The sequence below is a fragment of the Massilia sp. Dwa41.01b genome (assembly GCF_014171775.1).
Classification (GTDB): Bacteria; Pseudomonadota; Gammaproteobacteria; order Burkholderiales; family Burkholderiaceae_D; genus Telluria.
On sequence record NZ_CP050454.1, the window covers coordinates 2,901,854 to 3,131,606 of the forward strand.

The following is a 229,753-nucleotide window of genomic DNA, read 5'->3' on the forward strand; positions in this document are numbered from 1 at the left end:
CGCGCGATATAGCACGGGCGAGTGTCGAAATTTGACCATGAACGCGGCCCTTGCATGTTGGACTTGTGGGCGCGTTTCGATGTGCAACTGTTCCATACCGCGTGGGCACGGAGTGCCCACCCTACAGAGCGCGGCTCGCTGATTGATCCGCTGCGCTCACCGTTTCACAAAATTGGTCAGACCGCTTGCCAAGCTCGGCCTTAAGTGAAGCTCACGAACGTGACGATCGGCGGCAAGGTCGTCAACACGACCCTGTCGGCGTAGATGCGCCTGCGGCGTGTGGGTTTCGCAGGGTGGGCACTCCGTGCCCGCGCGGTATAGAACAGTTTCGAGTCGAAATGCTGCCGCAAGCCGAACTGCAACGGCCGCGTTCACGCCGAAGTTTCGACACTCGTCCGTGCTATACCCCGTGGGCACAGGGCGCCCACCCTACGAAGCAGTCTCAAAAAACTGGTCGGACCGCTTGCCAAGCCCGGCCTTAGGTTGTACGATGACTGATAACTGCAGTACAGACTGAGGCAGGAGACGGCCTCATCCACATCCCAACCTGAAGGTACCGACCATGTTCACTCCACAAGACGTCAAGACCATCCTCTCCTCCGGCCTGCTGTCCTTCCCGATCACCGACTTCGACGCCCAGGGCGACTTCAAGGCGGACACCTATGCCCAGCGCCTTGAATGGCTGGCACCCTACGGCGCCACCGCCCTGTTCGTGGCCGGCGGCACGGGCGAGTTTTTCTCGCTGACGCCCGAGGACTACACGCAAGTGGTGAAGGTGGCAGTGGAAACCTGCCGCGGCAAGGTGCCGATCCTGGCCGGCGCCGGCGGCCCGACCCGGATGGCCATCAAGTACGCACAGGAAGCCGAGCGCCTGGGCGCCCACGGTATCCTCCTGATGCCGCACTACCTGACCGAAGCGAGCCAGGACGGCCTGATCGAGCACGTGGCCGCCGTCTGCGCCTCGGTGAAGTTCGGCGTCGTCGTCTACAACCGCGACCGCTGCAAGCTCAATGCCGATTCGCTCCTGAAACTGGCTGACCGCTGCCCCAACCTGATCGGTTTCAAGGACGGCATCGGCGAGATCGAATCGATGGTCACCATCCGCCGCAAGCTGGGCGACCGCTTCACCTACCTCGGCGGCCTGCCGACCGCGGAAGTCTACGCCGCAGCCTACAAGGCGCTGGGCGTGCCGGTTTACTCGTCGGCCGTGTTCAACTTCATCCCGAAGACCGCGATCGAATTCTACGAAGCCGTCCGTACCGACGACCACGCAACGCAAGCACGCCTGATCGACGACTTCTTCCTGCCTTACCTGGACATCCGTAACAAGAAGGCCGGCTATGCGGTCAGTATCGTCAAGGCCGGGGCCTCGATTGCCGGCTACCCGGCAGGCCCGGTGCGCGCGCCGCTGGTCGACCTGGCACCGCAGGAAGTCGAGCAGCTGGCTGCCCTGATGGCCAAGCTCGGCCCCCAGTAAGCTCGGCCCCCACACATTGATTGACAACGGCGCGCCTCGGCTGGCAAAGCCCGGCGCGCCTTTTTTGTATTCGAAGAGGAGAACATCTTGACCATCACCATCAATGGCGAACAGCTGATCGGCGCCAGCGCCCTGAGCGGCACCGCGCCCTCCTTCCGCGCAGTCAACCCGGCCACCGGCGAACAGTTCGAGCCCGGCTTCGGCACCGGCACCGTGGAAGACGTCGAGCGCGCCTGCACCCTGGCCAACGAAGCCTTCGACACTTACCGCAATACCTCCCTGGCGTCGCGCGCCGCTTTCCTCGAACTGATCGCACAAAACATCGAAGGCATCGGCCCACTGCTGATCGAACGCGCCATGCAGGAATCCGGCCTGCCCCAGGCCCGCCTCGAAGGCGAGCGTGGCCGCACCGTGAACCAGCTGCGCCTGTTCGCGAAAGTCGTGCGCGACGGCCGCTTCCTGACGACCGCCCTCGATTCGGCGCTGCCGCAACGCACCCCCGCCGCGTCCCGACATCCGCTTGCGCAAGATCGGCCTGGGCCCCGTCGCCGTTTTCGGGGCCAGCAACTTCCCGCTGGCCTTCTCGGTGGCCGGCGGCGATACGGCATCCGCGCTCGCTGCCGGCTGCCCGGTCGTGGTGAAAGCCCACGGTGCCCATCCCGGCACCTCGGAACTGGTCGGCAAGGCCGTGCAAGCCGCGGTGAAGGCCGCCGGCCTGCCGGAAGGCGTGTTCTCGATGCTGCATGGCGACGGCCGCACGATTGGCCAGGCCCCGGTGGCCCATCCGGCCATCAAGGCGGTCGGCTTCACCGGTTCGCGCCAGGGCGGCCTGGCACTGGTGCGCACGGCCCAGGCACGTCCCGAGCCGATTCCCGTCTATGCCGAAATGAGCAGCATCAATCCGCTGTTCCTGCTGCCGGGTGCAATGACGGAACGCGCCGTCCAGATCGGCACCGGCTTCATCGATTCGCTGGTGCTCGGTTCCGGCCAGTTCTGCACCAATCCGGGCCTGGTGGTAGCCCTCGAAGGCCCTGAACTCGATACCTTCCGCGACGCCGCCAGCACCGCCCTGGAGGGCAAGGTCGGCAGCACCATGCTCACTCCCGGCATCCACTCGGCCTTCAACAACGGCGTTGAAAAGCTCGGCAGGGAGCCTGGTGTCAGCCTGGTCGCCCGCGGCCAATGCGGCACCACCGTCTGTGCCGGCCAGGCGGCCCTGTTCGAAACCGATGCCGCCAACTTCCTCGCCAACCCGGCGCTGGAAGACGAAATCTTCGGTTCGTCCTCGCTGATCGTGCGCTGCGCCAGCCTGGCGCAGTTCAAGCAGGTGGCCGAACACCTGGACGGCCAGCTGACGGCAACCATCTTCCTGAACGAGAGCGACCGCGATGCCGCGCGCGCCCTGCTGCCCATCCTGGAACGCAAGGCCGGCCGCATCCTGGTCAACGGCTACCCGACCGGCGTCGAAGTCTCGCACGCGATGGTGCACGGAGGTCCCTTCCCGGCCACCTCGGACAGCCGCACCACGTCCGTGGGCGCCAGCGCCATCGACCGCTTCCTGCGTCCGGTCAGCTACCAGGACCTGCCGGGCTGGCTGCTGCCGGAAGCGCTGCAGGACGCGAATCCCTTGAACCTGCACCGCATCAAGGACGGCGAGCTGGTCCAGGGCTGATGTCGAAGGGCGCCCGATGCGTACATCGGGCGTTCGATCATGGCCGCGGCTATTCATGGTGAACACCGCGGCACCGGCGCCCGGCGGCCGGCCCGCGTGCCGACGTCCATTCTGAGGGGGTATGTGGCTCGGGCACGCGCCCCCTATGCCCTGTGCATACCCCTCCGGGTGGAGCGCACTGACGGCTGACGCGCCGCCGCAACAAGCTTGCAGTATTTACGTTTCTTTTACTATTTGTCACGCCGGCGGTATAGAGTTATGCCAGGTACAGTGTGATGCGCCTCCAATCGCTCCCGAGAAGGTGGCGGCATGCCGGCGTATTTTCTGCAATCTGGTTCCCGTCTAGGCCGCCATGGATGCTACCGCTTCGCAATGCCCCGCTACCGGCGCCGCCGGACCGTTTCGGCGCTTCCTGTCGCGCGGGGTCCTGACGGGCCGTCCGGGCCGCGTCACCGCCTCGTTCACTATCCGGCCTCGCGCACTTCGCTGCCATGCGCGGCGCCGCCGTCGCCGCGCTTCCTGCGCCGCCCCGCTTCACGCCGACATGCGGTACAAGCGCGCATCCTGAAAACCTTGTTGACGACCCACGCGCACGCGCATAGCGGCGCGCCGATGAACCGTGCACCAGGACATGCAGCGGGAGGCGGGAATGTGGCAAGAGCGGCAGGCGCCGAACAGCGGGGCAAGCGCACCGGCTGGTGCACAGGTGCAGGGTCAGGGATCGGCAGGAGCGCAGGGGGCGGCGCCCTCGCTCGCGCTGCCCAAGGGTGGCGGCGCGATTCGCGGCATCGGCGAAAAATTCGAGGCCAACTCCGCCACCGGTAGCGGATCGATGACGATCCCCATCACGACCAGTCCGGGACGTTCGGGCTTCGGTCCGCAACTGGCGCTGCACTACGATTCCGGCAACGGCAACGGTCCGACCGGCTTCGGCTGGCAGCTCGGGCTACCCAACATCACGCGCAAGACCAGCAAGGGCGTGCCGCGCTATCTCGACGCAGCCTGGTCCGGGTGCGGGCCCGGGGCCGGGTACGATGCGCAGGCCGATTACGAGCCGGACGTTTTCATCCTCTCCGGCGCCGAAGACCTGGTGCCGGTGCTGGCCGCGGATGGCCGGCGCCATGAAGACCGCGCCAGCGTGCCGGGCTATACGCTGCACCGCTACCGTCCGCGGGTCGACAGCGTCTTTGCCCGCATCGAGCGCTGGACCCGGGACACCGACGGCGATATCCACTGGCGCGTCTGGAGCGCGGACAACCTGCTCACCGTGTACGGGCTCGATCCGGATGCGCGCATCGCCGACCCGGCGGCGCCCGGGCAGGTGTTCAGCTGGCTGATCTGCGAAACCCGCGACGACCGCGGCAACGCCATGCGCTACGTCTACAAGCGCGACGACGGCGCGGGAATCGACCTGTGCGCCCCCCAGAACGCAACCGGGGCCCGGGACAGCCCGCTGCGCGCCACCAACCGCTACCTGAAGCGCATCCTCTACGGTAACCGGCGCCCGCTGCTGGCCGACCGCGGCACCGCCGGCGCCTTTGCCGCGGCCTCCTGCGGCGCTGACGACTGGATGTTCGAAGTAGTGCTGGACTACGGAGAACATGATGAGTCGGCGCCGGCGCCTCAGGAAGCACGGCCCTGGCCGGCACGCCCCGATGCGTTTTCGAGCTACCGCGCCGGTTTCGAGGTGCGCACCACGCGCCTCTGCCGGCGGGTCCTGATGTTCCACCATTTCGCGCAAGAAGAAGGCGTCGGACACGCCTGCCTGGTGCGCTCGACCGATTTCGACTTCGAGGCGCCCGGCGCCGTCACCGACGGTACCACGCCCCATTACTCCTTCCTCCGCGCCGTGCGCCACGCGGCGTACCGGCGCACGCCGGGTGGCTACCGGCGGCGCGCCCTGCCCCCGGTCGAATTCAGCTACGCCAGGGCGCGCATCGGCGAGCGGGTCGAGGAGGTCGCGGCGCCGGAGCGCGACACGCTTCCCGTGGGTGTCGACGGCGCCACCTGGCGCTGGGTCGACCTGCACGGCGAAGGCAGCGCCGGCATCCTGACGGAACAGGGCGACGCCTGGTATTACAAACGCAATCGCAGTGCCCTGGAGGGCAGGCCGCTTTCGGGCCGCCCGAATCCGTGCCCCGCAAGCCGAACGCCAGACTGGCGGCGGGCGCCGCTCTGGTCGACGTCGACGGCAACGGACGCCCCGACGTGGTGCTGCTGGACGATCCGGCGCCGGGCATGTACCGCCACGACGAAGCCGAGGGTTGGCTGCCCTTCCGTCCCTTTCCGCGTGCCGTGCGCGGCGCCCGTGCGGAGGGCATGCGCTTCGTCGACCTTGACGGCGACGGCCGCACCGATCTCCTCGCGGGCGAGGCCGACAGCCTCGTCTGGCATGCCCGGCTTGCCGACGACGGCTTCAGCGCGCCACGCCGGGTGGCGCAGGCGGCCGACGACGAGGAAGGGGGCCACGCCTGCTGCTCTCCGGCACGGCGGCCACGATCTACCTCGCCGACATGTCGGGCGACGGCCTGGCGGACATCGTCCGGGTCGGCAATGGCGACATCAGCTACTGGCCCAACCTGGGCCATGGCCGCTTCGGCGCACGCATCGCCATGGCGGGCGCGCCAAGCTTCGACGAGCCCGGCGCCTTCAGCCCGGCGCGGCTGCGCCTGGCCGATATCGACGGCAGCGGCACCACCGACATCATCTACCTGCACCGGAAAGGTGTGCGCCTCTATTTTAACGATTCGGGCAACGCCTGGAGCTGCCCGCGCCAGCTGCCCGCGTTTCCCGGCCTGGACGATCCGGCCTCGGTGGTTCCGGTCGACCTGCTCGGCAACGGTACCGTCTGCCTGGCCTGGTCCTCGCCCCCCCTGCCCGGCGCGGCCGGCAGGCCGCTGCGCTACGTCGACCTGACCGGCGGCATCAAACCGCACCTCCTGACCGGCTGGCGCAACAACCTGGGCAGCGAGATGCGGCTCGAGTACGCGCCCTCGACCCGTTTCTACCTGCAGGACAGGCACGACGACCGCCCCTGGCTGACGCCGCTGCCCTTCCCGGTGCACGTGCTGGCGCGCGTCGAGACCATCGACCATGTCAGCCGCACCCGCTTCGTGAGCCGCTACGCCTACCACCACGGCCATTACGACAGCGAGGAGCGCGAGTTCCGCGGTTTCGGAATGGTCGAACAATGGGACAGCGAACGCTATGCCACGGCCGATGAGGGTGCGGCTGTCGATGATGCCGGCAGCGGCGCGGCGAACGCCGACCGCGCCTACACCGTGCCGGCCGTGCATACCAGGACCTGGTACCACACCGGCATCCATCTGGCCGGCGGCGCCCTCACCGATCGCTTCGCCGGACTGGGTCCATGCGCCGGCCGGGGCGAATACTTTCGCGAGCCCGGCCTTGGCGATGCCGAGGCGCGCGCACTGCTGCTGCCGGATACGGTGCTGCCGTCCGGCTTGTCGTGGGACGAGGAACGCGAAGCGGGCCGCGCGCTGAAGGGCACGATGCTGCGCCAGGAAGTCTACGGCGAGGCCGCCGAAGCGGCATGCGACGCGCTGCCGGCTCCCGTTCCCTACAGCGTCGCCGAGCGCAATTTCACGGTACGCCTGCTGCAGCCGCGCGGCGCCAACCGGCATGCCGTGTTCCTGACCCACGCGCACGAATCGATCAGTTACCAGTACGAATGCGAGGCCCACGACCCGCGCATCGAGCACGTCCTGACGCTCGAGGTCGACGACCACGGCAACGTGCTGAAGGAAGCCGCAATCGCCTATGGCCGGCGCACCCTCGTGCGCGGCCCGGATGCGGGCGGCAAGCCAGGCCTGCGCCCGAACCCGGCGCTGGCCGCCCTGCACCCGGCCGACCAGGCAGTCCAGACGACCGATCTGCTTGCCTACAGCGAGAATCGTGTCACCAACGCGATCGACGAACCGCATGCCTATCGCCACCCGATGCCCTGCGAGACGCGCAGCTACCAGCTCGGCGGCTTGCGGCCGACAGGGCCGGCCGGACGCTACCGGGCTTGCGACCTGGTGGGAAAGCGGCGCCAGGAAGCGTTCTGCGCCAGTGCCCGCCGCGCGAGCTCGAACCCGACATGCCCGGCGCGGCAAGCTCCATGCCGCCGCCTGACGGCGCCTGGCGCCGCCTTACCGCCCAGGCGCGCACGCTGTATCGGCGCGACGACCTCGCGGGCCTGGCGCCGCTGGGAACGAGCGGCGCGCTCGCCCTGCCCGGCGAACAGTACCGGCTGGCCTTCACGGCCACATTGCTCGATCGGGTCTATGCACGCCCCGGCGCGGACGGTGCAAGCCCTTCCCTCCTGCCCGGCAACGTGGAGGCGCTCGCCGACGAAGGAGGCTACTACGTGCGAAGCGCGCCGCTCAAGGCCGCGGGCCTGTTCCCCCGCGACGACCGCGACACCGACTGGTGGGTAGCCTCGGGCCGAAGCTTTTACAGCCCGGACGCGCACGGCGACGGCGGCGACGGCAGCGCCGCCGAACTCGCGCAGGCGCGCGCCCACTTCTACCTGCCACGGCGCTACCGCAATCCCTTCGGCCATGATGCGCTCGTCGACCACGACGCCTACGACCTCCTGATGATGCGCAGCCGCGATCCGCTGGGGAACGAGACGGTCGTCGAAGCGGTCGACTACCGTGTACTGCAGGCGCGCCGCATCCGCGATCCCAACGGCAACCGCAGCGAAGTTGCGTTCGACATTCTCGGACAGGTGGTCGGCACGGCGGTGATGGGTAAAGCCGCCCCGGCGCCGGTTGAAGGCGACACGCTGGACGGCTTCGTCACCGATCCGCCGCGGGACGCGCTGGACGCCCTGTTCGGCTCTGAACAGCCGCACGCGGCGGCGGCGCTGCTGCTCGCTGGGGCGAGCACGCGCATCGTCCATGACCTGGACCGTTTCCAGCGCACCCGCGCCGCCCATCCGCACGACCCTGCGCAATGGCAGCCGCCCTGCAGCGCGGCGCTCGCGCGCGAAGTGCACGTGGCCGGGCCGGAGCTCAAGGGAGAGCCCCGATCCAGCTCAGCTTCAGCTACTTCGACGGTTTTGGACGCGAGATCCAGAAAAAGCGCGAGGCCGAGTCCGGCGCTGGATTCGGCGCCCGCACGCAGGAGCAGCCGGGGCGGCGCTGGGTCGCCAGCGGCTGGATCGTCTTCAACAACAAGGGCAAGCCGGTGCGCCAGTTCGAGCCCTTTTTCAGCGCCGGTCCACGCTACGAGCCCGGTACCCGCGCCGGCGTCAGTCCGGTGCTATTCTACGACCCGCTCGGGCGCGTGGTCGCCACCCTGCAGCCGAACGACAGCTACGAGAAGATCGTCTACCGCGCCTGGGAACAGGTCTCGTTCGACGCCAACGACAGCTGCCTGCTCGACCCCCGCCGCGACCCGGACATCGCAACCCAGGTCGCACCCTATTTCGCTACCCTGCCCGGCAGCTGGGAAAGCTGGTACGCCCAGCGCAGCGACGGCAGGCAGGGAGAGCGCGAGCGCCTGGCAGCGGCCCGCGCCGCCGCCCACGCCGGCACCCCGACCGCCACCTGCCTCGACCCGCTCGGGAGGACCTTCCTTACCCTTACCCGCAACCGGGTCGTGTGTCCGGGCCACCCGGCCGATGGCCGCACCGAGACCTTCCACACCCGGATCGAACTCGACCTCCTCGGCCGCCAGCTGGCCCCTGCGCGACCCCAGCGGCCAGGCGCTTGCAGTTCCCGGGCGCACCGCCATGCGCTTCGCCTACGACCTGATGGGCAACCGCGTCCGCAGCACCGGCATCGACGCCGGCACCCGCTGGATCCTGCCCGATTGCGGCGGACTGCCGATGCGCGCCTGGGACAGCCGCGGACACGTCGTTACCACGGGCTACGATGCGCTGCGCCGGCCGCTGCTCCAGAGTGTACGCGGCGAAGGCCCTGGCGCCGATCCGCGCACGCGCGGGCGGGAGCTCGTGGTCGACCGCATCGAGTACGGCGAAGGCCTGGCCGACGCCGGGAAGCTGAACCTGCGCACCCGCATCTACCGCCACATGGACACGGCCGGGGTGGCCACGAACGCCGGGCTGGACGCCGAGGGCCGGCCCTGGCAGGCCTACGACTTCAAGGGCAACCTGCTGCGCAGGACGCGGCGCCTGCTGGCCGACTACAAGGCTATCCCGGACTGGCATGCGGCGCCGGCGCTGGAGGATGAATCCTTCGAAAGCAGCACCCGCTACGACGCCCTGAACCGGCCGACCCAATTCGTTGCGCCACACAGCAGCCGGCCGGGAACCCGGCGCGACGTGATCCAGCCCGTGTTCAACGAGGCCAACCTGCTGGCGCGGCTCGAGGTCTGGCTCGAACGCCCTGACGAGCCGGATGCACCAATCGATCCCGCGCGCGACGGGCCTTGCGCCGCCGGCATCGCGCACATCGCCTACAACGCCAAGGGCCAGCGTCTGCGCATCGATTACCGCAACGCCAGCACCACCCGCTACCACTACGACCCGCTCACCTTCCGCCTGGCGCGCATGACGACCCGGCGCGCACCGGGCCGGGCCGCGCGCGGCGCCACGCTCCAGGACCTGCGCTACAGCTACGACCCGGTGGGGAACCTGATCGCGGTGCGCGACGCCACGCGCCGGGCCAGCTGCTTCCGCAATGCGCGCGTGGCACCGGGTACCGACTACGTCTACGACGCGCTGTACCGCCTGGTCAGGGCCGGCGGGCGCGAGCACCTGGGCCAGCAGGACGCGGGGGCAGGACCCGGCCGGCCCGGCGACAGCCTGCGCGTGCTGCTCGACCAGGCCGACGACGGCGCCGCCATGGGCGCCTACACCGAGGATTACCTGTACGATGAAGTCGGCAATTTCCTCGAGCTGCGCCATCGCGGCGGCTCGGCGCGCCACCGCGGCTGGACGCGGCATTACCACTATGAGGAGCCCGGGACCTTCGACGACAGCGCCGGCAGCCGGATCACGGGCAACCGCCTCAGCCGTACCTGGAACGGAGACGGCGGGGACACGGACGCGGCGCGCTACCGCTACGATGCACACGGCAATGCCATCGATCTTCCCCAGCTGGGCGGTGCCCATGCGGGCACCAACCTCGACTGGGACTACCGCGACCGCATGACGCGCGCCGGGCTGGGTGGCGGGGGCGAGGCCTGGTATGTCTACGACGCCGCCGGCGAGCGGGTCCGCAAGGTGTGGGAAAAGGCGCCCGGCTGCACCGAGGAGCGAATCTACCTCGACGGATTCGAACTGCTGCGCCGCCACGCCGGCCCCGTCGCTCCCGACGGCGCCGTGTTCGAACGCGCGACGCTGCACCTGCTGGACGACACCCGCCGCATTGCCCTGATCGAGACCCGCACCCGCGACACGGCACACGCCGACCGCGCGCCGCGCCAGGCGATGCGCTACCAGCTGGGCGACCACCTCGGTTCGGTGAGCCTCGAGCTCGACGAGGATGCCGACATCGTCTCCTGCGAGGAATACGCCCCTTACGGGCAATCCACCTGCCGCGCGGTGCGCAGCGCAACCGAGACCGCCAGCCGCTATCGCTTCACCGGCAAGGAGCATGACGAGGAGACCGGCCTGTCGTATTTCGGTGCCCGCTATTACGCGCCCTGGCTCGGACGATGGACCAGTTGCGACCCCAAATTGTCCGCCGACCCCTACGTGTACTGCCGTTGCAATCCGGCGACGCTGGTCGATCCGGACGGCCGCGAAGCGACCTTCGCGAACCGCCTGTGGGGTGGCGTGCGGGCGCTGGGCGGCGCGGCGCAGGCGCTGGTCGGCGCCGCCGTGTTCGTCCAGATCGAGGTCCCGGTCGCCGCCCAGGTGGTGGTTGGCGGCATCGCGGTGGTGCACGGCGTGTCCGACATGGAGGCGGGCTTCCGCCAGATGATCACCGGCCGCGAGGAGCGCAGCGTGGTCGAGGAAAGCGTTACCGTTGTCGCGCGCGCGGCCGGCGCGGAGCGCGACACGGCCCGCGCCATCGGCACCGGAGTCGACATCGGGCTGGGCTTCGTCAGCCCGGCGCCGGTCAGCGGCGGACCGCGCATGGGCTATGCCCTGCGCGCGTGGCTCTTCCGGCGCGGTGATGACGATGGAAGCGGCGCGCGCCGCCGAGGCGACGCGGCTGGCCGAGCTCGCCCGTCCGTCCCAGCTGGTCACGCCGCTGGCGATGGCGGCCACCAAGCTTGGCCCAGGGGGCGGCGCTTCCAGCAGCGAGAGCGGCAGCGGCAGCGGCAGCAGCAGTAGCAGCAGCGCGGAGGGTTCCGGCGGGCCGGGAGAACCGTCCAGCTCCGGCGGGGCGCCGGCGGAACCGGGCGGCAGCAGCGGCGGGACCAGCAGCAGCGGGGGTGGCGCCAGCTTCAGCGGCGGCGCCACCCGACCGCGCTCGCAGTTGCTGGCCGGTGACCGGCGCGCGGCCCGGGCCGATGCCATCGCCGGCCTGTGGGAACGGCGCATCAGCGGAAACATGACCCAGGCCGACATCTACACGCTGGAACGCCTCGAGTCCGAACACGGCGCCGAGGCGGTCGTGCATTTCGAGGAATCGGGACGGCTGCCGCGCGACTTCGAATTCAGCCACCTGTACAGCGCGTCGGAATACCCGGAATTCGCGCGCCGCGCCGACCTGGGCGTGCTGACCGACCACATGGACCATATCCAGGGACACCATGGCGGCGATACCACGGTGCCGCTGCACGGCGAGCCGCGCAACGCATCCTGGGCCGACGACTGGGGCACGCAAACCATGGGCAACAGCCCGGAAGAACTCGATTATCTCGGCATGACCTGCCACTGACCACGCCGCCCACCGGCGGCACCAGCGTTCGAAACGAGAGGAAAGCGCCATGCCACAAGTAATCGTTGCCCGCCTCACCCCGAGCCAGCCGACGAGCGGCGCGGATTTCAGCAGCTACCTGACCAACCTGTCGATCCGGGCCTTCGACCTGTCCTTCGGCAGTCCGGAGGCCGGCACCCTGGTCGGCGAGGCCAGCGGCGCATGGATACCTGACAGCGGCCCCGGGGCCAGCGGTCCGGCATTCACGCCGGCCACGCAGCGCATCGTCCAGCACTTTACGCCCTACCTGATCGCACCGCCGCCGGCCGCGCCGGTCTACGACATCCGGCTCGAAGCGGTGGCGACGGCGATCATCGCGCTGACGCCGGCGGGCGCCGAATTCGGCAGTGCCGACCTGCGTCTCGAGGTCCGCCAGGGTGCCACCCTGATGGGCGAGCACCGGCTCGAGTTCAATGTGCTGACGCTGCCCGACGGCCCGCTGGTGGCCGACCCGACCGTCTACATGGCGGTCGACCCGCCCGGCCTGCTGGTGGCGCTGGCCGCCCCGGGCACCCCGTCCGCGCTCGACCTCCTGCCGGACGACGGCAGCGCCCCCTGCGCTCATGCCGCTGCGCGACGCCATCGACGCCGTACTGGCGCAGGATCCGGGCGGCGGCGCCAGCCTGGCCAACCGCAGCCCGCTGAGCGTGCAGCAGGCGCGCCACGTGGCGCGCGAGATCATCTGGAACCGGGCCGTGGCGGCGCCACCGGGCCGCCCCGCCGGGCGCCGGCTGGAAGACATGTACACCCGCCCGCCGACCCCGAGGGCTGGAGCGCCACCGAGATCGACCGGGCCGACATGGACCGCAAGCAGTACGAGGCCAACCTGCTCGGATACAACGCCCTGCTGGACGCCGATGCGCAGCGCCTGGCGCAGTACGTGTATGCGGCCTCGGCCGCCGTGTGGGCGGAGCAGCAAAGCGCAGCGCCCGGCCGGGTCGGCCTCGGCTTTCCGGTCGAGACCGGGCCAGCCCCGGTCGCCGGCCCCACCTTGCGCCATGCCGAGACTGTCCTGCAAAGCACGCCGCCCTTCGTGCTGAGTTTTACCGTGCCCGCCTCCTGCTTCTACGCGCTGGCGCTGATGCTGGCGACCAGCGTCGCCCACGAGGACCGTTACCACATGGCGACCGGCGGCGACGAACGCCAGCTGGCGACCGCGATCAGGGCGGCCATCGATGCCGGCACCATCGCCGCCGCCGCGATCACGCCCGAGAACGCGGCGCGGCGCCTCGGCGCGATCGGTCGCGGCCGCGCCACCCACGCGACGCTGTGCGTGCTCGACGCCGAGACCATGGCGCTCGTCACCGCCTGGCTGGCGTACATGCCGGCTTCGATCGACGACTTCTGGCAACAGGCGCCCTTCCCCGCGGCACCCGGCCACTTCGACCTGGTGCTGGCAGCGCTCATCCAGCAAACGGCACTGACGCCGTCGTCCGCGGCCCTGATCGCGGCCATCAAGGCGATCCCCGTCACCGGCACGGCGGCGCTGAAACTGCTCACGGTGCAGGACTGGCGGCATTTCTTCCTGCCCGCAAACGCTGCCCTGCTGCCCGAATTCACCCGCCCCGGGACACCCGAGGAAAGAGTGGACGCCTTTGTCCGCCGCGTACGCAAGTTCTTCGAAGTGCTGTCGGCGCCGCCGGTACCGGCCCCGGGCGCGGTGCCGGGGCCGCCGGCCATCGCGATCGCCGACAACGACCCGATCAACGCCTTCATGGCGCTGGCACCCGGTTTCGGCTTTCCGGTCGGCGACTGGCTGGACCCCGCCATCGAGGCCGCGCTGCTCGGCGTGTTCCCCGACGATCCCGAGGCCCGCGCCTGGCTGCTGGGCGTGCTGCACCCTCGACGACCTGGTCGGCGCGACCGCCGGCATCGGCGCCGCGCCGCTCCAGTTCTCCCTGATGGAGGCCCTGTATGCGCGCGGCTTCACCTCGCGCGACGCGATCCGCGCGCTGAGCGACGAGGAATTCGCCCATGCCCTGACCGGCACCGCCGCCTATCCGCATGCCGCCGCCATCATGGCCGCGGCGGGCGGCTCGGCTGCCCTCCCCGAGGCCCTTGCGGGCGGGCCCTTCATGCCGATCAACCCGGACGGCGCCCTCGTCAACTGCATCCCGCCCTGGCATCTGTCGCCGCTGGGGCCGGTGCGCTATCTGCAGGAACTGCTGGCGACCGGGATCGGCGCCACCTGCGAGGAACCGGCCGCGAGCGGCGAATCGCTGGCGGCGCTGGTCGCCGGCCGGCGCGGCGACATCGGCAGCCTGCTTGCCACGGCGGCCAACGTGCACATCGCCCTGCCGCTGATCGACATCGTCAACGAGAACCTGGAACACCTGGCCGCCGGCGGCGCCGCCGCGACGGGCGGCATCGTGCTCGACACCGACGGCGCCAGCCTCGGCGGCCATGCGCTGGGCCAGCAGGGTGCCGTTCCCGGAGCCGGCGAGCACACCTCCGGAACGCCTGTACGCGGCCCTGCCGGCCCATTCCAGCCCGGCCACGCCGGTGCGGGCGCCGGACGCCTACACGGCGCTGGGCGCGGACTTCTCGGCGCCCGCGCTGCCCTATTCGCAGGCGCTGGACGTATCGCGTTCCTACCTGCGCGCGATGGGGTGCGGCGCTACGCCACCATGCGCGCCTTCCGCGAAAAGATCACCGCCTTTGCCATCGACGCCGGCCAGGAGGCGGCGGACTTCCAGGCGCACCTGTGGCGCTACCCGTTGCGCTTCGAGTTGGCCCTGGAGTACCTGTGCCTGTCCCGTGCGCAGTACACGCGCTGTACGCGGCACCGCTGTCCGCGGCTCGCCTGCGCGAACTCTACGGTTTCCCGGCCGAGATGGCGGGCCGCCTCGACTGGCGCAGCGTGGCGGTCGTGCTGCCCGAATTCCTGCGCCGTACCGGCCTCGCCTACTGCGACTTCCTGGCCCTCTGGCGTTCAGGCCATGTCCTTTTCGAAAACGGGGCGTCCCGCCAGGACGGCAATACCCATCCGGACGAGCATGCGGACGCGCACGGGTTCCCTCATTGCCCGCCGTGCTGCGCCGACGACTATGTCCTGCACTTTCCGGAGGCCTCCTCGGTCGACGACGCGCTCGCGCGGCTGGCGGTGTTCATCCGCCTGTGGCGCAGCCTGCATTGCCTGCCCGGCGCCGGCTATGGTTTCGCCGAACTGAGCGACATCTGCGCGGTGCTGGGCCTGACGGCCGGCGGCAAGCCGAATCCGGGCTTCATCGCCCAGCTGGCCGCCTTCCAGATCCTGCGCGACGACTGGTCGCTCGCGCTCGGCGTGGATGACACCGCGCCGGACGGGGCAAGCGCTGCCGACCGTACGCGCCTGCTCGGCCTCTGGTCGGCCCCGGGCACGCGTCCTTCGGCTGGGCGGTCGACCACCTGCTGGCGCGGATCGAAGACCGTGCCGAACGCGAGCACGCCCGGGGCGGCGCCCGGGCAGCCAGCCGCGCCACCGGCCGCCGGAATTCATGAAGATCCTGCGCGCCAATCTCGACGCGCTGTCGCAACTGGCGGGATTCGACCCGGCCAGCACGCCATGGCACGCGCAGCCGACCAGCACCCTGCGCTTCGCGGAAATCCTGGCCAAGATCTACGCCTCGGCCTTCACGACCGGCGAGCTGCTCTACCTGTTCACGAGCGACCAGCACCTGAACGGCGACGATCCCTTTTTTGCCCAGGACCGCAACGAAGCGCTCGACCAGCCGTTCGACTACCCCGAGGAGGGCCACCCCTTCGACTTGTGGCATTTGCGCGCGCGGCTGCTGGAACCGCTCGCCGAGGAGCAGGCGCAGGCGATCGGCTGGCATGCGATCGAAAGCGCGATGCGCACCGACTACGGCTACGCGCCCGCATCCGGCAACGATCCCCTGCGCGTGCTGGGCCACCATTTCTTCCCGCGCATGATGGAAGAACTGGGCTTTGCCGCCACGCCACGCGCGCGCCAGTACCGTACGCCCCTGAGCGGCACGGTCCCGAACATGTGGAATCAGCCCCGGCAGGCCCGTTCCAGTACGATGCCGCCGCCGAGGAGCTGGTGGCGAGCCTGCCGCTGCCCGACGAGGCGGTGCTGGCCAAGCTGAACGCGATCGAGCAGCTGACGGCGGCGGAACGGCTGGCCGTGCAGCAGCTGTACTTCAGCCCGCGCGCCGAGCTGGCGCGCTTTTCCTTCCTCTTTCCCGACCTGCACGAGGCCGAGCGCGCGCTGATCGAGGAAGCCGACGAGCGCGCCCGCTGGCGCTACTTCCAGCGCAGCTATGCCCGATTCGCGGCGCGGACGCGTGCCGTCGCGGGCCACCTGGCCGGCCACGTCGCCTTTGCCAGCGACGGCCAGCCGGTCGACGATGGCCTGGCCGCCCTGGTCCTGCGCAACCTGCTTGGCGACGAGAACGCGGCGCTCGGCCCCGGGAAGCGGACGACGGCCAGCCCCCCACCACCCATGCCTGGACCGTACCTGGCGGCGGCGCCTGCGCGGCGCTGACGGCGCTGGCGGGCACCGGCCTGCCCGGGCAGTTCAGCAGCGACAGCGGTGCCGCATGGCAGGAGATGCGCGGCCCGCTGAGCGCCTTCGGCCCGGCGCGCGACCGCTGGAACGCGCCCTTGCCGACCGTGATCCCACGTCTCGACCTGGCGCCGGCCCCGGCCACGCCGCGCTTCGCGATCGTGCGCAACGGGCTGGCGATCCGCGAGTCCGACGGGCTGGCCCCGGGCGGCGCGGAAGGCTTCCAGGTACGCTGGAGCGGCGTGCTGATCGTCGAGCATGGCGGCAGCTACACCTTCTTCGCCGGCGCCCCCAGGCCCGACTGCGAGGCGCCCGGGGACGAAGCCTGCGACCACGCCCGCTGGCGCATCAACCTGCGCCGCGGCCAGAAGACCTGGCTACTGCTGAACCGCCGCTGGGACGGCGAAAACGCGCCGGACCGCGCATCGGGCCCGCTGCACCTGCGGCGCGGCGCCTATTTCATCGACATCGACTTCCACGAGGAGACGCCCGAATTCGACGAGCCGCTCGAGCTCGGGCGCGCTGCCACCGGTTTTACCGTCAAGTACAGCGGTCCCGACACCGGCGACCGCATCGCCGCGCTGCCGCAGGAACGCCTGTATCGCGACGTCGTCATGGCGCCCCTCGACAGCCGCGCGGCACTGGCGCCGGCCGCGCGCGCCTACTTTGCCAACCAGTATCCCGGCAGCCTGCGCGACATCCGCCGCACCTACCAGCGCGCCTTCAAGGCGCTGCTGCTGTGCCACCGGCTGCGCCTGTCGGCAACGCTGGGACCGCGCGCGGCCGTCTCCGAAACGGGCTACCTGCTGTCGGCGCCGGCGCTGTTCGCCGGCACCACCTACGTGGCGGGCACTCCCTACAGCTCGCACCGGGCCTGGTTCGACCTCAACCTGCTGCCGGTGGGCGACGCCTACAACGGCGACCCGGAGCGCCAGCCGCCGGCCCCGCTCGACGCGCGCGACACCCTCGGTTTCACGCCGCCAGGCCCTGTTCGACTGGTTCGAGCGCCTGCATGACTACACCGTGATGCGGCGCGCGGTGCTGCGCGGCGCTGGCCGCCAGGCCTGGCTGAGCTTCGTGGAAGCGGCCAACCAGCAGCCGGCCGACGTGGCGCCGCTGCTGATCGACCTCGGCATCGACCTCGATCACGCGCCGCTGCTGCTGGCCTTCCACGAAGGCGTCGCGATCGATTGGCCGCGCCTGGCCGACGAGCGCTGGGCGCTGCGGCTCTGGCACGCGGCGCAATGGGTGCGCCAGCTGCTGCGTCACTTCGTGCCGCGCGACCTGGGGCTGGCGCAACCGGCCGCCTGGGCCGGCGACGACGGAGCGGCACTGGCCGCAGCCAATGCCGGGCTGACGCGCTTCTACCGCGATGGCATGATCGAACGTGGCGAACCGCGCCGCTATCTCGACCTCGAACGCCTCAACAACGAACTGCGTGAGCGGGCGCGGACCGCGCTCCTGGCCTACCTGTGCGGCATGGACCGGGTGGCGCTGCCCTTCGCGCCGGGCACCCATGCACGCGTGCCGCGCGACCTGTCCGCCTTGCTGCTGCTCGATACCGAAGCGGGGATCTGCCAGCGCGCCAGCCGCGTCGAGGAGTTGACTGGGGCGCTGCAAGCCTTCGTGGAACGCGCGCGCCTGCGCGAAGAGCCTACCCTGCCGCCGGTTGCCGCCTTCACCGCCGCCTGGGACGCGCGCTTCGCCAGCTTCCACCTCTGGCAAGCCTGCCGCCGGCGCCAGCTGTATGCCGAGAACCATGTCGAGTGGAGCGAGCATGCGCAGGCCATCCGTTCCGAGGCCTTCCGCTTCCTCGAATCGGAACTGCGGCGCCATACGCTGAGCGCACCCGTGCCCGGCGGCATGCTGCACTGGCCCGGCCCGCACTGGCCGGCGCACGCGCCGCTGGCAACGCTGCAGGCGCGCGAACCGTCGACGCTGGCGCAGCGACCGCACCCGCAAAACCTCGGCCTGATGGGCATGCCCGGGCGCCATGCGCGTCCGGCCTGGCTGGCGCCGCTGGGCGCCGCCGCACAGCCGCCGCGCGACGACGAAAACCCCAACGACCCCAACAATCCGAACGGCCCGGGCAAACCGAAAACACGAACGGCGTGCCGGACAGCACGGGTCCCGGCGCGGCGCTTCCTGCCGCAGGCAACACCGAGCAGCCACCGCTCTGGCTGCAGGCGGCGGTGCGGCTGGGGACGCGCTTCCTGCGCATTGCCGCGGCCGCCGAGCCCCAGGCCAGCGCATCGTTCAGTCCGATCGTACCCGCGCCAGGCGCCTGCTGCGCCGAGTGCGGACGCATCCACCCGCCGGTGATGGACGAATACTATTTCTGGCTGGTCGATTCCGCCTATTACGACCCGGCGGGCCTGAATCCGTCGGACCCGACCCTCTACCAGGACGCGGACTGGGGCGCGGTGCCGCCCGACATGCGCTCGGACTGGCACCGGCGCGACAAGCTGCCGCCGCTGCTGGCCTGGTCGACGCGCCGGATGGTGCGCCTGGCCTGGTGCCGCGTGCACAATGGCGAGTTCCAGGTGCCGCGCTGCTCGGACGAGGGAGCCCATGTGTCGGGCAGCGGCATGGTGGCTGAACTCAGCTTCCTGGGACGCGAGGGCGACTCGCTTCGCTTCGCCATCACCAATGCCGGGCCGACGCCGCCGGGTTACGCGGACCCCTCGCCCTGGGGCTTCCGCTACGACATCGTCCCCGACAGCGTCACCGTCCTGCCGGAGGTATTCCCGACATCCGTGCCCGGCCCCTTCCCCGGCGCTCTGGCGGCCTATCCATTCTTTCTGTATGCGATGCCGGGCGCGCCGCTGGAGCCCTCGCTGTACTCGACGGCGATGGCGGTTGCCGGTGCCCTGCGCACGCATTGCCGCACCGACGCGGCGCTCGGCTGGTACGAGCGCTATTTCGCGCCTCAGGACAAGGACCTGCGCTGGTCCACTTGCCGCGTGCTCAGGCCGTCGCCGAACGACCCTCCCGAGCAGCCGCCGACCCGCGGCCGCGGCCGTGGTCGGGCGGCCCAGGCGGGACGCGGCCCCACCCGCGCCACGGCCGACACGGCCGCCCGTCTCGGGCGCAGGGGCGGAACGGGCGACGCCTGCTGCGACACCGGCGTCGGCTCGGCTGCCGAAGCGCGCCGCCGCAGCGTGCTGCTCGCCTACCTCGAGACCCTGCTCGAATCGGCGCGGGCCGCGCTGTGCGGCGACAGCGCCGAGGCTCATGCACTGGCACGGCTGCGCCTCGACGCGGCGGCGCGCTATCTTGGCCCCCGGCCGGTGACCATCCGCGGCGACGACGCGTCCGCACCGTCGACCGTGGCCGCCTTCGTGGCGCGGCTGGCGCCGCTGAACCCGCGGCTGATGGAACTGTACGACAGCCTCGACGACAACCTGGCCGCGCTGCGCCACTGCCTCGGCAAATCGCGCCTGGCCGCACCCGCACCTGCCGCCGGTTCATGGTGGGGCGAGTCCGGGATGCGGCGCGGCTGGCGCGAGCCGGTGGAAGACTGCGACGACGACGGCTGCTGCTGCCCGCCCGGGCCTTACCGTTTCCTGTTCCTGCTGGGACGGGCGCTGGAAACGGCGAACGAGGTGCGCAGCTTCGGGGCGGCGCTGCTGGCCGCCTATGAGAAAGGCGATGCCGAATTCCTGGCGGCGCTGCGCGCGGGCCATGAACGCCAGTTGCTGAACCTGTCCGAGGAGCTGCGCCGCACCGAGTTCCGCCAGGCCGACTGGCAGGTGCAGGCGCTCATGAAGAGCAAGGAAGCGGCCCAGACCCGGCGCCAGTACTATGCCGATCTCGTCGCGGGAGGCCTGATCGCGCGCGAGCAGAGCTACCAGTTCCTGACGCAGGCCGCCATGGCGACGCGCACGGCCGGCAATGTGGTCGAGGGCGTATCCCAGGCGATGAACCTGATTCCCGACATGACGACCGGCGTCGCAGGCGTGGCCTCGACGCCGGTGTCGGTGTTCCAGATGCCGATCGGTACCAAGCTTGCCCATGCCTTCGCGGCGGCGGCGCGCATCCTCCTGACCGTGGCCGATGTCCAGGGCACGCAGTCGGGACTGGCGCTGACGGAGTCCGGCTGGGACCGGCGCGAAGTCGACTGGCTGTTCCAGATCTCGGTGCTGGACGTCGAAATCGAAGCGCTCGAGCGCCAGATCCTGGCGCGCTCGAGCGCACTCGCGACGGCGCCCTGCGCCAGCTGAACAACCTGGTGCAGCAGAAGCAGCAGGCCGCCGAACTCCAGGACTTCCTGCGCGACAAATTCACCAACCACGCCCTTTACCTGTTCCTGCAGCGCGAAACGGCCGCCCTGCACCAACGCATGTACGACATCGCACGCTGCTGGGCGCTGCAGGCGCAACGCGCGTACCGCCTGGAACGGGAATTCAACACGCGAACCTTCCTGCCGGCCGACACCCGGGACGGCTTGCACGAAGGCCTGCTGGCGGGAGAGCGGCTTGCGACCGCACTGCGCGGTATGGAAAAGGCCTATCACGACGGCAACGGGCGCACGCTGGAACTCTCGACCCGGCTCTCGCTGCGGGTCGATTTCCCGCTGGCCTTCCTGGAGCTCAAGACCACCGGCCGCTGCGAGATCGCCATCCCCGAATGGCGCTTCGACCGCGAATACCCCGGCCATTACATGCGCCGCATCCGCTCGGTCAGTTTGACCATCCCTTGCGTCGCCGGACCGAATACCGGGGTGCACTGCAAGCTTACCCTGCTGGGCAGCGCCACCCGTGTCGAGCCGACGCTGCTCGACATCGAGGATTGCTGCCCGCGCGAGTGCACTTGCGGCTGCTGCGCCGGCCGTCGCTACGAAGCGCAGCCGGACGATCCGCGCATTGTGCGGCGCTGCGGTGCCACCGAGAGCATCGCGACCTCGCATGCACAGAACGATGCCGGCCTGTTCGAACTGAATTTCCGCGACGAGCGCTACCTGCCCTTCGAATACGCCGGCTTGGTCAGTCTCTGGCGCTTCGAACTGCCTGCCGAGACCAATGCCTTCGACACCGATACCGTGACCGAGGTCGATTGCAAGTTCGACTACACCGCTTGGGAGGGCGGCAGCGTCCTGCGGGAGGCCAGCTGGGCCGCCGCCTCGAACATGCTGCCCGGCGGCGGCCTGCGCTATTTCGACTGGGCCCGTGGATTTTTCCGATGCCTGGCACCGGTTCACGGCGGGCTTCCTGGCCGGTCGGCGCGAGCTTTGCGCGCGCCGGCTCGCGCTGCGCATGCACCGCGGCATGTTCCCCTATCTGCCGGGCCAACGGCCGGTGCGCATGCGCCGCCTGGAAATCTGGTTCGAGGCGCGCACCTGCGAGGAAGGCGTACGCAACGTCGAACTCGAGTTTGTGCCCGACCGCGACCTGCCCTGCGGCGACGACGGCGAAACCTGCTGCGAGCGCTACCAGCTGACCTGCGTCGCCAGCGCCGACTGGCCCTGCCTGTTCCACGGGGTACTGGACTATCCATTCCCCTACCTGGAGGAAGACTGCGCTCGGCAGATCGGCGAATTCGTGTTTCCGGAGACGGTCAGCGCGGTGCGCAAGGCTTACCTGGTCTGTTCATACGAAGCGGGGGCGCCGCAGCGGTGCCTGGCCCCAGCGGATGTCTGCCCGGAGGGTTGCAGGACGCCCTGCTGAGCGCGCGCGCGGCCGGTCCGGGACGCCGTCCGCGCGACTTTTTATCGGCGGCAAGCCCCGGGCCGGCCCAGGGCTTATCTTCGCGCAAACCACCTGCTGTTCGATTGAATCGCAGTTGGAAGTCGCGCGCGGCTGGCGTAAAGTCCTGTCACCCCGAACCAGACGAGACTGCCATGTACGCCAATGCCATGAACTGGAACAAACTCGATACGCTGGGGGCGCAGGCCCTGAAAAGCATGGACCGCAGCCGCCAGGCGCGCGGCAAGACGATGGAGCGCGCCGGCTACGGCCCGCGGCAGACGGCATCGGCCGTCGTCCTCGCCGAGCCGGGCCTGGAGCTGCGCCGCTACGGCGGCACTGCCGGGGATGCGCCACCGGTGCTGCTGGTACCCGCCCCCATCAAGCGCGCCTACATCTGGGACCTGGCGCCCGAGATCAGCGTCGTGCAGCGCTGGCTCGAACGGGGCTACCGTGTCTACATGGCGCACTGGACGCCGCTTTCCGAATCCGGGTCCGACTCCGGTCATGACTTCGGCCTGGACGACTATGCCGACCGCCTGCTCGATGCCTCCGTGCGCGCCATCGCGGCCGACGGCGCCGCCGGTGGCCATGGCAAGCCCGTCATCGCCGGCCACTCGCTGGGCGGCATCCTGGCGGCCGTCTACAGCGCCCTGCACCCGGAGAGCGTGCGCGCCACCATCCTGCTCGAAGCCCCGCTGCATATCGAACCGGCCTCGTGCTGCTTCAACCGCCTGGTGAAAGCCACGCCCGACGCGCGCGAGATCGCCGCCCTGTTCGGCCAGGTGCCGGGCGTTTTCCTGAACATGATGAGCGCCGCAGCCGAGCCGCAGGCCTTCCAGTGGGAGCGCATGTTCGACCGCTGGCTGTCGCTTGGCGACCGGCATGCGCTCACCACCCACATGCAGGTGGAACGCTGGACCCATGACGAGTTCGCGATGCCGGGGCGGCTCTTTGCCGACATCGTCGAGTCCTTCTACCGCAAGGACGAGTTCATGGCCGGCAGCCTGGAGATAGCCGGGCGCAGCGTGAGCCCGGCCGCACTGCGCGCGCCGCTGGTGAGCGTGGCCGACCCGCGCAGCAAGCTCATTCCCCGGCGGCAACCCAGCGCTTCCACGAGGCGGCTGCCAGCCCGGCCAAGCTGCTGCTGCACTACGAAGGCGACATCGGCGTGAACCTGCAGCACGTGGGCGTGCTGGTGGGGCGCAATGCCCATGCGCGCATCTGGCCGGCAATCTTCAACTGGCTCGACGCCGAAGCCGCGCTCCCCATCGCCGCTACGGACACGGCAGGCCTGCGTTGAGAAGTGCGCGCGCCGGTGCGGCAGTGCCCCAGTGACCACGAGGGCGGGTGACCGCAGCCCGGTCTCGATGTAAGCTGTCCCTTTCTGAACCTGAAGGGGGATGTCATGCTCGGCAAGAACTCGGTTTGTCTTGGCTTCAAGGACGCGGCCCTGGAAGCGGCGCAGTTTTACGCGGCCACCTTTCCCGACAGCGCCGTCACGGCCGTCCATCGCGCTCCCGCCGACTACCCGGCCGGCAAGGAAGGCGAGGTCCTGATGGTCGAATTCACGGTGATGGGGATCCCCTGCCTGGGCCTGAACGGCGGGCCGGACTTCGTCCACAGCCAGGCTTTCTCTTTCCAGGTCGCCACCGACGACCAGCAGGAGACCGACCGCCTGTGGGATGCGATCGTCCAGAACGGCGGCACCGCGAACGTCTGCGGCTGGTGCCAGGACAAATGGGGCCTGTCGTGGCAGATCACGCCGCGCGCGCTGACGGCCGCCGTCACCGATCCCGATCCGGCGGTGGCCAAGCGCGCTTTCGAGGCGATGATGGGGATGGGGAAAATCGATATTGCCGCGATCGAAGCGGCCCGGCGCGGGTAATGTGACCGGCTGCGCGGCGAGCCGGCTTCGTGCGGGCGCTGCGCCGGCCGGCGCCCTGCTGCAGCGGCCCCCGCCGCCAGGCGCCGCGGTCCGGGCGAGGCGGCTTACACCAGCCCGGTCAGGTAGTAGACCGCGATGACGAAGAACACGGCCAGCGTCTTGATGAGGGTGACGGCGAAGATTTCGCGATAGGACTGGCGGTGCGTCAGGCCCGTCACGGCCAGCAGCGTGATCACGGCGCCGTTGTGCGGCAGCGTGTCCATGCCGCCGCTGGCCATGGCCACCACCCGGTGCAGCACTTCCAGCGGAATCTGGGCCGCCTGCGCGCCCGGATGAACAGGTCGGACATGGCGGCCAGCGCGATGCTCATGCCGCCCGAGGCGGAACCGGTGATGCCGGCCAGCGAACTGACCGATACGGCCGCGTTGATCAGCGGGTCGGGAATGCTCCTCAGGGCGCTGCCGACGACGACGAAACCGGGCAGCGCCGCGATCACGCCGCCGAACCCGTATTCCGAAGCCGTGTTCATCGCCGCCAGCAGGGCGCCGCCGACGGCCGCCTTCGAGCCTTCGGCGAAGCGCGCACTGACGCGTTTGAAGGCGGTCGCCAGCACCAGCAGGATCCCCAGCAGCAGTGCGCCCTGCACCGCCCAGATCGCCACCACGGTCTTGATCGGCGTCGTTACCGGCGCGTGCAGGCCCGGCAGGATTTCGGGCGCCACCGTGAACGAAGTCCCATACCATTCGGGAATCATCCGCGTCAGCAGGAAATTGGCGACGCCGACCAGGATCAGCGGCAGGATCGCCAGCAGCGGGTTCGGCAGCGATTTCGCCTGCACGCGCTCCGGCTCGTTCGCCAGCGCGCTGCCATAGCCTTCGCCGGCAGCCATCGCGGCGCGGCGGCGCCATTCCAGGTAGGCCAGCCCGACCACGATCATGAAGACCGAACCGATCGTGCCCAGCATGGGTGCGGCCCAGGACGTGGTCTTGAAGAAGGTGGTCGGGATGATGTTCTGGATCTGCGGCGTGCCCGGCAGCGAATCCATCGTGAACGAGAAGGCCCCCAGCGCCAGCGCGCCCGGCATCAGGCGCTTCGGAATGTTGCTCTGGCGGTAGAGCTCGGCGGCGAAGGGGTACACCGCGAACACCACCACGAACAGCGACACGCCGCCATAGGTCAGCAGCGCGCAGACGGCAACGATGACGGCATTCGCGCGCGAGCGGCCGATGTAGCGCACCGCGGCGGCCACGATCGATTCCGAAAAGCCGGACAGCTCAATGAGTTTGCCGAACACGGCGCCGAGCATGAAGACGGGGAAGTACAACTTCACGAAGCCGACCATCTTCTCCATGAAGATGCCTGAAAACACCGGCGCGACAGCAGCCGGGTCGGTCAGCAGCACCGCGCCGAGGGCGGCGATCGGTGCGAACAGGATAACGCTGTAGCCGCGGTAGGCGGCGAACATCAAAAACGCCAGGGCGGCGAGGACGATCAGGAATGACAAGCTTGCTCCTTTTTTCTCTTGTTTCTCACGACCGGTCGCGTTCTGCGGACCGGCTTTTCGTCTCCGCCCATGTGCGGCTCACCATGTTTCGAACGGCCGCAAGCGATGGTGGTCCGACCACATGGGCCCGGTCGATTATTCGCGATCGTTGCCGAATTTGAAATACGTAGAACTACGGTAGTAGAACTACGGTAGCGATCCGGACCTCGGCGCGGTGCCGAAGCGCACGCGGCGCGGCGGAACAAGTTGTCAATGTAGAATGACCTTTTTGCCCCCTACGCGCCCATGACCTGCCTGCCGAAGCTGCCCGCATCGTCCCCCGAACTCGTCCTCGGCCTCGAGGACCGGCCCGGCCCCCTGATCGGCATGCTGGCTGCCCTGCAGCACTTGCTGGCGATCATCGTTCCAATCGTCACGCCGGGCCTCCTGATCTGCCAGGCGCTGGGCGTATCGGCCCGCGATACCAACCTGATCGTCTCGATGTCGCTCGTCATCTCCGGCATCGCCACCTTCGTGCAGTGCCGCCGCATCGGGCCCTTCGGCGCGGGGCTGCTGGTCGTGCAAGGCACCAGCTTCAATTTCGTCGGCCCGCTGATCGCCGGCGGCACCCTGATGGTCAAGGCGGGAACCCCGGTCGAGGGCGTGATGGCGGCGATCTTCGGCGTGGTGGTGGCCGGCTCCTTCATCGAGATGGGTGTCTCGCGCGTGCTGCCCTTGCTCACGCGCGTGATCACGCCGCTCGTCACCGGCATCGTGGTGCTGATGATCGGCCTTACCCTGATCAAGGTCGGCCTGGTCAGCATGGGCGGCGGCTTCGCGGCGATGGGCAACGGTACTTTCGCCAACGGCCAGAACCTGCTGCTGTCGAGCGTGGTCCTCGGCTTGATCGTCGTCCTGAACCGCATTCCCGTGGTCTGGATCCGCAGCAGCGCCATCATCATCGCGCTGGCGGCCGGCTATGCGCTTGCCGCCATGCTGGGCAGGCTCGATTTTTCCGGCATGCGCGCCGCGCCCCTGTTCCAGGTACCGAGCCCGCTGCATTTCGGGATCGCATTTTCCTGGACGCTGTTCATCCCGATGATCGTCATCTACCTCGTCACCTCGCTCGAAGCCATCGGCGACGTCACGGCCACCAGCAAGATCTCGCGCGAGCCGGTCGAAGGCCCGCTGTGGATGCGCCGCATCAAGGGCGGCGTGCTGCTCAATGGCGCCAACTCGCTGCTAGCTGGCCTGTTCAACACTTTCCCCAGCTCGATCTTCGCCCAGAACAACGGCGTCATCCAGTTGACCGGCATCGCCAGCCGCCATATCGGCATGTGGATCGCGCTCTTCCTGGTCGTGCTGGGACTGTTCCCGGGCGTGGCGGGCGTGATCCAGGCGGTGCCCGAGCCCGTGCTGGGCGGCGCCGTGATCGTCATGTTCGGGGCGGTGGCCGCCGCGGGCATCAACATCCTCGCCAGCGTGAAGCTCGACCGGCGGGCACTGCTGATCGTGGCCGTGTCGCTGGCACTCGGCCTGGGCGTGTCGCAGGTGCCCGAATTCCTGGCGCACATGCCGGCGGCGCTGCGCACCGTGCTGGAATCCGGCGTGGCGACCGGCGGCATCGCAGCCGTGCTGCTGAACTGGTTCCTGCCTGCCCCGTCGGACGCGAACACCGCCGCCGACGCGCCTTGAACACATCGCGCTGTGCGAATCCGCACACCCGTTTCGCATCGGCAGTATTCTGTTGACAATATTGAAACCGGAAAATACAGTTTCATTGCAGCTGGCCGGATTCCGCCAAGAGAAACGCCGCCGCCATGCCGTCGCGCCGTACCCTGCTTCATCGCCATCCCGGCCTCCCCAGGCCGGCGCCCCCAGGAAAACCAGGAGACAGCATTAATGAAGAAGACCATCCTTGCAATGGCCGTGCTCGCCGCATGCACGTCGGCCGCTTCGGCGCAAACCAGCGTCACCATTTATGGCATCGTCGATGCCGGCCTCACCCATGTCACCAATGACGGCCCCACCGGCGACCGCACCACGGTCGAAGCCGGGCAAATGCTGGTCTCGCGCTGGGGCTTCAAGGGTAGCGACGACATCGGCGGCGGCCTCAAGGCACGCTTTGCGCTGGAGGGCACGCTGCTCAACGATACCGGTGGCGCCGGCGTGCCGACCGGTACGCCCTCGAATACCGCCCTGTTCGACCGCGAAGCCACCGTCGGCCTGGCGGGGAACTTCGGTTCGATCGACATCGGCCGCCAGAACATCCTCGGCATGGGCTCGGTCGCCCTGGCCGATCCGATGAATTCCGCATTCGCCGCAACGAGCCCGAACGTCCTCTTCGGCGGCATGAACTACGCCGCCGTGTATGGCGCTTACGGTGCGAACAATGGCGGCAGCGCCCTACGCCAGAGTAATTCCATCAAATACGTCTCGCCGAGCTTCCACGGCGCCGGCTTCGCGCTGATGCGCGCCTTTGGCGAACAGGCCAACGGCTTCCAGAAGAATTCCTACCAGGGCGCCTCGGTGTTCTACAACGCCGGCGCCTTCGGTGGCGGCGCAGCCTATGCGCGCATGAAGAACATCACGGACAGCGACCTGCTGAAGTCCTTCGGCATCGGCCTGAAGTATTCGCTGCCGGCGGTCGTGCTGAAGTCGACCTACATCCAGAACGAACTGGAAAGCACGGGCCGCAAGATCGCCATCCTCGGCCTAGGCGTGGACGTGCCGGTGGGGCCTGCCCTCACCCTGAACGGCGCCTACTACAACACGCGCCGCAGCGGCGACCTGCGCGACGACTCGCAGCAATACATCTTCATCGCCCGCTATGCGCTGAGCAAACGCAGCACCTTCTACGGCTCGTACGGGCACGCCGCCACCGACAGCGTGGTGCGCGATGGCCAGATCAACCTCGCCCAGGGCTTCGTCGCGGTGGGCAGCGACTCGGCCAACCGCTTCACGGCCGGCATCCTGCACCTGTTCTGAACCTCGGCCCTGCGGAAAGCGAGCCGGCCGGGCGGCAGCCCCGCCGGCTTTTTTCATGCCGGCGCGTGGACGAACGCGGCCTTCGTCTACACTGCCCGTTTCGAACGCACAGAGCACATACCATGAGCACACCCGACGCCGACGCCGTACCCGAGGGCTTCGAACGCATGCAGCGCGGCGGCCCCTTCATCGCCGGCCTCGGGCCGCTGTACTGCCGCCGGAATCCTGAGTCCGGCGAGATCGTGATCGCGATGCGCATCCAGCCGCAGCACACCAACATGCGCGGCATTGCCCATGGCGGCATGCTGGCCACGCTGGCCGATGCGTCGCTGGGCCTGGGATTGACCCTCCACTGCGACGGCCGACACTCCTTCCTGACCGTAAACCTCAGCACCGATTTCATCGACGCCGCGCGTCCGGGCGACTGGGTCGAGGCGCACGTGCACATCGAACGCATCGGCCTGCGCGTCGCGTTTGCCGGTTGCACCCTGCAGGTAAAGGGGAAGCGCATCCTGCGCGCCAGCGGCGTGTTCACGGTGATGAAGCCGCTGACGCCCGAGCAGCTGGCGGCCGGCTACTGAGCCTCAGGACTCCAGGCGCGCGGCGATCTCGATCAGGCGCGGGCGCACTTCCTCGAGCAGGAACTCCTTCGACACGCTCGACGCCGGCCCGCCGCAGTTGATCGACATGAGCTGGCTGCCGCCGATCGGCATGAAGCCCACCGCGATGCCGTTGACGTCCTTTTGCCAATCGCCGAACGAGGTGGTGCAGCCATAGGCCTCGTAGTCGCGCAGGCCCTTCTCGAAGCCCTCGCGCAGGGCTGCGTGCGCCAATTCGTCCAGTTCCAGTGCGCGGCCGAAGATGTCCTTGCGTTCCTGTTCCGGTGCTTTCACCAGGTAGGCGCGGCCGATGGCGGAGGCCGCCAGGGGCATGCGCGAGCCCACCTGCAAGGCGAGCGCCAGCGCCGCCGTGCTGCGGCAGACCTCCACATAGATCATCGACAGCCGGTCGCGCATGGCGATCGAGACGGTCGTGCCGGAAAACTCGGCCAGCTCCTGCATCATCGGCCGCGCCAGCTGGCGGATGTCCAGGCGCGCCAGCATCGCGCTGCCGAGACCCAGCGTGGCGGTGCCGAGCACGTAGCGGCCGCCGCTTTCCTGCACCAGGTAGCCCAGTTTGGTGAGCGTATAGGTGAAGCGCGTGACGGTGGACTTGGGCAGGCCGCAGCGCTCGGCGATCTGCTGGTTCGACAGCGCCTTGTCGGCGCGGCGGAAGCAGGCCAGCACCTCCAGCCCGCGCGCCAGCGCCGTGATGTAGTAGCGGTCTTCGGCGGAGCGTGCGGTATCGATTCCGGCTGCTATCGGGCCCTGCGCTTCCGGTGCGTCTGTATCGCTCGCTGGCATGGTCTGCTCCCCAGTTGAAACGGCATCGAAAAGCGTGCGGCGCGCGGCCGGAAAACCCTTCCCGGAGCGCCTGGCGCATGGCACACTGAACCAGCGCCGATGCCTGCGGGCGCAACCCGCGTCCTCTACGAACAAACCGTTGCTCGTCCGCGCAAAGTATCGTATTCTTTTTTCAATTCTATTCCATTTTACTGCACTCGGTTTCGCCAGGCAAAACTATCGCTGCCCGGCGCGCTATGCAGTCCAGGCCAGGGAGCGACAACGCATGCACCTGTACCAGAGACGCGGGAAAGGCCTCTACGCCACCACGAGCCTGGCGCCGCCCCGCTAGGCATCCCCGCCTCACCCGCACCAGCATCCAAAGCCCTACGACGATACCCACCACGGAGACAGTATTTTGGCGCTTTTCCTGCAGCAGGTCCTCAACGCCCTGACCCTGGGCGGCGTCTACAGCCTGGTCGCGCTCGGGCTCACGCTGGTCTACGGCATCCTGCACGTACCGAACTTCGCCCATGGCGCCTTCTACATGGCCGGCGCCTATGCCGCCTTCTTCATGGTCGACCGCTTCGGCCTGAACTACTGGTGGGGCATGCTGGGCGCGGCCGCCAGCGTGGCCTTCATCTCCGTGCTGTCCGAACGCCTGGTCTTCCACCCGCTCCGCAAAGCCCCCTACCTGCACCAGATGATCGCCTCCATCGGCGTGCTGCTCTTCCTGGAAGCGGGCGCGCAGGCCATCTGGGGCGCCGACTTCCACCGCATGGCGACGCCCTACACCCAGCTCCTCGAATTCGGCGGCCTCACGCTCCCGGCCCAGCGCCTGCTGATCATCGCCGCCGCTTTTCTCCTGGTCGCGCTGCTGCAGCTCTTCCTCAAGAAAACGGTCACCGGCGCCACCATCGTCGCGATGGCGCAGAACCGCGACGGCGCCGCCCTGGTGGGCATCGACGCCAACCGTGTCGCCATGCTCACCTTCGCCATTGCCGGCGCCCTCGCCGGCATGGCGGCGGTGCTGTACGCGCCGATCAACCTGGTCTACACCTCGATGGGCAACCTGGTGATCACCAAGGCCTTCGTCATCATCGTGCTGGGCGGGATGGGCAGCGTGCCCGGGGCGATTGCCGGTGGCCTGATCCTCGGCTTCGCCGAGAGCTTCGGCGCCTTCTACATCTCCACCGACTACAAGGACATCATCGCGTTCGCCCTGCTGGTACTCATCTTGTCGGTGCGGCCGCAAGGCCTGTTCGCGCGGGGAGCGGGCGCATGAAAGCCACCCTCGGCTGGTCCGCCCTGCTGCTGTTCGCCCTCGCCTTCCCTTACCTGGCCGGGAACGACTACCACCTCACGGTGATGTCGACCGCCTATATCTATGCCATCGCCACGATCGGCCTGAACCTGATCACGGGCTACACCGGCCAGTACAACCTGGCGCACGCCGGCTTCATGGCCGTCGGTGCCTACACGGTCGGCATCCTCACCGTCGACCATGGCGTGCCGTTCTGGATCGCCTTCGCGCTGTCGGGCGTGGTGGCCGCCGTTCTCGGCTTTTTCGTCGGCCTGGTGTCGCTGCGCCTGAAGACCCACTTCTTCTCGATCTTCACGCTCTGCGTCGGCCACATCATGTACCTGGTCATCGAAAAATGGGAAAGCCTGACCCACGGCACGGTGGGCATCATGGGCATTCCGGCACCCGAATCGATCGGCCCGCTGGACTTTTCCGAGCCGCGCACCCAGTACTACTTCGTGCTGTTCTTCCTGGTCGCCAGCCTGTGGATCATGCACCGCATCGTGCGCTCGCTGCTGGGGCGCACCTTCATTGCGATTCGCAACGGCGACGAGCTGGCGCAGGCCCTCGGCATCGACCTGATGCGAAACAAGCTGCTCGCCTTCATGCTGTCGGTCTTCTTCTCCGGGATGGCGGGCGGCCTGTATGCCGGCTATGTGCGCTTCCTCGGGCCGGGCGTGGCGGGCGTCGAGCACACCTTCGACATGACGATGTACATGCTGGTCGGCGGCATCGGCACCCTGCTCGGGCCCCTGCTGGGCGCCATCGCGATTCCCTGGCTGACCCAGTACCTGCAGTTCCTGCAGGAGTACCGCTTCGTCGTCTTCGGGCCGCTGCTGGTGCTGCTGGTGATTTTCCTGCCCTATGGCCTGGTCGGCACCTGGCAGAACCGCCGGCGCCGGATGGCGGCGCGCGCCGCGGGCACCGCCAGCAGCCCTGCGGCCACGGCGCCGGCGCGCGAAGGAGCCAGCCATGCTTGAGATCAGCGCGCTCACGCGGCGCTTCGGCGGCCTCACCGCCGTCAACGAGGTCAGCGCGATGTTCGAACGCGGCAGCATCAACGCCATCATCGGGCCGAACGGCGCCGGTAAGACCACCTTCTTCAACCTGGTCAGCGGAGCGGTCGCGCCAAGCTCCGGGCGTATCGTGTTCGACGGTCGCGACGTGACCGGCATGCGCGCCGACCAGGTCGCGCGCCTGGGATTGGCGCGCACCTTCCAGAGCACCACCCTGTTCGATACCGCCAGCGTGCTCGACAACCTGATCGTCGGCCATCGCCTGCGCACCCGCTCGAACCTGCTCGACGTGCTGCTCGGTACGCGCCGCCTGCGCGACGAGGAACGCATCTGCCGCGAAAAGGCGCATGCCGCGCTCGACTTCGTCGGCCTCTCGCACATCGCGTCGCGCCTGGCCGGCGACCTCTCGCAGGAAGAACGCAAGCGCGTCGCCTTTGCGCTGGCGCTCTCCACCGATCCAAGGCTCCTGCTGCTGGACGAACCGGCGGGCGGCGTCAATCCCGAAGAAACCGAGGGCCTGGCAAGGCTGATCCGCAAGATGGCGGCCAGCGGGCTCACCGTCTGCCTGATCGAACACAAGATGGACATGATCATGAACCTGGCCGACCACATCCTCGTCCTCAACAACGGCGAGAAAATCGCCGCCGGCACGCCCGCCGAGGTGCGCGCCAACCCGGTCGTGATCGAAGCCTACCTGGGGAGCGAACATGCTTAGGCTGCAAGACGTTTCGCTGTCCTACGGGAGCTTTCGCGCCCTGAACGGGGTGAGCCTGCATGCCGACGAGGGCGAACTGGTGGTGCTGCTCGGTTCGAACGGCGCGGGAAAAAGCTCGATCTTCCTCACGGTGAGCGGCCTGCAGCGCGCGGCAGGCGGCAGCATCCGCTTCGGCAACCGGGAACTCGTCGGCCGCAAGCCTTCGCAGATCGTCGCCGACGGCCTGGTGCAGTGCCCGGAGGGACGCAAGCTGTTCCCCGGCATGTCGGTGCTGAAGAACCTGACGCTGGGCGCCTACGTGCACCGGCGTGATGCGAAAGGCGTGCAGCGCACACTCGACGAGGTCTTCGAGCTCTTCCCCATCCTGTTCGACAAGAAGGAGCAGGCGGCCGGCAGCTTGAGCGGCGGACAGCAGCAGATGGTGGCGATCGGGCGCGCGCTGATGGGCCGCCCGAAAACGCTGCTGCTGGACGAACCCTCGTTGGGCCTGGCGCCGCTGGTGGTCAAGCAGATGTTCGAGGTGATCGCACGCATCAACCGCGCCGGCACCACCGTGCTGCTGGCCGAGCAGAATGCCTACGCGGCGCTGAACATCGCCAGCCGGGCCTATGTCATCGAGGGCGGCCGTATCGTGCTCGAAGGCGGGCGCGAAGAACTCCTGAACAATGCGCAGGTGCGCAAGGCATACATCGGCGCGTAGGCAGTCGGCGCGCCGGGCAATCCCGTAACACCCACAACAAAGCAAAACCAAGGAGACATCCATGAAACTGCATGCCCGGTTTTCCCGCCGCACCCTCCTGTCCGTCGCCACCCTGGCCGCGTTCGGCCTCGCCGGCGCCGCCCAGGCCCAGGAAACCATCAAGATCGGCTACTCCGGTCCCCTGAGCGGCGGTGCCGCGCTCTACGGCAAGAATGTCCTGTCCGGCATGCAGATGGCCGCGGCCGAGATCAACGCGAAACCGCTCGATATCGGTGGCAGGAAATACAAAGTCGAGATCGTCGCACTGGACGATAAGTACAACCCCAGCGAGACCGGCATCAACGTCCAGCGCCTGGTGCAGCAGCACAAGACGGCGGCCGTGCTGGTGCCGCACTCGGGCGGCGTGTTCGCTGTGCAGGCCTTCAACGAGAAATCGAAAGTGCTGCTGCTGGCCTACACCAGCCTGCCCCAGGTGACGGAACGCGGCAACAAGCTGACGATCCGCATCCCGCCCGACTTCACCACCTACATCGCGCCCTTCACGAAAGCGATGATGACGAAGCATGGCAAGAACGTGGCCATGGTCCAGGCCGACCACGATTACGCCAAAGCCTGGGCCGCCGCCTTCAAGCCGGCCTGGGAAGCGGCCGGCGGCAAGGTGGTGGCGGAGAACCCGATGTCGTACAACAAGGCCACCGATTTCTACAGCGGCGTCAGCCGCGCCATCCAGGCCAAACCGGACGTCATGTTCCTCGGCGGCGCCTCCGAGCCGACAGCACTCGTGGCCAAGCAGGCGCGCGAACTGGGCTTCAAGGGCGGCTTCATCATCCTCGACCAGGCGAAGATGGACGAAATGGCGAAGGTCATGGGCGGCATGAATCAGCTGGAAGGCGCGATCGGCGTGATGCCGATCGCGAACGACGAGCGTCCGGAAGCGGTGGCTTTCACGACGCGCTTCCGCAAGCTCAATCCCGGCAAGGACCCGAGCACCGAGATCAGCCTGAACTACTCCGCCGTGCACGCAACGGTGAACGCGATGAAGCTGGCGGGCACCACCACGGATGCGGCGGCGATCCGCGCGCAGATGGAAAAAGCCTTTACCACCCTGCCGGCGGCGAACAACCCGAACGACATCGACGGGTTGGACGCCAAGGGCGGGACGATCGCCAATACGATCATCGGCGTGGTCGAGGGTGGGAAGATCAAGGGGCAGTTCCTGCGGGCGCTGAACGCGGGTAAGTGATGCCGCAGCGCGTCAGCCTGGCGATGCCAATGACCCCGGGCCGGCGCGGCGTGGGCACGGGGTGCCCACCCTACGGGCTGGATACGTGTAGGGTGGGCGCCCCGAGCCCACACAGTGGCTGTCGAAGCCTGTGCAGCCGCTGTCGATCCTGCGTTCCGACGAGGTTCGGCGAGGCGCCAGCCGACCACTGACCTGTCGTTCTCTCAAAGCACGCCGCGCTGCCTGAGTCCGGCCAGCCGCTCCTCCGACAAACCCAGCAAGTCCTGCAGCACCTCGTGCGTCCCTTCGCCCAGCCCCGGCGGCGCCCGGCGCACGGGCAGGCGTTCGCCATCGAACCGCCAGGGCGACGCGAACACGTCGACGCTGCCTGCTTCCGGGTGCGGCATCTTCTGCACCAGGCCGGCGTCTTGCGAACGGCGCGAAGTCAAGGCTTCGTGCAGGCCCGCTACTTCGCCGCAAGGAATACCGGCCGCAGCCAGGGCGTCAAGCAATTCGCCGCGCCCGCGCCGAGCCAGTTCGCCCAGGATTTCCGGCATCAGCGCTTCGCGGTTCTTCGTGCGCGCCAGATTGGTGCGGAAGCGTTCGTCCGCCGCCAGGTCAGGGCGTCCGATCACATCCTTACAAAAGCGCAGGAACTGGCTGTTGTTACCGACCGCAATCACGAGCGGGCCGTCGGCCGCCTCGTAGACGCCATAGGGCATGATCGACGGATGGCCATTGCCGTAGCGCGGCGGGTCGCTCCCGCGCAGCAGGGCTTCCAGGCCATAGTAGGCGGTGATCATCAGGCCGCAATCGAACAGGGCCACGCCGAGGTGGCGCCCGCGCCCGGACTTTTCGCGCGCGTATAGCGCGGCCAGCGCTCCTTGCGCGGCGTACATGCCGGTCATCATGTCGACGGCGGCGACGCCGAATTTCAGCGGCGGCTGGGTCGGCTCACCGTTCAGGGCCATCAGGCCCGCTTCGCCCTGGATCACCAGGTCGTAGCCGGGGCGCGCCGCCTCCGGGCCGTTGCGGTCGTAGCCGGTGATCGAGCAGTAGACGAGGCCGGGCTGCTCGCGGCTGAGTTCCTCGTAGCCGAGGCCGAGTTTTTCGATTTCGCCGAACTTGAAGTTCTGGATGACGACGTCGCTCTTCTTCACCAGCGCGCGCGCCAGCTCCTGGCCTTCCGGCGTTTTGAGGTCGAGGCAGACCGAGCGCTTGTTGCGGTTGACGCTGTTGAAATACGGCGTCTCCGTGGACCCGATGCGCATGCCCCAGTCACGCGTGTCGTCGCCGCGCTCCGGGTGCTCGACCTTGATGACTTCGGCGCCCAGGTCGCCCAGCACCATCGCGCACCAGGGCCCCGCCAGTACGCGCGACAGGTCGAGGACGCGGACGCCGTCCAGCGGCAGGGAAGATGGACGAGTCACGCTGGGCTCCGTGCGGTGGTGAGGGCCGGGAGGATACACGAGCCGGCGCGGCCCGCGCCAGCGGCAAGACGGCTCACGCTGACTGGGCGCCGGCTGCGCGCCCGAGCGCGATATAGCGCGCCAGGTGATGGTCCTCGTCGCCCAGTTGGTGGTCGATCAGCACCAGGCGCTTGGCGTAATGCGCCAGCGGCAGCTCCTGTGTCATGCCGATGCCGCCATGCAGCTGGATGCATTCCTCGGCCACCAGGGTGCCGATGCGTCCGATGGTAAACTTGGCGGCGGACAGCGCCCGTTCGCGCGCGACCCGTTCGCCGTCCAGGCTGGCCGCGGCATTGATCACGCTGGACCTGGCCTGCTCGATCTCCAGCAGCAGGTCGGCCATGCGGTGCTGCAGCGCCCTGGAAGCTGCCGATCGGGACGCCGAACTGGCGTCGCGTGCGCAGGTAGTCGAGCGTCGCCGCCTTGGCCGCTTCCATCGCCCCCAGGCTTTCCGCGCACAGGGCCAGCACGCCGCGGCCGAGCGCGCGCTCCAGCGCCGGATAGCCGCCGCCCTCCTCGCCCAGCAAGGCGCCGGCGTCCAGGCGCAAATCCGTAAAACCCAGTTCCGCGACGCGGCCGCCGTCCATCGCCGGACAGCCCTGCACAAGCAGGCCGGGCGTATCGCGCGGCACCAGGAACAGCGAAATGCCCGCCTCGGCATCGACTTCGCGCGCCGTGCGCGCCGATACGACGAACAGCCCTGCCGCATCGCCGCCGGCGACCACCGCCTTGGCGCCGTCGAGTATCCAGTCGACACCGTCGCGGCGCGCGCTGGTCTGCACGCGCGCCGGCTCGTAATGGGTGCCTGGCTCGTCATGGGGTCAGGGGCGGCAATGACGGCGCCGGACGCGATCTCCGCCAGCACCGCCTTCTGCGCCGCGTTGCCGGCCGCGGCGATGCACTCGGCTGCCAGCACCGCGCTGCCCAGAAGGGGTTCCACCACCAGGCCGCGTCCGAGCGCTTCGAACACGACCGCGATATCGAAACCGGCGCCGCCAAAGCCGCCGTCCCTTTCCCTCAGCAAGGCGCCGATCGCGCCCAGGTCGGCGAAATGCTGCCACATCGCGTTCGAGTAACCGAGTGGCGAAGCGGCGATGCGCTGGCGCGTTTCGAAGCCGTACTGCCCGGCGATGAAGCGGTCCAGGCTGTCGGCGAGCATGCGCCGCTCTTCGGTATGGCGAAAGTCCATCGCGAGTTCCTTCCGTTTCCTACAGACCGAGGATCATCTTGGAGATGATGTTCTTCTGGATTTCGTTCGAGCCGCCGAAGATCGACAGCTTGCGGTTGTTGAAATACTGGGCGGTGGCCGCGGCGGCGAACTCGGGGCCGAAGCGCGGGCCCGCGTAGTCGACGTCGAGCATCGCCTGGCTGAACGGGCGCGCATACACGCCCATCGCCCTGCGCGTCAGCGACAGGATCTCCTGGCGGATCTCGGTGCCGCGGATCTTCAGCATCGAGCTTTCCGCCCCGGGCACGCCGCCGCCCGCCACCGCCGCGATCACGCGTAAATTCGTCGTCAGCATGTTCGCCAGGTCGATCTCGACCCGTGCCAGGCGCGCAGCAAAACCCGGGTCTTCCAGCAGCGGCCGGCCATTGCGCAGCTGGCTGGCGGCGATGCGCTTCAGGCGCGCCAATCCGGCCACGGAGAAACCGACACCGGCGATATTCGTCCGCTCGTAGGTCAGCAGGTACTTGGCGCAGGTCCAGCCGCGCCCTTCCTCGCCGACGAGGTTCTCGACCGGCACGCGCACGTCGGTGAAGAACACCTCGTTGACCTCGTGCTCGCCGTCGAGCGTGACGATGGGGCGCAGCTCCACGCCCGGCGTGTTCATGTCGATCAGGAGGAAGCTGATGCCCTCCTGCTTCTTCGCCGTGCGCTCGGTACGGACCAGGCAGAAGATCATGTTGGCGTAGTGGCCGAGCGTGGTCCAGGTCTTCTGGCCGTTGACGATGTAGTGCTCGCCGCCGGCATCGACAGCGCGCACGGCGCTCGTCTGCACCGCGGCCAAATCCGAGCCTGCGCCCGGTTCGGAGTAACCCTGGCACCACCAGTCCGAGCCGTCGAGGATGCGCGGCAGCCAGTGGCGCTTCTGCGCCTCGCTGCCGTACTTGATCAGGACGGGGCCCAGCATGTTCACGCCGAAGGGAACGATGCGCGGCGCGTTCGCCAGGGCGCACTCGTTCTCGAAGATGAATTTTTCGATCGGGTTCCAGCCAGGGCCGCCGTATTCGCGCGGCCAGTGGTTGGCCAGCCAGCCGCGTTCGTTGAGGATGGCGTGCCAGCCCGCCATGTCGGCCTTGTCCAGATGCTGGCCATTGGCGACCTTGTTCGACAGGTCCGCCGGCAGCTTCTCGGCCAGAAAGGCTCGCACCTCGTCACGGAAGCGTTCTTCGTCAGGGGTGAAATGCAGGTCCATGGCTATCCCGGAGTCAATGTAGCGCCAATATGGCAGTGCGAACCGCTGTGCGAAACATGGTTTTGCTTCAGGCTTTACGCTGAACGATACCGACTTCCGCCCGCACTGTAAACGTCGAGCGAGCCGATCTGCACACTATGCCGGGCGATGCGCCTGTAAATCGTGCGCCTTGCTGCCAGGTAGTTCCGCTGTGCAAAACAGGGCGGGGAAGTCCCCATGAAAGCAGATTGCGCTCGGCAAGCCTTGAAAGTGCGCCCGCTGGTCCAATATCACCTTAACATGCAGCCACTAGGAGGGTGTTTCCATGAGTCCGCAAGATTCCCAGCTTCTCCAGGATTTCCTGGACCAGCTCATCCAGGCGCGCGGCCTGCCGAAGGATCCGGAGGCCGAGGCCATGATCCAGAAAGCGGTCGCCTACCAGCCCGATGCCGCCTACCTGCTGGTGCAGCGCGCCCTGCTCCAGCAGCAGGCGCTCGACAATGCCAAGGCCGAGATCGCGTCGCTCCAGCAGCAATTGCAGGCGCGCGGCGGCGGCTCGGGCGGCGGCTTCCTCGATCCGCACTCCTGGGGCAACAGCGCGGTCAGCGGGCACAAGCCCGGGCGGCCAGCACTATCCGTCCCAGCATCCATCCAGCTACCCACCGAACTATCCGCCGCAGTACCAGCCTGGCTATGCCCGGGCACCGTCCGGCCGGTTCGGCAGTTTCTTCCGCGGCGGCGGCATGGGCGGCGGCATGGGCGGCGCGCTGGGCAATATCGCATCCACCGCGGCGGGTGTGGCTGCCGGCGCCTTCCTGTTCCGGGCCTGGGCAATTTGCTGGGCAACCATGACGGCAATGGCTTCCTCGGCAGCAACGAGGGCTTCAACTCGCTGGCGAACGGGGTTGAGGACGGCGGCAGCCACGCGTCGCTGGCCGATAACGCGTCGGATTCATCCAGCAGCCTGCTGGGCGGCGATGCGGGCGGCGGCGGGATGGCCGACGACCTTGGACTGGGCGATATCGGCGGCGACTTCGACGGCGGCTCGGACGACAGTTCGTTCGGCTGACGGCAGGTAAGAGGCCAGGCCTTGCCGGCACGGCGGTCTTGCTGCCGCTGTGTTAGCATTCGGCCGCCCGCCAGTCACGCCGCCATCAATCATGTCCCTCCAGATTTCCCGCATCCTGCACGCAGGCTACCTGTTCGCTTGCGAAGGTGGGCGAATCGCCTTCGACCCGATCTTCGAGAACCCGTTCAGCCGCAACTGCCACGCCTTCCCGCCGGTCGCTTTCGACCGCGAGCAGATCCGCGCGCTGCGCCTGGACGCCGTCTTCATTTCGCACTTCCACGACGACCACTGCTCGCTCGACAGCCTCGACCTGCTCGACCGCGCCACGCCGATCTACCTGTACTGCCTGTTCGACGAGCTGTTCGCGATGCTGCGCGAGCTGGGTTTCATGAACGTGCAGGCCCTGCGGCTCGATACGCCGGTCCAGGTCGGCCCGTTCACCGTCACGCCGCGCATCGCCATGGACGAAGAGGTCGACTCGATGTTCCAGGTGCAGGCGGCGGGCCTGAACCTGCTCAATGTCGTCGATTCCTGGATCGACCCGGACACCCTGCCCGCCCTGCGCGCGCTCGGCCCCTGGGACATGGTGCTCTGGCCCTTCCAGACCATGCGCGAGATCGAGGTGCTGTCGCCTTCGCGCGCGTCGCCGGCCCCCGCCATCCTGCCGGCCGAGTGGATCGAACAATTGCACGTGCTGGCCCCGCGCTACGTTGTGCCCAGTTCCTGCCAGTTCCAGCAGGAGAGCTGGTCCTGGTACAACCGCGCCTTCTTCCCGATCAGCTATCGCCAGTTTGGCGCCGAAGTCGAGGCTGCGCTGCCGGGCACCCGCGTCGTGCGCATGAACCCGGGCATCTCGTTCCGGCTCGGTGCCGACGGCCTGCTGCCGGCGCCGCCGCTGGACTGGGTGCTGCCGCTCGGCGACCAGGACGTCGATTACGACTACGACCCGCAGGCGCAGCCACCCTCCACCGCCGGGATCGCGCGCCAGTTCGCGTCGCTGGACCCTGGCCAGGCCACGCGCGTACGCGACTACTGCCAGGGCGGGCTGCTCGCACGCTACCGTTCGCTCGAGCTGCCCGAGGACAGCTATTTCGAACGGCCCCGCACCTGGCGCCTGTCGGTCTACGACCACGGGGGCGCGGGCACGCACTATCACTATCGCGTGCAGGGCGACGACATTGCGCTCCTCGCCGACGCGCCCGGATCGGTGTCCTGGGCTACCGAGATCCCGGCCGCGAAACTGCACGCGGCCTTGGTGCAGGGCGAATCGCTCACCTCGATGTACATGCGCATCAACGACACCGTTTTTGACGCCGAGACCGAGCGCGAGCTCGCATCGAGCGAACTGGTCGACGACCCCTTGATCCGCTGCCTTTTCGACGACGCCTTCGGCGCTTACCAGGCCGCGCAGCTGCGCCGGCTGAAAGAAACCCCATGACCATTACCATCCTGCCCTACCGTGCCACGCTGGATCAAGCCTGCGACTGGCTGGCGCTGCAGACGGACTCGCCCTGGACCCTGGCGCGCCTGCTCGAGCATGGCGTCACGCCTTATGTCTGGCTCGACTACGACCCGGCCCATCCGGACCTGTTCGGCGAGGCCAACGGCGGCTATGCCGCGCCCATTTTCTTTGAAGGCGATACCGCACGCCTGGCGGCCGGCAGCGAGGACGTCCTGATCACGATGACGAAAGATGCCTACAACATCGTCGCGCGCCTGCCCGAACCGGGCTTCCGGCGCCAGTTGCACGAGCTGCGCTTCCTGAAGAAGGACCTGGAAAAGCTGGTCAAGGCGGTCAAGCGCGCCGCGCAGCCGGCGCCTCCTCTGCCCGTGGCTGCCGAGTCCACCGCGGGCATCTACAAGGAGCAGGCCGTGGCCGCCTTCGGCGCGCTGGTAAAACTCGACCTGGCCGCCCAGCTGGCAAGCGGCGGCGGCATTTTTGGCGACGAAGGGGCGCGCATCAAGGCAAGCACGAAGAAGGCGAAGTCGAAGATCGTGTGGAATCCGGTGGTGCTGGCGCTCGGCCTGCACGACGTCTACCGCGTGCCGCTACGCGGTTTGCATCGCGCCTTTGCCGCCCACGACTTCCTGCAACCCTGGCGCGCGGAGTGGGAACGCAGCCTGGCCCTGCTGGGGCATTGATCCCGGGCCAGGCTAGGCGCCCCAGGTAAAGCTGGCGCTGGTGGCGGCAACGATGATGAAGCTGTTCGTGTTACTCGCATACAGGTAGTAAGCAAGCGCCCCGGCCGGCAAATTCGGGGGCAGGTAGGCGCTGATCGCCACCTGCGGGTCGGGCAGCGAGCCCTCGGCCGTGATCCAGAGCGATCCCCGCGCCCTGGCCGCGGCATCGAGCAATGCGGGTTCGACCAGGTAGAAACACAGGCCCGCGAATGTCAGCGTCCCGCGCTGGTAGTTGGACTGGCCGCTGCTTTCAGCCGAACCATACGGAATGTCGAAGGCGAACGATGCCGTTCCGCTTTCCCAGTCGATGGTCGAGGACAGCAGTTCCGCGTCGTGGAAGCTTGCATCCTCGTAGCGCGTGCCGAGCAGGCTGTTGAGCGACGTCATCGCAACGCTCCACTGCGACGCGCGCATGCGGGACGGAAGTTCATCGGATTGCGCTCCCGGCCTCGTAGTCGGCCTTTGCCGCCAGGTAGCGCCGCAATGCCGTTTCCGGGTCGAGCCCGGCCATCAGCAGGTTGACGATTTCGCGCTTGTCGGCCGAGCCGATCTCCCTGCAGGCGTCGCGGTGGGCACTGAAGTAGGCATACCACGACACCTCGGCCGGACGCTCCTTGCGCGGCTTGAAGCGCGCCGGCACCCTGGCGCTGGCCGCACGGGCGAACTCCGCCAGCTGCGCCGGCGCGCCCGACCAGTCGGCGCGTGCCAGTTCGCCCCGCAGCGCCTGCGCCTCGGGCCCGGTTGCCGCATCGGGGCATGCCGGGTGCACCGCCAGGGCGGCCAGGTCGGGCAAGCCCGGGCGCGGCAAAAATCGCTGACAAAACGCAGCTTGGCCGCGATGCCGAGCGGCTCGGCGCGGTCCATCGCCGCGTCTTTCGGGTCGAGGAAGCGCCCCAGTTCCAGCAGCGCCGGATAGCTGATCGGCTCCGCGCCGCGGGTGCGCAGGTGGTGCAGCAATGCGCCGACGAGGCGCGCGCCGATCTCGATGTCGTTGAGCGTAAGGGCAAACGCCGGGATGGGGGTGTCGGTCATGGATGTCGTCAAGTCAGTTCAGAACCAGGCATCGCGCATGTCGAGCGTGGTGGTGTCGAGGCTGGCCAGCAAGTCGAGTTGCTGCGCCACCTTCGGCAGCTCCCAGCGGAAGAAGTAACGGCAGGCCTGCAGTTTGCCATGGTAGAAGTCCTCCTCACGCCCGGCCAGGCGACGCGCCGCCACCAGGGCCTGCTCCAGCCACATCCAGGCGACGACCGTGTGGCCCACCGCTTCCAGGTACAGGCTGGCGTTGGCAAGCGTCTTGTTAAGGTCCCTGGTGCCGTAGAGCGCCGCCGTGACCTCCCTGACGCGGCGCCAGGTTTCATCCAGCTGCTGCGCCCAGTCCTGCAGTTCGGGCACCTGCGCCGCGCGCACGCGCGCGATGCAGGCCGCCACCTCGGCGCCGACGGCCTCGAACAGCGCGCCTTCCCCGATCACCACCTTGCGGCCCAGCAGGTCGAGCCCGTGGATGCCGTGGGTGCCTTCGTGGATGGGATTGAGGCGGTTGTCGCGGTAGAACTGCTCGACATTGTATTCGCGCGTATAGCCGTAGCCGCCGTGCACCTGGATCGCCAGGCTGTTCGCCTCGACGCACCATTGCGAGGGCCAGGACTTGGCGATCGGGGTGAGAAAGTCGAGCAGCATGCCGGCGTGCTGGCGGGCGTCAGGCGTGTCGCCGGTGCGCTGCTCGTCGACCAGGCGCGCACAGTACAGGATCAGTGCCAGCGCACCTTCGGTATAGGCCTTCTGCGCCAGCAGCATGCGTCGTACGTCGGTGTGCTCGATGATCGCCACCTGCGGCCTGGCCGGGTCCTTCTCGGCCGGATGGCGGCCCTGAGGGCGGCTGCGCGCATAGTCGAGCGCGTGGAGGTAGCCGGTGACGCCCAGCACGGTCGCGCCCAGGCCGACGCCGATGCGCGCCTCGTTCATCATGTGGAACATGTTGGCGAGACCCTTGTGTGGCTCGCCCACCAGGTAGCCGACCGCACCGGCGCGCCCGCCCGGCTTGAACCTGCCTTCGCCGAAGTTGAGCAGGCAGTTGGTGGTGCCGCGGTTGCCCATCTTGTGGTTCAGGCCAGCGAGCGCGATGTCGTTGCGCTCGCCGAGGCTGCCGTCCTCGTTCACCAGGTATTTCGGCACGATGAAGAGCGAAATGCCCTTCACGCCGGGAATGAGCTTGCCGTCCGGGCCGGGAATCTTCGCCAGCACCAGGTGCACGATGTTTTCCGCCAACTCGTGTTCGCCCGCGGAGATCCACATCTTGTTGCCGCGTAGCCGGTACTGGCGCTCGCCCTCGGGGCCATCAAGCGGATCCGGCTCGGCGCGCGTCGTGATGTCCGACAGGCTGGAGCCGGCCTGGGGCTCGGACAGGCACATGGTACCGAAGAAGCGTCCGCTCAATTGCGGGCGCACGAAGCGCTCCACCTGGCGCGGGGTCGCCGTTTTCAACAGCGTATTCGCATTGCCCATCGTGAGGAAGGTATAGGCCGAGGTCGCCACGTTGGCCGCCGTGAACCAGGCGGCGATCGCCCGGTCCACCACATAGGGCAGCTGCATGCCATCGAATTCGTAGTCCTGGCCCGCCGCCATGAAGCCGGCCGCGCAGAAGGCATCGAGCGCGGTTTTTACTTCCGGGATGATGGTGACCTTCTCGCCGTCGAAGTGCGGCTCCTGGCTGTCGCTCTTCTTGTTGTGGGTGGCGAACAGGTCGACCGCGATCTGCTCCGCGGTGTCCAGGGCCGCCGTGAAAGTCTCACGGCTGTGGTCGCGGTAGCGCTCGCGCGCGCACAGCGCGTCCACGGCCAGCCATTCGTAGAGCAGGAAGTCGATGTCGCGGCGGTTCAGGATGGTCGATTGCATGGTGTCCCTTGGCTGTGATGCGGTCTGGCGCAAAGGATAACCGATTGCCGGCCGTGTGGCAGCCGGGGGCAGCGGCGCGTCCGGCTCAGGGTGTCATCACCGTCCCTTGGCCGGGAGCCAGCACCCCGATCACGCCGCCCCACGCGCACATCAGCTTGGAATCGCTGTTCAGGGCCGGCATCGGCCCGACCATCACCGTCGGCGCGCCCACCATCCACATCCCCGCTGGCACGGGCATGCAGGGCATGGGCGTCAGTACGCCGAGGGCCGCCGCCGTGGCCGCCGCCACGGCAGGGTTGGCCATGCTGGTGCACACACCGAAGGGCGGCACGTTGACGATGGGCGCGCAGTCGGCAATGTTCGCGGCCGGCACCCCGCCGACCAGCACCCGGTTGGCAGGCAGCACCACCAGCGTGCTGGGCGCGGCCCCGAAGCTGCACTGCAGGCTGGCACCCATGCAGACCGCAAGCCCCATGCTAGGCCGCCTGCGGGAGGCCGCGCGCGTCGAAACGCTCGAGCACCGTCAATGGCACACCTGCGCCAAACTGGCGCCGCTCCGACATCGCACCGTTCGGATGGAAACGGCGCCACAAGCCGTCCGGCAAACCGCGTACATAGGTCGTTTCCTCGAACAGCAGCCCGTTCGGGTAGAAATCCTGCTGCAGGCCGTGCAGCTGGCCCTGGCGGTAGTGGGTGCGGCGCACCAGCACGCCCTCGATCGAGTAGAACTCGGCCGGGCCGTCGAGGCGGCCGTCGAGGAAGTGCAAACGCGCCGAGGGCCGGTGCGGCGCGTACAGGATGATGCACTCGCCCTGCTGCACGCCACCCACGAACGACAGTGCGGCCCCGGCGCCCCGTGCGCGTGCACCTGCAGCACGCCGTCGAGCTTTCCGTCGGCCAGCGCGCCCTGCATCTGCAGGGCGCCGTCCGCTTCGAGTAGTTGGAATGGCTGCCTGTCCATGCGGTTTCCTTCTCAGTTGACTTTCACCAGTCCGCCCTTGAGCGTCAGCATGCCGCCGCCGTCGACGGTCTGGCTGGCGCCGGCCTTGCTGGTCAGCGACAGCCCCGCCTCGTTCGTCAGCGAGGTGCCGGCCTTGTTCAGCAGGCTGGTGCCCGCCTCGGCACTCAGGTCGGTGCCGGCCTTGCTGCCGAGCGACGTGCCGGCCTCGATCGCGATGCTGGTGCCAGCCTTCAGGACGATCTTCCCGCTGACGTCGATGGTGAGGTCGCCCTTGATGGTGAGGGTGTACTTGCCGCCCACCTCGTGGGTGAAATCGGCGCGGCTGTCGTGGGTCTCCGCGCCCTCGACCGTGACGCTGCGGGTGCCCTTCACGGTCGCCGTCTCGTTGCCGGCAGCGACGCTGGTCGTCAGGTTGCCCCTGGTGACGGTGACGCTGCGGTTGCCTTCCTGGACTTCCAGGGTCTGGTCGTTCCTGACCGTGCGCTTGTCGTCGTGGCCCACCTCGCGCACCGCGTCGTTCAGGACGGCGGTCTTCATGTCCTTCTGCGCGTGCAGGTAGAGTTCTTCGGCATCCTTCCTGTCGTTCAGGCGGATCTCGTTGAACCCTTCGCCGCCCTTCGTCGACTGGCTTTTCAGGCTGCTGGTGGCCGCCTCCGCCGGCAAGGCGTAGGGCAGCGGATTGGCGCCGTTGTAGACGCAGCCGGTGACGAGCGGCCGGTCCGGGTCGCCGTCGAGGAAGCTCACCACCACTTCCTGCCCGACGCGCGGGATGAACTGCGCCCCCAACCCTTGCCGGCCCAGGCCTGGGCCACGCGGACCCAGCACGAGCTGTTCTCGTCGTTCTTGCCGGCGCGGTCCCAATGGAACTGCACCTTGATGCGCCCGTGCTCGTCGGTCCAGATCTCTTCGCCGCTCTTGCCCACCACGACCGCGGTCTGGCTGCCGTGGATGCGCGGGCGCGGTGTCGCGCGCTGCGGGCGGTAAGCCACGTCGCGCGGCAGCGCCGAAAAGCTGTTTTCGTAGGCCAGGTGCGAGAACGCATGGCCTACCCGTTCGACCACCCACTCGACATTGGCGTCGGGACGCTCGTGCCCAGCCAGGAGAAACGTATGGCCGGGCACCAGCGCCCGGCTGTCGCTGGTGCCGGACAGGCAGCGGCCGCGTGAATTCAGCTCCTCCATGCGCTGCTTCGCCAGGGCTTCGCCGGCCGCCTTGGTGGCGTAGCCGCCCGGGTATTCCGCCACCACCCGCGCCGGCTGGCCGCCTTCCGCCAGCGCCGCCAGCGAGGTGGCCGGGGTGACGAAGGCATAGTCGCCGGTGCGAAAGGCGGTACTGCCGGCCTGCAGTCCCAGTTCTCCCGCGCGGATGGCCTGCAATTCGCGCGCGCCGATTGCGGGCGGCATGAAGTCGATGGTGGCGCCGCCCGGGCAGACCGGCCAGGCGTCAGTACTGTCGGCCAGCACCAGCGTGTGCACACCGGTCGCATGGATGAAGAAGTAGTGGATGCCCTCTTCTTCCAGCAGGCGCGCGACGAAAGCAAAATCGGTCTCGCCGTACTGCACGCAATACTCGCGCGGCTCGTAGCTGCCGGACAGCCGCAGCTCGTAGTCGGTGTAAGCGGCCGCGGCAAACACCGCCTCGACGATGTCGGGCACGCTTTTCGCCTGGAAGATGCGGTAGTCGGACGACAAGCTCAGCCACCACAGCCAGGGCCGCAGTTCCAGCACATACACGGCGAAGCCTTCCTCGGCCGGGCGCTGGCGGATCGATGCGCACATGCCGTCGAAGGGCCGCTCGACGGTCCCGGCGCGCAGGGTCAGGCTGACATGCTTGCCCAGCGCGTCGGCCAGCACGATGGCGGCGTCGGTGCCGCGGCATTCCAGCGCCAGCCGAACAGGCCACCGAGCAGCTCCTCGCCCTCGAGCCGCTGCGGGAACAGGGTGTCGAGCGGGGCGGCTGCCGACAAGGCCAGACCGGTTGCGCTGCTGTCGGCATGGCCGGGCATCAGATATGGTCCATCGTGCGCGCCGGCTGGCCGTTGAAGGTAACCAGCTGGTAGCTGGCGTAATGGTTGGCCGTGTAGAACACCAGGTCGCGCGCGTAGTCGATCAGGATGCGGCTTTGCGCATTGTTGCCGTTGAATTCGACCAGGGTGGGGATGCGCCCGGCCACGTGGGCCGGCGCGTATTCCTGCGCATAGCTCAGCCAGCACAGCTTGACCTTCTTCTTGTCGCTGCCGGCGTGCACGTACAGGTTGCCGATCTCGCCGCGGGTCGAGAACAGGGTGCGCATGCGCGCCGGCGCCACGGCGGGGATGCGCATCGTCGCCAGGCCATGGGCGCTGCGGATGTCGGCAAAGCCCAGGGAAGCGCTACGGTAAGGGGCGGCAAGGTCGAAGGCCACCGTGCCGGACTTGATGTCGGCGTTGCGCTGGCGGATGTCCCCGATCACTCCCTGCTCGCGCGCCGGCAAGGCGCCCCTGTCGATGCTCAGCAACACGTCGGCATGCATGTCGGTCTCTCCCGGATGATCAGCGGTACCAGCTGCCGCGGTGGAATTCGAAAACCCCGGGCAGCGCCACATGCAGCTCCTTGCCGTCGCGGTCGTACTCGAGGGTGATGGCATTGGACACGGAGTTGTGGATGATCCCGACCAGGCCCTGGCGCGTCCCCGGCGTCACATAGGACAGGTCGAACAGGCAGGCGTTGCCCTGGCGGTTTTCCTTGGCCACGGCCTTGTCGATCTGCCCCAGGATATGGTCCTGCTCGGTGCCGATCACGCCGGCGCCGACGCCGCTCGCCGACTGGCTGCGGAAATCGTGGCTCGGATACAGGGTCTTGATATCGGCGCGTATGCTGGCCGCGGTCTTGCGCAGGTGGGTGCCGCCGCGTACGGTACGGATGTTGTCGCCGATGTCGCCGTTCACGCCCACCTGCACGTCGTAGCTCTCGTCGCTCGCCACCGTACATGCCAGGCCCGCCTCGAGCAGCTTGGCCACGGCGATGCGCTCGCGGTTCTTCGACTCCGTGTTGCGCGGATCGACAATCACCAGCAGGGCTTTCGCCCAGGCGGTATCGTCGACCAGCACATTGCCGATATTGCTGCCGTCAAAGGCCACTACCTGTCTTCCCATGTCCCCCTCCTCCTGTAGGGGCGCGTGTCCCGCGCCCTAGATGCCGTGCCGTTCCAGGATGGCGTCGGCCAGCGACGTCGCCAGTTCGTCCATGATTACCCGGTCGATCTCGCGCGCGCCAAGCGCGCCGCAGCGCTGCAAGACCCAGTCCACCGTGTCCTCGCCGAAGCCGGCGAAATCGGGGTCGCCCGCCGCGGCGCGCTCGGCCACGCGATCGAGCTTCTGGCGCACGATGCCGCGCAGGGCTGCGTCACTCAATGCCAGGTAGGGCACGACCGCCATCCGCGCCAGCAGCGCCGGCTTGAAGATGGCGGAGAGCTGCGGCGCCAGGCGCGCGGCCAGCGTCCGTGCCGCCGGACGGGCCGCGCCGGTGCAAGCCTGCAGCACCAGTTCGGCGCCGGCGTTCGAGGTGGCCAGGATCACGGTGTTGCGGAAGTCGACGGTCAGCCCGGTGCCGTCCTCCATCGCGCCCTTGTCGAACACGTTGTAGAAGGCTTCCAGCACGTCCGGGTGGGCCTTTTCGAATTCGTCGAGCAGCACCACGCTGTAGGGCCGCCGCCGCACGGCTTCGGTCAGCACGCCGCCGCTGCCGTAGCCGACATAGCCCGGCGGCGCGCCCTTGAGCTGGGAGACCGTGTGCGCTTCCTGGTACTCGGCCATGTTGATCGTCACGAGGTTGCGCTCGCCCCCGTACAGGGCGTCGGCCAGCGCGTAGGCGGTCTCGGTCTTGCCAACCCCGGACGGCCCGGCCAGCAGGAACACGCCGACCGGCTTGTCCGGGTCGAGCAGGCCCGCGCGATAGGCCTTGATGCGGTTGGCCACCAGCGCCAGGGCGTCATCCTGGCCGATCACCCGCCGCGCCAGGCGCGCGGCCAGGGTGCGCACCGCGTGGCTCTCGTCGGCCAGCATCTTCCCGACCGGGATGCCGGTCCAGCCGCCGATTACCGCGGCCACCGCCTTCGAATCGACGCACACCGGCACCATCGGATCGTCCTGGCGGATCGCTTCCAGACCCGCTTCCAGGCGCTGCAGCTGCAGCATCAGGCTGCCCGGCCCGTCCTCGTCGTCTTCCGATGCATCGGCCGCGGCGATTCGCTGGCGCAAGCGCAGGATCTCGTGCACGGCCAGGCGTTCCTCTTCCCAGCGCAGCGCCAGCGCGGCAAGGCTGGCGCCCATTTCCTCCCGTTCCGCGGCCAGGGCGGCAATCCGCTCTCCGTGCGCGAGGCCGGTCGCGCTTTCGCGGCGCAGGCGCGCCAGCTCCTCCTCGAGCGCGGCGATGCGCCGGCGCGCACCCTCCACCTGGGGCGGCGTGTCGTGCTGCCCGAGCGCGACGCGTGCGCAGGCGGTGTCGAGCACCGAGATCGCCTTGTCCGGCAGCTGGCGCTCGGGCAGGTAGCGGTGCGACAGCGCCACCGCGTCGCGCACCGCGCCTTCCAGGATGGTCACGCCGTGGTGCTGCTCGAGGCGCGCCGCCACCCCGCGCAGCATCGCCGTCGCCGCCTCCTCGCCCGGCTCCTCCACCTGCACCAGCTGGAAGCGCCGCGCCAGCGCCGGATCCTTTCGATGTACTTCTTGTATTCGAGCCAGGTGGTGGCCGCGATCGTGCGCAGGGCGCCGCGTGCCAGCGCGGGTTTGAGCAGGTTGGCCGCGTCGCCCTGGCCCGCCGTACCGCCCGCGCCGATCAGCGTGTGCGCCTCGTCGATGAAGAGGATGACCGGTGCCGGCGAAGCGCTGACTTCCGCGATCACGCGTTTTAGCCGTTCCTCGAATTCGCCCTTGACGCCGGCGCCGGCCTGCAGCAGCGCCAGGTCCAGCGTGCGCAGGCTGACGCCCTGCAGGCGCGGCGGCACGTCGCCCTCGGCGATGCGGCGCGCCAGGCCTTCCGCCACGGCCGTCTTGCCGACGCCCGGCGCGCCGACCAGGATCGGGTTGTTCTGGCGCCGGCGCAGCAGGATGTCGATGACCTGGCGGATTTCGCCATCGCGGCCGGTGACGGGATCGATGGCACCGGCTTGGGCCGCGGCGGTCAGGTCCTCGGTGTAGTCGGCGAGCGCGCCTGTCTCTTGAGCCCGCGCGCCGGCACGCTCGGCAGGCGCGGGTCCGTTCTCGATCGACGCCGCGCACCAGATGGGCAGGGATGTGCGCAGGGTGTCGCGGCCGATGCGCAGCAGCGACGAGCCGCCAGCCGCCAGCTGGGCGCGCGCGCCCTCGTGTTCCAGCAGCGCCAGCAAGAGCGTGCCGGAGCGTACCTGCGGCTGGCGCAGGTGCAGGCTGGCGATGACCCAGGCTTCCTGCAGCAGGCTGACAAAGGCCGCCCCCAGCGGCGGTTTGCGCACGTTGCCGCGCCGGACCGCCTCGAGCGCCATGCGCAGCTCCGCTTCCAGAACGGCCGCGCCGATCGCGCATTCGGCCAGCACGCAGGACAGGTCGTTGTTCGGCGTGCGCAGCAGTTCCAGCAGCAGGTGCTCGGCTTCGACGTGGAAGTGCTGCTGCGCCATGCAGCTGCCGATCGCCGCTTCCAGCGCGCCGGTGCAATGGGGGTTCAGTGTGGCGACGAGGGCGCCGTAGTCCAGGCTCATGCGGAGTCCTCATGCGTGGCAGCGCCGGGCGCCGCCAGGGTGAAAGCGGCGGTATGCGAGTCCCCTGCCTTGCCGAGCCAGGCGCCCTGCCCCAGGCGGCAGCCTTCGGACAGCACGCAGTCGGCATGCTCGGGCAGGCAGGCCATGCCGATGCGGCAGTCCAGGTCCGGCCCCAGGTAAACCAGGCGCACAGCCGGGCCAGGTCGGCATGGCGCGCGCCGCCCGGCAGCAGGTCGCGGAACAAGGCTGCCGGCAGCGTGCCGAAATCGAGCGCGATCGCGCCGTCCGGCTGCCAGGCGCGCCGCCCCAGCACCGCGCCGCGGCCGAGCCGGTGGTTGCGGCCGGACCGCCCGGGCTGCTGCGCAGCCCGGGCTCCAGGTCGAGCCAGCGCCCCGCCGCTTCGCGCCCGCTCACGCGCATGCCGAAACAGCGTCCCAGCAGGATGCACAGGCCATGCAGCGACCGTCGCGCCTGGGACGCCGCCGGCAGGTGCGCAAACAATGGCGCTCGCGCTTCGTCGTCCGATGCGCCGGCCAGGGCGCGCAGTGCAGGCGCCAGCGGCCCCGCGCCCGGTGCGCTGAACGGCCCCGCGCAACGCATTGCATCGGCCGCGCGCCAGGCATAAGACAGCAAGCGGTGCTGGAAAATGCCGAGGAAATCCGCGCTCGCCCCGTCGCGCGCGAGCAGGCTGGTCCGGACCAGGTCGACGTAGGGCTCGGGCAGCGGCCCGTCGCTGCCGGCCAGGCCGAGGAAGTTGACGAAGAGGCGCGGCGGCCCGCCGGCGCCGGCGTGCATGTCCTCGAGCGGCAGCGGACGGAAGCCGAACTCGAAGGGCGCGCGCAGGCTCACCGCTTCGCGCGATGGATCGCTCCCCTCGCCCAGTGGGACGGGGGCCATCCCCTGTGCGCGCGCCAGTTGTTCGAGCAGGTCGACGGCCTGGACGAAATCGAACTCCCCGGGCGCCGCCTGCAGGCGCGCCGCCAGGAAGGCGCGGATCTGCTGGTCACAGCGGCAGCTGCGCGCTGGCGAGCGCGCCCCAGTGGCCGGCCACACGGCCGTCGTCGTGCTCGATCGTCAGCTCCACAAACGTGTTCACGCCGCCATACAGCGCCAGGAAACGCTGCAGCACGGCGCCGAACAGGCAGATGGAACTGCCGCGCATGCCGTCCGGCGCCAGGCGCAGGGTCAGCGCATAGCCGCGCCGGTAGCCGTGCCAGGGGTCGCCCCCCACATGGCGCGTGACGCGCCGGCAGCGCAGCGCCGCCAGCGCGCCGATCTGGCGGTCGGCCACGACGCTGCCGCCCAGGTTGTTCAGGGCCAGCAATTCCTTCAGGCGCAGCAAGCCCTCCGGTCCGTCGGCCAGCGACAGGTGGTTCAGCGACAGCTGCGACACCAGCTGCCAGCGCGCCGCGCCGTCGGGCCGGGCCAGCGATTGCCGGCTGGGTGCATGCAGCAGGCGGATCGCACCGATGGCGCCCGCGTCCTCGGTGTCCAGCCGGGTGCCGGCCGGCAGCGTCTCGGCCAGGCCGCGGTTGGTGCACAGCAGCCTGGCCACCAGCGTACGCGTTGCCGGCACAGCCGGGTCGCAGGCCGGGTCGACCAGCAGCAGGCGCATGTCGGTCCCGCCCAGCGCGGCCTTGAAGGCCGGGCCGCGGCGCGCATGCCAGTAGACCTGGCGCGCCGTCCTGTTCGTCCCGTGAGCGCCGAAGAAGCGTGGCAGGGTCGCGGCGCGCTCGCCGGGCACGATGGCCGCCACTTCCTCGATGCTGTAGATCTCGGTGGCGCGCTCGCGGTGCACGTCGGCCACCAGCTTGTACTGCGAACGGGTGCCATCCACCCGCACCGGCTCGGAAGTGCGCGGGAACAGGTTCAGCACCGGCGTGCAGCCCAGCATGAGCGCGTCGGGCTCGAGCTCCAGCGTCTCGATGGGCCGGGCGCCCAGCACGAACAGCAGCTCGCACCAGGCCCGCTCCACGGCCCCGGCGGCACGCCGGCGTGGCGCCCGAGCTGCGCGCAATCGAGCTCGAAGAACTGGAACTTGGCCGGGCAGGAAAAATATTCCAGCAGCAGGCGCAGGCCCGGGTGGGTGTCGTCGTGCTCGGGCAGCAGCGCTTCCTCCGCATCCAGGCCGACGAAGCGCGGCAAGCTGTCCAGCACGCCGCCGCGCCCGGCGGCATCGCGCCAGCGCACTTCCAGCGTGTGCGCGTACAGCAGGTCGCACAGGCGCGCGGCCGCATCGTTCGAGCCCTTCACATGAAAGCGCAGGCGTCCGAGGTTCGCCGCCGCCGGGTCGAAGGTCAAGGGAAAGGCCAGGCGCAGCGACAACACGCTGCGCTTGTCCGGATGGCGCGACAGGTCGTCCAGGCGCTCGGTCAGCAGCGCGCTGCGCGCCACCCGCAGCGGCCATAGCGTCAGCGGAAAGCGGCTCTGGAAGCGGATGGTGGTGCCGTCGGCCGTATCGACGAACATGGCGCCGCCGCGCGCCAGGTCGTAGCCGGTGCCGAGGTCGATCTTCGCGGTATCCGGATCGACGTGGACGATGCTGCTCGACGGGAGCGGCCGCGCCGCGTGCGGGAACAGCTGCTCGAGCAGGGTCGCGGCCAGGCTCGAGGTGCTCTCGTCAAACGTGCGGTGCAGGCGCGCGGCCAGGAAGGCGAAACCCTCCAGCAGGCGCTCGACGTGCGGGTCGGCGCTGCCTTCGCTGGACAGTTCCAGGCGCGCCGCCACCTCCGGGTGCTCGCGCGCGAAGGTGGCTCCCGCATTGCGCAGGTAGCGCAGCTCGCGCTCGTAGTCTTCGCGCAGGCGCGCGCCGTCGGCGCCGGCAGCCTTCATGCGTCCTCCAGCGCCTGCACGATAGCGCCGCCCGATCCGAGCGCCACGCTGTAGCGCGCCGGGCCGACCCTGCCATCGAAGCGCACCGCGCCCGACACGCCCACGCGCAGCACGCGCGCATCAGGGTCGGGCACGATCTCCACGCGCGGCACCAGGAGGCGCGGCTCGAAGGCGACGATCGCCCGCAGCACAGCGCGCGCCAGCACCTCGCGGTCTTCGGCATTGGCCGCATACAGCGTGGACGGGTCGGGCAAGCCATAGTCGATGACGCTGAGCTGCCGTCCAGGCACCGGCACGCTGCGTGCGTTCAGGAGCCGTGCCAGTTCGCGTCCGATCGAGGCGCGCAGGCCAGGCGCGTCGAGGGCGCGCCCGTGCCCGTCCGGGCCCAGGCGCTCGAACAGCGGCAGCCGGTGCGCATCGCGTGCAAGGTCCACGAAGCGCCCTTACTTGACGAGCTTGTTGTTCGACAGGTCCCAGGTGGCCGCTGCCGTGCCTTCCTTGCTGCCGTCGGTCTTCTGCGAAGTGAGCTCCCACTTGATGGCGGTGAAGTTCAGCGACAGGGTTTCCACCGGCTTGCCGCCCGAGCCGCCGCTGACGCTGACATTCGAGATGATGGCGTTCGACAGCGTATAGACGATCAGCGGCACCGTCTTGCCGCTGTCGTCGCCCGAGTTGCGCCCCACCGTGATCATGGCTGTGGGGATCGACTTGCCAGCGCAGCAGTATTCGTTCAGCGTCGGCGTCGAGCCATCGAGGAACTTGGTGACGGTGAATTCGCCGATGTGGGGGCGGCCCGAGGTGCGCTCCCTGTTGCTGACGTCGTTGGTCACCTGCATCGCCACGTTGTGGCTGTACGACATCAGTTCGATCTTGTCGGTATAGCCTTCCAGCGCCGAGTCGCCCTTGATGGTGTCGCCCAGGTCGAGAATGATTGCGTCCATGCGTGTCTCCGGAGCGCAAGCGGCCCTGTGCCGCCTGCGTGATTGTGTGAAGAGCGCCCCGCGGGGCGCCGCTGTTTGCCAGGCGCCGATCAGCCGGCCGCCGGGGGCGGCAGGTCGGCTACCAGGCGGATCGAGGTCGTCAACTCTTCCAGCTGGAAGTGCGGCTTGAGGAACATGGTGGCGCGGTAGGCGCCCACCTTGCCCGGCACGCTGACCACGTCGACGCGTGCCTCGCGCAGCGGATACTGGGCCTTGAGCGACTGCGGCGCGTTGTCGTTGACCAGCACATAGTCGGCCACCCAGTTGTTGAGGTAGCGCTCGACCTGCTCGCGCGAAGTGAAGGAGCCGATCTTGTCGCGCATGATCACCTTCACGTAATGGGCGAAGCGCGAGGCGGCCAGCACGTAAGGCAGCATCGAGGAGATCGACGCGTTCGCATTGGCCAGGTCCTTGTTGTACTTCTTCGGACGGGCCGCGGTCTGGCCGCCGAAGAAGACGGCGAGGTCCTCGTTCTTCTTGTGGCACAGGGCCATGAAACCGAGGTCGCTCAGTTCCTTCTCGCGGCGGTCGGTGATGCTGGTCTCCAGCGGGCACTGCAAGGTGCGCAGCTTGCCGCTGTCCTCCACCGGATAGTTAAACACCGGCAGATCCTTGACGGCGCCACCGCCCTCGACCCCGCGGATCGCCGCGCACCAGCCGTACTTGGCGAAGGCATCGGTGATGCGCTGGGTCAGCGCGTAGGCCGGATTGCCCCACAGGTAGCGTTCGTGGCTGGCGCGGCTACCGTACAGCGTGCTTGACGCCGTGCCGTCCTCGTTGCGCACAAAGGCGCGCTCGCTCCCGAACACGTTTTCCTCGTAGGCCAGGCCATCGACCGGGTTGCCGGCGTCGCCATACGGCAGGCGCAGCAGCATGCGCGGCATGACCAGCGTCACGTAGCGGGCGTCGTCGCTGTCGCGGAAGGCATTCCACTTGATGGCATCGGCGCCCTCGAAGGCCTTGGCCAGGTCGCGCGGGTTGCCCAGTTCCGTGAACGAGTCCAGGCCAAACAGTTCCGGTTCCGCCGCCGTGATCAGGGGCGCATGGGCGGCGGCGGCGACGTTCGACAGCTTGGTCAACAGGCCGATTTCCGGCGCCTTGCGCCCGAAGCTGTAGTCGGCCATCAGCACGCTGAACGGGTTGCCGCCGAAGGTGCCGTATTCTTCCTCGTAGACCTTCTTGAACAGGGCCGACTGGTCGAAAGCGACCGCCTTCTCCAGGTCGTTCTTGAGGTCGTCTCTAGCGATGTTCATGACCTTGAGCTTCAGGCGCGCGCTCGTTTCGGTGCCGAACACCAGCAGGTGCAGGCCGCGCCAGGCCGACTCGAGGGCCTGGAACCGTTCGTTGTGGAGGATCTGGTCGAGGCGCTCGCTGATCAGGCCATCGATGTCGCGGATGCGCTTGCTGATCACCTTGACAGAGTCTGCCTCCGGGCTCGTGTCGGCGCGCGCCGCGTCGAGCGCGGTCTTGAGGATGATGGCGGCGGTTTTCTTTTGCGTGTCGTCGTAGGTGGCCTTGATCACCATGTCGATCAGGCTGGGATTGCTCACCTTCAGTTCGGCGTGTTCGAGCGCCGCTTGCTGTTCTGTTTTCAGGTCAGTTTCGGTTGTCATGTTCTGCTCTCGTCGAATGGAATGGCGCGTCCGGATGCGCGCGTGTCAAGCCTGGTCGGGCGGAGTGTCCCCGGCCATGTCCTCTTCCGCCTTGCCGCCGCTCTTGCCACTCTTCTCGGGAGCGCCGCCCGGCGCGGGCCGGACCGACCTGAACTCGGCGTCGAGCTGTTCGCCCAGCTTCACGTTGCCGTCCAGGCGCGCCAGCATGTCGCGCAGGCGCTGGCGCTCCTCGTAGAGCTCCTTCAGGGCTGGCACCATCCTGAGCAGCTCGACCGGGTTGAAATGGTCGAACTGGGTGAAGGTGAAGGTCGCTTCCAGGGCCTTGGCCGCCTTGTGTTCGGCCAGCTGGCTGCTGGCCGGCAGGTTCAGCGTCACCGTCGGGGCGATCTCCTTGAGCATCTCGTCGAAGTTGTCGCCGTCGATTTCGCGGAAGGCCTGCTCGGCGACGACCTTGCCCTTGGTGCCGTCGAGGTCGGCAAGGATGCCGACGACGAGCGGCAGCTCCTTCTTCTCGACGGCATCGCCGATTTCCACGTCATATGTGATCTGCACCCGCGGCGGGCGGTTGCGGTCGAGCCAGTGCTGGCCATTGTCGATACCGGACATCGCTACTCCTTCAGAAACCGCGCCCTCGCTGGACGCGGAAGGTGGATGAAACGACGAGCTTGGCGCGGCCGCATGCGGCTTGCCGGGCGCTCCTGCCCTGTGCTTGGGGAAAAAAGAATACGCCCAAAAAACCACATTGCGGGGGTCTGCAATCGAAAATATATTTCTTAAACCACATCAAATTTTCGTGTATATTTTTGTTCCATTTCTTGAGTGACTCCTGGTTATGCACGGTGGGTCGAAGATCGCAATCGGGGCGCCAGGCGGTGCCGGAAGGAGGGGCGTTGCACATCTCGACTGGCAGTTCGCACGCCCCCTGGGCACGCCGCGCCATCCTGCTGGGACTGGCCCTGCTGGCCGCCGGATGCGCGAGCCGGCCTTCCCCTGCCCGCCCTGTTCGGGCCACGCATTGCCCTGTCCGATTTGCGCCTGGACGTGGCGCGCGACGCCAATGACAACATGCCCCTGCGGATCGAACTGGTCGCCGCCGGTGACGAGCAGCTGCTGGCCAGGCTGCTCGAACTGAGCGCGGCGCAGTGGTTCGACCCGCTGGCCAATTACCGGCGCGACTACCCGGCCACCCTGCGCTCCTGGGACTACGAACTGCCGCCCGGCGCGACCCTGCACCTGCAGCCAGCACCTTGCGCGGGCGCCAAGGCGGCGGGCCTGGTCCTGTTCGCCAGCTACAAGGGCAAGGGCGCCTACCGCCTGCGCCTCGATCCCTACCGCAAGGCGGTCGTCACGTTTGGCGCGATCGACGCCAGCGTGGCCGGCACGCCGCGCTGACGACCATGCCAATCCCATGAATCCACCTACCGAAATGTCCTCCGGCCTGGCCGGCCTGCCCGATGCGGTGCGCTGGTACGAAGGCATGGCGCTGCTGCCGCACCACTTCCAGCAAGCCACGGCGCGCGCCGAGATGCTGGCCGCCGCCCTGCTGCGCGCGCGCGACCCGCTGCACTGGGGCCTGCTGCGCCTGGCCCTGGAGCAGGACGGCACCGAGGTGACCGTCACCGCCCTGGAAGCGGTCATGCCCGACGGCTTGCCGGTGGTGGCCGGACCGGGACAGCGCCTGTCCATCGACCTGGCACGGCACCAGCCCGACGCCGAGGGCATCTGGCGGATCAGCCTTGCCGTGGCGGCGCAGACGCTGGAGCGCCGTCCCGAGCCGCCGCGCTATCTCGAACACGGCAGCGTGCGCGTGGCCGACCAGAACCCTGGCGGGGCGGACGAGGTCATCTCGGTGCTGCGCCCGAATCTGCTGCTGGTGTGCGGCCACGGCCAGGGCTATGCCGATGCCGAGCTGCTGCCGCTGGCGCAGTACCGTCGCGCGAGCGGCGTGCCGGTCGATACCGGCTACATCGGCCCCTGGCTGCGCATCGGAACGGAGCTGGTCCTGCATGGGCGCATCCACGCGCTCGGGCGCAAACTGCGCTCGGCCTATGCCCAGATGGCGGACGACCCGGTCGATGCATCACGCCCTGTCGCGCGCCGCGCCCTGCTGCCCGTGCTGGGTGCGCTGGTGCTGGAACTGGACAGCATGTGCCAGCCCGGTACCAGCCACCCGCAGGTCCTGTACGGCGTACTGGCGCGCCTGCTCGGCGCCCTGGCTGCCGGCACCGGCGCGGCCGTGCTGCCGACCTTGCCGCGCTTCGACTACCGCGACCTGGCGGCGGGGTTCACGCCCTGCTCGACGCGCTCGACAGGCTGCATGCGCAGCTGGCGCCCGACTTCGACTGGGCGCCCTTCCGCAGCCTGGGCAAGCAGGAGTTCGAGATCGCCCCCGCCATGCTGGGCGGCGCCGCGCCGTATGTGGTGGCGCTCCTGAAACCGGTGCGCGCGAGCGACGACGACATGCGGCGCTGGTTCGAGGAAGCCCTGGTCTGCTCGGCGGGACGCAACGACCGGCCGCAGCACCACCGCATCCGTGGCATCGGCAAGGCGCAGCTCCCACCGGGGTGGCGCAAAGCCTGGGCGGGGACGCCAGCCGCACCCTGTTCCAGCTACAGGTGGATGCCGGCAGCGCCGATTATTTCGACGCGGCGCTGCCGCTGCGCATCGACGGGCCCGGCGGCAGTGCCGACGGCTACATCGAGCCGCTCGCGATCGAGCTGTTGCTGCGCCCGCGCTCCAACGCCACCGCGGCGCCGGCCGGAAAGGACACCTAGCATGGAACCGATGCGCGAACCCATGCGCGAACGGGTAGCAGTGCAGACCCGGGCGATGCCAGGCGAGCATCCGCGCGAACGTCCCCGCTGGCTGCAGGACGGCAATCCGCTCGGCGGGCTGTTCCGCGACGCCGTCGACGCGTTTTACGCCTTGCTGGCGGCGCAACCCCGCATCGGACCGGGCGCGGTCAGCCTGGAAGTGGCGCACGAGGCAGCGCGGCGCATGCAGGATGCGCTCGGCGACATCCGCCTGGGCATGGCGCGCCAGTCCTGGTCGCGCCAGTACAGCGGCGAGGAACAACTGGAGGCGCTGCAGTATGCCTTTGCGCTCGTGGTCGACGAGACCCTGCTCAACGAGCCGTGGCCCGGCCGCGCGGCCTGGGGCGAATACCTGCTGGAATGGCGCCTGTTCAAGACGCGCAGCGGCGGCGAACGCCTGCTCGAACGGATCGACGCCGTGCTGCACGGCCAGGATCGCGGGCAGCGCGACATCGCCGAAGTCTACCTGCATTGCCTCAGCCTCGGGTTCGCCGGGCGCCTGCGCGACCGCCCCGATGGCCCGGCCGAGCTGGCGCGCCGCCGCACCGAGCTGTTTGCTTACCTCTACCCGGACGCAGTGCCCCTCGACGCGCCCGGCTTCGTGCTGACGGAGGCGCCCGACGAACACCTGGTGCGCGCAACGCCGCGCACCCGCGGGCTGTCCTCGCGCATGCGCACCTACCTGCTGTCGGCCGCCGTGCTGGCCGTGCCGCTCGTGGCCTCGCTGATCGTGTGGCTGGCATTGCGTCCCATCGCCGGCGACGTGCTGCGGCAGATCGGGGGCGCGCGCATGAACGCCAACGCGGTGATCGTCCTCGTGCTGGTCCTGGTGCTGTTGCTGGTGCTGGGCGTGTTTGCCTGGCTGTGGTGGCGCCGTCGCCGCGCGGCGGGAACCGGGCAGCCGCCAGCGGCCGTTCTGCCTCTGCAGGCCAGTGTGTTCGCGCGCGCGCTGCGGACCCTGCATCCGAAGGGGGCCGACTACCGCTACGAGAAGGCCTGCGTGCTGGTGTGCGGCGGCGCCACCAGCGGCAAGACCGACCTGCTGCGCGCCGCCGGCATGGAGGCAGTCCCGGCGAGCGAGGGCATAGCCAGCGGCTGGTGGCGCAGTCCCGAAGGCGTCGCTTTCGAGCTGCCCTCGAACGCCTGGGAAGCCAACAGCGGCCCCTGGACCGACTTCCTGCGCCTGATCGAGCGCCATCGCAGCGTACGCGCGCTCGATGCCATTGTCTTGGCCGTCCCGTTCGCGCAAGTCGCCAGCGACGCTGTCGATGGCGAGCGCATCTACCGCAAGCTGGTCGAACTCCAGGACCGGCTGGGCCTCGCGCTGCCTGTTTACGTGGTGGTCACCGGTTGCGAGGACGCGCCCGGCTTTGCCGAATGGGCGGCCCTGCTGCCCCCGGGGCCCGTAGCCAGACGCTCGGCTGGTCGAACCCGCATCCGCCAGCCGTGCCATGGCGGCGCGAAGTCGGCGAGGAAGCGGTGGCAACGGTGGTGGCGCGGCTGCGGCGCCTGGCCGGCGCCCTGGCGGCGCGGCGCGACCCGGGCGAGCATGGCGCGCCGATCTTCCTGATGCCGGAACGCATCGCGGCGGGTCTCGCCCAGCTGCCGGCGGCGCTGCACGCGGCCATGCGGCCGAACGCCGTGCTCACGCCCTTCTCCTTGCGCGGCATTTACCTGAGCGGGCGCGCCCTCCCCGCGGCGCCCCGGGCGACGGTGGCGGCCGACCCGTTCGCGCCGCCGCCGGCGCCTGGCGCGCCCGCCGCGCCGCTGTTTTGCCGCGACCTGTTCGCCACGCGCATCTTCGGCGAGTTCGGCCTGGCGCAGCCGGTGGCGCGGCGCGTGGCCGCCGACCGCCGTGCCCGGCGCGTGGTGCTGGTCGCCAGCGCCTTCGTCGCCGCGGTCTGGCTGGTGGCGCTGGTGCCGACCTGGTTCTCGCTCGACCGCCAACTGCAGTCGATGCGCACGCCGCTTCTCGGCATGCACAACGCGATCCTCGACGCCGGGCGCGACGTGCGCATCGACGAGCGCGCAACCATCGAGCTGCTCAGCGACATCGACCGCGTGCCCGACTGGGATACCCGGCGCGCGGCGCTACCGCTGTCATGGTTCGCCTGCTGCGGCGGTCTCGAACCCGAGGTCCAGGGCGCGTTTCGCAGCTATTACGAGAAGGTGCTGTTCGACAGCCTGGACGAGGCCCCCCGACGAACGCGCCGCGCGCTTGACGGCGGACGCGCCGGCGCCAGCGGCGGCCAGCGCCCTGTTTGCCTCGCCCGAGCGCATGGCGGAATTTGTCGCCATGCGCGAATTCGTCGCCGCGACCCTCGAATTCGAATACCAGCACGCCCGCTTCGAGACCCTGGCCGGGGTGCGCGGCGGTACCTGGCAGGACGCCACCGCCCTGTTCTCCTACCTGTTCGGCCTGAAGCTGAACCCGGGCACGAGCCGCAGCGTGACACTGTTCGACCGTGCCGTGCGCGACAGCACCACGGGCACGAACGGGCGCGAACGCCAGCACGATGCCACGCGCTTTCGCAAGCACCTGAAGGTGCTGCACCGGGCCTGGCTCGAGCACCTGTTCGGTGCTAACGAGCTGGCAACGCTGCAGCGCGAGCTGGTGCGCGGCGTGCGCGCGCTGGCCGCCAACCCGAACAGCGAGAGTGGCGAGCTGGCCGGCCTGCAGGCCGACATCGGCAAGCTGCGTACCCTGCTCGCCCGTACCGATGTCGCCTGGATGGCCGACGGCCGCCTGGCCCGGGCGAAGCCTATGCCAACCTGGATGCGCGCATCCGCAAGTCGCGCCTGCTCGGCCCGGACATTGCTGGCCAGCTGGCCGACGAGGTCGTGGCGCGCCAGGCGGCGTTTCGCAGCAGCGTCGACGCCGACAGCAGCGGCGCCACGCCGGTGCTGGCCTATGCCGAAGGCAAGCAGCTGCTGGTGAACGAGGACCTGGCCGGCCTGGAGGAAGCCCTCGGCCGCCTGCTGCAGCACCCGTTCGCCCAGGGGGACGGGCACGCCGGGTGCGGCCCTGCCCGACGGCGCCCTGCCCTGGACCTGGGACGACGCGCGCCTGCAGGCGGCGCGCACCGCCGCGGCCGACCTGCAAGCCTATGAGGGGGCAGAGCTGGCCAAGGCCCCGCCCGCCTACCAGGACGCGCTGCGGCGCCTGGCCCGCTCGCAGGCGGCCGTCCTGGTCGAGCGCGAACTGGCGGCCGCGGTGCTGCCGGCACAGTGCGACGCGCGCTGGCGCTGCGCCAACTTCGACGATGCCCGCAGCCACCTGGTGCCGCTGCTGGCCGACCTGCGCAAGCTGGAACTGGGCATGCTGGCCGAACGCTGGCGTGGCCTGCTCGACCGCCAGGCGGCAAGCCTGGTACGCAGCGTGGCGGCAGCTGCCGACGCCGGCAAACTCTATCTGCCCGACGCGGGCGCGGCCGCCGGCTGGGACGGCAGCCGCGGCGGCGCCCTGGCGGCCTATGGCCTGGAAGGCCCGGCCGAGCTGCCGGACTACCTGGAAAGCCAGCTGAACGTCCTCACCGAGCTGGCCGCCGCCAGCAAGGGCGCGCGCGCCTGGCTGGCCCAGGAGGGGGCCGGCACGCCGGTCGATGCCCGGCCGCTGCTGGCCGAGTGGTCGGGCATCGACGCCGAGCTGGCGCGGCGCAGTGCCAAGCCCGGGCGGCGCGCTGCAGAAGCTCGAAGCCTGGCTGGGCACCGACGTGGCCGAACTCGACAGTGTCAACTGCGCGGTTCGGCTGGCCCGCGGCACGGGCGGCGGTGACTATTTCGGGCCGCCGCCTCGGCCGCGCGGCAGCCACCTTCCGGCCGCGCTGCCTGGCCTTGCAGGCAAGCCTTGCCCGCGCCGGTTACGAAGCCATCGCCGGCCACTTCGAGCAGCAGCTGCTCGGGCGCTTCCCCTTCGCCGCCAACCTCGAGGCGGCGCCGAGCGACCCCGATGCGGTACGTCAGCTGCTGGCCTTGCTGGAGCGGCACCTGCCGGGGACGCGCGGGCCGCTGGCGCGCCAGAAGGACGCGCGTTCGGCGGCCGCTGTCGCCTTCCTCGACCGCCTGGATGCCGCGCGGACCCTGCTGGGCGCCATGCTGGCCGAGGACCCCGCCGGCGGCGTGGCGGCCCTCGACCTGTGGCCGCAGTTTCGCCTGAACCGCGCCCGCGAAAAGGGCGCCGACCAGATCATCGAGTGGGCCGTCGAAGCCGGGGACGCGCTGGCGCCGCCGCTGGCGGGCGGTGCACCCGGGGTGGCCTGGCGCGTCGGCCAGCCGATCACGCTGCGCCTGCGCTGGGCGAAGAACAGCGAGGTGAGCCCAAGCCCGGACCCGGCGCGTCCCGCCATGCGGGTCGATGGCCGCAACGCCAGCTGGCACTACGACGACCCCGGGCCTTGCTGCGCGTGCTGCGCGAGCACGCGGCGCCCCTGTCGGAATTGGGCGAACGCGAAGCGCGCCAGGGCGGCATGCTGCGCTTTGCAGTACCGACGCGCGACGCCGCCGGCACGCCGGCAACCACCGTGGCCTATGCCCGCCTGGCCGTCGCCCGCCACGGCAAGCTTGAGTCCCCGGCAATGCCCGCCTTCCCGGGCACCGCCGCGCCGCCGCTACCGGCCTATCTCAACGACAAAGGAAGCGCACCATGAAGCGCGACGATCCACAGGACGATGCGTTCGACGCCCTGCTGCTACCGATCAGCGACGCCAGCCCGGGCGGGGACGACCTGCTGCACGGACCGGAGTTCGACGCCATCGCCGAAGCCCGCCGCGAGGACGATCCGACCCTGCCGCGCGGCGTCTGGACGGCGGAGCTGAAACGGGCCGACTGGCCGCTGGCGGCGCGCCTGTGCCGCGAGGCGCTGGCCACGCGCAGCAAGGACCTGCAGGTGGCGGCCTGGCTGGGCGAAGCCTGGATCGCACTCGAGGGCCTGGCCGGCGGCGTGCGTGCCACCGGCTGGTCGCATTGTTGTGCGAACGCTTGTGGGAATCGCTGCATCCGCTGCCGCGGGACGGCGATATCGAATTCCGCACCGCCCCCTGGCCTGGCTGGACGAGCACTGGAGCCGCGCACTGCTGGTGCGGGTGCCGCTGCTGCGCGGTAGCGGCGTCGACGCGCACGAGGTAACGCTGGCCGCCTGGCGCGAAGCGCTGGCGATGGACAACAGCGAACGCAAGGCGGGCGACAAGAAGCCTGCCGCGGCTGCCAACGCCGGTGTCCTGACGCGCGGCCAGGTGCTGCTGCAGGTACGCGCGCTGCCATGGGCCGAGCTGGCGTCGACGCTGGCCGAACTGGAAGACTGGGCCGCCAGCGCCAAACGCCTGCACGATGTGCTGGAGCGCCAGCTGGCGAAGGACGCGCCGCCGCTGCACCGCTTGCGCGGCCTGCTGGACGAAGCCCGCCGCGTGGTGCAGGGGTGGATGAGCGAGCGCCCGGAGCGGCCGGCGCCGGTACCGCCGCCGCAAGCGCCAATCGCCGAGGCTGCAAAGGATATGCCGGTGCCGCTCGCCCCCGTGGCCCCGCCGGGCCAGGCCGCAACGATCGCGAGCCGCTCGGAAGCCTATGCGCGCCTGCGCGAGCTTGCCGACTATCTCGCCCAGCTCGAGCCCCACAGCCCGGTGCCGGCGCTGCTGCGGCGTGCGGTGGACTGGGGCGCCATGCCCTTCGACCAGCTGCTCAGGGAGCTGACGCACAATAACAACGAGATGCACAAGGTGCTGCTGCGCGACCCGATCGAATAGCGGTGGACGCGCCCTGCGTCAGCCAAGGCCGTGCAGGCGCAGCCAGGCCAGGCCCCAGTGCGACACCAGCCAGGCCAGCACCGCGCAGTTGAGGACCACCGTGATCCGGAAGGCGCGGCGAAACGATTGCTTGCGCGTCTTGTGCCGGAACATCTGTTGCGCCACCAGCGCCGCCGGCCAGCCCCCTAGCAGGCCGAGGACGTGCAGGGTGTCCTCGGGCGTCCGGCGCCGGCCGCCGCGCGCCGCGCGGCCTTGTCGGCCGCATACGCGAAGAAGGTGAGCAGGTTGACGCAGGCGAGCATACCGGCGATCCAGGCCGGCAGCCTGCTCTTGACGACGCACAGCGCCAGGATCGCCGCACAGAGGAGCGCGGTCAGCATGGCGCGGCCGGGTCTCGGCGGGGACTGTCCCGTACCGGCATCCACGAACATCACGTTCGCCGCGCGCGGCTGCCCCTTGTCGCTGGCCGACAGGTGGTAGGTGACGACGTCGCCCGGGCCGGGCGTCCGCCACCGCCCACGGCGCTGACATGCAGGAAGACCGCGGGGCCACCGCCGTTGGGCGTGATGAAGCCGTAGCCCTGCTCGTCCTTCCAGGTCGTGACGCTCCCCGGTAGCGGGGCGGCCTGCGCTCGCGCATTTACTCTTTCGTGGCAGGCGCGGTGGCGGCGGCGACCTCGGGGACGCCGCCGCTCTTGACTGCCTCGACCGGGAGGTTCTGCCACTGGCAGACCTGCGAGGCCGCCACGCCCTTCAGGAAGGCCCGGCGCACCGAGCCTGCGGCGATCGCCGCCGCCACCTTCTTCGAATAGCGTTCGGCGCCGCTCAGCTTGCGCACCCAGCCGCGGAAGGGAATCAGGTCCTGCGCCGTGCGCTGCACCGCGTTGATGGCCTGTTCGTTGGCCAGCGTCGAGGCGCGCTCCATCAGCGAGGGGCGCGTGTCCGAGACCGGGGCATCGAGGTCGGCGCCGAGCACTTCGTCGAGCTTGCGGATCTCGACCGACAGCACGATGCAGGTGGCATCCCTGGGCATCACGTACGGTGCCTTCTGCGCTTGCTCGAGCACATCCGGGATATCGGCGCGCACGACGTTCAGGTCGTTCAGGGGCGTCACGGCAGCGTCGCCCATGCGTTTCGTGGTGTCCGAGGCGCAGGCGCCCAGGGTCAGCACGAGGGCAAGGCTTGTCAAGCGGAGGGCGAACTGCTTACTGGAGCGGATGTGCATGCTGTTCCTGTCTTCGACATTCAATAGGGATGGTGCGGGGCGTACAGCGCACTGCGGCCAATGGCTGTCATTGCGCTTTGCCGGCGCCGCCGACGGCGCTGGCAACGGCGTTGGCTCCCGCAGGCGGGTTGGTGGCGGCAACGATCGTGCCCGGTTTGCCGCAGGCCAGGCCGGGGCGCTCGCTCATGTATTTTTCGCGCAGCCGCGCGGCCTGCGCCTCCTCCTGGCCCGACAGGGGCGCGTAGGTCCGGCCGTAAGGCCAGCCGTAGCCCCAGCGGTAGCTGGTCGGGAAGTACGGTACGCCGCCGCTGCTGCGCACCCGGCGAGCATGGTCGTGGCCAGGACCTGGCTGCCGGCGGCGGCGCGGACGCAGTTGCTCAGATCGCGGTCGGCCTGCAGCCGCTCCTCGGCGGTGCCGCCACGCCAGTAGGCCAGGTCGTGGGCGACGCAGCAGTTGCACCAGTCGACCTTGCCCACCAGCGCGCCGTCCGGGAACATGCTGCAGCCGTCGCTGGCGAAGTCGGCCAGCGACGGCGCTTTCGTGGTGGCGCATCCGGCCAGGGCCAGCGCCGCGCAAAGCGCCAGCGCGGCTGGGGACGGGAAGGTAATCGGGGAAACGCGAAGCGTCATGCTCGGTCGGCTAATTGCCAAATGACAATGGCGGAAGTCTACCGAGCCTGTTACCACCTGTCTACTCCTTGTGGCTAATCCGCCAATACCGGATTTTCCAGCCCGCGTGCGGAAATCCCGCCGGCTGCGGTACCATGGCAGGTTTCGCCGGCGCCGGACACACCGGGCCGAGCACAGATCGTCATTCATCCAGAGGCATCACACCGTGTTCGCAGTCCTTTCCCTCGACGTGGGGGCCGCCATCAAGACCCTCGTGCTCACGCTCGACCTGGTCGGCACCTTCGTCTTTGCCCTCTCCGGCGCCACCGCCGGCGCGCGCCGCCGCCTCGACATCTTCGGCGTGCTGGTGCTCTCCTTTGTGGCCGCCAATTCGGGCGGCATCGTGCGCGACCTGCTGATCGGCGCGACGCCGCCCGCCGCGATCAGCGACTGGCGTTATCTCGCCGTCTCGATCCTGGCCGGCATCGTCATCTTCTTCTGGTACCCCTTCATCAATCGCCTGCGCAGCCCGGTCCTGTTCTTCGATGCGGTCGGCCTGGCGCTGTTCTGCGTGGCAGGCGCCCAGAAGGCGCTGGTATTCCACCTCGAGCCGATGATGGCGGCCCTGCTGGGCATGCTGACGGGGATAGGCGGGGGCATCGCGCGCGATGTGCTGCTCTCGAACGTGCCGGCCGTGTTCCGCTCGGATATCTACGCCGTGGCGGCGCTGGCCGGTGCGGGCGTCGTCGTGCTGGGCGACGCGCTGGCGCTGCCGACCACCGCTACCGCCTGCGCCGGCGCCGCGCTGTGCTTCGGCCTGCGGATGGCGGCCGTGCGCTTCGACTGGCACCTGCCGCGCGCGCGCACGCTCGACCACGCCGAAGGGCAGCGCGAAGTCGACGAGCGCGGCGACAACCGCTGAACTACACGCGCCGTCCCGCCAGCGCCAGCGGCAGCGCGCGACCAGCGGTTCGAGGACAGCGAAAAGCTCAGCGAGCGCACCTGGTGGAACCAGCCGGCCGGCACATACAGCATCTCGCCCGGCCCGACGACGCACTCGACCAGCGCCGCCTGGCGCGCCAGCGGGAAGCGCGCATAGTCCGGCGCTTCCGGGTCGAAGGGAGAGCCGAACAGCAGCGCATTGGCTTCATACGGGGACAGGTAGGCGTCGTGGTGCGGCGGCGCCAGGAAGATCCGCTTGCTGCCCCAGACCCTGGGCGAACAGGTTGTCGTCGTAGTCGGCATGCAGCGGCGTCACCGTGCCCGCGGGGCCGATCCAGAAGCGCGGCGGGCCGGGCCTGCTGAAATACGCGGGCCAGTGGCAGAAGCGGTTCAGCGCGCGTAGTTCGAGGTTGCCGAGATAAGGCGGCAGAGCGTCAATGCCTGCGGCGACGCGCTCGAGGTAGTCGCGCATCGACATGTCCTGCATTGCGCGGTCGGGGGCGAAGGCCGTGTTGACGTAGTCGCCGACGCGCGCGCACCGGCAGCGACGGGAACTCTTCCAGCAGGGTCCGGGGCGTCAAGGCCGAGAGCGGCCAGCGTCCCACCACGCCGTCGATCAGGAACGGCAGGCCGCGGGCAGCCTCGCGCGCGAAAGCGTCGGGAGACAGACGCCCCAGGCGCGGCACCACAGGCAGCGGCGGCAGGTCGCGCGCCGCTTCCCTGATCGCCACGCGCATCGCTTCGATGGAGCTGACCCCGCGCACGCCTGCATCCCTGCGTTCGCGCGCCGCCTTCTTCTCCAGCGCTTCCTCGATTGAGGCCGGCAGGGTATCGGCCAGGCGCGGCGGCAGGCGCGCGCCGGCGGGAGTCGGGGAATCGGGGTGGTCCATCGTGCGCCTGCTCTTGTTCGTATCGGGGCGACAGGATAGCGCAAAGGCAGGGCGAACTCCAGGCCGCGGGTGCCTGCTATTCCGACGCCTGTGCGTCCTCGATCGCCAGCTCGATGCCTTCGCGGACGTCGCTCAGGAACAGCAGCGCGTCGCCCGAATAGCTCGTCCCCGGCACCGCCAGCTCGACCAGGCAGTCGAGCATCTGGCCGAACCAGGTCAGGTCGATGCCGCGCCCGGGCAGGCCGTGGGCCTCGCGCAGGTAATCGACGGCGCGCGTGACCAGGTTCGGGTCGCGCCCCAGCGAAACGACGAAGTCGACATGGCCGAGCGCGATCTCTTCGAGCTTGTGGGCGAAGGTCTCGACGATATCGTTCGAGGGCTGCATCGCGCCCGGATAGACGCAGGTCGCGAACGCGCGGCAAGCTTCGTTCAGTGCAGCCCGGTGAAACTCGATCACGTGGTTTCCTCCTGTGTTGGCGCAGGCCTTCCCGCGCGAGCCATTTTACGGCGCGCGCGGCGCACGGGGCGCCCTGTTGCGCCGGTTCATGAGCCCGCAGCATGAATGGGCCCACATATTACGGACGCGGTATCATGAATCCCCGCCTATCCGGCACCACTCCTTCACCGAGCACCCAGCATGGCCCGCGACAACATCAACGACATCCTCGTCTTCTTCGCCGTCGCCCGCGAGCGCAGCTTCACGCGCGCGGCGGGCAAACTCGGCATGACGCAGTCTGCGCTCAGCCACATCGTGCGCGGCCTGGAGAACCGGCTTGGCGTGCGCCTGCTGACGCGCACCACGCGCAGCGTCTCGCCCACCGAAGCGGGCGAGCGGCTGCTGCAGAACGTGGCGCCGCGCCTGGCGGAAATCGAGGCCGAGCTGGCCGCCATCAGCGACATGGGCGACAAGCCCACCGGCACGGTGCGCATTACCGCCATCGACCACGTCGTCGACACCATCCTGTGGCCGCGCATCGCGCCGCTGCTGCGCCAGTATCCCGACCTGCACGTCGAGATCAGTTCGGACTACCGCATGGTCGACATCGCCGCCGAGCGCTACGACATCGGCGTACGCCACGGCGACCAGGTCGACAAGGACATGGTCGCCGTGCGCCTCACGGCAGACGTGCGCATGATGATCGTCGGCGCCCCGGCCTATTTCGACTGGCATGCCACGCCGGTCAACCTGGCCGAGCTCCTGAAACACAACTGCATCAACCTGCGCCTGGCCAGCAGCGGCGGCCTGTATGCCTGGGAGCTCGAGCACGAAGGCCAGCTTGTCGAGGCACGCGTGCGCGGCCAGGCAGTGTTCACCAGCGCCTATGCCATCCTCAACGCGGCCCTCGGTGGCTGCGGCCTGGCCTTCCTGCCCGAGAGCCTGGTCGAGCCGCACCTGGAGAGCGGCGCCCTGGTCGCCGTCATGCCCGACTGGTGGCCGCGCTTCCCCGGCCTGCATGCCTATTATCCGAGCCGGCGCAATACCTCGCGCGCCGTCTCGGTCGTCATCGACGCGCTGCGCCTGAAGGCGTGAGCGCGGCCGCGGCCGGGCTGCCGCAACCGTCGGCCCGTGCCGCCAGCCATGCCAGCGCGCTTGACGCCAGCAGCAGGCCGGCACTCAGGCTGAAGGTGGCGCGGTAGCCGCTGGCGTCGAACAGCAGGCCGCCAAGCGTGGCGCCCAGCATGATGGCCAGCTGCACCACCGCCACCATCAGGCCACCGCCCGCCTCGGCTTCGTGCGGCAGGGTTTGCGCCAGCCAGGTCCACCAGCCGACCGGCGCCGAGGTGCCGACCAGGCCCCAGATGGCCAACAGCAGGCATGTGGCCGGCACCGATGCGCCACAGGCGATCAGGCCCAGCGCCAGCGCCGCCATCGCCAGCGGCATGATCACCAGCAGCCGGTACAGGCGGCCCTGCAGCAGGCGGCCGATCAGCGCCGTGCCGACGAAACCCGCCACGCCGACCGCCAGCAGCATCAGCGACAGCGTCGTCACCCCAACGCCCGTCACCGTTTCGAGGAAGGGGCGCAGGTAGGTAAAGAGCGCGAACTGGCCCATGAAGAACAGGCTCACCGCCGCCATGCCATAGGCCACGGGAGTGCGGCGCAGCAGCCGCAGGATACCGCCCGCGCCCATGCCTGTCCGGGCCGGCATCGGCGGCAGGCTGGCCAACTTCCAGATCAACGCGAGCGCCGCCACCGGCACCACGCAGAAGAATGCACCGCGCCAGCCGATGACGGAACCAAGAAAGGCCCCGAGCGGCGCGGCCACCACGGTGGCGAGCGCGTTGCCGCCATTGACGATGGCGAGTGCGCGCGGCACCTCGTGCAGCGGCACCAGGCGCATCGCGGTGGCGGCCGACATCGACCAGAAGCCGCCGATGGCGACCCCGATCAGCGCGCGCCCCAGCATGAAGAGCGCGTAATTCGGCGCAAAGGCCGCGACCGCGCCGGAGACCATCATCAGGAGGGTCAGCGCGAGCAGCAGGGTCTTGCGATCGAGCCTGCCCGCGAGCGAGCCGATAAACAGGCTGGTCACGAGCGCAAAGGCGCCGGAAATGGCGATGCCCTGCCCTGCCTGGCCTTCGGTGACGCCCAGGTCGGCGGCAAGCGGCGTGAGCAGGCTGACCGGCATGAATTCGGAGGCGACCAGGGTAAAGGCGCCGAGCGCCATCGCGAAGACGGCGCCCCAAGCGGCGGAGCGCTCGACGGCCTGGCCAGGGCTGGGAGGTGGAATGGTTTGCATGATGCGAGAGAAAAAAGCTGCCCCAGCGATTGCGCCCAGGGCGCAATCGCATGAAAACAAGGTCCAGGGAGGCGCCGGAGCGCCAAGGGATGCCGCTCAGACGGCGAGCGTGGCGTTGTCGATCACGAAGCGGTACTTGACGTCGCCTTCGAGCATGCGCTCGTAGGCAGCGTTGATTTCGTCAGCCCGGATCATCTCGATGTCGGCGACGATGCCGTGCTCGGCGCAGAAGTCGAGCATTTCCTGGGTCTCGGGAATCCCGCCGATCATCGAGCCGGCCAGCGCGCGCCGCTTCATGATCAGGTTGAACACCTGCGGCGACGGGTGCGGCGTGGCCGGCGCGCCGACCAGTACCATGGTGCCGTCGCGCTTGAGCAGCGACAGGAATGCGTCGAGGTCGTGCGGCGCGGCCACCGTGTTGACGATCAGGTCCAGGCTCTTCGCGTGCTCGGCCATGGCGGCACGGTCGCGCGAGACCACCACCTCGTGCGCGCCCAGCGCCGGGCTTCGGTGCGCTTCGATTCCGAGGTCGTGAATGCCACCACGTGCGCACCGAGGGCGCGCGCCAGCTTCAGGCCCATGTGACCGAGGCCGCCGATGCCGACCACGCCCACGCGCTTGCCGGGACCGGCCTTCCAGTGGCGCAGCGGCGACCAGGTCGTGATGCCGGCGCAGAGCAGCGGCGCGACGGCCGCAAGCTGGTCTTCGGCGTGCCGGATGCGCAGCACGAAATGCTCGTGCACGACCACCTGCTGCGAATAGCCGCCCAGGGTGTGGCCGGGTGCGTCGGCGGTGGGGCCATTGTAGGTACCGACCATGGTGTCGCAGTAGTTTTCGAGGCCGGCCTCGCAGTCGGCGCAGTGGCGGCAGCTGTCGACCATGCAGCCGACGCCGACCAGGTCGTCCACCTGGAAGCCGTGTATATGCTCGCCCACGGCGGAGACGCGCCCGACGATCTCGTGTCCGGGCACGCACGGGTACAGGGTGCCGGCCCACTCGCTGCGCACCGTGTGCAGGTCGGAGTGGCAGACGCCGCAGAAGGCGATGTCGATCTGCACGTCGTGCGCGCCGGGGGCGCGGCGCGTGATGTCGAGGGGTTCGAGCGATTTGTCGGCGGCGTGGGCGCCGTAGGCTTTGACGGTCATGGCATATCCTTTTCAATGGTGCATGGGCGCCGGCCGGATCAGGGCCGGTGCGCGAGACCACGAATGGTAATGCCAAATGCATAGGCCGAGCGCACGGGGATTTGTTTGACCTTATGAATGGAATTCATCAATTGCTGGGTCACCGTGGCAACGCGAAGGCCGGCTCGGCACCGATTGATGAAACGGGTTCATGACCCGCCAACGGAATCAGTGCGAGCAACCACTCGTGTAATACGTGACCATCTCGCCCAAGCGGGTATCGCTTGCGGGCGGTGAAAACGCCAGCAGCGCGGGATCCGGGATGGCCGCGCGCGGCGCGCCCGGCGCGCCGGCTGGTGGCGCTTCCGGATCGTCAGCGTCGTATGTTCGGCGCAGGCCTCACTGGTTTTCAACACGCGGCCGCAATCCCAACGGTGGAGATCGCGGCGGGCCCGCGCGCACGAAAAATGCAGGGCTTTGAGTTCGGCAAGCAGCGTCTGCAAGGGCGCATCGCGCGTCTTGAGGCCGTCCGCATAGGCTTTCCACTTTTCCTCGGAATGGAAGGGCTCGGCCTGGGTGCAGGCGGGAGGCGCCACCTTTTCCCAGGCACAGTCGGCCGATTCGCAATGGAAGACGCAGGCGGCCGACGCTGCCAGCGGCACGGAGGCGGCTAGCGCAAGGACCAGGCGGAGGGATGTGCGGCGTGTTTTCATCGAAGGCGACGCGCGTGACAGGACAGGCTGGCAAGCATACCTCAAGGGCCCACCAGCAGCTCCGGCCCGATCTCGCGCACCGACTTCACGCCGGTCAGCACCATGGCCGTCCTCAACTCATTTTCCAGGATCGCCAGCAGCTGTTCGACGCCGGCCTGGCCGCCGGTCGCCGGCGCATACACAAACGCGCGCCCGGCGCGGCGCCGCCATCGACGTAGTGGAACAGGAAAGGTGGCAGCCTGCGGCGGGCGGCTGCGCGGAAGTCGAGTGCGGAGGCAATGATCATGGGGTCGTCAGGATCGGACGTGGTCGCCTATTGCAAGCGGCGCCGTCGCGCCGGCCAGGTGGTGGCAAATTACCAACAAGCGTGAAAAATAGTTTGCGTAGCGTGCCGCTGCCGAAAAGGCTCTGCGCGGCCGACTTTCGCTTCGCCCGGCCTGGCCTGGCCCCGCGACGCTGGACAATCTCGCGCATTCTCACGCCACCATGCCGAAAAACCCGCGTGCCCGAGCGAATTTGGGCGGCATCCGTGAAATTGTCACGAAACGAGCGCCCTTTCCGCCTGCGCGGCAGGCGACGACAGCCCCGCTGCCCCATGCGCCCGACATTGCGTTTTCGCCAATTCTCCATTACAACTAGGAAACTTGCGTAGAGCGGCTGCCCATGAATAAGAGAAAAGTCGGTAAGGTCCTGATTGCCTGTGTGCTGAGCGTCGGCGCGTTCGTCACCTATCGCAGTTTCAGCTGGGATTATCTCGGGCGGGTCAACAGCCTCGAGCTCGATTTGTCGAAGCCCGACGCGCTGATCCTGACGCCCAGCCTGTCGACGCTGCCGCGCGACCTGCTCACCATCCCGCTCGCGCGCGACGTGCTGCGCGAGGACTTCGTCTTCTACTACGAACAAGGCGAAGACCGGCTCGGCCTGAAGGGCAGCCTGCGCCGCATCGCCTACGAACACGAGCTCAATTGGGGCGACGAACTGATTCGCATGGTGCTCGACCAGCCGGCGGAAGTGGCCCTCTGGCGCGACGCGGACGGCACCCTCAAGCATTACGCCATCGCTGTCACGCGCGGCAACCTGGCGCGCCTGCTGGAAGAAGCCGGCAAGGTGGCGCTGAAGGACACGCAGCTGCGCCGCGCCGGCGAACTGGCGGTCGGCGCCGACAAGGTGCCGGTGTACGCCCTCGACTACGGCAATCAACGCACCCTGCTGTTCGCGGCCAGGGGCGAGCGCATGGTGATCCTCTCGCATCCGGGCATGCTCTACGGCGTGCGCGCGGGGGCCCGCACTCGCCGCTCCCGTGGCCGCAGTCCAGCCGGATGGCGCGGCGGACGCCGGCCGGCAGCCGCCCGAGACCGCGCAACAGGACGCCGTCCCCGACCCGGGCGCGGCGGCCATCGTCGCCGGCCTGCTCGGTGCCGACCCCAGGGCGCACGGCGTGTTCCACGGCCAGTTCCAGGTCGCCGGCGGCATCCCCGCGGGCCACAGCGTGCTGGTCAAAAGCGATTTCCTCTCCTTCGGCTACCAGCCCTTCTTTGGCGCCCTGCAGGCGCTGCGCTTCGATTTCAGCCGCGGAGCCTGGCGTTCGCAGGTACTGATCGACGGCGCCCGCCTGCCCAAGGGCGGCTACGACAGCAGCGCCCTGTGGGCTGCCCTGCCCCACGATGCGAGTGCCTGCTTCAGCGTGCCGGCCGACTGGAAGTCGATGACGCCGGTGCTGGAGCACTTCGGCGAGGCCGAGGCGCTGCGCGGCTTGCCGGCGCAATTCGCGGGACCGGTGGCGGCCTGCTGGTACCCGTCCTCGCGCCTGTACACGCCGGTGTTCATTGCCCAGCGTACGCAGGCCGCTGCCGCTACCGGCCATGATTCCCCGGGCAAGCTGTTCGCGGCCGCCGTCGGCACCGATCCCGCTGGCGGTGCAGATGCCCGGCCAGCCACCCCGGGCGCTGGCAGCGCGAGGTGAACACCCGCGAAGGCAAGCTCGCGCCGACCCTGGCCGCCAGCGGCCGCACGGTCGTGTTCTCGGCCGACCCGGCCCTGGTCGAGCGCGTGCTGGCCGTGACGCGCAAGCAGGCGCCGGCCGTCTCCGACACGCTCCCCGCGCCTGGCCGCACGGTGGGCATCATCAGTCCCGCGCCGCTGGCCCAGCTGGCCATGAAGGAAGCCTTCGAGGCCCTGCCCGCGGCCAACGAGTCGGTACTGCGCGGTGCCGCCGACGCCCACCTGCTGCCGCGCCTGGCCGCACTCGGCAAGTATCCCGCCTACCGCATGGTGGTCAAGGACATCCCGGCCAGGGGCCTCGCCTGGACGCCGCTCGAGTGGCAACCGGTCCGATGACCCGGCGGCGGGCCATATTCCGGGTGGCGGCGCTCGCCGGCATGGCGCTGGGCGCTGGCCCGGTCATGGCCTTGAGCGCGCCGCTGCGCGCGGAGACCCGGCTCACGCCCGCGCAAAGCCGCGCCTTCCGCGGCTGGATGGTGCGCATCGTGCGCGACCAGGTGCAGCGAGGCCCCTCGCCACGCTGGCAGCACCGCGACTGCGCGGGCCTGGTGCGCTTTGCCGTCACCGAGGCCCTTAGCCCGCACGATGCACGCTGGATGCGCGCCAATGGCATGCGCCCCGACGCAGGCCTGCCGCCCGAACTCGACCTGGACGCTGGGCAGGCGCTGCTGCGCAACCGCTGGGTGCAGACCGGCGGCACCGTCGGCCATTTCGTCACGGCGCTGGCCCTGGTACAGCACAACAGCCGCCCCGTCGGACGCGACATCAACGACGCCCAGCCGGGCGACCTGCTTTTCTACGACCACGGCGACGCCCAGCACCTGATGGTGTGGATGGGCGCGAGCGTGGCCTATCACACCGGCACCACGACACCCGTCGACAACGGGCTGCGCGGGGTCGGGATCCGACAACTCATGAACTGGAAGGACACGCGGTGGCAGCCAGCGGTCGACAATCCGAATTTCGCCGGCGTGTACCGGCTCTCGTTTCTTTCGTGAAGCTGGCCCTGAGCGGCGTGCTGGCCCTGGCGCTGCTCGGCAGCGCCGTCAGCGCGGGCGAGCCCGGTAGCGAACCCGGTAGCGGGACCGGTCTTGCGCCAAGCAACTACACACTCTTCAAGGGCGAGCCCTTCTTCCTGCTCTCGGACGCCACCTATGGCAGCAAGGAAGTGGCGAAGGTGCGCCTGGAAGTGCCGGGCCGCGACAGCGCACGCGCCAGGCTGGAAGCCTATTCCGGCGTCGACGTCGTCGTCTACCGCGTGCCGCAGCCGATCGAGTTCCTGAAAAAACAGCGCAACCTGCACCGCATCGAGGTGGCCGGCAATTACCGCGGCGAGGGCCTGGCCAATACCCTGCGCTACCTGTGGGACAGCTGGTGGAAGCAGTCGCGCATGGTCTGGCGCAAGCTGTTCACGGCCGAGGCGCGCCGCGCCGTCACCAGCACGCAGCCGAAATTATCCACGGGCGAGGCAATCTTCCGCCCGACCGTATTTGCCCACCACCCGCAATACAAGCCGCTCGCCGGCTTCGAGATGGTCGACAGCTTTCGCTACCCGCTCTGGCAGGCCAGGCCGATCGAACCGCCCAAGGGCGTAAAGCTCGACGGCTCCAGCAGTGACTTCATTCCCTCGGGCGGCGCCGGCAACTTGATGATCCCCGTCGGCATGCGCAAACCCGGCCTGTACCTGGTCGAGGCAATGATCGGCGAACACCGTGCCACGACGCTCGTGTTCGTGTCCGACACCATGGCCGTCACCAAGGTATCGTCGAACCAGATGCTGGTGTGGGCCGCGCGGCGCGACAACGGCGCCGCCGTACCGGGTACCCATGTCGCCTGGAGCGACGGCACCGGCGTCCTGCAGTCGGGCACCACCGGCAAGGATGGCGTGGTCGCGCTGGAGCGCGGCAGCCCGGAACACACCTATGTGCTGGGCGAGGATGCCAGCGGCGGCGTGTTCGTCTCCGAGAACTTCTATTACGACAGCGAGATCTACAACACCAAGCTGTATGCCGTGACCGACCGCCCGCTGTACCGCCCGGGCGACGAAGTCAACGTCAAGTTCCTGGGACGCGAGTTCAAGTCGGCGTGCGTATCGAGCGCCGCGCAGGCCGGGCCGGTCGCCCTCACCGTGTTCGATCCGAACGGCACGCCCCTCCTCACGCAAACCCTGCAATTCTCGTCCGCCACCGGCACCGAGACGCGCTTCCGCCTGCCCGATAGCGCAAGCGCCGGCGGCTACGAACTGCGTTTCCGCTACGGCGACGATACCTATGGCGCCGCCTTCCGCGTCGCCGAATACGTGAAACCCCACTTCGAGATCGACGTGCGCCCGGCGAAGGCCGAGTTCAAGACGGGCGAAACCGTCTCAGGCAGCATCGCCCTGCGCTACCCCGACGGCAAGCCGGTGAAGAACGCCACCCTGAGCGTCAGCCTGCGCAGCCAGAAGAACACGATGGTCGAGGGCGAGCTGCGCTATAGCGGCATGTTCCCGGTCGAACTCAAGACCCAGGAGATGACCAGCGACGCCCGCGGCAACGTCAGCTTCACGCTGCCGGCGGCCAGCGACCCGTCGCGCTATATCCTGACCGTGCTGGCCACGGACGGCGCGGCCTACCGCGTGAAGACCACGCGCGAACTGCTGATCGAGCGCTCGGCAAGCAGCTACCAGCTCAAGGCACAACGCCAATTTTCCGACCCCGGCCAGCGCGTGCGCTTCGACCTGGTGCCCGATGTCCAGGCCCAGGGCAAGCCCGTGCGCCCGGTGCGCTGGGAGATGGTGCAGTTGGAGACCCAGGCGAAAACGGCCGGCGAGTTCAATCCGGCCGCAACAGGCTGGGACGTGGACTTCGCCCGCGCCGGCTCCTATCAACTCAGCCTGCGCGACGCGCAGGGCAACCTGCTGGCGGCCACCAGCCACTGGGTCAGCGGCGACGGCGTGCAAGCCACGCCGGGCAGCATCGAGATCGTGCTCGACAAGGCGGCCTACGCGCCGGGCGAGACGGCCGAAGCCCTGGTCACCTTCTCCGACAACGCCGACCAGGCCCTGTTCACGCTCGAGCGCGACAAGGTCGAGCAGCATGGCCTGGCCGCCGGCGGCGCCGACTGGTTCCAGTCCCAACGCGTCGCCCCGCGCCAGTGGCGGGTACGCATTCCGGTGCGCGCCGACTATGGTCCCAACATGACGTTCTCGGTGGCCACCACGCGCGGCGGCGAATTCATGTTCGAAAACGCGGGACTGCAGGTGATCGAACCGCGCATCGCACTGCAGTTCAAGACCGACAAGGAGGTCTACCAGCCCGGCGAGACGGTCACCCTCGACGTCCTTTCCCAGGTCGACGGCAAGCCGGTATCGACCCTGGTGGCGCTCGGCGTGGTCGACGAGATGATCTATGTGCTGCAGCCGGAGATCGCGCCGGACATCGGCGACTTCTTCTATCATCCGCGCCGCAACAACGTGCGTACCACCGCCAGCCTCTCCTTCATCAGCTATGACATGGCCCAGGGCCGCGGCGGCGACGCGCCTGCGCGCCACAACTACAACGAGCGCGGCGTGAAGGTGCTGGAGCGGCCACGCCGCGACAATGTCGACACGGCCTTCTGGGCGCCCACGCTGCAGACCGATGCCAACGGCCACGCGCGCATCACTTTCACCATGCCCGACGCGCTGACGCGCTGGCGCATCACCGGGCGGGCGATGGATGCGCAGGGGCGCGTGGGCCAGCGTACCGGCTACCTGCGCTCGGACAAGGCGGTCTACACCAAGTGGACCTCGCCCGACTGGCTGCGCGCCGGCGACGCGCCGCGCGCGGCCGTCGCCGTGTTCAACCGGGGACAGCAAGAGCGAGCGCTGGAAGTGAGCCTGGACACCGGCAGCGCGACCGGACGCATGACGACAAGCCTGGCAGCGAAGCCCGGCATCAACTACGTCGAATTTCCGCTGACCGGCGGCGCACGCGCCCTGCGCCTGGAAGTGCGCGCCAACGGTAAACTCGTCGACGCGCTCGATGCCCCCTGCGGACGCTGCCGCTGGCCTGGAACAGCCAGCACACGCAGCTCGTGCCGATAACAAGCCTGGACACGCCGCTCAAGCTGCCGCCGGACGCGCGCAACCTGCGTGTCTCGTTCGCGCAAGGGGCCGCCAGCCACTTCACCCGCATTGCCGACGACCTGATCGACTACCCTTACGGCTGCGTCGAGCAGACCTCGAGCCGCCTGATTCCGCTGACGATGGCACTGCAGGGCATGCGGGGTGGCGCGCCTGAAGTGCGCGAGCGTTTGCTGGCCACGCTGCAGGCAGAACGCCTGCGCCTGGTGGCCATGGCCGGGCCGGACGCGGTGTTCGGCTGGTGGGGCAACGGCACCCGCGAGGACCCCTTGATGACGGCCTATGCCTACTACGCCGACTGGCTGGCGGCGCGTTCGCTCGGCATCGAGATGCCGGCCGAGCACTGGAACAATGTGCTGGCGGTCTACGGCAAGCACGGCCTGAAGGCACCCCTGTTCGATCGCGCGCTGGTGCTGTGGCTGGCCCATGAGATGGGGCTGCCGACCCAGACCCTGGTGACCGGCCTGGTGGAAGACCACGGCGGCATGCGCCTGCGGGACGGGACGGCCCGAGGCGCATCGCTCGGCTCCCTCGTGCTCGACGCGCCGGCGGATGGCAATCGCGACGCGCTCGGCCTGGCCCTGCTGTCGATGCTGGCAGGGGACGAGGGCACGGCGCTGCCGCCGGCGCTCGAAGCCCAGGTCGACGTGGCCTGGAAGCGGGTCGCCGCCATGCCGGCACCCCTGGCACGCGCGCTGGCGCTGCTGGACGGTCGCCTGCCCGCCCTCCAGGCGGACGTGCTGCTGTCCTCGGTGCGCGCGGAGATGCCGACCATGGACCGCGCGCTGACCCTGGTCTGGGTGCAGAAGAAGCTGGGTGGCGCGCCCGTGCCGAAGGGACCTGTGCTCGTATTGGACGAGGCTTGGCAGCCCGTCAGCGGCGCGTCCACGCTGGCCAGTTGGCGCCCGCGCGCGGCCGGCGCCCTGCCGGAACGCCTGCGCCTGGCCCAGGCCGCGCCGGCCGGCACGGTGGCCGTGATCGAATACGAAAGCCGCGCGCCGCAGGTGCAATCGCTGGCGGTTGGCGTCAAGCGCCGCATCCTGCGCATGGTGCCGGCGAAGAACGGCTACCGCCTGCAGCCGCTCAAGGCCAGCGAGGTGCTGCGCACCGACCAGCTCTACATGGATGAAGTGACCCTGACCCCGACGGCCAAAGCCGGCCGCCCGCGCTTCGGCCTGGTCGAGGTGGCGCTGCCGCCGGGTGCGAACGTGGAGCCGACCACCTGGGGTATCAAGCTGCTGGGCGGGAAGGAGCCGACCCCGCTCGAGCGCGCGCGCCATGTGTCCCGCCGCGACGGCTACGCGGTACCGATCGACGTGCTCGAGGGCGAAGTCAAGGTGCGCCACCTGCTGCGCTTTGCCCAGAAGGGCAGCTATGGCCTGCCGCCGGCCCGCTACTACCGCATGTACCAGCCCGACCAGGTGGCCTTCGAGGGCGCCGGCGGTCGCCGCGTGCTGCAGGTGAAGTGATGCGCACTGCCGCGCGAGGCTTCCTGGCGGCGCTCCTGGCGGCGCTGCTGCTGGCCGCCGGCCCCGCCATGGGCGCGGAGACGCTGGACGTCGCCTGGCTCCGGGACGGCAAGGTCCAGGCGATCGCGCTGGCCGAAGGCGGGGCCGCGCCTCTTGCGCGCGTGGACGCCAGCACGGCCGTGCCCCGGGCAGCCTGTGGAAGCTCTTCGTCTATGTCTACGCCGCCGACACCGGGGTCGCGATGCCGGATTATGTGTGCAAGGGACGTCTGCCTGAAGAAGTCTATTGCTGCGAGCCCGGCGGCAGCATCGACCGCGACAGCGCCCTGGCCCAATCCTGCGGCCCCTTCTTCGCGCCCACGCGCCTGATGCTCGAACGCGCCGCATGGCAGCGCTACTGGGGCGCGCGCCTGAACGCCCCGCTGGCCGGCGAATTCGCCTGGCTGCGCGACCCGGCGGGCCTGGCGCCCGAGCGCAGCGCCAGCCTGGCCAGCCTGCTGCGCGCGCTCGCCAGCATGCCGCCAGCCGGCCGCGCCGACGCCGAGAATGCCCTGCTGCGCGTGGTGCTCGACGGCCGCGGCGCCGACAGCGTGCGCTGGTTCGGCAGCCGCCTGCGCGTGAAAACCTATTCCCGGCACCAGCCCGGGCGGCCGCAGGAGCGACTCGGCGGCGGCGCCGGCTGGCTGGCCGACGGCACCCCGGTCTGGTTTGGCGGCGCCGGCACCAGCGCCGGCATCTTCCGCAAATGGGGCCGCCAGCTGGCCGCCAGCCTGCCGCCAGGCGCCCCCGCTGTCGATGCCGGCTGCGTGGTGGTCGACTTCTTCGCGCGCTATCCGGTGCGCAGCCTGGTGGGGCCACATGGCCCGGCGCTGCCCGGCCCGCTGCATGGCCGCCACGTCGTCTCCTTCGAGAACGGCCAGCAGCTGGCCTTTCGCGCCAACGGCTCGATGAGCATGCTGCGCGAGGGCGGGCGCATCCGCATCCGTGGCCGCTTCGGCACCAATGAATACGTGGCGCGCGTGCTCGAGCGCGAAGCGAACGCCCGCCCCCGGAGGCGCCAGCCAGGGCCCTTGCGGTGGCCGCGCGCAGTTACCTCGAGCAGAACGGCCGCGCGGCGGCCTCCTGCCAGCAGATCGCCGACAGCAGTGCCACCCAGCGCGTTGGCCCGAATCCCGCCGGCCCGGCAGCGCTGGCAATCGCCGCCTGGACCGACCGCCTGGTGGTCGAAAACGCCACCGTGCGCTATCACCGCGACACCCCGGGGCCCGGTGTGCTGGCCTGGACCCATGCCGTGCGCCAGGCCGAGGCCGGACAAGGCTTCGACGCCATCCTGGCGCAGGCCTATCCGGGCGGCGTGCTCGGCATCGCCGGGGTCGGGCGCGCTGCCGCCGCCTGTTCGAGAACGAAACCTGGCTCGCTACGGCCCTGCCGCGCTGGGAACGCATCTTGCTGACCCAGCCGGGCTACGAACGCCCGCCGCAACTGCCGCTGGTCTGCGCGCTCAATGGCGGCGCGCCCTACCCGAACAGTCGCGCAACCGGGTTTTCATGCGTCCCCTGGCCACGCGCGAAGACCGCATCACGCTGGCCCACGAATACCTGCACATCGCCCTGCGGCGCCATCCGCGCGGGCAGGACGAAACCTATGTCGAGGGCCTGGCACGGCGCCTCCTCGACGCCAACCTCGGGAGCTTCTGAGATGCCGCGCCTACCCATCCTGCTCGCGCTGGCCGCCGCCTGCGCCTGCCCCCGCTGCCGGCGCAAACGACGCTGGAGACGCCCGTCGGCGGCTGGAAGCGCGCCGGCCTGGTCGACAGGTCCGACGAGCTGGCCGTGAATTACCCGTACAACCTGATCGACCGCGGTGCCCAGAAGGGCCGCACCATGATCCGCGGGCGCCTGCAGGCGGCCGGCCACAAGCGCCCCTTCCACAAGCTCGTCGTCAACGGCAACCCGACGCCGCTCTACCTCGATGAGGAAGGCCGCTTCGCGCGCGGCTACTCCTTCGGCAGCGGTTCGAACAGCGTCGAGATCCGCAGCCCCGACGGCAAGCCCGTGAAACGCGTGCAGTTCTACGAGGCCGACCGCAGCCGGCCGCAGCCTACCCTCCGCATACTCGGCGCCTGGGACGACAACCAGGCGGAGATCGACCTGCACATCGTCACGCCCGATGGCCAGCACGCCTACTGGGCCCATCCCTTCCTGACCAATGGCGGCGGGCTCGATGCCGACAGCGTCGACGGGCCGGGGCCCGAGATGTTCACGATGACGACGCCGCTACGCGGGCTCTACCAGGTCTGGATCAACTACTGGGGCAATTTCGGCGACAGCGGCTACCATTTCGACGAAAGCACGCGCCAGCGGCCCATCATCACCAGCCGGGTCACCCTGGTCTTCAACGAAAACACGGCGCGCGAGCGGCGCGAAGACCTGGTGATCCCCCTTCGCAGCATCGGCGAGCTCACCCTCGTCAAATCTTTCGTGTACTAGGATGAAGAATCGATTCTGGATGGTGCTGTGCCTTGCCGCGGCCAGCGCGGGTGCGCAGGTCACGCTGGATGCGCCGCGCGGAGGCTGGCGCAATTCACAGGGTGCGCGCGAGGAGTACAGCCAATCCGTCAACTATCCTGCCGCCTCTGTCGGCATGCAGCCGGTCCAGGGCGAGACGGCGCAAATCCGCGGCCGCATCGCCGGCGCGCCCAAGCGCAAGCCGGCGACGCTGGTCGTGAACGGTGTCGCCATGCCGATCGAGGTGCAGGAAGACGGCAGCTTCGCCCGTCCCTACAGCTTCGGCAGCGGGTCGAACGGCGTCGAGCTACGCTCACCCGGCGGCGGCTCCCGCGCCCGCACCCAGTTCTACGACGGCTACAGCGGCAAGACCCAGTCACGCCTGCGCGTGGTGCTGTCCCGGGATACGCCAGGCACCGACCTCGACATGCACGTGGTCGGTCCCGATGGCGCCCACGCCTGGTACGGCAGCCGCGTCATGCCCAATGGCGGCGCGCTCGACGTCGACGTCACCACCGGCTATGGTCCCGAGATCTTCGCCAGCGCGGCGCCGCTCGCGGGCGCCTACCAGGTCTGGGTGAATTACTTCGGCGGTGGAGGCGCGGTTGACGATAAAAGTGCCGCATTGACGGTCGCCCGGGTGACGATCATCAGCAACGAGAACACGCCCCGGGAAAAGCAGCAGACCTTCCAGGTGCCGATGCGAGCGCCCGGCGAACTGACGCTGGTAAAATCCTTCGTCTTTCCCTGAGCCCCAAGACTCGCATGAACCGCGACAGGAGAACCCTGATGACCCAAGCCGCCGCCGGGATGCTGCTGGCCGCGGGCGCGCCCGGCGCCTCCGCCGCCATCCTGCCCGCATTCGGCCCGGCGCCGGAGACGATTTCCCTCTGGCCCGAGGGCGGCGTGTGCGCGAAGCCAGGCCTCGGTCCGATGCGCGTCGAGGACGGCCGCACCAGCAATGTCAGCGAACCGGTGCTGACTGTCTTCGCTCCCTCGCCCGATCGCGCCAACGGCACCGCCGTCGTCATCTGCCCGGGCGGCGGCTATGTGCGCCTGTCCACGGTGCGCGAGGGCGAACAGTACGCGCGCTGGCTGGGCAGCCTGGGCGTCACCAGCTTCGTGCTCACCTCGCGCCTGGCCGAATTCGGCCATCCGGCGCCGCTGCGCGACGTCCCTGCGCGCCGTGCGCCTGGTCCGCGCGGGCGCGAGCCGCCACGGCGTGCGCCCGGACCGTATCGGCGTCATGGGCAGTTCGGCCGGCGGCCACCTGGCTGCCTGCGCCGGCACCCTGTTCGAGCATCCGCTCGGGCGCACAGGCGCCGAGCTGGACGGCGTCAGCGCCCGCCCCGACTTCATGCTGCTGATGTACCCCGTGATCGCGATGGACGGAGCGGCGGCGCACGCCGGTTCGCGCAAGGCCCTGCTGGGCGCCGCGCCGGTCCGCCGCCGACATCGCCCTGATGTCGCTCGAGCGCCAGGTCACGCGCGCCACGCCGCCGACCCTGCTGATCCACACCCAGGCCGACGAATCGGTGCCGGTCGAGAACAGCATCCTGTTCTACCAGGCCCTGGTACGCGCCAAGGTGCCGGCGGAGATGTACCTGTTCGAGCACGGGGAGCACGGCATGGCGATGCGTCCCGGCCTGGGCACGGCATCGACCTGGCCGCGCCGCGCCGAGGAATGGCTGCACGGCCGCGGGCTGCTCGATCCGGCATGAACCTGCCGCGAGGCGGTCTGTCCGCCCTTGTCCCTCAACTCCAACCCTGATCCCGATGCGTTCCCTTCTCCTTTCCACCGCCCTGATACTGCCCGCGCTCGCCTCGGCAGAGGTTCCCTATTTTCCCAGGTTCGCGCGCCAGGCTTTGGATGCCGAAGTGCTGTCGTGGGAGCTGTGCCCGAAACCCGAATACCCGCGCAGCTCGGCGCGTAACGAGGAGGAAGGCAGCGTCACTCTGCATTTCACGGTGGGTGCGGACGGACGCCTGCTTGCGACGCGCGTCGCGAGCAGCTCCGGCTATCGCGCCCTCGACGCCGCCGCCTATTCGGCGCTGTCGCAATGCCGCTTCCGCCCCGCCAGTATCGACGGCGATCCGGTGCAGATGACGATGTACGTCCAGTACATCTGGAGCCTCGAATGAAGCGCGCCCTCCTTTCCCTGCTGGTGGCGGGCGCCTGCGCGCACGTGCAGGCCGCTTCCGTAAGCTGCGGCCCGTCGCGGCACGCCGACCCTGCTGCGCTCACGCGCGCCGATGCGGCCCTGAAAAGGCCAGGGCCAACCCGGGCGCGCAGGGAGCTGCTGCTGGCCGAGGCGCTGGCCGACTCCGCCGGCGCCCTCGCCCGGCACCCGGGCAATGCCGCCGCGACGCCGAAGGACCGGCCAGGCGCGCTCGACCTGCTCGGGCGTGCGCGTACGATCTGGGCCGCGGCGCAACCGAACGCAGAACTTGCCAGCCGCCTGTGGCAGCGCGGGCGGCGCGACTTGCTGGCCCACCACTGCCCACTGGCGCTGGGCGAACTGGAAAGCGCGCTGGGCGCGGCCGACAAGGCGGGCGACACCAGACTGGCGGAGTCGATCCTGCGCGACCTGGCCCGGGTGGCCGGGGCGATGCGCGACGATGCCGTGCTCAAGCCCATTGCACCGCGCCTGTCTGCCCTGCTCGAAGCGGACAGCGCGCCGCTGGCGCAGGACCGGCTCGATGGCTACCTGGCTGCCGCGGGCTACTACTACCGGGCGCAGGACAATACCCGCGCCGAGACGCTCCTCAAGCGCCTCCGTGAGCAGGCACGGACGGCCAACCCGCAGGATGGCGCCCTGCTGCGCCGCCTCGACTTCGAGCTGGCCAGCGTCCTGTATGCGCAACTGCGCTACAAGGAAGCGCAAGCCTTGAGCGCGCCCCTGCAGCGACCGCCTGTGGAAGCGCCGACACCCTACCTGATGCACAAGCAGCTCGAACAGGACATGGCCGCGCGCGTGCGCGCCGGCGACCTGGCCGGGGCCGCGACACTTGGCCGGGAAGCGCTGGCGCGCTATACCGCCGAGCGTGCACGCGCCGACGCCAGCATGACCGCGGCGGCGGCCAGCCAGGAGGCCGCGCTCGCGCAAGGCCGCCAGATCGATGCCGCGGCCGCAGCGGCAAAGCTCGCCCGGAGCAAGGCCGACGTGTCCTCGCTGCGTACGATGGCCGCCGATATCCAGAGCGACCTGGGCGAAATACTGCATGCGCAGGGGCAACTGGACGCGGCACTGCCCTTGTACGAGACGGCACTGCGCGGCTATCCGGCTCCCGAAATGGTGCACGTCTACAAGGTCAACCGCATACTGGCCGCCATGGGAGCACTGTACCGTACGCGAGGCGACACCCGCGCGCTGGCGCTGCAGCAGCAGGTGCATGCCGCACTGCTGCCGCGCCTCGGCAAAGGACCACCCCGACGTCATCGCCGCCGAAGACGAAATGGCGGCGCTACACCTGGCGCTGAAGGATTATGCCGCCGCCGCGCCGCTGGCTGCGCGCCAGCGCGAACGCGCCGAGCGCAGCCAGGCGCCGCCGGCGAGGCTCGCGCCGATCCTGGAAGCGCAGGCCGACATCGCCACGGGCCAGGGCGACCGCGCCGGCGCGCTCGCTTCGCTGGAGCACGCGGTAGCGGTGTGGGCGTCCGCGGGCGAAGCCGGTGCCGCGCCAAAGCGCAAGGCGCAAGCGCGCGTGGACGCGCTGGCCAAGGGCATGGGTGCGGCGCCCGCGCGCCAGGCGAAGCGGGCGAAATAGCGTAGCACAGGCAGGGCCGTCGCCTGACGCGGCAAGCCCTGCGCCGGCGCGGGCGCGTCCCTAGCGCCGGTCGCGGCTAAAACCGTCCGCGCTCCAGCCTTCGCTACCCACCCCGTGGTGGACATGGAAGAGCCGCCCCGGATCGAGCGCGTCTTTCACCCGCAGGAGCCGGGCATAATGGCTGCCCCAGTAGGCATCCTGCCAGCGTTCCCGGAAATAATCGCTTTCCGAAACATAGGCGCCCGCGTTCGGCGCAGCTTTCAGCAGCGCGTCCATCGCGCCTCGGATCTTGGCCGCCGCGCCCCGTGCGCGCTCCTCGTCGCGCGGCTTCTCGAGCAGGCCCGGATAGGCCGGACCGCTGCCGCCGGCAATGATCGCCAGCGCGAAGGCATCGAGCACGGCCGGGTTCATCGATGTATTCCCGGTCGCGGCCAGCGCCTCCTCGGGCACCGCCGGCCAGGCCCTTGTTGAAATGCAGTTCGAAATCCCACTGGGCGGCCGCTGCGCACAGTGCCTCGACCAGCAGCGCCTGGCCCTCGGCGTGGAGCAGCTTCGCCGGCAGCCAGGCCGACTGGTAGCCGTGGATGAACCAGCCGGCTTGCTCGCCGTCGCCGGTCCAGAAGAAGCGGTCGGGCGAGGCCTGGGCGCCGCCGTCCATCGTCATGATGCCGGGAGCGTGCTGGGCGAAGAAGCGCGGGTTCCAGAATTCGCGCGCCGGTACGGCCATCACGGTCGGCTCTTTGACACTGTATTCCTTGCGCTCGCGCACCCAGGCGAAGAATGGCGCCCACACTGCCTGGGCCTGGGCGCGGTCCAGCCCCTGGAACACCATCGACAGTTTCAGCCGCTTGCCCTCGCGCAGCGAGACCGTCTCGCCCCAGTGTTCATTGAACAGGCTGGTGGCATAGAAGTCGACGAAGCGCGCCACCAGGGCGCGCCAAGCCTCGGGCGTGGCGGCCGTGATCTCGCCGAACACCGCACCGAAGAACGCCGGCAGCGGATGGGTTCTCAAGGTCAGGCGCGTGACCACGCCGAAGCTGCCGCCACCGCCGCCCTTCAGGGCCCAGAACAGGTCGGGATTGGTGACCGCATTGGCGATGCGGACCTCGCCGTCGGCGGTGACGACTTCCGCCTCGATCAGGTTGGCCGCCGCCGTGCCGAAGCGCTTCGAGAAGCTGCCGAAGCCGCCGCCCTGCACCAGCCCGGCGACGCCGACGGTGGTGCAGCCGCCGCCCTGCACGTAGCGCCCGCCACGGGTGGTGACCGCGGAATACGCATCGGCCCACATGGCGCCGGCGCCCACGCTCACCGCCGCCTGGGCCGACTCAGGTGGGCAGCCCTGGCCGACAAAGGCTTCGTGCATGCCGACCGCGTTCATCTTGCGCGTCCACACAAGCAGCGAATCCGGCGCATTCGAGGCGCCGTGGTAGCTGTGGCCGCCGCCCTTGACCACCAGGCGCAGCTTGTGGCGCCGTGCGAACTTGACGGCGGCGGCAACGTCGCGTGCATCCTGCGCAGCCACTGCGTAGCTGCTCGGGCGCGATTCCCACGCGTCCTGCCAGCCGCTGGTCTGGGTCAGCGCCGCATGGTCGCCGATATAGAAGGGGTTCCTGATACCGGCCAGGGCTTCCTTGCGGACGGCGTCGCTCTGCCCGCGAGCGAAGGGCGAAACCGGGCTCGACAGGCGGCCCCCGACCTCGTCGCGCAGCGCTGCCATTCGCGCGCGCCCGGCCATCCCGCCCTGCCCGGCCGCGCGCGCATATGCGGCAACGGCGCCGGCTTGCCCTGTGCCAGCGCCCTGGCCGGCAGGGCGCCTGGCAGGAGTGCGACCGAACCCATCATCCCCAGAACTTCCCGTCGTTTCATTGTCCCCCCTTGTGAACGGCAGCTTCGTATAGTTTCCCAAGAGCATATCGTAATGACAAGAAGCGAGCGAGCTTTTTGCGGGCCGCCCGGCACGGTGGAATCTGCCAGAATGCAGTCTGCAGCTTTCTTCGCCATTCGCCCACATCATGAACACCGAGCTCAACCGCGATTCGATCGCCACCCTGGTCCACGACTTCTATGCCGACATCCGCCGCGACAGCACGCTCGGTCCCGTGTTCGACGCCGCCATCGGCGCCGACTGGGAGCCTCACCTGGCGCGCATGGTCGACTTCTGGTCGTCCGTGATGCTGTCGAGCGGCGAATTCAAGGGCAATGTGTACGGCAAGCACATGGCGCTGCAGGGCATCGCGCCCGAGCATTTCCGGCGCTGGCTGGGCCTGTTCGAGTCCCATGTGCACCGGCTGTTCGCGCCCGAAGTGGCGGAAGGCTTCCTGGCGGCGGCGCGGCGCATCGCCGCCAGCCTGCAGTATGGGTTTTTCGGCCGCGTCGAAGTCGCCTAGCCTGCCTCGCGGACGCGCTCTTCGCGATGCGGAAATGCGCGCACGTCGCGCAGGACTTCGCGCGCGGCGTTGTGGCCCGGCGCCCCGGTGACCCCGCCGCCCGGATGGGTACCGGCGCCGCAGGTATACAGGCCCTGACCGGACCGCGGTAGTCGGCATGGCCCAGCATCGGCCGCGCCGCGAACAATTGGTCGAGCCCGAGCGCGCCGTGGAAGATGTCGCCGCCGACCAGGCCGAAGCTGCGTTCCAGGTCCAATGGGCTCATGATCTGGCGGCCCAGCACCGAACGCTTGAAATTCGGCGCGTAGCGGTCGACGGTGGCGATCATCAAATCCGCGACCTCGTCGCGATGGGCGTCCCAGCTGGCGCCATCGGGCAGCTGGGGCGCGACATGCTGGCAGAACAGGCTGGCCACGTGCTGGCCGGGCGGCGCCAGCGTCGGGTCCAGCGTCGACGGGATCAGGAGTTCGACGATCGGCTCGCGCGACCACCCCTGCGTGCGCGCATCCATCCAGGCGCGTTCCATGTAGGCCAGGCTGGGAGCGATGATGATGCCGCTGCCGTGGTGTTCGGCCGCCTCGCGCCCGGGCAGGCAGCGAAAGTCCGGCAGTTCCGACAGCGCCACGTTCATGCGGAAGGTCCCTGAACCACAGCGCCAGCCGCGCATGCGCCGCAGGAAGTCCTCGGGCAGCGCGGTCGCATCCACCAGGGAGGTATAGAGCAGGCGCGGGTTCAGGTTCGAGACGACCACGCGCGCGTCCAGCCGCTCGCCCTTCGCGGTGACGACGCCGCTGGCCCGGCCGCCACCCACCAGCACTTCGGCCACCGGGCTGGCGGTCCGGATCTCCACGCCGAGTGCGCCCACGGCTTTCGCCATGGCCTGGGTGATCGCACCCATGCCGCCGATCGCATGGCCCCAGGTCCCCTTCTTGCCGTTGACTTCGCCGAACACGTGGTGCAACAGCACATAGGCCGAGCCGGGCGCATACGGGCTGGCATAGTTGCCCACCACGCTGTCGAAGCCGTAGGCGGCCTTGATCGGCGCACTCTCGAACCAGCCGTCGAGGTAGTCGCCGGCCGACTTCGTGAACAGGTCGAGCAGTTCGCGCTGGCTGGTCAAAGGCAGCCTGGCCATGCGCTTGCCCAGCTTGCCCGCCTTGAGCAGCTCGGGCAGCACCGCCAGCCATCCCCCGTCGACGCGGTTCGGCGGTGTTTGCAGCACCAGTTCGCGCAGCAGGTCGGCGGCGCCATCGAGCTGGGCGTGGAAGGCATCGAGCCGGTCGGCATCGCGCTGGGAGAACCTGGCGACTTCGGCATGCGTGCGGCCGGCGCCGATCTTCAGGTAGCGGCCGTCCTCGAAAGGCAGGAAGTTCGACAGCGGCCGCTCGACCACGCGCAGGCCGTGGCCCGCCAGGTTCATGTCCTGGATTACCTTCGGATTCAGCAGCGACACGGTGTAGGCCGCGACGGAATTACGAAAGCCCGGGTGGAACTCCTCGGTGACGGCCGCCCCGCCGACGACCTCGCGCGCTTCGAGTACGGTGACCTTCAGGCCGGCCCGTGCCAGGTAAAAGGCGCATACCAGGCCATTGTGGCCCGCCCCGATGATGACTGCGTCGCGCATCTGAATCCTCCCCGAGTAGGCGCCCATTGTGGCCCAGAATGGGGCATGGCGCACCTCCCAGAATGATGGGTTCCCGGAGCGCGTGACTACACTCCCATCGCTGCGTTGCGGCGGCTCGCCGTACACGCGTACTGTCTTCGCCGCTGCGCCTTGCCCTGGAAGTGTTGTCACACGCTCCGATTACTCCAGGGCGCGCTGGCGCGATTCCACGTCGACGCAGGCGATCGCCACGGCGCCCAGTACCAGGAAGGCGGCCAGCATCAGCAGCGACAGCGTGAAGCGGGTCGCCATCACCGGCGCCACGATGGCCGGCGCGAACAGGCCGCCGAAGCGTGCCACTGCCCCGGCCAGGTCCATGCCGCTGGCGCGCAGGTCGGTCGGATAGACCTCGGGCGTGAAGGCATACAGCGCACCCCAGGTGCCCAGCAGCGCAAAGCTCATCAGGAGCGTCGAGCCGACCACCACGGCGGTGGCGTCGCCAAGGCTGTAGAACAGGCAGCCCAGGGCGCTGAGCAGCAGGAAGCCGATCAGCGTCGGCCGGCGTCCCCAGCGCTCGACCCCATAGGCCGACAGCGCAAAGCCCGGCAGCTGCACCGGGGCCAGCAGGATCAGGAATTCCTGGCCGCGCATGAAACCGAAACCCTGGGACGCGAGCTTCACGGGCAGGTAGACGAAGACGCCATAATAGGCGATCGAGATCAGCGCCCAGGCCGCGAACAGGGCCAGGCTGCGGCGGCGCAGGCCGCCGGCAAAGAGCGCCCCAGGCCATGTTTCGGCGCGGTGTCAAGCTGCAGCGCCGGGATGGCGACCGTGCGGCGGTTCACGGCGGCGACCCTGGCCAGCACCGCGCGCGCCTCCTCCAGCCTGCCGCTGCGGTGCAGGTACATGGGCGACTCCGGCACGAAGGGGCGCAGCACCACGCCGACCAGCGCCGGCAGGCCGGTCACGAAAAAGATCACGCGCCAGGCGTCATCCCCCCACCGCAGCGCCGCCAGTGCCAGCACGGCCAGCGCGATGGTGCCGACCGCCCAGAAGGACTCGAGCAGCACCAGCCAGCGCCCGCGCCGGTCGCTCGGCAGGAACTCGGCCATCATCGTGTCGACCGGCAGCGTGCCGCCAACGCCGATGCCGGTGGCAAAGCGCAGCGCCAGCAGCCGAGGAGAAGTCGGGCGCGAAGCTCGATGCGACCCCGCAGCAGGCGTCGAGCACGACGGTGGCGATGAGCACGGGCCGGCGCCCGATGCGGTCGGCCAGGCGCCCGAAGCCGAAGGCGCCGACCAGCATGCCGACGAAAAACAGGGTCCCCGTTTCGAGCGCCTGCGGGGTGGACAGGCCGAAGCTGCGCGCGATCGAGGGCGCGCTGAAACCGATCGACAGCACCTGCATGGCGTCGGCCATCCAGACCAGGCCGAAAATCAGGAAAAGACGGTACTGGAAGCGGCCGACCCCGGCCGCCTGCAAGCCCTGCTCCACTGTCGCTGTCCCATGCGCCATCGTGCTCCCCTTTGAAGAAACGGCTGCCTCGCCCTTGCGCTTGCGGCCGGGCGCAAGGCAGCACAGCCAGTCTGCAGAAGAAAACCGGCGCGCACTGTGCATTGGAAGACATAACCGGGAGAAACCATGCGTCGCCGCCCGGTTCCCACGCCGTTTTCATTACCCAAGAAACAACAATCTGGGCGTTTTGGACATAAATGCTGAGTAGCGCTTTGGGTTTGCGCCGAAACTTGCCAGAATAGCGACGCTTCGACGCGCGGCACCAGGTCCGCGCCGGGAAGACGACTTTCGTACCAGCCGCCCGCACAGGGCACCAATCACAAGGAATGATCTTGGCCTCGATGATGTTCTATAGCAGCCCCGTCGCCCTCAATCGCGAGGCGCACCGCAACCTCAAGCTCGACACCGCGTCGACCGATTTCGCCTACGCCGCCGGCACCAACTCGATGCTGCTCGCCGCCAGCGAGATCGCCGATGCCGCCCGCGACTATCCGGTCGTCTTCATCGGCGGCGAAGGCCAGCCGTACACCGTGGCCGCCATCATGGGCATGCGCGACGGCGAAAACCTGTTCGTCGACGCCGACGGCAACTGGGAGAGCGGCACCTACCTGCCCGCTTTCGCCCGCCGTTACCCCTTCGTGCTGGCCGAAGGCGGCGCCCAGGGTGGCGAGCTGACCGTCTGCTTCGACGAGGCATCGCCGCGCATGACCAGCGAATCGGGCACGCCCCTGTTTGACGAACAGGGCGGCCCGTCCCAGCTGCTGCAGGACGCCATCGCCTTCCTGGAGCTGTTCCACACCCAGATGCAGCAGACGGCGCAGATGGCGCAGCGCATCGCCGAGGCCGGCCTCCTGGTGCCGCGTACGATGGAAATGGTGCGCGGCGAGCAGCGCTACGCGCTCAATGGCGTCCACGTCGTCGACCGCGACAAGCTGATGGCGCTGGACGACGCGACGGTGCTGGAACTGCACCGCTCGGGCGCCCTGTACGCCATCCACGCGCACCTGATGTCGCTGTCCCGTGGCGAGCGCCTGGCTGCTGCCCTGACGCGCGCCTGGCCGAGCAGAAGGCCGCGCAAGACCAGGCCGGCTAAGGGGGGCTGCGCACTGCCCCTGCGCCCGCCTGGAGTGGGCGCAGGGCGGCGCGCGTCCTAGAACAATTCGAGGTTGACCGGCGCGGATGGTTTACGCGGCGCGTTCGGCGCCGGCCAGTCGCGCATGCGCTCGGCCGGATAGTGGCGCAGGAAGCTGCGCGCCAGCTCCAGGTCGCCGCAGGCCAGCCAGCTGTCGACCTCCTCATGCGGCAGCACCACCAGCGAGCGCTTTTCGTCGCCCGGCCGGTGCATCCGCCGCAGCAGCGGATGCTCGTCCGCGTTGATGGTGATCTGGGTGAACGAGGTCGACACGCCGCCATCCGGCTCGGCCCAGTCGCGCCACAGGCCGGCGACATAGAACAACGCATCGTCGCGCATGCCGATCGCATGGCGCACGGCGCGGCCGCTCTCGTAGCAGGGCTCGTAGAACCAGGCCATTGGCACCGCGCACAGCTGCAGGCGGCGCCAGCTCGGCGCGAACGAACGCCGTTCGGCCAGCGATTCGGCACGCGCGTTCATCGTATCGAAGGGCTTGATCTCGGGCGGAATCATGCGCCGCGGGACCATGCCGTAGCTGGCCAGGCAGGCTTCTCGCCTGCCGTTCTCGCCGCGCCGGACGATGGGCGCGTCGTAATCCTTCCAGGTCTCTTCCGGCCAGCGCCAGTCCGCAGGCAGCTCGCTGAAGGCGCCGAGCGAACCGAATTGCTCCGGTGTCGGCGGGCGGTAGTTAACACACATGACTGCGGCACATGGCTGCGCGCCCTAAAACCCTTGGTGGACCGTAGCCAGGTGGCTCACGGACGGCGTGCCGTCGAAGCAGTGTTCAACGAGGCAGCGCCACTCGGTGAAGTCGGCGCTGCCGCGGAAGTGGACGTTATGGTCCTCGACCGTCTGCCAGCGCACCAGCAGGCGGTAGCTGCGCGGGTGCTCGATGCCGCGCTGGACTTCCATGCCCTCGCAGCCGCGCGCACGCCGGAACAGCGGCGTCGCTTCGCGCACCGCCGCTTCAAACGCCTCTTCCATCCCTGCCTTGATCAGGAACTCCGCACTCTCGATGACCATCTTCTTCCTTCACTGAGGGGAAAACGTACGGGCCGGCCGTTTGCACGGCCGGCCCGGCATATCAGACGCCTAGATGCCCACCATCGACACGGCCTTGGTGTTGAGGTAGCCCTCCATCGCCTCCGGGCCGCCTTCGGTGCCATAGCCCGAATCCTTGATGCCGCCGAACGGCAGTTCGGCGCTTGGCGTCGCCGGCTGGTTAATCCACAGCATGCCCACTTCCATGCGGTTCATCAGGAGCTGGGCGTTCTTGATCGAACGGGTGAAGGCGTAGCCGGCCAGGCCGTAAGGCAGGCGATTGGCCTCAAGGATCGCTTCTTCCAGGGTCTCGAAACCGCGCACGGCCGCGATCGGGCCGAAAGGCTCGTCGTTGAAGACCGAGGCCGTCAGGGGCACGTCGGCGAGAATGGTCGGCGCGAAGAAGTTGCCGGCTTCGCCGACACGTGCCCCGCCGGTGGCGACGACGGCGCCCTGCGCCTGCGCATCCTCGACCACCTTGGCCATCGCGCTCACGCGGCGGGCGTTGGCCAGCGGCCCCAGGTTGGTGCCGTCCGCCAGGCCGTCGCCCAGCTTCAAGCTTTCGGCATGCTGGACCAGCGCGCGCGTGAATTCGTCCTTGATCGCCTTGTGCACCAGGAAGCGGGTGGGCGAAATGCAGACCTGGCCGGCGTTGCGGAACTTGGCGGCGCCGGCGGCCTTGACGGCCAGGGCGACGTCCGCGTCCTCGGCGATGATGACCGGCGCATGGCCGCCCAGTTCCATCGTCACGCGCTTCATGTGGGCGCCGGCCAGTGCCGCCAGTTGCTTGCCGACCGGCGTCGAGCCGGTGAAGGTGACCTTGCGGATGATCGGGTGCGGGATCAGGTAGCCGGAAATCTCGGCCGGGTCGCCGAACACCAGGCCGACCACGCCGGGCGGCACGCCGGCATCGACGAAGCACTGCATCAGCGCGGCAGGCGAGGCTGGGGTCTCTTCCGGCGCCTTGCACAGGAAGGAGCAGCCGGTGGCCAGCGCGGCGCCGAGTTTACGCACGATCTGGTTGATCGGGAAGTTCCACGGGGTGAACGCGGCGACCGGGCCGACCGGCTCCTTCAGCACCAGCTGCTGGGCGGCAGGGTTGCGCGACGGGACGATGCGGCCATACACGCGCATGCCTTCGGCGGCAAACCAGTCGATGATCTCGGCGCCGGCCAGGGTTTCGCCCTTGGCTTCGGCCAGCGGTTTACCCTGTTCCTGGGTCAGCAGGCGGGCGATGTCGCCGGCACGTTCGCGCAGCAGGTTGGCGGCGCGGCGCATGACCGCGGCACGCTCGGCGGCCGGCACAAGGCGCCAGGCTTCGAAACCTTTTTGCGCCGCTTCCAATGCGCGGTCGAGGTCGGCGATGGCCGCATGGGCCACGGTGCCGATGGCCTGGCCGGTCGCTGGATTGACGACCGGAATGGTCTTGCCGCCGGTGGCCTCGACCCATTCGTTGGCGATGAGGAGGCGGGTGTCTGGATAGCTGGACGTCGTCATGGCGTATCGATTCCTGTGTCTGGGAAAAGCGCCATCTTACCCTGTACGCGGGCGTCTTGCAGCGGCTGCACCCGCCCCGTGGTGGTTCAGGCCGAGGGGGCCGCCTGCGCAGCGGAGGTCGGGCCGTGCGTCGTTGGCCGCGCGCCCTCCCAGTCGAGGCGGTCGATGCACATGCGGCGCGCCGTTTGCGCCTCGTCCCAGGCGTGGTAGACGATCCAGGTCTGGCTGCCATCGGGCGAGACCGTGAACGAATTGTGGCCGGGACCGATGATGCCGGGCCGGCTGCCCATCAGCAGGGCCTCGTGGCCGCCTTGCGGGCGTTCGTAGGGACCGAGCGGATGGTCGCCAACCACATAGCTGACGCCGTAGTTCTCGCGCTCCCAGGCGCCGCCGCTGTAGAAGCAGTAATAGCGCCCGTCGTGGACCTGCACCGAGGCGCCCTCCACGGTGTGCCAGTCATAGACCCGCCCGTACATCGTGCGCCCCTTGCGGAACACGTGCCAGTCCTCGTGCGGGCGCACCACCACGCGCGGCTCGCCGGCGAGGGTCGTCATGTCGACCAGGCGGTCGACGACGATGCCGGTGCCCACGCGGTGATCGTCTTCCAGCTCGAGGAAGTCGACGCAGTAGAACAGGTACCACTGGCCATCCTTGTCCCTGAACGGATGGGCGTCGATCGAGAACGGCTGGTCCGGCACCAGGATCTTGCCGCTGTCGACAAACGGCCCGGCCGGATGCTCGGCCACCGCCACGCGCAGCTTCTGGTCGGTGCCCTCGTCGGCCGAGCCGGACGAGTAGTACATGTAGAAGCGGCCTTCGTGGAAAGCGACTTCCGGCGCCCAGTAATGCTCGGCGCCGTTGTTGTCGAGCGCGTGCCCGACGGGCTCCCACTGCACCAGGTCGGTCGAACGCAGGACCGGAATCTGGCGCCCATCCGCGCCGCCCGGTGCCGTGCCGTAGGCATAGTAGACGCCCTCGTGTTTCAGCACGAAGGGATCGGCGAAGATCTCCGGGTAGACCGGGTTCTGGTAAGTCTGCTGCACTTTCTGTCTCCTGGAAAGCGGCGACCGCCCGGCGCAGGGCGGTCGTCGGTCTTGCGTGTGCTACCCGGCTGGCGTGACGTCGCCTTACAACTTATAGCGCAGGCTCAGCCCATACGTGGTTGGGTTGTAGCGGATATCGCGCGGCTGATACGGCCCGAGTTCGCTCTTGAACTTCGCATGCGTCAGGTTGATCGCATCGAAGTGGAGCGACAGGTTGCGGCTCAGCTCATAGCCGATGCTCAGGTCGACAAAGGTGTTCGCCTTGACGATGCGGTCCTGGTTGAACGGCGGCTCGGCGATCTGCTCGACATAGTCGCCGCGGCGGGTCGCAGCCAGGCGGCCGGTGATGCCGTTGCCTTCATAGAGCAGTGCCAGGTTGTAGTTCTGCTTGGCCACGCCGATCAGCGCGGTGTTGGCGAAACTGTCGGTGCCGAACTGGGTCTTGGTTTCGTTCTCGCCGTCGATCCAGGTGTAGTTGAACTGGGCGCCGAAATTGCTCCAGATACCAGGCAGGAAGTCGAAGAACTTCTGGACACTGAATTCCGCGCCCTTCAAGGTGCCCTCGCCCGAGTTCTGCGGACGCGTTACGCGATAGACCTGGCCACCGATGGTCTCGTCGGCCGTGAAGTTCTGCAGGTAGCCGTCGATCTTGCGGTGGAATAGCGCCACCTGCGCATAGCCGTTCTTCGCGAAATAGTACTCGAGCGTGGCGTCGAGGTTGGTCGAGCGGGTCGGATCGAGATTCGGGTTGCCGGCATTGCCGCTGCCCGGCGCGTTCACCGTCGGCGGAATCAGCGACAGTGCCGGATTCATCTCGCGGAAACCCGGACGGGTGATGGTTTTGCCGGCGGACAGGTGCGACTGCAGGTTTTCGGTCCAGCCGACGGTGGCGGCGATGCTCGGCAAGACGTTCGTTTCCGAAGTCGACAGGTCGACATCGCTGACGACGTCGCCGATCTGGCTCTTGCCGCGCAGGTCGCGGTTCACGCGCACGACGCGGGCGCCGGCCTCGCCGGAGAGGTCGATGTTGCCAAGCTTGGTGCCGAAGCGCGCCGACAGGTAAAGGGTGGCGCTCTTTTCGCGCTGGTCGAACAGGCGCGTCGGGTCTTCCGGCACGCGGCCGCTCGGTGCGCCGTAGCCATTGCGCACGAGGTCGCGGTTGTTGAGCAGGAAGTCGGCCGAGGGGGTGGCCCAGGGGCCGCCGAGACGGTCCAGTCCTGGCACGATTTCCTCGAAGTGTACGCCGAACTGGCCGATCGGGGTCGGGCGCACGGGACCTGCGAAGTCGGAGTGGCCTTCGGCGCCATGGTAGCTGGCCTTGCGCGAGGACAGGCGGATACCGCCCGTGATCGCATCGAAGAAGCCGTCGCCACCGAGACGATAGACGGCGTCGGAACGCAGCTGGAACTGGTCGCCCCGCTGCTCGTTCCAGTTCTGCACCAGGCCGCGCAGCACGTACTGGCTCGGGTCGCGCAGCGCGTTGGCGCTGGTGGGCGTGGTCACCGCGCTGTAGCCGCCGTGGCCATCGCTGCCATAGGCGAACACGCTGGAGCTGGCGCCCGGAATCTGCTGGTCGACGATGATGGTGTCGTTGACGAACTTCGAGCGGGTGTAAGCCAGTTGGGTATTGAGCGTGAGCGGCCCTTCGGCATAGCGCAGGCCGAGGTTCAGGTAATTCGTCGTGGTGCGCTCGTCCTGGCCCCAGGTACTGGTGGCGGTGTACGGGTCCCAGTCGTAGGCGCCCGGGCCGAACTGCGCCGCAGGCGCGTTGGCCGACAGGATCGGGCAGATCACGCCGACCGGCGTGTTGCAGTGGTTGCCCTGGGGAGCCAGCACCACGTTGTTCAGGCGCGGCGCCCAGGTGACGATGTCGAGGATGTAGTTGACCGCGCTCTTGCCCTGGTAGCCCATACCCAGGTACTGGGCGCTGGCCTGCAGCTGCGGGCTGATCTTCCACGAAAACGCGCCGTGCACGCTCTGGCGCTCGCGGTCGCCGCTATTGTAGATGCCGCCGATGTTGGGTAGCTGGCCCAGCACATCGCCGGCATTCACGGGCGCGAACGGCGCCGTATTGCCGATGCGGGTAGCGGTGCCGTCCGGGCTGACCGAAAACACGTTGGTCGGACGGTCCACCCATTGCACCGGATAGGTCCAATTCTCGCGGTGCAGCGCAACGTCGAGCAGCACGCCCATTTCGCCCAAGCGCGTGTTCCAGCGATCGCTCACGAGGAAGCCGCCGGCTGGATTGTGCTTGGTCTTGGTGGCGTCGCTGCCGTTGGTCTTCTGGACGCGGTCTTCCAGGAAACCGGTAACCGTGTATCCCGGGAAGTCGAAGGGCGATCGCAGGCGCACGTTGACGGCGCCGGCGATGCCGCCCTCGAACTGGTTGGCCGTGGCCGACTTGTAGACTTCGAGGCCGCCGATCGACTGCACTTCCAGGTCCTCGTAGGACAGGCGGCGCCCGGCGGCCGTGAAGATCTCGTTGCCGTCGAGCGTGGTGGCGACGTCGGGCAGGCCGCGGATGATGACGGAGCTGGTCTGGCCGCGGTCGCGTCCGACCTGTACGCCGGCGATACGCTGCAGCGCGTCGCCCACCTGGCGATCGGGGAACTTGCCGATGTCGTCGGCATTGATGGCGTCGACCACCTGCACCGCGTCGCGCTTGATCGCCTCGGCCGAGCGCAGGCTCTGGCGCAGGCCGGTGACTTTCACGACGGCCGGCGCCTGGGCCGATTCGGGCGCGGCATCGGTGGCTGCCGTTGCTTGCGGCTCGGTGGTGGTTTGCGCCAGCGCGCTGGCCCCGTAGGCCGACATCAGCATGATGGCGGCGCAGATCGGCTTGACTTTGAATCGGGTCATGCAAGTCTCCTGATTGGTATGAATGGCGTATGGCTGGCCGAAGCGTGGGCCCAGCCGCCGGCCGGTCGCAGCCGGCTTGGGACGTATCACATACTAAAAGAGGGCAACTGGCGCCACCCATAACGAAACACGCAAGAGCTATCCGAAATCGTCATGGCATGCCGGGTGCATGCATGAAAGGCTTCAGGGCACGCGTGCCAATGCCTCGGCCGTGCTCTCGGTCCACCCCGGCGCGAACACCTGGCCGTCGGCGTCGAACAGGAAGGCACGCGTGGCCGGGAACACCAGCTCGACGCGGCTGCCCGGGCTGGCGGTGCCGTGTCGGCATCGCTTTTCACCGCCACCATTTCGCCGGTGCCTTCGACCTGCGCATAGACCAGGAGATGTCCCCGAGGTATTCCACCAGTGCGACCGTCGCGCCGATGCCGTCGCCCTGCCCCGGGCGCACCAGCTGCAGGTGCTCGGGGCGCACGCCCAGCGTGACGCGGTCGCCGCTGCGTGCACGCGCCACATCGGCCGCCACCTGCACGCGCGCGCCGCCGGCCAGCTGCACGCCGGCGCTGCGGCCCGCGGGCCCGGCCAAACTCGCTTCGAAAAAGTTCATGCGCGGCGAACCGAGGAAACCGGCCACAAAACGGTTGGCCGGCCGCTCGTACAAATCGAACGGCGTACCGACCTGCTCGATGCGCCCGCCGTTCAACACGACGATCTTCTGGCCGAGCGTCATCGCTTCGACCTGGTCGTGGGTCACGTAGATCATCGTGCTTTTCAGTTCCCGGTGCAGGCGCGCCAGCTCCACGCGCGTCTGGCCGCGCAGGGCCGCATCCAGGTTCGAGAGCGGCTCGTCGAACAGGAAGACCTCGGGTTTGCGCACGATGGCGCGCCCGATCGCCACGCGCTGGCGCTGGCCGCCCGACAGCGCCTTCGGCTTACGGTCCAGCAGGTGCTCGATCTGCAGGATGGCCGCGGCGCGCCCGACCCGCTCGTCGATCTCGCTTTTGGGCACCTTCGCCAGCTTGAGGGCAAAGCCCATGTTTTCGGCCACGCTCATGTGCGGATACAGCGCATAGCTCTGGAACACCATGGCGATGCCGCGCCGGGCCGGTTCGATGTCGTTGGCCACGCGTCCGCCGATTTCCAGCGTGCCCTCGCTGATGTCTTCCAGGCCCGCGATGATGCGCAGCAGGGTCGACTTGCCGCAGCCGGAAGGCCCGACGAACACGACGAACTCGCCGTCCCCGATGTCGAGGTCGATGCCCTTGATGACGCTGTTGCCGTCGTACTGCTTCTTGATGCCGCGAAGGCTGACCGATGCCATGCCGTACTCCTGAAAAGTTATCCTTTGAGACCGCTCGCCGCCAGGAAGCCCTGGGTCACGCGCCGCTGGAAGACCACGTAGGCCAGGGCCACCGGCAAGGCTCCGATCAGCGCCGCCGCCATCAGCTGGGCGTAGCGTACGCCGAACGCGTCGTAGGTCTGGGTCAGCCCGAGGGGAATCGTCATCATCTCGTTCGAGGTCACGATGATGAAGGGCCAGAGGAAGTTGTTCCAGGCGCCGATGAAGGTGACGATCGCCATCGCCCAGACGATGTTGCCGGAAATGGGCAGGTAGACGCTCCACAGCACCCGCAATGGGCCCGCGCCGTCCATCACTGCCGCCTCGCGAAAGTCCGTGGGAATCGCATCGAAAAACTGCTTGAAGACGTAGATCACGACCGGCGACACCACCTGGGGCAGCACGAGGCCGGCGTAGCTGTTGATCAGTCCCAAAGCGTGCATGGTGCGAAACAGCGGCACCAGCAGCGCTTCGAAAGGCAGCAGGAAGGCCAGCATCGACAGCGCGAACAGCAGCGAGCGGCCACGGAAGCGCAGCTGCGAGAAAGCGTAGGCCGCCGTCAAGCTGATCGCCATCGTGACGATGGTTACCAGGAAGGCCACCAGCGCGCTGTTGAACAGCCAGCGCGGCAGGTTGCCGGCACTGAGCGTGATGCGAAAGGCCGACAGGGTCCAGGTCTGGGGCAGCCAGTGGAAGGTGGCGGACACGGTTTCGTGTTCGGGGCGCAGCGCGGTGGACGCCGCCCACAGCAGCGGGAACAGCCACAGCGCGGCCAGGATGACGGCGCTGGCGACCGCGACAACCGTCCACCCAAGTTGCGACCCGCCTTTCATACGTCCTTGCATGGCAGCTTTCATGCCGCCCTCCGTCCGATCGAGCGCGCCAGCAGCGACAGCGCGATGACGACCACCATGAAGGCCATCGCCACCGCCGCCGCGTAGCCGGCGTCGCTTTGGGTGAATGCCGTCTCGTACATGTAGTGCAGGGTGACGCGGCTCGTGTTGTAGGGCCCGCCGCTGGTGAGGATATAGGTCTGGCCGAAGACCTTGAGCGAGGCGATCAGCTGGATCAGCAGCGCCGTGCCCATCACGGGCTTCAGCGCCGGCCAGGTAATGGCCCGAAACAGCGTGAAGCCGCGCGCGCCGTCGAGTGCAGCAGCCTCGTAGAGCTCCGCGGGGATATTGCGCAGGCCCGCCAGCAGCATCAGCATGTTGAAGCCGACCGTCCACCACACGGTGCCGATCGCCACCGAGGGCAAGGCCCAGTGCACGTCGGCCAGCCAGGCGCGCTGGCCGCCGACCAGGTAGTTGATGACGCCCGACGACGGCTGCAGCATCCAGTCGGCGATCAGGGTCATGACGGAGATCGGTAGCACGTAGGGCAGGAAAAAAGCGCCCTGCAGCCAGGATTGGAAGCGCACGAAGCGGTGCACGAGCAGCGCCATCACCAGGCCCAGGGCGGTCAGCGGAATCACCGTCAGCAGCGCGAAATAGAAGGTGTTCCCGAGCGAAGCCCAGAACGACGGGTCCTGCACCAGGGTCGCGTAGTTGGCCAGGCCGACGAAGCCGCTGGTGCGCGTCAGGCTGCTCTCGGTCAGGCTCAGGTAAAAGGTCTGCAGCGCCGGCCCGAAGAAGAACAGCAGGAAGGCGAGCAGAAAAGGCGCCAGCAGCAGCCAGGCCGGGGAGGTTTCGCCGCGTGCGCGCCGGGCGTGGCGAACCGCCGGCGCGGGTTCGGGGCGATTTGCCTGGGGACGGCGGTGACGTGTGCGGCGGGGCTCAAGGTGGGCATCTCCATCAGTAACGCGGCGGCTTCTTGCGCAGCAGGCGCGAGGCTTCTTTTCGAACATCTCGAGCGCTTCAGCCGGCGTCAATTGGCCGGACAGCGCCCCGGCATGAATTTCGATGCCATCGCCTCGACGGGACCGGCCGCGCCCATGTACCAGCCATCGGGGTCGTAGACCACGTGCTGCGCGGCCGACGCGTACAGCGCGTTGGGCATCAGGGCGCGTGCCGCCGCCGACTCGGCCACCGGACGGTAGGCCGGCACGTGGCCGCCCTCGGCCCAGCCCATCGAATGGCGGCTGACGTAGGCGATGAAAGCGAGCACCGCCTGCACCTTTTGCGGCGACATGGTGCGACCCTCGTTCGCCGGCATGGCAAAGGCATGCGAATCGGTCCAGACGCTGGCGTCCTGGTATAGCTGGGGGAAAGGCACGATGCCGTACTCGAAGCCGAGCGTGCGCGCCCTGGTCGCCCGCACCAGTTCCGGCACTTCCCACACGCCGTTGATCATGAAGCCGGCGCCGCCGCCCATGAACTGGCTGGTGGAAGCGGGATAATCGAGGCCTACCGGGCCATAGCCGCGCGTGAACCAGGCGCTGACCTTGGCCAGCTCCTCGACGCCCGCGCGGCCATACACGAACTGGCCGTTCTCGATCAGGCCTGCCTTGCGCTGGGCCAGCAGCGACAGCCACAGGCGCCAGATCGCGTACGAGCCCTGCCCCGACTCCATCGCCAGGCCCGTCTTGCCGGTGCGTTCCTTCACGCTGCGAAAGGCGTTGGTCAGGGCGTCGTAACCGACGATGGGTTTGAGGGTGCCGGACGCGTCCAGCAGGCCCGCCTGCCCGGCCAGGGTCTTGTTGTAGTAGAGGACCAGCGGATGCAGGTCGAGCGGGATGGCATAGGTGGCGCCGCCGTAGCGCGACTTTTCCCATTGGCGCGGGAAATAGTCGCCCGCTTTCAGGCCGGCGGCGGCCAGCTCGGCATCGCCGATGGGGCGCAGCACGCCGCCCCCCGCCAGGTTCGGCAGGCGCGACAGGTGGACGGTGGCGATGTCCGGCCCCTCGCCCACCACCGACGAGGTGATCAGCTTGGTATAGAAGGGCTCGCCCCACTTGAGCGTGGTGCTGACCACGCGCACGCCGCGCTGGCTGGCGTTGAAATCGTCGATCATCGCGCGCATGCGCGCACCGTCGCCGCCGCTCAGAAGCGTCCAGACCCTGACCTCGACCGGGCTCCGGGCACGCGCCAGCTCGGGCGCACCCAGCATCCCGAGCAGGATGGAAGACGCGATAAACCGCCTGCGTTGCACCACATTGTCTCCGTTTCGTTCGACGGCTGGCCTGTGCCGGCCTGTCCGTTTGCTTCGCTGTTTGTGAACTCGTGCTATCGAGCCATGATTATTTCACCATTCCCGTCAGCCAGCCTGTCCCCTTGCGCAGGGAGGCGCGCCGGCGCTAGCGGATCAGCGTCGGCCCCTTCACCACCGGCCTGCCGCCCACCCACTCGAGCTTGTCGATGTAGAGGAAGCGCCGGTCGCCGCGCTTGCCGTCAGCCTTCAGTTCCCAGGCGTGGTAGGCGATGTAGTCCTGGCCGCCCACCTGGAACACGGCCTGGTGGCCCGGTCCGAACAGTTTCGACTCGCGGCTGGTCTTCAGGAAAGGCGCGTCGCCCACCGGCTCGCAGGGCCCCATCGGCCCGGCGCAGCTGGCATAGCCGGCCGCATAGGTGCCGTCGCCGAAGTCGTTCGCCGAATACATCAGGATGTATTGTCCGCCGCGCACCACCATGGTCGGCGCCTCGATGACCTTGCCTTCCCAGGTGCGGCCATTCGTCAGCAGGCGGGTCGGCTGGCCCAGCACGCCAAGTCCATCGGGCTGCAGTTCCTGGGCGAAGATATGGGTCGGCTGGTTGCAGCAGTTGCCGTCGCTCTTGAAGTAGAGGTAGAGGCGGCCGCCTTCCAGGAACGGGCTGGCGTCGATGGTGCCGCCCAGTTCCGTCTGGCACACCAGCGGTTTGCTGGCCTGGTCGACGAAGGGGCCGGCGGGCGAAGCCGACACGGCAGCACCGACGCACTGCTTGTCCGAGGCCTGGTCGTGCGCGGTGTAGTAGAGAACATAGCGTTCTCCCAGCTTGATCACTTCCGGCGCCCAGACGTGCGGCACCTTCGGGCGCACCCAGCTGGCCAGCGCCGGCATCGCATCCGGCAGCGCGCGCCAGGTGTGCAGGTCCTGCGAGTGCAGCAGCTGGACGTGCTTTTCGTTGGCGTTGGTGGCGTAGGCGTAGTAGCCGCTGCCGTCGGCCAGCACGAACGGATCGGGGAAGTCGCCGATCGTGCTGACGGCCGGCTGCTCATGGCTGCAGCCGAGCAAGGCGACGCCGCACAGGATGGCGATTCCAAACGACTGCCTCATGCCCTGCCCCTGGCTACGGTCTTCGTGCGCGTGCATTTCCCCATGTCCCCTTATTGAAATATCGGTCGGCCCGGCAAGCCGGGCGCACTGTCATGGCTGAGATCATACGGATCGGGATGGGCGATTTCCCATAACGAAATTCGCGGGATCTATGCCAAATCCGTATTTGTCAGGGAGTGACCGCAGCCAGCCCGGCCGCCTCGCGCAGCGCCGCGAGCATGGTCTCGGCCGCCGGCGACAGGTGGTGGCGCTTGCGGGTGACGATGCCGTAGACGTCGGCGCGCAGTCCCAGGTCGAGCGGGAGTACGGCCAGCAGGCCCGCCTCCAGCTGCGCCTGCACCAGGCCCGGCGGCAGCGCGACGATGCGCTCGCTCCCCTGCAGCAGCTGCGACACCAGCGGCAGCGACAGGGTCTCGACGATGTCGAAGGGCTGCTCCAGCCCCTTGGCGAGGAACATCGCCATCAACTGGTCGCGCAGGCGCCCCGGCGGCGGCAGGATCCAGGCGGCGCCGGCCAGGTCTTCCAGCGCCAGGTCGGACCGGCCCAGCCAGGGATGCCCGGCGCGCACGATCAGGCTGCGCGGCTCGTCGGCGAGCGGCTCGAAATCGAGTTCGCTCGCAGCCGACGGATCGTGGATGCGGCCGATGACGATGTCGAGCTCGCCCGCGCGCAGGTCTTCGATCATGGTGCGGCTGGTCTCCACCCTGACTGCCACCTGCACGCGCGGACTGCGTTCCTTCAGCAGTTTCAGCGCCTGCGGCACCAGCGAGGTCGCGGGCGTCAATACGCTGCCGACGCACACGCGCCCGCTGGACCCGGCCTGCCCCTGCATGATTTCCTGGTGCGCCGCATCCATCTCGGCCAGCGCCGCGCCGGCGCGCCGGATCAGCACCTTGCCGGCCCAGGTCGGCACCACGCCGCGCGGCAGGCGCTCGAACAGCGGGACGCCCAATGCGTGCTCGAGTTCACCGATCAGCTTGGAGGCACCCGGCTGGGTGAGGCCCGCTGCTTCGGCGGCGTGCAGGATCGAGGCATGGCGGCCCAGTTCGACCAGCAGCACCAGGTGGCGGGTCTTGAGGTGAAAGCGGATGAACCGGGTGGAAGACGAATCGCGCATGCCGCATTATGAAATTTTTGTTAAAAAATCATAAAGCATGGGGGATGGGGCGTCAAATCGGTTCAGGCGGGTGTCACGGTTCGGCAACGGAACGGAAAACAGCGCGGCATGGCGGTCTATCCGGTGAACGGGATGCTGCGTCGGCATCCTGGCTCGGCCTCCAGTCCGGATACGCCACACCTCGCGTCAAGAACGACGGCAGTGCTCGTGTCCAAATGTCAGACCTGACCCCAGCCTTGTTGCTGATCGAATGTTCCGGTTCCTGTTACTCGCCCCGGTACCGTACAACGCCGCCCACCACCGTTTGCAACACCCTGACATTGGCGATGTCCTCCTCCGGTATCGCCAACACATTCCGGTCCAGGACGATCAAGTCTGCCAGCTTGCCCACCTCCAGCGAGCCAATCAGTTTTTCCTGGCGCAGCGTGTACGCCGCATCGATCGTGGCCGCGCGCAGCACGGCGGCGCGGGTCATGCCGGGTTGCGGCGTCAGGCGCCCGGCGAATTCGGGGCCGGCATCCGGCGCGGCGGTGCGCGTGACGCCCACCTTCAGGGCGAACCAGATGTCGAGCGGATCGACGGGCCAATCACTGCCATAGGCGACGACGCGCGCCGGCGTCGACCAGCACGGCCTGCGGTTCCACCGTCGCGTAGCGCGTGGGGCCGAGGTAGTCCTTCAGGGCGCCGACCGTGTCCGCCGCCGGTTTGGCCCACTGGAAGGAGAGCACGGGCCTCACGTCCAGCGCGGCGAAGCGGCGGTAGTCGGCTGGTGCGACGATTTCGGCATGGGCGATCGCCGGGCGCAGCGCCCTTCCCGCTCCCGTTTCGCGCAGCGCCGCGATGGCATCGAGCGCCTCGCGCACGGCGCGGTCGCCGTCGGCATGGATGTGCGGATCGATGCGGGCCTGCGCCAGTGCGGCCAGGGTCTCGCGCAGCGCAGTCGGCGAAAAATAGCTGGGCGGGCCATTGCCGGGCCCGGGCCGCCAGTCGGGCTGTTCAAGCGTGCCGCGGTTGACCAGGTAGGGTTCCAGCATGGCGCCCGTAAAGGCCGGGGCCGCGATGACGCCGTCCATGAAGAGCTTGGCGTGGCGAACCTGCATCGACGGACGCACGCGGGTAGGCCCGGCGTCGAATCGCCTTTGGTGGCGCAGCAGCTCGGCCACGGCCTGGCGCGGGGTCGCGCCCTTGTCGAGGTCGATCAGCACGGCGAAGTGGGCACGTGCGCTCAACTCGCCCCGGCGCTGCAGGCGTGCGAAGGCGGTAAGCGTCTCGGGATCGGTCCAGGCGTCCAGAAAAGTGGTGATGCCCTGGCGGCGCATGGCGTCCAGCGCGGCGCGCGAGGCGGCCAGGTTCTGCACCGGGGTCAAGGGCGGCAGCAGGCGCATGGCCAGGTCCTGGCGGCATCTTCCAGCAGGCCCGTCGCGCGGCCAGCGGCATCGCGCACGATCTTGCCGCCGGCCGGGTCCGGGGTGGCGGCATCGATGCCGGCCAGGGCGATCGCGCGCGAGTTGATCTGCACCGAGTGGCCGAAGGAAGAGCGCACGATGATGGGCCGGCGCGTCTTCAAGGCATCGAGCAGGGCTGCACTGGTGGCTACGCCCTCGGGCTGCATCCCCTGCTGGAACCAGTTTACCACCAGCAGCGGGCGGTCCGGTTCGCGCTTCCTGTCGCGATCGATGCAGGCCTGGATGCGCGCCTGGAACCGGGCCACGGTCAGGCGCGCGTAATCCAGGCTGCAGTTGAGCAGGCGGCTGCCGCCAGATTGCGGGTGCATGTGGGCATCCACCAGGTCCGGGCATGAGCATGCGCCCCTGCAGGTCGACCACGCGCGTGCGCTTGCCGACCAGCGCGCGCACGCCGGCGTTGTCGCCGACATAGACGATGCGGCCGCCGCGCACGGCCAGCGCCTGCCGCACGCTGTCCTGTGCATCGACCGTGTAGACGACACCATTGCGGTAGACCAGGTCCGCCGGGCGTTCGGCGGCGGCTGCGCAGCCCGGAAGAGAAAGGAACACCAGGGCGAAGATCTTCATATGCCTCCCATGATGGCCTGATGATGGCCTGACACCGCGAACTCAGTCGGCGCGCAGTGCGGCCGCTGTCGCTTTCAGCCAGCCTGGGGCCGTTCGGCGGTCCCAGACGAACCAGGCCGTCTCCGTCGCCTCGACCGCGCGGTCGGCAACCTCGACCCGCACCAGTGCCGGGTCCTCGAGCACGAACTGCGGCAGGTAGGCCAGCGCCTCGCCACGGCGCACAAACGCCAGCAGCAGGTGCAGGTCGTCGGCCCAGTAGCGGATCGCGCGCGGGGCGGCTTCGGCGCGCCAGCCGTCGGAACGGGCGCCGCGCTGGGCGCCGCACAGCAGCGAGCGCGTCGGGCAGGCGAACGGGTGCGCCAGCACAGCCTCCAGCGGCACCGGCCCCCCACGGCAGCAAGCGGATGGCCGGCGCCGGCCACCAGCTGTAGCTGGAAAGCGCCCAGCGCCACGCTCTCCCAGTCGGCCGACCAGAAGCGCCCTCTTCCGTCCATGACTTCACCCGTGACGATGGCCGCCATGGCCTCACCGCGCGCCAGTGCGCCCAGCGCGTCGTCCTCGTAGGTCGCCTGCAGGCGCACGCCGGCATCCACATAGCCCGCCAGCGCTGCGGCGACGCGGCCCGCTTCACGCGCCAGCAGGATCGCCGGTCCGGCAATGCGACAGTCCACCGTGGCGTGGGCGCCGAGGATGTCGGCCTTCGCCTGCCGGGCCATCGCCAGCAGCAGCTGCGCGCTGTCGACCAGGCGCCGGCCGCTGGCATTGAGCACCAGCTGGCGGCTGCTGCGGTCGAAGACCTCCGTGCCCAGGCTGTCCTCGAGGCGGCGCAAGGCTTTCGAGACGGCCGAAGGCGTCAGGTGCAGTTGCTGGGCGGCCGCCGCCAGCGACGCGTGCTGCGCGACCGCGAGGAAAACACGGAGATCGGCCAGGTTCATTGTCCAGCCAGGACACAGATGATGAACATTCGTTGCTTTACGCTCAAGTATCGATTCCCTACTATGCACGAGTTCATCCCGCACCTCAAGCCGCCATGCATCGATTCCGCCTGCCCGTCCTTCCCGTCTTCGCCTCCCGCACGGACGCCCTGCGTCGCCTCGCCGGTGCCTGCCTGCTGTTCCTGCCCCTGTCCGTGACCGCGCTCGAGCCGAGCCACGGCGTGCATGGCATGGTGCTGTTCGGCGACAGGGATGGCCTGTACGCCGCGCACCTGCCGATGTTCCACGCGCCGCACGACACCCAGGTCGTCCTGCGCGTGCGCTTTGCCGATCCGCGGCTCGAACGAACGATGCGCGCCCGGCTCGATGCCAGGACGGCACTGTGGACGCTGGAGCCGGAGCGCTTCGCCCTCGGGCGGCTCGCGCCCGGCGCAGGCGACCCGCTGCGCGCGTTCAGGGCCCGCGCCGTCGAGGGCCATTTCAGCGCGGCGGCGTCACCCGCGTGCAGGACGCGCAACTGCGCGTCGAGCGCGTCGTGCTCTACCGCCCCCTGCGGCCGCAAGCGGCCGTGCACCCGCAGTCGGCCTATGTGCCGGTCGGCCGCTTCCTCGTCAAGCTGGTCGACAGCCGGCCCGATTTCGACCACATCGTGCGGCTGCGCCATGCCGTGCCTGGCCCGGTGACGGTACCGAAGCGCGGCGTCGAGGAAAGCGCCGCCGCCCTGGCGCGCCGCGCGCCTTATGCCGCCACGGTGTACTACGACACCGCCGACCTGCGCTGAACGGGCGCTAGGCCGCGGCCCCCGATGCCGCCTGCGCCGGCACGTCCATTTCGATGCGGCGGATCGGCGTGAACAACCAGGCCAGTGCGGACAGGCCGACCAGCACCGCGCCGCCGCCCAGGAACAGCTGCGCCAGCGTGATGTGGGTCAGCAGCCAGCCGGCGCCCGCTGCCGACAGGGGCGCCAGGCCCATGAAGATGAACATGAAGATGCTCATCGCGCGTCCCATCATGTGCGCAGGCACGCGGCGCTGGATCCAGGTATAGACCGTCACCTGCATGAAGCCCGACAGCACGCCGACCAGGAGCAGCAGTCCGGCAGCGAGCCAGGTTGCGCCGACGCTGCCGATGGGCGCCACCAGCAGCCCGGACACCCCGTCGACCAGCAGCAGCGTGGTGCCGAAGCCCGCCAGGCGCAGGCGCTTGCCCGCCACCGCCGCCCCGGCCATGCCGAGCAGGGCGCCGGCGCCGCTCGCGCCCATCAGGATGCCCGGGTCGAGGCGCCATGCTCGCTGCCGTTCGCCAGCACCGGCAGGGCCACCTGCATCGTCCCGCCGATGAAGAGGGAGACGATGCCCCAGTAGGTAAAGCACAGGCGCAGCGCCAGGTCGTTCCACACCATGCGCAGGCCGTCCGCGACCGAGCGCAGCACGGACGCGCCCTGCGCGCCGCGCCTGCCCTGCCCTGCGGCCGGGCGCAGGCTCACCTTCGACAGGGTCCATGCCGACACCGGGAAGCTGGCGCAATCGAGGCCGAAGGCCAGGGCCAGGCCACGCGCATCCGCCAGCTGCGCGCCAGCCTGCGCACCGTTGCCGGCAAGCGCGATCAGCACCGCTGCCAGCAAGGGTCCCGCCAGCATCGCCAGCTGGCGCAGGCCCATCATGATGCCGTTGGCCGCTGCCAGGTGTTCGGCAGGCAGCGCCTGCGGCAGGATCGATGTGCCCGACGGGATGCTGAAAGCCTGGGCCAGGCCGAGGCCGAATGCGAGGATGCAGACGATCGTCAGGATCACCCGCGGCGACATGACCACGGCCAGCGTGGAACCGAATTGCCAGGTGGCGCCCGGCTCGACCTGCAGGACGAAGACCGTGACCGCCGCCAGCAGCAGCGCGTTCGCGTACTTGCTGAGCATGAGCACGCGCTTGGGCGAATAGCGGTCGACCATCGCGCCGCCCAGCAGGATGAAGACGGCGCGTGGAATGCTCATCAGCGCCAGCACCAGGCCCAGGGCCAGCGCGCTGCCGGTGAGTTTCAGGACCAGCCAGGGCAAGGCGACGATCGACAGCTGGTCGCCCAGGTTCGAGATGACGCCGCCGCGCAGCAGCCAGCGGAAATTCGGGTCGCGCATCAAGGCCGGGCGCGTCGACTGGGGATTGGACATCGTGTTTCCTTCCATGGTAACGGGCGCGCCGCGGGCCGCGGCGCTGTTGAGAGCGCCTAACAAAGGTGAAGCCGCACGCGCGATGCGCGCGCCCTCCATAGCTGCGTTGCATCCGCTCGCCGTACAGGTGTACGGTCTTCCGGTTCGCCGATGCGACGGCTGCGTCGGGTGGACGCATCCCTTGCTCTGAAGGTTTTGTTAGGCGCTCCAGGGTGGATCAGCGCGCCTGGGCCATCGCGGCCACCAGCGCCAGAGCCTGGCTCAGCGCCTGCAGCTCGGCGGGCGTGGAATTGCGCAGCAAATCCTTGCTGATCTGTTCCGCCAGGACGTGGGCGTGGCCGAGCAATTCGCGGCCCGCCGCCGTCAGCGCCGCGTAGGCCACACGCGCGTCGCGCGGTTCCTGCTGGCGTTCGACCAGGCCGAGTTTTTCCAGCGGCAGCAGCGTGCGGGTGATGCCCGAGGCGGTCAAGCCATGGCGCTCGGCCAGGTCGACCCGGCGCAGGCGGCAGCCCGGACCCTGGCTCAGGTGGTGCAGCAGCAGGAAGTCGTTGAAGCTCAGGCCGTGGTAGCTGGCCAGCGCCCCGTCCAGGCGGCGCATCACCACGGTCTGGGTGCGGGCCAGTTGCAGGACGACGTCCAGCTGCGGGCTGACGGGGCCGCCTGGCGCCGGTTCGATGTGCGATGGGTTCATGGTCACTGGGGGTAGTTGAGTGATACTTGAACGATACGTGAAAGATACTTGAGTACGCAAGCATTATCGTATATGCATGACGTTTTTGTGCCGACGACGATGTTGGGCGAACACGCGGCATGCCGGTGCTGGCCGCTGCTGCGTTACCCGCGCACCTGGTCGGTTTCGCCACGCGGGCACTCCCGGCGGGGCCGCCCGCGCCGCTTATTTTGCGCAGGCCTGCAGCTGCGCGATACCGCCGAACGCGTCCAGCGCGGCCGCGCCCTCCTTCTGGATACGTTCATGCCAGGCGGCCGCATCCGCCTCGCGCCGCGACACCGCCGCCGGGAACACGGCCGTCAACACCGGGTCTTCGATGCGTGCCTTGGCGCGCGCCACGCCATCGCGCATGACAATCGGATCGCTGCCCAGGTCCTGGTGCAGCTTGATCGATCCTTCGCCCAGGCCGCCACCGTCGGCGTAGACGGCAAAAGCGTGGCGCCCGGTGGCGGGCCGATAGACGACAGCCAGTGTCCCCGGCTTGATGGCGTGCTGCTCGATGAAATCTTGCGGCAGCACGATGTAGGGAATCCTGGTGGCGTCCACATAGCGGCGCTGGGTACCGGCGGGCTGGCCGGGAATGCCGATCGAGGTCGCGCTGATATACGCTTTCCCCGGTAAAGGGTCGCCCGCTTTCTGAATGAGCGGCACATTATGGGGCCCCGTCTCGAAGCCGAAGATCCTCACGCCGCCATAGTCGCCGCTGGCTCTCGCTTTTTTCCAGGCTGCCTGGCACTTCGCTTGCCAATGCTTCTTGTCCGTCTTGCTCGTGACGCGCTTGCCGTTTTCGAAGGCCACCACGCCATCGCAGGTAAACGACAAGCCCTTGCCATCGACCAGATAGGAATTCGGCGCGCCGTCGGCGTCGACATTGTAGGGCGCGCGTTTGAACAGCACCGCGTTGTTGTGGGTCCATGGGTCGCCGTTCGCGATGCCTGTCGGGCAGGTCTGGGCGAGGACAAGGGAAGACAGCGGCGCCAGGATGGCTGCCGCCAGGATCGGTTTCGTTCGCATAGGGTCTCCAGGAGCTGGTTCTATTCGGGAACGACGGCATGCGGCAAGCTGCAGCCGCAGCGCGCTTGCAGGTCGACGTACGGCGGAGCTCGGCGCTTGCAGGACGCGCTGCCAGGCACGCTTTCGCGGCGGCGCCACCTGCATTGCCATAGTATCCTGCTCGCGTCTCGCCGTCACGGCACATGCTGCGCATCCCTCGGAAGTCGGGACCGGCCGGCGCAAGTGCGCAACAATGGTTCCGGCGCCAGCGCCGGGAGGGACGACGAGAAAATCGGCGGGCAGCACGGTTGGCGCGTGCTGCCCCAGGCTTTCCAGGGCTGACGCCCATAACACGACATGCGCGGCGACGAACGCAATGCCGCGGTGACCGAGGCGGCAAGGAATTGCCTCCAGTATCCAGACGCGGCCCCCGACCGGCAAGCCTGATGCCGGTTCGCCGCCCTTGCGACAGCGGGCATCCCATCCGGGTCCACGCAGCCTGGACCCTCGCAGGATCTGGGCCGCAAGCGGCGCGTGACGGCTGACGGGGAATGCTATGGGGCGGTCTTGCGCACCTGGCCGGGTCGCGCCGCGCCGCCATAGACCACGCTATGCTCCGCCGCCGGATAATGCGTGCGGACCAGTTCGCCGATGGCGGCGGCGATCTTGAATGCGCCCTGGGCCGACGGTTCGATCGGCGACACGCTGGCATAGTCGGCTTTATCCGTGCAGACCAGGCGCAGGTCGAGCACCGGCAGGCGGCGCGCCACCGCTTCGCGCAGGATGACGTCGTTGAAGGTCGCAAGGGCCGTGCGCAGGCCAGGGGCCAGCCCCGGCACGCTGTCGTAGATCGTCGCCACCGCCGTCGGCTTGCCCTGCGCCAGCACGCCATCGAGCATGCGCCGATAATCGCGGGCGAAGGCCGCCTGCCAGCCGGCCAGCAATTCCATCCCTTCCAGCACCGTCGCCACCTTCCTTCCCATCTCGCCGACCAGGCCAAGCACGTCGTTGCCCCCGCAGCTGACGAACAGCCAGGTGGGCAGCGCGTCCAGCTGGCCGATGCGCGCCAGTTGCCCGGCCAGGTCGGCCAGCACGTCCCCGTCGCGCGCCAGCAGGGAGACGCCGTGGCGCGGCCCGAGGCTGGCGCGCAGCTGCGACGTGACGTCGGTTCCGGGCGAGACATAGGGGGCGTTATCGAAGATCGAGTCGCCCAGCAAGACGATGTGTTCCATTTCCGTTTCCTTCGGTTTCCGTGCGTCGTCTTTTGACAACGCACCACTTGTTCGGCGTCGCGCGGGACCTCGCCCGGCCACGGTCGGGGCCGTAACCAGCATACCCTGCCCCGCCGCCGGTGCGCGCCCAACACGATGCAGCCTAAAGGCGCCTGCGACAGGCGGCGTCGCATGGTCGCGCCGCCACAACGCCGAGCGGGCCAGGAGTTTCCATAAGGAAATAAGTCTGCAATAATTGAACATTCATTCAGCCGCCCCGCCATGCCTGCCCGCCTGTCCAAATCCAAGCTGATGGCGTATCGCCAATGCCCGCGCCGCCTCTGGCTCGAACTGCACCGTCCGCAGCTGCTCCAGAATGACGCGGCAAGCGTGGCTTCGTTCGCCACCGGACACGAGGTCGGCGACCTTGCGCGCCAGCTGTACGACCCACGCGGCAAGGGCGTGCTGATCGATGCCCGCGGCGAAGGCTACGAGGCCGCGTTCGCGCGCAGCAGCGCGCTGCTTGGGCGGCGGGCAGCCGATCTTCGAAGCGGGCTTTGCCCACGGCGGCGCCCTCGCGTTTGCCGACATCCTGCTGCCCGTGCGCCGCGGGGGCACCGCCGCTGGCGCATGATCGAGGTGAAGTCGGCCACGTCGCTCAAGGACTATCACCGCGAGGACGCCGCGGTCCAGTCGCACATCGCCCGTGGTGCCGGGGTGGCGCTCGACAGCGTGGCGGTGGCGCGTATCGACCGCGACTGGGTCTACCCGGGCGGCGGCGATTATGCCGGCCTGCTGGTCGAAGAGGACGTGACGGGCGAGGCATTCGCCCGCGATGCCGAAGTGAAGGAGTGGATTGCCGACGCCGGCGCCATCGCCCTGCGCCGCAAGGGAGCCGCAGGTCGACCCCGGCGGGCATTGCAGCGCCCCCTACGAATGCGGATTCAGTGCACATTGCCGCGGCGCCGAGGTGCCGGCCCGCTTTCCCGTCGCCTGGCTGCCGCAGGTGCGCAGCAAGGCGCTCAAGGCCTGCATCGCGGACGGCGCAGCCGACATGCGCGAGGTGCCCGATACGCTGCTGAGCGACAAGCAGGCACGGGTCAAGCACCATACCCTGTCCGGCCGCCCCTACTTCGATGCCGCAGGCGCCGCCCAAGACCTGGCCCCGCACGGCCTGCCTGCCTGGTTCATCGATTTCGAGACCATCAGCCTCGCGATCCCGCGCTGGCAAGGCACCAGTCCCTACCAGGCGATCCCGTTCCAGTTCAGCGCTCACCGCCTGGGGCGCACGGGCAAGCTGGAACACCGCGCCTTTCTCGACCTGTCCGGCGCCGATCCCTCGCGCGGCTTTGCCGAGGCCCTGATCGCGGCCTGCGGCGATCGCGGGCCGGTATTCGTCTACAACGCCGGCTTCGAGGCCGCGCGCGCATCGCGGAACTGGCGGCGCGCTTTCCGCGCCTGCGCGCCGGCCTGCTGGCCATCAATGACCGCATCGTGGACCTGCTGCCGGTGGCGCGCGAGCGCTACTACCACCCCCGCCAGCAGGGGAGCTGGAGCATCAAGCACCTGCTGCCGGCGATCGCGCCCGACCTGCGCTACGACGAACTCGAAGGCGTGCAGGATGGCGGCGGCGCGATGGCGGCCTACCTCGAGGCCATCGCGCCCACGACCACGGCAGAGCGCAAGGGAGAGATCGAAGGCCAGTTGCTGGCCTACTGCCATCTCGACACGCTGGCCATGGTACGGCTGTGGGAATTCTTCACGGCGCGACAGCGCTTGTCGTAGCGGCGCTTAGCATCCTCTGGCCGCCGCATGCAGCGCGGCGCCGCCATTCAACAATTTTTGCCCGACACGATGCCCAACCTGAACTGGTTCCTCCCCCTTGACGCCTGTCATTCCCTCGACGAACTGACGCCGCAGTGGCACGCGCTGCTCGAACAGCACCGGATGACGCCCGCCTGCGACGCCGAACGCTACGCGGACGCGCTGCTCGCCTTCGTCGGCATGTCCACCTTGTCGCCGCACCTGAAGCTCTCGGCCGTGCTCGCGTTCGGTTCCGCTTTCGACATCGACCTGCGCCTGGCGATTGGCGCCCTGGCCGAACAGACCTGGGAAGCGGACGTGGCCTGGCCCGACAGCGTCGCAGCCAGCGTCGCCGACAACGGCCCGGCGCTGAACGTCGCCACTGGCGACGCGCAGCTCGCCGCTTTTGTGCTCGGCCGCCTGGCCGGGCTGCGCGAAACGATGCAACACGATGGAACGCGGCTCGAGGCGTGGACGGCGGCGTTCTGGCAGCGCTTCCTGGCGATGGCTTGCCGTCACGGTTCGCCGGATGCGGTGGCGCTGGCACTCGGTAACGGCGCCGATCCGCTGGCCGCCGACGGCGCGGCGGCGCTTGCCGCCGCGGCGGCGGGCCCCGGCAGCGACGAGGACACGCCCGCCCGGCAAGGCGAGGACGAGCATGTGATGCAGCTGCTGCTGGGCGCCGCTTCCGCGCGCGCCGCGGTGCTGGCAACGGCACTGCAAGCGGCGGCCGGCGCCGACAGGATCGCGATGCTCGACTTCCTGCTGGAGCAAGGGGCCAGCCTGGACGCTGCCGGTCCCGCCGCGCTGGCTGCCGCCGCGCGCCACCTCGCCTTCGACGCCTTCGAGCACCTGCTCGGACGCGGGGCCGATGCACGCGGGGCGGAAGTACTCGCTGCCGCCGTGGTCTCGCTCGACGAGACGATGGTCGAGGCGGTGCTGGCGGCGGGCGCCGACGTGCAGGCGCACGCCTGCGTGGCGCTGACGGCGGCGTTTTCCGCACAGCCCCGGGACCTCTACGGCGGCGAGCCGGATTTCATCCGCCCGCGCGCCGACATGGTCGCCCTGCTGCTGCGCCACGGTGCCCGCTGCGACGACGCCGGCGTGGTCGACGCCCTGGCCGGTGGGTATCGCGCGGGCGAGGTCGTGGACACCCTGCTGGCGCACGAGGACATCGACGCCGGCGGCATTGACTTCATCGCCTCGCTGGCCTGCCGCGCCTTCGCGCCGGCTGCACGGGAAAGCAGCGCGCCATGAGCAATGCCTTCCCCGAACGCGTGCACATCGATGGCCAGGACTATGAACTGACCGGTTATCCGCTCGAGGGCTTTCTGAAGAACTGGCCGGACTGGCCGCGCTTTCCGGCCTGGCCCTGCAACGCCGTAGGCTACACGGCCAGCTGGATCGTCGCCAACGGCCACTTCTGCCTGGCGGACCTGCGCTGCCCTGTCCAAGCGCCGCTGGTGGTGCTGTTTCCGGGCGTGCCGGCGCCGGTGCCGGCAAGCTGGGTGGACGGTCTGCTGAAGGCGACGCGCGGCGAGCGGCGCCATGTGAGCTACCCGTCACGCCTCATCTACGAGGACGAAGTCTACCTGGAGGTGCGCGGTGGCGCGATCCTGCGCGAGTGGCGCCTGGACCTGCGCGGCGTGCCCGACCAGACGGACGACGAACTGCGCCTGTCCCTGCCACGCTTCCTGTGGCCGGCGCGCCTGCGCGAGGCGGAGCCAGATGAAGGAGCTGGCGGCGCCGGATAGCGCCCGCCGCGGGCACCCGCGTCACGCAGGCACGACCGCCGTCACCTCGATCTCCACGCGCGCCCGGTCCTCGACCAGGCCCGCCACCTGCACGGCGCTCATCGCCGGATAGTGGCGCCCGATGATGTCGCGGTAGGCCGCGCCGATTGCCGGGTAAGCCGCGACGTATTCCTTCTTGTCGAGCACGTACCAGGTCATGCGCACGATGTGTTCGGGCCCCGCGCCGCCCGCGCGCAGCACGGCGACCACGTTCTCGAGCGCCTGGCGCACCTGGTCGGCGAAGTCGTCGGTACGGAACACGCCCTCGCGGTCCCAGCCCACCATGCCGCTGACGAATACCATCCGGCCCGAGGCGGCCACGCCGTTCGAATAGCCACGCGGCCTGGGCCACCCCTCTGGTTGCAAGAATTCCATGCTCTGCCTTCAGTCCATGTGTTCGCGGCCGCGGTCAGCCAATGGCGGCCGCCACGGCCAGCAGTTCGCGCGCGATGATCAGCTGCTGCACCTCGGTCGCGCCTTCGTAGATGCGCAGCGCGCGGATTTCGCGGTACAGGCGCTCGACCGGCTGCTCGCTGACCACGCCCAGGCCGCCGAACATCTGCACGGCCGCGTCGATCACCTGTTGCGCCGTCTCGGTGGCGGTGAGCTTGGCCATCGCCGCCTCTTTCGTCACGCGCCGGCCGCTGTCGCGCTGCCAGGCCGCGCGGTAGGTCAGCAGCGCGGCGGCATCGATCCCGGTCGCCATCTGCGCCAGCTTGGCCTGGGTCAGCTGGAAGTCGGCCAGGGTCTTGCCGAACATCTTGCGCGAGGTGGCGCGTGCCAGCGCTTCATCCAGCGCCCGGCGGGCAAAACCCAGGGCGGCGGCGGCGACCGACGTGCGGAAGACGTCGAGCGTGGCCATCGCCACCTTGAAGCCCTGCCCCGGCGCCCCCAGCCGCTTCGAGGCGGGCACGCGGCAGCCAGTGAAGCGCAGGCGCGCCAGCGGATGGGGGCGATGACGTCGATGCGTTCGGCGATCTCGAAGCCCGGCACATCGGCATCGACGATGAAGGCGGAAATACCCCGCGCGCCGGGCGCTTCGCCCGTACGCGCGAACACCACATAGAAATCGGCGATGCCGCCATTCGAAATCCACGTCTTCTCGCCGTCGAGCACGTAACCGTCGCCCTGAAGCGTGGCCGTACAGCTTAGTGCAGCCACGTCGGAACCGGCGTCGGGCTCGGACAGGGCAAACGCGGCGATGGCTTCGCCGCGCGCCACCCGCGGCAGGTAGTCGCGCCGGTTCTCTTCGCTGCCGAACAGGGTGATGGCGCCGCTGCCCAGCCCCTGCATGGCAAACGCGAAGTCGGCCAGTCCCGCATGGCGCGCCAGGGTTTCGCGGATCAGGCAAATGGCGCGCGTATCGATGGCGTCGCCGAAGGCACCGTAGGCGCGCCCGCCGATCGCATGCCCGAGCCAGCCGGCTTCGCCCAGCTGTTTCACGAGGGCGCGGCAGGCCGCATCGACATCATGATCGTGCCCCTGGGCGATGTGCCGCGCGGCCCAGGCGTCGAGTTCCAGCGCCAGCGCGCGGTGGCGCGGTTCGAAAAAGGGCCAGTCCAGGTAATCGGTATCAGGCATGCGGGCTCCTCTCAGTTGCCTTCGAACTGCGGCTTTTCCTTGGCCACGAAGGCGTGGTAGGCCCGATGGAAATCGTTGGTGGCCATGCAGATCGCCTGTGCCTGCGCTTCGGCTTCGATGGCCTCGTCGACGCCCATGTTCCACTCCTGATGCAGCATTTTCTTGGTCATCCCGTGGGCGAAGGTCGGGCCGGTGGCGAGAAGCGCGGCGAAGGCCCGGGCTTCAGGCAGCACGCTCTCGGGCGCGCACAGGCGGTTGAAGAAACCCCAGCGCTCGGCTTCCTCGCCGCCCATGCTGCGCCCCGTGTAGAGGAGTTCCGCGGCGCGGCCCTGGCCGATCACGCGCGGCAGCAGCGCGCAGGCGCCCATGTCGCAGCCGGCCAGGCCGACCCGCGTGAACAGGAAAGCGGTCTTGCTGCGCGCGGTGCCGTAGCGGATGTCGGATGCCAGCGCCAGGATTGCCCCGGCGCCGGCGCAGACGCCGTCGATGGCCGCGACGACTGGTTGCGGACAGGCGCGCATGGCTTTCACCAGGTCGCCCGTCATGCGCGTGAAGGTGAGCAGGCCCGGCATGTCCAGTTTGGTCAGCGGGCCGATGATCTCGTGGACGTCGCCGCCGGAACAGAAATTTTCGCCCGCACCCGTGATGACCACCGCCTTGACGTCGTCGGCAAGGCTGAGCGCCCGGAACAGGTCGCGCAGTTCGGCATACGACTCGAAGGTGAGCGGGTTCTTGCGCTCGGGACGGTCCAGCGTGAGCGTGGCCACGCCCTGCGCCACGCTCAACTGGAAGTGGTGTGGCTGGTAGCCGGCAAGGCTGGTGCGGTTGCCCGCCAGCTGCTGCGGTTCGCCTGCGAGGTAACGCATTCGTTCTCCTAGGTTTGTTCAGGGGTGCTGAGCCCCGCTTTCAGTGTCGACAGCAAGCGGAGCAAGGTGCCGCGCTCGTGCTCGCCAAGGCCCTTCAACAGCTCGACGATCCAGGCTTCGTGGCGCGCGGCCATGCGTTTGAACGCGCGCCGCCCGTTTGGCGTGAGCCTGACCTGGTATGCGCGGCCGTCGCCCGCTGCCGGCTCGCGCACCACCAGGCCCTCTTCTTCCAGCAGGTTGACGATGCCGGTCACGTTGCCGCTCGTGACCATCATCCGTTGCGACAGCTCGCCCATGCGCAGCCCTTCGGGATGACGGTCGAGCTGGGCCATCAGGTCGAAGCGCGGCAGCGTGATGCCGAATTCGGTACGCAGGCGCGAGCGCACTTGCGCTTCGATGCGGGTGGTACACGAGAGCATGCGCAGCCACAGCTTGAGTGCGTCGTGGTTGTCGTCAGTGAGGCGGCTTTCGACGTCGAGTTCGGCCGGTGCCGCATCGTCGGTAGCGGACGATCCGTTGGCTCCCATGTTCGTGGCTCGTCGTTCCATGCGCTTAACCCTCGAGCAGCCTGGCCGCCACTTCCTGCGGCGACAGCCCGGCTCCCGCCGCGGCGATCTGGCGTTCGCGTTCCAGGTTGCGTTCGAGCTGCAGCTTGCCGGCGTAATACTGCTTCGGCCAGGCGATGTCCGTGTAGCCGAGCTTGGCCGTCTCGTGCAGCGTCCAGGTCCGGGTCGGCCAGGTGGGGCCGCGCGATGGCGCACAGGTCGGCGCGGCCCGAGGCGATGATGCTGTTGACGTGGTCGGCCTCGAAAATGGCACCGACGGCAATCGTCGCGATGCCAACCTCGTTGCGGATGCGGTCGGCGAACGGCGTCTGGAACATGCGCCCATACACGGGCTTTTCGAGTTTGCTGACCTGGCCGGAGGAGACATCGATCATGTCGGCGCCAGCCTCCTGAACAGGCGCGCCACCGCGACGGCGTCGGCTGGCGTGAGTCCCCCTCGACCCAGTCGTGGGCGGACAGGCGCACGCTGATCGGCTTGTCGAGCGGCCAGGCGGCGCGCACGGCGGCGAACACCTCGAGCGGGTAGCGGCAGCGGTTTTGCAGGCTGCCGCCATATTCGTCGCCGCGCCGGTTGGTCAGCGGCGAGATGAAGCTCGACAGGAAGTAGCCATGCGCGCAGTGCAGCTCCAGCCAGTCGAAACCGGCTTTCGCCGCCTCGCGTGTCGCGCGCACGAAGTCGCGCTGGATGCGCTCCAGGTCTTCGCGCGTGGCTTCGCGCGCCCATTGCGACACGCCCTCCAGGTACTGCTGGCTGGATGCGGAGACCAGCGGCCAGTTGCCCTCTTCCAGCGGCAGGTCGGTGCCGTCCCAGGCGCGCCGGGTCGAGCCCTTGGCGCCGGCGTGGCCGAGCTGGATGGCGATCTTCGCGTCGCTGCCCGCATGCACGAAGTCGACGATGCGCTTCCATGCGGCCGTGTGCTCGGGCGCGTACAGGCCGGGGCAGCCGGGCGTGATGCGGGCGTCCGCCGAGACGCAGGTCATCTCGGCGAAGACCATGCCGGCGCCGCCCAGCGCGCGGCTGCCCAGATGCACCAGGTGGTAGTCGCCGGCGACGCCATCGACGCTTGAGTACTGCGCCATCGGCGAGACGACGATCCGGTTCTTCAACAGCGTGCCGCGCGCCCGAAACGGCGTAAGCATCGGCGGCATCGGCCCCCGCGGGGGGCAGGCCGGCCTGGGCATGCGCGCGGCGCGCGATCCATTCCTCGAAACGGACCACATAGGCGGGATCGCGCAGGCGCAGGTTTTCATGCGACACGCGCTGGCTGCGCGTGAGCATCGAATAGGCGAACTGCTCGGCCTCCAGGGCCGTATAGCGCGCCACGTTCTCGAACCACTCCATCGAATTGCGCGCCGCGCTCTGGATCTTCAGCACCTCGACCGCCCGCACTTCCTGGTAGCGCGCCAGTGCCGCCCCGATATCGGCGCCGTCGGCGTCGGCAAAGCTGCGCGCCAGTTCGATCGCATCCTCCAGCGCCAGCTTGGTGCCGGAACCGATCGAGAAGTGCGCGGTGTGGGCGGCGTCGCCCATCAGCACGGTCGGCACGCGCCGCCCGTCGACACTGTTCCAGTGCACCCACTCGCGGCAGACGATGCGCGGGAACGTGATCCACATGCTGGAACCGCGCCCCTGCGACGCGTTGCTCATCAGGCGATGGCCACCCAGGTATGCGGCGAACAGGCGCTCGCAGAAGGCAATGCTCTCCTCCTGGCTCATCTGATCCAGGCCGGCGCGGCGCCAGACCGCTTCCGGCGTCTCGACGATGAAGGTCGAGGTGTCGCCGTCGTACTGGTAGCAATGGGCCTGGAACCAGCCATGCTCGGTTTCCTCGAAGGCGAAAGTAAAAGCCTCGAATTTCTTCTTTGTGCCGAGCCATACGTAGCGGCAGTGGCGGCTGTCGACATCGGGCTGGAAGGTGGCGGCATGGCGCGCGCGCACCCGGCTGTTGATGCCGTCGCAGGCGACGACGAGGTCGGCGCCATACCGGCTGGCGACGGCCGCGTCCTCCTCCACCTGGGTCTCGAACTCCAGGCGCACGCCGAGTTCCTCGCAGCGCGCCTGCAGGATGTTCAGCAGGCGCTTGCGGCCGATGCCGCAAAAGCCATGGCCGCTGGAGGTGATGGTGCGGCCCTTGAAGTGGACGTCGATGTCGTCCCAGTGGTTGAAGGATTGCAGGATGGTGCGCGCGGTGGGCTCGTCGGCGGCTACCAGGTTGCCCAGGGTCTGGTCCGAGAACACCACGCCCCAGCCGAAGGTATCGTAGGGACGGTTGCGCTCGATGACGGTGATCTCGTGGGCGGGATCCGCCTTTTTCATCAGGAGGGCGAAATACAGGCCAGCCGGGCCGCCGCCGATGCAGACGATCTTCATGGCGCGGCGCCCTGCTGCGTGAGCTCGCGCGCTTCCTGGCGCAACTTGAAGCGCTGCAGCTTGCCCGTCTCGGTGCGCGGCAAGGCTGTCCGGAACTCGATGCGGCGCGGGTATTTATAAGGGGCGACGACGCCCTTGACGTAGTCCTGCAGGGTTTTCGTCATCTCTGCGCTCCCCTCGCCGCCGGCGCGCAGCACCACGTAGGCCGTGACCACCTGCCCCCGTTCCGGATCGGGCGCGCCGACCACGCCGCATTCGGCCACGGCCGGGTGCTGCAGCAGCACGTCCTCGATCTCCGGCCCGGCGATGTTGTAGCCTGCCGAGATGATCATGTCGTCCACCCGCGCCTGGAACCAGTAATAGCCATCCTCGTCCACCTGGTAAGCGTCGCCGGTCAGGTTCCAGCCATTGCACACATAGTCGCGCTGGCGCTCGTCGGCCAGGTAGCGGCAGCCGGTCGGGCCCTTGACGGCAAGGCGCCCGGTCACGCCGGGGCCGACCGGGTTGCCGTCCTCGTCCAGATGCAGGCCCGGTAGCCGGGAATCGGGCGGCCGGTGGCACCGGGGCGAATGTCGGCACCTGCGGCGGAGATGAAGATGTGCAGCATCTCGGTCGCGCCGATCCCGTCGATCATGGCGAGACCGGTGGCACGCTGCCAGGCCTGGCGCGTTTCCAGCGGCAGCGCTTCGCCGGCCGATACGCTACGGGTAAGGCTGGCGAGGTCGTAATTGGCGGCCAGCGGCGCCATCTGGCGATAAAACGTGGGCGCGGTGAAGCAGACCGTGGCGCGGTAGCGGGCAATTGCGGCCAGCAGCGCGTCCGGCGTCAACTTTTCCAGCAGCACCGTCGAGGCACCATAGCGCAGCGGGAACAGCAGCAGGCCGCCCAGGCCGAAGGTAAACGCCAGCGGCGGCGAACCGATGAAGACGTCATCCGGATTTGTGGCCAGCATCGAGCGCGGGAAGCAGTCGCAGATCGCCAGCACGTCGCGATGAAAATGCATCGTACCCTTCGGCCGGCCGGTGGTGCCGGAGGTAAAGCTGAGCAGGCACACGTCCTGCGCGCAGGTAGCGACCGCCTCGAAGCGCGGCGGCATCGCCGCCATCAGCGCTTCCAGCGAGACCGGTGCGCCGTCGTTGAAGGTGAGCACGCGCGGCGCAGTCTCTCGGTCGGCGCAGGCGAGGTCGAGTTCCGCGCGCAGGTCGGCGGCGCACAGCACCGCGTCCACCCGCGCCAGTTTGACGATGGTGGCCAGCTCCCTGGCGCGCAGCAGCGGCATGGTGGGTACGGCGATCAGGCCCGCCTTCCACACCGCCAGCACGCAGGCCGCCATCATCGGATTGTTGGCGCCGCGCAGCAGCACCCGGTTGCCGGGAACCAGCCCCATCTCACCACGCAGCACGCCGGCGATGCGGTCGACGACTTCGAGCAGCTCGGCATAGGTCCAGGCCAGCTGCGCGCCGCGGATCGCCGTCGCCGCGCCGAAGCCGCGCGTTACCATCGCGTCGAGCAACTCGGCGGCGCAGTTCAGGCGCTCGGGATAGCGCAGCTCGGGAAGATCGAACAGCAGCTCCGGCCACGCCTCAACCGGCGGCAGATTGTCTTGCGCAAACGTATCCAGGTAAGCGGTTCCGCTCATGGTGTCTCCGGCCAGTGGTGGGCGCGACGACGGCGCTCGCGCCGTGTCGCAGGTGATGACCATACTGTCGTGCTGCAGATACTTTAAGCCTAAAGTATCGGGAAGGACAAGCGATTCCTGGCGGGGCCCAGGCTGGCGAGCGAGCGGTGCCGACAAGCTTGCCAGCGACATGTGGCGGCGCCGAAGTCGCGAGCCGCGCACGAAAAAAAAGGACGCCGAAGCGTCCTCCTTGCGAGCCAGCGATTGCGCCGGCTCCCGTCCGGTTACCCCGATCAGCGGCCGCAGCCCAGCGAGCGGATGCGGTCGTAGGCCGTCTTGGCTTGCACCAGGCCGTAGCCGTAGCGCGTATCGCGGCCGGCCGTGCCCAGGTCCTGGGCGCTGTTTGCCAGCGAGGTACGGATCTGCGACGCGGTGCAGGTCGGGAAGTAGCTCCACACCAGTGCGGCAACAGCAGCGACGTGCGGCGTTGCCATCGAGGTGCCGCTCATGTAGCCGTACCTGCCCTTGGCGACCGGCAGGGTCGAATAGACCTGCACGCCAGGGCCGGCCAGTTCGACCTTGCTGTTGTACTGCGAGAAGCTGGCCCACTGCTTGTACTCGTCGACCGCCGCCACCGACACCACGCTGCTGTAGCCGGCCGGGTAGGACTGCGACGAATTGCCCGCATTGCCGGCTGCGGCGATGGAGAGGATGCCGGCCGCCGCGATGTTGGCAAACGCGTTCGACTCGGTCGTGCTCGAGCCCGAACCGCCCAGCGACATGCTGATGACGTTGGCGCCGGCGGCCTTGCACTTGTTGGCGGCGGTGGCCAGGTCGGACGAATAGGCCCAGCCGCTGGCGCTGAACACCTTCACGATGTGCAGCTTGATGCGGCGGTTGGCGTTCACGCCGACCACGCCCACGCCGCTGTTGTTGATGGCGGCAATGGTGCCGGCCACGTGGGTACCGTGGCTGTTGGTGTCGGTATACCACCAGCCGGTACCGGAATCGTATTCGCCGGTCATGGTGTTGCCCGACAGGTCTTCGTGCGAGCGGTCGAGGCCGGAGTCGATGATGCAGACCTTGCGGTTGGCGGCGTTCGTGTCTGGCAACACGTCGGCCTGAACCATCTTGATGCCGTAAGGGACTTGCTGGCCGGTGTAGTACGGCGTGCCGGTCGAAGGGGTCGTCAGCGCCAGCGGATAGCGCTTGAAGTCTTCTTCGATGAACTCGACGTTCGGATTGTTCTCCAGTCCTTTCAGTGCGCTGCGCGGCACTTCCATCGACACGGCGTTGGTGCCGAAGATTTCGCTCTTCACCGTGCCGTTGAGGCTACCGGCCACCGATTTCATCGCCGTCTTGGCGCCGGCCTTGAAGGACACGATGACGCGGACGTTCTCGTCTGCCGGGGCGCTGGCCGAATTGGCCGAGCCGCACAGGATGGTGACTGCGGCGGCAACAACACACATGCTCAGTTTCTTTGCAACTTGCTTGGTCATTTAAGTCTCCGTGAATAACGCTTATGAAAATGCCGCGCGCTCTCTGGACGCGTGCACGTTTTTTGTAAAAACGCCTCTTTGCCGCTGTAACGGCTGCGCAAGTGTAAATATGAAAAGCTGACTTAGCAATCGAAGTTTTAATCGTGTGGCGCTTGTCGTGTAAATGCCGCAGCCCGCTCCCGATATTCTTTGGACGTAGATAAAATATGCATTCCAAGCGGCAATCCCATCAGCTTTCGTGCAATCTCACTCCCTCTGTGCGGCATGTCATGAAGCGATTGTCTACAACGGTTCCGGGCCGCCCTAGCAGAATGGCGAGGTGCGGATACGCCGCATTCGGAGTAAGCCCGGGCGGTCGATATAATCGCGACGCATTGAATTTGTATAGATGAGTGAATATAATCCACTTTAAATACTCCCGGGAATCTCTTAATTGCATTTCACCGATGGGTTCGACGCGAAGCGCCAATTGACGGCAAAATAAAAAAAGGCCCACGCATGAGGTGGGCCTTGTCATTGACGCCTTGCCTGTCTATTTCGCGGCCGCAGACCTGGCACGCGCCGCATGCAGCTTGCGGTAGCTGTCGAGCAGGCGATGGTGGCGGTCGAGGCCCTCGAGCGCCATGCTGGTCGGCACCAGGCCGAAGAAGCGCACACTGCCATCGACCGAGCCCAGCGCCGCATCCATGCGCACGTCGCCGTACATGCGGCGGAAGTTGTGCACGTAGTCGCCCAGTTCCAGCTCGTCGTCCAGCACCACTTCGAGCACCACGTTCAGCGCCTGGTAGAACAGGCGGCGTTCAACCGTGTTGTCGTTGTATTGCAGGAAGGCGCCGACCAGTTCGTGGGCGTCCTCGAACTGTTTCAGCGCGAGGTTGATCAGCAGGCGCAGTTCGAGCACCGTCAGCTGGCCCCAATCGGTATTCTCGTCGAACTCGATGCCGATCAGGCTGGCAATATCGGAGTACTCGTCCAGCTCATTGTTCTCCAGGCGTTCCAGCAGCGCCGCCAGCTGGTCATCGTCGAGACGATGCAGGTTGAGGATATCTTCGCGGAACAGCAGGGCTTTATTCGTGTTGTCCCAGACCAGGTCTTCCACCGGATAGACTTCCGAATAACCGGGAACCAGGATACGGCAGGCCGTCGCGCCGAGTTCGTCGTACACGGCCATATACACTTCCTTGCCCATCTCTGCGAGGATACCGAGCAGGGTGGCAGCTTCCTGGCTATTCGAATCCTTGCCTTCGCCGGAGAAATCCCACTCGACGAAATCGAAATCGGCTTTGGCGCTGAAGAAGCGCCACGACACCACGCCGCTGGAATCGATGAAGTGCTCGACGAAGTTATAGGGTTCCGTCACGGCTTCGCTGGCGAAGGTGGGCTGCGGCAAATCGTTCAGGCCCTCGAAACTGCGTCCCTGCAGCAATTCCGTGAGGCTGCGTTCCAGCGCCACTTCGAAACTCGGATGCGCGCCGAACGAGGCGAACACGCCGCCCGTGCGCGGATTCATCAGGGTGACGCACATCACCGGATACAGACCGCCCATCGACGCGTCTTTTACCAATACCGGGAAACCCTGCTCTTCCAGGCCCTTGATGCCGGCGACGATGCCAGGGTATTTCGCCAGCACCTCCTGCGGTACATCGGGCAGGGCCAGTTCGCCTTCCAGGATCTCGCGTTTCACGGCGCGCTCGAATATCTCGGACAGGCATTGCACCTGCGCCTCGGCCAGCGTATTCCCGGCGCTCATGCCATTGCTGGCATACAGGTTTTCGACCAGATTCGACGGGAAATACACGGTTGCGCCGTCCGACAAACGTTGGTAGGGCAGCGAGACGATGCCGCGCTTCGCATTACCCGAATTGGTATCGACCAGGTGCGAGCCGCGCAGTTCGCCGTCCGGGTCGTAGACTTCCAGGCAGTATTCGTCGAGGATCCCGGCGGGGACCGCATCGTTTGGCCCCGGCTTGAACCAGCGCTCGTTCGGGTAATGGACGAAATCGGCATTGGCGATGTCTTCGCCCCAGTACACGCCGGCATAGAAGTGGTTGTTGTTCAGGCGTTCGATGTATTCGCCCAGGGCCGAGGCCAATGCGCTTTCCTTGGTCGCGCCCTTGCCGTTGGTGAAGCACATCGGCGAATGGGCATCGCGAATATGCAGCGACCAGACATTCGGCACGATATTGCGCCAGGAAGCGATTTCGATCTTGATGCCCCAGCTCGCCAGCATGGAGGACATGTTGGCAATCGTTTGCTCGAGCGGCAGGTCCTTGCCGGGAATATAAGTGGCGGCCTGCGCATCCGGCTGCAGGGTCAAGAGCGCCTGGGCATCGGCGTCCAGGTTCTCGACTTCCTCGATGACGAATTCCGGCCCTTCCTGCACCACTTTCTTGACCGTGCAGCGCTCGATCGAACGCAGGATGCCCTGGCGGTCCTTTTCCGAAATGTCGGTCGGCAGCTCGACCTGGATCTTGAAGATCTGCTTGTAGCGGTTTTCCGGGTCGACGATATTGTTCTGCGAAAGCCGGATGTTTTCGGTCGGGATGTCGCGGGTATTGCAGTACAACTTCACGAAATAGGCCGCGCACAGGGCAGACGACGCCAGGAAGTAGTCGAAGGGACCGGGCGCAGAACCGTCGCCCTTGTAGCGGATGGGCTGGTCGGCGATGACGGTGAAGTCGTCGAACTTGGCTTCCAGGCGCAGTTTATCGAGGAAGTTGACTTTGATTTCCATGGGGGATGTCCAAATGAGTACGCAAAACGGGGATCGGCCATTATCCGTGGTTTCGGGCGCACGGCAAAGGTGAAAGATGTGGGCGGGTGTGGGGGAGGCAGGTCGGCCGGACCAGGTGCATGGGCCTCTGGGGGCCGTTACCGCGAGTCAGCGGCTCGATCCGCAGGGTTCATCAAGGCCGGTGGCTGCAATGAAGGGACCCATCGCCCCGCCGTGGCGAAGCCGCGCGCCGGAATTGGCAGACGCTCCCCGCGCTCTGGTTCAGCACCGCCAGCCCGAGGCGATGCGCTCCTGAAGGTCCGCCCTGCCCGCCTGAACCCGGACAGGCACGCGGCGCGGCGCATCGGCTCGGCATCGTCGCGAGGGCCGCGGACCAGATGCCGCCCTTCGAGGAGCCGGACGACCAGCACCCGACCTGTGCAGCGACTCGTGAACGATTCTCCATCCGAATTGTATTGCGCTTGTATTTACAAAGAGGCAGAATTGTCTGGCCGACTATCGGGGGACATTATGATGAATCATCGTAGAAATGCGATTGGCGGATTGCTCGCGATGTCTGTTTCCCTAGCCTTGCGCCCGGTCTTTGCCCAGGCAAACAATGGCATTTCTGCCGAAGGAATGGAAAAATTCGATGATTTCCCGCAAGAGTTCCAGGATGGGATGTTCCGATCGCCTGACCCCAACAAGAATTTCGGGTCCACGTCGCCGCCTGAAACCTATAAGGCAATTAGTGGCGTGCTTTTGCGCGGTGCGCCGTTTGATTGCCGACCGATCGACGTCGCCTATTATTTTGCCGCCCTGCGCGAAGGAATTTTGCCTGATGCTGTAATCGCCGATATCAGGGACATCGCGGCTCAGGCAAAACAGCCTCGATTGGCCCAGCCGGGATTCCTGAAATTTTTCGCTTACGATTGGGAAAAGAATAACTATTTCAATCCGGTCGTGGTTGGCTTTTTTCGTGGCAATGGATTAAAACCCTATGCGGGGGACGAAACGCCATGGTGCGCGGCCTTTGCCAATTGGTGCATTTCGAGGTCGCGCGTGCGCGCAGCCAACGTCATCATCTTCGATAACCAGACTCGTGCACTTGGCACGCGGAACGCGTCTTCCGGTTCGTTCCGCTGCTGGGGCAGCGAAGCGACCATGGACCCGCGTGAAGGCGATCTGGTCGTCTGGGCGAAAACAGGTACAGTTACCGTAAATTGTCCAAGTGTCGGCCAAGGTCATGTTGCCTTTGTCACGAAAGTACAGGTGGGGGCTGGTAACAAGCGCTCATACCATGTGGTGGGAGGAAACCAGGGTTTCCGCGGAGCCGTGGTTCAAAGTGTGAACGGCGCGCTCGTCAGGCCCGTCGACGTAGCCCAGGCGGTTTCGCGTCGAGTCATCGGAAACCATTTTGCGGACCGCGTCATTCATTCGGTTCGCACACAAAGCTTTTTTCGGTAATTCCTGGGGAGCGAAGATGCGCTCATATCTCCTCGCATTCGGCCTGATGCTGGGTCTGCCCCAGGCCGTCAGCGCCCAGACCGGCGACGACTGGATGTTGAATCAACGTGACAAGGACGTGATCGGCATCGTTGAAGTACGCGTCGGCGCAAAAGGATCGCCTCTCGATGCCGTGGATCCGGAGCGCGGCACTGGCACGCTCATATCAGCCGCGGGGCACGTCCTGACGGCCGCGCACCTTTTCACTGATAAGAGCTACGCGGTCTGTGCATCGGCCGCCGGTGCGGACCCAAATAAAGCATGTCGAATCGATTTCTATTGGCGCGGAGACCCGGCCAACCGGTTTTCGCTCACGATATCAGGCCCTCGTCAGGCGGACCGCGACTACATCGTTCTCGGCCTGCCGTCGGCCGCCGAGAAGATCGGTCGGCCAGGCTGGCCCTTCGCTACGCTTGCGCGCAAGGCATCCGACAACGAACCCGTGTATGCCGCGGGATATCGGGGATCGGATGCCGTGCAACCCGGTTCGGCAAACACGATCGACACCGCACGCGGCGTACTACGTGCCGACATGGCCAGTGGGCGTTGCTCCAACGCTTACGGCATCTCTCGTAACGCCACAATGCAGACTTCACCGGGCCTGAGTGGCGCCCCCACGTTCAACCGGCTCCATCGTGTCGTCGGCATCGTCCTGGGCGAGGCCTGCGCCGCCGATGACGGCGGGAACGCACAGGACGCCCCGAAATCCCGCATTCTCCTGGTGCAGGACATGGAACGGCTTTGCGCCAGTCCGGCCCTTTCGTGTTTTTTCGGGTTCGACGGCGATATCGATCCCGCTCGTGCCGACGATACCACGCCATGGTACAAGCGCTTGATTGGTGGCGAAGCGGTCGCGGACAACTATGCCTATGGCCTCAAAATCCGCGAGATCGCCAAGTTCCAGAATTTGCTGGGATTTTGTTCGCTACTGGCCAGCGATGCGCAACTCGTCCGATCCGTGCAAGCCGATGCGGAGGCTGGCGGTGAACTTGCCATTGTGTTCGACACGGTATGGGCAGTCTGCAGGCCTGGTGCCAACCTCATCGATAGCCTTCCGAGCCGTCAACGGCTACAGCGACTGGCCGATGCCGGTTATGAGCCTGCCCAGCAACTGGCAGCGATGCTCGTGCTCTTCGAGCTCGGACCCAAGCTGGCATCGCGACGGTCACCTGAAGACCCGGTCCAGATCAGCCAGTCCGAGCGCGTTTCGCTCCGGCGCGCCGAAGCTTACCTGAGGTCGGCAGCCGCCCACGAATGGTCAGCTGCGTCGATGACGATGTTCGACTTATGCCGTACCCGCGTTTTTTCATGCCCGCGAAGAGAAACAGATGCCTACCTCGATGCTGCGGTGGCGGATGGGCAGCGGGACGCACTCCGTATGGCGGGCATCCTTTTTCTTGTCGGCAACGAGCCTGCCCTTACCCGCAGATATGGGGTTTCGCGTCCGCAAAACACTGAACGGGCGTTGGCGCTGTTCGGGCAAGCGGCAACGCCGCAAACGGGGACGACGAACAATCCTGGCTACATGGCTTATGATAATTATTCAGCCGGCTACCTGGGCTATTTCAGCTGGGGAGGCATGTATCGGGGAAGGACACTGATGCCCACCAACGTGCTTGTCGCACAACAATACAACGGGGGCTGCAATAGCAACGGTCCGGCGGTACCGCCACTCTTCGAGTACTGCACCATGATCAACGAGGTGGGACGCTTCAACAATCTGACAGATCGTACGATGAGGCGGGCCGCCTGGTCCACGATCCAGCAACTTGCGCAATGGGCGCCAATCGCCGGTCCGCTGGGCAAAAACCTGGCGACCTGGTCGCCCGATGGTAGCGGCATAGACCGGATCGACTGTCCATTGAACGACGAGCTTGTGTTTGCTGCACCTACTGTGGTGCCTGCTTTCAGGCCCCGGACCGCCTATTGTTATTTTGCAAATCCGCAGGTCGAGTAGGCGTTTGCGTGTTGTTGTTCCCAATCCTGCAGCGGAGCCCGCGACGAAATCGGGACCGGCAGCAGGCCGGGCTTCACGCTCCACAAGGGTTTGCCGGCCCGGGCCTGCGCGGCGCCAGTCACCCGCCGTGTCCGCACGCGCCATCTGCATGCGTGCCAGCGCCGGGTACAGCGGCGGGCTGAAGACGCGCGCCAGCATGCTCGACACCAGCGCGCAGGCCATCAGGCTGAGCACCATCGAGTGGCCATCCACCATTTCCATGACGATGATGAAGGCCGTCAGCGGCGCCTGGGTTGCCGCCGCCAGAATCCCACCATGCCCGGGCGATCAGTGCCGGTGCCTGGGTGCCGTAGAACAGCAGGGCGACGTCGTTTCCGAGCGCGGCGCCGACGGCGAGAGGGGGGCGAAAATCCCTGCCGGCACGCCGGACCAGGCGCTGAGCCAGGTCGCCACGAACTTGAAGAATGCGTACACCATCGGCATCGTCGCCACCCCATCGACCATACCGCGCGTGGGGGCATGGCCGGAGCCGAAGGCCGCGCCCGCGGCCACCAGGCCGATGGCGGCGACAAGCAAGCCGCACAGGGCGCCGAACAGGACCGGGCGACGCGCGCGCAGGCGGCTCATGGGGTCGCGCCCTGGCCGCCTGTCGACGCGATCAGGAGCCGCGAAAGCAGTCCGCCGGCCAGGCCCGTGCACAGGGCGAGCACCAGCCCCGGCAACAGCAGCGACAGGCCGACCGTGCCGGTATGGATGACGCCGAAACAAGTGGCATTGCCATGGACCGATACGGCGACGAGACCGCCGAGCACGATCGCCGCGATGATCAGGCCACTGTTACGCTGCTCCGGCGCGCGCCCAGTTCCTCGATGGCGAACATGACCCCGGCCAGCGGGGTGTTGAATGCGGCCGCGATGCCCGCTGCGCCGCCGGCGACGAGCAGGCCGTGGACGGTAGCGTGCGGGCGTGACGGCCAGGGCCTGGTCGACCCAGCTTTGTTCCCCGCGCCAGTCCTGGGCCAGGGCGCGCCACAGGGATATCACCATCAATGCCGGGCCGTCGTGCATATTGGAGAGTTTCCCGCATGCTGGCGCCGTTATACTGCGGGGTTCCCTCCCCGCTCGTCCTGCCTGGCGTCCGGGCACGCAGCTTCACTATGTCGACCAGCATGAACCATCGCTCCACCACCCTCCTCCTGACCTCACTGTTCGCCGCCGGTCTGCTGGCATATAAAAACCCGACGCTCGGGGACTTCGGCCACTATGCCCGTCAACACATCCGCACCATGGCACAGTCGGACGGTGCGAACGATCCAGTGGGGGCCTTGATCGGCGAGATCTCCGGGCCTGCCGTCACGGCGGCGACAAGCAGGTCGGACTTCGTTTTCTTCAGCAGCTTCAGTGGCCAGGAATTCGGCTACCGCTGGCGCGTGCTGGGCATTGCCGGCAATTTCGTGCCGCTCGAGATAGCGAAAATGCGAGCGCCGGCTGAACACCCCGTCACCGCGCCCCCGGCGGCGACTGCCCTGGCCCTGCCTGCGGCGGAGCCGGAACCGGGCAATCCCGTCTCTCCTTCCTACGATTGCAGCCAGGCGCGCGTCTTTGCCGAGCGGGTCGTCTGCGCGGATGCGCCATTGGCCTACCAGGACCGGCTGGTCGCCGCCTTGTATGCCTGGCAGCGCTCGGCGGCCGCGGCAGCGCAGCGCCAGCCCCTGCTGGACGGACAGCGCACCTGGCTGGCGCGGCGCAACGCCTGCACGACGGTCGATTGCGTCTCCGCGGCCTATACGCAGCGGATCGCCCTGCTGCTGGACACGCAGCCGCCAGCGGGCGCGCTGCCGCTTCGCCGCGGCCAGTGCATGCACGACTCGATCGCCCGCATCGGTCAGCGCCTGGAGGTGTCCGGTGCGGAACAGGAAGGCAGCGGGACTCGCATCGAATATCGCAGCGGGCTGCAGGGCGTCTCCTACGAGACCGAGCCCGAAGTCGCCCGCAGCCGGCCGGGGGATCCTGTCCTGGTCTGCCTGCATTCGGTGCCGGCCGATTGCCCGCCTGGCGACGACCGCGGCTCGGAATACGCGGCATTCAACCGCCGCACCGGGGAAGCCTGGACGCTGCCGGACAGCCAGCACAGCTGCGGCGGCGCCTGAAACCCAGCCGGTGTCGCCGCGGACCGGTGCCAAGGCGTCAGCGTCCTGGCATGCCCGGCGCCGCCAATACCCGCGCCGGCAAGCCGTGCAACCGGTAGAACTGGCGCAGGCCCTCCGCTGCCAGCGCTTGCGGCACGCCCCCATGCACCAGCGTGCGCTCGAGCGGCAAGCCGCGCCCGGCCGGCGCATGCGCGCCCGGGGACAGCGCCGGCACCAGCAGGTCGCCGACGAGCTGGAAGCGGGTCGGGCTGCGCCAGCGCGCCAGCGCCACCCACTCGCGCTCGGCGTGCAGCTGCGGCGGCCGGAACCGCGGCAACACCATCGCGACGGCCTGGCGAAATCCATCCCAGCAGGAGGCCAGCACCTGCCCCACGTTCTGCTCTCCAAAGCGCTCGCCCGCCGCTGCCTGATAGGTTTCGAACGCAGTGAAGATCGCCCCCAGGATGGCGCGCTGGCTTGCGGGATCGTAGATGGCGCTGGCGAGCAGGAAGCTTCGCTGCGGACCGCCGTGCACGGCCATGTCGAGCTCCGCGGTACGCAGGCCGAGTGCGTACGGCAGCCTGCCTTCGTGACGTTCGAGTGCGGCATCGGCGCCCTCGAACAGGCGCACCAGGTAGCGTTCGAAGTAGGAACCGGCCGCTTCGATGCCTTCGGCCAGGGCTTCCCCGAAGCGGTATTCCGGCGCGGCGGGCCGGCGCACGCGGCGCTCGTCGATGAAGGCGGTCAGCAAGGGCAGCGCATAGGCGTCAAGGGCGGCCTCGCCGGCAAAACGGCTGTCCTGCGCGGGCAAGGCGCCGTCCGCGACGGCCTCGTGAAGCTGGGGGCCGTCGGCAAGGAGGTAGAGCAGCCGCGGGGCCGGCCGGGCGTCGAGCGCACCGGTGAAGCCGCGCTGCTGTATGGCGCCCAGTTCGGTGCCCACCACGCCCCGGACATGCTTGTTGAAGGTCATCAGCTCTCCTGCGAAGTCGGCAAGGGCGCTATCGTAGACGACAGTGCGACGAGCCACGTCGCAGGCCGGTCTTGCTAGCGACCCGGTTCGAGCAGCGCCGCGATACGCTCCACGAATGCCCGTTCGGCGGCGACGGCATCGGGGAAGTCCTCACCATCCTGGCGTGGCGGCACCACAATGCCGTCGACGACGAATGCGATCTCCGCGTCGGCCATCCAGCTGTCGTGACACAGCGGCTGCGCCGGCGCCGCGCCCAGCGGATACAGCAAACCGCCGGCCACCAGGCGCTTGCCCGGATGGAGCCGGTAATGGCTCATGTAGGTCGAGATCTGGAAGTAGTCCTCGCGGTCGACGTCGCCGGCGCCATGGCGACCGCGGCCCTGGAAGTGCATGCGCTTGTACTTGGTATCGAAGACCGCCACGCGCACGCCGTCCTCGTGTTCCATGACGATGTCCGGAATGATGTTGCGCTCGTAGAAGCGCCCGGCGTGCAGGAAGATGGCCGGGGATGACACCCGCCAGGCCGGGAAACTGCGTGCCAGCAGCTTGCGGACATAGATTTCGAACAGCTCGGCCACGTTCAGCAGGAAGCCGGGGGCGCTGCTGCTGCCCGTAGGATGCTGGCGGGCCGCGTCGAGCCTGACGATCATGGCCGCCAGCTCCAGCACCCTTCGGTAGGGCGCGAAGATCGGATTGCCCAGGCTCTTGTCCGACTGGGCCGCGGCGACGGTCGCCCGCGTCACGGGCCGGCCGGACCGGCGCCCGGCCAGGTCCGCGCGCACGTGGGCAATGCGCCCCAGCATGCGCTTGCCGCCGTTCCGGTCGATCACCGATATCGCTTTCGCGAGCACGTCGACGATGGCCACGCTGGCCTGCTGCTCGCGCGCCACCGTCGACACCTTGCCCAGGAAGGGAATGTCGTCGCGCACCAAGCGCGCCACGTCGATGCGGCCGCGCACCACCGGGTCATGGCGGGCGACGCTGCGGTAAGCCTTGGGCAAACCCAGCAGGAAGGCCTTCTCCAGCGCCTGCACGAACATCATGTAGAGCAGCGCGCGGGCGTAGTCCATCGTCCCGGCCTCGATACGCGCGCCCGGCGAGAACCCGTCGTCGATGAAAATATCGTTCGCGAAGTTCAGCATGCGCTGCATGAAGGCATCGCCGAAGCGCGAACCGATATCGAACGCCACCTTCCCGAAGCTGAAACGCCCGACGTAGTTGCCGGTCTGGATCGTGGCCTCGGCATCGGCGCTCGCGCCCAGCGCCACCACCAGTTCCTCGTCCCGCTTGCGCCGGCTTTCCGCCGCATCCTTGCCGCCGAAGGAAAACAGGCCATTGCCGGCCGCAAGATAGGCCTCGAGGGTGACCGTCAGTCCCGCGGGCGCAGCCTTGCACGCCTTCAGCGCGGCCGCGCCATCCGCTGCTTCCGACAGGGCGCGCCGTTGGCAATTGTCTTCGACGCGAATCATGCCGCCGGCGCGGCCTTGCCTGGGGCGCGCGACAGCGAGAAGATCTCGCGTGCGGTCTTGAGCCTGTCCTTGACCTCGCCCGCGCTGTATTCGGCGCGCAGGTACTCCGCCAGTAGCGGCTCGATGCTGGTGTCGAACAGGTCGCGCACCGAGGCCGCACTCAGGCCACGCTGGGCGAGCTTCATGAAATAGGCATGGCCGATTTCATACGAGGCGCCCAGTTGCAGGCCCTCGCGGATGAAGGTGTTGAGTTCGCGGCAGATCTCTTCGTAGCGCTGGGCATGCTTGTGGTCGCCAAACGTGTCGCGCACGACCCCGTAGTCGCAGGCCGTCGGCACCCAGGCGAAACGACGGCGCAGCGCCATGTCGAAGCTGTCGATGCTGCGGTCGATGTCGTTCATCGTGCCGATGAAGACCACGTTGGCGGGCACGCCGAAGTCCGGATCCTCTCCCTCTTTCGCCAGGTAGCTGTACTGGGTCTTCACGCGCAGTCCGGTCTCCCTGCCCTCGCGGTCGACATCGATGCGCTTGGAGTCCTCGAGGCAAACCAGCACCTCGCCCAGCACGCGCGACAGTTCCGCGCGGTTGATCTCGTCCACCACGAAATAGAAGGCCCGCGGTGCGGTTCCCGCCAGCCTGTCCGCCCGCAGGGCGTCCATCGCGCGTTTGCAGAACAGCTTGAACACGCCCGGCTTGACCACGAGGTCGATGCCGCTGCCGGCGGGGACGGGTTTGAGCCCTTCGATGAAGTCCTCATAGGAGTAACTCGGATGGAACTGGACGATTTCACGCATCTCCGCGAGCGCGCGCCCTTCCAGCATGGCGCGCCTGGCGATGGCCTCGGTGACCATGTGGGTCTTGCCGGTGCCGGGCGGACCGTAGAAGATCGTGTTCTTGTGCTCGAACTCGATGGTGGTGCCGAAGCGCTGGTACAGGAAATTCGTCAGCTTCTGGCTGATCTCGAATTCGAGGCTCAGTCGACCATTGTCGCCGTCACGCCCCCAGGACCGCAGCGTTTCGCGGTCCCAGGTGCAGGTATCCTCGGGGCTGATGTTCCAGGCGGCCGTGAGGGCGCGCTTGATCGCTTCGGTTGCCTTGTAGCCTTCGAGCTCGTCTTCGTCAAGTTTCAGCAGGCGGCCGATCCTGCGGATCACCTCGCCCTTGTACAGGGCAAGCAGGCGTCCCGGGTTGTACATGTAGGCGACCTTGCGGGCGAAGTTGATCTCCAGCGGGCTCAGGTCGTCGCGGTCTGCGTAAGCGGCCAACGCGACCAGCACCGGCCTCACCTCGCTCTCGAAATACTTCTGCGCCTTCGCTTGCGACACCGGCTCGGCATTGCCTTCGGCACTGGCCTGGCCTGCGATCCGGAACAGGGTTCCGGCCGCCCCGGCCCCGGCCTTCGCCCGCGTGCGGAACACGCCGTAACCGTTGCTGCTGGCTGCGCGGAACCGGCCACAGTGCGTGGTCTGGCGCTCGATCAGGTAAGTAAAATAAGGCTGGCCTCCCTCGTCGAGCAGGCCCGTATAGCGGTCGAGCGGCATCTCGGCGATCGGGACGCTGTTCTTCCAGTCGAGGAACAGGCGCCATTCTTTCTCGACCACCGGTTTCAGCGGCTCGCGCTTGAAGCTGTCCCATTCCCGCTTCAAGGCAGCGAGGCTGTTCTCCGGGTTCGTGTTCATATCGTTCATCTCGTTCGGTTCCTTGTCCATCATGCCCCCGCCAGTAGCGCGCGCGCCGCGATCACGCGCCCGTAGGCGGCGTCGGCATCGAAGCCCTCGATCAGCAGCGTGAGGATCTCTTGCGCCTCCTCGTCGCTCACCTTGCTGTAGGCCTGGCGGTTGCCCTTGAAGTGCTGATAGCGCAGATCCAGTGCTTTGGCTTCCGTGCGGCGCTTGCGCGGCGTGACGGCACGCCGGGCTTCGATCACGTAGGCATCCAGCTGCGCCTGTGCGGTCGACCAGTCGAATTGCGCCACCGCCTGCTTGTCCGCCTCCCAGTCGCCCTTGTACCCCTCGCTGGGCCGGCCGCGCGCCTTGCTCACTGCCAGGCAGGCGAGAGTCGGATAGCCGTTCAGCAGGCAGAAACGCTCCACGAACAGCAGCTTCATGCCAATGCCGATCGGTACGGCGCGCTGGAGTTCGGCGTCGTTCGCATCGAGCGCGCGCGCCTGCTGGAGGATGTCCGAATAGAAGACGGGAGCCCCGCCGGTAGCATGGGCATGCGTCACGAGGGCCGTGTACAGGCGCGTGCCGACGTGGATATCGTTGAGGGTGAAGTCGGAGAAGTCGAGGGCTGCCTGGGGAGTTGCCATGTGCGCTTTCGGGAGACGGTTGACTGCTGCCGGGTGGCCGGCAGCTTATGTTCTAAAAACTATACCATTGCCAGAGGGAAATTTCCATCGCTGTCGTTGCACCCAGGTGGGTGCTGGGGCGCTGTTGGCATCGATATATGTCGAGAAACCATCGTAGTCGACGGCGCGACAGGGGGTGTCGCGCCGCGGACACGACCGGACGGAGCCGCCGTGTACATATTTGTTGACAAATTAGCCAGCCACCGCGATATTGCCCGCAATCACCATTCATTTCACCCCATGCTCACTGTCGACACCCCTGCGAGCAGTTCCTGTACCGACGCCGGCGCACCGCTGGCCCTTGCTGCTCCCGCGCTCCCGCGCGTCTTTCACTTTCGCTTCACCGGCAGCGGAAGGGAATATTTCCGCATCTGGGTCGTCAACCTGCTCCTGAGCCTGGCCACGCTGGGCATCTATTCAGCCTGGGCCAAGGTGCGCCGCCTCGCGTATTTCGACCGCAGCACGCTGCTTGCCGGCGCCCGCTTCGACTTCCACGGCCAGCCCACCGCCATCCTGCGTGGGCGCGTGCTGGCCGTGGTGCTGCTTGCGCTGTACAACTACGCCTTCGGCTTCTCGCTTGTCTTCGGCCTGGCAAGCGTCGCCATGCTGCTGCTGGCGCTGCCGTACATGATGCGTGGCGCGCTGCGCTTCCGACTGGGAAACACGTCCTGGCGCGGGTTGCGCTTCCGATTCACGGGCTCTGTCCCCCACGCCTACCGTAGCTACCTGTCGCCGATTACCGTCTTCCTGCTGCCGGGCGTGGTGGTGGCTGTCATGGGGCAGACCCCCTGGTCCGCCCTGCCTGTGCTGCTCTACCTCGGCTGGCCCGCAATGTATGCCGCGATGAAGCGCTACCAGTACGGGCACGTCGCCTTTGGCGACCAGCACACCACGACCGAACTGCCGACCGGGCCGTTCTTCGGGATCTACCTCCGCGGCCTGCTGCTCGCGTCCTGCCTCATCGTCCTTTTCATGGGGCTGGGCCTGCTCAGCATCCCGCTGCAAAAAGTGTTTGCCGCGGAGACAGCAGTCATGGCGATCGGCGTGGCCGGTTCCCTGGCGAGCGCTGTCGTGGCCTACCTGCTGCTCGGCCCGTACCAGCAGGTACGCACGCTCAACCTCTGCCTGCCGCGCACCAGCTTTCCCGGCGTCCGTTTCGTCTCCACCTTGACGGCGCGGGGCTACGCTCGCCTCCAGCTCAAGAACCTGGTCCTGACCCTGCTGAGCCTTGGCTTGTATCGCCCGTTCGCGGTGGTCAGCGCCTACCGCTACCGGCTGGCCCACCTGGCGCTCGAAGTCGACGATGGTTTCGACCACATCCTCTCGAGCGCCGGTACGGACGGCGGCGCCGCAGGCGACAGCAGCGCCGACCTCCTCGGTATCGATCTTTCCTGGTGACCGCCATGCACGCCGCAACCTATTTCGACGGGCGCAGCGCCCGCGCCCATGCCGTGGAACTGACGGCGGACGACGAGCGTCTCTTCCTGCATGGCGAAGCCGAAAAAACCTATCCCACGCGGACCACGCGCCTGGCCGAGCCTTTCGAGCACGGCGCGCTGACGCTGTATTTCGACGACGGCGCGCGCTGCGAAGTGGCCGACGCGGGCACCGGCACGGCACTGCGCGTGGCGCTCGGCTACCGGCCATCGCGCGTGGTGCGCCTGTCCCGGCATACCGGGCCGCCCTGCTGGCGCTGGTACTGCTGGTGTCGCTCATCCTGGCGACGCTGTTCTGGGGCGTGCCCGCCGCGACCGTCCATATCGCCGCCGCGCTGCCGCCCTCGGTCGACGAGACCCTGGGCGAGAGTGCCCTCAAGGCCCTGCACGCCAGCCGCACGCTGCAGGACAGCCGCCTGAGCGACGAGTGGCTGGCCGAAGTCCATGCGGCGCTGGCGCGGGTAGCGCCGGCCGACACGCCGGTACGGCTGCTGGTACGCAAGTCGGACCGCCTGGGTGCGAATGCCATTGCGCTGCCAGGCGGGACCATCGTCGTCTCCGACCTGATGGTGCGCCTGGTCGTCGGCAAGGCTGGCGAATTCGGCGACGCCCAGAAAGCGCAGCTGGCCGGCGTGCTCGCCCACGAGATCGGCCACGTGCGCATGCGCCACGGCACCCGCATCCTGGCCGGTTCGTCCCTGTCCGCGGCATTGGCTGCGGCGCTGTTCGGCGACTTCAGCACGGTGGGCGGCTTGCCTGCCGTGTTTGCCAGCATGAGCTATTCGCGCGACATGGAGTCCGAAGCGGACGAGTACGCGATCGCCCTGCTGCGGGAACGGGGAATCTCGACGCTGCCGCTGGCCGACCTGCTCGAGCGCATCGACGGGGGCGGCCTGGCTGACGAAGAGAGCGAAGAAGATGCGCCGAACTGGCTCTGGCAAGCGGTCGACAGTTTCACGAGCACCCATCCGATGACGGCGGAACGCGTGGCGCGCCTGCGCAGCGCAGCCCGTCCCGGCGACTGACCAGCGCGGACCTGTTTATGCCGGCCGGCGCCGATGGAAGGTCAGCGGGCTGTAGGGCACGGCGGACGGCGGCGGCGAGCGCAGGATGCCGGGCTTCATCGCGCCGACGACGTGCATCTCGCAAGGCTTGCAGTCAAAGCGCAGCGTGTAGGTGTCCTCGCCGGTGCTCAAGGTCATCGGCTCGGCCTTGACCTGGCCCTGCACGCCCTGCACGCCCTTGGCCTGCTTCGGGCACAGGTTGAACGAGAAGCGCAGGCAGTGCTTGGTGATCATCAGCGACACCTCGCCCGGCTCCTGGTGCGCCTCGTAGGCCGCGTCGATCAGGCCGACGCCGTGCTTGCGGTAGAACGTCCTCGCCTTTTCGTTGTAGACGTTGGCGAGATAAGACAGCTGGGTTGCCGGATAGACGGCGGGCGGCTCGGCTGGTGCCTTGCGCTCCGGCCGCTCCCAGGCGGCCAGGCGCGCCGCCTCGTGGGCCGCCACCGCATCGCGGCGCAGCGCGTTGATGGCGGCGGCCGGCACGAACCAGGGCTGCGACAGTTCCAGCGCGATGCCGTCGGCTTCGAACATCGTGTTGCCCAGCCTGGTCAGGCTGGTGCGCAGCGCGGCGTCGGCCTGCTCGGCGTTGTGCGCGCGCTGCAGCGCCAGCTGCGCGCTCGTTCTCGTTTCGATGCCATCCTCGTCGCGCAGGGTCAATGCAAGACCGCCATCGAGCTCCGACAGCGTCAGGTGCAGGGACACCTTGCGGTCGGCCGAGCGCTTGTTCAGCGCCGCTTCCCATTGGTGGTCGCGGTTGCGGTGGACCTGCGTGCCCGGTTTCAGGCCGGGCAAAGCGCTGACCGGCTCGTTCGGGAACACGCGCCAGCGCTGGCCCTCGTCGCTCTCGCCCAGCTTCTGCACCGTGTTGACCCCGATGCCCACGCTGGAGCGCTTGTTCATGTAGTTCAGGCCGTCGCCATTCGCCAGCGGCGCGTCCGTCATCATCTCGATGAAATCCGGGCCGACTTTCGTGACGGCGCCGACCAGCACGCCGAGGTACTTCGGCGAATCGAAGGCGCCGATGTCTTCCTGGCGTCCTTGGGCGAAGTAGTCGGTGTGGCCGCGGTTGAAGTTCTTGTCGACGTCCGGCGTGAAAAAGACTTGCGTGTGTCCGCTGGCGGCGCGCACGAAACCGGCGCGGCGCTCGAGGATCTCGTCGAGCAGGAGGCGGTAGTGGGCCGTGATGTTCTTCACGTAGCCCATGTCCTTGTAGCGGCCCTCGATCTTGAAGGAGCGGATGCCGGCGTCGATCAGCGCTTCCAGGTTGCGGCTCTGGTCATTGTCCTTCATCGACAGCAGGTGCTTGTCGTAGGCGACGACGCCGCCTTTCGCATCCGTCAGCGTGTAGGGCAGGCGGCAGGCCTGGGAACAGTCGCCGCGGTTGGCGCTGCGGCCCGTGTCCGCATGCGAGATATAGCACTGCCCGGAGAACGCGACGCACAGGGCGCCATGGATGAAGTACTCGAGCGGCGTATCCACCTGCGCACGGATCTCGCGGATCTGTTTGACTGTCAGCTCGCGCGCCAGCACCAGCTGGGAGAAGCCGACGTCGCCGAGGAACTTCGCCTTCTCCACCGTGCGGATGTCGCACTGGGTACTGGCGTGCAGCTGGATCGGCGGCAGGTCCAGTTCCAGCAGGCCCATGTCCTGGACGATCAGCGCATCGACACCCGCTTCGTAGAGCTGCCAGATCTGCTGGCGCGCCAGATCGAGCTCGGCGTCGTGCATGATTGTGTTCATCGTGACGAAAATGCGCGCGCGGTAGCGGTGCGCGAACTGCACCAGGCTGGCGATGTCTTCGAGGGAGTTGCTGGCATTGTGGCGGGCGCCAAAGGCCGGGCCGCCGATGTAGACGGCATCGGCGCCATGCAGGATCGCCTCGCGGCCGATCTCGGCGGTTTTGGCGGGCGACAGCAGTTCGAGCTGGTGGTCAAGCAGAGACATGGCGCATTCCTCGTCGACGGAGACGGAAATTATAGCGGCGCGGGTGAACGCTGTCATGGGTGGGCGTGCGGGGTGGGCTTGGCTGATCGGCTGTGCACGTTGCGGTGGCGTTCAGCTGGCGCTGACGGCCGCAACCGCTCGTCAGCGGCAGCAACCGTAGGGTGGGCATCCCGTGGTGAAGCCGGCAGAGAGGCCATCGGCCTCAATGCCCCACGCGGATCAGATCCGGCCGCGAACGCGATTGGCAGCAGAGCGCTGGCGGCATGCAAGGGGATGACATCCGTTGGCGGGGCTGTTGCCTGAGCGGCTAACGGTGCCTTGGGTCCGCGTGGGCACGGGGTGCCCACCCTACGGACGAAGCCGCGGGCTCGCGGTGACGAAGACCGCGAGGCGTCAGCCACCGTGGGCGGACACGCGTACCTGACGAAGACCGGGCGGGGCCGGAGTGCCGGGCCGTCTTAACGACCGGTCGCGCGCTCGAGATGGATCACCTTCGACGGCGAGGTGAACTCCTGCAGCAGCCGTTCTGTCTCCGCCTTTGCCTTGGCCAGGTTGCCGGCCTTGACGTGGCCGAAGCCGCGGATCGACTCCGGCAACTGGGCCAGCTTCAGGGCTGAGTCGCGGTTGCGGGCGGTGAGCCCGGTGGCGATCGTCTCGACCAATGCCAGGTAGTCGTCGCGCGTCTTGCGCTCTTCGCGCCGTTCGTGCGTGTAGCCGAAGACGTCGAATGGCGTCCCGCGCAGCACCTTCAAGGGCGCCAGCACGCCGAACACCGACTGCAGCCAGCCACCAAAGCGCATCTTGGCTGGCACGTCGCTGCCGGGCTTGCGGCGTGCCAGCAGCGGCGGCGCCAGATGGTACTCGAGCTTGAAGTCGCCTTCGAACTGGTTGTGCAAGCCTTCCAGGAAGGCCGGATCGCGGTGCAGGCGTGCCACCTCGTACTCGTCCTTGTAGGCCATGACTTTGAACAGCGCACGCGCGACCGCGCGGCTGACGGCACGCTTGGACGCTTCGCCTTCGATCTCCACTTCACGCGCTTCCACCCGCGCCACGGCGGCACGATACGTTTCGGCGTAGCGGGCATCCTGGTAGCGCGTGAGCAGGTCGACGCGGTAGGCGACCAGGTCCTGCAGGGAGGAAGGCGGCGTGAACTGGATCACCCTGGCCGGCTGCGCCAGGCGGTCGACGGCCCCCGCGTCGGCGGCGACCAGGCGTCCAAGCAGGAAGGCCTTCTTGTTCATCTCGACGGCGACGTTATTGAGTTCGATGGCGCGCATGATCGCTTCCAGGCTCACCGGCACCAACCCCTTCTGCCAGGTCGCGCCCATCAGCAGGATGTTGGCGCCGATCGGGTCGCCCAGCACGCGCGCGGCGATGTCGGGCGCATTCAGGCGCAGCGTCGAAGCGCCACCGTTGGCGTCCATGATCTTCGCCAGCAGATCCTCGCGGCGCACGTCGGCATCGGGATTACGGGTGAAGTCGGCGGTCGGGATCTCGCTCTCGTTGGCGATGACCTGGGTATGCCCGCGGCGCATGACGGCAAGCGAATCGGGCATGGCGGCCACGACCAGGTCGCAGGCGAGAATGGCGTCGGCCTGCTGCAGGTCGATCCGTACCGGTGCAGCGCCTTGGGCGAGCGCGCCACGCGCACGTGCGACATCACGGCGCCGCCCTTCTGGGCAAAGCCCGTGAAGTCCAGCGTCGAGGCACCCTTGCCTTCGAGGTGGGCGGCCATCGTGATCAGGGCGCCCACCGTGACCACGCCGGTGCCGCCGACGCCGGCGACCAGCATCTCGAAGGGTTTGTCGAAAGCGAACGGCGTCGGCAGCGGGTAGGCTGCCAGCAGCTTTTCCAGCTCGGCCTGGGCCAGCGTGGCGGCAGACGGTTTCTTCAGGCTGCCGCCGATGACGGACACGAAACTCGGGCAGAAGCCTTCGACGCAGGAGAAGTCCTTGTTGCAGGAAGCCTGGTCGATCTGGCGTTTGCGGCCCAGCGGGGTTTCCAGCGGCAGGATCGACAGGCAGTTCGACTGCACGCCGCAGTCGCCGCAGCCCTCGCACACGGCAGGGTTGATCACCATGCGCCGCTGCGGGTCGGGGAAGACGATTTTATCGGGCTTGTTCTTCTTGCGGCGGCGGCGCTTCTCGGCGGCGCAGGTCTGGTCGTAGACGAGGACGGTCACGCCCTCCATCTCGCGCAGCCGGCGCTGGATGGCATCGAGTTCGCTGCGGTGGTGCACCTGCACGCCGCCGGGCAGCGCGATGCCGGCATAGTTGCCCGGCTCGTCGGTGACGACGACGGCGTGGGCCGCGCCCTCGCTCAGCACCTGCTGCACGATCTGCGGCACGGTGAGCTTGCCGTCCACCGGCTGGCCGCCGGTCATGGCGACAGCATCGTTGTAGAGGATCTTGTAGGTGATGTTGGTGCGCGCGGCGATCGCCTGGCGGATGGCCAGGTAGCCCGAGTGGTAATAGGTGCCGTCGCCCAGGTTCTGGAACACGTGCTTTTCGCGGGAGAAGCGCGAGGCCGCCACCCAGGGCACGCCCTCGCCGCCCATTTGCGTGAGCGTAAACGTGTCACGGTTCATCCAGCTGGCCATGAAGTGGCAGCCGATGCCGGCCAGCGCGCGGCTGCCTTCCGGCACCTTCGTCGACGTATTGTGCGGGCAGCCCGAGCAGAAGTACGGCGTGCGCTTGATGGCGTCGGCGCCGTTCGACAGCACGTCGGCGCGGCAGAACTGCGGCATGAATCGTTCCAGGCCGAGCTCCGGCAGTTTAGGAGCCAGCCAGCGCACCAGGGCCGGCGCGATGCGCGATGGGCGCAGCTCGCCCAGCTCGGACAGGAGCGGCATGCCGGCCGCATCCTGCTTGCCGATCACGAGCGGACGCTTATCAAGCGCCAGGTTGTAGAACAGGCTCTTGATCTGTCCCTCGACAACGTCGCCCTTCTCTTCCACCACCAGCAGCTCGCTCAGCCCGTCGGCGAAGGCGTGCAGGCGGGTGCGCTCGAGCGGATAGGTCAGGCCAGGCTTGTACAGGCGCAGCCCGTTGGCCTCCAGCTTGTCAAGGGGCAGTCCCATGCGCGTCAAAGCCTCGACCAGGTCGAGATAGGCCTTGCCGGCGGCGATGATGCCCAGCCTGGCGTTCGGCGCGGGTACGACCAGCTTGTCGATCGAATTCACGCGTGCGAAGGCCTGGACGGCGGTCAGCTTCTCGGCCGTACGCTGCTCGAGCGCCAGGCTGGGCAGGTCGGGCCAGCGATAATGCAGGCCATCGCCTGGAGGCGTGTAGTCTTCAGGCGTACGGAAAGTGGGCATTTCCGGCAGCTCGACGACCGCGCCGCCCTCCACCGTCTCGGAAATCGCCTTGAAGCCGACCCAGGCGCCGGAAAAGCGCGACAGGGCCCAGCCGTACAGGCCGAACTCCAGGTATTCCTCGATATTCGCCGGGTTCACGATGGGCATGTGCCAAGCCATGAGCACCTGGTCGCTCTGGTGCGGCATCGAGGACGAGACGCAGCCGTGGTCGTCGCCGGCCACTACCAGCACGCCGCCGTAGGGAGACGAGCCGTAGGTCGTGCCATGCTTGAGGGCGTCGGCTGCGCGGTCCACGCCGGGGCCCTTGCCGTACCAGATGGCAAAGACGCCGTCGACGGTGCGGTTCGGGTCGCCCCCGACCTGCTGGGTGCCCAGCACGGCGGTGGCGCCCAGCTCTTCGTTAATCGCCGGCAGGAATTCGATGGCGTTGGCTTTCAGGATGTTTGAGGCGCGCCAGGCTTCCTGGTCGACGGCGCCCAGGGGCGAACCGCGGTAGCCGGAAATGAAACCGGCCGTATTCAGGCCGGCGCGCTCGTCCAGCGCCTTCTGCATCACCGGCAGGCGGATCAGCGCCTGGGTGCCGGTGAGGAAAACCCGGCCCTGCGTGCGCTTCAGGTTATCGTCCAGGCGGTAGCCCGGGTCGACCAGCGCCGTGGCCGTGTTGTGTTCCGCTGCGCCGGTGCCGGCGACTTCTTCATGCATCGAACCCATGTGTCTCCTCTTTTTATCGTCCTGCGGCGCCGCGCTGTGATGGGTCGCGTGCCGCCTGCCGCGGGTTGTGCCCACAGCTCTTCCATGGTGAAACATGATAGTCTTGATGCCAGAAATATCATTTCTAACTTACCGGCCGTTGTGCCGGAACCGGCAAACCTTTTCCCGCATTACCCCTAAATGGAAAAAAACAACCTCGACCAGGCATCGATGCGCATCCTCCGCGAACTGCAGCGGAACGCCCGCCTCTCCATCAACGAGCTGTCCGAGAAGGTCGGCATGTCGGCTTCACCCTGCTGGCGGCGCCAGAAGGAGCTGGAAGAGAACGGCTATATCAAGCGCTACGCCGCCATCCTGGAGCGGCGCAAGCTCGAGCTCGGGCTGGTGTGCATGCTGCACGTCTCGCTCACCCGCCACGAGGCCGGCGTCGTCGAAACTTTTGAGGCGCAGATGAAGGCGTGCCGGGAGGTGATGGAGTGCTACGAGGTGACTGGCACCTCGGATTACATCGTCAAGCTGATGGTGGCGGACATGGACGCCTACCACGACCTGTTGCACAACGTGCTGTTGAAGTTGCCAGGGGTGTCGCAATTGAATACCAGCGTAGCGCTGCGGGAAGTGAAGTATGAGACGGCCTTGCCTTTGTAGCGGGCGCAGGAGCGTGTGGCGCGGCAGGCCAGGGCCGACCTTTGCTGGTGGTCCAGACTGGCCAGAGTCGGCGCGGACCCTCCTCCCTGGTGGCTTGGGTGAAATTTTGCTGGCTTCGTTTGTTTCGTTAGCGTATGGACATTTAAGTGGCCGGACATCAGTCTGTTGGTTAGTTACGTTTTTACGGTTAACCGTGTCCATGCGCCTTTTGATACCGCAACTTGCATTCCCCGCACCACAGCACTGAACGGAATGCTTCCGGTTGAGCTTGTTTCCAAATGCCAGACCCGACCCCTGCTGAGCTGCTTTGGATGCACCTTCTGTTGAGCTCGTGTCCAAATGTCAGACCTGACCCCTGCTGTGTGCCGTTGAGCTGCTTCGAATGCACCTCCTGTTGAGCTCGTGTCCAAATGTCAGACCTGACCCCTGCTGGGTGCATGACCCCTGCTGGGTGCACGCAGGAGCGACTTCTCGAGCACCTCATGACGCCGATACGGCAGCGCCATACCGGCACCTGCTCGCCGGTCCGGCATGACCCGCATGTCTCTTCGAGCCATGGGCGACCGGAGCGCATGCGGGCCCACGTGCAGCCTGGTCGCCGAGCACGGCGCTGACCTCACCCGGGCGAACCTTCCTCCTGGACGCCTGGGTGAGTGTTACTGTCTTGTCTCGTTTTGTTGGCGTTCGCCTGTCGTGGTTTTGCTGGTCCTCTTCTTTGGTTAGTTACATTTCTGAGCGCGGGGCCGTCCTTGGCGCCGTACACCCACTTGCCAATTCTGCTACGAGCCACCCCGGTTGCCGCCGCGCTCCTCGGTCAAGGCCGATGCGATATACGTGAGCGAACGAACCGAACAGAACTTGATTATTGGTTAACGTGAGCGATCCGGAATGAAAGGACAGCCATGGACCCGCAACACGAATACCCGATCCGGTTACGCATCAACGGACAGGACCGGGACTTCTCGGTGCCCTCCTGGGTGACGCTGCTCGACCTCCTGCGAGAACGCGCGCAGCTGTCGGGGACCAAGAAAGGCTGCGACCATGGCCAGTGCGGTGCCTGCACGGTCCTCGTCGACGGCAGGCGCATCAATTCCTGCCTGACGCTCGCCGTCATGCAGGATGGCCATGCCATCACGACCATCGAAGGCATGGCCGATGGCGACGCCCTCCATCCCTTGCAGCAGGCCTTCATCGACTGCGACGCCTTCCAGTGCGGCTACTGCACGCCGGGGCAGATCTGCTCGGCAGCGGGGCTGATCGCCGAAGGCCGTGCGAAGTCCAAAGACGAGGTGCGCGAGCTCATGAGCGGCAATATCTGCCGCTGCGGGGCCTACCCGCAGATCACGCAGGCCGTGATGCAGGTCATGCGTATCGAGAAGGCGCCTGGCGCGGCACAACGGCCGGCCGCCAACGGGAAGGACGCCGCATGAACCCCTTCACCTTTACCCGGGCAAGCGACATCGACGCCGCGCTGGCACATCTGGCCGAAGGTAAAGCCGGGGACGCGCGCCCGATCGCGGGCGGCACCAACCTCCTCGACCTGATGAAGGAAGGCGTGATGCGCCCCGCCCGGCTGGTCGACATCAATGCGCTGGGTCTGGACCGCATCGAGGACATCCCTGGCGGCGGCCTGCGCCTGGGCGCCCTGGCCCGCAACGCCGACACGGCCTATGACGAGCGGGTGAAGAGCCGCTATCCGCTTCTCAGCGCGGCCATCCTGGCGGGCGCCTCGCCCCAGCTGCGCAACATGGCGACCAACGGCGGCAACCTGATGCAGCGCACCCGCTGCTATTACTTCTACGATCTCGGCACCCCTTGCAACAAGCGCGAGCCCGGCAGCGGCTGCCCGGCGAAGAAGGGCCTGAACCGCCAGCTCGCCATCCTCGGCACCAGCGAGGGTTGCATCGCGACGCACCCGTCCGACATGTGCGTGGCCCTGCGCGCACTCGACGCCGTCGTGCACGTGCGCTCCGCAACCGGCGCACGCGACATCCCCTTCGCCGAATTCCACCGCCTGCCGGGAGACCATCCGGAGCACGACAACACGCTGGCGCCCGGCGAACTGATTACCCATATCGACCTGCCCGACGCGAACCGCTTTGCTGCGCACAGCGCCTACATCAAGGTGCGCGACCGCTTGTCCTATGCCTTCGCGCTGGTATCGAGCGCCGCCGCCCTGGATATCGACAGCGCCACCGGCACGATCCGCGCGGCCCGCATCGCCCTCGGCGGCGTCGCCCACAAACCCTGGCGTCGTCGAGGAGGCCGAAGCGGCGCTCGCCGGCAAGCCCGCCACGGAAGCAACGTTCAGCGCCGCCGCCGACATCGTCCTGCACGGCGCCCGCGACTACGGCCAGAACGACTTCAAACTGGCACTGGCCCACAACACCATCGTCCAGGCATTGAAAGCCGCGACGCGCGGAACAAGCCCGGCCCAAAACGAGCACGGAGAAGCGCAATGAGCGACCTGATTCCAGAACTGCGTACGCCGACAGCGCCGGAAGGCACGGGCCGCGTGCAGCGTGGCATGCCGGTCTCGCGGGTGGACGGCCATGCGAAGGTAACCGGGCAGGCGCAGTACGCCGCCGAGATCGACGCGCCGGGACTGCGCTATGGCGTCGTCGTGAGCGGCACCATCGCCCGCGGCCGCATCACCGCCATCGACAGCGCCGAGGCGCTGGCCGTGCCCGGCGTCGTGGCGGTGCTCACGCACCTGAACCGCCCGAAGATCCGCAGCTACGACCTGGCCTACAAGGACATGACGGCGCCCGCCGGCTCGCCCTTTCGCCCACTCTTCAGCGACCGGGTGTTCTACAGCGGCCAGCCGCTTGCCCTGGTAGTGGCCGACAACTTCGAGGCCGCGCGCCATGCGGCCCAATTGGTCAGAGTGAGCTACGAGGAAGAAGCCCACGAGACGAACCTGCTTGCGAGCCTGGACCAGGCCTACAAGCCGCGTGCACTGAAGCCCGGATTCACGCCGCCGAGTTCGAAAGGCGACGCGCCCAAGGCCTACCAGGCCGCGCCGGTGAAGATCGCATCGCAGTTCTACCATGGGCCCGAGCACCACAACCCGATGGAAATGCACGCCACCACGGTGCTCTACGGCGAGGATGGCCACCTCACCATCTACGACAAAACCCAGAGCTCGCAGAACAACCGCTGGTATGTCTCGCGCGCCTTCGGCCTGCCGAAGGAAAAGGTCACCGTGCGCAATCCCTACGTCGGCGGCGCCTTCGGTTCCGGCTTGCGTCCCCAGTACCAGCTGACGCTGGCCGTCATGGCCGCGCTGCACCTGAAATGCCCGGTGCGGGTGGTGCTGACGCGCCAGCAGATGTTCAGCTTCGGCCACCGTCCGGAAACCTGGCAGAAAGTCCAGCTGGCCGCCAGCGAGGACGGCAAGCTGCAAGCCATCGTGCACGAGGCGATCCAGGAAACCTCGCGCCTGGAGGATTACGTCGAGGTGGTGGTGAACTGGTCCGGCCAGCTCTATGCCTGCGACAACATCAAGCTCGGCTACCAGCTGGTGGCGCACGACCGCCACTCGCCGATCGACATGCGCGCGCCCGGCGCCGCCCATGGCATGCACGCGCTCGAGGTGGCGATGGACGAACTGGCCTACAAGCTGCGGATGGACCCGCTGGAACTACGGCGCATCAACTATGCCCACCGCAACCCGCTCGAAGACAAGCCCTACTCTTCCAAGGAGCTGAGCCAGTGCTACGACAAGGGCGCGCAGCGCTTCGGCTGGGAGGGCCGGCCCATCGAGCCGCGCTCCATGCGCGACGGCGATGAACTGATCGGCTGGGGCATGGCCACCGGCATGTGGGATTCCCTGGTCATGGTGGCGCGCGTGAGCGCCGTTCTCCATGCCGATGGCCGCCTCGTCGTGAGCAGCGCGGCGTCCGACATCGGCACCGGCACCTATACCGTCATGGCCATGATCGCCGCCGAAAGCCTGGGCCTGCCGATGGAGCGGGTGACCTTCCAGCTGGGCGACTCCACCCTGCCCTTCGCGCCGGTCGAAGGCGGCTCGTCCCACGTGACCACCGTCGGCGGCGGCGTCCACGGCGCCTGCGACAAACTCAAGATCCGGCTGGTGCGCATGGCCCAGCGCATGCCCGGTTGCCCCTTCGCGAACCTGCGTCCCAAGCACATCGCTTTTGAAAACGGCGCGTTGATGATCCGCGGCCGCCCCGACACGGCCATCCCTTTGCAAGCCGTGCTGGCATCAAGCGGTGTGGATCGTGTCGAGGAAAAATACCTGATGACGCCGCAGATGCTCAAGCAGCGCAAGTTCACCCGCGCCGTGCACTCGGCCGTGTTCTGCGAGGTCCGCGTCAACGAGAAGCTCGGCATCGTGCGCGTCACCCGCGTCGTCAACGCGGTGGCGGCCGGCCGCATCATCAACACCAAGACCGCGCGCAGCCAGATCGTCGGCGGCGTGGTCTGGGGCATCAGCCACGCGCTGCACGAAGAAAGCTTCACCGACCACCGTTTCGGCCGCTTCATGAACCACAATTTCGCCGAATACCACGTGGCGACGAATGCGGATATCCACGACATCGAGGTGATCTTCGCCGAAGAGGACGACCGCGTCGTCAGCAAGCAGCTCGGCGCCAAGGGCGTGGGCGAAATCGGTATCGTCTCTACCTCGGCCGCGATTGCCAACGCGATCTTCCATGCGACGGGACGGCGCATCCGCAGCACGCCGATCACGCCGGACAAGATCCTGCTGGGGGATCGCGAAATTCCGGTGCCGGGGCCGACGGAAAGCTGAGGAGCTGCGATGGCGCGTCTGCAAACTAGCGCCCCCCGGCGATGACCGTACCGTTCCAGCTTGCTGCTGCATGCTGGTCGCGAGTCAGCTGCTATATCCTCTGAATGAGGAGGCCCGCATAGACGTTTCCGAGCCTCCTGGCGAGATTGGCACAGTAGTCGAAATACTTGATGCACTCTTTTACGCTCATGTACTCTGTTCCCGGATAGCACAGCGAAATGTAGTAGATTTTGTTCCCTTCGAATATCGCCGATCGTGAAAGGAACTTCTTCGCCACCTGATCTGCCCGGTTCGCGTCCAATTCGATAACGACGAGGGCGTCGCGGCTTGTGCCGAATATGTCGACTGCGTCTTTCCTGTCAGACGGATGCTTGTATTCCTGGGACCAGACGAATTCTTCCGCAAGATTCGTTTCCAACTCATGGACGACAGCTTGCTGAAATCCTTTTACTACCGATGCCCGCTCACGTTGCGTTCTTTTTTCGCGGGACGCGAAATGATCTTCGCACTGAATGGATTTGATACATTCAATTATGTTCAGCATGGTGAGGTCATGAGGGTCAGATTCCACATGCAATACAGGGTTCACGAGACCAATCCTCTAAAAAATAACTTCATCAAGGGATAATATCCTTCCCGCAGCCTGACGAAGCAGTTGCAACGATTGAAGGAACCTGACCATGGGATGCTACATCGAGCCCAAAGATCAAACGAAAGAAGAGTGGCTGGCCGCCAGGGGCCGCCCGATTACCGAGGCCCAAGCAGGCCAGATCAAGTTCTTCATGGCGAAGGAGCTGCCTGTCGTACTCATCGACAATGGGTCCTTCAGGGCGGCCGGCGTCGCATACGACGCGTACACGTACGAGGAATTCTGCTACCCCGACGGCCGCCACAAGCAGTGGTTCATGGTCAAAACCGAGGATCTCAAGCAGGTCTGCGCCTTGGAAAAATTCTGCTGATCCATGCGCTTCCGACTCACACCGACCCCATCGCCTATCGCGGCGCACCGACCATCACCACGTCCGTCTCGACGCCGCCATCGCGCCAGGCCAGCTCCAGGTCCTGCTCGATCTCCGCGAGCACAGCGCCGCTGCCGCTGAAACTGCGCAGGCCGAAGGCACGGTTGCGGCCGTGCGGCTTGGCCATGTAGAGCGCCATGTACGAGGGTCAGGCTTGCCTGCATGCCCGCGAGGGCACGTAGAAAATCGCCCTCCTCGCCATAGGCTTCGGCGGATGCGACACCGAGCTGGAAGCGCAGGCCGACGTCGCGCGGGGCACGGCCCAGACGCTCGGCCGCGCGCACCAGCTCGTGCGAGGCCTGCAAGTCGTTCTGGACATACATCAGGTTGCCCTTCAGGAGCAGCCCCCTGGCACGCGCGACTGTGCAAAAAGCAGACAATTCCTGTGACCTGTGGCTCGTCGCATGCCTGGGCCGGAGTCCATGCTCCCGGTTCGCATCCTCTTGGGCCACGGAGCCGAGCGGCCCGGACGCCGGCGCGCCGGCGCCAGGGGCAAGCCCTAGAGCGTGGCGCAGATAGCGAGATTGATCCGCACGAATTCCGGCCAGCTGACCTGCCCCGACAGGTGCTGCTCGTAGTACGCCTCGACGCGGCACACCAGCGGCCGCTGCGCGTAGATGGTGCAGCGCTTGCCGGGCTCGTCGAAGTGGCGGCAAGTGCCGTCACCACGATCGAGCCAGGCGGTCTCCGTGCTGCCGTCCACGCGACGGCAGCATTTTCCGCGACCGTTGCATGGAAACGGCTCGCGGACCTGTTCGCCCGTCACGCGTCGAGGGCCAGGCGGAGAATCCCGACCAGCTGCTGCACCCGCGCGCTGGCTGCCTGGTCCGCCTCGCTGAAGGCCTGGCGCAGCTTTTCGACGTGCGCACTGACGTTGGCGAAGAATTCGCCGATTTCCTTGTCCACGCCCGCCTGCATCGAGGTCTCGAAGCCTTCGCCGAGTTCACGGGCGAAGTCTTCCATCTGCTGGACGGCGCGCTCCCGGGCCCGCTGCTGTTCCTCGTGCTGCTGGCGCAGGCGGGCTTCTTCGGGATCGCCCCTGAACAGGCCATACAACACCTCGCCCACCGAGACCGCGATGCCCACGTACGGCAGCCACTTGCCGACGACCGAGCCAGCCCATTTCTCCATGGTCCTGGTGCCGATACCCTTCATCAGCGACGGCGCGACCTCCTTGACCAGTTTCAGGCCGCTCACGATGTGCTCGGGCTTCGTGATGCCCGCCAGCTGCTGCATGGCGCCCTTGATGTCGATGGCCGATGCCGCCGGCAGCGGCGCAGGGGTTCCCCCCTGCCCGCCTTCCCCGTCGCCTTTGCCCAGCGTCGGGACTTCGACCGAGCCAGCCTGGTGCTGCATGCGCGGCACCACGGCTTCGAGTTCCTCGATTTCGACCTGTACCGAGGACACGACCTGCTGCAGCTCGTGCTGCAGGGTGTCGCTGACAGCCTGGCCCGCCTTGATCATCAGTTGCTCGATCCTGGCCTGGCAATCGTCGGGAGCGGTGCGCATGGTGGTCCTGGCCATGTCGGCGAGCTGGCTGCGCTGGCGTCCCAGTTCGCGCCGCATGGCCTGGGTCACGCGCGACTGCTGGGCGCCGATGCTGCCGAGCAGCCGGTCGTACTTCTTGACGAGGGCCGAGTCCGTACGCGACTCGAGCAGCGCGACATACTCCTGCAGGAAGCCGGCCAACTGTCCTTGCAGCCGGCCGTAGACCTCGTCGAGCCCGACGCTTTGCAGGAAGCCCGTCAGCTGGCGTTCGAAGGCGGGAAAACCGCTCAGCTCCACCAGGGCGGGCTCGCCCTCGACAAAGCCGCGCAAGGCACGCCTGGCATTGATCTTCGCAATCGGGATGTCGCCCAGCACGTCGTTCAGTCCACGGGCGGCGGCCATCTTCTGCAGGTGGCCACGGGTCTGGTCCTTGAGCTTGATGAAGTCCGCGTCGCCCAGATTCTTCTTGTCGTTAAAGACAAGGAAGACCTGCTTGCGCTCTTCCAGCATCTCCAGCAGCACGTCCAGGGTCTTCGCTTCCTCGACCGTACCGAGCGGATCGACCACGAACAGGATCGCATCGGCCTTGAGCATTTGCGCCCGCGTGACGTTTTCGTGCGCGATGGGCGCGTCCACGCCAGGCGTGTCGAGGATGCTGTAGTTGCCCCATTCGTAGGCAGTGACCTTGTCGGTCAGCGGAATGTCGTCGGCCGGCGCGATTTCGCGCTGCAGCAATGCGTTGATGAGCGTGCTCTTGCCGGCGTTGTAGACGCCATACACCATGATGACGGCATCCGCGCTCTTCTTCTTGTCCTCGAATACCTCGCCGATCGGGCTGAACGCCGCGGCCATCGCCGGATCGGCCTCGACAAACGCCCGCGCTTGATCGTAGGCCTGCAGCAACTGGGTCGGATTGATGCTCATATTCATTTCTCGCTTGCGTCGGTTGCCTGCACCAGGGTGTGCAGGTCTTTGTCGAAACGGTCGATTTCCGCGGCCATGCCGGCCAGCAAGCCGTCGACTTCTTCTTCCATCGTTTGCCAGAGCCCGCTGGAAGCCAGGCGCATCTGGCGGTCGAGCGCCTGCTGGCTGGCGCGCAGCGCCTGCAGCCGGATTTCCTGCAGGTTGTCGCCGACGGTCAGTTCCACTTCCCGATACTGGGTCGTAGCGCTGCTTCCGCTGGCACCGCCCAGCCCCCCGCCCAGGCTCATGCCGAGTGCGGCACCGGGCGGGCCGCCGCCGAGGAAGAAGCCGGCGATCCCGCCCGCGATACTGCCCAGCAGGCTCGTGAGCGTGCGCGTGCCGCCCTTCACGGTCGCGATCTTTTCGGTGATCGTGGCCAGCTCGAAGCCCGGCAACTTCACCATGCCGCTCCCCGAGTAAGTGGTGCGCACGGCATCGGCGAAGCCGGCCATGATGTCGTCGAACATTGCCGCCAGCTGCCGGGTTGCGATCTCCTGGTAGCGCGCGTTCAGGCGCTGTTCGAAATCGGCCAGTTGCCCGCCGACGCGGCTGGCGTCGGCGCGGTCGGACTCGAGCTGCGCGAAGAATTCGTCGATGAACTGCTGCAGCTCCTGCTGGCCCGCGTGCACCGCGCCGCCGAGCTGCTGTTCAAGGCGCCTTTTGGCGGCGTGCAGCGGGGCCTTGAAACCGCCGATCAAGCCTTGGTAAGGTTCCAGCCCGGCGCGGCATTCGGCCAGGAAGTTGCGCAGGTTGGTCATCGGGGTACGCTGCTTCATGCGCACCCCCTCCGATTGTGCGATCCGGTGCAGGGTACGGCACAGGTGGCCGACGCCGCTATCTTCGAAGGCATCGACGTCGCTCGCGTGCAGCTGGGCATAGTGCGCCGACAGCGACACGATCTCGACCTGCATGGCCTCCTCGGCGCTGCAGGCCGACTTCAGCTCCGAAGCGACATAGTCGCGCTGGCGCGCGCGGATCTGCGCAGACTTCATGACCAGGCGCGACACCCAGGTGCCGCTTGCCTTGTCGCGAACATCCTCGTTGTCGTCGCTGCCTGTCAGCAGGAGCAGGACCTTCTTGTCCCGGTTGAGCAGTGACCTGATCTCGTCGATATCGCTCTTGCGTCCGGGAGAGTCGGACTTCATCGTGTACAGGATCAAATCGGCGTGCTCGACGTAGGCTCGTGCCAGCGCGCCGTTCTCGTGGTTCAGCGAATGCAGGCCGGGTGAATCGACCCAGGTCAGGCCAGGCAGGGAAAAGCCCTGGATCGAACTCGTCGCTTCGGTCGCGCCCACGCGGAACTCGCGGCGCGACGCTGCCTCATTCTCCGCGTCACCGCTCTCGACTTTTGTTTGTGCGTGCGAAAAATGTTCCGGGACCATGCCCGGGGGCACCTCCTGCTTCAGCGCTTCCGTGGGGTCGGTATCGCCCCAGGCCATGTAATTGCCGAGCGAACTCTTGCCCGACTTGACTTTGCCGTTGACGAACACGAGCAGCGAATCCTCGTAGCGGGCGCGGAAGGCGATTCCCTTGTTGCGTCCGGCCACTTTCAGCGTCCACTCGGCCTGTGTGGCGGCCAGCATGTCGATGAAGCCGAGCACCTGGTCGCGTACCGGACTACCTGGCGGCAGACCTTCGCCAGCCGCCCGCAGGCGTGCCGACAGCGCGTCCGCGAAACGCTGGCGCAGGGCATCGAAATCGGCTTCATGGGCCCTGGCCTGTTTCAGCGAATCGTCGAAACGGGCTTGCAGGCTCTCGAAGGACGCGAGCAGGTCGGTGCGCAGGACGGTCTCGTTCATGCCCTGCCCTCCGCCATGTTCGCGGCTGCCTCGGCCCTCTCCTGGACAATCCGCTCCAGATTTTTCCTCAGCCCTGCAAGTTCGGACAATTCCCTGTCGGCCGACCGGATCGCCATCAGCCTCATGTGAAGCCGGGTATTCCCGCGCAAGCGCACGTCATAGACATCATTGAACAAATCGAGGTGGCGCCGAATCTCGGCGACCTCCCCATCGGTCCGGGGGAACGTTTCTGTGAAGACCTCGCCCAGCTCATGCGGTACGACCTCGCGGGCCGGTCGCTTCGCATAACCGGACGCGGTCAGCGTTGTCCCGAATACGGGCTCGCCGCCGAGGTCCACCCAGTCTTCAAGCGCGGCGGCCAGCCGCTGGCCGGCCTGCGCGCCTCCTTCGGCGAACAGAAGGCGTGCTTTCGTCAGCTTCTTCACGCGCTCGTCCTTGCGGACCTGCTCCGCCGCGGCTTCCTTTCGGCGGCGTTCCTCGCCGTCGCTGCTGCTGCCGGCGCTGCTGCCGGACGTGTCATCGCTGCTGGTGGCAGCGGCAATGGCGGCGCCAAGCCCGAGAACGGCGGCACCAATCAACCAGGGTAAAGGCATGTCTTCCTCAATCAAATATGGGTGTATCGCGTTGCGGCGTCGTCCAGAAAGGCGCGCAGCCGGCCGGCTTCGCCATTGAAGGCGGCGAAGGCCGTGACGACCTCGTTGCGCAAGCCTTGCCGGCGCAGCGCGGTCCGCTGTTCGGCCTGCGCTACCTCCTCGAGCAAGGCCCGCGCCTCGGCAAGCGCCTTGCGTGCCCGGATTGCCTGCACCGTGGCGGCAACGGTGCTTATCTGCGCGATGAGCGCGTCCATGCCGCTCGCGGCAACGAGTGCGGGCTCGCCCTCGAGCAGGCCCGTCCGGTAACGCTTGCCCGACACCCGCCACACCTGCGCCTCAAAGCCCAGCTCATCGGCACATTGCCGGCGAATGCGCGCTTCGATGGCATCGAGGTCGTCCGGCCTTGCCTTGTCGGCCTTGGTCAGGACCACCAGGATGCTGGCCCCGGCATCGCTGCCGCGCGCGGCGGCAAGCGTACGAAGGAAATCGGCTTCCACCGCTTCCAGTTCCCCCTGCGGCTGGTGCACGAACAGCACGACGTCGGCCTGTTTCAAGCCCGACCAGGCCTCCTCGTCGTCCAGCGCGTTCGCGTCCAGCCCGGGCGTATCGAGATAGGTGTAGCGGTCCGATTCGAAGTGTGCGTTCTCGGCCGTCTCGCGAATGTCGGCGGTCCTGAAAAATTCCTGCTCGAGATGCATGGTGAGCATGTTCAGCAGATAGCTCTTGCCCGCGTTCATCAGGCCGCAGGCGGCGATCACGGGCTTGGGCGCGTGACTGCCGGTTTCCATCTCGCGTAAGGCAACGCGGATATCGTTAAGCTTCATCGTCATGTGTAAAGGAGGTGGTCGGATGCCGGGCGGGTCGAAGCACTGCCCGGCGTGGGGATGGTCGGGCAGGAGATTCAGGCGGCGCGGCCCATGGCGAAGAACGCACGCTCCACGTCGACCGCACGCCACGGGTGCTCGCTGCCGTCCCAGTCGGGCCAGGTTGCTTGCAGGGCGTTTGCCGCCTGTGCCTGGCGCATGCACCAGTCGCACCACTTCAGGTAGCGGGCGACGAAGTGGTCGCGGGCGATGGCGGAATTCAGGCTGGCCATCGGTCCGTGCATGGCTGCCAGTTCCCGATCGGCGTGGCCGCGCAGCCGCTCGTTGATCACCGAGTCGAGCACGGCAGCGATGTCCGGACGCATTGCCATGACGAGTTTCGTCGCAAAGGCCGGGCCGACGAACTTGATGCGCAGGCAGGCCAGCGTCGCCGTGGCCAGGTCGCCATTCCTCGCTGCCCGGCACGCGGTCGCGAGCAGGGACCTGACTTCGGCCGGGTCCTGGGAGGCCGGCGCGAGCCCGCGCCCTTCAGCAGGCTGCCCGCCCTGCCAAAGGCCCTTTCCGGCTTGATCAGCAGGTCGGTGCCGGAGACGAAGCCCCAGGTGACGCAGGAGAGCAGTCCGTGCAGGCGGTCCTCGACGTCGTCGGACAGGAGCAGCCCGGTATGGAAGCGGTCCAGCGCGACCGACGAGTGGCGTGCGCGCACCTCCGGCCGCGCCCATTCGGCGGTGCCCGGCACCTCCACGTGCAGGCGCCGGTTGCCAAGTACGTGCACCTTCACGTCTTCGCGCGTGGTCGGTTTCAGGCATCCAGGCGGATAAGCGTATTGCGCCCGCAGCGCGCGCATGTCAGTTGGGTTCATTCGGTCTCGCTTATCAAGTGGACAGCATCCTAGCAAAAATATTTCAACATGGAAATAAGCGTTACACGCCGCAGGCCGGCCAAAGCTTGCTGTGGCGTGGCGGACAACACGCTCGATCATCGCAGCCGAAGCGACAAACGGGGTCGCAATAGGGAGACATCGGGACGAACTGCCGCTGTGCAAGCAGGAAAATATTGTTGATAATGAGAAACCTCATCACTATTTTCGCCCCATGGCCACTCTCTCACCTGCTCTGTTCCCTCCCCTGCGCACGGATGCGGGACGCTACCGCGAGCTGGAGGTGCTGGAGCGCCTGCGCGACTACTTGCCGGCCGGATTCGAGGTCTTCCACAACATCGCCCTGCATACGCTTCGCGGCGGGCGCGACAGCTACGGCGAGATCGATGTCATCGTCCTGTCGCCGGGCGGCTGCCTGCTGCTCATCGAAGTCAAGGCCGGTCCCGTCATCCTGCGTAACGGCGAGGTATTCAAGCTGTACGGCGATGGCGAATGCGATGTGGCGCGCCAGGGCCGCCTCCAGCGCACCGCCATGCAGAACCGGCTGCACGAGGCCGGGCTCGATGTCCCCATGCTGAGCTGCCTCGTCCTGCCCGACTATGCGCTCGGCGACAGCCAGGTGGCATCGATCCCGCGCGAGCGCATCATCGATGCACCGCGCTACGCCGACATGGTGTCGACTGTCCGCGACTGGATGGGCGCAATCCAGGGCACGGCAGACGGGGCGGCCTTGCGCCGCCTGCTGCTCAACCAGTTCCAGGTCACGCCCGTCCTCGAGGTCCTGCGCGACCAGTTGCAGGGCGCCGTGCGGCGGCTATCCGATGGCCTCGCAACCTGGGTACCCCGCATCGGTTCGCCTTCCGGCGTTTTCCGTATCCAGGCGACGGCCGGTTCCGGCAAGACCCAGCTCGCGCTGCAGCTGCTGGAGACGGCCGCTGCCGAGCGGCTGAACGCGTGCTACGTCTGCTACAACCGCAGCCTGGCCGACCACGTGCGCCATCTGGCCTCGTCGAAGGTCGACGTGGTGAACTTCCATGAGCTGTGCGTCGAGCATTACCGGCGCACCCAGGGCGATCCCGATTTTTCGCCAGGCGCGTTCGAACGCATGACCGCGCACTATGTTGGCGCCAGTGCCGGCTTCGCCCAAAGCCTGGACCTCCTGATCATCGACGAGGCCCAGGATTTCGACGCGAGCTGGGTGGAAAGCCTGTGCAGCCGCCTGCGGCCCAACGGCAGGCTGTACGTACTGGAAGACGAAGCCCAGCGCCTGTACCGGCAGGACAGCTTCGACCTGGGCGACGCGGTCACGATCGGCTGCAGCGACAACTTCCGCAGCCCGCAGGTGATCTGCGACCTGATCAACGCGCTGGGCCTGGTGCGCCCGCCGATCCGGGCGCTGAATCCCTACCGCGGCGAGCTCCCGGGCATCCGGACCTATCTGTCCGACGAGGAGGTGCTGGCCCGGACCGAGGAGGCGGTGGCCGCGCTGCTGGCACGCGGCTTCGCCCTCGCCGACATCGCCGTCGTCTGTGGCCGCGGCCGCGAAAAGTCGGCACTGCTGAACCGGGCCTGCATCGGTCCCCATCGTACGCGCCGTTTCACCGGCGAATACGACGCCAGCGGCGAACCGCGCTGGAGCGAGGGCGAGCTGCTGGTCGAATCGGTATGGCGCTTCAAGGGCCAGAGCGCGCCGGCGGTCGTGGTCACCGAAATGGACTTCGCCGAGCTCGACGACGCCGCGCGGCGCCGCCTGTTCGTGGCGCTGACCCGGGCGCAGATGGCCGTCGAACTGGTGCTGTCGGACAGGGCCGAGCGTTGCCTGACCGCCCTGCTCGCTTAGGCCGCACGAAACGAGGGGGCGGCGAGTTGCGCGCCCTTCTCAACCGACCCAGCTGCCGCGAGCAGCCCGGCATACCGTTCCGATGAGGATCTTGACTACACTGTCGACCCGAATCCGCCTGCTTCCAGCGGCGCCATCTCGACCGCCACGCCGGACAGCACCGCATTACCCGATAGCGGGTCGCGCAGGTTCTCATCGAGCAGCGCGTTCAGGTTGACACCCGGCCGTTCGCTCGCCACGCCAAGCTTGACGCCTTCCAGGTCGTGCCCCCAGCCATGCGGCAGGCTGACCACGCCGGGCATCATCTCCTCGCTCACTTCGACCTGCACCTCGATCCGGCGCGCCCCGTTGCGGAGCTGCGCCATGCCGCCATCCTCCAGGCCGAGCCGGGCGGCGTCCAGCGGATGCACGAGCGCCGTGCAGCGGTAGGCGCCCTTGGCCAGCACGGGCAGGTTGTGCATCCAGCTGTTGTTCGAGCGCAGCTGGCGCCGGCCGATGATGACGAGATCCGGCGCCGGCGCCGCCAGGTCCGCCGCCACCCGGGCCAAATCATCGAGCAGCATGGGCGGGGCGAGTTCGATCTTGCCGGACGGCGTGCGCAAGGCTTCGGGAATGCGCGGGGTCATCGGTCCCAGGTCGATGCCGGACGGAGCCTGCCTGATTTTCTCCAGCGTGAGCCCACCAGGCACCCGGCCGAACCCGTCGCCGTAGGGGCCGGTGCGCAGGTCAGGTCGAGCAGGCGCTCCGGGCCGCGCTTCGGCGCCAGCGCCGCCATCACCTGCGCGGCGGCGGGACCGAAGGCCTTGTCCAGCTCCTGTTCCAGCAGCGCGTCATCCAGGGCCGCGATGTCGGCCCCGGCACCCATCCCTTTGGCGATCGCGGCAATGCGCAGCAGGCTTTCCCACTCGTCGGGCTGGCCGTGCTGGCGCGCTACTACCTGCGGGCTGTAGCGCGCGTGGTTACGGTGCGAGAACTGGGTGAAGGTGACGTCGTAGTGCGCGTCCTCCAGCGGCGATGGTCCGGGCAGGATCACGTCGGCGTGGCGCGAGGTTTCGTTCAGGTAGATGTCGAGGCTGACCATGAAGTCCAGCTTGTCCAGCGCCGCGGCCAGGCGCGGGCCGTTGGGGCTGGAGAGCACCGGATTACCGGCGATGGCGATCAGCGCCTTGATCTGCCCCGGGCCGGGCGTCTCGATTTCCTCGGCCAGGCAGGTGATCGGCAGTTCGCCCGCCACCTCGACCGCGCCGGAGACGCGCGAGCGATGCCGGCCGCTGACGACCCCGCGTCCGACGCCCGGTTTACCGCGCGTATTGGCCGCGAAGGCCGCAGCCTTGGGAAACATGGCGCCGCCCTCCTCGTCGAGGTGGCCGGTCAGGACGTTGATCACATCGATCAGCCAGGAGCACAGGGGTGCCGAACTGCTGGGTGCAGGTGCCGATGCGGCCATAGAGCGCGGCGCGTGGCGTGGTCGCGAGCGTGCGGGCCAGGCTGCGGATGGTGGCGGCGTCGATGCCGCAGCGCGCGCCACGCGTTCGGGCGTGTAATCCTGACCGCCGCAGCCAGCGCGTCGAGCCCGTTGCAGTGCTCGAGCAGCCGGCCGGGGCGTACCAGTCCTTCGTCGAAGAGTGCCTGCACCATGCCGAGCAGGAAAAAGACATCTGCGCCCGGGCGAATGAAATGGTGGGCATCGGCCACCGCGGCGGTTTCGGTACGGCGCGGATCGACCACGACCATCTTGCCGCCGCGCGCGCGCAGCGCTTTCGCCTTGCCGCGGAAATCAGGCACGGTCCACAGGCTGCCGTTCGATACCATCGGGTTGGCGCCGAGGATCAGCAGGAAATCGCAGCGTTCGATATCGGGGACGGGAACCGACAGCCAGCTGCCGAACATTAGCCCGACGGACAACATTTTCGGCACCTGGTCCACGCTCGATGCCGAAAACATGTTGCGGGTACCCAGCGCCTTGGCCAGGCGCGGAAAGTAGAGCATCAGGCTCATCTTGTGCGAGGTCGGGTTGCCCAGCACCGTTGCGACGGAATCCGGCCCGCCGGCGGCGATGACCGGCGGCAGGCGCCGCGCGATTTCCGCATAGGCTTCTTCCCAGCTGGCTTCCATAAAACGGCCATCGCGCTTGATGAGGGGCGTGCGCAGGCGGTCGGGGTCCTCGTGCAGGTCTTTCAGGCCGATCGCCTTGGGGCAGAGGAAGCCTTTCGAAAAGACGTCGTTCTGGTCGCCGCGGATGCGGATGACGCGGCCCTCCTCCACGTCCAGCTCGAGGCCGCAACTGGCTTCGCAGAAGGGGCAGATACGGTGGGCGACTGCGGCTGGACTTATCATGGCAACCCTCATGGAAGGAAAGCGAACGGTCGTTCGATTGTGGGCAGGGATGGTTTGATTGTCAAGCAGCGGGCGGCTGTAGCGGCCTGCATGCCGGCGCCTGGCGCGGCCGGTCATCCGTTGCCTGCCTTTTGCAAACATTGCACGGGCTCTTACAAATGGTTTCGATTGAAACGTTTTCGCACTTTATCGTGCGCGCCTCAGCAAGTAGTCTAACGGGCTCGGCACCAGCCGGCCCGGGTTACAGCCGGTAGTCGGCTGGCCCTCCGCTCTTTCTTCAACCGGAGTTTTCCTTGTCCGAATCAAAAATTCCCCACTCGGCGTCGATCATCAAAGTCATCGGTGTCGGCGGTGCCGGCGGTAATGCCGTCAACCATATGGCATCGATCGAACATCCCGCCTTCGAATTCATTTGCGCAAATACGGACGCGCAAGCCCTGTCGAACACCCGTACCGAGAAGCGGATCCAGCTCGGCGAAAGCGGCCTGGGTGCCGGTAGCGACCCGGCCATCGGACGCGAAGCGGCCACGCGCGAACGCTCCCTCATCGCCGACGCGCTCAAGGGCGCCGACATGGTCTTCATCACGGTCGGCATGGGCGGCGGCACCGGCACCGGCGCGGCGCCCGTGGTTGCGGAAGTGGCGCGCGAGCTGGGCATCCTGACTGTCGGCGTGGTGTCGAAGCCCTTTGATTTCGAAGGTCCGCGCCGCATGCGCGTGGCCGAGGAAGGCATTGCGACGCTGGCACGCTGCGTCGACTCGCTGATCATCGTGCTCAACAGTCGCCTCGAGGAAGTGCTGGGCGACGATGTCACGCAAAAGCAGGCCTTCGCCGCCGCCGACGAGGTGCTCAGCAAGGCGGTGACCGGCATTGCCGACATCATCGCCGTGCCGGGCCTGGTCAACGTCGATTTCGAGGACGTCCGCACCGTGATGCGCCAGACCGGCATGGCGATGATGGGCACGGCCCAGCACGCTGGCGAGGACCGTGCCGCCAGGGCGGCCGCGGAGGCGATCGCCTGTCCGCTGCTCGATGGCGCGAATCTGCGCGCGGCGCGCGGGGTGCTGGTCAATATCACCGCATCCGAGGAAACGCTGAAGCTGCGGGAAACCAAGGCCGTGATGAATGCGATTTGTACCTCGACCAATGAGGACGCGATCATCAAATTTGGCGCGGTGTTTGACGACTCGCTAGGGGACGAGATGCGGGTGACCGTGGTGGCGACGGGCTTGAACCGGCCTAGCGACTTTACGCTGGGGACGCGGCGGTCGACGATTTCGCGGGTAGGCACGCAGCCGCAGTCGGTGCTGCGGCAGGGCGCGGTTCACCCGTCGGTGCGGGCGGTGTCGGCACAGCACGAGTCGCGCGCCGGAGGGATGTCGCGACAGTCGGCTTCGCCGGACAGCGGGGACGGCGAGCCCGGCTGAGGACCGGCAAGCCCGGCCAAGGGGCGCCCGTCGTCCTGACGACCGGCGGTTCTCGGGACAGGCGATGGAATACGCCGCAGGCCCGGGTTTGCACCAGCGTTCCTTCCGCTCGCCTGCCCGCTCATCTGTTGGCGTGTGTCGCACGGTCTTGTCAGGCGTTCCAGGGGATTTGATACACTGCCGCCTTTGCGCGGTGGATCGCATCGCCTTGCATCATCTGACATCCATGAGCGACACAGCGAGGCAAGGCTTCCTGCTGACGCGCCACTGGCGCGATTTCAGCAACAACGGCGGCAACAACGGCGGCAAGCACGGCGGCAAGCACGGCGACAAGCACGGCGACGATGGGATGGGCGGCGTCGAGGTCGAGTTCTGGCTCGCCACCGACGACGGCCCATGCCGCCTGCGCCTGCCGGTGGCGGAGGCGGTCGCCTTCGTCCCGGCCGAGCAGGAGGCGGCAGTGCGAAGCCTGTTGCAGCGGGAACGCGGTGTCGAACTGCGCCCGCTGACCTTGTCCGACTTCCGCGGGCGCTTGGTGCTCGGGCTGTACTGCCGCCACTATCGCCTTCTCTTGCGGCTGGAAAAGCGCCTGCGCGAGCACGGGATCGACGTCTACGAGGCCGACATCCGTCCGCCCGAGCGCTACCTGATGGAGCGCTTCATCATGGCGCCGGTGGCGTTCACGGGCACGCCCTCCCCTGGCGACCCCGCGCTGCTGCTTTCCGCCCAGTTGAAACCGGCGCCCGGCTACCGCCCGCGGCTGCGCACCGTTTCGCTCGACATCGAAACCACCATGCAGGGCGAGTTGCGCTCGATCGGCCTGGAAGGCTGCGGCCAGCGCCAGGTGTACATGCTGGGGCCGCCGAATGGCGACCCAAGCGGACTCGACTTCGACCTGGAGTATTGCGACACCCGCCTGGCCTTGCTGGAGAAGCTGGAAGCGTGGATGACGCGCCACGATCCGGACGCCATCATCGGCTGGAGCGTGATCGACTTCGACCTGCGCGTGCTGCAGGAACACGCCGAGCGCCTGCGCCATCCCCTGCGCATCGGCCGCGGCGGCGCATCGATGGAGTGGCGTACCAATGCCAGGGCCAGCGCGGAGCGGGAAGCCCGCTATTTCGCCGGCCTGCCGGGCCGGCTGGTCATCGACGGCATCGAGGCGCTGCGCTCTGCCACCTGGAGCTTTCCTTCGTTCAGCCTGGAGAACGTGTCACAAACCCTGCTGGGCGAGGGCAAGGCGATCGACCAGCCCTACGACCGCATGGCCTCCATCGACCGCATGTTCGCGCAGGACAAACCGGCCCTGGCGCGCTACAACCTGAAGGACTGCGAACTGGTCACCCGCATTTTCGAGAAGACCGAGCTGATGGCCTTCCTGCTGGAACGCGCCAGCGTCACCGGCCTGGCGGCGGACCGCAGCGGCGGATCGGTCGCCGCGTTCGAGCACGCCTACATTCCGCTGATGCACCGCCTGGGCCGGGTCGCGCCCAATATCGGCGACGTGCCCGGTGCGGACAGCCCGGGCGGCTTCGTCATGGACTCGCGTTCCGGCCTCTACGATTCTGTGCTGGTGCTCGACTACAAAAGCCTCTATCCGTCGATCATCCGCAGCTTCCTGATCGATCCGGTGGGACTGGTGACGGGACTGGAAGAGCCTGAAGCCGACACCGTCCCGGGCTTTCGCGGCGCACGCTTTTCGCGCACCAAGCACTGCCTGCCCGGCATCGTCACGCGCGTGTGGGAGGGCCGCGAGGCGGCCAAGCGCGCCGGGAACCAGCCGCTGTCGCAGGCGCTGAAGATCATCATGAATGCCATGTACGGCGTGCTCGGCACCACCGGCTGCCGCTTTTTTGACGCGCGGCTGGCGTCCTCGATCACCATGCGCGGCCACGAGATCATGCACCGCACGCGCGCGCTGATCGAGGCGCGCGGCTACCAGGTCATCTATGGCGATACGGACTCGACTTTCGTGTGGCTTGGTGGGGCCCACGCCGACGATGACGCGCTGCGCATCGGGCGCGAACTGGTCGAGCACGTCAACGGCTGGTGGCGCACGCGCCTAGCGGAGGAGCTCGGGCTCGAGAGTGCGCTCGAGCTGGAGATCGACACCCATTTCCGCCGCTTCCTGATGCCGACCGTGCGCGGCTCCGATGAAGGCAGCAAGAAGCGCTATGCCGGCCTGGCCGGCACACCCGGCGGTGGCGAGGAAATCGTGTACAAGGGCCTGGAGACCGTGCGCACCGACTGGACGCCGCTGGCGCAGCAGTTCCAGCAGGGCCTGTACGGCCGCATCTTCCGGCGCGAACCCTACGAGGAGTATGTGCGCGAGTACGTGGCCTCTACCTTGCGCGGGGACTTTGATGACTTGCTCGTCTACCGCAAGCGCCTGCGCCGGCCGCTCCAGGAATACGAGCGTAACGTGCCGCCCCATGTGCGTGCAGCGCGCATTGCTGACGAGTTTCATATTGCTCGGGGACGGGGGGCGCAATACCGCAATGGGGGGTGGATCCGCTATCTGATGACGACCGCAGGGCCCGAGCCGATGGACGTCTGGATGGAACAGAAGCGGTCGACGATCGACTATGAGCATTATCTGGTCAAGCAGCTGGAACCTGTCGCTGACGGGGTTCTGCCTTTTGTCGGGGACAGTTTCGCGCGGCTGACTAGCCCGCAGGGGGCGTTGTTCTGATTGCCTTTCAGTTCGAACAAGTGCCGGGCGGTGCGTGGTTACTCAGCGCTTTAGCGAAGGCAGAGGTCATGTCTGAATGTCAGACCTGACCCCGTGCTCGCTAGCGTGACCCCGTGCTCGCTAGCGGCTTGGCGCTTAAAGCCTCGCGTCCGTACCGGCGAAGGGGATGGATGAGCGCCTGAACGTTTAGAACGAGGACTGCTTTACGCTAACCGATTCACTTGTGATGGCTACGGTCCAGGCTGTATCTTAATGTCAGACTTGCCACCCAAATACACAGATTGGGCTGTGACACCCTGATACCCCTACGCTCAGCCGATACAGCCCAAGGAATATTGAGCTACAGGCTTGATAATTACGGGTGAGCTCACTGTTACTTGCTAGGTCACCAACCAAATGAGTAGAAAATATACGGGTGCAATCAGTAAAGCGAACGGGATCAAGCATAGGATAGGCTTGACAAAATCGAGCAATTTAAGTAGTGCATCGATTAAATCCTCTCCGAGAAAACTTGTTCTATCGTCAAAACGTTCAGGCCGACCACCGGGATAGAATAGATTTAACCAAAACCGCCGGTAGAACAAATTCAACCTTAAATAAGGTTTAAAATAAAGATCATGGCCGCCAGAGAAATAGCGATTGCAAAAATCATCCGTATTCTCCCTCACAAACCCCACCCGCCCAGCATCGCCAAGACCCCATATAAACAATCGAGAAAGAATTAAAATCAGATCGCGAGTTCCACAGTCATTAACGGTCAGCTTCGATGCTTCGACTACCGGATCTAAATTAAATCCACTTGACAGTGGACTTCCACACAATATTAAACAACCAACTCGATTCTGAGGAAGTGTTGCAACTGCCTCCACCGCAATGAGCGTACCAAAACTATGCGCCACAATATAGATTTCACGATCTATTGAAGCGTCAATATGTCGCAGAATTCGCTTCGCAGCCGCCCTTACTGTCCGTTTTCTTAAAAAAGGCACTGCAAACGAAAGCAGATCGAAAAATCCATATTTAATTTCGACCGACTCAACATTTCGATTATGTTTACCGACTTCATCAGTAATTTTTGTTTGCCAGTGCCCGTGAGTACGAATTCCGTGCACTGTAATGAGAGTCGAATCCCTATCCTGGAACGATTTCCGTTCGGCACCCATTAATTTTTCAATTTGCGTGAGGATACGCTCCACCCACTCGTTACTGGTTAGAGTGCCATCTAAAACCACCGAAGCTTCTTGCTCGAATTGTGTAGCGTATCCCCGCATCTCCGCAACATCTGCCGTCAGTCCTATAATTAACTTTGGACGAATATAACGCTTTTTAGGATCACAAATGTCATTAAGTAGGTTAATGCTGTTTTTGGCCTGGGGGATGCCGCCGATTTTTTTGGGCAATAAAATATCCAAGACCAATAGATTAGTCACCGCCAACAACTCAACGCGTGCTTGATCAGCAGATTCACAGTATACGACCTGGACTATATCAGACAACTCCGAAGAAGCAAGCGCCGAACTAAATATCTTTGCTCTGGCTTCAGAGTCATCCACAAAGATTACCTTCAATTATTTACCTCATCTATTACGCTCGACAATTGATCCTTCCACACCGAGTCTGCCACATCAAAAATAATGCAACCCCTATAATTCCCTCCAAGTAGTTGCAACGATTCATCGATATTATCGATGCTCAAACTTCTCGAATCTATACTAAAATCTTTATAACCAGTCAAAACTACAAACGGAACCAACTTATCTACCTTAGCCAATTTCGTCGCAATTTCTTTTCCCGCCAGGGCGCGGAAGCGCCCTCCATGAGATGATTCAGCGCGGTCAAACGTCGGCATACTCATGTCTAATATAAGAAGATCAAAGGTATCGTTTAAAGCCATTTTCAAGCCCGCATTATAAGAAGCCGCTTCGCGAATAATAAAGCTACCGAGACTCAAAATAAATTCATGAACCTTATCACGCTTTAATAAATTATCCTCGATTAATAAAATTTTCATGATTCAACCTAACTATCACCCCAAATTTATCGTCCGAAACAGAAATATCGAAATCAAACCCAGTAGAAGAGTTGGTAAGGAGATTATGCATCTTGTATATCCCGCTTCCACCTTCTGCACGACTTAATGCCGAATTCTCCTCAGTCCATTTTGCACGCTGAGACGCTGCAAAGTCTTCGGGATAAGCTGATGAGGGCGAGACACTGTTAATAATGCATATTTCATCAAAATTACAAACTGATTTATGCGTTATCTCAACGGGACTATCCAGTGCGCCATATTTCAGTGCATTTTCCAACCCCGTGAAGAGCGATATAAAGAGCGAGCGTGCCTCCCCATAACTCAACGACAAATTAGTTTTATCCTGCTGAAATATCAGAATCTTACCCTTATGCTCAAATATGGATTGGAACGATGAGACCGCTGCTTCGATTACGACGCCAAGTTTCTCAAATGACTGAATTTGCTCTGACCCAACAAATCTGAACCAATTTAGAACAAGTTCAACTTCTTTTTTGAAGTCTGACCTTGCATTTCGTATCGCTTGCATTAGGTCGAACATCGCTGCTTCGCCTTTTATCGTTTGCACAGCCGACTCTAACAGATCGATTGCTTCCAAAACCTTTACCGCCAACACATCATTAATCAACTGTTGCGCTGCCCTTGCGCTTTCAACAGCTAGCTCCCACATAAATCCAATCAGTGCCGTAAAGAACTCATCAAACGTCTTAGAAGAATCCACAATTTGGGAGACCCGAACAGCACGGTCATGGTATGGACAGAAGTCAAATATATGATCTGGGGACAGTTCGTTCAGCTTCACTCTAAACTGCTCATTTACCTTCAGTAAGATGCCATCAACTTCACGAGAGAAAATTCGCAGAATATTGTCCAGCTCAACCAAGATGTCGTCAGTCACATAACTATATTGATGAATCCAGAAGATATTAGAGAGATACTCGCCATCTTTTTGAAGAGTAACCAGATTATTCTTTTCGAAACAAGCACGAAGTTGACTGACAAAAACGGTATGTCGCACCTCAGCACTTAGGTACTTATCTAAACCATAATTCTCATTTAATGCAAAATCCTTCGTTGCCTGGACAAAAATTCGGACCAGTATGCTTACCTTCTTACTCAATGGCACAGCAACTGGGACATCACTTTGCAGACGAAAGAGATCATCAGAATTTACTGAATCCCAGTCATAGTCGAGTGGCTCGATACTCACTCCACCTTCGATTGACTTTGCTTTCTCGTATAGATCCATATATATATGGCGCCGATGTACCTCTAAGGCCTGTACGTCGACATAAAGCTTGCCAGTTTCAATCTTTGCCCTAAGCTTTTCGGAAAACAGCGTCTCAAGAACCTTATCGCGCTCAGCCCTTAACTCATCCGCATTCCCTGCCCTTGCCGCGATTAGAAAATCAATGATAGCAACACGCTCGTGTATCACCTCATCATTATTCTGAAATTCTATAATGTTGTCCAACTGAGCAGGAACACAAATGTAGCGTAAGAAATAAGCTTCGGCACAGTTCACCTCACCCGCTTCGAAAACTTTCGATGGCTGAAATTGATTTGCATGTTCTAGAAACTCCTCAAACAATTCCGACTTTCGATCCTCCAATCCTAGAACTTGCTCTTTAGAGCAGATATCAAGGACCACCATGGAAAGGACATATTCACGCCGTGTTGACTGACTGTGCTCGATTATACGACTGCATAATTCATTTACTGGCATGTGATCGAAGGCTAGGCTATTCTTTAAATACTCATCGATGAAGAATGCCGCTGCGTCATAGACTCGATTCTTAGCTAACAGATGCGACGATTTTGTGACAAGATAATCGGAATAGATCGGAAACAACGAGGGCTCAATCGAATGCACGTCATCAATTCCGCTGGCGTACCGAAGTACTCGGTAATCTGGTACGGAGTCCGGCACAACTGAGCTTGCTAAAGATTGAAGGCTGGTTCCTCTGGCTTTAGGGGTATTATATCTACCAAGACATTGCGTTTGCCTGCGAAGCAACTCTAGGCGGCCGAGATCATTTGACCCCTGCAATAATGAAAGATGAAATATTAAGGACTTAGCCCAAGGTTCCCGCCTGAACTTAATGCAGATCCGCCGCAGGTACGAGCCACTTTCTCGGCCTATTGGATCTAAAACCAATATTTTTGCGAACTCATTAGCAATTGCGTCGTAAAACGTATGCCCGTCTCCGATTATGCCGCAGTAGACTTTTGCACGAGCATATAGCTCAATGAGGCCTACAACAAGCTCACGCCCCTCATTAATTGCCTGTCTAATCAATGCGATGACTACTTCATACTCTCCACGTGTGTAGCTCGCAAGGATCTCAGAAACCCCTGGATCAATCTCTTCGTTAACGACGACCGCATTTATGAGCTCTGTATCCCCAACAGATTCAGCAAATGCCAATGTAGCATCAATCCACTCAGCATCGGTGTTATTCCTAGCCGCACTATCCATCACGATGGAACGCCATAACATATATTGGTCTAATATTGACCAATCAGAGTAATCTCGTATTGGAGCAAATTTTGGCGTCCGGCCAGGATCGTAACTTATAGGCAACTTATCACAGGACTCAACCGCCCCGTGTTCTTTCGCCGAAGATATTGAGGAACTCCTGTATTCTTTAAGCCTACCTAAAACTGTGTTCACATAAACATTCACAGAATTTGGCTCAGATAAGAGCAACATATCTTTAGTGATATTTGATAGTGCAAGATGGGGGTATTGATCTGGCAATTCCTTGATTATTTTCTTTGTATCTTCGCCACGAAGTTCTTTTCGTATATGAATGGAGTATTCAGTTCCCCACCAAGATTGCGATATATTTCCCACTTCTTCCAGGACATTCAGTGCCCCATCCGAATCACCTAGCAAAACCTTCGCATTAGCCGCAGCACGAAGCTTTAAAAACTTACTAATCTCCGAGCAGTTCCTTTGCAGCAGAGCGAATAGCCAATGTGGGTACGCGGCTGGGCTAACATACTGATAAACGTGCACTGCTCCGTGGAATTTCGTGCCAGTCGGGAAGAGTGGATTAAAGCTTGCCGGCAGCCCGCGATAGGACGCGACCTCTGAAATGAGGTCGAATCGCCCATGAAACGAATAGTGCTTCAGCTGCACCAATATTCTTTGACGTACGAGCGCGTCAGTTTCTCCTCTTGCCTTCACGAAGATCCGCGGATCGATAGCCAATTTGCTTGGGCGAACCTTATCGTTTTTGCGTCTCATAAATTTTTGTTTGTGTTGCAGATTGCTGCAAACCTGTAATCGAAAAAACGTTAGCTCATCGGAGCTAAATATCTAGCGCCTCTGCGTGCCCCTGCTATGTGACATCGCGCCCACTGTATTTTTAGCCTTCGAATGCAAGCTGCCAAGCGACCCAATATCGGGACGAAATCGGGCATAGGGACGACAGCGCTGTAACAATCCGCGATTTGCACAAGGAATCGATAGCTTATAACAAAATAGCCCCTCACGGAGGGGCCTTTTTCTATTCTTCAAGAGAGCTTCGCTAGCCAAGCTATTCCCACTCAATCGTCGCCGACGGCTTTCCCGGATTATCATAGCCAACGCGATTGATCCCGCGCACCTCGTTGATGATCCGGCTCGACACTTCACCGAGCAGCGAGTTCGGCAAACGCGCCCACTGCGCCCTCATAAAGGCGGGCGTCGACACCCCGTACACTGCGACAACGTATTCTAGCTGCGCCCGTCGCCCATCACGCGGACCGACTTCGCCGCCAAGTCCACGGCTAACGCTTGGCTGGTCGCTTCGTACCAGGTCACTGGCGCCTTGCTGGCGTCTATATCGGCCACTGGCGTCAGCTCGAACGGGTGTTGTGCAGTTCTTCGATAAAGGTGGCGACTGGTTACCGTCGCAGACAGGTCTTTCCACCTTACTCTAGTCCTCCTCGAGATACTTAATGACCGTTTGCACCTCTTTCGCGGCAACCTTCAGCAGATGTGAGTAACTCTCATGTCGTCGGGATATCTCATAGCTTTTCCCTTTAACGCCGACCTCAAACACGACGGCAGAGGCATCCTCGTCGGGCTTTGCGACTACGGGGCACCAACCCGCATACGTAATATTTTCTATCTTCTGAAGCGGCGATTTTGTGGCGTTAATGATGTTTTGCGCATCCAATTTGCTTTGCGCGGCGATCACCCGCGTCGGCGCACCGTGGCCGTCGCGAAGGGAAAACTCGTACATTCTGGACTTCGATGGCATGGAATCTCCTCTGTGCCGTAAAATTTGGTATCGCAATGGAAAAGCCACAGAATAACCTTAGGCGGCCGAATATTATTCGATTTTCAAAGTTATGCCTCCATGTCACAGGGTTATTCATCCGCAGCGGAAGACTTATAGATTCGAGAAAACCCGCTGGAGCGGGTTTCGGCGCTTCTTAAAATACCACTCCAGCAGCAATGTTCACTCCCACTCAATCGTCGCCGGCGGCTTCCCCGAAATATCATACACAACGCGATTCAGCCCACGGACTTCGTTGATGATCCGGTTCGACACCTTCCCCAGCAGCGAATGCGGCAGATGCGCCCATTGCGCCGTCATGAAGTCCAGCGTCTGCACCGCGCGCAGGGCCACCACGTATTCGTAGGTACGCCCGTCGCCCATCACCCCCACCGATTTCACGGGCAGGAACACGGCAAACGCCTGGCTGGTCGCTTCGTACCAATTCACCGGCGCCTTGCCTGGGTCGATACCGGCGACAGCCGGCAGCTCGAACGGCGTATTGCGCAGTTCTTCAATGAAGATGGCGTCGGCTTCGCGCAGCAGGTCGGCGTATTCCTTTTTCACTTCGCCGAGGATGCGCACGCCCAGGCCCGGGCCCGGGAACGGGTGGCGGTAGACCATGTTGTGCGGCAGGCCGAGGGCGACGCCGAGTTTGCGCACTTCGTCCTTGAACAGTTCGCGCAGCGGTTCCAGCAGTTTCAAATTCAGGGTTTCCGGCAGGCCGCCCACGTTGTGGTGGCTCTTGATGGTCTGGCCTTTTTTACCTTTACCGGCCGATTCGATCACGTCCGGATAGATCGTGCCCTGCGCCAGCCATTTGGCATTGGTCAGCTTGCCGGCTTCGACCTGGAAGACTTCGACGAATTCGCGGCCGATGATTTTGCGCTTCTGCTCGGGGTCGGTGACGCCGGCCAGGTGCCCAAGGAACTGCGCTTCGGCATCGACGCGGATGACTTTGACGCCCAGGTTCTTCGAGAACATGTCCATCACCATCTTGCCCTCGTCCTTGCGCAGCAAGCCGTGGTCGACGAATACGCAGGTGAGCTGGTCGCCGATGGCGCGGTGGATCAGGGCTGCGGCCACCGACGAATCGACGCCGCCAGATAAACCCAGGATGACGTCGTCGCTGCCGACCTGCGCGCGGATCTTTTCGACGGCTTCGCTGATGTAGTCCGGCATGTTCCAGTCGGATTTGCAGCCGCAGATTTCGTGGACGAAACGGCCGATGATGGCTTCGCCTTGCGTCGTGTGCGTCACTTCCGGGTGGAATTGCAGGGCGTAAAAGCGGCGGTCTTCGTCGGCCATGCCGGCGACGGGGCAGCTGTCGGTGGAGCCCATCAGTTTGAAGCCTTGCGGCATTTCCAGGACCTTGTCGCCGTGGCTCATCCAGACCTTCAGCATGCCGTGGCCTTCATCGGTGACGAAGTCGTTGATGCCGTTCAGCAGTTTGGTGTGGCCGCGGGCGCGGACCTCGGCGTAGCCGAATTCGCGTACCTTGCCGTTTTCGACCTTGCCGCCGAGCTGGGCGGCCATGGTTTGCATGCCGTAGCAGATGCCGAGCACGGGGACGCCGAGCTCGAAGACGGCTTGCGGGGCGCGTGGGGAGTCGCCTTCCAGGGTGGAGTTGTGGCTGCCCGAGAGGATGACGCCGGCGGCACCGTAGTTGCGCACGAAGTCATCGCCGATGTCGTAGGGAAAAACCTCGGAGAAGACGCCGGCGTCGCGGACGCGGCGGGCGATGAGTTGGGTGACCTGGGAGCCGAAGTCGAGGATGAGGATTTTGGAGTGCATTGGGGCAGTCAAAAAGAGTAAGAATTTTTGGTCGCAGGTGGGTGACGCGTCGCGGGGTTTCACATCGTGATACCGCGTGGGCGGAGCCCACCCTACGATTCGGGGCCGATCCAGCAGAATGGCAAGCGCATATTCGTGGCCGATTCAACGGCCGGGCAAGCGCATACAAAAAGCGGCCTTCCGGCCGCTTCTCGATTACTCCGAACGGTAGTTCGGCGCTTCCTTGGTGATCTGGACGTCGTGGACGTGCGATTCGCGCATGCCGGCGGACGTGATCTCGACGAATTCCGCTTTTTCGCGCAGTTCGTCGATGGTGGCGCAGCCGCAGTAGCCCATCGACTGGCGCACGCCGCCGACCAGCTGGAAGATGATCGCGAGTACGCTGCCCTTGTAGGCGACGCGGCCTTCGATGCCTTCGGGGACGAACTTGTCGGCCTTGGACGAGGCGTCCTGGAAGTAGCGGTCGGCCGAGCCTTCGGCCATCGCGCCCAGCGAACCCATGCCGCGGTAGGATTTGTAGCTGCGGCCCTGGTAGAGGATGACTTCGCCCGGCGCTTCTTCGGTACCGGCGAACATCGAGCCCATCATGACGGTGGAGGCGCCTGCGGCGAGTGCCTTCGAGACGTCGCCCGAGTAGCGGATGCCGCCGTCGGCGATGCAGGGCACGCCAGTCCCGGCCAGCGCTTCGGCCACATTGGAAATCGCCGTGATCTGCGGCACGCCGACGCCTGCGACGATGCGGGTGGTGCAGATCGAACCTGGCCCGATGCCGACCTTCACGGCGTCCGCGCCGGCCTCGACCAGCGCTTTGGCGGCCGCCGCGGTGGCGATGTTGCCGCCGATCACGTCCACGTGCGGGTAGCGCGTCTTGATCGATTTCACGGTATCGAGGATGCCTTGCGAGTGGCCATGGGCGGTGTCGACCACCAGCACGTCGACGCCGGCAGCAACGAGCAGCTCGACGCGCTCCTGGTCTTTCGCGCCCACGCCAACCGCGGCGCCGACGAGCAGCTTGCCCTGGGCATCTTTCGATGCGAACGGGTGCTCGTGGGATTTCAGGATGTCTTTCACGGTGATCAGGCCGCGCAGCTCGAAGGCGTCGTTGACGACCAGCACGCGCTCGAGGCGGTGCTTGTTCATCAGGCGCTTGGCTTCTTCGGTGTCCGCTTCCTCGTTCACGTAGACGAGTTTTTCGCGCGGGGTCATCTTGGTGCGGGTTTCCGCATCCAGGTCTTCCTCGAAGCGCAAGTCGCGGTTGGTGATGATGCCGACCACCTGCTTGCCTTCGACGACCGGGAAACCGGAAAAGCCGTGCTGATGCTGCAGGGCGATGACGTCGCGGATCTTCATGCTCGGTGGCACGATGATCGGGTCGCGCAGGACGCCGGCTTCGAAACGCTTGACGCGCGCTACTTCACGGGCCTGGTCGGCTGGACGCAAGTTCTTGTGGATAATGCCGATGCCCCCTTCCTGTGCCATCGCGATTGCCAGGCGGGCTTCCGTCACGGTGTCCATCGCGGCCGAGAGCAGCGGGATGTTGAGCGTGATGTTGCGGGTCAGCTTGGTGCGAAGGGAAGTGTCGGCCGGAAGAACATTGGAGTAGGCCGGGACGAGCAGCACATCATCGAACGTGAGTGCTTTTTGGAGTAGACGCATAGCATTTTCCTATAGGCGCAAAAGCGAATTATACAGAAAGCAGCGAAATCCGTCGCACGTTGGTAAAAATATGACCGCCAAGTCAGGTCCTGATTGACAGCGCTGCCCGATCATGGCGAAATCGTGTAGTTACGTAAGGAAATATTCTTCATGAGCTCATTGCCGTCCCTGTCGCCCCGTTTGGCCGCCCTCGCCCTCTTCTTCTGTGCAGGTCTGGCCCAGGCGCAATTCGTCTGGATCGCCCCGAACGGCACCCGTCATTACTCCGACCAGCCCCCTCCTCCCGGTACGCCGGCCTCCAGAATCCTGAAGTCGCCGCGCGGTGCCGCGCCGGCCCAAGTCATGCCGCCAGCCGAGGCAGGCGCGGACGCGCCGGCCGAGAAGCCGGCCGAGAAGCCGGTCGAGAAGCCGAAGCCACCGACCCTGGCCGATCGCGAACGCGACTACGTCAAGCGCGGCAAGGAGCGCGCGGAAGCCGAGAAGAAGGAACAGGACGGCGCGAAAAAGGCCGCTGCGCGGGTGAAGCATTGCGAAGAAGTACGGAGCGTGAGCCGCCTGTACGATTCGGGCATCCGCATCAGCGAAGTCGGGCCGGACGGCGAAAAGCGTTTCATCAGCGACGCCGAGCGCGCCGAGCGCAAGGCGCGTGCCGACGCAGCGATGAGCGAGTGCCGCTGAGCTCACCCAGCCCTGTCGTGTGAACCGGTAGCCCGGGCTTGCAGCCCGGGGCTTACCCCAAGCTCCCCTTCGCCCCGCCAGCCTTGCGCCGCACACCGTGACCGCGCTGCGGGTCGGCGGCGCACTGACGACGCGGTTGCGCCCGCCTGCCTTGGCGTCATACAGGGCGGCATCCGCCCGTTCAATCAGCTCGGCCAAACTCTCGCCGGGTTCGAGCGTGGCAACGCCGATACTCACCGTATGCGCCACCCGCACGCCCGCCGGCGCCAGCGCGGTCGAACCGTCGAGCGCGCTTCGCAGGCGCTCGGCGACGGTCGCGGCCGTGCGGGCATCGGCGTCCGGCAGCAGCACCACCAGAATTCCTCGCCGCCCATGCGTGCGCAGCAGTCGACCTGGCGAATCACCTCCTGCGTATGCTTGACCATGTCGCGCAGCACCCGGTCGCCGACGGCGTGGCCATGGGTGTCGTTGATGCGCTTGAAGTGGTCGGCATCGAAGATCAGCAGCGACAGGTCCGCGTCCTTGCGCAGCGTGCGTGCGTGCTCGCGCTCGGCGAAGCGGAAGAAGGCGCGGCGCGACCAGGCGCCGGTCAGGTGGTCGTGGTCGGCATCGTAGGCGGTTTCGCGCAGCACCCGGGCATTGGCCATCATCACCGCACCCAGCGTCAGGGCCGGCAGCGCCAGCGCGCCGACGGCCAGGAAACCCACGTTCCAGGCCGATGGGTCGAGGAAGGGCAGCTGGGTATTGAGCTTCGGCGTAATTTGCAGCCCGTAATAGGCCACGCGCGCGCCGTGGCAGATGGCCAGGAAGTAAGCCGCGCGACGGGTGAACCGGAAGGCGTAGCGCAGACGGGGCTCGCCCGTGGTGGGAATGCTCAGGCCGATGGCCACGCAGAGCGCAGCCTGGAAGCTCGACACCAGCACCGAGCGGATGGGCAGCGCGTCGACGCCGAAGTGAAAGAGTGCAAGGCCGGCGAGCGTCGCCATCAGCGCCGCGGCCAGGCGCCCGTTCGGCACCGGCAGCGCAAAGTGGCGGCGAAAGCCAACGTACATGACGGCAATCGACCCGAGGTAACAGGTATTCGCGACTTCGATCGAGAGGAAGTCGGGCAATACGCCACGCGAGGCGAACAGCAGGATCGCCATGACTTCCAGGGCATTGGCCTGGCCCCACTCGCGTATGCCGGCCACCCCACTGTCCCTGAGTGAGGACAGTACCAGCAACATCACGACCGACAAGGCGGTCGTCACCAACAGCAGACTCAGAATACTCAGCATGTCGACATCGAAAGGCAGAAGGCGGCACGGCGCCGGACTCCGGCGTACCCGATTAGGGTGCAAGGAGGCAAGCCATCGATACTAGCAAGTTTCTTTTTTATATGATTTTCGGTAGGAATGAGGCGAAAACCGGGGGTGGCGCCAGCCAGGCCCGAGCGGCGTGGCTGCCCTCGCCGGCCGCGGGTGCGGGGTGCGCTCGGGCGGGGCGTCCGCGGCGCCTCAGGCTGCAGGACGTGCGGCCGCGGCGTCCTTCTTGGCGGCACGCTTGCGGCGCGAGTCTTTCGGGTCGGCTACCAGAGGCCGGTAGATTTCGATGCGGTCGCGCTCGCGCAGTACCGTGTCGAGGGTTTTCTTCTTTGCGTAGATGCCGACCGGCTGGGTGACCAGGTTGATGTCCGGATAGGCCGCCAGCACGCCGGAGAGCTCGATGGCCTGGCCGATTGTCGTGCCGGGCGCTACCCGCAAGGCCTTGAGGAACTCGTCCTTCGCGGTGGCGTAGCAGACATGGACCTGGACGGTCTCGGCCAGCGGTTCAGCCATACACCGCCTCGGCGCGCTTGCAGAAGGAGTCGACCATGCTGTTGGCGATCATGCCGAACACGGGGCCGACCAGCTGCTCGAGGATGATGCTGGAGAACTCGTAATGCATGTCGAAGTCGATCTTGCAGGCGTCGGCGCGCAGGGCCTTGAAGTTCCAGGTGCCCTCCAGCATCTTGAAGGGGCCGTCGACGAGGTGCATCTTCATCTGCGTCGGACGCAGGTTGTGGTTCGAGGTGGTGAAGCTCTGCTTGACGCCGTGGAAGTTGATGCCGAGACTGGCCACCAGCTTGTCCTCGGTGCGCTCGATCAGCTTGACGCCGTTGCACCAGGGGAGGAACTTTGGATAATCTTCCACTTTCGCCACCAGATCGAACATCTGTTCGGCGCTATATCCGAGGAAAACTGATTTGTGCACTACTGCCATTGGTCAACCGTTTGTTATGATGTTGGACAAGTTGCATTTTGCACTCTTCACGAGTGCGGCAGCGCTAGTTTAACCGACCCGCGGATTTTCGCTATTTCATGAGCATCGCTGACAATAAAAAAGCATTTTTCGACTACTTCATCGAGGACCGTTACGAAGCGGGCCTGGTGCTCGAGGGCTGGGAAGTCAAGGCCATTCGCGAAGGACGCGTGAACATCAAGGAAGCCTACGTGGTCGTGCGCGGCGACGAGCTGTTCCTGTTCGGCTGCCACGTCAGCGCCCTGACCACCGCCTCGTCCTTCAGCCACCCCGAAGCGCTGCGCACCCGCAAGCTGCTGCTGCACCGTGCCGAAATCGACAAGCTGCGGGGCAAGGTCGAGCGCTCCGGCTATACGCTGGTGCCGCTCAACCTGCACTACAAGGGCGGCCGCGTGAAGTGCGAAGTGGGTCTTGCCAAGGGCAAGAAGCAGCACGACAAGCGTGCCACCGAGAAGGATCGCGACGCCAAGCGCGAAGTGCAGTCGGCGTTGAAGACGCACCGGCGGTAATTGCCCGCGCGAGACGCGGGCGCGAGTTGCGGAAACGACGCGTTGGATCACCTGGCGACACCGCGTGGGCACAAGTGCCCACCCTACAAACGCAACTTTCGTAGGGTGGGCACTTGTGCCCACGCGGTGTCATCGCCCGAAACCCGGCGCCGGAACCACGACGCCCAACTCCATCACGCCAGCTTGCTCGCCCGCCAGGCTGCAAAGCTGAGCACCAGCCCCGCCCCCACCCCGCAGGCCAGCTTGAACGCGCTCTCGAACAGCAGCGGCGCCACCAGCCCCGACACCAGCGCGAACGACATCATCTGGATGAAACCCAGCATCGACGAGGCCAGCCCGCGGTTGTCCGGGAACAGCCCCAGCGCATTCATCTGCACCGCCGGCATCGCCACGGCGAGACCAAAGGTATAGATCGCCAGCGGCAGCACCGCCCAGGGCACACTTGCGGCGAAAAAGGCGTTGTAGCCGATATTGAGCACGCTTGCCACCAGCATGGTGCCGAACCCGATCCACTTCATGCGCCCGGCCGGCATCTTCGACGCCCGTTTGCCACCCCAGGCCGACCCGAGCACCATGCCGCCGATCAGCGGGATGAACATCCACGCGAACGCCGTCTCCGGCAGGCCGAGGATGACCATCACGAAGTTGGCGGCCGACCCGATATACAACGACAGGCCGCCGAAAGCGAAGCCCACCGACAGCGACAGCAGCAGGAACTGCGGATGGCGCAGCACCTTCAGGTAGTTGCGCGCGATCGTGCCGGGGTGGAAAGCATGGCGCTTCTCGACCGGCAGGCTTTCCGGCAGCAGGCGCCAGGTGAGTACGATCAGGAGGATGCCAAAGGCGGCCAGGAACCAGAAGGTCGAGCGCCAGCCGAAGTGCACGTGCAGCCAGCCGCCCAGCACGGGCGCGATGGCCGGCGCCAGGCCGAACACCATCATGATGTGCGACATCATCTTCTGCGCCTGCGGCCCTTCGAAACGGTCCTGCACGATGGCCTGGCCGATCACCGAGCCGGCACCAGCCGAGAGCCCTTGCAGCGCGCGGCAGGCCAGCAGGAAGCCGAAGGTGGGTGCGAATGCCGCGCCGACCGAGGCAATCGTGTAGAGCACCAGGGCGACCATGATCACGCGGCGCCGGCCGAAGGAATCGGACAGGGTGCCGTAGAACAGCATCATGAAGGCAAAGCAGAACAGGAACACCGACAGGGTCTGCTGCACGGCCACCGGCCCGACGCCGAAGTCGCGCCCGATGGCGGGCATGGACGGCAGATAGGTGTCGATGGCGAGGGCGCCGGCCATGCCCAGGCAGGCAAGGACGACGGTGAGGATTCTGTACATGGGAGGCTTTCGAAAACGAAGGCGCCGCCAGGCAGTAACGGGGCGGCGCGCGAGCCGGAATTGTACAGTTATTCGACGTTTGCCACAGGCGAGGGCCGCGGTGGCTGGCTGGAGGTCAAGCGCCGCGGGAGGCCAAGGGCGAGCGGCGCGGTACCCGCATGCGCCTTACTTCGTGTCGCCCAGCGCCATGCCGAAGCGCTCGAAACGCGGAGCCCAGTTGCCCAGGGTATCGGCCGACACCAGCACGCGCACCGCGCGGCCGATCAGGAGTTCGCGCGGCACGAAACCGATGTAGCGCGAGTCGGCGCTGTTGTCGCGGTTATCGCCCAGCATCAGGTACTGGTCCGGCGGCACCGTCACGGGACCGAAGTTCTTGCGCGCCGACACCGCTCCCGGGATGATCTGGATCGTGCGCGCGGGCCGCCGAGCGACTCGTGCAGGCGCAGCGCCTCCACCGGCTGCGTGCCGATCGCCTCGACCACCTGGCGCGGCGCGTCGTAGTCGGCGCCCTCCCCCGTTGATATACAGGCGCTCGTTGCGCAGTTCGACCCGGTCGCCCGGCAGCGCCACCAGGCGCTTGATCAGGCGGGTGCCATCCAGGGGCGAGCTGAAGGTGACGACATCGCCGCGCTGCGGCTCGCCCGTGTGGGCCAGGACGTGGTCGGTCAGCGGCACCTTCACGTTGAAGGCCAGCCGGTTCACGAAGACGACGTCCCCTTCGAGCAGGTTCGGCCGCATCGACGCCGAGGGAATCGGATTCCAGTCCGCGACGGCCGTGCGGAACACGCCGAAAAGCAACATAAACAGCAAAAAGCCTTTGTTGGCGCGGATGAAACTCTTCATGACAGACTCCCTTTGTGGTTGGTATGGGAGACCTTATACCGGGGGCGACTTTGGCGGGGCTTAAGGTTTGGACAACATCAGTCTGGCTTAAGAATTCGGAGAATGGACCAGTCGACACGTCAAGCTTGCGTCGTCAGCGGACCTGCAATCGAGAGCAGTGGAGGTCAGCGAAAATTTTCGTAATAGCAACACTTCAGGTACACTGATCATGTATGGACGTCTGCTGTCAGAGAGCAGCAGGCGTTTGCACACGCCTGAAGAGGCGTGAGCGTTCGCCAAAATTTGTATTCATCACATGAAAAAAATAATCGTGCTGGTCATCCTCGCGGCGCTGGCCTGGAGCGCTTACGACAGGTATCAGCGAAACGCCGAACAGCGACAAATAGCGCAAGAACATGCCGTCGAGGTGGATGATCCCGATGAGGATATTCGTGCGATCGATTTCAAACATGTTAGCCAACCGGCGTTCGCCTGCGACGGCCGTACTCACTGCAGCCAAATGACATCGTGTGACGAAGCAAAATATTTCGTCGATCACTGCCCTGACGTCAAAATGGATGGCGATCATGATGGCGTCCCATGTGAACAGCAGTGGTGCAGTTGACCGCCACGGCAGACGGTCAATTGATCTGCTTTAGGGTCAGCGCCCGCCCAAACACCGCACCTGTATCAATGTAGTGCACGTTCCCCAGCGACATCGGCCGCAGCACGGGCGTGTGCCCGACAAATACCCGGTCGACACCCCCGACACCCGCGTCATCCATGGCCGTAATACGCTCACGGCTGAGCAGACATACTTCCGCGATTGCCGATGCGTCGTCGCCGCCCAGTTCCGACACCATCTCCTCCCAGGAATCGAATGGACAGTCAGCGTGGACAATGCCGACCAGGCCTGAGGGCGTCTCCACTTCCAGCGCGATGGGCAGCGCCTCGAACTGGGCGGCAATCTCGATCTGGCGCGCATAATCGAGGTCGAGGAACCAGGCCCCGCCGTAGATCCGGTAGTCGTCCGGATCGACGTTGCCCTCGAGGTAATCGATCGCAAACTGTTCGTGATTGCCGCGTACGGCGTGGAACCATGGACGGCCGAGCCAGTCCACCACGCCCAGCGACTCGGGACCACGATCGACCAGGTCGCCGACGCTGAACAGGCGATCGCTGTCCGGATCGAACTTCAGCCGATCCAGCTCGGCCGACAGTTTGCTGAAGCACCCATGCACGTCGCCGACGACGAAATCACGGCCGTGCTGGTTTGCATGCACACGCTGAACGGAAACAGGCATAGAAGTAAGCGCATTCGTTTGTAGAGACAACCCTCAGGATAATCGCCGGTGCGACGGCTGCTGTCGCATCGCGTCCTCAAGCCGCTAGCCGCGCTTGCGGCGCAAGCCAAACCACAGAGCGCAACAGACCGGCACCGCCAGCGCGCAGGCGGAGACGATATCCCAGATGCCATCGCCCAGCAGCGCGCTCACCAGCCCGACCATCGTCAGCACGCCCAGCAGGATCGGCACGCCCCACAGTTGCGTGAACGCGCGGTTCAAGGCCCTTCCCCTTCATGCGCCAGCACGGGCGCGGCCTTCTCGCGGGCCTGTGCGACGGCCTGGAGGTGGCGCCTGGCGGCCCTGCCGCGCTGCACCCACAGGTACAAGCCGCTGCCCAGCACGATAATGGTGGCGATGTCGAGCAGCGCCCACAGCAGCTTCATCGGCGCGCCGCCATAATCCCCGAAGTGCAGCGGCTGCGAGATCAGGAGCGCCGTCAGGTACCAGGGCAGCGCGCGCTGGTCGGTGATCTGGCCGGTCTGGGCGTCGATCAGCACCGGCTTGTACAGGCGCGACGAAAACGCCTCGCTGCCGCGCATATAGATGCCGTAGTGATGCGGGCTGGCGAAGGGCGTGCCCGGAAAGGCAACGAAGGCGACGCGCATGCCGGGCGCCGCGCTTTCGGCCAGCTTGATGGCCGCGTCCATCGACGCGCGTTGCGTGGGCGGCGCCGCGCCACGATAGGGTTCGAGCATGGCGGCGATCTCGGTGGCTTGCCAGACCTTCAGCAGCAGGTCGGCCCAGGTGTTGACCATGCCGGTGGCGCCCACCACCAGTGCCCACACCAGCGTGACGATGCCCAGCAGGTTGTGCAGGTCCAGCCACTTCAGGCGCGCGCTGCGTTCGCGCCGCACGGTGCCGAATTCAAGTTTGCGCATGAAGGGCGCATACAGCACCACGCCGCTGACGATGGCGACGATCAAGAGCAGCCCCATCAGGCCGAGGAAGAGCTTGCCGTACAGGCCGGCGAACAGGTCGACGTGCAGGCGGAACATGGTCGACATGAAGGCGCCGCCCTCGAAGGCGGGCTCGGTGATGACCCTGGCAGTGCGCGCGTCCACCGCGATCGGCTTGTAGTGTTCGTCCGTCGGCGTGTCGCCCAGGGTCACGTTCCAGATCGCCGGCTCGTCGATCTCCTGCGAGATGTACATCACCAGCTTGTTCGGGTAGAGGGCGCGCGCGGCGCCAATGACGGCGTCGACGTTCGCGCGCGGCGGTGCGGCGGCAAGTTCCGGCGCGACGGCCGGCGCGAGGGCCGGCGCTTCCACGTCGTTGCCCAGCAGGTGGCCGATCTCGTGGTGGTAGATCAGCGGCAGGCCGGTCAGGCACAGGAGCAGCATGAAGCTCGTTGCGACCAGGCTGCTCCATTTGTGGATCCAGCTCCAACGGCGTATTGACAGGCTTGACATGCGTGATTTGGTAGGACGATGGGCTACAGATAATAATGGTTCTCATTTACAGCCGCAAGCGATGCATGCATAATAATGATAACTATTCTCATTTGGAAACACCGCCTCATGACTACACGCTTCACCCTCACTCCCCTTGCACTGGGCGCCGCCCTCCTCGCAACCAGCCACCTTGCCCACGCCCAGGACGCGGCCACGACCGAACAACCGATCCAGACCGTGGTCGTCACGGCCTCGGCCGACGCATCCGCCCAGGGCCTGCCGAAGGAGTATGCGGGCGGCCAGGTGGCGCGCGGCGGGCGCATTGGCCTGCTCGGCAATGTCGACATGATGGACACGCCCTTCAACACCACCAATTTCACGCAAGCGCTGATCCAGGACCAGCAGGCCAGGAGCGTGGCGGACGTGGTGCAGAACGACCCTTCCGTGCGCGTGGCGCGCGGCTTCGGCAACTACCAGGAGCTGTACGTGATCCGCGGCTTCGCGGTGAACTCCGACGACATGGCCTATAACGGCTTGTACGGCCTGCTGCCGCGCCAGTTCGTCGCGACCGAACTGCTCGAGCGCGTGGAAGTCTTCCGCGGCGCGAACAGTTTCGTCAACGGCGCCGTGCCGGGCGGCGGCGGCATCGGCGGCATGATCAACCTGGTGCCCAAGCGGGCGCCGAACGCGCCCCTGAACCGCGTTACGCTGGGCGTCGAGAGCGGCGGCCAGGTCTACGGCGCGGTCGATGTCGCGCGCCGCTTCGGCCCTGAGGACCGCGCCGGCCTGCGCATCAATGCCGTGCGCCGCGATGGCGACACCGCGATCGACCGCGAGGAACGCACACTGTCCGTGTTCTCGGTCGGTGCCGACTACCGCGGACGGGATGCTCGCGTCTCGGCCGACGTCGGCTACCAGGACCATGCCTTGAACAAGGCCCGCCCGAGCGTGACGGTGGCCGCCGGCCTGCCGATCGTCGCCGCGCCCGACGCAAGCAGCAACTGGGCCCAGCCCTGGACGGTGTCGGAAGAGCGCGACCTGTTCGGCACGCTGCGCGCGGAGGTCGACCTGGGCCAGGATGCCGTGGCCTGGGCAGCGCTGGGCGCGCGCCGTGGCGACGAATCGAACGTGCTGGCGTCAAGCACAGTGAGCGACACCCTCGGCAATGCCGGCATGAGCCGCTTCGACAACGTGCGCGAGGACGACGTGCGCACCGGCGAAATCGGCGCGCGCACCGGCCTGCGCACCGGGCCTGTGAAACACACGCTGTCGGCGACGGCTTCTGGCTTTCACGCGGAATCGCGCAACGCCTTCGCCCTCGGCGGCGCCTTCATCGCCACCAACATCTACCGCCCCATCGATGCACCCGCCCCTGCCTACATGGCCTGGCCGGGCGGCGACATGGCCAACCCGAACCTGACGCGCAAGACCATCCTCTCGAGTGCCGCCGTGGCCGATACCCTCTCCTTTGCCGGCGACAGGCTGCTGCTGACGCTCGGCCTGCGCCACCAGCGCATCAAGGATTATGGCTATGCCTATGACGGCGGCGCGCCGCAAACGGCCTACGAAGAAAGCGCGAACACGCCGATGGTCGGCCTGGTCTACAAGCCGGCACCGGGCGTGTCGCTGTATGCGAACTATATCGAGGCGCTGCAGCAGGGCCAGGCCGGTTTCGGCGCGGCGCTGTCGCCGCCGGTGCGCCTGGTGAACGAGGGCATCCCGCTCGCGCCCTACGTGTCGCGCCAGCGCGAAGTCGGCATCAAGCTCGATGGCGGCAAGCTGGGCATGAGCGCGGCGCTGTTCACGACCACGCAGCCGGTCGGTTCCATCCAGGGCGATACCTTCGGCCTCTTCGGCGACCAGCGCAACCGCGGCGTCGAGATCTCGGCCTTCGGCTTGCCGGCCAGGGGCCTGCGCCTGCTGGGCGGCGTGACGCTGCTGGACACGAAGCAGCGGCGCACCCCGAACGGCGCCTTCGATGGGCGCGAAGCGATCGGCGTGCCCAACATCCAGGCCAACCTGGGCGCGGACTGGGACGTGCCTGGTGTGCAGGGGCTTTCCCTGAACGCGCGCACGGTCTACACCTCGGCGCAGTTCGCCGACGCCGCCAACCTGCAGAAGGTACCGGCCTGGACGCGCCTGGACCTGGGCGCCAGCTGGAGCACGCGCCTGTTCGAGCGCGCGCTGACACTGCGCGCGCGCATCGACAACGTGACGGACAAGAACTACTGGGCTTCCAGCGGCGGCTACCCGAACTATGGCTACCTGGTGGCCGGCGCGCCGCGTACCTTCACGGTATCGGGATCGGTCGATTTCTGACTCGGCCGCGTGGGGGCGCCGTGGCCAATGGCCGCGATGACGGCTTCTTTGCCGCGTGCCCACCCTACGGTACTCCGGCGCCACGTGTTCGGGATACGCAGCTGCCGCGTGTGCACGGGGCGCCCACCCTACGATGCAGGGGAGACTGCGTTGGCACCATGACTCCGCTTCAGTGCGGTTTGACCTCGTCCTTCAGTGCCGCCAGCGCCATCCGCTCGACCAGGCCCGGCGCCAGCAGTTTGAGGAAGCGCCCGAGTTTGCCTTTGGTGGTCATCACCACTTCGCGCTTGCGCGCGTTCATGCCCGCGATGATCAGACGTGCGCATTCCTCGACGCTCATCGCGTCCTCTTCCTTCAACCCGCTCGCGCCCGCAGCCTCGCCCTGGGCATTGAAGCCGCGGTAGCGGATTTTGGTGGCAACCACGCCCGGGTAGGCTGTCGTCACGGCGACGCCCGCGCACTTCAGTTCGGCCCGCAGCGCCTCGAAAAAGCCCGTCACCGCGAACTTGGTCGCACTGTAGGCCGTGCGCCCCGGTACGCCGACCAGGCCCGCCAGCGAGGACACGGCGACGATGCTGCCGCGCGCATTCTTGAGGTGCGGGAGCGCGGCCTGGGTGCACCAGACGCTGCCCCACAGGTTCACCCGCATCAGCTCCTCGTACCAGCCGAGGTCTTCCACTTCCTCGAAGAGCGCATGCGCCGAGCGGCCGGCGTTATTCACCAGCACGTCGATGCGTCCGAAGCGTTCGGCCGCGGTCACGATCAGGCGGCGGCACTGGATCTGCACGCCGACGTCCGTCGGCACCGCGAGCGTCTGCGCGCCCGGGGCGGCGCATTCGGCGGCGACTGCCTCCAGCTGGGCCGCATTGCGGGCAGCCAGCACGAGCGCAACGCCGGCGCCCTCCTTCGCTGCCAGCTGGCGCGCCATCTCGGCGCCGATGCCGTCCGAGGCGCCGGTGATGACGATGACTCTCGGCGTTCGTGCCCCGATCATTTTTGCGCTTTGACGATCTGCATCGCGCTGGCAATCAGGCCGCTCATCTCGCCCGGGTTGGCCGGCACGATGATGGAGTTGTTCGTCTTGGCCAGCTTGCTGAAGGCGTCGACATAGTGTTCGGCCACGCGCAGGTTCATCGCGTCCTCGCCGCCCGGCTCGCGAATGGCCGCGCCCACCTGGCGCAGCGCCGTGGCGCTGGCTTCGGCCAGGGCGACGATCGCGTTCGCCTCGCCCTGCGCGCGGTTGATGGCCGCCTGGCGCTCGCCTTCCGAGCGGGCGATGGCCGCTTCGCGCTCGCCGCTGGCGATGTTGATCTGCTCCTGGCGGCGGCCTTCGGAGGCCGCGATCAGCGCACGCTTTTCGCGCTCGGCCGTGATCTGGCGCTGCATCGAATGCAGGATCTCGGCCGGCGGGGTCAGGTCCTTGATCTCATAGCGCAGTACCTTCACGCCCCAGTTCGCGGCCGACTCGTCGATCGCGTTGACGATGGTGGTGTTGATGTGGTCGCGTTCTTCGAAGGTCTTGTCCAGCTCCATCTTGCCGATGACGGAGCGCAGCGTGGTCTGCGCCAGCTGGGTGATCGCCTGGACGTAGTTCGAGGCGCCGTAGGACGCCCGCATGGCGTCAGTTACCTGGTAGTACAGGATGCCGTCCACCTGCAGCTGGGTGTTGTCCTTGGTGATGCAGACCTGGGGCGGCACGTCGAGCGGGATTTCCTTCAATACGTGCTTGTAGGCGATGCGGTCGACGAAAGGTACGACGATGTTCAGGCCCGGCGCAAGCGTGGCGTGGTACTTGCCCAGGCGCTCGACCACCCAGGCATGCTGCTGGGGCACGACGTTGATCGTCTTGAAGACGAACACGACCGCGATGACGAGGATGACGATTGCCACGATTTCGAACGAGTATTCCATAAGCATCCCTTATAAGTCGATTGTTAGTATTTGCTGATCTTATGCATTTGCCACGATCAAGCGGTTGCCCTGCACCTCGACGATGCGGTATTCGCCCGCTTCCGGCAAGGCGCCTGGGCCGAGTTCGACATCCCACTGGGCCCCGCGGTACATCACGCGCGCACGGCCGTTCTGCCAGCCTGGGACGGTGACGCGGCCGCCAATGTCGAGGTTGACGTTGACGTCGCGGCTGGCGCTCTCGCGCGCCGGGCGGCCAAAGCGGCTGCGGTGCAGCAGGCTGGTGGCGACCAGGCCGACGGCGGCGGCAACCAGGGTCGGGATCGCCCCACTAGCCCCCATGAGCGCGGCAATGCCACCGAAGGCCAGGCCGATGGCGATCATCAACAGGTAAAAGGTACCCGTGAACAGTTCCGCCACCACCAGGATCCCGGCCCCGATCATCCAGTTCATCCAGTCCGTCATTTCGTTCTCCTCGGTTGGTGCAGCCTGCTTACTTCGTGGCCGGCTTCTTGACCAGTACTTCCGACTGCGGCGCCGCCTCGATCGTGCAGGAACGGGTGCAGCGCGCGTACTTGTCTTCGCAGGCCGCCGCGTAGCGCATCCGGCGCGTGTCCGTGTTCCGCTGCTCGGTGGCGCGCGTTGCCGGGCTCGGCACCTGGGTCTTTTCGGCCGTGCGCGCGATCTCATTGCGCTGGCGCGACTCGAGCATGATCGGACCGTCGTATTCCTCGCGCGCCAGACCATGAATATCTGCCTTGCACGAACGGCGCTCGCTATCGCACACCGACTTGCACATGCTCGGCTCCGCGGCGAGGCATGCGTTCGACAACAGGAAACCCGCTACGACGCCCAACCACGATTTACCGCGCATCACACTCTCCAGTCAATTCGAAAAAAAACCCCCGCCGCCGCTGGGCAGACGAGGGTTTCCAAAAGTCTAACGGGTTCCGTTAGCGAGTCAAGTTATTTGTTGCTTTTAGGCTATTAACATACTCGTCATACCGTTGGCACGGCCCTGGAGTGACGATCGATCAGGCCACGTCCGGATTTCCCATCGTGCGGATCACCAGCTCGTTGCAGCCGGACTGCGCGTCCGGCTGACGGCTGAACGCCACATCCGGCAGCAGCGCCAGCAAGACCTCCGCCGTCGTGCGCACGATGCACCCAGCCGCGACGTGCCCGCCCATGACGCGCCCCTGCGCGTCCGCGACGCTCATGTGCAGGTGCGCACCGTCCGGCGACAGCGAACCCGCCAGCGTCAGGATTTCGAGGTCACCGCGGATTTCGGTGGGTTCGTCCAGGCCGGCATAGCGGATGCGGGCCAACGAGAGACTGCCGATGCCCTGCAGGACGAAGCCGGCCCGGACGCCTTCGGCGGCCAGCACCGCTTCGAGCGCGCGGCGCAGGTCCTGCTGCGGATACAGGCGAAGGGGCATGGTGTGCATGGAATTATCCAGATCCCGGTCAGGTGAAAACTAGCCGCTGCTAGGGTCGCGCAGCTTGCGTACCTGTCCGATTGTCGGCCTTGCCCGCATCGCCCGCAAGGCCGGCGGCGGGCGCGGTCGTGTCGGCCATGACCCGCACGGCTTCCTCGAGCTGCAGCGCACGTGCCGCATAGGCTGGCAGAATGTCGCCTTCCTGCGCCGTTCGGCCTCGTCGAGCGACACCTCGCCGCCGCTGCGCAGCGCCAGCGCCCGCGCTTGCCCGTCGACGAGCTTCTGGTAGCGTCCATCGGCCGCCATGCGCGCGCGATGCTGGGCCGACACCGATGGCAGCATGGCGGCGGCCGCACCCTCCTTCGGCGCAGCCGGTACCTGCAGCGGCGTGCCCGGGAATGGGTGGGTCCTGACTTCCCCAGCACCGGCCTCGGCCGCGCCGGGGATGGCGATATCGGGTGCCAGCCCACGGCCCTCGAAGCTGCTCCCGTCGATTCGGTAGAGCTGGGACACCGTGATCGAGAGCTCGCCCAGGCCCGGCGCGAAGCGGTCGAGCGGGATCAGCGTCTGCACGGAGCTGCGGCCCCCGCTGGCCTCGCCGAGCACCGGGCGCGCGCCGCGGTCCCTGCAGGGCGCCTGCCACCAGCTCGGCACCGGCCGCCGTGCCGCGGTCCACCAGCACACCCAGCTGACCGCTCCAGGCCGGCGTGCCCTCCGGCACGAATTCGCTGGTGAGCTCACCCTTCCCCGAACCCTGGAGCGCGGCCAGTCCCTTGGGCAGGAACAGCCTCAGGAACTTGACCGACTCCATCAGCGAGCCGCCACCGTTGCCGCGCAGGTCGAGCAACACGGCGTCCACCTTCGCCTCCCTGAAACCCTGCAGCAAGCTGGCGGCCTCGCGCGACGTGCTGGCGTAATCCTTGATACCGGCATTCCGGCTCGCCGCATCCTCGAACATGCCCGGAACCTCGACGATGCCGACACGGTAGCTGGCGTTCCCCTTCGTCACGGTCTCGATGCGGCCACGTGGCGCCTGGCCAGCTTCGCCAGGCAAGGCGCGGACCAGGCTGACACGCTTGCGCGCGGCGTCGAGGCGGGTGCCGGCGGGCAGCGTTTCCAGCACCACGGTCGAGCCGGGCGCACCGCGCAGCGCGTCGAGCAGGTCGCGGCTGCTCCAGCCGAGCACGTCGGCCATCGACCCGTCGGCCCGGCTCACGCCGACGATGCGCTCGCCGGGCTGGAGCTGGCCCGAGCGCGCGGCCGCACCGCTGGTGTCAGCGCCAGCACCTCGACCGGCGCTCCGCTGGCGAACAGGGTCACGCCGATGCTCGCGCCGTCCTGTTGCGTCGAGGTCGCACGGGCGCCCGCCGCCGGGAAATAGCGCGCATCCGGATCGAAGGAACGGGCATAGGCATTCATGTAGAGCTCGAAGACATCGGCCTGGGTGCGGGCTTTGGCCTCCGCCAGGCGCGTGCTGTAGCGGCGCTCGAGGGTGGTGACGATGTCGGCCTCGCGCATCCCGGCCAGGCGCAGGGTCAGGACCTCGTCGATGAGGCGCTGGCGCCATAGCGTGCGCTGTTCCTGTTCCGACGCGGGACGTGGCAGGGTGGAGCGCACACGCCGGTAGCGCTCCTTGCCGCTGGTGGCGACGAAGGCGCGCAAGGTTTCGCCTGCAAAAGCGGTCAGCAGCGCCAGCCGGTCGAGAAAGCGCTCTTGGATAGCGAAAGGCGCGCCACGGCTGGCTTCCTCCACAGCGCACGCAGCCGGGCGCGATGACTGTCGATGGCGCCTGCGTCGGCCTGGGTGAACACCGGGCGCTCCGGGTCGAGCGCATCGAGGTAGCCGTCGAGGACGTCCGCCGTCACCAGGCGCGCCGGCGCGGGCGGCTTGTAGGCATAGCGCAGGAGCAGCGCGCGAGCTCCACAAGGCCGCGTCGGCTTGCACGGGCGTGATCACGGTCGCGGCGGCGTGCGCGCTGAGGCCGATGCCCAGGCCGCACGCGAGCGCGGCCAGCTGGCGCAGCGCGCGGCCAGGCCAATAGCGCCGCCGTGCCTGCGAGGGCGTGGTGTCGCTGCGGGGCGATGGATGTGGGAGGGGCGTTCGGCTTCATGCAGGACTCCGTTGGATGAGGGCAGAGTCTAGCATGTGGTATTTCAAACAAGAAATATGCGGCTACCCGGTGATGCCGCGCTCAGGATGAGGGGCAGGTTCGGCTTTGCCAAGGGATCTGCCACCGTGCAGGCCGCCACCGCGCCGCGGCGGCAGAGCCCGTGTCCGAATGTCAGACCTGACCCCCGTCGCCTTGACCCCCGTCGCCTGACCCCCGTCGCCTGTGCCCCCCGTCGCCTGGCTGTCGGTAAAGCAGAACGTCTTCATGTAGAGCTCTCTGGTTCTTAAGTAGAAAATTACTTCTAACTGCGCTCTTTTGTGGGGGGGATTATCCTTCACCGAGAGAAGAACCGGCCAGCGCCGCGCTGTTAGCCTTGCTCCAGGCAACGTGACGGGCACGGGATGAGCTCATGTCCAAATGTCAGACCTGACACCTCGCCCAGTAATCACGCGCACCGGGCCGGCGCCGATCTTCTGGCCGATGGCGCGGCCTTGCGTCAGCACGGTGCCGGTGCCTTTCAAAGAGAAACGCTGCTGGGCGTCGGTGGCTTTCTGCTGCGACTTCACGGTTTCCGGACGCGCCTGCTGGATGAACAGTTCAGCGCCTGCTGTGGTGTCGGCAGAGCCGGTGTCCGAATATCAGATCTGACACCTTCACCGTGAGACAAACCGGCGGGCGCTGCACTGTTAGCCTTACTCCAGGCAACATGACGGGCACGGGGATGGGCTCCTGTCCAAATGTCAGACCTGACACCTCGCCCACGCTTCACATCTTGAAAGGCAGGCGAACTTAGGTCAGCACGGCATATTGGCTTAATGATGTATGGGCCGGCAGCCCTTTTTGCTCACTTTGCTGGCGCAACTGTTAGCACGAACCCTTGGGCTTCGCCGGGCCGCTGGTTAAAGAAATACTTGAACTCCACCTCAGCCGTGGAAGAGTTAAACGGTTCAACCACGATAAACTCTCCATGCATAGCGCGCGTGATCACGTTGTTCTCGAATGGGAGCGGCCGCCCCGTTAGACAGTGGACGACTTCTGAAATATTTGGCGCCAGCGTCTCCGAGGATGTGTGAGTTGAAAGGTAGGCACATAACTTCATCCCTATTGCATCTGCTGGCAACGCGCGGCAGGATTTCGATTTGTTTCCAGCTAGCGTTTCCAAATTTAGCGCGACCGAGCGTGAGCCCTCATTACCTAATGCGAACGCGCGAATTTGCTCGCAAGTCTCCATACGACGAGTAGCACTCCATGCACTTGACGAAACGCCAAACATGCAAAGCAACATCATTTTTAGCAGTCGCTCCATTTCGATCCTCAGAATGGCTTCACGTAGCACATGAGCAATGTTTTTTGCTCGTTTGCTGTTTTCTATATGCATCGCGATAATCGTTCAATGCCCCTTTCGTTCGCCGGCGATCGGCGGGGCTAAGAGACAGTTTCGAAACTCGATACGGCCGAGATGTTCTTGCGCACTTTCTGAAATGTGCGCAATTAGCCGTCCGTTCAGCCGTTAACGCGGCATGAAATTGCGCGTAGGCGCGTTGCCACCGGGTTATTAACCTGTCTCTAAGCCGCCCGCGGATCAAACGATATTGATACTAGCCATCGCTTAGCTCAACTACGCCGATTACATTATTGCGAACTATACAATTGGCATAACTATTCCCTAATCCATTACTTGGTCCTGGCGCCGTAGAACCTCGTGCTGCGACAAGCGGTTTATGCCTGGGTTCAGTCGACGCTCGCACCTGCTCAGCACGGTCACCTTGCAGCTATCATTGCAGTGCTATGCCGGAAAAACAAAACCCCGTCCCCTCAAAGGCAGCGGGGTTTGAGAATCCAACTGCGCGCCCTTCGCCGCACGCGTGTGTCGTGCTTACATCGACGCCAGCTTCTGCCAGGTCTCGATCACCGAATCCGCATTGAGCGACATCGATTCGATGCCCTGCTCCATCAGCCAGACGGCGAAGTCCGGATTATCCGATGGCCCCTGGCCGCAGATGCAGATGTACTTGCCCTGGTCGCGGCAAGCCTTGATCGCCAGGCCAAGCATGGCTTTCACGGCAGGGTCGCTCTCGTCGAAATCGGCGGCCAAGAGCGGCATGCCGGAATCGCGGTCCAGGCCCAGGGTCAGCTGGGTCAGGTCGTTCGAGCCAATCGAGAAGCCGTCGAAATGCTCGAGGAAGCGCTCGGCCAAGGTGGCGTTCGATGGCACTTCGCACATCATGATGACGCGCAGGCCGTTTTCGCCGCGCTTGAGGCCATATTTGCCCGGCAGTGCAATGACTTTCTCGGCCTGGCCCAGGGTACGCACGAACGGAAACATCAGCTCGACGTTGGTCAGGGCCATTTCTTCGCTCACGCGCTTTATCGCGATGCATTACATCTCGAAGGATTCGGCGCGGTCCTCGCTTCAGGCAACATCACCTTTACGGGGATGAGTTCGTGTCCAAATGTCAGACCTGACATCTATCCATGAATCGTTTGCCTGTGAAATATTGTGGCCTTGTTTGGCTCTGATTGATTTATGGTTCCGGACTAACTGTGCCACCCCAACAACGCTTCAAAAAAAGTTCGTTCGGGCGCACTTAATCTTAGCCACTGACGGTAGCTACTCTCGTTAGTGGCGTCGGGGAAACATTGCAGCCCGCTCCCCTTTACACTATTCAAAACACGTAGCCCTTCTCGATCATCGATCATACCTATGGCAATAAGTGAATCGCAACGAATGAAATCCTCTTCAGATTCCATTTTAGCCAATCTCGTCAAAACAGGAATAGAGGATCTGTGCCTTATATTTCCAAGTGCACCTATTGCATACCTTCGATTTGGCATCTTAGGATCCATTACCTCTTTTTCCAGTATTGGAACGACTCCACCACCGGCCAGGATTAACGGGTCCATGATTTGATCTTCGGCTTGATCACGTTCATAGAACGTCCGGATTGCGATTTCTGGCGTGGAATCAATCCTAACAATTTTTACCGAAAGCCATGCGAAAAAAGCCAGTAGGAGGATTGCACTTAATGATGCCGCTTTTTTGTATTGTTCATTACGATCCTAACGAACGGTAAGAGGAATCTTATTGTCACGATCGCCTCGCAAATCATTTAGCAGCTTATCGTTTCCGAAAATACCACCACCGTAATCAATACAACCTGCTGATCCATCCAAATATCCGCCATGTAGATAGAAACCAGTCCGACCAAAACGTTTGGTGCCGCGCAGCGGATATATCAAGCGCCAAAGTCGTGATCATATCCCTTATCGACAACGGCATGGATCCCTTCTGCGCTCTTCAAAAATAATTGCTCGTTGGTATCGGGATCATGGACGAGGGCATCGACGTACCAATCATCGCCATCGCCGCTGTAGAGAAGCTCACCTATTTTTTCGAACGATGCGCATACGCTGCCCGCCGTTCTGCATGCATTCGGGGCCGAATGCAAACGCAGTTACTGGGGGAAATAATAGTCCGCTTAGCAGAAAAAAGTTTGCTATCGATTTAATCTTACTAAACATGACTAAAGAAATGAAAAGGCTTATCAGCTGCCACGAGATCGGGATACTCGATACTCACAACAAGCAAAAGAGCGCAGCTATGCATACCCTAGGGCCTAGAGCACACGGAACTTTTATCTGGCTTGACTGGCTAGGGAAGGGAACGATGGAACGATGTAATTAGATCTCTACAACGTATAATCTTTAAGACGTCATCGTTCGCTATAAGATACAGGAACTGCGTTTATTTTGTGACAATATACACATCTCCACTAATAGTCAACTTATCATTCTATTTTATGCTAATTGAATATTTACACCCTGTTTCTAACATGGAGCGCCTCTGGCGTCCACCTAGGTAGGAATGCGCTCCAATCGAACTGCACATTAGTTTCGATAGACCTCGTGCTGCGGCAAGCGGTCTATGCCTGGGTTCAGTCGACGCTCGCACCTGCTCAGCACGGTCACCTTGCACCTATCATTGCAGTGCTATGCCGGAAAAACAAAACCCCGCCGCCTCAAAGGCAACGGGGTTTGAGTATCCAACTGCGCGGCCTTCGCCGCACGCGTCTGTCGTACTTACATCGACGCCAGCTTCTGCCAGGTCTCGATCACCGAATCCGGATTGAGCGACATCGACTCGATGCCCTGCTCCATCAGCCAGACGGCGAAGTCCGGATTGTCCGACGGTCCCTGCCCGCAGATGCCGATGTATTTGCCCTGGTCGCGGCAAGCCTTGATGGCCAGCGAGAGCATGGCTTTCACGGCCGGGTCGCTCTCGTCGAAATCGGCGGCCAGGAGCGGCATGCCGGAATCGCGGTCCAGGCCCAGGGTCAGCTGGGTCAGGTCGTTCGAGCCGATCGAGAAGCCGTCGAAATGCTCGAGGAAGCGCTCGGCCAGGATCGCGTTCGACGGCACTTCGCACATCATGATGACGCGCAGGCCGTTTTCGCCGCGCTTCAGGCCATATTTCGCCAGCAGCGCGATGACTTTCTCGGCCTGGCCCAGGGTGCGCACGAATGGAATCATCAGCTCGACGTTAGTCAGTCCCATTTCTTCGCGCACCCGCTTCATCGCGAGGCATTCCATTTCGAAGGCTTCGGCGAAGTCTTCGGCCAGGTAGCGGGCGGCGCCGCGGAAGCCCAGCATCGGGTTTTCTTCGTCCGGCTCGTAGCGCGACCCGCCGATCAGCTTCTTGTACTCGTTCGACTTGAAGTCGGACAGGCGCACGATGACCGGTTTCGGCCAGAAGGCGGCGGCAATCGTCGCCACGCCTTCGGCGAGCTTGTCGACGTAGAAGGCTTTTGGCGACGCGTGGCCTCTAGCGACCGATTCCACCGCCTTCTTCAGGTCGGCATCGATGTTTGGGTACTCGAGGATGGCCTTCGGGTGTACGCCGATGTTGTTGTTGATGATGAATTCCAGGCGCGCCAGGCCCACGCCGCCGTTCGGCACCGACTGGAAGTCGAAAGCCAGCTGCGGGTTGCCGACGTTGAGCATGATCTTGGTATTGATCGGTGGCAGTTCGCCGCGCGAGACTTCGGTGATCTCGGTTTCCAGCAGGCCGTCGTAGATCTTGCCTTCGTCGCCTTCGGCGCAGGACACGGTGACAAAGGTACCGTCTTTCAGCACTTCGGTGGCGTCGCCGCAGCCGACAACGGCCGGCACGCCCAGTTCACGGGCGATGATGGCCGCGTGGCAGGTACGGCCGCCGCGGTTGGTGACGATGGCCGAGGCGCGCTTCATGACCGGTTCCCAGTTCGGGTCGGTCATGTCGGCCACCAGCACGTCGCCCGGCTGCACGCGTTCCATTTCCGACGGGTCGGTAATCACGCGCACCGGGCCGGCGCCGATCTTCTGGCCGATGGCGCGGCCTTGCGTCAGCACGGTGCCGGTGCCTTTCAAAGAGAAACGCTGCTGGGCGTCGGTGGCCTTTTGCTGCGATTTTACGGTTTCCGGACGCGCCTGCAGGATGAAGAGCTTGCCGTCGCGGCCGTCCTTGCCCCACTCGATGTCCATCGGGCGGCCGTAGTGGTTCTCGATGATAACGGCGTATTTCGCCAGTTCCACCACTTCTTCGTCGGTCAGCGAGTAGCGGTTGCGCATCTCGATCGGTACGTCGACGGTCTTCACCGAACGGCCAGCCTTGGCCTCCTGGGTGAATTCCATCTTGATCAGTTTCGAGCCGATGTTGCGGCGGATGACCGGCTTCTTGCCCTGTGCCAGCATCGGCTTGTGGACGTAGAACTCGTCCGGATTGACCGCGCCCTGCACCACCGTTTCGCCCAGGCCGTAGCTGGAGGTGATGAAGACGACGTCCTTGAAGCCCGATTCGGTGTCGATGGTGAACATGACGCCGGCCGCGCCCAGGTCCGAACGGACCATGCGCTGCACGCCGGCCGACAGCGCGACCTCGGCGTGGGTGAAGCCTTTGTGGACGCGGTAGGAGATTGCGCGGTCGTTGTAGAGCGACGCGAAGACGTGCTTCATCGCTTCCAGGATATTGTCGATGCCGACCACGTTCAGGAAGGTTTCCTGCTGGCCGGCGAAGGATGCGTCCGGCAAGTCTTCGGCGGTGGCCGAGGAGCGCACGGCAAACGACATCTCGGCGACCGAGTCGGCCACCAGGCGTTCGTAATAGCTGCGGATTTCGGCTTCCAGGCGCGGCTGGAACGGAGTTTCGACGATCCACTGGCGGATCTCGGCGCCAGCAAGCGCCAGCGAGCGCACGTCGTCGATGTCAAGGCCCTCGAGGCGGGTAGCGATGCGGCTTGCCAGCGATGGGCCGCCGTCGACCGAGTGCTCGAGGAAGTCGCGGAAAGCTTGCGCCGTGGTGGCGAAGCCGGTCGGCACGCGCACGCCGGCGCTGGCCAACTGGCTGATCATTTCGCCGAGCGAGGCATTCTTGCCGCCGACTGATTCGACATCGGTCATGCGCAGGTTTTCGAACGCGGCGACGTACACACCCGTGCCTTGTTCGGGTTCCTGCAATGCTGCGTTGGACAGGTTAGTCATGGTAAAAACACCCTTCTGATGATGGAAACCTTTTCGGGATCTCGACCAACCGACAACGCGTTACCCAGGGTGTTGCAAGGCCCGGCTCGCGACGGTTCGGCGAGATTCCTGCTTCGTGGGGCGCGGCGCGTTTTCTTGTTATTCTGTTCGCCGTGCAGCACAATGCAAAAAACCGTTGCCGAGCATTCTACCCCGGGCGCCCCGGTTTCACAGCGCACAACACTGCAAACCTGACAGCATTGCTTAAAAAAATACCATGACGCACGATGCCCGCCCTCCGCTTCCTCCACCCACGCGCACCGTGTTTTTCGTCTCCGACGGAACCGGCATTACCGCGGAAACCTTCGGCCACGCGGTGCTCAGCCAGTTCGAGATGCGTTTCCGCCAGATCCGCATTCCATTTACCGACACGCTGGAAAAGGCACGCGACGCCGCCCGCCGCATCAACGAGGTCTATAACGCCGACGGCAAGCAGCGACCGATCGTGTTCTCGACGCTGGTCAAGCACGACCTGTCGGGCGTGATCCGCGCCGCCAACGGCATGCACATGGACCTGTTCCAGACCTTCGTCGCGCCGCTGGAGATGGAACTCGGCGTGAAGTCGACCCACACGATCGGCCGCATCCACAACATCGTCGACTCCGAGGAATACAAGAACCGCATCGAGGCGATTAACTTTTCGCTCGCGCACGACGATGGCCAGTCGCACAAGAACCTGGCCGAGGCCGACGTCATCCTGGTGGGCGTGTCGCGCTCGGGCAAGACGCCGACCTCGCTGTATCTTGCGATGCAGTACGGGATCAAGGCGGCGAACTACCCGCTCATCCCCGACGACTTCGAACGCGGCAAGCTGCCATCGTCCCTGCCGCCGTTCAAGCACAAGCTGTTCGGGCTGACCATCACGCCGGAACGCCTGACGGAAATCCGCAACGAACGCCGCGCCGGCAGTAAATATGCGTCGATCGAGAACTGCCGCTACGAGGTCAACGAGGCGGAGCAGATGATGAAGCGCGAGGGCATCCGCTGGCTCTCCTCGACGACCAAGTCGATCGAGGAAATCGCGACGACGATCCTGCAGGAGATCAAACCGGATCGGCGCGAGTACTAGCACAAGCAAGGCTGGGGTCAGGTCTGACATTTGGACACGGGCTCATCTTTGAACCAGCGTTCAGGGGTGGCGTGGCCCCGTCCAGATACAAGCAACGCGGGGGGTCAGGTCTGACATTTGGACACGGGCTCATCTTTGAACCAGCTTTCATGGGTGGCGTGGCCCCGTCCAGATACAGCTCTTCCTCGAGACCAGCTTGCGGCTGTGCTCGTGTCCAAATGTCAGACCTGACCCCAGCTTTTGCTCTGGCCTTTCTTGCAGTTTTGCCGAGCGTGCCGGTGACAATTTAAGTATTTTTGCAACTTCTTTCTAGAATCCTCGTTTCAATTTGCGCAGGCCCGCAGCTGCTGTATCGCCGGTATGCCCTGGGCGCCTGCCGTGGCGCACCGGTGACACCGGCCGCAACTGGACCTGGGTGCAGGACTCCCGCCGTTTCCACACCGCCTGCTGAGCCTCGGCTACGCCAGCGCCGACGGCCGATTCCACAGCTCGGCCGATGGCGGGAAGAACTGGACGCTGGAGCGCCGGGTGCCGTAAAGGCTGGCCGTGTTGGGCTGGCCTCAGCCCGCCATGCCCTTGCGCAGCAGCTCGGCTGTAAGCGCATTCATGTCCACGCCGCGCTCGGTTGCCAGCGCCTGCAGCTGCTTGACCAGCTCGCCCTCGAGCTTGACCGCGAACGGCACCAGGCCGGCGGCACGTTCGCGCTCGCGCTGTTCGCGGCGGTCCACCGGGCTTGCCGCGGCGCCCCGAACGCAGCGCCGCGCGCGCCCATCTGGTTCATCAGCTTCTTGGCGTCGCTCTTTGCCAGGTCGGTCTTTTTCATCGTCGTGTCCTTATCTTCTCGAAACCGTCATTTTAGCCGAGGCCGACAACCGCTCGGCGCGGCAGCGGATCGATGCGCAGGAGTACTCAGTCGAGCCCGTGTCCGAATGTCAGACCTGACCCCGGCATTGCACTGGAGTACTCAGTCGAGCCCGTGTCCGAATGTCAGACCTGACCCCGGCATTGCAGGCGCTGCGGCCCGCTGTAGACCACATGCTTGCCGCCACGGACGAAACCGGCCAGCGTGAGTCCGGCGGCATCGGCCATCTGGATGGCCAGCGCGGTCGGCGCCGAGATGGCGGCCAGCAGGGGGGAACCGGCGCGCGCGGCCTTCAGTACCATCTCGTAGCTGGCACGGCTGGTGACGACGGCGAATCCGTCGCGGGGTATGCTGGCGCGTGCCAGCGCGCCCACGAGCTTGTCGAGCGCGTTGTGGCGGCCGACGTCTTCGCGCACGCACAGCAGCTTGCCGTCGCTGTCGGCCCAGCCGGCGGCGTGGACGGCGCCCGTCAAGCCATGCAGCTGCTGGCGCGCCGCCATGTCAAGCATTGCGCGCTGCAGCGCGGCCGCTTCAAACACCTGCGCGGGCGGCGCCGGGCGCTCCTCGACGTCGCAGGCCCTCTCCTCCCCGAAATACGCCAGGCTGTCCACGCCGCACAGGCCGCAGCCGGTGTTGCCGACCCGTGCCAGGCGCGCGCGCTGAAGCGTGCCATGGCGCCGGCGGCGATGCGCAGCTCGATGGCGATGCCGCGTTCGCCCTCTTCCACCTCGATGTCGTAGACGTCGGCGGCGCTACGCACGATGCGCTCGCCCAGCGTGAAGCCGAGCGCAAAGTCTTCCAGGTCGAGCGGCGAGGCCAGCATCACGGCCTGGGTGATGCCGTTGTAGCTGAGCGCGACCGGTACCTCCTCGGCCACCAGTTCGATGGCGTCACGCACGGCCGCGCCATCGAAGCGAACGGCGGCCACGCGCTGCGTCGCCGCGGGGGCGGACCGGCCGACGCCGGAAAGCGTCGTGCGCCTTCATCGCGGCTTCCTCCCGCGATCGACGAACACGTCGATCGCCTTCGCCGCCGGCACCTTGCTTTCCTTCGCGTGGTGCCAGAGCGGGATCAGCGGATTACACTCGGGGAAGTAGCCGGCAATGCAGCCCTCGGGGATATCGTAGGGCACGACGGCCAGGCCGGCCACGCGGCGTTCGACGCCGTCCTCGCTGGCGCAGCGCAGGGTGACGAGGTCGCCTTCGGCAAGTGCGCGCCTGGCCATGTCGGCGCGTGCCATGAAGACCACCATGCGGCTGCCGCGCACGCCGCGGAAGCGGTCGTCGTAGCTGTAGACGGTCGTGTTGAACTGGCCGTCGCTGCGCACGGTGAAGAGGCGCATGGTCGCGGGCGCCCCTTCCAGGTCGGGGTTGCCGGGCAAGCCTTCGGGCACGGTGAATTCGGCCTTGCCGCTCTCGGTCTTCCATTGGCGCCGCGGCGCGCCCAGCGGACGGCGAAAGCCGCCGGGCGTCCACATGCGCGCGTTGAAGTCGTGGAAGATGTCGGGATAGGTCTCGCCGATGGCGTCGCGGATGCGGCCATAGTCGGCCACCCAGGCGCGCCCAGTCCAGGCGCGGGTTGCGCGCCAGCGTGGCCTCGGCGATGCCGGCGACAATCGCCGGCTCCGACAGCAGCTGACGCGACGCCGGTTCGGCCATGCCGCGCGAACCGTGGATGCAGGCGGTGCTGTCTTCCACCGTGACGGCCTGCTCGCCGGCCAGCTGGCGGTCGACCTCGATGCGGCCGAGACAGGGCAGGATGTAGGAAGCCTTGCCGTGGATGACGTGGTTGCGATTGAGCTTGGTCGAGATCTGCACCGTCAGCGGGATCTCGCGCCAGGCCGCTTCCATCAAGGCTGTTTCCGGCACCGCGCGCAGGAAGTTGCCGCCCAGGGCGATAAAGGCCGGCACCTGGCGCGCCAGGATGGCTTCGCAGCTTTCCACCGTGTTCATGCCGGGCTCGCGCGGCGGCTCGAAGCCATACTGTTCCTTCAGCTTGTCGAGCGGCGCCAGCTCGGGCTTCTCGGTGATGCCCACCGTGCGCTGGCCCTGCACGTTCGAGTGCCCGCGCACCGGGCATACGCCGGCGCCGGGTCTGCCGATGTTCCCGCGCAGGAGCAGCAAATTGACCACCATCGCCACGTTCTGCACGCCGTTGCGGTGCTGGGTCAGCCCCATGCCGTAGATGCCCATGACGGCCCGCGCGCGCGCATGGACATCCGCCGCTTCTTCCAACGCGGTGCGTCTCAATCCCGACTCGCGCTCGATGTCGGCCCATGGGCAGGCGCGCACTGCGGCCGCGAAGGCGTCGAAACCGCGCGTGTGTTCGGCGATGAAGGCCGTGTCGAGCACCCGCACGCCGCCAAGCGCCAGCGCCGCGTCGTCGAGCGCGATGATCGCCTTGCACAGCCCCATCAGCGCGGCCGTGTCGCCACCCGGCTTGACCTGGTGGTACTGGGTGCTGATCGGCGTTTCCTGCCCAGTCAGCATCTCGATGGGCGACTGCGGGTTGGTGAAGCTCACCAGGCCGCGCTCGCGCAGGGGGTTGAAGGTGATGACCGGCACCCCGCGGCGGCGCGCCGCCTGCAGCTGGTGCAGCATGCGCGGGCTGTTCACGCCCACGTTCTGGCCGAAGAAGAAGATGCAGTCGGTCTGCTCGAAGTCATCCAGCACGACGCTGCCAACGCCGTCGCCGATGGTCTTTTGCAGCGCCACCGAGGTGCTCTCGTGGCACATGTTCGAGCTGTCGGGCAGGTTGTTGTTGCCGTACATGCGCGCCAGCAGGCCGTACATGTAGGAAGTCTCGAGCGAGGCGCGGCCGGAACTGTAGAACACGACCTTGTCGCGCGCGCAGGCACGCAGGGCCGCGCCGATCTCGGCGAACGCGGTGCCCCACGAGACCTCGCGGTACCTGTCGCTGGCGGCGTCCCAGCGCAGGGGCACCGTCAGGCGGCCCTGGTCTTCCAGCTCATGGTCGCCCCAGGCCTCCAGCTCGGTCACCGTGTGGCGCTCGAAGAAGTCCGGGCCGATGGTCTTGCTGGTGGTTTCCCAGGCCGTCGCCTTGGCGCCGCTTTCGCAGAATTCGAAGGGATGGGGATTGGCCGGCTTGGCCCAGGCGCAGCTGACGCAGGCGAAGCCGTCGGGCTTGTTCTGCTGCGCCAGCAGGCGGCTGTCCTTCAGCGGCACCCGCTGGTCGAACAGGATGCCGGCTACTTCCTTGACCGAACCCCAGCCTCCAGCCGGCATCGATGCCGACCCCGTCCTGACGTCTCCCGCATCCTTGCTCATGCCGCGCTCCTGGTGATGGAGCGATCAGCCTACCCGTCCTTGCGCGGTCCTACCGTTCGCTCGCGCACGCAGACCGGTCCAGCAGGGAGACTGGCGCCTGGACGCGCCGTCATCAGGGGCGCGAACGCCCGCGCACCCCGCCAGCACCTGCGCCAGCCGGTCGGTATCCATCGGCTTGACGAAGTGGTGTTCGAAGCCGCTCGACTTCGACAGGATACGGTCGTGCGCCTGGCCATAGCCGGTCAGCGCGATGAACAGCGCGCCGCCGGTGGCGGGGTCCGCGCGCAGGCGGCGCGCCAGTTCGTAGCCGTCCATCTCGGGCAGGCCGATGTCGAGGATGAAGACCTCGGGTGGCGCTTCACGCGCGCGCGATGGCCTCGCGCGGATGGGCGTGCACCTCGACCCGGTGGCCCTGCGCTCCCAGCAGCTCCGCCAGCGACTCCGCGGCATCGACATTGTCGTCGACGATCATGATACGGGTCGGCACGGCATTGGCCGCTTGCGGGTCGATGCTGCTTGCCGTCGTGCCCAGGCGGGCGGCGTCGATCGCGGGCAGCGTGATCGTAACGTGCTGCCGCTGCCCGGGCCATCGCTGGCCGCGCCCACGCTGCCGCCATGCAGCGCCACCAGGGTCTTCACCAGCGCCAGGCCGATGCCGAGGCCCCCTTGCGCGCGGTCGGGCGTGCGCTCGGCCTGGGTGAACAGCTCGAAAATCTGCGGCAGCAGCTTGGGCTCGATGCCGATGCCATTGTCGGCCACGCTGATCTCTACCCGCGCGCCTGCGCCGCCATCGCCCTTCTCCAGCACCGCGACGGCCAGCGTGATCTCGCCGTTCTGGGGCGTGTACTTGGCCGCGTTGTTGAGGAGGTTGGCGATCACCTGCACCAGGCGCGTGCGGTCGCCCAGCACGGTCGCCGGGGAGGCGTCGGTGCGGATCGTCAGATGGTGGTGGCGCACCTCGATCAGGGGACGGGCCTGTTCCACGGCGCTGGCCACCGCCGCCTTGATGTCGACCGGTTCCTTCTCCAGGTCGACCAGGCCGCGCGTCACCCGCGACACGTCCAGCAGGTCGTCGACCAGGGCCGTCATGTGCTTGACCTGGCGGCTGATGACTTCGCTCGCTTTCCTGGTGCGGGCGTCGCTTGGGGCGGTCAGGCGCAGCATCTCGGCGGCGGTGCTGATCGGCGCCAGCGGATTGCGCAGCTCGTGCGCGAGCATGGCGAGGAACTCGTCCTTCTTGCGGTTCGATTCGCGCAGTTCGAATTCGGCCTGGTAGCGCTCGGTGACGTCGACCGTCACGCCGCGCAGGCGCACCGGCTTGCCCTCGGCATCGAACTGCACCTTGCCGCGGCTGTCGACCCAGATCTGGCGGCCCGTGTCCGGGCGGATGAAGCGCAGGATCTCCTGGTAGCTGCCGGCCCCCTTGATTGCGCGCGCATGCGCCGCCTCGACGCGCTCGCGGTCCTCGGGGTGGATGTGCACGCCGACGGCGCCCATCCGGTCCGGTGCGATGCCGAGCACGGTCGGCACGTTGTCCGAGTATTCCAGTGCCCCCGTGTCCAGGTCCCAGTCCCAGACCACCATCTTGGTGGCGTCGAGCCCGTCGCGCAGGCGCTCGTCGCTCTCGCGCTTGGCCTTCTGGGCTTCCACCGAGTCGGTCACGTCGTAACCCTGGGCGAAGATGCCGATGGTGGTGCCGTACTGGTCCTTGTAGGGCTCGTACGACAGGTCGATGTAGCGCTGGCTGAGCGGTCCGTTCGGCTCGTACTGGACCGCCAGCGGCATGGCGCGCACCGTCCAGGCTTCGCCGGTCTGGTAGACCCGGTCGAGGTGCTCCTCGAAGCCCTGTCCGGCGACTTCGGGCAAGGCTTCCCACACCGTCTTGCCGACCAGTTCGCGGTGGCCGACCAGCTGGTAATAGGCCTCGTTGACCATCTCGAAGACGTGTTTCGGTCCCATCAGCACCGCCACGAAGCCGGGCGCCTGGTTGAACAGGCTGCGCAGGTGCTCGCGTTCGTTGTTGAGGATGCGCGAGAGCGCCTCGTGCATCTGCGCCCGGCTGAAGTTCTCGGCATTGCTGCCACCCGGCGCCGTCAGCTGCAGCGAAGCGACCTGGGAGCCTTCGTCAAAGCGGTACAGTTCGGTGACATCGACCGGGTTCTGGAACACCAGCACCGGTTTGCCGTCCGCGCCCAGCACCGGGGTGTGCACGGTGCTCCAGTAGCGCTCCTCGTACTTCTTGCCGGCCGGGGTGTCGACTTCGACGGCGTAGCGCACGAAGGCGGTGGTGTCCGGCTCGCCCTTGGCCAGCGCGCGCAGCAGCGAGGCCTTGACCTCGGAAATATTGGTCGCCTCGAGGTTCGATTCCTCGGCCGGGAAGGCCTCGAAGACATAGCGGCCGACGATGTCCTCTTCGGTGCGCCCGACCGAACGCAGGTAGGCGCCGCTGGCACCGACGATGGTCAGGTCCGGCGTCATCACCAGGTAGGGGTAAGGCGTGGCCCGGAACAGCGCCTGATAATCCGATAATGTCATCATCCCGGGATTGTCGCATGGGTAACACCGTTCCGTAACAATGTCCTGCGAGCGCAGGAAATGCAGTTTCCCCGCCGTCTTCCCGTATACTGCCCCGCTATGCGCATCCAGCTCTTTTCCGACCTTCACCTCGAACGCTATCCCGATTTCGAGCCCGACATCGCCCCCGACACCGACGTGGTGGTGCTGGCGGGCGACATCGGCTCCTACCAGGCAGGCTCGCGCCTGGCTGGCGAGGACTTCGGCCTGGAGCGCTTTTCGCCGCTGCGCCCGGGCGCCTCCCCTGCCCGCGTCCTGTTCATTCCCGGCAACCACGAATTCGACGGCCTCGATTTCGACGCCACCATGCTGCGCCTGCGCGCCACGTGCAATCGCCTCGGCATCACCTGGCTCGACCAGGAAGTCGTCACCATCGGCAACGTGCGCTTCGTCGGCACCACCCTGTGGTCGGACTTCGATGCGCTGGCAGCCGGCCACGACCTGACGAAGCAGCTACAGCTGCGCAACAAGGCGATCCGGGCCGCCAACTACTACCTCAGCAAGAACACGACACTACGCGGCGGCGAACCCATGCTGGCGGAAAGCCTGCGCGAGATCGGCCTGGCCTGCCAGGACTGGTTGCGCGGCGCGCTCATGCAGCCATTCGAGGGCACGACGGTGGCCGTCACCCACTTCGCCCCCACCCTGCGCAGCGCCGACCCGCGCTACGGCGTCACGCCGGGCACGGCGGGCTTTTGCAATGCGCTCGACGGCCTGCTGCCCCTGGCCGACCTCTGGATCCACGGGCACCTGCACTGTCCGCACGACTACGTGGTGGGCGGCAGCGAGGACGGCCGCCCCTGGTCCTGCCGCGTGGTCGCCAATCCGCGCGGCTACCTGAGCAAGGGCGAGCAGGAAGGGTTCAAGCCGGAGTTCGTCATCACGCTGTGACGCCGCTGCGTGACTGGATCTGACGTAGTTGTTTCAACAGCACGTGGACCGTACTGGCGGCGCTCCTCAAGCCCGTGCCAATTCGCGCTGCACCCGGTCATGCACAAAACCCGGATGGATGCTTTCGCGCTTTCCGTCTGCAATCCAGGCCCAGGGTACCGGCATGATGCTGCGCTCCAGCGCGGCGACGAGCGCCCTGGCCTCCTTGCCTGCCCCGCACAGGTAGCACGCCACGGCAAAGTGGTTCAGGCCCACAGCGCGGAACCCGTGGCGCGGCTGATGCAGTTTCTCCTCGAGCGTGGCAGGAGTAGCGTTGAGCCAGGCATACAGCGCGGTACTGACGCGGGCCGCGTGCGAGGCGTTGCGCAGCTGCTTGACCGCATTCGCTCCCAGCGCCAGCGCGTGTTCGCAATATGCCAGGGCCACCAGGAAGTGGATCGCACTGCCGCGAGGGGCCCGCTCCGCGCTTTCCTGGGCAAAGCGGAACATCCTCTCGTGGCTGCCGCCCCATTTCTCGGTGGTGACCATGAAATACCGGTAATGCGTCGGCCAGTGCATGGGAACGCGTGCGGTGGCCTGTGCGAAGTATTGGTCGATCAGGTCGCGATCGCCGCTTCTTCGCACTTCCGCCAGGATCAGCCAGGCGAAAGGGTCGGCCGCCACCGCGTCCAGGCGCGCTGCCTCGAGCAGCGGCTGCGGGGCGCCGTTGATCAGGTCAAAGAACGGCTGTACGGCCGCCGGGTCGACGTTCTTGCCATAGGCGCTGCCGCGAATCTTCCATGCCTTGCCGATCATGCTGGCGCCCAGCAGGGTATGTGCGATTGACGAGCCGCTGCGGCTTTGCACCCATTGTTGCGCCAGCTCGACCGCATCGTCGCGCTGGGAGAAGGTGTGGAGCAGGCGCTCGCGCTCCTCGTCGCTTGCGGAGAGCAGCAGCTGTTCGGCTTCCTGGTAGCTGCCGCCGATGACATGCTTGAGCAACTGGCTCATCGATGGCGGCGGTAGGTCGTCGATGACGGCTGCCTTGGGAGTCAGTCCGAGGCTAGAAAGGATGGACATCCGACGATTTTCTCCTGGCAAATGTTTTACGATGAAAAAGCTGCAGGCGGACCTCCTGGTGCGCCATGAACCTGGCGAACCTCAAGCGCGGAGTTGACAGCCTCATTGCGACCGATACCGCCCTGCCGTCAAAGGATAGCAGTCTCCTGTTGAGAAAAATTCCACGGATTGTCACAATGCCAAAATTTGGGCTATTCGGGACGCTGCCTGGCACAATGGCCCAGGGTCGCATGCGCTCGATTCTGGCTTCGGGAGATGGCTGATCCCGGTCAATGAATGCTGTGATGTCCGGCATGGGCTGGAAAAAAATGTCGAGTCACCGACTGCTGCCGACCGATAGCGATCGTGGCTACCAAGCAATTCTTGTTAAGTCACAAACGACTGCTCGTGGACCGGTAGCGCGACGTTCAAACCGCCCAGTGTATGGTGTTGCTGCCAGGACCTGCACTGGGTTTTGTCACGCGCTCCTAGGGCGTGACCGCCGCCCGCTCCTCGCGCGACAGCACCCGCGGCACCCGCACCGGCGCCTCGCCCGCATCGAAGAAAGGATTGTCGCGATAGCCGCCGCCGAGCCGCGCGGCCGTGATCATGCTGCCGATCTTGACCACCGCCAGCGCGAGCCCGAGCGGCGTCGATGGCACGGGACCGTGCGCCGATTTCGTATTCGCGGCGAAGCGCTTGCGCCCCAGTTGCCGGTCCAGCACCTCGGGCGCTTCCATCAGGCAGGCCCGCACCAGCCCGACATACGCCACTTTCGCATCGCGCGGCGTATTCCCGATCGGTGTCCCGCAGCAGGACGCATACCAGCGATAGATCCCGCGCGGACTGAGCGACATGCACGCCAGGTGCTCCAGCCCGCTCGTCAGGCGCACCCCTGACGGCCGCGTCGCCTCGACCTCGGTTCCACCGGCCGCATCGAGTACCTCCCCCTCCTTCTTCAGGAAACGCGCGAAGGCCTGGCAATCCCTGCAATAACACACGGCCCGCGCCACGACCCTGTTCGCGTCCACGCTTCCGCGCAGCTTGCCGCACTTGCACCGCAACTGAATGTCCATATGCACCCCAGGTAGTAAGAAACGAAGCTCGGTACCGGCATGATGCCAGGGCTGCGCCAGCCCGGGTTACCCGGACAGCGACAGACTGCCTATTGCTGTTGCTGGCGTAACTGTTCGAAAAAGCAGACCGCGGCGGCGGCGGCGACATTCAGGGATTCGACCTGGCCGGCGTGCGGAATCACGACCTGGTGCGAGGCCATGGCCATCAGGTCGTCGGCGACGCCCTGCCCTTCATGGCCGAGCAGCCAGGCCACCGGCTGGCGCAGGTCGACCTCGTACAGCTTCTGCGTGGCGTAGCCGCTCATCGCGAGCACCGCGATGTCCGAGGCCTCGATCAGCGCGGCCAGGTCGACGTTCTCGAAGATCTCGAGCACGAAATGCGCGCCCATGGCCGCGCGCAGCACCTTCGGTGACCAGCAGAAGGCGCTGCCCGGGCTGCAGAACACTGGGTGATCCCGGCCGCGCCGGCGCTTCGCAGGATGGAGCCCACATTGCCTGGATCCTGCACGCCGTCGAGCAGCACCGCCGATACGGCCATCTGCGCGGGCGCCGCCGGATGCGGGGTCTCGACCAGGAACAGCAGGTTGATGCCGTGCTCAACCTGGCTCAGCGCCCCGAACAGGGCGTCGGGCAGGACCGTGACGTGCGCGCGCAGGGCTTCGCACCTGGCGGCGATGGCGGCCACTTCCGGGTTCGCCAGGGCGCCCTCCGACACCACGCAGTGCGGTGGCGCGCCGCGCAGGTCGAGCCAGGCCTGGCACAGGTGCACGCCGTCGAGCAGGGTGCGCCCGGCCTTGCGGCGCGCCTGCGAGCTGGCGGCGAGGGCCTTGAGTTCCTTGTAGAAGGGATTGTCGCGCGAGGTGAGGGTCTTCATGCAGTCTGCGCTTGAGTCGGCGCTTCCAGCAGCGCCGCGGCGGGCGCCGGCTCGCCGAAGGCATCGCCAGGCGCCGGCGCGAACAGGTCCACCTGCAGCAGGCTGCGCACCGGCGCGAAGGGCGGCGGTGCACCGGCGACGGGCCGTGCAGGCGCAGGCGCTCCAGGTGCAGGGCGGTGGAGTAGCCCTTGTGCTGGTCGAAGCAGTACTGCGGATAGGCGGCGTGCAGGCGCACCAGTTCGGCGTCGCGGGCCGTCTTGGCCAGGATCGAGGCCGCCGAGATGGCGTGGCACTTGTCGTCGCCTTCGATCACGGCATGGGCCTTGACGTCCATCGGCGGGCAGCGGTTGCCGTCGATCAGGGCAATCGTCGGCACTAGTTGCAAGGCCTCGACCGCGCGGCGCATCGCCAGCATGGTCGCGTGCAGGATGTTGAGCGTGTCGATCTCTTCGCAGCTGGCCTGGCAGATCGCCCAGGCCAGGGCGTGCTCCCGGATTTGCGGTGCCAGCTCGTCGCGGCGCGCTTCCGTCAGCTTCTTGGAATCGCGCAGGCCCTCGATCGGCCGCTTCGGGTCGAGGATGACGGCGGCGGCGAACACGGGCCCGGCCAGCGGACCACGGCCGGCCTCGTCGACACCGCAGACGATGTCGAGGTCGGTGAACGGCCGCCGCAGCCGCGGCGGCAGGCCGGGATAGAAATTGACGCGCTTCTTGCTCATGGGGCGGTGCGGGAATGAATGGGTCGATGCGGGTGCTGCAAGGGCGCAGTATGCCACGGACGGGCGCCGGCCGTAAGGGCCATGGGAGCGCCGCCGCGGAACCGCGCTAAGTGCGCGCGCCGATCACGCGCAGCACGGCCTCGGCGCTCTCCTGCGCACTGTTGCGCAAGAGGCTATGGTGCATGTCGAGGAAACGCGCCGCCAGGCGGTCGCGCAGCGCCGTATCGTTCAGTTGCGCCCAGACGGCATCGGCCAGCGCGGCGGGGGTCACGGCATGCTGAAGCAATTCGGGCACGAGGAATTCGCGTGCCAGGATATTCGGCAGGCCGATCCAGGGCTGGTAGCCCATGTGGCGCATGATTTCCCACTCCAGGCGCTTGACCTTGTAGGCGACTACCATCGGCTTCTTGAACAGCGCCACCTCCAGCGTGGCCGTGCCCGAGGCGGCCAGCACGGTATCGGCTGCCGCGATCGCCCGGTGCGAGTCCTGGTCGACCAGCGTCAATGGCACGTCGCCCAAGCCCTCCTGCGCGAGCAGTTCGGTGAACAGCGCACGCTGCTTCTCTCCCGCCATCGGCACGACGAAGCGCAAAGCCGGATCGCGCTGGGCGAGCAGGCGCGCGGCACCGATGAAGGGCACCGTCAGGTGCTTCAGTTCGCTCATCCGGCTGCCGGGCATGATCGTCACGACACGTGCGTCAGGTGCCAGCCCCAAGGCGGCGCGCGCGGCGACCGTATCGGGTGCGAGCGGAATCGTCTCGGCCAGCGGGTGGCCGATATAGGTCACCGGCACGCCGGCGTCCTGGTAGATTTTTTCCTCGAAGGGGAAGATCACCAGCATGTGCGACACGGCGCGCTGGATCTTCTTGATGCGCCCTCCCCGCCAGGCCCAGATCTGCGGGCCGACGAAGTGTACGGTCGGGATGCCCTTGGCGCGCAGCTGTTCTTCCAGGCCGAGGTTGAAGCCCGGGTAGTCGGCACCGATGAAGGCCGCCGGGCGTTCCGCCAGCAGGCGGTCGCGCAGCCGGTTCTGGATGCCTTTCAGTTCGCGGTAGCGGGGAATGATTTCCAGCAGGTTGCGTACCGTGAGCGTGTCGAGCGGGACATCCGATACCATCCCCTGCTCGATCATGCGCGGCCCGCCGATGCCATGGAAGCGTACGCCGGGGAGCTGGGGACGCAGCCCCGCCATCAGGCGGGCGGCGAGCATGTCGCCGGAGACCTCGCCGGCCACCAGCGCCAGCGAGACTTCCTTTGGTCCCATGTCAGCGGACGATGCCACGGCTGGCGATGCCGAGAAAGTCGCGCATGGCACGGATACCGCCGGCGGCATCCGGCAAGGCCAGTTCTTCCTGCCCGAGCGCGGCCTTGGCTTCTTCCAGGGTCAGGTTGGAACGGTAGATCAGTTTATAGGCGCTGCGGATGCCGTCGATCTGGCTGCGCGAGAAACCGCGGCGCTTCAGGCCCTCGATGTTCACGCCGCGCGCGCCGGCCGGGTTGCCGGAGACGAGCACGAAAGGCGGCACGTCCTGGGTCAGGCTGGTGTACATGCCGATGAAGGCATGGGCGCCGATCTTGCAGAACTGGTGCACGCCGGCATAGCCGGACAGGATGGCGTGGTCGCCGACGTGCACGTGGCCGGCCAGCTGCGCGTTGTTCGAGAAGATCGTGTGGCTGCCGACCTGGCAGTCGTGGGCCAGGTGGACGTAGGCCGAGATCCAGTTGTCGTCGCCCAGGCGCGTCACGCCTTCGTCCTGGGCCGTGCCCAGGTTCATGGTGACGAATTCGCGAATCGTGTTGTCGCTGCCGATTTCCAGGCGCGTCGGTTCGCCCTTCCACTTCTTGTCCTGGGGCGCGGCGCCGATGGAGCAGAACTGGAAGAACTTGTTATTCTCGCCGATCGTCGTGTGGCCTTCGATGACGACGTGCGGACCGACGACGGTCCCGGCGCCGATGCGCACGTTCGGACCGATGATCGAGTACGGGCCGACCTCGACCGAGCTGTCCAGCTCGGCCTTCGGGTCGACGATCGCGCTCTGGTGAATCTTCGGTACTGCGTTGCTCATTACTGCCCCGCTGCCGCTGCCGGCGCTGCCGCCGAATTCTCGTTTGCCCGGATCGTGCACATCAGCTCGCCCTCGACGGCGACCTTGCCGTCGACGCTGGCGACCGCCTTGTATTTCCAGATGCCGCGCGATACGCGCAGGATCTCGACATCCATCACCAGCTGGTCGCCAGGCCCGACCGGACGCTTGAAGCGCGCATTGTCGATGCCGACGAAATACACCACCGAGTTTTCGTCGGGCTTCACATCCATCGTCATGAACGACAGGATGGCGGCCGTCTGGGCCATCGCCTCGATCATCAGGACGCCCGGCATGACCGGCTGGTGCGGGAAGTGGCCATTGAAGAATTCTTCGTTGACGGTGACGTTCTTGATGGCGGTGATGCGCTTGCCGACCTCGACGTCGAGCACGCGGTCCACCAGCAGCAGCGGGTAGCGGTGCGGCAGGTATTCCTTGATTTCGGTGATGCCGAGGGTGCGCTTTTCAGATGTGGTCATTTTTCTTCTGTGATCGTTCGGATGGTTTTTTCCAGCGCGCGGATCTTGTCGCGCATGGTGTTCAGGTTACGCACGATGGCCGCCGACTTTTCCCACTCGGCGTTCTTGGCGAGCGGGTAGAAACCGGTGTACTGCCCCGGCTCGAGCACCGAGCGCGAGACCATGCTGCCCGAGGAGATATGGACATTGTCGGCGATTTCCAGGTGCCCCAGCACCATCGCCGCGCCACCGAAGGTGCAGCGGCTGCCGATCTTCGCGCTGCCGGCCACGCCGACGCAGCCGGCCATGGCCGTGTGTGCGCCGATGTGGCAGTTGTGGCCGATCTGGATCTGGTTGTCGAGCTTGACGCCGTTTTCGATGACCGTGTCGGCCAGTGCGCCGCGGTCGATGGAGGTATTCGAGCCGATGTCGACGTCGTCGCCGATGACGACGCGCCCGGTCTGCGGGATCTTGATGTAGACGCCCGCTTCCACTGCGAAGCCGAAGCCGTCGCCGCCGATCACCGCGCCCGAGTGGACGATGCCGCGCGCGCCGATGACGCACTTGCGGTGGAAGGTGACGTTGGCAAAGAAGTGCGTGCCTTCGCCGACCATGGCGTCCTTGCCGATGAAGCAGCCATGCTCGATGACGGCGCCGGCTTTCACGACCGCGCCCGCCTCGATGGTGACGAAGGGGCCGATGTGGGCCGAGGGGTCCACCTGCGCGCTCGGGTCGACGACTGCGCTCGGGTGCACGCCGGCGGCGGGCGCCGTTTCTTCGAGCGAGAGGAAGTACTGGGCCGCGCGCGCAAAATAGGCATACGGGTTGGTGGTGACGATGCGGCTGCCGCTGTAGGTGGCGGCGACCGACGGATCGTCCAGCGGCGACAGGATCAGCGCGGCGGCCGCGCTCTGGCCGGCCAGCGCGCGCAGCTTGCTGTTGGAGAGGAAGCTGATCTGGCCGGGACCGGCGCTGTCGAGCGGGGCGATCGCGCTGACGACGAGGTCGGGGTCGCCGGTCAGCTGGCCGCCGAAGCGCTCGACCAGGTCCCGCAGGCGCACCTGCGTGCCCCCTGGATGGCCGGGCGCTTGTGCGACTGCTTCTTGATTCTTTTCGCGTTGTTCCAAAATCTTACTTGTCCAGCAGTTTCAGGATCTTGTCGGTAATGTCGATGCGCGGGCTCGACCACGCCGCTTCCTGCAGCACGGCGTCGAGTTTTTCCTGCTCGGCGATCTGCTCGATCATCTTGTAGGCCTTCTGGGCGATGGCGGCGCGTTCCTCGCTCTTGCGCTGGAACAGGTCTTCCTGGAACTCGCGCTGCATGCGCTGCACGTCCTTTTCCATGTCGAACAGTTCGCGCGCGCGGCGGGTGCGTTCGATGTCCGACAGGCGCGGCGCGTCGGCGTCGAACTTCTCGCTCATCTGCTTGAACTTGGCCACCATCTCTTCGGTCGTCTTCTGGCGCTTGGAGAACTCGGCCTGGATCTTGGCGTCGGCCGCCTTGGCCATCTTCGACTCGGTCATCAGGCGTTCGGTGTAGACGAAACCGATGCGGCTCGGTCCCGTCTGCGCCGCGGCCGGCAGCGAGGCCAGCGGAGCGGAAATCACGGCCGCCAGCACCAGGGTGCGTGGCAGCGTGGCAATCAGGGTTTTCAACATATGTCTCCGCGATGAAAGAGGGTAAGCCGGCCCGTCAGAAGCCCGTGCCCATCTGGAACTGGAAGCGTTCGAGCCTGTCGCCCGGCTTCGCGTTCAGGGGCTTAGCATAACTCAAGCGCAGCGGACCGACAGGCGAAATCCAGGACAGGCCGATACCGGCCGAGTAGCGCAGCTCGCCGAGCATGATCTTCGACTTCTCCTGGTACACCTGGCCGCCGTCGGCGAAGGTGAACCAGCGCAGGCTGCGGTCCTTGCTGCTGCCCGGGAAGGGGAACTGCAGCTCGACGTTGCCGATGACGCGCTTGGACCCGCCGATTGCGTCGCCGTAGCGCGGGTCGACCACGCCCAGGGTCGAGCTTTCGAAGCCGCGCACCGAGCCGATGCCGCCGGCGTAGAAGTTCTTGAACACCGGATAGGCGTTGCCGCCGATGCCCTTGCCGTAGTCGAACTCGCCGCGCAGGGCCAGCGTCATCCAGCTGGTGAGCGGACGATACCACTGGTGTTCGTACACCAGTCGGTAGTACTTCGCGTCGCCGATGGCGTCGACCTCGACGTTGGCACGCTGGTAGCGGCCGATGCTCGGGGTCAGCGCGCTGTCGCGGCTGTCGCGGCCCCAGGCCACGGTCAGCGGGATCGAGATGCTCTTGCCGGTGCCGACGCCGTAGAAGGGGTCGCCCACCGTGTTGTTGCCGCCGTTTTGTGCCACGAATTCACGGTAAAGGGTCGGGCTGCTGGTGTCGGTGGTCAGCGAGGTGCGTTCGAGGCCCACGCCGAAGTAGACCGTGTCGGTTTCCGAGAACGGCACGCCGAAGGTCAGGTTGCCCCCGGTCTGGCGCACGGTATAGGAACCGATGTTCTCCAGTGGCGGGCTGGTGGTGCGCAGGTAGACCTGGAAGGCGCGCGAGATGCCGTCGTCGGTGAAGTACGGGTTCGTGTTCGAGAACGCGATCGTGCGGCTGTACTTCGAGGTATTCAGGTCGATGCCGACGGTCTGGCCGCTGCCGGCGAAGTTGGCCTGCTGGACCGATGCCGTGAAGGTGAATTTCTCGGCCTGCGAGAACGAGCCGCCGACCATGAAGTTGCCGGTCGGGCGTTCCTCGACCGTCAGGTTGACGTCGACCTGGTCGTTGGTGCCCGGGGACTCGGGCGTATCGACCTTCACTTCCTTGAAGTAGCTCAGGCGGTCGACGCGGTCGCGCGAGAGCTTGACCTTGTTGGCGTCGTACCAGGCGCCTTCGAACTGGCGGAACTCGCGGCGGATCACTTCGTCGCGGGTGACGGTGTTGCCGGCGATGTTCATGTGGCGCACGTAGGCGCGCTTGCCCGGATCGACGAAGAAGGTGAAGGCCACTTCGCGCTTCTCGCGGTTGAGTTCCGGGTTGGCGTTGACGTTGGCGAAGGCGTAGCCGAAGGAGCCGAGGCGGTCGGCGATGCGCTTGTTGCTCGCTTCCTGCAGCGCGCCGGAATAGGTCTTGCCCGGCTGGAGCAGGATCAGCTGGCGCAGCTCTTCCTCGCGTCCGAAGGTCTCGCCTTCGAGCTTCACGCTCGAGACGGTGTACTTCTCGCCTTCGGTGATGTTGATGGTGAGGTAGATGTCCTTCTTGTCCGGCGAGATCGACACCTGGGTCGATTCGACCTTCGCTTCCAGGTAGCCGCGGTCGAGGTAGAAGGACTGGATCGCTTCGAGGTCGCCGGTCAGCTTGGTCTTCGAATACTGGTCGGCCTTGGTGTACCAGGTGAACCAGCCCGAGGTGTCGAGCTGCAGCTGCTCGCGCAGTTCCTTGTCCGAGAAGACCTTGTTGCCGACGATGCTGATCTGCGCGATGCGCGCGACGTCGCCTTCGTCGACGTTGAACATGACGTTCACGCGGTTACGCTCGATCGGCGTGATGGTGGTCGTGATCTTCACGCCGTACAGGCCATGCGACAGGTACTGGCGCTTGAGTTCCTGTTCGGCGCGGTCGACGGCCGCCTTGTCGTAGATCTTGGTTTCGCCCACGCCGATGTCGCGCAGGGCCTTGACTAGCATGTCCTTCTCGAATTCCTTGGTGCCGGTGAAGTCGACCGCGGCGATCGCCGGACGCTCCTCGACCAGCACGACCAGCACGCCGTTCTCTTCCTCGAGGCGGATGTCCTTGAAGAAGCCGGTGGCGTACAGCGCCTTGATGGCGACAATGCTCTTGTCGTCGTCGAAGGTCTCGCCCACGCGCACCGGCAGGTAGCTGAACACGGTGCCGGCTTCGGTACGCTGGATGCCTTCGATCCGGATGTCCTTGACGACAAACGGATTGACGGCGAGCGCCGGGCCGGCGCACAGGGCCAGCACGGCCGCACCGATCAGGCTGCGGCGAATGAACGGCAGGGCAAAACGATCTGGTTGTGATTTCATTGGCTAAATCGATGAGTCATTGGACAACGTACATATTCTTGGAATCCTCGAATACCCTGCTGCGGCTTGCATTGCCGGCCTGCGATGCTGCGCGTCCGGCCACTACCCTGGCAGCTCGCTACGGTTTCTCGAGGTTCCTCTTGTTCACCGGTGGATGCGGCGCCATGGCGCCGCATCCACCATGGGGTCTACAGCCGCTGCGACAGGTCATTGAAGATGGCGAGCGCCATCAGCATGAACAGCAGGGCCACCCCTGCTCGCTGAGCGAATCCCTGGATGCGCTCGGACAGGGGACGCCCGGTCAAAACTTCCAGCGAATAATACAGCAAATGGCCACCGTCCAGCACTGGAATTGGTAACAGATTCATTACACCCAGGCTCACGCTGACCACCGCGATAAACCCCAAAAACGTGGCGAGGCCCATGCGCGCTGTCTGTCCGGCATAGTCGGCGATCGCGATCGGACCGGTGACGTTCTTCAGCGAAGCCTGGCCGGTGGCGATCTTGCCGATCATCTTGAAGGTCAGCGCCGTCATTTCCCAGGTGCGCGCAGCGCCCTTCGCGAACGCTTCGACCGGACCGGACTGCACCGTGACGCGCTCGAGGGCCGGTGCCAGCTGCACGGCGGCGACGCCCTGCCCTTTCGCGTCAAGCGCCGGCGTGAGCGGCAGCGTCAACACGGTGCCCCCACGGCGCACCTGCAGCTGCATGCTGCGGTTCGGCGCGGCGCGCACCGCGTCCACGAAGTCGGTCCGCGTGGGCAAAGGACTTGCCGTCGGCGCCGAGCACCACGTCGCCCGGCTGCAGGCCGGCGCGGGCACCGGCACCGCCCTCGATCGCGCGGTCGACGATCGGCATGCCGACCCAGAAGTCCAGGCCGAGCGCGGCCATCACATCGCTGTCGGGATTGGTCTTCGCGATCTCGCCCGCGGGTATCGTCGCCGCGTACTGGCCGCCGTTGGCGCCGCGTACGCTCAGCTTCGCCGCGCCCTTGTCCAGCGCCAGGTGGGTCATCTGCCAGCGCAGGTCGGACCAGGTCGCGACCGGCTCGCCGTTGACGGCGGTGATCGCGTCGCCCCCGCGCAGGCCGGCGACAAAGGCCGGCGTGCCCGGAGTGGTGGCGCGCAGGCGCGTGCCCGGCTCCTCGCTGCCGTGCATGAACAGCGCGGCGAACAGGACGATGGCGAGCAGGAAGTTGGCGACCGGGCCGGCAGCGACGATGGCGATGCGCTTCCACACATTCTGGCGCATGAAGTCGCGCGCGGCGTCGCGCTCGTCCTTCGGCGCGCTGCTCGGATCGCGGCTGTCGAGCATTTGCACATAGCCGCCCAGCGGCAGCGCCGACACCGCCCACTCGGTCTGGTCCGGGCCGAAGCGGCGCGACCAGACGACCTTGCCCATGCCGAGGGAAAAGCGCAGCACCTTGACGCCGCAGGCGCGCGACCCAGTAGTGGCCGAGCTCGTGGAAGACGATGAGCGGGCCCGGGGCCAGCAGGAAGGCCGCGACGGTCTTGATCAGTTCCATGGTCTGCCTTCCTTCACGCGCGGGCGATGGCGGCAACGATGTCGCGCGCGGCTTGCCGTGCCCGCGCATCCTGGGCCATCACGGCCTCGATGTCGCCGGCGGCGCCGTGGGCATTCTCGTCCATCACGCGGCGCAGCACGCGGTCGATGTCGCGAAAGCCGATGCGGCGCTCGAGAAAGGCTTCGACCGCAATCTCGTTGGCGGCGTTGAGCAGGGCCGGCGCGGTGCCGCCGGCGCGCAGCGCGTCGAAAGCGAGGGCCAGGCAGGGAAAGCGCGCATAGTCGGGCTGGTAGAACTGCAGCGCCGCCATCTGCGTCAGGTCGAGCTGGGCGACGCCGGAAGCGATACGGTCCGGGTAGGCCAGCGCGTGCGCGATCGGGGTGCGCATGTCGGGGTTGCCCAGCTGGGCCAGCACCGAGCCGTCCACGTAGGACACCATCGAGTGGATCACGCTTTGGGGATGGATCACGACTTCGATGCGCTCGGGCGCCGCGCCGAACAGCCAGTGGGCCTCGATCACTTCCAGGCCCTTGTTCATCATGGTGGCCGAGTCGACCGAGATCTTGCGCCCCATCGACCAGTTCGGGTGCTTGCAGGCTTCCTCGGGCGTCACCGCTTCCAGGGTCTCGACCGCGCGGTTCAGGAACGGGCCGCCGGACGCGGTGAGCAGGATCTTCGCCACGCCCGCCGCGCCCGGCTCGCGCGCGTAGCCGGCCGGGAGCGACTGGAAGATGGCGTTGTGCTCGCTGTCGATCGGCAGCAGGGTCGCCCTGTGCTCGCGCACGGCGTCCATGAAGAGCTGGCCGGACATGACCAGCGCTTCCTTGTTCGCCAGCAGGACCTTCTTGCCGGCACGGGCCGCGGCCAGCGTGGGCGCCAGGCCCGCGGCGCCGACGATGGCGGCCATCACGGTATCGGTGTCATCGCTGGCGGCGATCTCGCACAGGGCCGCTTCGCCGTAGGAGACATCGACCGGCAGGCCGGCCAGCAGGCGCGTCAGTTCAAGCGCGGCTTCAGCGCTGCCGACGACGGCGCGCTGCGGGCGAAACTGGCGGCACTGGGCCGCCAGTTCGTCGACGCGGCTGTGCGCGGACAGTGCATATACCTGGTATTGATCGGGATGACGTGCGAGCACGTCGAGGGTCGAGACGCCGATCGAGCCGGTGGCGCCCAGGATGGTGATGCGTTGCATGAGAATTCCTTAGAGCCAGGCGCCGACCAATGCTGCCAGTGGCAATACCGGAACCAGTGCGTCGATCCGGTCGAGCACGCCGCCGTGGCCGGGCAGCAGCTTGCTGCTGTCCTTCATGCCGGCGCGGCGCTTGAGCTGGGATTCGAACAGGTCGCCGACGATGCTGGCGGCGACGACCAGGACCAGCACGGCCCAGGTCGCGGCCCAGCCCAGGCTGGCCTGCAGGTGTACCGGGAAGGTGTTGGCCAGCGGTTCGCCGGCGAAGACGATGACGAGCGTGGCGATGATGAGGGTGGCGATGCCGCCGCCGATCGCGCCTTCCCAGGACTTGCCCGGCGAAATCGACGGCGCCAGCTTGCGCTTGCCGAAGGCCTTGCCGGAGAAGTAGGCGAAGATGTCGGCGGCCCAGACGATGGCCAGTACCGACAGCAGGTAGAGCGGCGAATGCGTGTAGAGCACGACGATGGCCGCGAAGCAGCCCACCAGCGACAGCGCGTAGGTGACGCTGAGCAGGGTATTGCTGGTGCTCGCGAGCGGCGGCAAACCCATCTTCAAGGTCGGCACGAAGCGCAGCAACCAGAGCAGCACGCTGATGACGAACCAGAAGCTCTGGCCCGCGCCGCGGCCGCTGAAGAAGAAAGCCCAGGCGAAAGCGGCCGTCCAGAACGCGGCCACGATGGCGGCGTTCTTCGATGTCGGGTTAAACAGGCGGAAGGTTTCCCAGATCGCGGCGCCGAAGAAGACGGTCACCACCACCGCGAAGGCCTCGAAGTTGTTGGAATACAGGACTGGCAACAGCACTGCCAGCAGCACGAGCGCGGTGAGGATCCGGGTTTTCAGCATCAGGTTTGGTCGGCTTGGTTGACTCGGTTGGCTTAGTTGGCTTAGTTGGCTTAGTTGGATTGTTTGGCCACTTGTTCGCCGGTGCGGCCGAAACGGCGCTCCCTGCTTTGATAGGACGCGATCGCCGTATCGAGCGACTCGGCCGAGAAATCCGGCCAGTAGGTGTCGGTGAAGTAGAGCTCGGAATACGCGAGCTGCCACAGCAGGAAGTTCGAGATGCGCTCTTCGCCGCCGGTGCGGATGAAGAGGTCGGGCTCGGGCGCGTAGGCCATCGCCAGGTGGGGCGCGAGCATCTCTTCGGTGAACTCGAGCAGGCCGGGATTGGCCGCCACCATCTTGCTGGTGGCCTGCATGATGTCCCAGCGCCCGCCGTAGTTGGCGCAGACGGTGACGGTCAGGCGCGTGTTGCCGGCCGTGCGGCGCTCGGCGGCGGCGATCATCTCGCGCAGCTTGGCGTCGAAGCGCGACAGGTCGCCGACCACCTTCAGGCGGATGTTATTGGCGTGCATTTTTGAGACTTCGCGCTCGAGCGCGGTGACGAACAGGCGCATCAGAAGCGAGACTTCCTCTTCCGGACGGCGCCAGTTTTCCGAGGAAAACGCGAACAGGGTCAGGTATTCGACCCCGCGCAGGACGCAGGCTTCGACCACGCCGCGCACCGCTTCGACGCCCTTGACGTGGCCGGCCACGCGCGGGAGCAGGCGCTTGGTCGCCCAGCGGCCGTTGCCGTCCATGATGACGGCGATATGGCGCGGGACGGCCGGGACGTCGGGTACTACAGTGGTCGAACTCTTGAAGATCATAAATCCATTGCCTTGCGTCGCTACTTGGGAGGGGGATGATACAACACCGCGCGGGGGCGGCAGGAAGGCCGCGCCCGCACGGCCTTCCCTGCTGCTTAGACGGTCAGGACTTCCTTTTCCTTCTCCGCGACCATCTTGTCGATGTCGGCGACGAACTTGTCGGTCAGCTTCTGGATCTCGTCCGAGGAGCGGCGCTCGTCGTCTTCCGAAGCGGTCTTGTCCTTCACCATCTTCTTGAGCTGCTCGTTGGCATCGCGGCGGATGTTGCGCACGGCGATTTTCGCGTCTTCGGCTTCCGACTTGACCAGCTTGACCATTTCCTTGCGGCGCTCTTCGGTCAGGGCCGGGGTCGGCACACGGACCAGTTCGCCGAAAGTCGACGGGTTCAGGCCCAGGTCGGAATCGCGGATCGCCTTTTCGATGGTGCTCAGCATCTTCTTTTCGTAGGGCTGGACGCCGATGGTGCGGGCGTCGATCAGGGTCAGGTTGGCCACGCCCGACAGTGGGGTCGGCGCACCGTAGTAATCGACCATGATGTGGTCGAGGATGCCGGTGTGGGCACGGCCCGTGCGCACCTTGGCCAGATCGGCGCGCAGGGTTTCGATCGACTTGGTCATGCGCTCTTGCGCATTCTTCTTGACGTCAGCTAAGGACATGCTGCTCTCCTGTTTTTCAGTGTTCGTATTGTTAAACGTGTACCAGTGTACCCTCGTCCTCGCCCATGATCACGCGCATGAGCGCGCCGGGTTTGACGATGGAGAACACCTTGATCGGCAGTTTCTGGTCGCGGCACAGCGCAAAGGCGGTCGCGTCCATCACCTGCAGCTGCTTCGAGATCGCCTCGTCGAACGAGATCGATTCGTAGCGGGTGGCATCCGGGTCCTTCTTCGGATCGGCAGTATATACGCCATCGACCTTGGTTGCCTTCAGGACGATCTCGGCCGAGATTTCCGAGCCGCGCAGGGCGGCGGCGGTGTCGGTCGTGAAGAAGGGATTGCCGGTACCGGCGGCGAAGACGACGACCTTGCCCTCTTCCAGGTATTGCAGGGCTTTCGGGCGCACGTAGGGCTCGACCACCTGCTCGATGCCGATGGCCGACATCACGCGCGCGGTGATGCCGACGTGGCGCATGGCGTCGGCCAGGGCCAGCGCATTCATGACGGTGGCCAGCATGCCCATGTAGTCGGCGGTAGCGCGGTCCATGCCCTGGGCGCCAGGCGCGACGCCGCGGAAGATGTTGCCGCCGCCAATCACGACCGCCACCTCGACACCCGCCTTGGCCACTTCCGCGACGTCGGCGACCATGCGGTCGATGGTGGCACGATTGATGCCGAACTGATCGTCGCCCATCAGCGCTTCGCCAGACAGTTTCAGGAGGACTCGTTTGTAGGCTGGTTTGGTCATGATGAAGCGCTCTCCTATGTGTTGTTTCGAATTCGGGTCCGGCCGCGGGTCGACGCCCGGGGCCTCATCTGCCAATGTACAGATGGCGGTGAAACTGGCGCGCACGGGCCGGGCGAGCCCGCGGCGTGTCGCCTTCGTAGGTGGGCACTCCGTGCCCACGCGGTCGTACCGATGCGCGGCGCGCCGTATCAACCTCCCGTCCGGCGGCAATCGACGCGGACGGATGACCGATTACGCCAACACGCATCACAGATTGAATCCGCGTGGGCACGGAGTGCCCACCCTACGAATCCTGGCTGCTTTTGACAAGCAACATTGCCTGACAATAAACACCCAGGTTAAAAAAACGGGCCTTGCGGCCCGCTTTCACATTACTGCTTGTTGGCAGCCATCTGTGCCGCGACTTCTGCTGCGAAGTCGTCCACCTTCTTCTCGATGCCCTCGCCCACGACGTACATCGTGAATGCCTTCACCGTGGTGTTGGTGGCTTTCAGCATTTGCTCGATCGACTGCTTGTCGTTCTTCACGAATGCCTGGTTCAGCAGCGACACTTCCTTCAGGTACTTCTGGACCGAACCTTCGAGGCGCTTGGCCAGGATTTCCGGCGACTGGGCCGGCTTGCCTTCGGCAGCGGCTTTGTCCGCATCTTCCTGGGCCTTCAGCTGGGCGACCGAACGCTCTTTCTCGATCATTTCAGCTGGCACCTGGTCCGACGACAGGGCGACCGGCTTCATTGCGGCGATGTGCATCGCGACGTCCTTGCCAACCTGCTCGTCCGCGCCTTCGTAGTCGACCATGACGCCGATACGGGTGCCGTGCAGGTAGGAAGCGAGCTTGCCGGTGGTTTCGAAGCGCTGGAAGCGGCGCACGGTCATATTTTCACCGATTTTGCCGATCAGTGCAGTACGCACTTCGTCGAAGGTCTTGCCGCCTTCGACCGGCAGGGCTGCCAGGGCAGCGACGTCGGCCGGGTTGTTCTCGGCGACGAGCTTGGCCGCCAGGCTGGCCATGGCCAGGAAGTCGTCGTTCTTGGCGACGAAGTCGGTTTCGCTGTTGATTTCGACCAGCGCGCCGATGTTGCCGGCGATGTAGCTCGAGACCACGCCTTCGGCGGTGATGCGTGCCGATGCCTTCGAAGCCTTGCCGCCCAGCTTGACCCGCAGGATTTCTTCGGCACGGCCCATGTCGCCTTCGGCTTCGGTCAGTGCCTTCTTGCATTCCATCATCGGCGCATCGGTCTTCGCGCGCAGTTCGCCCACCATCGCTGCAGTAATCGCTGCCATGTTTCTCTCCTAAATGTGATCAGTGTGCACGTGCTTGACAGCCACCTGCACGATATTGCAAACGCCGCCAGGGCGTCCGCACGATATTTTCTTGCTAATTCGGTGCTTAAAAAAAGGGGTGCTCAGCAATGGCTCGGCACCCCTTCCTGGGTCACGCGGGCAAGCCGCATGCGGCAGGCCCGCGGGGCCCGCCCTTACTCTATTAAGACTTAAGCCTGCTCGGAGACTTCGACGAAGTCGTCGCCGCCGGCCTTGACCATCTCAACGACTTCGTTGGTGGCGTTGGCACGGCCTTCCAGGATCGCATCGGCAACGCCGCGTGCGTACAGGGTGATGGCCTTCGACGAGTCGTCGTTGCCAGGGATCACGTGGGTGACGCCTTCTGGCGAGTGGTTGGTATCGACCACGCCGATGACCGGGATGCCCAGCTTGCCGGCTTCGGTGATGGCGCCCTTGTGGTAGCCGACGTCGACGACGAAGATTGCGTCAGGCACGCCGCCCAGGTCCTTGATGCCGCCGATCGATTTCTGCAGCTTGATCATTTCGCGCGAGAACATCAGCGCTTCTTTTTTCGACAGCTTCTCGACCGAACCGTCTTCCACTTGCGCTTCCATGTCTTTCAGGCGCTTGATCGAGGTCTTGATGGTCTTGAAGTTGGTCAGCATGCCGCCCAGCCAACGCTGGTCGACGTAAGGAACGCCGGCGCGCTGTGCTTCAGCAGCGATGATGTCGCGTGCCTGGCGCTTGGTGCCGACCATCAGGATGGTGCCGCGGTTCGACGAAATCTGCTTGATGGTCTTCATCGCATCCTGGTACATCGCCATGGTTTTTTCCAGGTTGATGATGTGGATCTTGTTGCGATGACCAAAGATGAACGGTGCCATCTTCGGGTTCCAGAAACGGGTCTGGT

At 66.6% G+C, this 229,753-nt stretch carries 193 protein-coding genes and 35 pseudogenes (1 of these 228 only partly in view); 78 read left to right on the forward strand and 150 right to left on the reverse strand.

Annotated elements, in window-relative coordinates; translation table 11 throughout:
• Positions 1–562 precede the first annotated feature (562 nt).
• The 7 genes and pseudogenes from kdgD to G4G28_RS13345 all read left to right on the forward strand — a co-directional run bounded on the left by kdgD (position 563) and on the right by G4G28_RS13345 (position 11,956).
• A complete protein-coding gene (kdgD, locus tag G4G28_RS13330; protein ID WP_182988626.1) occupies positions 563–1,477 on the forward strand; it encodes a 5-dehydro-4-deoxyglucarate dehydratase in 915 nt (304 codons plus the stop codon).
• Positions 1,478–1,570: 93 nt separating this feature from the next.
• A pseudogene (locus G4G28_RS13335) lies at positions 1,571–3,149 on the forward strand (aldehyde dehydrogenase (NADP(+))).
• 832 nt (positions 3,150–3,981) lie between these two features.
• Positions 3,982–4,824 (forward strand): annotated as a pseudogene (locus G4G28_RS29185) (SpvB/TcaC N-terminal domain-containing protein); the annotation flags it as partial.
• Between the two features lie 563 nt (positions 4,825–5,387).
• Positions 5,388–5,453, forward strand: a pseudogene (locus G4G28_RS29190) (hypothetical protein); the annotation flags it as partial.
• 209 nt (positions 5,454–5,662) lie between these two features.
• Complete coding sequence (locus tag G4G28_RS29195; protein WP_183107445.1) at positions 5,663–7,591, forward strand: toxin TcdB middle/C-terminal domain-containing protein; 1,929 nt, start codon at positions 5,663–5,665, stop codon at positions 7,589–7,591.
• Positions 7,592–10,554: 2,963 nt separating this feature from the next.
• Entirely contained in the window at positions 10,555–11,406 is an 852-nt protein-coding gene (locus G4G28_RS29200; protein ID WP_374039799.1) for an RHS repeat-associated core domain-containing protein, read from the forward strand.
• A complete protein-coding gene (locus G4G28_RS13345) occupies positions 11,330–11,956 on the forward strand; it encodes a hypothetical protein (protein ID WP_183107446.1) in 627 nt (208 codons plus the stop codon). The genes G4G28_RS29200 and G4G28_RS13345 overlap by 77 nt, the downstream gene beginning before the upstream one ends.
• 1,152 nt (positions 11,957–13,108) lie before the next feature.
• Here the strand turns inward: G4G28_RS13345 and G4G28_RS13350 are convergent.
• Positions 13,109–13,495: a hypothetical protein gene (locus G4G28_RS13350; protein ID WP_183107447.1), complete on the reverse strand. Its 387-nt coding sequence runs from the start codon at positions 13,493–13,495 to the stop codon at positions 13,109–13,111.
• Positions 13,496–13,896: 401 nt separating this feature from the next.
• On the opposite strand from G4G28_RS13350, the gene G4G28_RS13355 reads away from it, so the two are divergent.
• Complete coding sequence (locus G4G28_RS13355) at positions 13,897–15,165, forward strand: hypothetical protein (protein WP_183107448.1); 1,269 nt, start codon at positions 13,897–13,899, stop codon at positions 15,163–15,165.
• On the opposite strand, the gene G4G28_RS13360 is transcribed toward G4G28_RS13355, so the two are convergent.
• Positions 15,146–15,421, reverse strand: a complete 276-nt coding sequence (locus G4G28_RS13360) for a hypothetical protein (protein ID WP_183107449.1) — start codon at positions 15,419–15,421, stop codon at positions 15,146–15,148. The two genes, G4G28_RS13355 and G4G28_RS13360, sit on opposite strands and share 20 nt — an antisense overlap.
• Before the next feature lie 50 nt (positions 15,422–15,471).
• Between G4G28_RS13360 and G4G28_RS13365 the strand changes: the two genes are divergently transcribed.
• The 7 genes from G4G28_RS13365 (at position 15,472) to G4G28_RS13395 (ending at position 24,074) form a co-directional block, all read left to right on the forward strand.
• Positions 15,472–16,083, forward strand: a complete 612-nt coding sequence (locus tag G4G28_RS13365) for a hypothetical protein (RefSeq protein WP_182988636.1) — start codon at positions 15,472–15,474, stop codon at positions 16,081–16,083.
• Positions 16,038–16,481 carry a hypothetical protein gene (locus tag G4G28_RS13370; protein WP_183107450.1) on the forward strand — a complete coding sequence of 148 codons (444 nt, stop codon included), beginning with the start codon at positions 16,038–16,040 and terminating at the stop codon, positions 16,479–16,481. Before G4G28_RS13365 ends, G4G28_RS13370 begins: the two co-directional genes overlap by 46 nt.
• Before the next feature lie 65 nt (positions 16,482–16,546).
• Positions 16,547–17,518 carry a hypothetical protein gene (locus tag G4G28_RS13375; protein ID WP_183107451.1) on the forward strand — a complete coding sequence of 324 codons (972 nt, stop codon included), beginning with the start codon at positions 16,547–16,549 and terminating at the stop codon, positions 17,516–17,518.
• A 10-nt stretch (positions 17,519–17,528) separates the two neighbouring features.
• Positions 17,529–18,824 (forward strand): neuraminidase-like domain-containing protein, encoded by a 1,296-nt coding sequence (locus tag G4G28_RS28340; RefSeq protein WP_308602496.1) that lies wholly within the window; start codon positions 17,529–17,531, stop codon positions 18,822–18,824.
• Between the two features lie 1,909 nt (positions 18,825–20,733).
• Positions 20,734–23,361 carry an alpha/beta fold hydrolase gene (locus G4G28_RS26205; protein WP_229507625.1) on the forward strand — a complete coding sequence of 876 codons (2,628 nt, stop codon included), beginning with the start codon at positions 20,734–20,736 and terminating at the stop codon, positions 23,359–23,361.
• Positions 23,358–23,489, forward strand: coding sequence for a hypothetical protein (locus G4G28_RS27525; RefSeq protein WP_267875238.1), 132 nt, complete (start codon positions 23,358–23,360; stop codon positions 23,487–23,489). Before G4G28_RS26205 ends, G4G28_RS27525 begins: the two co-directional genes overlap by 4 nt.
• 105 nt (positions 23,490–23,594) lie before the next feature.
• Positions 23,595–24,074 (forward strand): VOC family protein, encoded by a 480-nt coding sequence (locus G4G28_RS13395; RefSeq protein ID WP_182988640.1) that lies wholly within the window; start codon positions 23,595–23,597, stop codon positions 24,072–24,074.
• Between the two features lie 104 nt (positions 24,075–24,178).
• Here the strand turns inward: G4G28_RS13395 and G4G28_RS13400 are convergent.
• Positions 24,179–25,578: pseudogene (locus G4G28_RS13400) on the reverse strand (GntP family permease).
• A 285-nt stretch (positions 25,579–25,863) separates the two neighbouring features.
• Here G4G28_RS13400 and G4G28_RS13405 point away from each other — a divergent pair.
• From G4G28_RS13405 to G4G28_RS13415, 3 genes are all read left to right on the forward strand, one after another.
• Positions 25,864–27,252 (forward strand): nucleobase:cation symporter-2 family protein, encoded by a 1,389-nt coding sequence (locus G4G28_RS13405; protein WP_182988642.1) that lies wholly within the window; start codon positions 25,864–25,866, stop codon positions 27,250–27,252.
• A 207-nt stretch (positions 27,253–27,459) separates the two neighbouring features.
• Complete coding sequence (locus G4G28_RS13410; protein WP_182988643.1) at positions 27,460–28,545, forward strand: porin; 1,086 nt, start codon at positions 27,460–27,462, stop codon at positions 28,543–28,545.
• A 122-nt stretch (positions 28,546–28,667) separates the two neighbouring features.
• Positions 28,668–29,126 carry a PaaI family thioesterase gene (locus tag G4G28_RS13415; RefSeq protein ID WP_182988644.1) on the forward strand — a complete coding sequence of 153 codons (459 nt, stop codon included), beginning with the start codon at positions 28,668–28,670 and terminating at the stop codon, positions 29,124–29,126.
• A gap of 3 nt (positions 29,127–29,129) precedes the next feature.
• Here the strand turns inward: G4G28_RS13415 and G4G28_RS13420 are convergent, their stop codons facing one another.
• Complete coding sequence (locus G4G28_RS13420) at positions 29,130–29,948, reverse strand: IclR family transcriptional regulator (RefSeq protein ID WP_183107453.1); 819 nt, start codon at positions 29,946–29,948, stop codon at positions 29,130–29,132.
• 397 nt (positions 29,949–30,345) lie between these two features.
• On the opposite strand from G4G28_RS13420, the gene G4G28_RS13425 reads away from it, so the two are divergent.
• The 5 genes from G4G28_RS13425 to G4G28_RS13445 all read left to right on the forward strand — a co-directional run bounded on the left by G4G28_RS13425 (position 30,346) and on the right by G4G28_RS13445 (position 34,904).
• Entirely contained in the window at positions 30,346–31,212 is an 867-nt protein-coding gene (locus G4G28_RS13425; RefSeq protein ID WP_182988646.1) for a branched-chain amino acid ABC transporter permease, read from the forward strand.
• Positions 31,209–32,210, forward strand: coding sequence for a branched-chain amino acid ABC transporter permease (locus G4G28_RS13430; protein WP_182988647.1), 1,002 nt, complete (start codon positions 31,209–31,211; stop codon positions 32,208–32,210). The genes G4G28_RS13425 and G4G28_RS13430 overlap by 4 nt, the downstream gene beginning before the upstream one ends.
• Positions 32,203–32,961, forward strand: coding sequence for an ABC transporter ATP-binding protein (locus G4G28_RS13435; RefSeq protein ID WP_182988648.1), 759 nt, complete (start codon positions 32,203–32,205; stop codon positions 32,959–32,961). Before G4G28_RS13430 ends, G4G28_RS13435 begins: the two co-directional genes overlap by 8 nt.
• The gene (locus G4G28_RS13440; RefSeq protein WP_182988649.1) at positions 32,954–33,661 is read left to right on the forward strand and encodes an ABC transporter ATP-binding protein; all 708 of its coding nucleotides are present in this window, start codon (positions 32,954–32,956) and stop codon (positions 33,659–33,661) included. Before G4G28_RS13435 ends, G4G28_RS13440 begins: the two co-directional genes overlap by 8 nt.
• Positions 33,662–33,722: 61 nt before the next feature.
• Positions 33,723–34,904, forward strand: a complete 1,182-nt coding sequence (locus tag G4G28_RS13445) for an ABC transporter substrate-binding protein (RefSeq protein ID WP_182988650.1) — start codon at positions 33,723–33,725, stop codon at positions 34,902–34,904.
• 203 nt (positions 34,905–35,107) lie between these two features.
• On the opposite strand, the gene G4G28_RS13450 is transcribed toward G4G28_RS13445, so the two are convergent.
• The 3 genes and pseudogenes from G4G28_RS13450 to G4G28_RS13460 form a co-directional block, all read right to left on the reverse strand.
• Complete coding sequence (locus G4G28_RS13450; protein ID WP_182988651.1) at positions 35,108–36,313, reverse strand: CaiB/BaiF CoA-transferase family protein; 1,206 nt, start codon at positions 36,311–36,313, stop codon at positions 35,108–35,110.
• A gap of 73 nt (positions 36,314–36,386) precedes the next feature.
• Positions 36,387–37,541 (reverse strand): annotated as a pseudogene (locus G4G28_RS13455) (acyl-CoA dehydrogenase family protein).
• Positions 37,542–37,560: 19 nt separating this feature from the next.
• Positions 37,561–38,769, reverse strand: a complete 1,209-nt coding sequence (locus G4G28_RS13460) for an acyl-CoA dehydrogenase family protein (RefSeq protein ID WP_182988652.1) — start codon at positions 38,767–38,769, stop codon at positions 37,561–37,563.
• Positions 38,770–39,073: 304 nt separating this feature from the next.
• Between G4G28_RS13460 and G4G28_RS13465 the strand changes: the two genes are divergently transcribed.
• From G4G28_RS13465 to G4G28_RS13475, 3 genes are all read left to right on the forward strand, one after another.
• A complete protein-coding gene (locus G4G28_RS13465) occupies positions 39,074–39,817 on the forward strand; it encodes a DUF2076 family protein (RefSeq protein ID WP_183107454.1) in 744 nt (247 codons plus the stop codon).
• A gap of 91 nt (positions 39,818–39,908) precedes the next feature.
• A complete protein-coding gene (locus G4G28_RS13470) occupies positions 39,909–41,255 on the forward strand; it encodes an MBL fold metallo-hydrolase (RefSeq protein WP_182988654.1) in 1,347 nt (448 codons plus the stop codon).
• Entirely contained in the window at positions 41,252–41,959 is a 708-nt protein-coding gene (locus G4G28_RS13475; RefSeq protein WP_182988655.1) for a hypothetical protein, read from the forward strand. The genes G4G28_RS13470 and G4G28_RS13475 overlap by 4 nt, the downstream gene beginning before the upstream one ends.
• A gap of 12 nt (positions 41,960–41,971) precedes the next feature.
• Here the strand turns inward: G4G28_RS13475 and G4G28_RS13480 are convergent, their stop codons facing one another.
• The 20 genes and pseudogenes from G4G28_RS13480 to tssB form a co-directional block, all read right to left on the reverse strand.
• The gene (locus G4G28_RS13480) at positions 41,972–42,385 is read right to left on the reverse strand and encodes a hypothetical protein (RefSeq protein ID WP_182988656.1); all 414 of its coding nucleotides are present in this window, start codon (positions 42,383–42,385) and stop codon (positions 41,972–41,974) included.
• A 40-nt stretch (positions 42,386–42,425) separates the two neighbouring features.
• Positions 42,426–42,791 (reverse strand): hypothetical protein, encoded by a 366-nt coding sequence (locus G4G28_RS24770; RefSeq protein WP_202033846.1) that lies wholly within the window; start codon positions 42,789–42,791, stop codon positions 42,426–42,428.
• A gap of 257 nt (positions 42,792–43,048) precedes the next feature.
• The gene (locus tag G4G28_RS13490; RefSeq protein WP_182988657.1) at positions 43,049–44,890 is read right to left on the reverse strand and encodes an acyl-CoA dehydrogenase; all 1,842 of its coding nucleotides are present in this window, start codon (positions 44,888–44,890) and stop codon (positions 43,049–43,051) included.
• A gap of 85 nt (positions 44,891–44,975) precedes the next feature.
• Complete coding sequence (locus G4G28_RS13495; protein ID WP_182988658.1) at positions 44,976–45,365, reverse strand: DUF4280 domain-containing protein; 390 nt, start codon at positions 45,363–45,365, stop codon at positions 44,976–44,978.
• Between the two features lies 1 nt (position 45,366).
• Positions 45,367–45,720: a toxin-antitoxin system YwqK family antitoxin gene (locus G4G28_RS13500; RefSeq protein WP_182988659.1), complete on the reverse strand. Its 354-nt coding sequence runs from the start codon at positions 45,718–45,720 to the stop codon at positions 45,367–45,369.
• A 143-nt stretch (positions 45,721–45,863) separates the two neighbouring features.
• Positions 45,864–46,595, reverse strand: coding sequence for a hypothetical protein (locus G4G28_RS24775; protein WP_202033632.1), 732 nt, complete (start codon positions 46,593–46,595; stop codon positions 45,864–45,866).
• On the reverse strand, positions 46,592–47,704 hold the full coding sequence (gene tssI, locus G4G28_RS24780; protein ID WP_202033847.1) for a type VI secretion system tip protein TssI/VgrG: 1,113 nt from the start codon (positions 47,702–47,704) through the stop codon (positions 46,592–46,594). The genes G4G28_RS24775 and tssI overlap by 4 nt, the downstream gene beginning before the upstream one ends.
• Positions 47,668–47,856 (reverse strand): hypothetical protein, encoded by a 189-nt coding sequence (locus G4G28_RS13510; protein WP_183107455.1) that lies wholly within the window; start codon positions 47,854–47,856, stop codon positions 47,668–47,670. Before G4G28_RS13510 ends, tssI begins: the two co-directional genes overlap by 37 nt.
• A complete protein-coding gene (locus G4G28_RS13515; protein ID WP_182988660.1) occupies positions 47,856–48,362 on the reverse strand; it encodes a hypothetical protein in 507 nt (168 codons plus the stop codon). Before G4G28_RS13515 ends, G4G28_RS13510 begins: the two co-directional genes overlap by 1 nt.
• Positions 48,363–48,381: 19 nt before the next feature.
• Complete coding sequence (locus G4G28_RS13520; protein WP_182988661.1) at positions 48,382–48,984, reverse strand: hypothetical protein; 603 nt, start codon at positions 48,982–48,984, stop codon at positions 48,382–48,384.
• A 36-nt stretch (positions 48,985–49,020) separates the two neighbouring features.
• Positions 49,021–50,511: an AAA family ATPase gene (locus G4G28_RS26210; protein ID WP_229507626.1), complete on the reverse strand. Its 1,491-nt coding sequence runs from the start codon at positions 50,509–50,511 to the stop codon at positions 49,021–49,023.
• Positions 50,427–51,563, reverse strand: a complete 1,137-nt coding sequence (locus tag G4G28_RS26215) for an AAA family ATPase (protein WP_202033644.1) — start codon at positions 51,561–51,563, stop codon at positions 50,427–50,429. The genes G4G28_RS26210 and G4G28_RS26215 overlap by 85 nt, the downstream gene beginning before the upstream one ends.
• Positions 51,564–51,801: 238 nt before the next feature.
• Positions 51,802–52,011, reverse strand: a pseudogene (locus G4G28_RS29205) (hypothetical protein); the annotation flags it as partial.
• Positions 51,954–52,616: pseudogene (locus G4G28_RS29210) on the reverse strand (type VI secretion system baseplate subunit TssG); the annotation flags it as partial. The pseudogenes G4G28_RS29205 and G4G28_RS29210, both read right to left, overlap by 58 nt.
• Entirely contained in the window at positions 52,567–53,538 is a 972-nt protein-coding gene (locus tag G4G28_RS27530; RefSeq protein WP_183107456.1) for a type VI secretion system baseplate subunit TssF, read from the reverse strand. The gene G4G28_RS27530 and the pseudogene G4G28_RS29210, both read right to left, overlap by 50 nt.
• On the reverse strand, positions 53,433–54,395 hold the full coding sequence (locus tag G4G28_RS27535; RefSeq protein ID WP_183107457.1) for a type VI secretion system baseplate subunit TssF: 963 nt from the start codon (positions 54,393–54,395) through the stop codon (positions 53,433–53,435). Before G4G28_RS27535 ends, G4G28_RS27530 begins: the two co-directional genes overlap by 106 nt.
• Positions 54,392–54,829, reverse strand: coding sequence for a type VI secretion system baseplate subunit TssE (tssE, locus tag G4G28_RS13545; protein ID WP_182988664.1), 438 nt, complete (start codon positions 54,827–54,829; stop codon positions 54,392–54,394). The genes G4G28_RS27535 and tssE overlap by 4 nt, the downstream gene beginning before the upstream one ends.
• Positions 54,830–54,838: 9 nt before the next feature.
• Positions 54,839–55,336: an Hcp family type VI secretion system effector gene (locus tag G4G28_RS13550; RefSeq protein ID WP_182988665.1), complete on the reverse strand. Its 498-nt coding sequence runs from the start codon at positions 55,334–55,336 to the stop codon at positions 54,839–54,841.
• A gap of 89 nt (positions 55,337–55,425) precedes the next feature.
• The gene (gene tssC / locus G4G28_RS13555; RefSeq protein ID WP_182988666.1) at positions 55,426–56,988 is read right to left on the reverse strand and encodes a type VI secretion system contractile sheath large subunit; all 1,563 of its coding nucleotides are present in this window, start codon (positions 56,986–56,988) and stop codon (positions 55,426–55,428) included.
• A gap of 45 nt (positions 56,989–57,033) precedes the next feature.
• Positions 57,034–57,594: a type VI secretion system contractile sheath small subunit gene (tssB, locus tag G4G28_RS13560; protein WP_182988667.1), complete on the reverse strand. Its 561-nt coding sequence runs from the start codon at positions 57,592–57,594 to the stop codon at positions 57,034–57,036.
• A gap of 459 nt (positions 57,595–58,053) precedes the next feature.
• On the opposite strand from tssB, the gene G4G28_RS13565 reads away from it, so the two are divergent.
• The 8 genes and pseudogenes from G4G28_RS13565 (at position 58,054) to G4G28_RS13600 (ending at position 63,576) form a co-directional block, all read left to right on the forward strand.
• Entirely contained in the window at positions 58,054–58,380 is a 327-nt protein-coding gene (locus G4G28_RS13565) for a hypothetical protein (protein WP_183107458.1), read from the forward strand.
• Between the two features lie 16 nt (positions 58,381–58,396).
• A complete protein-coding gene (gene tssK / locus G4G28_RS13570) occupies positions 58,397–59,422 on the forward strand; it encodes a type VI secretion system baseplate subunit TssK (RefSeq protein WP_183107459.1) in 1,026 nt (341 codons plus the stop codon).
• Between the two features lie 130 nt (positions 59,423–59,552).
• Positions 59,553–59,762: a hypothetical protein gene (locus G4G28_RS13575; RefSeq protein WP_183107460.1), complete on the forward strand. Its 210-nt coding sequence runs from the start codon at positions 59,553–59,555 to the stop codon at positions 59,760–59,762.
• Between the two features lie 55 nt (positions 59,763–59,817).
• Complete coding sequence (locus tag G4G28_RS13580; RefSeq protein ID WP_374039800.1) at positions 59,818–61,371, forward strand: DotU/TssL family secretion system protein; 1,554 nt, start codon at positions 59,818–59,820, stop codon at positions 61,369–61,371.
• Positions 61,260–61,622 (forward strand): annotated as a pseudogene (locus G4G28_RS29215) (type VI secretion protein IcmF/TssM N-terminal domain-containing protein); the annotation flags it as partial. The gene G4G28_RS13580 and the pseudogene G4G28_RS29215, both read left to right, overlap by 112 nt.
• A 397-nt stretch (positions 61,623–62,019) precedes the next feature.
• Positions 62,020–62,739 carry a hypothetical protein gene (locus G4G28_RS13590; protein ID WP_183108514.1) on the forward strand — a complete coding sequence of 240 codons (720 nt, stop codon included), beginning with the start codon at positions 62,020–62,022 and terminating at the stop codon, positions 62,737–62,739.
• Positions 62,703–62,912, forward strand: coding sequence for a hypothetical protein (locus G4G28_RS13595; RefSeq protein WP_183107462.1), 210 nt, complete (start codon positions 62,703–62,705; stop codon positions 62,910–62,912). Before G4G28_RS13590 ends, G4G28_RS13595 begins: the two co-directional genes overlap by 37 nt.
• 103 nt (positions 62,913–63,015) lie before the next feature.
• Positions 63,016–63,576 carry a hypothetical protein gene (locus G4G28_RS13600; protein ID WP_183107463.1) on the forward strand — a complete coding sequence of 187 codons (561 nt, stop codon included), beginning with the start codon at positions 63,016–63,018 and terminating at the stop codon, positions 63,574–63,576.
• Here the strand turns inward: G4G28_RS13600 and G4G28_RS13605 are convergent.
• On the reverse strand, positions 63,534–64,178 hold the full coding sequence (locus tag G4G28_RS13605) for a hypothetical protein (protein WP_183107464.1): 645 nt from the start codon (positions 64,176–64,178) through the stop codon (positions 63,534–63,536). The genes G4G28_RS13600 and G4G28_RS13605 overlap by 43 nt on opposite strands.
• Before the next feature lie 17 nt (positions 64,179–64,195).
• Here G4G28_RS13605 and G4G28_RS13610 point away from each other — a divergent pair, with 17 nt between their 5' ends.
• Genes G4G28_RS13610 through G4G28_RS13620 form a run of 3 tightly spaced genes read left to right on the forward strand, consistent with a single transcriptional unit; the run spans position 64,196 to position 65,539 of the window.
• Entirely contained in the window at positions 64,196–64,447 is a 252-nt protein-coding gene (locus G4G28_RS13610) for a hypothetical protein (protein WP_182988674.1), read from the forward strand.
• The gene (locus tag G4G28_RS13615; protein ID WP_183107465.1) at positions 64,444–64,902 is read left to right on the forward strand and encodes a type VI secretion system ImpA family N-terminal domain-containing protein; all 459 of its coding nucleotides are present in this window, start codon (positions 64,444–64,446) and stop codon (positions 64,900–64,902) included. The genes G4G28_RS13610 and G4G28_RS13615 overlap by 4 nt, the downstream gene beginning before the upstream one ends.
• Positions 64,883–65,539: an ImpA family type VI secretion system protein gene (locus tag G4G28_RS13620; RefSeq protein WP_210283260.1), complete on the forward strand. Its 657-nt coding sequence runs from the start codon at positions 64,883–64,885 to the stop codon at positions 65,537–65,539. Before G4G28_RS13615 ends, G4G28_RS13620 begins: the two co-directional genes overlap by 20 nt.
• 18 nt (positions 65,540–65,557) lie before the next feature.
• Here the strand turns inward: G4G28_RS13620 and G4G28_RS13625 are convergent, their stop codons facing one another.
• The 5 genes from G4G28_RS13625 to G4G28_RS13640 form a co-directional block, all read right to left on the reverse strand.
• A complete protein-coding gene (locus G4G28_RS13625; RefSeq protein WP_229508090.1) occupies positions 65,558–65,746 on the reverse strand; it encodes a DUF1294 domain-containing protein in 189 nt (62 codons plus the stop codon).
• Positions 65,725–65,919 (reverse strand): hypothetical protein, encoded by a 195-nt coding sequence (locus G4G28_RS26225; RefSeq protein ID WP_229508125.1) that lies wholly within the window; start codon positions 65,917–65,919, stop codon positions 65,725–65,727. Before G4G28_RS26225 ends, G4G28_RS13625 begins: the two co-directional genes overlap by 22 nt.
• Positions 65,920–65,969: 50 nt before the next feature.
• Positions 65,970–66,263 (reverse strand): cold-shock protein, encoded by a 294-nt coding sequence (locus G4G28_RS29220; RefSeq protein WP_183107467.1) that lies wholly within the window; start codon positions 66,261–66,263, stop codon positions 65,970–65,972.
• Positions 66,179–66,763 carry a hypothetical protein gene (locus tag G4G28_RS13635; RefSeq protein ID WP_182988677.1) on the reverse strand — a complete coding sequence of 195 codons (585 nt, stop codon included), beginning with the start codon at positions 66,761–66,763 and terminating at the stop codon, positions 66,179–66,181. Before G4G28_RS13635 ends, G4G28_RS29220 begins: the two co-directional genes overlap by 85 nt.
• A 183-nt stretch (positions 66,764–66,946) precedes the next feature.
• A complete protein-coding gene (locus G4G28_RS13640) occupies positions 66,947–67,393 on the reverse strand; it encodes a hypothetical protein (protein ID WP_183107468.1) in 447 nt (148 codons plus the stop codon).
• Positions 67,394–67,598: 205 nt separating this feature from the next.
• Here G4G28_RS13640 and G4G28_RS13645 point away from each other — a divergent pair, with 205 nt between their 5' ends.
• Positions 67,599–68,294: a trimeric intracellular cation channel family protein gene (locus tag G4G28_RS13645; RefSeq protein ID WP_182988679.1), complete on the forward strand. Its 696-nt coding sequence runs from the start codon at positions 67,599–67,601 to the stop codon at positions 68,292–68,294.
• A 101-nt stretch (positions 68,295–68,395) separates the two neighbouring features.
• On the opposite strand, the pseudogene G4G28_RS29225 reads toward G4G28_RS13645, so the two are convergent.
• The 4 genes and pseudogenes from G4G28_RS29225 to G4G28_RS13655 form a co-directional block, all read right to left on the reverse strand.
• A pseudogene (locus G4G28_RS29225) lies at positions 68,396–68,617 on the reverse strand (cupin-like domain-containing protein); the annotation flags it as partial.
• On the reverse strand, positions 68,520–68,786 hold the full coding sequence (locus G4G28_RS29230; RefSeq protein ID WP_374039730.1) for a hypothetical protein: 267 nt from the start codon (positions 68,784–68,786) through the stop codon (positions 68,520–68,522). The gene G4G28_RS29230 and the pseudogene G4G28_RS29225, both read right to left, overlap by 98 nt.
• Positions 68,749–69,204: a hypothetical protein gene (locus G4G28_RS29235; protein ID WP_374039731.1), complete on the reverse strand. Its 456-nt coding sequence runs from the start codon at positions 69,202–69,204 to the stop codon at positions 68,749–68,751. The genes G4G28_RS29230 and G4G28_RS29235 overlap by 38 nt, the downstream gene beginning before the upstream one ends.
• Before the next feature lie 76 nt (positions 69,205–69,280).
• Entirely contained in the window at positions 69,281–69,661 is a 381-nt protein-coding gene (locus tag G4G28_RS13655; protein ID WP_182988680.1) for a hypothetical protein, read from the reverse strand.
• 180 nt (positions 69,662–69,841) lie between these two features.
• On the opposite strand from G4G28_RS13655, the gene G4G28_RS13660 reads away from it, so the two are divergent.
• Complete coding sequence (locus G4G28_RS13660; RefSeq protein ID WP_182991821.1) at positions 69,842–70,735, forward strand: LysR family transcriptional regulator; 894 nt, start codon at positions 69,842–69,844, stop codon at positions 70,733–70,735.
• On the opposite strand, the gene G4G28_RS13665 is transcribed toward G4G28_RS13660, so the two are convergent.
• The 4 genes and pseudogenes from G4G28_RS13665 to G4G28_RS13680 form a co-directional block, all read right to left on the reverse strand.
• Positions 70,707–71,945, reverse strand: coding sequence for an MFS transporter (locus tag G4G28_RS13665; RefSeq protein ID WP_183107469.1), 1,239 nt, complete (start codon positions 71,943–71,945; stop codon positions 70,707–70,709). The genes G4G28_RS13660 and G4G28_RS13665 overlap by 29 nt on opposite strands.
• 96 nt (positions 71,946–72,041) lie before the next feature.
• A pseudogene (locus tag G4G28_RS13670) lies at positions 72,042–73,090 on the reverse strand (NAD(P)-dependent alcohol dehydrogenase).
• A 188-nt stretch (positions 73,091–73,278) separates the two neighbouring features.
• Complete coding sequence (locus tag G4G28_RS13675; protein ID WP_182988682.1) at positions 73,279–73,782, reverse strand: hypothetical protein; 504 nt, start codon at positions 73,780–73,782, stop codon at positions 73,279–73,281.
• A gap of 41 nt (positions 73,783–73,823) precedes the next feature.
• Positions 73,824–73,964, reverse strand: coding sequence for an alpha-hydroxy-acid oxidizing protein (locus G4G28_RS13680; protein WP_183107470.1), 141 nt, complete (start codon positions 73,962–73,964; stop codon positions 73,824–73,826).
• A 481-nt stretch (positions 73,965–74,445) separates the two neighbouring features.
• Between G4G28_RS13680 and G4G28_RS29240 the strand changes: the two are divergent.
• The 12 genes and pseudogenes from G4G28_RS29240 to G4G28_RS13735 all read left to right on the forward strand — a co-directional run.
• Positions 74,446–74,991: pseudogene (locus tag G4G28_RS29240) on the forward strand (DUF2138 family protein); the annotation flags it as partial.
• Positions 74,992–75,082: 91 nt separating this feature from the next.
• Positions 75,083–76,119: pseudogene (locus G4G28_RS29245) on the forward strand (DUF2138 family protein).
• On the forward strand, positions 76,116–76,781 hold the full coding sequence (locus G4G28_RS13700; protein ID WP_183108472.1) for a DUF1175 family protein: 666 nt from the start codon (positions 76,116–76,118) through the stop codon (positions 76,779–76,781). The pseudogene G4G28_RS29245 and the gene G4G28_RS13700 overlap by 4 nt, the downstream one beginning before the upstream one ends.
• A complete protein-coding gene (locus tag G4G28_RS26235; protein WP_229507628.1) occupies positions 76,778–79,849 on the forward strand; it encodes an MG2 domain-containing protein in 3,072 nt (1,023 codons plus the stop codon). Before G4G28_RS13700 ends, G4G28_RS26235 begins: the two co-directional genes overlap by 4 nt.
• Positions 79,840–81,357, forward strand: a complete 1,518-nt coding sequence (locus G4G28_RS26240) for a hypothetical protein (protein ID WP_229507629.1) — start codon at positions 79,840–79,842, stop codon at positions 81,355–81,357. Before G4G28_RS26235 ends, G4G28_RS26240 begins: the two co-directional genes overlap by 10 nt.
• Before the next feature lie 241 nt (positions 81,358–81,598).
• Positions 81,599–83,053 (forward strand): DUF2300 domain-containing protein, encoded by a 1,455-nt coding sequence (locus G4G28_RS13710; RefSeq protein WP_183107472.1) that lies wholly within the window; start codon positions 81,599–81,601, stop codon positions 83,051–83,053.
• A gap of 135 nt (positions 83,054–83,188) precedes the next feature.
• Positions 83,189–83,845, forward strand: a complete 657-nt coding sequence (locus G4G28_RS13715) for a YfaP family protein (protein ID WP_202033848.1) — start codon at positions 83,189–83,191, stop codon at positions 83,843–83,845.
• A gap of 1 nt (position 83,846) precedes the next feature.
• Positions 83,847–84,614 (forward strand): YfaP family protein, encoded by a 768-nt coding sequence (locus G4G28_RS13720; protein ID WP_183107473.1) that lies wholly within the window; start codon positions 83,847–83,849, stop codon positions 84,612–84,614.
• Between the two features lie 297 nt (positions 84,615–84,911).
• Positions 84,912–85,202, forward strand: a pseudogene (locus G4G28_RS26245) (hypothetical protein); the annotation flags it as partial.
• 124 nt (positions 85,203–85,326) lie between these two features.
• Complete coding sequence (locus G4G28_RS26250) at positions 85,327–85,584, forward strand: alpha/beta hydrolase (RefSeq protein ID WP_229507630.1); 258 nt, start codon at positions 85,327–85,329, stop codon at positions 85,582–85,584.
• 55 nt (positions 85,585–85,639) lie between these two features.
• Positions 85,640–86,005, forward strand: a complete 366-nt coding sequence (locus G4G28_RS13730) for an energy transducer TonB (RefSeq protein WP_182988692.1) — start codon at positions 85,640–85,642, stop codon at positions 86,003–86,005.
• Complete coding sequence (locus G4G28_RS13735) at positions 86,002–87,636, forward strand: hypothetical protein (RefSeq protein WP_183107474.1); 1,635 nt, start codon at positions 86,002–86,004, stop codon at positions 87,634–87,636. The genes G4G28_RS13730 and G4G28_RS13735 overlap by 4 nt, the downstream gene beginning before the upstream one ends.
• 55 nt (positions 87,637–87,691) lie before the next feature.
• On the opposite strand, the gene G4G28_RS28345 is transcribed toward G4G28_RS13735, so the two are convergent.
• Both G4G28_RS28345 and G4G28_RS26260 read right to left on the reverse strand, forming a co-directional pair.
• Positions 87,692–88,042: a BBE domain-containing protein gene (locus tag G4G28_RS28345; protein WP_308600591.1), complete on the reverse strand. Its 351-nt coding sequence runs from the start codon at positions 88,040–88,042 to the stop codon at positions 87,692–87,694.
• A gap of 748 nt (positions 88,043–88,790) precedes the next feature.
• Positions 88,791–89,645, reverse strand: a pseudogene (locus G4G28_RS26260) (FAD-dependent oxidoreductase); the annotation flags it as partial.
• Between G4G28_RS26260 and G4G28_RS13745 the strand changes: the two are divergent.
• A complete protein-coding gene (locus G4G28_RS13745; protein WP_183107475.1) occupies positions 89,644–90,018 on the forward strand; it encodes a group III truncated hemoglobin in 375 nt (124 codons plus the stop codon). The pseudogene G4G28_RS26260 and the gene G4G28_RS13745 sit on opposite strands and share 2 nt — an antisense overlap.
• Positions 90,019–90,721: 703 nt before the next feature.
• Here the strand turns inward: G4G28_RS13745 and G4G28_RS26265 are convergent.
• Together G4G28_RS26265 and G4G28_RS13755 are read right to left on the reverse strand one after the other, a co-directional pair.
• Positions 90,722–91,669: pseudogene (locus G4G28_RS26265) on the reverse strand (phytoene desaturase family protein); the annotation flags it as partial.
• A 153-nt stretch (positions 91,670–91,822) separates the two neighbouring features.
• Positions 91,823–93,136 (reverse strand): annotated as a pseudogene (locus G4G28_RS13755) (MFS transporter).
• Between the two features lie 341 nt (positions 93,137–93,477).
• On the opposite strand from G4G28_RS13755, the gene G4G28_RS13760 reads away from it, so the two are divergent.
• Complete coding sequence (locus tag G4G28_RS13760) at positions 93,478–94,290, forward strand: SapC family protein (protein WP_229508092.1); 813 nt, start codon at positions 93,478–93,480, stop codon at positions 94,288–94,290.
• Here G4G28_RS13760 and G4G28_RS13765 read toward each other — a convergent pair.
• The 13 genes and pseudogenes from G4G28_RS13765 to G4G28_RS29250 all read right to left on the reverse strand — a co-directional run bounded on the left by G4G28_RS13765 (position 94,287) and on the right by G4G28_RS29250 (position 109,229).
• Positions 94,287–94,967, reverse strand: a complete 681-nt coding sequence (locus G4G28_RS13765) for an SOS response-associated peptidase (protein WP_182988697.1) — start codon at positions 94,965–94,967, stop codon at positions 94,287–94,289. The two genes, G4G28_RS13760 and G4G28_RS13765, sit on opposite strands and share 4 nt — an antisense overlap.
• Before the next feature lie 24 nt (positions 94,968–94,991).
• Positions 94,992–95,291, reverse strand: a complete 300-nt coding sequence (locus tag G4G28_RS13770; RefSeq protein WP_182988698.1) for an antibiotic biosynthesis monooxygenase — start codon at positions 95,289–95,291, stop codon at positions 94,992–94,994.
• Positions 95,292–95,360: 69 nt separating this feature from the next.
• Positions 95,361–96,806, reverse strand: coding sequence for an NAD-dependent succinate-semialdehyde dehydrogenase (locus G4G28_RS13775; protein WP_183107477.1), 1,446 nt, complete (start codon positions 96,804–96,806; stop codon positions 95,361–95,363).
• A gap of 86 nt (positions 96,807–96,892) precedes the next feature.
• The gene (locus G4G28_RS13780) at positions 96,893–97,849 is read right to left on the reverse strand and encodes a glycoside hydrolase family 43 protein (RefSeq protein ID WP_183107478.1); all 957 of its coding nucleotides are present in this window, start codon (positions 97,847–97,849) and stop codon (positions 96,893–96,895) included.
• An 84-nt stretch (positions 97,850–97,933) separates the two neighbouring features.
• Positions 97,934–100,708, reverse strand: coding sequence for a TonB-dependent receptor (locus G4G28_RS13785; RefSeq protein WP_182988699.1), 2,775 nt, complete (start codon positions 100,706–100,708; stop codon positions 97,934–97,936).
• 376 nt (positions 100,709–101,084) lie between these two features.
• Positions 101,085–102,026, reverse strand: a pseudogene (locus G4G28_RS13790) (ABC transporter ATP-binding protein); the annotation flags it as partial.
• Between the two features lie 17 nt (positions 102,027–102,043).
• Positions 102,044–102,901 carry a carbohydrate ABC transporter permease gene (locus G4G28_RS13795; RefSeq protein ID WP_229425068.1) on the reverse strand — a complete coding sequence of 286 codons (858 nt, stop codon included), beginning with the start codon at positions 102,899–102,901 and terminating at the stop codon, positions 102,044–102,046.
• The gene (locus G4G28_RS13800) at positions 102,898–103,890 is read right to left on the reverse strand and encodes a carbohydrate ABC transporter permease (protein WP_183107480.1); all 993 of its coding nucleotides are present in this window, start codon (positions 103,888–103,890) and stop codon (positions 102,898–102,900) included. The genes G4G28_RS13795 and G4G28_RS13800 overlap by 4 nt, the downstream gene beginning before the upstream one ends.
• Before the next feature lie 20 nt (positions 103,891–103,910).
• Complete coding sequence (locus G4G28_RS13805; RefSeq protein ID WP_183107481.1) at positions 103,911–105,137, reverse strand: extracellular solute-binding protein; 1,227 nt, start codon at positions 105,135–105,137, stop codon at positions 103,911–103,913.
• A gap of 142 nt (positions 105,138–105,279) precedes the next feature.
• Positions 105,280–106,236 (reverse strand): glycoside hydrolase family 43 protein, encoded by a 957-nt coding sequence (locus tag G4G28_RS13810; protein ID WP_182988704.1) that lies wholly within the window; start codon positions 106,234–106,236, stop codon positions 105,280–105,282.
• Between the two features lie 169 nt (positions 106,237–106,405).
• On the reverse strand, positions 106,406–107,353 hold the full coding sequence (locus tag G4G28_RS13815) for a LysR substrate-binding domain-containing protein (protein ID WP_183107482.1): 948 nt from the start codon (positions 107,351–107,353) through the stop codon (positions 106,406–106,408).
• Between the two features lie 265 nt (positions 107,354–107,618).
• Entirely contained in the window at positions 107,619–107,900 is a 282-nt protein-coding gene (locus G4G28_RS27555) for an amidohydrolase family protein (RefSeq protein ID WP_267875240.1), read from the reverse strand.
• Between the two features lie 40 nt (positions 107,901–107,940).
• Positions 107,941–109,229: pseudogene (locus G4G28_RS29250) on the reverse strand (amidohydrolase).
• Here G4G28_RS29250 and G4G28_RS26280 point away from each other — a divergent pair.
• Positions 109,126–109,407 carry a hypothetical protein gene (locus G4G28_RS26280; protein ID WP_229507632.1) on the forward strand — a complete coding sequence of 94 codons (282 nt, stop codon included), beginning with the start codon at positions 109,126–109,128 and terminating at the stop codon, positions 109,405–109,407. The pseudogene G4G28_RS29250 and the gene G4G28_RS26280 sit on opposite strands and share 104 nt — an antisense overlap.
• Before the next feature lie 21 nt (positions 109,408–109,428).
• Here G4G28_RS26280 and G4G28_RS26285 read toward each other — a convergent pair whose 3' ends face one another.
• The 3 genes and pseudogenes from G4G28_RS26285 to G4G28_RS13830 all read right to left on the reverse strand — a co-directional run bounded on the left by G4G28_RS26285 (position 109,429) and on the right by G4G28_RS13830 (position 110,800).
• Complete coding sequence (locus G4G28_RS26285; protein WP_229425070.1) at positions 109,429–109,767, reverse strand: hypothetical protein; 339 nt, start codon at positions 109,765–109,767, stop codon at positions 109,429–109,431.
• A 428-nt stretch (positions 109,768–110,195) separates the two neighbouring features.
• Positions 110,196–110,321: pseudogene (locus tag G4G28_RS26290) on the reverse strand (LysR family transcriptional regulator); the annotation flags it as partial.
• Positions 110,318–110,800: a hypothetical protein gene (locus tag G4G28_RS13830; RefSeq protein WP_183107483.1), complete on the reverse strand. Its 483-nt coding sequence runs from the start codon at positions 110,798–110,800 to the stop codon at positions 110,318–110,320. The pseudogene G4G28_RS26290 and the gene G4G28_RS13830, both read right to left, overlap by 4 nt.
• A gap of 23 nt (positions 110,801–110,823) precedes the next feature.
• Here G4G28_RS13830 and G4G28_RS13835 point away from each other — a divergent pair, with 23 nt between their 5' ends.
• Complete coding sequence (locus tag G4G28_RS13835) at positions 110,824–111,102, forward strand: hypothetical protein (protein WP_183107484.1); 279 nt, start codon at positions 110,824–110,826, stop codon at positions 111,100–111,102.
• 7 nt (positions 111,103–111,109) lie between these two features.
• Here the strand turns inward: G4G28_RS13835 and G4G28_RS28350 are convergent, their stop codons facing one another.
• The 5 genes from G4G28_RS28350 to G4G28_RS13855 form a co-directional block, all read right to left on the reverse strand.
• Positions 111,110–111,583 carry a hypothetical protein gene (locus tag G4G28_RS28350; RefSeq protein WP_308600601.1) on the reverse strand — a complete coding sequence of 158 codons (474 nt, stop codon included), beginning with the start codon at positions 111,581–111,583 and terminating at the stop codon, positions 111,110–111,112.
• The gene (locus tag G4G28_RS13840; protein WP_308600602.1) at positions 111,583–112,482 is read right to left on the reverse strand and encodes an MFS transporter; all 900 of its coding nucleotides are present in this window, start codon (positions 112,480–112,482) and stop codon (positions 111,583–111,585) included. Before G4G28_RS13840 ends, G4G28_RS28350 begins: the two co-directional genes overlap by 1 nt.
• A gap of 217 nt (positions 112,483–112,699) precedes the next feature.
• Positions 112,700–113,173, reverse strand: a complete 474-nt coding sequence (locus G4G28_RS13845; protein WP_183107485.1) for a MarR family winged helix-turn-helix transcriptional regulator — start codon at positions 113,171–113,173, stop codon at positions 112,700–112,702.
• Positions 113,174–113,377: 204 nt separating this feature from the next.
• Positions 113,378–114,226, reverse strand: a complete 849-nt coding sequence (locus tag G4G28_RS13850; RefSeq protein WP_182988707.1) for a glycoside hydrolase family 75 protein — start codon at positions 114,224–114,226, stop codon at positions 113,378–113,380.
• 533 nt (positions 114,227–114,759) lie between these two features.
• The gene (locus G4G28_RS13855; protein ID WP_183107486.1) at positions 114,760–115,437 is read right to left on the reverse strand and encodes an SGNH/GDSL hydrolase family protein; all 678 of its coding nucleotides are present in this window, start codon (positions 115,435–115,437) and stop codon (positions 114,760–114,762) included.
• 1,033 nt (positions 115,438–116,470) lie between these two features.
• On the opposite strand from G4G28_RS13855, the pseudogene G4G28_RS27560 reads away from it, so the two are divergent.
• The 4 genes and pseudogenes from G4G28_RS27560 to G4G28_RS13870 form a co-directional block, all read left to right on the forward strand.
• Positions 116,471–116,776: pseudogene (locus G4G28_RS27560) on the forward strand (DUF2779 domain-containing protein); the annotation flags it as partial.
• A gap of 119 nt (positions 116,777–116,895) precedes the next feature.
• Positions 116,896–117,201, forward strand: coding sequence for a hypothetical protein (locus G4G28_RS27565; protein ID WP_267875286.1), 306 nt, complete (start codon positions 116,896–116,898; stop codon positions 117,199–117,201).
• A gap of 69 nt (positions 117,202–117,270) precedes the next feature.
• On the forward strand, positions 117,271–118,476 hold the full coding sequence (locus G4G28_RS13865; RefSeq protein ID WP_183107487.1) for a hypothetical protein: 1,206 nt from the start codon (positions 117,271–117,273) through the stop codon (positions 118,474–118,476).
• Entirely contained in the window at positions 118,473–118,973 is a 501-nt protein-coding gene (locus G4G28_RS13870) for a hypothetical protein (protein WP_183107488.1), read from the forward strand. The genes G4G28_RS13865 and G4G28_RS13870 overlap by 4 nt, the downstream gene beginning before the upstream one ends.
• Positions 118,974–118,994: 21 nt before the next feature.
• On the opposite strand, the gene G4G28_RS13875 is transcribed toward G4G28_RS13870, so the two are convergent.
• The 8 genes and pseudogenes from G4G28_RS13875 to G4G28_RS13910 form a co-directional block, all read right to left on the reverse strand.
• Positions 118,995–119,387, reverse strand: a complete 393-nt coding sequence (locus G4G28_RS13875) for a RidA family protein (RefSeq protein WP_183107489.1) — start codon at positions 119,385–119,387, stop codon at positions 118,995–118,997.
• Between the two features lie 34 nt (positions 119,388–119,421).
• Positions 119,422–120,593, reverse strand: a pseudogene (locus tag G4G28_RS13880) (acyl-CoA dehydrogenase family protein).
• An 11-nt stretch (positions 120,594–120,604) separates the two neighbouring features.
• The gene (locus G4G28_RS13885; protein ID WP_182988713.1) at positions 120,605–121,459 is read right to left on the reverse strand and encodes an enoyl-CoA hydratase family protein; all 855 of its coding nucleotides are present in this window, start codon (positions 121,457–121,459) and stop codon (positions 120,605–120,607) included.
• Between the two features lie 8 nt (positions 121,460–121,467).
• Positions 121,468–121,986: a MarR family winged helix-turn-helix transcriptional regulator gene (locus tag G4G28_RS13890; RefSeq protein ID WP_182988714.1), complete on the reverse strand. Its 519-nt coding sequence runs from the start codon at positions 121,984–121,986 to the stop codon at positions 121,468–121,470.
• A gap of 25 nt (positions 121,987–122,011) precedes the next feature.
• A pseudogene (locus G4G28_RS27570) lies at positions 122,012–124,396 on the reverse strand (bifunctional salicylyl-CoA 5-hydroxylase/oxidoreductase).
• A pseudogene (locus G4G28_RS13900) lies at positions 124,393–126,035 on the reverse strand (AMP-binding protein). Before G4G28_RS13900 ends, G4G28_RS27570 begins: the two co-directional pseudogenes overlap by 4 nt.
• Before the next feature lie 272 nt (positions 126,036–126,307).
• Positions 126,308–127,513 (reverse strand): S8 family peptidase, encoded by a 1,206-nt coding sequence (locus G4G28_RS13905; RefSeq protein WP_182988715.1) that lies wholly within the window; start codon positions 127,511–127,513, stop codon positions 126,308–126,310.
• A 532-nt stretch (positions 127,514–128,045) separates the two neighbouring features.
• On the reverse strand, positions 128,046–130,247 hold the full coding sequence (locus tag G4G28_RS13910) for an OsmC domain/YcaO domain-containing protein (protein WP_182988716.1): 2,202 nt from the start codon (positions 130,245–130,247) through the stop codon (positions 128,046–128,048).
• Positions 130,248–130,757: 510 nt separating this feature from the next.
• Here G4G28_RS13910 and G4G28_RS13915 point away from each other — a divergent pair.
• Positions 130,758–131,693: a CHAP domain-containing protein gene (locus G4G28_RS13915; RefSeq protein ID WP_182988717.1), complete on the forward strand. Its 936-nt coding sequence runs from the start codon at positions 130,758–130,760 to the stop codon at positions 131,691–131,693.
• Positions 131,694–131,709: 16 nt separating this feature from the next.
• Positions 131,710–133,689 (forward strand): serine protease, encoded by a 1,980-nt coding sequence (locus G4G28_RS26320; protein WP_182988718.1) that lies wholly within the window; start codon positions 131,710–131,712, stop codon positions 133,687–133,689.
• Positions 133,690–133,935: 246 nt separating this feature from the next.
• Here the strand turns inward: G4G28_RS26320 and G4G28_RS26325 are convergent.
• The 3 genes and pseudogenes from G4G28_RS26325 to G4G28_RS29260 form a co-directional block, all read right to left on the reverse strand.
• Positions 133,936–134,316: pseudogene (locus tag G4G28_RS26325) on the reverse strand (chloride channel protein); the annotation flags it as partial.
• A complete protein-coding gene (locus tag G4G28_RS29255; RefSeq protein ID WP_374039801.1) occupies positions 134,313–134,501 on the reverse strand; it encodes a hypothetical protein in 189 nt (62 codons plus the stop codon). The gene G4G28_RS29255 and the pseudogene G4G28_RS26325, both read right to left, overlap by 4 nt.
• A 14-nt stretch (positions 134,502–134,515) precedes the next feature.
• The gene (locus tag G4G28_RS29260) at positions 134,516–134,632 is read right to left on the reverse strand and encodes a chloride channel protein (protein WP_374039802.1); all 117 of its coding nucleotides are present in this window, start codon (positions 134,630–134,632) and stop codon (positions 134,516–134,518) included.
• Positions 134,633–134,857: 225 nt separating this feature from the next.
• Here G4G28_RS29260 and G4G28_RS13925 point away from each other — a divergent pair, with 225 nt between their 5' ends.
• Positions 134,858–135,838 (forward strand): lysozyme inhibitor LprI family protein, encoded by a 981-nt coding sequence (locus G4G28_RS13925; protein ID WP_183107490.1) that lies wholly within the window; start codon positions 134,858–134,860, stop codon positions 135,836–135,838.
• A 37-nt stretch (positions 135,839–135,875) separates the two neighbouring features.
• On the opposite strand, the gene G4G28_RS13930 is transcribed toward G4G28_RS13925, so the two are convergent.
• The 4 genes from G4G28_RS13930 to G4G28_RS13945 form a co-directional block, all read right to left on the reverse strand.
• Positions 135,876–136,787 carry a hypothetical protein gene (locus G4G28_RS13930; RefSeq protein ID WP_183107491.1) on the reverse strand — a complete coding sequence of 304 codons (912 nt, stop codon included), beginning with the start codon at positions 136,785–136,787 and terminating at the stop codon, positions 135,876–135,878.
• Positions 136,788–136,861: 74 nt separating this feature from the next.
• A complete protein-coding gene (locus G4G28_RS13935) occupies positions 136,862–138,256 on the reverse strand; it encodes a hypothetical protein (protein WP_182988721.1) in 1,395 nt (464 codons plus the stop codon).
• The gene (locus G4G28_RS13940; RefSeq protein WP_182988722.1) at positions 138,253–139,968 is read right to left on the reverse strand and encodes an McrB family protein; all 1,716 of its coding nucleotides are present in this window, start codon (positions 139,966–139,968) and stop codon (positions 138,253–138,255) included. The genes G4G28_RS13935 and G4G28_RS13940 overlap by 4 nt, the downstream gene beginning before the upstream one ends.
• Complete coding sequence (locus G4G28_RS13945; protein ID WP_182988723.1) at positions 139,965–140,567, reverse strand: hypothetical protein; 603 nt, start codon at positions 140,565–140,567, stop codon at positions 139,965–139,967. Before G4G28_RS13945 ends, G4G28_RS13940 begins: the two co-directional genes overlap by 4 nt.
• A gap of 279 nt (positions 140,568–140,846) precedes the next feature.
• On the opposite strand from G4G28_RS13945, the gene G4G28_RS13950 reads away from it, so the two are divergent.
• Positions 140,847–142,004 (forward strand): YjgN family protein, encoded by a 1,158-nt coding sequence (locus G4G28_RS13950; protein WP_182988724.1) that lies wholly within the window; start codon positions 140,847–140,849, stop codon positions 142,002–142,004.
• Positions 142,005–142,311: 307 nt separating this feature from the next.
• Positions 142,312–143,067 carry a M48 family metallopeptidase gene (locus G4G28_RS13955; protein WP_183107492.1) on the forward strand — a complete coding sequence of 252 codons (756 nt, stop codon included), beginning with the start codon at positions 142,312–142,314 and terminating at the stop codon, positions 143,065–143,067.
• 15 nt (positions 143,068–143,082) lie between these two features.
• Here G4G28_RS13955 and G4G28_RS13960 read toward each other — a convergent pair whose 3' ends face one another.
• Together G4G28_RS13960 and G4G28_RS13965 are read right to left on the reverse strand one after the other, a co-directional pair.
• On the reverse strand, positions 143,083–145,050 hold the full coding sequence (locus tag G4G28_RS13960) for a U32 family peptidase (protein ID WP_183107493.1): 1,968 nt from the start codon (positions 145,048–145,050) through the stop codon (positions 143,083–143,085).
• Positions 145,051–145,508: 458 nt separating this feature from the next.
• Positions 145,509–149,068, reverse strand: a pseudogene (locus tag G4G28_RS13965) (indolepyruvate ferredoxin oxidoreductase family protein).
• Positions 149,069–149,257: 189 nt separating this feature from the next.
• Here G4G28_RS13965 and G4G28_RS13970 point away from each other — a divergent pair.
• The 4 genes and pseudogenes from G4G28_RS13970 to G4G28_RS13985 all read left to right on the forward strand — a co-directional run bounded on the left by G4G28_RS13970 (position 149,258) and on the right by G4G28_RS13985 (position 154,502).
• Positions 149,258–149,725 carry an Lrp/AsnC family transcriptional regulator gene (locus G4G28_RS13970; RefSeq protein WP_182988726.1) on the forward strand — a complete coding sequence of 156 codons (468 nt, stop codon included), beginning with the start codon at positions 149,258–149,260 and terminating at the stop codon, positions 149,723–149,725.
• 902 nt (positions 149,726–150,627) lie between these two features.
• On the forward strand, positions 150,628–151,155 hold the full coding sequence (locus G4G28_RS13975) for a (2Fe-2S)-binding protein (RefSeq protein WP_182988727.1): 528 nt from the start codon (positions 150,628–150,630) through the stop codon (positions 151,153–151,155).
• Positions 151,152–151,754, forward strand: a pseudogene (locus tag G4G28_RS13980) (xanthine dehydrogenase family protein subunit M); the annotation flags it as partial. The gene G4G28_RS13975 and the pseudogene G4G28_RS13980, both read left to right, overlap by 4 nt.
• Before the next feature lie 429 nt (positions 151,755–152,183).
• Entirely contained in the window at positions 152,184–154,502 is a 2,319-nt protein-coding gene (locus tag G4G28_RS13985; RefSeq protein ID WP_182988728.1) for a xanthine dehydrogenase family protein molybdopterin-binding subunit, read from the forward strand.
• Between the two features lie 91 nt (positions 154,503–154,593).
• Here the strand turns inward: G4G28_RS13985 and G4G28_RS13990 are convergent, their stop codons facing one another.
• Positions 154,594–155,091, reverse strand: coding sequence for a hypothetical protein (locus tag G4G28_RS13990; RefSeq protein WP_182988729.1), 498 nt, complete (start codon positions 155,089–155,091; stop codon positions 154,594–154,596).
• A gap of 91 nt (positions 155,092–155,182) precedes the next feature.
• On the opposite strand from G4G28_RS13990, the gene G4G28_RS13995 reads away from it, so the two are divergent.
• On the forward strand, positions 155,183–155,461 hold the full coding sequence (locus G4G28_RS13995; protein WP_182988730.1) for a hypothetical protein: 279 nt from the start codon (positions 155,183–155,185) through the stop codon (positions 155,459–155,461).
• A 34-nt stretch (positions 155,462–155,495) separates the two neighbouring features.
• Here G4G28_RS13995 and G4G28_RS14000 read toward each other — a convergent pair whose 3' ends face one another.
• The 7 genes from G4G28_RS14000 to G4G28_RS29265 form a co-directional block, all read right to left on the reverse strand.
• Complete coding sequence (locus G4G28_RS14000; RefSeq protein WP_182988731.1) at positions 155,496–155,660, reverse strand: hypothetical protein; 165 nt, start codon at positions 155,658–155,660, stop codon at positions 155,496–155,498.
• A gap of 360 nt (positions 155,661–156,020) precedes the next feature.
• Positions 156,021–156,287 (reverse strand): YkgJ family cysteine cluster protein, encoded by a 267-nt coding sequence (locus tag G4G28_RS14005; RefSeq protein ID WP_182988732.1) that lies wholly within the window; start codon positions 156,285–156,287, stop codon positions 156,021–156,023.
• On the reverse strand, positions 156,284–157,933 hold the full coding sequence (locus G4G28_RS14010) for a dynamin family protein (RefSeq protein WP_182988733.1): 1,650 nt from the start codon (positions 157,931–157,933) through the stop codon (positions 156,284–156,286). Before G4G28_RS14010 ends, G4G28_RS14005 begins: the two co-directional genes overlap by 4 nt.
• A gap of 2 nt (positions 157,934–157,935) precedes the next feature.
• On the reverse strand, positions 157,936–159,771 hold the full coding sequence (locus tag G4G28_RS14015) for a dynamin family protein (RefSeq protein WP_182988734.1): 1,836 nt from the start codon (positions 159,769–159,771) through the stop codon (positions 157,936–157,938).
• Positions 159,768–160,364, reverse strand: a complete 597-nt coding sequence (locus tag G4G28_RS14020) for a hypothetical protein (protein WP_182988735.1) — start codon at positions 160,362–160,364, stop codon at positions 159,768–159,770. The genes G4G28_RS14015 and G4G28_RS14020 overlap by 4 nt, the downstream gene beginning before the upstream one ends.
• An 11-nt stretch (positions 160,365–160,375) precedes the next feature.
• Positions 160,376–161,122: a GTPase gene (locus G4G28_RS14025; RefSeq protein ID WP_182988736.1), complete on the reverse strand. Its 747-nt coding sequence runs from the start codon at positions 161,120–161,122 to the stop codon at positions 160,376–160,378.
• Between the two features lie 143 nt (positions 161,123–161,265).
• The gene (locus tag G4G28_RS29265) at positions 161,266–161,997 is read right to left on the reverse strand and encodes a hypothetical protein (RefSeq protein WP_374039732.1); all 732 of its coding nucleotides are present in this window, start codon (positions 161,995–161,997) and stop codon (positions 161,266–161,268) included.
• Positions 161,998–162,282: 285 nt separating this feature from the next.
• Between G4G28_RS29265 and G4G28_RS14040 the strand changes: the two genes are divergently transcribed.
• Positions 162,283–163,908 carry an NERD domain-containing protein gene (locus G4G28_RS14040; RefSeq protein ID WP_183107496.1) on the forward strand — a complete coding sequence of 542 codons (1,626 nt, stop codon included), beginning with the start codon at positions 162,283–162,285 and terminating at the stop codon, positions 163,906–163,908.
• A gap of 95 nt (positions 163,909–164,003) precedes the next feature.
• On the opposite strand, the gene G4G28_RS26335 is transcribed toward G4G28_RS14040, so the two are convergent.
• Genes G4G28_RS26335 through G4G28_RS26345 form a run of 3 tightly spaced genes read right to left on the reverse strand, consistent with a single transcriptional unit; the run spans position 164,004 to position 166,245 of the window.
• Positions 164,004–164,534 carry a molybdopterin dinucleotide binding domain-containing protein gene (locus G4G28_RS26335; protein ID WP_229425073.1) on the reverse strand — a complete coding sequence of 177 codons (531 nt, stop codon included), beginning with the start codon at positions 164,532–164,534 and terminating at the stop codon, positions 164,004–164,006.
• On the reverse strand, positions 164,531–165,295 hold the full coding sequence (locus G4G28_RS26340; RefSeq protein WP_229507636.1) for a molybdopterin-dependent oxidoreductase: 765 nt from the start codon (positions 165,293–165,295) through the stop codon (positions 164,531–164,533). Before G4G28_RS26340 ends, G4G28_RS26335 begins: the two co-directional genes overlap by 4 nt.
• Before the next feature lie 5 nt (positions 165,296–165,300).
• Entirely contained in the window at positions 165,301–166,245 is a 945-nt protein-coding gene (locus G4G28_RS26345) for a molybdopterin-dependent oxidoreductase (protein ID WP_229507637.1), read from the reverse strand.
• A gap of 293 nt (positions 166,246–166,538) precedes the next feature.
• On the opposite strand from G4G28_RS26345, the gene ftsZ reads away from it, so the two are divergent.
• Both ftsZ and G4G28_RS14055 read left to right on the forward strand, forming a co-directional pair.
• Positions 166,539–167,672, forward strand: coding sequence for a cell division protein FtsZ (gene ftsZ, locus G4G28_RS14050; RefSeq protein WP_183107497.1), 1,134 nt, complete (start codon positions 166,539–166,541; stop codon positions 167,670–167,672).
• 226 nt (positions 167,673–167,898) lie between these two features.
• The gene (locus G4G28_RS14055; protein WP_183107498.1) at positions 167,899–170,364 is read left to right on the forward strand and encodes a DNA polymerase II; all 2,466 of its coding nucleotides are present in this window, start codon (positions 167,899–167,901) and stop codon (positions 170,362–170,364) included.
• A gap of 380 nt (positions 170,365–170,744) precedes the next feature.
• Here G4G28_RS14055 and G4G28_RS14060 read toward each other — a convergent pair whose 3' ends face one another.
• The 7 genes and pseudogenes from G4G28_RS14060 to guaB all read right to left on the reverse strand — a co-directional run bounded on the left by G4G28_RS14060 (position 170,745) and on the right by guaB (position 180,117).
• Positions 170,745–171,917: an alpha/beta fold hydrolase gene (locus G4G28_RS14060; RefSeq protein WP_182988740.1), complete on the reverse strand. Its 1,173-nt coding sequence runs from the start codon at positions 171,915–171,917 to the stop codon at positions 170,745–170,747.
• An 11-nt stretch (positions 171,918–171,928) separates the two neighbouring features.
• A complete protein-coding gene (locus tag G4G28_RS14065) occupies positions 171,929–172,375 on the reverse strand; it encodes a response regulator (protein WP_182988741.1) in 447 nt (148 codons plus the stop codon).
• A complete protein-coding gene (locus tag G4G28_RS14070; RefSeq protein ID WP_182988742.1) occupies positions 172,350–175,649 on the reverse strand; it encodes a hypothetical protein in 3,300 nt (1,099 codons plus the stop codon). The genes G4G28_RS14065 and G4G28_RS14070 overlap by 26 nt, the downstream gene beginning before the upstream one ends.
• A 292-nt stretch (positions 175,650–175,941) precedes the next feature.
• Positions 175,942–176,204: pseudogene (locus G4G28_RS14075) on the reverse strand (GMP synthase (glutamine-hydrolyzing)); the annotation flags it as partial.
• Between the two features lie 118 nt (positions 176,205–176,322).
• On the reverse strand, positions 176,323–176,649 hold the full coding sequence (locus tag G4G28_RS14080; protein ID WP_182988743.1) for a hypothetical protein: 327 nt from the start codon (positions 176,647–176,649) through the stop codon (positions 176,323–176,325).
• 201 nt (positions 176,650–176,850) lie between these two features.
• Entirely contained in the window at positions 176,851–178,461 is a 1,611-nt protein-coding gene (gene guaA, locus G4G28_RS14085) for a glutamine-hydrolyzing GMP synthase (protein WP_182988744.1), read from the reverse strand.
• Between the two features lie 195 nt (positions 178,462–178,656).
• Positions 178,657–180,117 carry an IMP dehydrogenase gene (gene guaB, locus G4G28_RS14090; RefSeq protein WP_182988745.1) on the reverse strand — a complete coding sequence of 487 codons (1,461 nt, stop codon included), beginning with the start codon at positions 180,115–180,117 and terminating at the stop codon, positions 178,657–178,659.
• Positions 180,118–180,267: 150 nt separating this feature from the next.
• Between guaB and G4G28_RS14095 the strand changes: the two genes are divergently transcribed.
• Complete coding sequence (locus G4G28_RS14095) at positions 180,268–180,795, forward strand: DUF4124 domain-containing protein (protein ID WP_182988746.1); 528 nt, start codon at positions 180,268–180,270, stop codon at positions 180,793–180,795.
• 186 nt (positions 180,796–180,981) lie between these two features.
• Here the strand turns inward: G4G28_RS14095 and G4G28_RS29270 are convergent.
• The 4 genes and pseudogenes from G4G28_RS29270 to G4G28_RS14110 form a co-directional block, all read right to left on the reverse strand.
• Positions 180,982–181,149, reverse strand: a pseudogene (locus tag G4G28_RS29270) (diguanylate cyclase); the annotation flags it as partial.
• A gap of 50 nt (positions 181,150–181,199) precedes the next feature.
• A pseudogene (locus G4G28_RS14100) lies at positions 181,200–182,072 on the reverse strand (diguanylate cyclase); the annotation flags it as partial.
• A 219-nt stretch (positions 182,073–182,291) separates the two neighbouring features.
• Positions 182,292–182,612: an RnfH family protein gene (locus tag G4G28_RS14105; RefSeq protein ID WP_182988749.1), complete on the reverse strand. Its 321-nt coding sequence runs from the start codon at positions 182,610–182,612 to the stop codon at positions 182,292–182,294.
• A complete protein-coding gene (locus G4G28_RS14110) occupies positions 182,605–183,036 on the reverse strand; it encodes a type II toxin-antitoxin system RatA family toxin (protein ID WP_182988750.1) in 432 nt (143 codons plus the stop codon). The genes G4G28_RS14105 and G4G28_RS14110 overlap by 8 nt, the downstream gene beginning before the upstream one ends.
• Before the next feature lie 98 nt (positions 183,037–183,134).
• On the opposite strand from G4G28_RS14110, the gene smpB reads away from it, so the two are divergent.
• Positions 183,135–183,584 (forward strand): SsrA-binding protein SmpB, encoded by a 450-nt coding sequence (gene smpB, locus G4G28_RS14115; protein ID WP_182988751.1) that lies wholly within the window; start codon positions 183,135–183,137, stop codon positions 183,582–183,584.
• 173 nt (positions 183,585–183,757) lie between these two features.
• Here the strand turns inward: smpB and G4G28_RS14120 are convergent, their stop codons facing one another.
• Positions 183,758–184,924 (reverse strand): multidrug effflux MFS transporter, encoded by a 1,167-nt coding sequence (locus G4G28_RS14120; protein WP_182988752.1) that lies wholly within the window; start codon positions 184,922–184,924, stop codon positions 183,758–183,760.
• 165 nt (positions 184,925–185,089) lie between these two features.
• Positions 185,090–185,767 carry a signal peptidase I gene (gene lepB / locus G4G28_RS14125; protein ID WP_183107499.1) on the reverse strand — a complete coding sequence of 226 codons (678 nt, stop codon included), beginning with the start codon at positions 185,765–185,767 and terminating at the stop codon, positions 185,090–185,092.
• A gap of 499 nt (positions 185,768–186,266) precedes the next feature.
• On the opposite strand from lepB, the gene G4G28_RS26350 reads away from it, so the two are divergent.
• Entirely contained in the window at positions 186,267–186,371 is a 105-nt protein-coding gene (locus G4G28_RS26350) for an excalibur calcium-binding domain-containing protein (RefSeq protein WP_229425629.1), read from the forward strand.
• Positions 186,372–186,387: 16 nt separating this feature from the next.
• On the opposite strand, the gene G4G28_RS14135 is transcribed toward G4G28_RS26350, so the two are convergent.
• The 3 genes from G4G28_RS14135 to G4G28_RS14145 all read right to left on the reverse strand — a co-directional run bounded on the left by G4G28_RS14135 (position 186,388) and on the right by G4G28_RS14145 (position 188,501).
• The gene (locus G4G28_RS14135) at positions 186,388–187,050 is read right to left on the reverse strand and encodes a metallophosphoesterase (protein ID WP_182988754.1); all 663 of its coding nucleotides are present in this window, start codon (positions 187,048–187,050) and stop codon (positions 186,388–186,390) included.
• 84 nt (positions 187,051–187,134) lie between these two features.
• A complete protein-coding gene (locus G4G28_RS14140; RefSeq protein ID WP_182988755.1) occupies positions 187,135–187,311 on the reverse strand; it encodes a hypothetical protein in 177 nt (58 codons plus the stop codon).
• Complete coding sequence (locus G4G28_RS14145) at positions 187,308–188,501, reverse strand: PepSY domain-containing protein (protein ID WP_183107500.1); 1,194 nt, start codon at positions 188,499–188,501, stop codon at positions 187,308–187,310. Before G4G28_RS14145 ends, G4G28_RS14140 begins: the two co-directional genes overlap by 4 nt.
• 108 nt (positions 188,502–188,609) lie before the next feature.
• Between G4G28_RS14145 and G4G28_RS14150 the strand changes: the two genes are divergently transcribed.
• Positions 188,610–190,802: a TonB-dependent siderophore receptor gene (locus tag G4G28_RS14150; RefSeq protein ID WP_183107501.1), complete on the forward strand. Its 2,193-nt coding sequence runs from the start codon at positions 188,610–188,612 to the stop codon at positions 190,800–190,802.
• A gap of 169 nt (positions 190,803–190,971) precedes the next feature.
• Here the strand turns inward: G4G28_RS14150 and G4G28_RS14155 are convergent, their stop codons facing one another.
• From G4G28_RS14155 to ppsA, 14 genes and pseudogenes are all read right to left on the reverse strand, one after another.
• Positions 190,972–191,796 (reverse strand): SDR family oxidoreductase, encoded by an 825-nt coding sequence (locus G4G28_RS14155; protein ID WP_182988757.1) that lies wholly within the window; start codon positions 191,794–191,796, stop codon positions 190,972–190,974.
• On the reverse strand, positions 191,793–192,713 hold the full coding sequence (locus G4G28_RS14160; RefSeq protein ID WP_182988758.1) for an SPFH domain-containing protein: 921 nt from the start codon (positions 192,711–192,713) through the stop codon (positions 191,793–191,795). Before G4G28_RS14160 ends, G4G28_RS14155 begins: the two co-directional genes overlap by 4 nt.
• A gap of 39 nt (positions 192,714–192,752) precedes the next feature.
• Entirely contained in the window at positions 192,753–193,175 is a 423-nt protein-coding gene (locus G4G28_RS14165) for an NfeD family protein (RefSeq protein WP_183107502.1), read from the reverse strand.
• 28 nt (positions 193,176–193,203) lie between these two features.
• Complete coding sequence (locus G4G28_RS14170; RefSeq protein ID WP_182988760.1) at positions 193,204–193,509, reverse strand: hypothetical protein; 306 nt, start codon at positions 193,507–193,509, stop codon at positions 193,204–193,206.
• Between the two features lie 235 nt (positions 193,510–193,744).
• On the reverse strand, positions 193,745–194,158 hold the full coding sequence (locus G4G28_RS14175; RefSeq protein WP_183107503.1) for a PPC domain-containing DNA-binding protein: 414 nt from the start codon (positions 194,156–194,158) through the stop codon (positions 193,745–193,747).
• Between the two features lie 30 nt (positions 194,159–194,188).
• Complete coding sequence (locus G4G28_RS29275) at positions 194,189–194,890, reverse strand: S41 family peptidase (RefSeq protein ID WP_374039803.1); 702 nt, start codon at positions 194,888–194,890, stop codon at positions 194,189–194,191.
• Positions 194,820–195,344 (reverse strand): annotated as a pseudogene (locus tag G4G28_RS29280) (S41 family peptidase); the annotation flags it as partial. The gene G4G28_RS29275 and the pseudogene G4G28_RS29280, both read right to left, overlap by 71 nt.
• 17 nt (positions 195,345–195,361) lie before the next feature.
• Positions 195,362–195,901 carry a hypothetical protein gene (locus tag G4G28_RS14185; protein WP_183107505.1) on the reverse strand — a complete coding sequence of 180 codons (540 nt, stop codon included), beginning with the start codon at positions 195,899–195,901 and terminating at the stop codon, positions 195,362–195,364.
• Positions 195,832–196,014, reverse strand: coding sequence for a hypothetical protein (locus G4G28_RS14190; protein ID WP_183107506.1), 183 nt, complete (start codon positions 196,012–196,014; stop codon positions 195,832–195,834). The genes G4G28_RS14185 and G4G28_RS14190 overlap by 70 nt, the downstream gene beginning before the upstream one ends.
• 652 nt (positions 196,015–196,666) lie before the next feature.
• Entirely contained in the window at positions 196,667–196,825 is a 159-nt protein-coding gene (locus tag G4G28_RS14195) for a hypothetical protein (RefSeq protein WP_182988762.1), read from the reverse strand.
• Positions 196,826–197,103: 278 nt separating this feature from the next.
• Entirely contained in the window at positions 197,104–197,637 is a 534-nt protein-coding gene (locus tag G4G28_RS14200; protein ID WP_182988763.1) for a hypothetical protein, read from the reverse strand.
• 498 nt (positions 197,638–198,135) lie between these two features.
• Positions 198,136–198,672: pseudogene (locus G4G28_RS14205) on the reverse strand (putative PEP-binding protein); the annotation flags it as partial.
• A gap of 125 nt (positions 198,673–198,797) precedes the next feature.
• Positions 198,798–199,163 carry a HEAT repeat domain-containing protein gene (locus tag G4G28_RS24900; protein ID WP_210283261.1) on the reverse strand — a complete coding sequence of 122 codons (366 nt, stop codon included), beginning with the start codon at positions 199,161–199,163 and terminating at the stop codon, positions 198,798–198,800.
• A 1,176-nt stretch (positions 199,164–200,339) separates the two neighbouring features.
• Positions 200,340–202,694, reverse strand: a complete 2,355-nt coding sequence (ppsA, locus tag G4G28_RS14210; protein WP_229425630.1) for a phosphoenolpyruvate synthase — start codon at positions 202,692–202,694, stop codon at positions 200,340–200,342.
• Positions 202,695–203,031: 337 nt separating this feature from the next.
• Between ppsA and G4G28_RS14215 the strand changes: the two genes are divergently transcribed.
• Positions 203,032–203,883, forward strand: a complete 852-nt coding sequence (locus tag G4G28_RS14215) for a pyruvate, water dikinase regulatory protein (RefSeq protein WP_182988765.1) — start codon at positions 203,032–203,034, stop codon at positions 203,881–203,883.
• A 560-nt stretch (positions 203,884–204,443) separates the two neighbouring features.
• Here the strand turns inward: G4G28_RS14215 and G4G28_RS28355 are convergent.
• The 7 genes and pseudogenes from G4G28_RS28355 to G4G28_RS14240 form a co-directional block, all read right to left on the reverse strand.
• Positions 204,444–204,611 (reverse strand): hypothetical protein, encoded by a 168-nt coding sequence (locus G4G28_RS28355; protein WP_308600634.1) that lies wholly within the window; start codon positions 204,609–204,611, stop codon positions 204,444–204,446.
• Positions 204,612–204,870: 259 nt separating this feature from the next.
• Positions 204,871–205,356 carry a formate dehydrogenase accessory sulfurtransferase FdhD gene (locus tag G4G28_RS14225; protein WP_374039733.1) on the reverse strand — a complete coding sequence of 162 codons (486 nt, stop codon included), beginning with the start codon at positions 205,354–205,356 and terminating at the stop codon, positions 204,871–204,873.
• A gap of 122 nt (positions 205,357–205,478) precedes the next feature.
• Positions 205,479–205,568: pseudogene (locus G4G28_RS26355) on the reverse strand (sulfurtransferase FdhD); the annotation flags it as partial.
• A gap of 159 nt (positions 205,569–205,727) precedes the next feature.
• A pseudogene (locus G4G28_RS14230) lies at positions 205,728–208,032 on the reverse strand (FdhF/YdeP family oxidoreductase).
• Positions 208,033–208,056: 24 nt separating this feature from the next.
• Positions 208,057–208,347 (reverse strand): hypothetical protein, encoded by a 291-nt coding sequence (locus tag G4G28_RS14235; RefSeq protein WP_229507639.1) that lies wholly within the window; start codon positions 208,345–208,347, stop codon positions 208,057–208,059.
• 43 nt (positions 208,348–208,390) lie between these two features.
• Positions 208,391–208,519 (reverse strand): hypothetical protein, encoded by a 129-nt coding sequence (locus tag G4G28_RS27575; RefSeq protein WP_267875243.1) that lies wholly within the window; start codon positions 208,517–208,519, stop codon positions 208,391–208,393.
• Positions 208,501–210,570, reverse strand: a complete 2,070-nt coding sequence (locus tag G4G28_RS14240) for a PAS domain-containing sensor histidine kinase (RefSeq protein WP_183107508.1) — start codon at positions 210,568–210,570, stop codon at positions 208,501–208,503. The genes G4G28_RS27575 and G4G28_RS14240 overlap by 19 nt, the downstream gene beginning before the upstream one ends.
• 96 nt (positions 210,571–210,666) lie before the next feature.
• On the opposite strand from G4G28_RS14240, the gene G4G28_RS14245 reads away from it, so the two are divergent.
• The gene (locus tag G4G28_RS14245; protein WP_183107509.1) at positions 210,667–211,497 is read left to right on the forward strand and encodes a metallophosphoesterase; all 831 of its coding nucleotides are present in this window, start codon (positions 210,667–210,669) and stop codon (positions 211,495–211,497) included.
• A 66-nt stretch (positions 211,498–211,563) separates the two neighbouring features.
• On the opposite strand, the gene G4G28_RS14250 is transcribed toward G4G28_RS14245, so the two are convergent.
• The 19 genes and pseudogenes from G4G28_RS14250 to rpsB form a co-directional block, all read right to left on the reverse strand.
• Entirely contained in the window at positions 211,564–212,556 is a 993-nt protein-coding gene (locus G4G28_RS14250; protein WP_182988768.1) for a hypothetical protein, read from the reverse strand.
• Between the two features lie 467 nt (positions 212,557–213,023).
• Complete coding sequence (locus tag G4G28_RS14255; RefSeq protein ID WP_182988769.1) at positions 213,024–213,611, reverse strand: DUF6151 family protein; 588 nt, start codon at positions 213,609–213,611, stop codon at positions 213,024–213,026.
• A gap of 89 nt (positions 213,612–213,700) precedes the next feature.
• Positions 213,701–214,485, reverse strand: a pseudogene (locus tag G4G28_RS14260) (TrmH family RNA methyltransferase).
• Positions 214,482–215,203 (reverse strand): annotated as a pseudogene (rnhB, locus tag G4G28_RS14265) (ribonuclease HII). The pseudogenes G4G28_RS14260 and rnhB overlap by 4 nt, the downstream one beginning before the upstream one ends.
• 106 nt (positions 215,204–215,309) lie before the next feature.
• Positions 215,310–216,467, reverse strand: coding sequence for a lipid-A-disaccharide synthase (gene lpxB, locus G4G28_RS14270; RefSeq protein WP_182991826.1), 1,158 nt, complete (start codon positions 216,465–216,467; stop codon positions 215,310–215,312).
• Position 216,468: 1 nt separating this feature from the next.
• On the reverse strand, positions 216,469–217,269 hold the full coding sequence (gene lpxA, locus G4G28_RS14275; RefSeq protein ID WP_182988771.1) for an acyl-ACP--UDP-N-acetylglucosamine O-acyltransferase: 801 nt from the start codon (positions 217,267–217,269) through the stop codon (positions 216,469–216,471).
• Positions 217,269–217,766, reverse strand: coding sequence for a 3-hydroxyacyl-ACP dehydratase FabZ (gene fabZ, locus G4G28_RS14280; protein WP_182988772.1), 498 nt, complete (start codon positions 217,764–217,766; stop codon positions 217,269–217,271). Before fabZ ends, lpxA begins: the two co-directional genes overlap by 1 nt.
• Positions 217,763–218,806 (reverse strand): UDP-3-O-(3-hydroxymyristoyl)glucosamine N-acyltransferase, encoded by a 1,044-nt coding sequence (lpxD, locus tag G4G28_RS14285; protein ID WP_183107510.1) that lies wholly within the window; start codon positions 218,804–218,806, stop codon positions 217,763–217,765. Before lpxD ends, fabZ begins: the two co-directional genes overlap by 4 nt.
• 70 nt (positions 218,807–218,876) lie before the next feature.
• Complete coding sequence (locus G4G28_RS14290) at positions 218,877–219,404, reverse strand: OmpH family outer membrane protein (protein ID WP_182988774.1); 528 nt, start codon at positions 219,402–219,404, stop codon at positions 218,877–218,879.
• 34 nt (positions 219,405–219,438) lie between these two features.
• Positions 219,439–221,793 (reverse strand): outer membrane protein assembly factor BamA, encoded by a 2,355-nt coding sequence (gene bamA, locus G4G28_RS14295; RefSeq protein WP_182988775.1) that lies wholly within the window; start codon positions 221,791–221,793, stop codon positions 219,439–219,441.
• A gap of 188 nt (positions 221,794–221,981) precedes the next feature.
• Positions 221,982–222,503 carry an RIP metalloprotease RseP gene (gene rseP, locus G4G28_RS28360; protein ID WP_308600639.1) on the reverse strand — a complete coding sequence of 174 codons (522 nt, stop codon included), beginning with the start codon at positions 222,501–222,503 and terminating at the stop codon, positions 221,982–221,984.
• Complete coding sequence (locus G4G28_RS28365; protein ID WP_308600640.1) at positions 222,442–223,215, reverse strand: site-2 protease family protein; 774 nt, start codon at positions 223,213–223,215, stop codon at positions 222,442–222,444. Before G4G28_RS28365 ends, rseP begins: the two co-directional genes overlap by 62 nt.
• Positions 223,216–223,331: 116 nt before the next feature.
• The gene (gene ispC, locus G4G28_RS14305) at positions 223,332–224,510 is read right to left on the reverse strand and encodes a 1-deoxy-D-xylulose-5-phosphate reductoisomerase (RefSeq protein ID WP_183107511.1); all 1,179 of its coding nucleotides are present in this window, start codon (positions 224,508–224,510) and stop codon (positions 223,332–223,334) included.
• A gap of 9 nt (positions 224,511–224,519) precedes the next feature.
• On the reverse strand, positions 224,520–225,353 hold the full coding sequence (locus tag G4G28_RS14310) for a phosphatidate cytidylyltransferase (RefSeq protein WP_182988778.1): 834 nt from the start codon (positions 225,351–225,353) through the stop codon (positions 224,520–224,522).
• 50 nt (positions 225,354–225,403) lie between these two features.
• Complete coding sequence (uppS, locus tag G4G28_RS14315; RefSeq protein WP_182988779.1) at positions 225,404–226,156, reverse strand: polyprenyl diphosphate synthase; 753 nt, start codon at positions 226,154–226,156, stop codon at positions 225,404–225,406.
• A gap of 95 nt (positions 226,157–226,251) precedes the next feature.
• Positions 226,252–226,812 carry a ribosome recycling factor gene (gene frr, locus G4G28_RS14320; RefSeq protein WP_182988780.1) on the reverse strand — a complete coding sequence of 187 codons (561 nt, stop codon included), beginning with the start codon at positions 226,810–226,812 and terminating at the stop codon, positions 226,252–226,254.
• Positions 226,813–226,843: 31 nt separating this feature from the next.
• Entirely contained in the window at positions 226,844–227,560 is a 717-nt protein-coding gene (gene pyrH / locus G4G28_RS14325; RefSeq protein ID WP_182988781.1) for a UMP kinase, read from the reverse strand.
• A 371-nt stretch (positions 227,561–227,931) separates the two neighbouring features.
• Complete coding sequence (gene tsf, locus G4G28_RS14330; RefSeq protein ID WP_182988782.1) at positions 227,932–228,843, reverse strand: translation elongation factor Ts; 912 nt, start codon at positions 228,841–228,843, stop codon at positions 227,932–227,934.
• 209 nt (positions 228,844–229,052) lie between these two features.
• Positions 229,053–229,753 carry the 3' portion of a 30S ribosomal protein S2 gene (rpsB, locus tag G4G28_RS14335; RefSeq protein ID WP_182988783.1) on the reverse strand. The gene runs 49 nt beyond the window's last position, so only the last 701 of its 750 coding nucleotides appear in the window; its start codon lies off the right edge, out of view; it ends in the stop codon at positions 229,053–229,055.

What these genes read in the sequence shown, in the direction of transcription:
- G4G28_RS13365 (WP_182988636.1), top strand. Translation starts at nt 15,472, where the DNA reads ATGAAGATCCTGCGCGCCAATCTCGACGCGCTGTCGCAACTGGCGGGA.
- G4G28_RS13945 (WP_182988723.1), bottom strand. Translation starts at nt 140,567, where the DNA reads ATGGCAACTCCCCAGGCAGCCCTCGACTTCTCCGACTTCACCCTCAAC.
- G4G28_RS24900 (WP_210283261.1), bottom strand. Translation starts at nt 199,163, where the DNA reads ATGGACCCGTTAATCCTGGCCGGTGGTGGAGTCGTTCCAATACTGGAA.
- bamA (WP_182988775.1), bottom strand. Translation starts at nt 221,793, where the DNA reads ATGAAATCACAACCAGATCGTTTTGCCCTGCCGTTCATTCGCCGCAGC.
- G4G28_RS13395 (WP_182988640.1), top strand. Translation starts at nt 23,595, where the DNA reads ATGCTCGGCAAGAACTCGGTTTGTCTTGGCTTCAAGGACGCGGCCCTG.
- G4G28_RS13355 (WP_183107448.1), top strand. Translation starts at nt 13,897, where the DNA reads ATGGAGGCCCTGTATGCGCGCGGCTTCACCTCGCGCGACGCGATCCGC.
- G4G28_RS13475 (WP_182988655.1), top strand. Translation starts at nt 41,252, where the DNA reads ATGACCATTACCATCCTGCCCTACCGTGCCACGCTGGATCAAGCCTGC.
- G4G28_RS13915 (WP_182988717.1), top strand. Translation starts at nt 130,758, where the DNA reads ATGATGAATCATCGTAGAAATGCGATTGGCGGATTGCTCGCGATGTCT.
- G4G28_RS13635 (WP_182988677.1), bottom strand. Translation starts at nt 66,763, where the DNA reads ATGCACATCCGCTCCAGTAAGCAGTTCGCCCTCCGCTTGACAAGCCTT.
- G4G28_RS28350 (WP_308600601.1), bottom strand. Translation starts at nt 111,583, where the DNA reads ATGGGCGCGAGCGGCGCCGGCGCCCTGCTCGGCATGGCCGGGGCGGCG.
- uppS (WP_182988779.1), bottom strand. Translation starts at nt 226,156, where the DNA reads ATGATCTTCAAGAGTTCGACCACTGTAGTACCCGACGTCCCGGCCGTC.
- G4G28_RS29200 (WP_374039799.1), top strand. Translation starts at nt 10,555, where the DNA reads ATGCGCTACCAGCTGGGCGACCACCTCGGTTCGGTGAGCCTCGAGCTC.
- G4G28_RS13460 (WP_182988652.1), bottom strand. Translation starts at nt 38,769, where the DNA reads ATGGACCTGCATTTCACCCCTGACGAAGAACGCTTCCGTGACGAGGTG.
- G4G28_RS13785 (WP_182988699.1), bottom strand. Translation starts at nt 100,708, where the DNA reads ATGACCCGATTCAAAGTCAAGCCGATCTGCGCCGCCATCATGCTGATG.
- G4G28_RS14065 (WP_182988741.1), bottom strand. Translation starts at nt 172,375, where the DNA reads ATGAAAATTTTATTAATCGAGGATAATTTATTAAAGCGTGATAAGGTT.
- G4G28_RS13675 (WP_182988682.1), bottom strand. Translation starts at nt 73,782, where the DNA reads ATGAAAACACGCCGCACATCCCTCCGCCTGGTCCTTGCGCTAGCCGCC.
- G4G28_RS13830 (WP_183107483.1), bottom strand. Translation starts at nt 110,800, where the DNA reads ATGGCCCTCGACGGCGCGGGCCCTGAACGCGCGCAGCGGGTCGCCTGC.
- fabZ (WP_182988772.1), bottom strand. Translation starts at nt 217,766, where the DNA reads ATGACCACATCTGAAAAGCGCACCCTCGGCATCACCGAAATCAAGGAA.
- G4G28_RS14135 (WP_182988754.1), bottom strand. Translation starts at nt 187,050, where the DNA reads ATGCCTGTTTCCGTTCAGCGTGTGCATGCAAACCAGCACGGCCGTGAT.
- G4G28_RS13640 (WP_183107468.1), bottom strand. Translation starts at nt 67,393, where the DNA reads ATGACGCTTCGCGTTTCCCCGATTACCTTCCCGTCCCCAGCCGCGCTG.
- G4G28_RS14110 (WP_182988750.1), bottom strand. Translation starts at nt 183,036, where the DNA reads ATGGCAGTAGTGCACAAATCAGTTTTCCTCGGATATAGCGCCGAACAG.
- G4G28_RS29230 (WP_374039730.1), bottom strand. Translation starts at nt 68,786, where the DNA reads ATGCGCGACTACCTCGAGCGCGTCGCCGCAGGCATTGACGCTCTGCCG.
- G4G28_RS13660 (WP_182991821.1), top strand. Translation starts at nt 69,842, where the DNA reads ATGGCCCGCGACAACATCAACGACATCCTCGTCTTCTTCGCCGTCGCC.
- G4G28_RS14170 (WP_182988760.1), bottom strand. Translation starts at nt 193,509, where the DNA reads ATGTGCAAGTCGGTGTGCGATAGCGAGCGCCGTTCGTGCAAGGCAGAT.
- G4G28_RS29265 (WP_374039732.1), bottom strand. Translation starts at nt 161,997, where the DNA reads ATGCCTGAAACCGACCACGCGCGAAGACGTGAAGGTGCACGTACTTGG.
- G4G28_RS14175 (WP_183107503.1), bottom strand. Translation starts at nt 194,158, where the DNA reads ATGCACACCATGCCCCTTCGCCTGTATCCGCAGCAGGACCTGCGCCGC.
- G4G28_RS14240 (WP_183107508.1), bottom strand. Translation starts at nt 210,570, where the DNA reads ATGATGACATTATCGGATTATCAGGCGCTGTTCCGGGCCACGCCTTAC.
- G4G28_RS27535 (WP_183107457.1), bottom strand. Translation starts at nt 54,395, where the DNA reads ATGAAGGCTGCCGGCGCCGACGGCGCGCGCCTGCGCGAAGACTACGAG.
- G4G28_RS13480 (WP_182988656.1), bottom strand. Translation starts at nt 42,385, where the DNA reads ATGACGTCGCTCAACAGCCTGCTCGGCACGCGCTACGAGGATGCAAGC.
- G4G28_RS14250 (WP_182988768.1), bottom strand. Translation starts at nt 212,556, where the DNA reads ATGTCCATCCTTTCTAGCCTCGGACTGACTCCCAAGGCAGCCGTCATC.
- G4G28_RS14000 (WP_182988731.1), bottom strand. Translation starts at nt 155,660, where the DNA reads ATGGCGCTCTACATGGCCAAGCCGCACGGCCGCAACCGTGCCTTCGGC.
- G4G28_RS13730 (WP_182988692.1), top strand. Translation starts at nt 85,640, where the DNA reads ATGCGTTCCCTTCTCCTTTCCACCGCCCTGATACTGCCCGCGCTCGCC.
- G4G28_RS26280 (WP_229507632.1), top strand. Translation starts at nt 109,126, where the DNA reads ATGTGGGCATCCACCAGGTCCGGGCATGAGCATGCGCCCCTGCAGGTC.
- G4G28_RS13665 (WP_183107469.1), bottom strand. Translation starts at nt 71,945, where the DNA reads ATGCAAACCATTCCACCTCCCAGCCCTGGCCAGGCCGTCGAGCGCTCC.
- G4G28_RS26335 (WP_229425073.1), bottom strand. Translation starts at nt 164,534, where the DNA reads ATGACCCCGCGCATTCCCGAAGCCTTGCGCACGCCGTCCGGCAAGATC.
- G4G28_RS13940 (WP_182988722.1), bottom strand. Translation starts at nt 139,968, where the DNA reads ATGATGGACAAGGAACCGAACGAGATGAACGATATGAACACGAACCCG.
- G4G28_RS14095 (WP_182988746.1), top strand. Translation starts at nt 180,268, where the DNA reads ATGAGCTCATTGCCGTCCCTGTCGCCCCGTTTGGCCGCCCTCGCCCTC.
- G4G28_RS13760 (WP_229508092.1), top strand. Translation starts at nt 93,478, where the DNA reads ATGATGTTCTATAGCAGCCCCGTCGCCCTCAATCGCGAGGCGCACCGC.
- G4G28_RS13800 (WP_183107480.1), bottom strand. Translation starts at nt 103,890, where the DNA reads ATGTTCGAAAAGAAGCCTCGCGCCTGCTGCGCAAGAAGCCGCCGCGTT.
- lpxA (WP_182988771.1), bottom strand. Translation starts at nt 217,269, where the DNA reads ATGAGCAACGCAGTACCGAAGATTCACCAGAGCGCGATCGTCGACCCG.
- G4G28_RS13430 (WP_182988647.1), top strand. Translation starts at nt 31,209, where the DNA reads ATGAAAGCCACCCTCGGCTGGTCCGCCCTGCTGCTGTTCGCCCTCGCC.
- G4G28_RS13865 (WP_183107487.1), top strand. Translation starts at nt 117,271, where the DNA reads ATGCCCAACCTGAACTGGTTCCTCCCCCTTGACGCCTGTCATTCCCTC.
- G4G28_RS13710 (WP_183107472.1), top strand. Translation starts at nt 81,599, where the DNA reads ATGCCGGATTATGTGTGCAAGGGACGTCTGCCTGAAGAAGTCTATTGC.
- G4G28_RS13490 (WP_182988657.1), bottom strand. Translation starts at nt 44,890, where the DNA reads ATGCAATCGACCATCCTGAACCGCCGCGACATCGACTTCCTGCTCTAC.
- G4G28_RS26215 (WP_202033644.1), bottom strand. Translation starts at nt 51,563, where the DNA reads ATGAGCCTGGACTACGGCGCCCTCGTCGCCACACTGAACCCCCATTGC.
- tssC (WP_182988666.1), bottom strand. Translation starts at nt 56,988, where the DNA reads ATGACAACCGAAACTGACCTGAAAACAGAACAGCAAGCGGCGCTCGAA.
- G4G28_RS14120 (WP_182988752.1), bottom strand. Translation starts at nt 184,924, where the DNA reads ATGTACAGAATCCTCACCGTCGTCCTTGCCTGCCTGGGCATGGCCGGC.
- G4G28_RS14055 (WP_183107498.1), top strand. Translation starts at nt 167,899, where the DNA reads ATGAGCGACACAGCGAGGCAAGGCTTCCTGCTGACGCGCCACTGGCGC.
- G4G28_RS28340 (WP_308602496.1), top strand. Translation starts at nt 17,529, where the DNA reads ATGCGGCGCGCGGTGCTGCGCGGCGCTGGCCGCCAGGCCTGGCTGAGC.
- G4G28_RS13435 (WP_182988648.1), top strand. Translation starts at nt 32,203, where the DNA reads ATGCTTGAGATCAGCGCGCTCACGCGGCGCTTCGGCGGCCTCACCGCC.
- G4G28_RS14150 (WP_183107501.1), top strand. Translation starts at nt 188,610, where the DNA reads ATGACTACACGCTTCACCCTCACTCCCCTTGCACTGGGCGCCGCCCTC.
- G4G28_RS14310 (WP_182988778.1), bottom strand. Translation starts at nt 225,353, where the DNA reads ATGCTGAAAACCCGGATCCTCACCGCGCTCGTGCTGCTGGCAGTGCTG.
- lepB (WP_183107499.1), bottom strand. Translation starts at nt 185,767, where the DNA reads ATGAAGAGTTTCATCCGCGCCAACAAAGGCTTTTTGCTGTTTATGTTG.
- G4G28_RS13960 (WP_183107493.1), bottom strand. Translation starts at nt 145,050, where the DNA reads ATGTCTCTGCTTGACCACCAGCTCGAACTGCTGTCGCCCGCCAAAACC.
- G4G28_RS13935 (WP_182988721.1), bottom strand. Translation starts at nt 138,256, where the DNA reads ATGATTCGCGTCGAAGACAATTGCCAACGGCGCGCCCTGTCGGAAGCA.
- G4G28_RS26345 (WP_229507637.1), bottom strand. Translation starts at nt 166,245, where the DNA reads ATGATAAGTCCAGCCGCAGTCGCCCACCGTATCTGCCCCTTCTGCGAA.
- G4G28_RS13795 (WP_229425068.1), bottom strand. Translation starts at nt 102,901, where the DNA reads ATGAAAGCTGCCATGCAAGGACGTATGAAAGGCGGGTCGCAACTTGGG.
- G4G28_RS14015 (WP_182988734.1), bottom strand. Translation starts at nt 159,771, where the DNA reads ATGAACGAGACCGTCCTGCGCACCGACCTGCTCGCGTCCTTCGAGAGC.
- G4G28_RS13810 (WP_182988704.1), bottom strand. Translation starts at nt 106,236, where the DNA reads ATGAGGCAGTCGTTTGGAATCGCCATCCTGTGCGGCGTCGCCTTGCTC.
- G4G28_RS26350 (WP_229425629.1), top strand. Translation starts at nt 186,267, where the DNA reads ATGACATCGTGTGACGAAGCAAAATATTTCGTCGATCACTGCCCTGAC.
- G4G28_RS14255 (WP_182988769.1), bottom strand. Translation starts at nt 213,611, where the DNA reads ATGGACATTCAGTTGCGGTGCAAGTGCGGCAAGCTGCGCGGAAGCGTG.
- G4G28_RS13520 (WP_182988661.1), bottom strand. Translation starts at nt 48,984, where the DNA reads ATGGGAAGACAGGTAGTGGCCTTTGACGGCAGCAATATCGGCAATGTG.
- G4G28_RS14105 (WP_182988749.1), bottom strand. Translation starts at nt 182,612, where the DNA reads ATGGCTGAACCGCTGGCCGAGACCGTCCAGGTCCATGTCTGCTACGCC.
- G4G28_RS13995 (WP_182988730.1), top strand. Translation starts at nt 155,183, where the DNA reads ATGGGATGCTACATCGAGCCCAAAGATCAAACGAAAGAAGAGTGGCTG.
- G4G28_RS13840 (WP_308600602.1), bottom strand. Translation starts at nt 112,482, where the DNA reads ATGTCCAATCCCCAGTCGACGCGCCCGGCCTTGATGCGCGACCCGAAT.
- G4G28_RS13720 (WP_183107473.1), top strand. Translation starts at nt 83,847, where the DNA reads ATGAAGAATCGATTCTGGATGGTGCTGTGCCTTGCCGCGGCCAGCGCG.
- G4G28_RS13875 (WP_183107489.1), bottom strand. Translation starts at nt 119,387, where the DNA reads ATGGAATTCTTGCAACCAGAGGGGTGGCCCAGGCCGCGTGGCTATTCG.
- G4G28_RS13745 (WP_183107475.1), top strand. Translation starts at nt 89,644, where the DNA reads ATGAACACCGAGCTCAACCGCGATTCGATCGCCACCCTGGTCCACGAC.
- G4G28_RS13770 (WP_182988698.1), bottom strand. Translation starts at nt 95,291, where the DNA reads ATGGTCATCGAGAGTGCGGAGTTCCTGATCAAGGCAGGGATGGAAGAG.
- G4G28_RS13495 (WP_182988658.1), bottom strand. Translation starts at nt 45,365, where the DNA reads ATGGGGCTTGCGGTCTGCATGGGTGCCAGCCTGCAGTGCAGCTTCGGG.
- tssK (WP_183107459.1), top strand. Translation starts at nt 58,397, where the DNA reads ATGAATCCACCTACCGAAATGTCCTCCGGCCTGGCCGGCCTGCCCGAT.
- G4G28_RS13975 (WP_182988727.1), top strand. Translation starts at nt 150,628, where the DNA reads ATGGACCCGCAACACGAATACCCGATCCGGTTACGCATCAACGGACAG.
- G4G28_RS13375 (WP_183107451.1), top strand. Translation starts at nt 16,547, where the DNA reads ATGCGCGGCCCGCTGAGCGCCTTCGGCCCGGCGCGCGACCGCTGGAAC.
- G4G28_RS13440 (WP_182988649.1), top strand. Translation starts at nt 32,954, where the DNA reads ATGCTTAGGCTGCAAGACGTTTCGCTGTCCTACGGGAGCTTTCGCGCC.
- G4G28_RS14245 (WP_183107509.1), top strand. Translation starts at nt 210,667, where the DNA reads ATGCGCATCCAGCTCTTTTCCGACCTTCACCTCGAACGCTATCCCGAT.
- G4G28_RS14020 (WP_182988735.1), bottom strand. Translation starts at nt 160,364, where the DNA reads ATGCCTTTACCCTGGTTGATTGGTGCCGCCGTTCTCGGGCTTGGCGCC.
- G4G28_RS14155 (WP_182988757.1), bottom strand. Translation starts at nt 191,796, where the DNA reads ATGATCGGGGCACGAACGCCGAGAGTCATCGTCATCACCGGCGCCTCG.
- G4G28_RS29235 (WP_374039731.1), bottom strand. Translation starts at nt 69,204, where the DNA reads ATGGACCACCCCGATTCCCCGACTCCCGCCGGCGCGCGCCTGCCGCCG.
- G4G28_RS13410 (WP_182988643.1), top strand. Translation starts at nt 27,460, where the DNA reads ATGAAGAAGACCATCCTTGCAATGGCCGTGCTCGCCGCATGCACGTCG.
- G4G28_RS14290 (WP_182988774.1), bottom strand. Translation starts at nt 219,404, where the DNA reads ATGTTGAAAACCCTGATTGCCACGCTGCCACGCACCCTGGTGCTGGCG.
- G4G28_RS28345 (WP_308600591.1), bottom strand. Translation starts at nt 88,042, where the DNA reads ATGAACCCGGCCGTGCTCGATGCCTTCGCGCTGGCGATCATTGCCGGC.
- kdgD (WP_182988626.1), top strand. Translation starts at nt 563, where the DNA reads ATGTTCACTCCACAAGACGTCAAGACCATCCTCTCCTCCGGCCTGCTG.
- guaB (WP_182988745.1), bottom strand. Translation starts at nt 180,117, where the DNA reads ATGCGTCTACTCCAAAAAGCACTCACGTTCGATGATGTGCTGCTCGTC.
- G4G28_RS13930 (WP_183107491.1), bottom strand. Translation starts at nt 136,787, where the DNA reads ATGACCTTCAACAAGCATGTCCGGGGCGTGGTGGGCACCGAACTGGGC.
- guaA (WP_182988744.1), bottom strand. Translation starts at nt 178,461, where the DNA reads ATGCACTCCAAAATCCTCATCCTCGACTTCGGCTCCCAGGTCACCCAA.
- lpxB (WP_182991826.1), bottom strand. Translation starts at nt 216,467, where the DNA reads ATGGGACCAAAGGAAGTCTCGCTGGCGCTGGTGGCCGGCGAGGTCTCC.
- G4G28_RS29195 (WP_183107445.1), top strand. Translation starts at nt 5,663, where the DNA reads ATGTCGGGCGACGGCCTGGCGGACATCGTCCGGGTCGGCAATGGCGAC.
- G4G28_RS13855 (WP_183107486.1), bottom strand. Translation starts at nt 115,437, where the DNA reads ATGGAACACATCGTCTTGCTGGGCGACTCGATCTTCGATAACGCCCCC.
- G4G28_RS14040 (WP_183107496.1), top strand. Translation starts at nt 162,283, where the DNA reads ATGGCCACTCTCTCACCTGCTCTGTTCCCTCCCCTGCGCACGGATGCG.
- G4G28_RS13985 (WP_182988728.1), top strand. Translation starts at nt 152,184, where the DNA reads ATGAGCGACCTGATTCCAGAACTGCGTACGCCGACAGCGCCGGAAGGC.
- G4G28_RS13470 (WP_182988654.1), top strand. Translation starts at nt 39,909, where the DNA reads ATGTCCCTCCAGATTTCCCGCATCCTGCACGCAGGCTACCTGTTCGCT.
- rseP (WP_308600639.1), bottom strand. Translation starts at nt 222,503, where the DNA reads ATGCAGCTGCAGGTGCGCCGTGGGGGCACCGTGTTGACGCTGCCGCTC.
- smpB (WP_182988751.1), top strand. Translation starts at nt 183,135, where the DNA reads ATGAGCATCGCTGACAATAAAAAAGCATTTTTCGACTACTTCATCGAG.
- pyrH (WP_182988781.1), bottom strand. Translation starts at nt 227,560, where the DNA reads ATGACCAAACCAGCCTACAAACGAGTCCTCCTGAAACTGTCTGGCGAA.
- G4G28_RS14010 (WP_182988733.1), bottom strand. Translation starts at nt 157,933, where the DNA reads ATGAGCATCAATCCGACCCAGTTGCTGCAGGCCTACGATCAAGCGCGG.
- G4G28_RS14215 (WP_182988765.1), top strand. Translation starts at nt 203,032, where the DNA reads ATGACGCACGATGCCCGCCCTCCGCTTCCTCCACCCACGCGCACCGTG.
- G4G28_RS13580 (WP_374039800.1), top strand. Translation starts at nt 59,818, where the DNA reads ATGCCAGGCGAGCATCCGCGCGAACGTCCCCGCTGGCTGCAGGACGGC.
- G4G28_RS14145 (WP_183107500.1), bottom strand. Translation starts at nt 188,501, where the DNA reads ATGTCAAGCCTGTCAATACGCCGTTGGAGCTGGATCCACAAATGGAGC.
- G4G28_RS13910 (WP_182988716.1), bottom strand. Translation starts at nt 130,247, where the DNA reads ATGGAAATCAAAGTCAACTTCCTCGATAAACTGCGCCTGGAAGCCAAG.
- G4G28_RS13775 (WP_183107477.1), bottom strand. Translation starts at nt 96,806, where the DNA reads ATGACGACGTCCAGCTATCCAGACACCCGCCTCCTCATCGCCAACGAA.
- G4G28_RS13870 (WP_183107488.1), top strand. Translation starts at nt 118,473, where the DNA reads ATGAGCAATGCCTTCCCCGAACGCGTGCACATCGATGGCCAGGACTAT.
- G4G28_RS13565 (WP_183107458.1), top strand. Translation starts at nt 58,054, where the DNA reads ATGCCCCTGCGGATCGAACTGGTCGCCGCCGGTGACGAGCAGCTGCTG.
- G4G28_RS13420 (WP_183107453.1), bottom strand. Translation starts at nt 29,948, where the DNA reads ATGCCAGCGAGCGATACAGACGCACCGGAAGCGCAGGGCCCGATAGCA.
- G4G28_RS14070 (WP_182988742.1), bottom strand. Translation starts at nt 175,649, where the DNA reads ATGAGACGCAAAAACGATAAGGTTCGCCCAAGCAAATTGGCTATCGAT.
- G4G28_RS13905 (WP_182988715.1), bottom strand. Translation starts at nt 127,513, where the DNA reads ATGACCAAGCAAGTTGCAAAGAAACTGAGCATGTGTGTTGTTGCCGCC.
- G4G28_RS14080 (WP_182988743.1), bottom strand. Translation starts at nt 176,649, where the DNA reads ATGCCATCGAAGTCCAGAATGTACGAGTTTTCCCTTCGCGACGGCCAC.
- G4G28_RS13735 (WP_183107474.1), top strand. Translation starts at nt 86,002, where the DNA reads ATGAAGCGCGCCCTCCTTTCCCTGCTGGTGGCGGGCGCCTGCGCGCAC.
- frr (WP_182988780.1), bottom strand. Translation starts at nt 226,812, where the DNA reads ATGTCCTTAGCTGACGTCAAGAAGAATGCGCAAGAGCGCATGACCAAG.
- tsf (WP_182988782.1), bottom strand. Translation starts at nt 228,843, where the DNA reads ATGGCAGCGATTACTGCAGCGATGGTGGGCGAACTGCGCGCGAAGACC.
- G4G28_RS13970 (WP_182988726.1), top strand. Translation starts at nt 149,258, where the DNA reads ATGGAAAAAAACAACCTCGACCAGGCATCGATGCGCATCCTCCGCGAA.
- G4G28_RS14200 (WP_182988763.1), bottom strand. Translation starts at nt 197,637, where the DNA reads ATGCATATAGAAAACAGCAAACGAGCAAAAAACATTGCTCATGTGCTA.
- G4G28_RS13465 (WP_183107454.1), top strand. Translation starts at nt 39,074, where the DNA reads ATGAGTCCGCAAGATTCCCAGCTTCTCCAGGATTTCCTGGACCAGCTC.
- G4G28_RS13510 (WP_183107455.1), bottom strand. Translation starts at nt 47,856, where the DNA reads ATGCCCGGCCATGCCGACAGCAGCGCAACCGGTCTGGCCTTGTCGGCA.
- G4G28_RS26250 (WP_229507630.1), top strand. Translation starts at nt 85,327, where the DNA reads ATGTCGCTCGAGCGCCAGGTCACGCGCGCCACGCCGCCGACCCTGCTG.
- G4G28_RS13765 (WP_182988697.1), bottom strand. Translation starts at nt 94,967, where the DNA reads ATGTGTGTTAACTACCGCCCGCCGACACCGGAGCAATTCGGTTCGCTC.
- G4G28_RS13845 (WP_183107485.1), bottom strand. Translation starts at nt 113,173, where the DNA reads ATGAACCCATCGCACATCGAACCGGCGCCAGGCGGCCCCGTCAGCCCG.
- G4G28_RS13345 (WP_183107446.1), top strand. Translation starts at nt 11,330, where the DNA reads ATGGCGGCCACCAAGCTTGGCCCAGGGGGCGGCGCTTCCAGCAGCGAG.
- G4G28_RS13515 (WP_182988660.1), bottom strand. Translation starts at nt 48,362, where the DNA reads ATGCATGCCGACGTGTTGCTGAGCATCGACAGGGGCGCCTTGCCGGCG.
- G4G28_RS13700 (WP_183108472.1), top strand. Translation starts at nt 76,116, where the DNA reads ATGACCCGGCGGCGGGCCATATTCCGGGTGGCGGCGCTCGCCGGCATG.
- G4G28_RS26320 (WP_182988718.1), top strand. Translation starts at nt 131,710, where the DNA reads ATGCGCTCATATCTCCTCGCATTCGGCCTGATGCTGGGTCTGCCCCAG.
- G4G28_RS13415 (WP_182988644.1), top strand. Translation starts at nt 28,668, where the DNA reads ATGAGCACACCCGACGCCGACGCCGTACCCGAGGGCTTCGAACGCATG.
- G4G28_RS13445 (WP_182988650.1), top strand. Translation starts at nt 33,723, where the DNA reads ATGAAACTGCATGCCCGGTTTTCCCGCCGCACCCTCCTGTCCGTCGCC.
- ppsA (WP_229425630.1), bottom strand. Translation starts at nt 202,694, where the DNA reads ATGACCGATGTCGAATCAGTCGGCGGCAAGAATGCCTCGCTCGGCGAA.
- ispC (WP_183107511.1), bottom strand. Translation starts at nt 224,510, where the DNA reads ATGCAACGCATCACCATCCTGGGCGCCACCGGCTCGATCGGCGTCTCG.
- G4G28_RS14160 (WP_182988758.1), bottom strand. Translation starts at nt 192,713, where the DNA reads ATGGAATACTCGTTCGAAATCGTGGCAATCGTCATCCTCGTCATCGCG.
- G4G28_RS14235 (WP_229507639.1), bottom strand. Translation starts at nt 208,347, where the DNA reads ATGGACGGCTACGAACTGGCGCGCCGCCTGCGCGCGGACCCCGCCACC.
- G4G28_RS14165 (WP_183107502.1), bottom strand. Translation starts at nt 193,175, where the DNA reads ATGACGGACTGGATGAACTGGATGATCGGGGCCGGGATCCTGGTGGTG.
- G4G28_RS13950 (WP_182988724.1), top strand. Translation starts at nt 140,847, where the DNA reads ATGCTCACTGTCGACACCCCTGCGAGCAGTTCCTGTACCGACGCCGGC.
- G4G28_RS13815 (WP_183107482.1), bottom strand. Translation starts at nt 107,353, where the DNA reads ATGCGCGATTCGTCTTCCACCCGGTTCATCCGCTTTCACCTCAAGACC.
- G4G28_RS13550 (WP_182988665.1), bottom strand. Translation starts at nt 55,336, where the DNA reads ATGGACGCAATCATTCTCGACCTGGGCGACACCATCAAGGGCGACTCG.
- G4G28_RS13885 (WP_182988713.1), bottom strand. Translation starts at nt 121,459, where the DNA reads ATGCGTTACCTCGCAGGCGAACCGCAGCAGCTGGCGGGCAACCGCACC.
- G4G28_RS13405 (WP_182988642.1), top strand. Translation starts at nt 25,864, where the DNA reads ATGACCTGCCTGCCGAAGCTGCCCGCATCGTCCCCCGAACTCGTCCTC.
- G4G28_RS13615 (WP_183107465.1), top strand. Translation starts at nt 64,444, where the DNA reads ATGAAGCGCGACGATCCACAGGACGATGCGTTCGACGCCCTGCTGCTA.
- G4G28_RS13850 (WP_182988707.1), bottom strand. Translation starts at nt 114,226, where the DNA reads ATGCGAACGAAACCGATCCTGGCGGCAGCCATCCTGGCGCCGCTGTCT.
- G4G28_RS13890 (WP_182988714.1), bottom strand. Translation starts at nt 121,986, where the DNA reads ATGGGAGCCAACGGATCGTCCGCTACCGACGATGCGGCACCGGCCGAA.
- tssB (WP_182988667.1), bottom strand. Translation starts at nt 57,594, where the DNA reads ATGTCCGGTATCGACAATGGCCAGCACTGGCTCGACCGCAACCGCCCG.
- G4G28_RS13925 (WP_183107490.1), top strand. Translation starts at nt 134,858, where the DNA reads ATGAACCATCGCTCCACCACCCTCCTCCTGACCTCACTGTTCGCCGCC.
- G4G28_RS26225 (WP_229508125.1), bottom strand. Translation starts at nt 65,919, where the DNA reads ATGCTGACCGCGCTCCTCTGTGCGGCGATCCTGGCGCTGTGCGTCGTC.